The organism is Chryseobacterium aurantiacum, assembly GCF_003020585.1.
Taxonomy (GTDB): Bacteria; Bacteroidota; Bacteroidia; order Flavobacteriales; family Weeksellaceae; genus Chryseobacterium; species Chryseobacterium aurantiacum.
Genome location: NZ_PXUE01000002.1, coordinates 57,672 through 288,357, shown reverse-complemented (window position 1 = coordinate 288,357; position 230,686 = coordinate 57,672). Strand labels below are relative to the sequence as shown.

Below are 230,686 nucleotides of genomic sequence, written 5' to 3'. Positions count from 1 at the left end.
TCTTTCAGTTCCTCATCGAAGAATTCTTTCTTATCTTCGAACTCAAACTTGTTCTGAGTAAGGAGATATTCACCGTCCGGAACTTTTTTTGTCGTACTACAAGCATAAAGGAGACCAACAAATGTTGCAAATGAGATAATTTTATAATATTTTTGAGGAGAATTCTTATAATGCTTACAGCTCATACAATAAAAGTTTTACAATCTTTAGATAAAAAGAAGTTCAGACAAAAATACAATTTGTTTTTGGTTGAAGGTAATAAAATCATTTGTGAACTTTTTAATTCTAACTTTAAAGTTAAAGAAATATTATCAACCGATCCACAAAAATTGGACCGTACCGATATCCCTGTGACTCATATCTCTGAAAATGAGTTAAAAAAAATCAGTTTTCTTAAAACCCCAAAAGATTCTGTTGCCGTGTGTTATTTGGCAGAAGAAGAAGAAGAAGAAACATGGGAGGATAAGAACGTACAACTTGTTTTGGATGGTATTCAGGATCCGGGAAATTTAGGAACCATCATCCGATTGGCTGACTGGTTCGGAATAGAACAGATCATTTGCAGTGAAGATACTGTGGATTTTTATAATCCAAAGGTTATTCAGGCTACCATGGGATCATTCACAAGGGTAAATATGGTGTATACAGACCTTGTTGAGTATCTTTCTAAAACGGAAAATGTGAATATCGGAACGGATATGGATGGAGAAAACCTCTATACCTTTGATAAACCTGAAAAGATCAACCTGATTTTAGGAAATGAAGGAAACGGAATGAGACCCGAAACGGAAAAACTTCTGCAAAAATGCATCACCATTCCGAGGTTTGGAAAAGCCCAGTCTACAGAAAGCCTGAACGTATCAATGGCGGCCGGGATTATTCTAGGACAGTTATTTTCAAAATAGAAATCAGAAAAATTAGAAGCTAGAAGTCAGATGGCATCAATAGATTCTCCCTAACCTCTAGCTTCTAAATTTCTATATAAGCTGTTCCATACTGGAAACACTTTTGTTTTTCTGGTATTCTTCCAGTTTTTTTCTCACGAATTTCAGGGCAATGGGAGCAAGATATATCAAAGCTGCACCTACCAGTTTATTTTTCCAGTTTGAGCTTTTCATATTCTTTTTGGCATAGTTACCCACAATGGCTGTAACACCCAGTTTAACGATGCTGTCCGCTATATTTCCCTTGAATGCAGAATTTGCAAGTCCTACAGCAGTATTCTTACTAATCAACAGATCTTTTACTTCTGAGGTAAGCTGTTTAGCAATGACGTCCTTTCTTAAAACTACCTTTTCATCACCATCTTCATCTACTTTTTCCTGAAGATACTGATCACTCAGCCCATTGGTAAATGCACTGAGACTTTCTTTGGTATTCTTAAAGGTAAGAAGGTTCTCCAAATCATTGATCTCTCCCTGAAGCAGCTTTTTCTTTCTTCTTAGTTCTTCTATGCTTTCGTATTTTCTGCTCATGGTTTAATGATTTAAAAATTTAATAACCTGGTCTGCAACAGTATTGACAATCTTATTTTTGAATGAAATAACAAAGGCCATTACAACAGCATAGAATGCTGCAACAATTAAGAACCCGTAAGAATAATTATCCAGTGCTTTTCCGATAAGGAATGCAATTCCAAAGTTGAAAAGGATAATAAAAAAAGCAAAAGCAACAAGCAGTACTACAAAGTAGGTAATGAGCCCGGCAGAAAGAGAAGACTTTTCAGTAGCTTCAATTTTCAGAAGATCTATTCTCTTCGAGGCGTATTCTTTAATAGTTTCTATCATTGTTTTTTTTTAAAGTTACAAAAAAAGGAACTTTCGCACAAAAGTTCCTTTCTGTAATTTACTTAAAAAAGATAAATTACTTATTTTTTAAGATCGTTTAATTCTGCCTCTACATCTTTTACTACATCTGCAGTTTTAGAAACAATCTGATCTTTGTATTTGTCATACCCGTCTTTCATAGTATGTGCTACGTTATTTGCTGTTTCCTTGAAAGTAGAAGAGATATTACCATATTGGTCTTTCACTTTTTCAGAAACTTCTCCGTATTTATCTTTAGCCTGATCTTTTAAATCATTAGCTTTATTTTTGATTTTTTTTCTAGTTTCTTTTCCTTCTTCAGGAGCATATAGCATTCCTAAGATTACACCTGCTGCAGCACCTGCAAGAAGTCCCGCTAATATACCTGCTGTATTTTTTCCGTTTTTAGACATTATAAGTTTTTTAATAGTTAATAATAGATTAGTTTTTACACTGATAAAACTTGCAATTTGTATACCAAAGGAGGTTTTATTCCTATTAAAAATTGTTAAATCTTTTCAATGTAAGAAAGGATTAGTTCAATGGTTTCTTCTTTAGTCAACTCAGAATTGTCAATAATAATAGCGTCGTCAGCCTGCTTCAATGGGGCTATTTCACGCTCACTATCTATTTTATCCCTTTCGATAAGATTTTGTTTTACCTGCTCTTTATCAGCTTCAATTCCAAGTCCTTTTAACTCTAGAAATCTTCTGTTGGTTCTTTCATCAATACTGGCAGTAAGGAAGAACTTATAGTCCGCATTTGGCAGAACTACTGTCCCTATGTCACGTCCATCCATAATTACTCCGCCTTTTTCTGCCAACGAACGCTGGGATTGCAGCAGAAAGTCTCTTACTTCTTTTTGTTTGGCTACAAGACTTACGTTATCAGAAACTTCATTGGAGCGAATTTCCTTGGAGATGTCGGTATTATTAAGATAAAGGATTAATGTTCCGTCGTTATTCTTAAATTCAAGTTGAATCTGGTCTAAAGAAGAGAATAGGATATTGAGATCAATTTGGCCATCATCATTCAAACAGTGCTGTAGAGCAAACCAGGTAACCCCTCTGTAAAGCGCTCCTGTATCCATATGAATAAGTCCCAGCTTATCAGCAATGATCTTCGAGATAGAACTTTTTCCGGTAGACGAGTACCCATCGATAGCTATTACAGGTTTTTTCATACTGCAAATTTCAAGATTTTTTTTAGAAAATCAAGAAATAATAAGAAATTTTAAGATGGATTTAAGATTTCCCTTATTCACCCCTGTGGCTGGAAAGATCCATGGAGACTCCTATCTGGTTGACATTCGAAGAGTTGTGGTATCTTACGTGTGCATAATCTATGCGGAATCTTGAAACTTTAATTCCAAATCCTGCAGAAAGTCCTGAAAAGTTTCTTTGATCTGCTACAGCAAGTTCATTACCTCTTTTTACATTATACCCCAGTCTGATATTGAAGTTTTTTTCCGGGAATAGCTCAGCTCCTAAAGAGAAGTGATCGGCAATTTTTCTACCGGAATTAACCTTTTGACCTTCTACATTATATTCTGATGAAATATCAAACTTCTGAAGATCGTGTGCGGTAATGGTGATAGCAAGAGGGAAATTTTTGAGGATCTTGGTATATCCCAGATCAATCCTGAATGGAAGATTCTCACGTACTCCGTTGAATGATTTCAATTGGAAACCAAAATTCCTCAGTACAAGAGAAAGAACCTCCTTGTTTTTTTTGTTATGATAGGTAACTCCCGCAGTTCCTGAAATGGCGGAAGAGGTGTAATTATCAATCTTTGAAGTCACGAAGTTTAATCCTCCACCAATGGTCCAGTCTTCTTCAAACTGATAGGCATAGCCCGCTCCAATGGCAACATCCGAAGCTTTGTATTCTCCATCCTGAAAACCACTTTCATCTGTCCTCGGAATACTTCCGTAGCTCATGTAACGAGCATTGATGGTGGCCATGTGACCATTCTCAAAGTCTTTGGCATAAGCAATTGTTCCGTATTTTGAATCGGCCAGATAGGCTGTAGCATTTACAGAAAGCTGCTTATCAGAATCTTTATTTAACAGGGCTGGGTTTGCAATAGCAAAGGAAACATCATAATCTCTTATCGAAATTGCATCTCCACCCAGAGCAGCCTGTCTTGCAGATACAGGCACATTTAAGAACGGATAAACATTTGTTCCTGTTTGTGCATAAGAAACAATTCCTGATAGAAATAATGAAAAAATGATAATTTTCTTCAACTCAATTTATAATTAATGCAAAAATAATCCTTTTTCGTACTTTTCAAAATATTTCTGACATTATTTCTAATTAAATATTTTTCTTTTATCAATATCTTTAATGATTATATTTGCAAAATCAAATTTTTGGGAAACCAAGCCTAATAAAAGCTTATTAAAAATAAAAGATGAAATATAAAAGAATCCTTCTAAAACTGAGTGGTGAGGCCTTAATGGGGAACAGACAATACGGTATCGATAACGAAAGACTGCAGGAATATGCTGCTGAGATCAAAAAAGTTGTTGAAAAAGGCTGTGAAGTAGCGATCGTCATTGGAGGAGGAAATATTTTCCGTGGTGTTGCAGGAGCAGCAAAAGGGATGGATAGAGTACAGGGTGACTACATGGGAATGTTAGCTACTGTAATTAATGGTATGGCACTTCAGGGTGCTTTGGAGGATGCAGGAATCAAAACAAGACTTCAGTCTGCTATTGAAATGGATAAGGTAGCTGAACCTTTCATCAAAAGAAGAGCAGTAAGACACCTTGAAAAAGGAAGAGTAGTAATCTTCGGTGCAGGAACAGGAAATCCTTATTTTACAACTGATACAGCTGCAACGTTAAGAGCTATCGAAATTGGAGCAGATGTAATCCTTAAAGGAACAAGAGTAGACGGAATCTACGACAGTGATCCTGAAAAGAATGCTGATGCAGTAAAATACAATTCATTATCATTTGATGAAGTATTTGAGAAAAACCTTAAAGTAATGGATATGACCGCATTTACTTTAAGTCATGAAAATAAATTGCCGATCATCGTATTTGATATGAACAAGGATGGGAATTTAGAAAAAATTGTAGATGGAGAAAATGTTGGTACTTTAGTTGACTTATAGTCGATTTTATCCCAATAGACTATCATCATATTAAAAATAAACACCTGTCACTGCAATTTAGCGGTGACAGGTGTTTTTACTTTGGATAATAACCTTTAGTTATTCATTCACTTCGGCATTTTGTTGGATGCTTTCCTGCTGAGCCTGTATAAAACGAGCAGAAATCCATCCAATAATTTGATTTATTATTTTCATAATCATTTCGTTTTTTGTAACAGCAGTAACTCCCGGTACCAAATTAACTGGGCTTTGCTTTGGTAATGGCTGTGGTAAAATAAGACCATTTATCTGAGGGTTGTTCGGTCCGGAGGAAGGAATTCCGGAATACAGATCTACATGCTGTAAGGATAATTGAAACAGATAATCATACAAAGTCTGAGGAGGGGTATTGATGGTAACCAAAGGCCCATCCGAATTCTGAAGCTTACCCGGTAAGGATTGGTTTTGTATCCTTGTATAAGTAACCCCTGATTTTGAAGCATCATCAAGAGCAATACTTTGTAAAGTTTCTAGTGTAAAGGCAGTGAGTTTTTTAGGTGACTCGCCATATATATTGGCAATTTGTTCAAGACCAGATTCCAGCCAGGCATGAGGAACTACATCCAGATCATTCCAGTGCATGGTATTCCAACTTTGGTAATTTTCTGTTTGCGGCTTCCATCCCGCAGGCAATGGAGGAAAGGCATTGTTAAAAAGGCTGGCAAATGCTGTTTCACCAGGAGTAGGTCCTGCAGTAGGATATACAAGGGTAATACCGAAAGCATCCAGATCTTTATTTTCTTTCAGATACAGGGCAAGAGTAGGAGACAATGCCCCTGCAAGGCTGTGTCCGCAAAATATAATGGCTGTATCGGGTGTCGGGTTTAAACTGGTAAGAAACTGTTGTAATGTAGTATTGGGGGCTGCCGCTGTAGCGGGGCTTATAAGTCCCAGAAGTATACCTATACCTGTGGCAGTTCCTTTTGAAATATAAGGATCGGTCCCATTGTAACCTGATGTTGTGAAATTGGAAGGATCATAAGTTGTCCAGTTAACGACTTCTGATACAGAGAAATCTTCCGTTTCCCAGTCATAAAGTGATGCCGGATTGGTAGCAGCAATAGCTACAACATAGGTAGGCAATGTTGGTCCTCCGGGAAATGCTACGGTATCACATTGTGCTACATACAATGCATTGTCGGCCACTCCCGTAAGTTTGCCTTTTTCGTCAGTTTCTTCAATCAAAGCGGGTCCCCAGACAAGATTCCAGTCACCTAGCAATGGTGGAATTGACTGATCAGCTGTTGACGGGCCTTTTTGTCCCATAATTTCCACCGGGGGAACATTATTGAAATAAAAAGATAAGTCATACTGAAGTTGTTGCTGTAATTCAGTACCGGTACCGTTGTAATTTCCGGCGCGGTTTGCAAGATTGGCCATACCAAAAACCTGTTGATAGGCATCTAAAGATGGATTTGTCATAATGTGAATGGTTTAAAATTAGTTTTAAAATGAATGTGTGTTACTTTAATGGTCTTTTACAAGATTTTCCGTTTTCATCATGACAAGTCATTTTATTGTAATAATACGAAGGTGGGTCAATTGTCTTTTTATAATCTTAGTTTCCCTATTATTTATTATACAATTTCAGAATCTGCCATGTTGTAAGTGAAGAGCTTCGTTCAATAGAACATGGTAAAATAAGTTATTAAAAATGATATGAGAGTAAGTAGAAATAACCAAAATATTGTATAGGTGTTTGTACCTGAATCTCTTCACTTTAAGATAAATAGGAGCGCTAAAGATGGCTTCCTTTTTCCCAAAGCAAAGACAAGTGCATAAAATCCATCTGTGGAAATACCTATTATTCGAAAACAATCATTATTTTTGCAGCACTGAATAGCAAAAAATAGTTTAAAAACGGTAAATAAACATTGATATTTATAAGGTTTTTGAATTTTAAATGATTGATATTCAGTATTATTAATAGATGTGTAATTTATCAAACTTTAATATAATAATGGAAGAATTAGATCTTATATTAGAATCTGTAAAACATGACATGGACGCAGCTGTAAAGCACTTGGACCACGCATTTCAAAGAATTAGAGCAGGACGTGCTTCTACATCAATGGTTCAGGACGTAATGGTGGAATATTATGGAGCACCAACTCCTATCAACCAGGTTGCCAATGTTTCTGTTCCGGATGCAATGACCATTTCTATTCAACCTTGGGACAGAACAGCTATCAATGCTATTGAAAAAGCTATTATCAATTCAAACTTAGGTTTTGCACCTTCTAATAATGGAGAGAATATTATTCTTAATGTTCCGCCTTTAACGGAGGAAAGAAGACGAGAACTTGCAAAACAGGCTAAAGTAGAAGCTGAAAATACTAAAGTTACAGTAAGAAACGCAAGACAGGATGGTTTGAAAGAACTTAAAAAACTAGAAGGAGTTTCTGAAGATGTTGTCAAAGGAGTGGAAGAAGAAATCCAAAATTATACAGACAAATACGTAAAACTTTGCGACGAGCATCTTAAAACAAAAGAGGCTGAAATTATGAAAGTATAATTTTCAGTTTTTTTTAAAATATAAAGCAGGCTTCCAATTTGGAGGCCTATTTTTTTGTGTTTGATAGGTTTAGACATTTTTTTTGAGGTTTTTTTTGTTGAGTTATTTTAGATTTTTATCGAAATAAGGGCCTTGCATAATAATATATTAATAAGTATCTGCGTTAATTCATTATATTTATAAAATTATTCCTGAAACATTAATAAAACGGGAAATTAAACATTAAAATAATGACTAAAATTATTGGGGTAGGAAACTACATTCCATCGAAGACTATAACCAATCTCTTTTTTGATCAGCATGTTTTTCTGAATGAGAATGGTGTTTTATTAAAAGAAGATAATGCGTCCATTACAGAGAAATTAAAAAAAATCACAGGGATTGAAGAAAGAAGATATGCCGACAATACACAGGTAACTTCAGACTTAGGAGTTATTGCTGCTCAGGTTGCGATAAAAAATGCAGGAATAGATCCTGAAACATTAGACTATATTATATTTGCCCATAATTTTGGTGATGTCCGTTTTGGAACTATTCAGTCTGATATGGTTCCCAGTCTTGCTGCAAGAGTAAAGCACACATTAGGAATCAAAAATAACTTTTGTGTGGCTTATGACGTTTTGTTCGGATGTCCGGGATGGATTGAAGGGGTTATACAGGCCAACGCATTCATCAAGGCTGGTATTGCAAAACGTTGTCTGGTAATTGGAGGTGAAACCCTTTCCCGTGTTGTAGATATTCATGATAGAGACAGTATGATTTATGCTGACGGTGCCGGAGCGGTTGTTTTGGAAGTGGGGAATGATGATGGAGCGGGGATAAAGTCTCATTTATCGGCGTCATATACTTTTAAGGAAAAGGATTATCTGTACTTTGGGAAAACCTATAATACTGATGGCTGTCCGGATACGAAGTTCATTAAAATGGATGGAAGAAAGATCTACGAGTTTGCTCTTCTGAATGTTCCTGATGCCATGAAAAAATGCTTGGATAATAGTGGGTATTCTATTAATCAGCTAAGTAAAATTATCATTCATCAGGCCAACGAGAAAATGGATGAAGCTATTGTTAACCGTTTTTATCAATTGTATGATACACCGGTTCCTGAGAATATTATGCCTATGGTGATTAGTAAGCTGGGGAACAGTAGTGTGGCAACCATTCCGTCTTTATTAACAATGATTTTAAATGGTGAATTGGAACAGCATAGCATCCAAAAGGGTGATGTGGTTTTATTTGCTTCTGTAGGGGCGGGGATGAATATCAATTCTTTTGTCTATCAATTTTAAATTTTAAAGAGAAACAGGACTCTAGGATCCACATAAAAATAAAAAGAGAGACTTCAAACTTGAAGCCTCTCTTTTATATGTTGAAATTTACTTACAGTTATCATTATAGTCTGTGATAACTTCATCTACAATTTGAGGAACATTAGACATTACATCGTCAATCTGGCTTTTAATCAATTTTCCAAGGCCTGATCTTTTCTTTTCATCATTCTTCATGGAAGCGTATGAACCTCCGGTTAGTTTTCCTTTTACATAGCTACAGTCTGCCGTGATGATTTTAGCTTTAGCAAAAGTAAGCTCTTCAACCTTACCTCCTTTTTTACTATAGATATAAGATGGATTTTGCCTCATTCTTTTAGTTTCTTCATCGGCTGCAGCCATTTGACTGGTTCCTGCCGAGAATGTGGTAGGATACCCGTATAACTTATATACCTTGATTTTACCCTCTTTTACAATTTCGGCAAATTGTGTACTTTTTGTGAGGTTATTAAATGCCTTTATATTACCACTCAGGCCACCCGTTGCTGTATTGAAGCCCTCCTTGGTGTTTGTATACTTGATGGTTTCGAAATGCCTTTCGTTATTGTTGTTATCAATGGCCACATATTCCTTAATATCATCTGTGTCAAGATTCTTGAACTTCTGTTTCTTTTTGGATTTGTCAATGTCTGCTACGGCAACAAATTTAACTTTCTTTTGATTGTTCCAGGGATATAAATCGTCTCCGTTCATTCTCACAATCCCTTCAATCTTTTTACCGCTTTTATCAATGATGTAGCCGTATTTTTCATCTCCTCTTAATTCATAGTCGGTATTGCTGTCTTCCTGTGCATAAGCATTAAAGCCAACCAATGTAAACAGGCTTAGAGCCAGTACTTTTTTCATGAGTTATAGTTTTAATTTTTTGTAAATATAATATTTTATGTGTTGTGAGAAAATAAGGGATTTAAGTTTGTTTAAAAATGAAAAGAGAAACAGTATGTACAATTGAATGAGCTATTTTATCAACAAAAAAGACCCGGAAAAATCCAGGTCTATATTTCTTAGTTGTTGAAATTTATTGATATCTCGTATGTTCTTTACTTTTTGAGAATCTCTTTGTAATGGGCTTGAATAATGCCTTGTATTTTTCTGCATCAAATAATTGAGAATCTGTAAGTGCTTTATAGGTCATCCAGATCCCAAACGGAAGAAGAATGAAATTAGGGAGCCATGCTGCCAGATATGGATTCATTTTTCCACTCCATGACATGTTTTCCACCCCAACATTCATTACATAAAAGATGATGAAAATAACAATGGCAATAATTACCGGTAGCCCCATACCTCCTTTTCTAATGATGGAACCTAAACTTGCTCCAATCAGGAAAAATATAATACAAGTTACAGAATAAGCTAACATTTTTTGTTGGTAGATAACAACCTTGCTAAAGTATTTTACATTAGAACTGAATTCATTCTTTTTAGATTCCAGTGTAGATTTAAGGTTGTCCAGCCTGTTATAGGAATTGTAAAGGATATCCAGTTTTTTGTCTCCTTTTATAGTATCTAACTTTATTTGAGCCTTTGGGGCTACTTTATGTTTGTTACCCTTATCCATATAAGCAATTGTGGAATTGGTTTGGCTTAGAACATCGTTTCCAATGTTTTTAAAGAATAACTCATTTTCCTTTTTGCTTTTCCCGATAGTCTGATTCAGCTGATTGTAGGTTTCGAAACGATAGTCATCAGTAATCTGTTCCTTTTCAATAGCCTTGTTGATGATCTCACTAATATCGAAATGAGAAACCAGTGTGTCAAATTTAATGGCCTGATCAGGTTGTTTTCTTCTTACATTATCTCCTTTTCCTTCGAAGCTGTCTTCAAATACATATCCATTATGAAGAACAAGTTTTAAAAAGCTTTTATTGGCAGCCGGAACAAATTTTCCTTTTTCTGCAACAACAGACTGTTGGTTTTCGTAAGTGTTAGCCTTTTTATGAACAAATACCCCTTCAATATTTTCCCCGTTTTCTCCATATATTTTATCAAACTTTACCATATATCCGGGGATCTGGTCAATAAACTGTCCCGGAGTAAAATTTATTGCAGGCTTGGTCTGAGCAATGTTGAACAACATGTTCTTTGCCTTTTTCTGAAAATCAGGAATAATGCTGTTTGAAAAGAAAAACAACATAATGGCTAGTAAAGTGGTAATTCCAAATAAAGGAGTCATTACTCGGGTCAACGGAATACCGGCAGCCTTCATGGCAGCAAGCTCATACCGTTCTCCGAATTCCCCAAATGACATGATACTTGCCAAAAGAATGGTCAGCGGGAGAACCATACTGATAACGTTTACCCCAAGGTAAAAAAGAAGTTTCAGGATCTGCCAGTAGCTCAATCCTTTTCCCATAAACTGTCCCAACTGAACCCAGATAATGTTTACAATAAAAATGAAAAACAATACGCTGAATATAAAGAAAAACGGTCCAAAGAAGGTTTTTATGATATATCTGTCTAGTATTTTTAACATGCGCCAAAATTAATCAAAAAGCCGCAAACTTGCGGCTTTTATATTTTGTTATTTTTTCCTTAAAAAGCAGATTGTTTAATTAATCTGCCTCTAAGATTTTTAAAGTTCTGTAATAACGTAGTTTTTAAACTTATTTTTGTCAAAAACAAACATATTAGGATCCAGTGTCTGGTTTTCCTTGTATTCTTTAATGGCAATTACGGCAACATCCTTGTTATTTCCGTGTTGTTCTAATTTTACCATTTGTTTTTTTGCAGAATCTACAAAAATATAAACATATTGTATTCCGTTTGCCTTTACAGGAGTCAGCTTAATAAAGTCTGCATTTACACCGTTTACTGTTTTCTTACCATTATAAGTTACGTTGTAATCGTTTCTATAAGTTGTAAGGTAGTTGATAGGGGAGAACATGGTGCTGCTTCCGTTAGGTTTTGCAATTGTTACCTCCATATCATCAGCATTGATGTTGTAGATTTTATTTCCATCGAAGATCTGCTCTGTATCCATGATCTTCAGTTTGTATTTATCTCCTGCAGCATAATAGATGCCAGGTTCAGTCTTTGTTACCTGTCCGTTTAGGCCGCTTCCAAAAGAAAATTTGAAGTAAGAATTCTTTTTAGAATTATAGTTGGCTGTAATATCATCCAATATCTTTTTAGCTTTTGCGTCTATTTTTTGAGCATTCGCCATACCTACTGCACCTACAACAAAACTTCCCAATATAACTTTTGAAATAATATTTTTCATTTTCTTAATTTAATAATCTTTAGATTTTTTTTAATTCTTAAGGTTAAAACTATTCATTTTTCCCTTTAACTACGCAGATCTTCCAAAAACTGTTCCAAAGAATGAAGATCACTGATGATAACTTCTCTTGCTTTGGCTCCATTAAACCCACCCACAATACCGCTTGCTTCCAGTTGATCCATGATTCTTCCTGCTCTGTTGTATCCTAATTTCAATTGTCTTTGAAGCATTGAAGTGGAACCTTGCTGGGTAGAAACAATGATTCTTGCGGCATCTTCAAATAAAGCATCTTTTTCATTCGGATCAAATGCTCCTACCGTACTTGTAGAATCTTCAGAAACGTACTCAGGAAGAAGGAATGCAGACGCATATCCTTTTTGTTCACCAATGAATTCTGCAAGTCTTTCAACTTCCGGAGTATCTACAAAGGCACACTGAAGTCTAAGGATTTCGTTACCGTTGAAATAAAGCATGTCTCCTTTACCAATCAGCTGATCAGCCCCCGGAGAGTCAAGGATCGTTCTTGAATCTACACTGGAGATTACTCTGAACGCAGCTCTTGCAGGGAAGTTAGCTTTAATCATACCTGTGATTACATTTACAGAAGGTCTCTGCGTAGCAACAATCAGGTGAATTCCCACGGCTCTTGCAAGCTGCGCCAGTCTGGCAATAGGTAATTCAACCTCTTTACCTGCTGTCATGATCAAATCTGCGAACTCATCTACTACCAAAACTATATAAGGTAAGAAACGGTGTCCGTTTTCAGGATTTAGTTTTCTTTCAGTAAATTTTTTATTGTATTCCTTTAAATTTTTACAGAATGCATTTTTAAGAAGGTCATATCTGGTATCCATTTCAATACACAAAGAATTCAGGGTATTGATCACTTTATTGGTATCTGTAATGATTGCTTCTTCTGCATCTGGCAGCTTCGCTAAATAATGTCTTTCTATTTTTGAATATAAAGAAAGTTCTACTTTTTTAGGATCCACCATTACAAATTTTAATTCGCTTGGGTGTTTCTTGTAGAGTAGGGAAGTAAGGATGGCATTAATCCCTACAGATTTACCTTGTCCCGTTGCCCCTGCCATCAATAAGTGAGGCATTTTTGAAAGGTCGGCCATGAAGATTTCGTTGGAAATAGTTTTTCCGAAAACCACAGGAAGATCCATATCTGTATTCTGGAATTTTTGAGAAGCAATCACAGAACGCATGGAAACCATAGTAGGATTTTTTCTTGGCACCTCAATCCCGATAGTTCCTTTTCCTGGCATAGGAGCAATAATTCTGATCCCCAATGCGGAAAGGTTCAATGCAATGTCATCCTGAAGCTTTTTAATAGCTGCCACTCTGATTCCTGCTTCCGGTACAATCTCATATAGCGTAACCGTTGGTCCAATCGTTGCCTTGATCTCTGAAATTCCAACGTTGAAGTTCTTTAGAAGTCCAACAATTTTATTCTTATTCTCTTCCAGCTCTTCCTGATTAATGGAGATTTCCTCACTTCCATAGTCTTTCAATAAATCAACCGGCGGCATATGAAAATTAGCCAAATCCAATTTGTGATCATACAAACCATGTTTTTCTACCAATTCCTGAGATTTTCTGTCAGAATCATCCAAAACATCAACTACCTGCGCAACTTCCACATTGAATTTAATGTTTTCCTGTGCAGGAGCTGTGGTAGCCATTGGAGTTGGCGTAGAAGGCCTGATGTCAAATGCTTCTTCTGGGGAGGAAACAGGAACAACCGGTTTCGTGGAAAGATTCAAGCTTACAGGTTGGGTTACTTCTTTTGGCTCGTCATCAAAAGACGTGTGATTAGGAGTAGTAATGGTATCTATATTCGTAGAAACGGGAACTTCAGGAAACCCCTTTGGAGCATTTACCGGTTCCTGTTCTTTTGCCTTATTGATAGAATTATTGGAAACAGGATTCGGAATGTCACTTACCGTAACATTAGATGCTGTTATTTCTTCAGATTCAGACTCGTCTGTTTCTTCTTTTAATTCTTCATCTGCTTCAAAGTCCTCATCAGAATCCGGCATCATAGATTTTACTCTTCCAATCGTATTTTCGTTGATTTTATTCAATTTTGCCTTAACGGAGCTTGGACGAAGGTTAAACTCAAGGATGAAATATAAAAGGATACTTGCTACCAATACCGTCCATAAACCAACACTCCCGATAATGGAATTAAGGTAATCCATAATCTGGAACCCATATACACCACCCAAAACTCCTTGTCCTTTGGTAAGCGCTCCCATAAAAATAGGAAGCCAGCAAATAAAAAATAGAGAATGGCCAATCGTTTTCCAAGGTTTAAAAGTTTTCTTTTTCAGGATCAGGGTCCCAACAACCAGAAATAGGAATGCAATAATAAATGAAGCAATCCCAATACTTTCAAATATAAAGATGTTCCCAAACCAATCTCCGGCCTTACCGAAAATGTTTGAAGATTTTATACTCTTGTCAAGCATGGTTCCTGCCTGGCTTTGGTCTGCTTTCCAGTTCATTAAATAGGAGATGAATGACAAGGCGAGAACAGCGGAAAATAGAATAAAGGTAAGCCCGAAGAAAATACGCGGCTTAGATAAAATTCTGCCTTTCTCAGGCGATTCAGTCGGTTTTTTTTGTGTCTTTTTGTCCATAATATCAATGTGGCAAATTTAATGTTTTTTCAATACTAATAAGAATCTTTTTTCTTCAAAAAACATTTTGTAATGCCCGCTTTTTACTACGATTATTTAAAATTGATTAAAAAATATTTTCCGTTATAATATTGGCTGAAATAAAAATAAGGTTATTTTTTTTGTTTATCCAAATACATGCCTGTTAAATTGTATTAATTGATACTTATTTCTTTTGAATGGTCCTTCAAAAAACGGACAAAATGTTAATTGTAATGCCTGCAAATGAAAAAAAAACAATAATTAAAAAATAAAAGTTAATATTATAAAATAGAGATTTGTTTTGTATTGATGATTTGGTGGGAATTTACTTTTAGACATGTATAATATTAATGTTTTCAATCACATACTTACTCCCAGATTGAATAAATATGTCATATATTTGTATATCTATATTCAGTGAATATAGTTTTTATTGTACTGTTTTATTATTTAGATAATAAAAGTAGTATGTTAATTTTACTTTTTAATCAATTTCCATATTCCTCTTTCCTAATAAGTTGACAATTCTTAATGGGATTCGTCCACTTTAAAAACAGACAAGAACATTTAAAAATACATCAATGAGAAAGCAGTTATTCTTTGTATTCTTGTTGGGTAATTGTACTCTGTGGGCACAATCTCCGGGTGGTGTTTCCAATAATTTGCAGATATGGGTGAAAGCAGATGCAGGTACAGGCGCAGCAACAGACAATACACAAGTTTCCCTCTGGGAAAATCAAAAAACAGGTGGGGCAGATGGTATTGCCAATCAGGGCATGCCGGGTTATTATGCTGACCCCGGAATAGCTTCAATACCCGTTTATCGTTCAGCAACGGCTATTCCTAGCTTTAACTTTAATCCTGCCATAGAAATCGTAAGTACAAACGGTTATAGATCAGGATACAAATTTCCGTCAGGATTTCCTGATAATAGTACAAAAGCACTTACTTCATACACTCATCTTTCCAGAACTGCATCCGCCACCTACAGAACTGTTTTTGTAATGAACGGTACAGCTCAAAGCTCCAACACAACAAGTATTGCAGGAGTATGGCAGTCTCCGTTTTTTGGAACAAGAACCAATCGTCCTGAATTTTATAATGAAAAAGAATCCGGAGATGTATTCTTTGGGACAGATGTTATCAATACAGTAGAAAGCAATGTTCCCAGCATTCAGTCTTATTATAATGCTTTAACAGGAAGTGATGTAAAGTATTTTTTTGATAATAACGGCCAAATCTATGGAGGCCCTTCCAATAATGTCTCATCTACGGCAAACTATCCAGGGATGGTTCTTTTAATGGATAACGATGGTGGTTCCGGGTCTACTTCATTGGCGGGAGACAGAATAGGGGAATTTATTTTATATTCAGAAACACAAACTCCCGAAGAAAGACAAAGGGTAAATTCTTATCTGGCTGTCAAATATGGGGTTACCTTGCAACAACCACAAAATTATCTCAATTCTGATCAGGCAGTCACATGGAATTCTACCCTGAATAATGCTTTCAATAATAATATATTTGGGATTGCTAAAGATGATATGTCGGTTTTGAACCAGATGGTGAGTAACAGTATTAATGAGGAAAATAATACTATGCTTACGCTGGCTACAACCAATAACTTTGTGTTGCCTAATACAGGTTCCGGCAGGGTGTCTTTTTCTCAGGATAAAACTTTTCTGATAACAGGAGATAATAATGTTCAGGCACTTCCTTTGGTTAATTTTGGGACAACTTCCGGAAAGATTATCCAAAGAACATGGCTGGCTCAAAGAACCAATGATACTGGTTCTGTATGGCTACAGGCTGATCTTTCAAGGTATACGGAGATTTTGCCTACAGATAAGATTCTGATGATGGTGGCTGACGATGCCGGATTTACACAGAATGTCCAAATGATTTCTGCTACAAGCTTTGTTAATGGCAAGGCTGTTTTTAATTATACATTTCCTGCTAATAAATACTTTACATTTGGTACTAATCTTCAAAGCTATTGTACCAAAGATCCTGCAACGGGAACTCCTGATGGTATTACAACAGTAGGAATCACGGGGCATACTCAGGTGCAGAACGGCTGGCCCGGAAATATTCCCAACGGATTTTTGGCCCTTGAATCCAATAATAAAGGAATGGTAATTACGAGAACCACTTCTGCAAGTATAGCCTTGCCTGTTGAGGGAATGTTGATCTATGACACAACGGATAAATGCTTTAAGCTGTATAACGGAACCACCTGGAATTGTATCGTAAGATCCTGTAATGATTAAAATTTTAAAAATGAAAAAAGTACTCACAATAATAATAATAACATTCTATGCAGTCACCATTTCTGCACAGGTTGCCATAGAAAAAAGTCAGGTTGACGGAGACGGTCTTTTAGATTTTCCGACCAATACTACAAAAGGTATTCTGCTGCCTATTGTAGAGACGCTTCCATCCGATGCTTCAGCAGGAACTCTTCTCATGGATAAAAATGATAAAACATTAAAAATGAATGTAGAATCTGAATGGGTTCCTTTAAGTGATGAAGGCTCTGTGACAGGAGCTATTTTCAATACAAATAGTGAAATTCCTGGACAAAATAGAGTGATCATGGGATCAGATACCACAAGCGCTCCCGGGGTACTGGTGCTGGAGTCTTCGGACAAAGCGCTTATTCTTCCAAAAATTGCATCACCTCATACAAGTGTTAAAAATCCATATCCCGGTATGATCTGCTATGATACGATAAGCAAAAGCATGGCCGTGTTTGATGGATTAAAATGGAGCTATTGGAAATAATATATGAATAAAGACTAATGATACAACCGGAATATTTCTTCCGGTTTTTATTTTGTCCGTTGCTGTGTTTTTTGAACTAGTTCAAATGTAAAGAGGGGTAGCCTTAATAATTTTGTCCCATAAAATTGAGTCAATGAAAAATTTATTAAAAAGCATTTTGACTGTATGTCTTACTTTATTATCACTGGTACACATTAACGCACAACAAAAAAGAAAAATGGAAAACACCGCATTATTAATTATCGATGTACAAAACGATTATTTTCCGGGAGGGAAAATGACATTGAATGGGGCAGAACAGGCTGGTAAAAACACCAAAGAAATTTTGGAATACTTTAGAAAAAATAATCTTCCCGTTATTCACATTAAGCATATTTCAACCAATGAAGGAGCTACTTTCTTTTTACCGGAAACTACGGGCACAGAGATTCACTCTTTGGTTTCTCCAAGGAATACTGAAAAAGTGATTGTAAAACATTTTCCCAATAGTTTTCGTGAAACCGATCTGTTGGAATATCTTCAGTCTGCAAATATTAAAAATCTTGTCATTACAGGAATGATGACGGATGTATGTGTAGAGGCAACCACCAGAGCTTCCTTTGATTTTGGTTTCCAGAATACAATTATCGGAGATGCTACTGCAACAAGAGACCGAGCGTTGAATGGAACAGTTGTAAAAGCAACCGATGTACAAAAGTCATTTTTAGCAGGAATATCTGCCCTTGGAAATCTTTATGCCAGTATTGTCAGTACACATGATTTTATAAACGGAAAATAGTTTACGGTAAGAAAATATTAATAAGCAATAAAGGTATCAATCATAAATATTGGTATCTTTATTCTGTTAAATAACCCCATGTTTGATCAGCTTTATAAAAACATCAACAGATACATTGATCTTTCTGAGAAAGAGTTTGGCGAATTTACATCGCGTTTTCAATATAAAAGCTTTCAAAAGAAAGACGTTGTTCTGAAGGAGGGGGACTATTGCCTCTTCGAGGGCTTTGTTTTGAGAGGCTGCTTTAAAGTTTATTACCTTAATGAAGCCGGATTTGAACAAACTTTGTATTTTGCAGTGGAAGGATGGTGGATTACGGATATAGACAGCCTGATTAATAATGTTCCGAGCATATTAAATATTGAGGCTCTTCAAAACAGCGATGTATTGATGATTTCAAAAAAAGATAAAGAATGTTTGTATGAAACATTGCCAAAGGTGGAAAAGCTTTTCAGGATTATGAATCAGCAGTCATCAGTCGCATTACAGAGACGAATTTTATCATTAACAGGTAAAACGGCAGATAAACGATACCTTGAATTCTTGGAAAAATATCCAGGTCTTGAACAAAAACTCACCCAGCAGCAAGTAGCTTCATACCTTGGAATTACCCATGAATTTTTAAGCAAAATCCGAAAAAAGACTTCTTTGGGAAAATGATGCTTTCATTTTAATTAGAATGACTTCATTGGTTTGGTATTTAACTTACTGTTTGTGAGTGTTTTAAAAGATTTTTGGATTTTAAGATATAGAAGGCTTCGATCACGAGAATAGGTATTTTGAATTTATATTTTTTCGGTATTAAAGATTGAATTTTTCCTAATAACTCCAATATTATTAAGAACGATTCAAAATAAGCCAAACGGGCTTCAAAATGACAAAAAACAGCTTTTTTTCAGCACTTTGTAGTTTATCATCCTTATTTTTGCATGTCAAGTACATATAAATCATGAAGAAGCTCCAAGATATTCTTATCTCAACCAGGACAATGGCTGTATTGTTACTGGTGTACGCATTTGCGATGGCCTATGCAACGTTCTTAGAAAACGACTACGGAACTCCTACAGCAAAAGCATTAATTTATGAGGCAAAATGGTTTGAACTGATTATGGTTCTGCTTATTCTGAACTTCATTGGAAATATCGGAAGATATAGACTTTGGAAAAGGGAGAAGTGGCCGGTTTTGGTTTTTCACCTTGCCTTTATATTCATTTTTATAGGGGGTGCTATCACAAGATACATTAGTTTCGAGGGTACCATGCACATTAGAGAAGGGGAAACATCCAACGAAATCGTAACGGATAAAAACTTTCTTAAAATTCAGATCGAAGAAAAGGGAGATGTCCTTAATTATAAGGATATTCCTTACCTGATGTCTCCATTACACAAAGACCTGAATGCAACTTATGACTTCCACGGAAAGGAAGTGAAAATCTTTGCCAAAGAATATATTCAGAGAAAAAAAGACAGCTTAGTAGCTGAGCCAAACGGTGCTGAATATCTTCACCTTGTTTCTACAGGAAGCACAGGAAGACAAAACATCTACATCAAACCGGGAGAGACAAAATCAATCAACGGAACTTTGGTAACGTTCAACAGAGCCATTGAAGGAGCTGTAGAATTCAAAAATGAAGGAGGTAAATTATTCATTAAAACTCCTGTAGATGCAAGCTTTATGACGATGGCCACTCAGGCTACCGGAAGTACAGTGAAGAATGAATTCCAACCTTTAGCATTGAGAAGTTTATATACAATCAATGAATTAAAACTTGTAGTTCCTGAAGGTCTTAAAAAAGGAAGATTGTTGGCTGTTGAAGGAGACAGAAAGAAGGATGCCAACGTTCCGGATATGCTTCAAATAGAGCTGCAAGGACCAAAAACAAAACAGATTGTTGACCTTTCTGTTGAAAAAGGAAACCCAAATGCTTACAAGCAAATAACAATGGATGGATTAAACATCATGGTTGGGTTTGGACCTAAAGTGTACAATACTCCTTTCGCATTAAAATTAGATGACTTCGTTATGGAAACTTATCCGGGAAGTTCATCTCCAAGTGCTTATGAGAGCCACGTTAAAATTATTGATGGAGGAAAAGAAACTCCTTATAAAATTTATATGAACCACGTTCTAAATCATAGTGGATACCGTTTCTTCCAGTCAAGTTTTGATCCAGACAGAATGGGAACAGTACTTTCTGTAAACCATGATTTCTGGGGAACTTTGATCTCTTATATTGGATACGGTCTTTTATTCCTTGGAATGTTTGTTATTTTCTTCTGGAAAGGAACACACTTCTGGAAATTAAATAAAATGCTGGTAGATGCTAGCAAGAAGAAAGCAGCCGCAGTATTATTGGTGCTTTTAAGCTTAGGGTTAAATGCTCAGAAAATTGAAACACATGGTACTACTGACGGAAGCAGAGAGCATGTGCATGTAGAGGGTGATGGGCATAGCCACGCTCCGGCTCCGAACGTTCAACCGCTTGATGGTGCTGCTCCAAAGCAGAATTCACTGGCTACCCCAATGGGGAAAATGAGAACAATTACTCCCGATGAGATTATTGCAAGAAACAAAATCAGCAAAGAACACGCTGATAAGTTCGGATATCTTTTAGTTCAAAACTTCGAAGGACGAATTGTTCCTATGAACACACAGGCTCTAGAGGTTTTAAGAAAACTTTACAAGCATGATAGCTTTAAAGGAACAGACGGAAAATCTCTGACTGCCAACCAATGGTTCCTTTCCATTAATACAGATACACCAAGCTGGACAATGGTTCCAATGATTAAAATTGGACCAAAAGGAGGGGATGAGTTAAAGAATAAAACAAAAGCTGATGAAGATGGCTACACGTCATTAATGAATCTTTTTCCGGCAGATGCTAACGGTAATTTAACTTACCTGCTAGAACATGACTACAATACAGCTTTCCGTAAAAAACCGGCTGAGCAGACTAATTATGATAAAGAAATTATTGCTGTAAACGAAAGAGTACAGATCTTTAATGAATTCTTCAGTGGACAGTTTATGAGAATCGTACCGGTAAAAAATGATGCCAACCACACATGGCATTCGTGGCTTGACCAGAAATTCGAACCGGATATGGAATCTCAGCAGGTAATGGGACCTTATTTTGCTGAAGCACTTAGTGCTCAGAAAACTAGTAACTGGGATAAGGCGGATGCAGAATTAGCTAAGCTTTCAGAATACCAGCAGAAATGGGGGAAAGCAGTTGTTCCTGCAAAATCTAAAGTTGATCTTGAGGTTTTCATGAATAAAGCAGACATTAACTTCAAATTATTGATTTTCTATACAATCATTGGAGGTCTTCTTTTAGTTCTTGGATTTGTTGAATTATTCAAGCCGCATAAACAATTAAATAAAGCCATTAAGGTTACTATTGCAGTAGGTTTAATAGGATACCTGTGCCACTTCCTTGGGCTTGTAGCAAGATGGTATATTTCAGGACATGCACCTTGGAGTAACGGATATGAAGCTATTATATTCATCTCTTGGGTGGGTATTACAGCAGGCCTTGCACTTTATAGAAATTCAAATGCATTGATTCCGGCGTCCGGATTCATGGTAGCAGTTATCATGATGGGATTTGCGCACGGAGGTTCTGCACTTGATCCACAGATTACACCACTTGTTCCGGTATTGAAATCTTACTGGCTAATTGTTCACGTAGCCATTATTACCTCCAGTTATGGTTTCTTTGCCCTGTCCATGATTATTGCAGTGCTATCCTTGATATTCTATATTATTTCAAAGAAAGAAACCTATAAAATTCACCATGATACGACATTAAAAGAATTGGTGGTTGTTTCTGAAATGTCATTAACAATTGGTCTTTTTGCATTAACAGTAGGAAACTTCCTTGGAGGTATCTGGGCCAACGAGTCTTGGGGAAGATACTGGAGCTGGGATCCAAAAGAAACTTGGGCTTTCATCTCTATCATGGTCTATGCTTTTGTATTGCACATGAGATTGGTACCTGGGTTAAGAAGCAGATGGGCATTCCACGTAGCAACGATGTTTGCATTCTGCTCAATGGTAATGACTTACTTTGGAGTAAACTATTATCTGAGCGGACTTCACTCTTATGCTGCGGGTGATCCGGTTCCGGTTCCGGCTTGGGTATACATCGGAATTGCAACAATGATTATTTTATCAGCTGTTTCTTATTTCAAGTTTAAAAAATTAACGCAGAAATAAAACGTTAAACATATCATTTAAAATCCTGGAATTTATTTTCCGGGATTTTTTTTGCCTTGAACTGAAATCTTCAACGCATCAAAAAATTATCATTTTTAATTCAAAATTCAAAAAATACTCATATCTTTATGATATCAAAATAATATCAAATTAAAAATTACATGCATATGGAAAAAATCTTAAAACCCATGTCTGGCTATTTAACATTAGTGATTTGTCTCGTTTTGTTTGTAGCGGCTATTTACTTTTTTGTAAGTGGGGTAGACCAGAGTATTACTTTCGTTATTTTAGCAATGCTTTGCTTTCTTATTTCCTGCTTTTTTCTAAAAGGGTTGATGATTATTCAGCCTAACCACTCGAGAGTACTAAACTTCTTCGGAAAATATGTGGGAACGGTAAAAGATAACGGACTGTTCTTTATCAATCCTTTGTATTCATCTCAAAAAATGTCATTACGTTCCGAAAACTTACAGGGACAAACTTTGAAAGTCAATGATAAAATGGGTAACCCTATTGAAATTGCCGTAGTAATGGTGTGGAAGGTAGGTGATACCTATAAAGCGGCTTTTGATGTAGAACGTTATTCCGACTTTGTGAAAATGCAGAGTGAAGCGGCAGTACGTCATTTGGCGATGAGCTTTCCTTATGATAACCTGGAAGACGATCATGCGCCGATCACTTTAAGAGAAGGCGGGGATAAAATCAATTCTATTTTAGAACAGGAACTTACAGACCGTCTTTCAAAGGCAGGAATTGTTATTCAGGAAGCAAGAATTTCTCACTTGGCCTATGCATCAGAAATAGCAGGAGCAATGCTTCAAAGACAGCAGGCAACAGCAATTGTAGCAGCAAGAACTAAGATTGTAGAAGGTGCTGTGGGAATGGTAGACCTTGCCTTGAAAAAGCTTTCCGAAGAAAATATCGTTGAATTGGATGACGAAAGAAAAGCAGCAATGGTAAGCAACCTAATGGTGGTTTTATGTGGCGAAAAAGCGGCAACCCCAATCCTGAATGCAGGAACCCTGTATAACTAAAATAATAAATAAAACTTCACGCTTACGAATGGGTAAGCCTGAAGATAAATCTTGCATTAAAAAACAAGAACAATGAAATCAGAAAAAGCTCAAAACACTTCGGAAAATAAAGGTAAAAAATCCTTTGTGATAAGGATCGATGAGTCTACTTATAAGCTTCTTGAAAAGTGGGCAAATGACGAATTCAGAAGTGTAAATGGACAGATAGAATACCTGTTGCATCAGAGCCTGGTCAATGCAGGGAGGAAGAAGAATGAATAGTTTAAAAAGTGAGTTTAAGATTATAAATGGTCTTTTAAGGGAATTATCTTATTAAAAAACCGGTATTTATTTCCTTTTTTTAATTGTAGAAAATACAAAAAAGGACTGTTTTTTTAGTGTTTCAATAAAAAAATGACAATTCAGTTAATCTTTTACAAAAAAAATAAAGCAGAGAAATTTTCTCTGCTTTTTTATTTCATACAACTCTGAAGCGTATCTGCTCCAAAGTAGAATATTACGAGCCAAATCAAGCCTTTAATGGTAAAGAAAGCAAAGCCTGCCCATCCTACACGCTTGAACCACTTTTTAAACTTTGAGTTATTTTCTTGTGAATTTTCCATCGGTGATTGTCAAAAGTATTACCGTACAAAGATAAGCATGTTTATAATTAGTCCAAATAAAAAGCGTAATAAAAATTTAAGTTTTGAGGTTCGCATAATATTTTTATCTTTAGAGAGAACGAAAAGTAAGATTTTATGTCAAAAAAAGTAAAGGATTTCGGAATCGAAAAAACACTCAAAAACCTTGGGATTAAAGAAGAGAACAAAGGGACTTCAGTGGGCGGGAAATATTTCGCTTCAGGAAAGGTGATAGAAAGCATTTCTCCTGTAGACGGAAAGTTGATCGCTAAAGTAAAAACTTCCGGAGAAAGTGATTATGACAAAGTAATTGAAACGGCTCAAAAGGCATTTCAGGAATTCAGGCTGATCCCGGCTCCTAAAAGAGGAGAGATTGTAAGACAGCTTGGGTTGAAATTAAGAGAATACAAAGATGATCTTGGTAAGCTTGTTTCTTATGAAATGGGTAAATCATTGCAGGAGGGGCTTGGAGAAGTTCAGGAAATGATTGACATCTGCGATTTCGCAGTAGGACTTTCCAGGCAGCTTCAGGGGTACACAATGCACTCTGAAAGACCAGGTCACAGAATGTACGAACAATATCATCCGCTTGGAGTAGTAGGTATCATTACAGCTTTCAACTTCCCGGTAGCAGTATGGTCTTGGAACACAGCTTTAGCTTGGATCTGTGGTAACGTTACCATTTGGAAGCCATCAGAAAAAACGCCACTTTGTGCTATTGCATGCCAGAATATCATGAATGAAGTTTTAAAGGAAAACAATCTTTCTGAAGGAATTTCAAGTGTATTGGTAGCAGATCATGAAATAGGACAAAAGTTGGTAGATGATAAAAGAGTAGCCTTAGTATCTTTCACAGGTTCTACAAGAGTAGGAAGAATGGTTTCTTCTAAAGTAGCAGAAAGATTCGGGAAATCTATCCTTGAGTTAGGTGGAAATAACGCAATTATCATTACTAAGGAAGCAGACCTTAATATGTCTATCATTGGAGCTGTTTTCGGAGCTGTAGGAACTGCAGGGCAAAGATGTACATCTACAAGAAGATTAATCATTCACGAAGATGTTTATGATGAAGTAAAATCAAGATTGGTAAAAGCCTACGGACAATTAAAAATAGGAAATCCATTGGATGAAGCAAACCACGTAGGACCATTGATCGACGTTGACGCTGTAAACCAATATGAGGAATCAATCAAGAAATGTAAAAAAGAAGGTGGAAAATTCGCTGTTGAAGGCGGGGTTTTATCCGGAAAAGAATACGAATCAGGTTGCTATGTGAAGCCTTGTGTTGCAGAAGTAAAGAACTCTTATCAAATTGTTCAGCATGAAACTTTTGCACCCATCTTATATTTAATCAAATACAAAACTTTAGAGGAAGCTATTGCTATTCAGAATGATGTTCCACAAGGATTATCTTCTGCAATCATGACTCAAAACCTTAGAGAGGCAGAATTATTCCTTTCTCATGCAGGGTCAGACTGTGGTATTGCTAACGTAAATATTGGTACTTCTGGTGCTGAAATCGGTGGTGCTTTCGGTGGAGAAAAAGAAACCGGAGGAGGTAGAGAGTCTGGATCAGACGCTTGGAAATACTATATGAGAAGACAAACCAATACTATAAATTACACCGCACATCTTCCTTTAGCACAAGGGATTAAATTTGATTTATAAAAGCTTTACTTGAAGCAACCAAAAAACTATAAAACTTAATAACCTGAATGATTACTTGCTCAGTTTTTCTGATTATTTAGTCATTCACTTATTAAATCACACAACAATTTATTATGGAACACACATTAGATATACAAGCAAATAAAGTAAAAGAAACCGTAGGAAAACATGTTCTTGCAGACGGTTTTGATTTCGTGATGGATATTGAAAAATCACACGGATCATGGCTTTATGATAAACTTACAGATAGAGAATACCTGGATATGTTCTCTATGTTTGCATCAGCTTCCATCGGCTACAACCACCCTTACCTTCTGGAAAGATCAGAATGGTTGGGAAGAATGGCTGTCAACAAGCCAACATTGGCAGACGTTTATTCAGAGGAGTATGCTCACTTTTTAGAAGTATTCGAAAGAGTAGTTATTCCTGAAGAATTACAATATGCTTTCTTTATCGAGGGAGGATCCTTAGGTGTTGAAAATGCTATGAAAGCATGTTTCGACTGGAAAACCCGTAAGAATTTTGAAAAAGGATTACAGACAGAAGCCGGTATCTGTATTCATTTCAGACAAGCATTCCACGGAAGAAGCGGTTATACTTTAAGCTTAACAAATACTTCAGACCCAAGAAAATACCAATATTTTCCACTGTTCAACTGGCCGAGAATCTTAAATCCAAAATTAACATTCCCAATTACAGAAGAAAACCTTGAAGAAACCATCAAGAACGAAAAACTGGCATTGGTTCAGATTGAAGAAGCTATCCTGATGAATCCTGATAAAGTAGCTTGTATCATCATTGAGCCTATTCAGGCAGAAGGAGGAGACAATCACTTCAGAGATGAATTCTTGGTAGGATTGAGACAAATTTGTGATAACCACGAAATTCTATTAATCTTTGATGAAGTTCAGACAGGTATTGCTATTACGGGAAAAATGTGGGCATTCCAACACTTTACAGCAAAACCGGACATTATTTCTTTCGGGAAAAAAGCTCAGGTTTGCGGAGTGTTAGCTAACAAAGAAAAATTTGACCAGGTTCCGAACAACGTTTTCAGAGAAAGCTCAAGAATCAATTCTACATTTGGAGGTAACTTTATCGATATGCTTCGTTTCCAATTGGTAATGGAAGTGATTGAAAAAGAAAATCTTGTTGAAAATGCAAGAGTAGTGGGAGATTTCCTATTAGAAAGCCTAAAAACCCTAGCAGAGAAATATCCTGAGAAAATTTCAAATGCAAGAGGAAGAGGACTAATGTGTGCTGTGGATCTTCCATCCGGAGAAGAGAGAAATAAGATGATGAACGAATTATTCAATGACGGATTGATCATTCTTCCATGTGGGGACCAGTCTCTACGTTTCAGACCACATCTGAATGTTACCAAGGAAGAAATCCAATTGGCATTAGACAAAATTGAAAACAATATTAATAAAATTTAAAACCAAAGATTTGTAATTTTCAAAAAAACATTGTACATTTAGATACTCAAACAATTAGAATATGGAAAGAAGTACGAGAGTATCAGTTTATGAAAGTGATAACCCTTCAGAAATTCAGTTGGTTAAGTCTAAATTGGATGACGCACAAATTACAAACACCGTTGAAAACAACTATCTTACATTTACCACAACTCCCACAGCTACATCGCTAAAGGTAATGGTGGATTTGGAAGATGAGAAGAAAGCATTTGAAATTATAGATGCCTATCTTCAACAAAGTGAAAATTAATAAAAAACAATTTCATAATTTTAAATTTTACTACTTCAAACCGAAAATTAATTTCTTAATTAGTTTTCGGTTTTTTAGTTAATAATCAACCATTAAAAGATTAAAGAATTAATGACTCCCATTCTTTAATCTTTCAGTTTTTAGTCAAAAAATATATTACATGAATCCAGAAACTAAACTAAGAAAAGCGGAAATTGAAGACAGAGATATTATTTGGGAAATCATCCAGCAGTCCATTGAAAGAAGAAGACATGATGGAAGTACACAATGGCAGAACGGATATCCTAACCTTGGAACAGTGGAAAGCGATATTGCCAAAGGATTCGGGTATGTGCTTACAGTAGAGGGAGAAATTGCAGTATATGCAGCCCTGATTCTGAATGATGAGCCTGCCTATAGCAAAATTGAAGGAGCATGGCTAAGCAATGGCGAATTCGTTGTTGTTCACAGAGTAGCCATTGATGAAAAATTTGCAGGTCAGGGAATGACTAAAAAACTTTTTGATCATATTGAGGATTTTACCAGATCCCATGGAATTCAGAGTGTTAAGGTAGATACGAACCACGACAATATAGCCATGTTGAAAATCCTTGAAAGCAAAGGATATTCTTACTGTGGAGAGGTCCTTTTGGCAGATGGAATGAGAAAGGCCTTTGAGAAGATTATAATTTAAGCAAAAAGTTAAATCAACTTTCATTGAATTTTTAAAACGCCCTGTATTTATAATCTCTATCAGGTTTGTTCGTTTGGTTCTGAACTAATTTTTACTTTTGTTCAAATTTTTATATTATGCACCAAAGTATAGAGATTGATGAAAAAATTTTTCAAGATGCCGTAAAATTCTACGGCACCGTGTTCAGCTTACCCCCTTTAGCTTCAAAAATTTATTCCTACCTTCTTTTTGATTATGAGAAAGTAGGAATTACTTTTGATGAGTTTGTTGAAGTTCTTTCAGCAAGCAAAAGTTCAGTATCTACCAGTATTTCATTGCTATTGAATGCTCAGCTCATTGTAGATCATAACAAAATGGATGAGCGAAAACGGTATTTTTTCATCAACGATGAATATAAGAAAATTCGATTTGAGAAAATTGTCCAGAAAATGCAGGACGAACTTAAACTATTAGATGATTTAAACAATTTTAAAAAAAGTAAAGACGATGGATACAACGAAAGAATAGAAGTTTACAAAGCACTCTTAAATAAAAACATAGAAAATATTCAGGAATCTCTTAATAAACTATAAAATGAATAATAAGCTAGTTATACTTTCGATTGCAGCATTCTCATTGACTGCCTGCAAAAAAGAAGCTCCAAAACAGGATGGCGCCAAGCCCTTTCCTGTTGTTTCTGTGGAGTCAAAAAATATAGTGGGTTATCAGACGTTTCCGGCTACCATCCAAGGTAGGGTAAACAATGATGTACGTGCAAAAATACAGGGCTATATCACCCAGTTATTGGTAGATGAGGGGCAATATGTAACAAAAGGACAGCCTTTGTTTCGTCTGGAAACCAATATTCTGACTGAAAATGCTGCTGCTTCCAAAGCTGGAATTGGTGCTGCCGAATCCAGTATTGCCGCTGCACAAGCCTCTGTAAATGCCGCTCAGGTAGAAGTGAATAAACTGAAACCACTGGTACAAAAGAACATTATCAGCAATGTACAGCTACAGACTGCTCAGGCTCAGTTAGCTCAGGCGCAGGCTCAGCTACAACAGGCATATGCTGCAAAAAAACAAGCTGAAGCCAATTACAAAGGAGTAGAAGCCAACATAGAATACTCCATCATTCGTGCTCCTATTTCAGGGGTGATTGGAAGACTTCCGTTAAAAGTCGGAAGTTTGGTAGGACCGTCAGATCAGACGCCATTGACAACTATTTCCGATACTTCTGAGATCTTTGCCTACTTCGCCATGAATGAAAAAGAGTATTTTAATTTTCTTGAGAAATCTCCCGGGGCTTCTATGCCTGAGAAAATCAAAAACTTACCTATGGTAGAACTTCAGTTGGCCAACGGAAGCCTTTATCCTGAAAAAGGAAGAATTGAAGCTATTACCGGTCAGATTGATCCAACAACAGGAACTATTCAGTTCAGAGTTGCATTCTCCAATGCTCAAAAATTATTAAGCAACGGTAATAGTGGAACCATCAGATTCCCTCAACGTTATGATAATGTATTGGTGGTTCCGGAAAGTGCTACTTACGAACAGCAAGGTATTGTTTATGTATACAAAGTAGAAAAAGGAGACACTGCCAGAAATGTTGTTGTAAATGTTATTGACAGAATTGACAATTTAGCCCTTATCAAATCAGGAGTTAATAAAGGTGAAACAGTTATTGCAGCTGGTATTGGAGGCTTAAAGCCGGGAACAGCAGTAAAACCGAAGCCAATCAAAATGGATAGTCTTGTTCAATCAATAAAACCGAAATTCTAATGATTAAAAACTTTATTAACAGACCGGTTTTATCTACCGTAATCTCAATTTTGATTGTGATTCTCGGTGTGCTAGGGCTGATCTCGTTACCGGTTACACAGTATCCGGATATTGCACCGCCTACGGTAAGTGTTTCTGCCAACTATACAGGAGCCAATGCTGAGACGGTGATGAAAAGTGTAGTGGTACCTTTGGAAGAACAGATCAATGGGGTGGAAGGAATGGATTATATCACTTCCAGTGCCGGGAACGACGGTTCTGCTCAGATTCAGGTTTTCTTTAAACAAGGAATAGATCCGGATATTGCTGCGGTAAACGTACAGAACCGTGTGGCCAGAGCTACACCGCTTCTGCCGTCCGAAGTAACAAGGTCGGGAGTTGTTACCCAGAAACAGCAGACCAGTGCCCTGATGTATATGTCTTTCTATTCTGAAAATAAAGATCTTGATGACGTATACCTTCAGAACTTTTTGAATATTAATATTATTCCAAACCTAAAAAGGGTAAATGGTGTAGGGGATGCCAACGTTTTCGGAGGTAAAAACTACTCGATGAGAATTTGGCTGGATCCTGCAAAAATGGCTGCCTACAGTGTAACTCCTACAGATGTTACAAATGCTATTAACGAGCAGAGTAGAGAAGCTGCGGCGGGTTCTATTGGTCAGAACAGCGGAAGCTCTTTTGAATATATTATCAAATATGTTGGTAAGTTTAATGATAAAGAGCAATATGATAATATCATCATCAAATCTCTTGCAAACGGACAAAACCTGATGCTGAAGGATGTTGCCAAAGTAGAGTTGGCAGGTCAGTCTTACACAGGTATCGGGGAAAACGGAAACAATCCTTCCATCAGTATGGGGATCTTCCAGACACCGGGATCCAACGCACAGGAGATTATTAAAAATATCAAAACATATCTGAAATCAGCGGAGGGAACTTTTCCACAGGGAATTAAGTATACCTTTAACTTTGATACCAACGAATTCCTTGAAGCTTCTATTGAAAAGGTAGTACATACCCTGATTGAAGCCTTTATTCTGGTATTTATTGTAGTATATATTTTCCTTCAGGATTTCAGATCTACATTGATTCCGGCTATTGCGGTTCCGGTATCTATTGTAGGAGCGTTCTTCTTCCTGAATCTCTTCGGATATTCTTTGAACCTCTTAACCTTATTTGCATTAGTACTTGCCATTGGTATTGTGGTGGATGACGCCATTGTCGTCGTCGAGGCCGTTCATGCTAAAATGGAGCATGGTATTTCTGATGCCAAAAAAGCTACGGTGGAAGCAATGGATGAGATTACAGGGGCCATTATTTCTATTACTTTGGTAATGGCAGCCGTATTTATCCCGGTGACCTTTATTACAGGGCCTACAGGGGTGTTTTACCAACAGTTTGGTATTACACTGATCATTGCCATCATCATTTCTGCTATTAATGCATTAACGCTGAGTCCGGTTTTATGTTCATTATTCTTAAAACCTCACGCAGAGCATCATGCAGAGTACAAGAACTTAAACATTCTGCAGAAGTTTTTCTATAAGTTTAATATTGCTTTTAAAACAACTACTGAACGTTACGGAAGAGGATTTGTATTCCTTTTAAGACATAAATGGGTTACCCTTATTATTTTCGCAGTTACAGGAGGTATTTTATTCTGGGCAAGCAGCAGTATGAAGAAAGGGTTTGTGCCTACAGAAGACAGAGGGATTATCTTTACAGATGTCCAGCTTCCTCCGGGTGCATCTATGGAGAGAACGTACAACGCCCTGAAAACTCTTCAGGCTAAAGCCATGAAAGTTCCGGGAGTACAAAACGTTACCATTTCTACAGGTAGAGGTTTCTTATCCGGAAACGGTAGTAACAACGGTCTTGCCTTTGTAAAACTGAAACCATTTGAAGAAAGAAAAGCAGGTGGGCAAACCTCTGAAGATATTACGAAAAAACTATTTGGAATTGTAGGATCTGTTCCTGATGCTAAGGTAGTATTCTTCCAACCTCCAAGTGTACCAGGTTTTGGTAGTAGTGCAGGTTTTGAGATGGTATTGCTGGATAAGTCAGGTGGAGATTATGCTGATCTGGATAATAAAACAAATGAATTCATCGGTAAGCTGATGCAGAGACCGGAAATTCAATTTGCACAGACCTCATTCAACACCAGATATCCTCAGTATCAGATGGAGATTAATGTTCCTTTGAGCAAACAGCTTGGGGTTTCTGTAAATGACATTCTGGCTACCATGCAGGGGTATATTGGGGGTATTTATACTGCCGACTTTACCAAGTATGGTAAACAGTTCAGAGTAATGGTTCAGGCACTTCCTGAGAACAGAAAGAATATTGAAAATCTAAACGAACTTTATATTAGAACAGGTTCAGGGATAATGTCTCCTATTTCACAATTTGTAACCTTAACAAAAGCATACGGACCTCAATCTGTAAGCCGTTATAACCTGTTTACATCCGTGAAGGTAACGGGAGCAAACTCTGAGGGATATAGTTCCGGGGATGCGATTACCGCTGTACAGCAAGTGGCAAGCGAAACCCTGAATCAAAACTATGCGGTAGAATTTACAGGGTTAACAAGGGAAGAATTAAATTCAGGATCTCAGACGCTTTTGATCTTTGCATTGAGTTTAATTTTTGTATACTTTATTCTTTCTGCACAGTATGAAAGTTATATTCTTCCGCTGGTTGTTGTAATCTCTCTTCCTTTAGGGGTAATGGGTGCTTATCTAGGGCAGAAGGTGATGGGCTTGGAAAATAATATCTATTTCCAGATTGCACTGATCATGCTTGTGGGGCTACTGGCGAAAAATGCCATCCTTATCGTAGAATTTGCTGTTCAGAGAAGACATCATGGTGAAACTATTGTGATGTCTGCTATCAACGCAGCTAAAGCCAGGGTAAGACCTATTCTAATGACCTCATTCGCCTTTATCTTCGGTCTACTTCCGTTGGTACTAGCAAACGGAATTGGTGCTGTAGGTAACAGGTCTATTGCAACTGGTGCTGCTATAGGATTATTGATAGGTACTATTTTAGGACTTTTTGTAATTCCGGTACTGTATGTAATTTTTGAAACCTTACAGGAAAAGATTAAACCTATAAAGAAAGAAGAAATCAATTTAGCTGAGTAAAAATGAATTAGAGAAGTTGGAAGTTAGAGCTTAGAAAATAATCTAATGCTCTGCTTCTAACCTCTATTTTCTAATTTTTAACTTTTAATTTTAAACAATGAAGAGTTTATTAAACATCATAAAAGGAATAACTTTCTCAGCAATCATACTGGGAGCCATCACATCTTGTATGGCCAGAAAAGAGTATGAGAGACCGAAGAACGTTGTTGACGAAAAGCTTTTCCGTACCGATATGCTTCCTTCAGACAGTGCTACCATCGCCAATGTTTCATGGAAAGAAATCTTTACAGATCCGATCCTTCAGGGGCATATTTCCAAGGCTTTAGAGAACAATCTGGATATTAGAATTGCGCTGCAAAGTATTAATTCCGCAGAAGCTTATCTGAAACAGAGTAAAGCCGCTTATCAACCAACACTATCCATTGGACCCAACTATACCTTCCAAACCCAGTCTATCAACACCCAATTTGGGCAGATTATTGGAGAAAGGCGTTATGTCAATCAGTTTGATATTACAGGAACTATTGGATGGGAAGCTGATATCTGGGGAAAACTAAAGGCACAGGAAAAAGCACAGCTGGCAACTTATTTAGGAACTGTTGCGGCTCATAAAGCTGTAAAAAGCAGTCTGGTTGCTTCTATTGCTTCTGCTTATTATCAGTTGCTTACTTTTGATTCCCAGAAAAAGATCATTACAGAAACCATTGCGGTTCGTGAAAAAAACTTAGAGACAACAAAAGCTTTGAAAGCTTCAGGATCTCTTACAGAAGTCGCTGTACAGCAGAGTGAAGCGCTTGTTTTCAATGCGAAATCTCTATTGATTGATATTGATACACAAATTCAGTTGCTGGAAAATACAATGAGTCTTTTGATGGGAGAATCCTCTCATACTATTGAAAGATCTACGCTAGAAGGACAGAATCTTCCAAGCGATGTAAAACTTGGGTATCCCACTCAATTATTGGCTAATCGTCCGGATGTAATGAGAGCAGAGTACACTTTAATGAATGCATTTGAATTAACCAATGCTGCGAAAGCTCAGTTTTATCCAACATTAAAGCTTACTGGCTCTGGAGGACTTCAATCTGTAGATATTGATCACTTGTTCAGCGTCAATTCATTATTTGCGAATGTAGTAGCAGGGCTAGCACAACCGATCTTGAATAAGAGACAAATCAAGACCAATTATGACGTTAGTCTTGCCAATCAGGAAACGGCTTATCTGAATTTTAGAAAAACTGTTCTTACCGCAGGAAAAGAAGTTTCTGATGCTATCAGAGTTTTCTCTGTACAGGATTCATTTATTGAATTAAAGCAAAAAGAACTGAATGCCTACAAAAAATCTGTAGATTATTCTCAGGAGTTGGTTAACTATGGTATGGCGAACTATCTTGAAGTTTTGAATGCCAGTGTTAATTCATTGAATGCGGAACTTAATATTTCCAATGCACAATACAATAAAATGAAAGCAGCAGTAGAGCTTTATCAGGCTTTAGGTGGAGGCTGGAAATAATTGTATCTTGTATACAGTATCATAAAAACGTATGTCAGAAATGGCATACGTTTTTTTATTTTAAATTTTTAAGGATTGTTAAAATTGTGATAAAATAAAATTTTCATTTGTATATATGTATTTAACTACGTAGTTTTATACTTTAATAATGACACTTATGAAACTACAGATTCAATCGATAGACAATTCGTACTCAGAACAGGCCATTGAACTGATTCTGACAATTCAGCAACAGGAATTCAATATTCCAATCACTGTAGATGATCAGCCCGATTTGAAAGAGATCGAAAGCTTTTATCACGAAGCAGGAGGAAATTTCTGGGGAGCATTTATAGATGGTGAACTGGTGGGTTCAATTGCCTTGGTGAAGTTTGATGAGAGGACAGGAGCGATCAGAAAGATGTTTGTAAAAAAGGAATTTAGAGGAAAAGAACTCAATATTGCTCAGATTTTACTTGAAATATTAATGTCTTTTTGTCGAGAAAAAGGAATTAACGATATATATTTGGGAACCATAACGGTATTGAAAGCGGCCCAACGTTTCTATGAAAGGAATGATTTTGTGAAAATTAAGAAAGAAGAACTTCCGGTTCGTTTCCCATTAATGAGTGCCGACGATGTTTTTTATCATCTACATACAGATTGAATATGAATGTAATTAACGAAGCAGGAATTCTTGCCATATCCACTAGGTTACACCGTCTCAGTGAGCAGCTGAGAAAAGATGGAGCCATGATCTACAAAGCCTTTGGAATTGATTTTGAGCTGAAATGGTTTCCAGTTATCTATACCATTTATCAAAAGGAACTGGTAAGTGTTGTAGAAATAGCCAATGAAATTGGGTATACCCATCCATCCACCATCACCTTGCTTAAAGAACTGGAAAAACAGGAACTTATAGAATGGAAAAAAGATAAGCAGGACGAGCGCAAAAGATTATTCCTTTTAACCCAGAAAGGAAAGGAGCTTATTGAAAAGATGAAGCCGGTATGGGAACTCATGTCCCAAATATTAGGAGATCTTGCAGATAATCAGAATAATCTATTAAAAGCCATTGATGAAACAGAGGAAAAGATCGCGAATCAGTCTTTTTATCAGAGAGCGTTACAACTTAAAAATTCAAATAAATTATAACATAAAAAAGCCAAACTTTATAGTATGGCTTTTATTTATTGTAGAAAGTATGGATTTGGATCCATAACCTTTTGACTGCCAGTCAGAAGTTTTGTCAATTTATGCATATTAACAGCGTCTAAACGTTGTTCTTTATATAGTTTTGCAGATTGTTACTGACGGAGTAAGCATTCTTTTGGAGATCTATAAATCCTCATTTTTTGGTTTAAAGTTTCTTCCCGCACCTTGTCGCAGAAAAGTAATTTTACCTTGTGTTTTCTTTGCTTTTTCAAGAACTTCCAATGCTTTTGCTCTTTCACTAATTTTGCCAGCGTGTGTTATATTATCCTGACGTTCACTTTTTTTCATACATCAAGATAATGAATTTATTTTTAAAAAACAAATATTTCATCTTTTACCATATTTCAATATCATCCGGGATTTGTGATTTCTTCTCTAATCTGGAATATATTACGAGAGGGAAATATTTTTTTATGTTAAATCTTAGTATAGAGAATTATTGTTATATTTGGTTCCTAAACTAAAATCAAAACCATGAAAAATTTGAAAAGAATTTCAAGAGATCAATTGAAGGAAGTAAAAGGGAGTCAAAAAATATGTCCTCAGGGATCGAAGCCAATGCATTGCCCTAACAGTCCGATTCCTCAATGCTATGCGGAACAATTGACATTAGAATGTCCTGATTTTTAAAAATACAATCCCTCAATTTAGAGGGATTTTTTATTTTGATTCTTTTTCTAATTCATATATAGGACTAGAATCTATACTCTTTCTAAGATCTGATAAGCTGCTGAATTTCTTTCTGATAGTTTTTATTACGTTTTCTTGTTTTTAAAATCATAAAAACGATTATGGTGAGAATAGCAAGACCTATAATGACTGAAGCAATGATGAGCTTATCATAGTAGGCTGTTACTTCATTACTTTTTCTCTCTGTTTCGATGTTATGGGCGTCAATAGCATTGTTGATAGAGCTTAATTCGTTTTGTTCTCTTTTAAATCGGGTTTCAATATACTTTTTGCTGTATATCTGGTACTTATTCTGTACTCCCATGGCCAGATAATTATCAGCCATTTCCTTATAAATTCCCTCATTGAGGCTAAGATCTCCCGATTCTTCCCCAAGTTCCTGAGCCTTAATGAGTAACTCCATTGCAGTTTGATTCTGATGTTTCTGTTTATGAACTTCGGACATACCTTTTAAGGCAAAACCTTCCAGGCTTTTAGCTTTAATAAGAATGGCGAAATCCATTGACTTTATGAATGCTGGTTCTGCATTTTCTAGCTGGTTCAGATTAAGATAACAGTATCCAATATTATAATACATGATACTCAGGTTAAAATAAGTGGTCTTTTTCTCTTTTACTTTTTCAAAATTTTTAACAGCTATTAAAAATTCCTGGAGAGCAATTTCAGGGTTAGACTGGCTCTTATAGATCATTCCCCGCAAGGCATAGCTTCTGGCTGTCTCAAAATATTTATAAGATAACCCCTCCGGAAGCTTGGCCAAATACTCGTCTGCTTCATCCAGGGTCTCAAGACTTTTACTGTAAAGCTCCATCTGCTGGAACAAAACAGCGGTCGAAATAAAAAAACTGGTTTGTACTTTCGGATCATTGGTTTTCCGAACAAGTTCTCTGGCTTTTAGAATATACCGGAGCGATTCGTCAAAATTTCTTTTGGCAATTTCGGCAGTAGACAAAAGCAGATAGATTTTGATGGATTTATTAATATCTTTCTCTTTTTGAAGCAACCTTTTCCCTATACGGATTGCATTGTCAGGCTTGTTGTAGATTTCCTGATTGGCTTTTTTTAGCAGGGAATCATCTGAAATTTTTTGCCCATAAGATGGAATCTGACATAGCAATACCATACACAGAGTAATTCGGGTAAGTAATTTCATGATCTTTTATTTTTAATGATTTCCTGAATGTAAGTATTTGGGGACATCCCTGTTACGGATTTAAAAACGTTGGTAAAGGCTCCATGTGAAGAAAACCCTGAATATTCTGCAAGATAACTTACCTTATAATTGAGGTAGGCAGGATCTGTCTTTAGAAGATGGGCAATATGATTAATTCTCAACTCATTAATATACCCATTGAAGTTTTTCTCTTTATTATTGTTGATAACCTCTGAAAGGTATTTTGTATTGATTCCTATTTGGGCCGAAAGAACAGCAATAGACATACTTTTGTTCAGATAATTATCTGTCTGTTCCCATTCTTTTAGAGACTGAAGAATCTCATCTTCTTTTTCTTTTGATATTTTAGGAGGATCTTTTTCCTGGCTTTTAGGGGGTATCTGCATTTCATTTTTTACCCTTTCTCCCTGAACTGACATTGCCTTTTCTCTTTCTATCAGCTTTTTAAAAAAAACAAGTTGCTTTCTTAGATCTTTACTTCTTCCTGATACATATAAAAGATAGGCTGTTGTACCTAAAATAAGAAGCAGAATAATAACCATAATGATTTGAAACTGATTGAATTTAGTTTGTTTCTGAAATTCAATGTTTTTATGATGGTAGGTTTCAACCAGTTTTACAATATATTGTATTCCCTCCTTCTTACTGGAGTTGATCTTTGTTTTTAGTTCAGTATAAAGATTATTGTAGTAATGATATTTCTCATCGTTATTGAGAGCCAGATAGTTTTTTGCAAACAATTCATAGAAAATGGCTTTCATGTCATAGTAAGGCTGGTTTTCAATTTTTGAAAATCCTTCATTAAGAAATTTCAAGGAGGTTGGGTAATCTCCTTTCAGAAAAAAATAAAGAGAAAGGCTTTCGTAGGCAAATGCAGAAAGAAAAATGGGGTCCCTATGGCTTTCTATATCCTGTATTACTTGATCCAGTAGTTTTTTGGACTCTTCCAGCTTGTTGAGCTTCATCAGAAATGTAGACCGAAAGATGATATTTTCCTGCTTTATAATTCTGTTTTCCTCATTGTTTTGGTCAAGATACAGGTTGCTTTTATCAAGATATTGAATGGCGATGTCATAATCACGGGTAACCCCGGAATTAATAGCCTGCAATTGAAAGAGCTTTGCAATGGTCATTCTTTCCATTACATGAACGCTTTTTAAAAGTTTAGGATCATCCAGTATTCCTGTAATGATTTTTTTTGACTGAGTGTAAAGTCCTAAATTCTGATACTGGTCAGCCAGATTATAATCCCGAAATAACTGGATGAAGTGGGAGAGGTGTTCATTTTGGTTCTCATCTTCTTTCTGATTGGATATATTGACCGCCTGAACATAATTTCCCTGCAAAGCATAGGCCTGCGAAATAATTTTTCTGAGAATAATCTTATGATCAGGATTCTTGTCGCTAATCAGAAGGCTTTGTGAATAGCTGATACAGTCATCCGGATTTTGATAGAGTTTTTGAAAAGCTTTATCTGTTAAAATACTAAAATCAGGAGCTTCCTGTCCGTTGATAAAAATCGGAAATAGTGATATGAAAAATAATATCCAGCTATTACTTTTCAGTGATTTTTCCGGAAAATAGGCTCTGTTCAGCCTTTTTTTCTTAGATATTACTGGCATTTGCCTTTTTTTAAGCTTGATTTTTAATTACTTGAATGTTAGATTTTTACATTTTTTATTCTTGTAAAATGCACGAATTATGCAAGCTAATCTCTTCATAAGGGGCAAATATAACGCTAATATTGTTTAAACCTTTGAGTTGATTGAAAATATTAGACTTATCTGGATATTTTGATGAATTTATCATACTTATCTGATACTATGGTTGTAAAAAAAACAATCATATTCAATCGGTATTTAATAAATAAAGATACGTCGGAGAGGAGATTATTTTGTCTCTTTTATAATACCAAAATTCAGATGGAATGATAGATATGAAATCATATTTAAGGGTATAAATTCTTTAACAGTACGATACTATTTCTTAACTCTAAAAAATAAAAAATGAGAAAGCATTATCTATTATGGATGATTTTACTTATTCCGTTTTTATCGCTGAATGCACAAACCTATTGTGTACCGGCTGCGGGAACATCCACTACCTATTATTTAAAAAATGCATTTTTTTCGGATCAGGGAGCTTTGTATTATGATGCGGCTGCGTACCAGGGGTATGTAGATAATTCTGCAAGTCATATAGTAACTTCTTATCCGGGAGGAACGGTGAAAGTACATTTGGAGTTTGCCGGAGGCGGTACCAAATCATTGGTTTGGGTAGACTGGAATGCAAATGGAGATTTTAATGATTTTTATGAAAATCCAATAGGAACATCTCCCTATTCAACAGTTGATGATGAATTCTTTATTCCCCCAAGTCAGGCCGCAGGAATATACAGAATAAGAGTACAGACCGGAACGAACCTTAATAGTTCGCCCAATCCATGTGGTCCTAATACACTTAGTAATGGTAATTTTGTAGACTTCAGTTTAAAAGTTGAACCTGCAGCTCCCACTTGCTTTGTTCCATCTGCCCTTATTTCAAATAATATAACAACAAATACGGCTGCTATTTCATGGACAGCTCCTGCTACCATCCCAGGAAGTGGTTATGAGTATTATTATACATCTTCTGCTATTGTTCCGGATGCTTCTACACCCATATCAGGGACAAGTGCAACAACATCTGCCACCATCAGTGGATTAATTCCGTTTACTACCTATTACTACTATGTAAGATCGGCCTGCGGTAGTTCTAAAAGTGCGTGGTCTTTAAGAGGCTTATTTAAAACCAAGTGTAATCCTGTAACTTCAATGTTTGAAGATTTTGAAAATGCGACTACAGGTACTCTTTACAATTTAGACTGTTGGGATAAAATTATTTTAGGAAACGGCTATCAATCTGTTACTGCGGGAAGTGGAGTTAATAGTTCTAAAGGCTTATACCAAAGTGCTAGCGGTGCTGCTAATATGGCTATTGCCGTTCTTCCTGCTTTCAGTAATGTAAATGCCGGAACTCATTGGCTGAGATTTAAGGCCAGATATGGGAGTTCTACGCAAGGACCTTTAGATATTGGATATGTAACCAATGATACGGATGCGTCTTCGTTTGTAAACATTCAAACGGTAAATATTGTAAGTAACGTTTTTGATGGCTATGAGTACTCAGTAGTTGTTCCTAATACTGTTCCTGCTAATGCAAGGCTTGCCATAAGAAGCGGAGGCGCAACATCTACCAGTTTGTATCTGGATAATGTGTATTGGGAGCCTAAACCAACATGTATGGTACCGTCCAATATAGTGTTATCTGATATTACCAGTGCATCTGCCACTATTGGGTGGACAGCATCTATATCTGCACCTGCCTCAGGATATGATATTTACTACAGCACAAGCAATACGCCTCCAACTTCTTCTACAGTACCTAATGTGATAGGAGCCACAGGAAATCCTTATACACTGCAAGGACTTAATTCTGCCACTACCTATTATTTCTGGGTAAGAGCAAGATGCAGCACAACAGATCAAAGTGCATGGACAAATGTGGTTTCTGTGTTGACACTTTGTGCCCCAAAAGCATCACTTTTTGAAAATTTTGATTCTTATAACACCGGACTTATAACCAATGCTCCATGCTGGGGAAGGCTGGCTACGGGATCAGGAAATGTAAGTATTAGCAGTACCGGAGCTTATTCTGGAACGAAGCATATATTACAAAGACCTATCACAGGATCTTCTATGGCTATTTTGCCTGAGCTGAGCAATATCAATGCAGGAACACATTCATTGAAGTTCAGAGCCTATTGCAGTGCCAATACAGGGGTATTACATATTGGATATGTAACGGATCCTACAAACATTGCCTCATTTGTATTGATTCAGGATGTTAATATTACCAACACCGCCTATGCGGGAGCAAGTGAATATAGTATCGTTGTTCCTAATACGGTTCCTGCAACGGCAAGGCTTGCCATATTTGTAAATGGTGCCAATATTAACTACTACTACGATGATATATCATGGGTTCCTACCATTGATTTGGGAGTGAATGATGTGACAGCAAAGCATGATATCGTTGTTTATCCTAACCCTTTTACAGACACGATTACCATTTCAGGAGAACAAGAATTGAAATCCCTTTCTGTATATGATGCTTCAGGTAAAATTGTGAAAGAAATAAGATCTTCGGAAAGAACAATTTCATTGCATGAGCTGAACTCCGGGATGTATATGATAAAGCTGATCATGAAAAATGGATCTTCTAAAATAATAAAAGCAATAAAAAAATAAATATGTTGTCTCTGCCATTATAAGCGGCGAAATCTTTTTGTCGCTTGTATGGCAGATTTTAATCCTGATCACTCAGGGTACAATCTTTATCCTAGAAAAGTATATAAAGATGATTAAAACCTATACCTATTTTCTATTATAAAACAAAAATATTTAATGATCCCTAATAATATTCCTCATCAAACAAAACAATGGCCCGAATTTTCAAAGAAGCTTTTGTTTAGTTTTTTATTGATCCTCTTTGCCAGTAATCCTCTTTTTTCACAAAGAGATACCGAGCACTGGTTTGCTCCTATGAAAGAGGCCCATATTAATACCACTAATAAACAGGCTTTATTTTTATCAACAGATTCTGCTACACCTTTTCCTGTTACCATTTACAATAACAACATTGCTATTGGAACTGTAACAATCAGTAAAGGGGATCCTAAATCATTCGAGATTCCTAAAGGGGTTATGATTACAGATTCTCAATCTGAAATATTCACTATCAAAACAAGAGGGCTGTATGTAAAAGGAGAAAAACCTTTTTTCTGTACATTCAGATTTTCGGTGGATAAGCATGGAGAAATTCTGACCTCTAAAGGGAAAGCCGGAATAGGAACAAAGTTTTATGCAGCCTATGCACCATTGTCTGATAAAAGTCCCAGCTTTAATTTTACCTGCGGAGTTTTGGCAACGGAAGATCATACTACAGTAACGGTTTCAGGTTATAATCCATCTGTTCAGTTTTCTAACGGAACTACAGGGGCTAGTAATCCTGCTATAACTTTTAGTTTAAACAAAGGAGAGTCCTATATTATTGAAGGAAACGGCAATTTTATAACCAATCTAACTGGTTTTATTGGAGCGAAAATAGTTGCCAATAAACCGATCTCGGTAACCAATGGTAATTTTACGGGTCAACATACTGCAATTGGAAACGGGGCAGGAGGAAACGATATTTATATGGACCAGTCTATTCCGGTAGAACGATTGGGTGACGAATATATATTAATGAAAGGAATGGCTCCCATTGCCTATGAACTGGAAGGAGCGGTAGTTGTTGCCACAGAAAATAATACTCAGGTGTTTTTAAATGATGAAACCACCCCCATTGCAACTTTGAATGAAGGACAATTCTACAGAATTCTCTCTACAGGATACATCAGTCAAAATTTCAGCGGCCATTATAATATGCGGATTAAAAGTACCAATAAAGTCTATGTCTATCAGCTTTTGTCAGGTGGTACTTCGGGAACATATTACAATACAGGTGGGGCTAATTATATTCCTGCTATCAACTGTTTTCTTCCCAAAAAAATTGATGAAATAGGTATGATTAATGCGTTACCTTATTTCACAACGATCGATCCTAAAGTTAGGTTGAATATTATTACAGAAACCGGAGCTACCGTATCTGTAAATGGAACAACTTTATCAGGTGTTCAAGGTCCATATCCCGTAACAGGAAATCCGAATTGGCAAACTTATTCTTTGGAAAATGTAACCGGTAATGTTACGGTTACTTCTACCAAAGCCGTTACTGCAGGAATAGCGGCAAGCCATGAAGCGGTAGGCTACGGTGGTTATTTTGCAGGATTCTCTTCCATGCCTGTTATTGCCAAAAAGAATGGAAACTGTATTCCGGGAATGGTGTTGGAAGTAGATGATAGCTACGCTTCTTACCAATGGTACTTTAATGGAAGTCCCATTACGGGGGCAACTACCAATACTTATTCTCCAACTAAAGCAGGAAATTATACGGTAACTGTATCTGTAGGAGGAAGCTGTCCTTCCGCAACAACCCCGGTATTTGAAGTGGTAATGCCTCCTCAACTTCCTAATTTACTTGCTGACAAGATAATTTGTGCTGATGAAACAACAACTCTGGATGCGGGCCCAGGCTTCCAATCCTATGAATGGAGTACAGGAGCTACCACACAGTCTATATCCAATGTAGGAATCGGAGATTATTGGGTTATTCTGGAATATAACGGGTGTTTCAACAAATACGATGTATCCGTAAGACCGGCTCCGAAACCGGTAATCAAAAATATTGATATTGAGAATAGAAAAGCAACGATCACTGCAATCGGTGGAAAGCCTCCCTATATGTATTCTACAAACAATGTAAGCTGGCAAAGCTCTAATACATTCATCAATCTGCCAAACGGACAGAACAAGTTTTATGTAAAGGATGCTTATAACTGTGAACCTATAGGAGTAGAAATGACCCTTATCAATATTATTAATGCCATTACTCCGAACGGAGATCATATTAATGATACAATTTCTTATTCCGAACTGGGCTACAAGAAAGATTTATCTTTTTCAGTCTATGACCGTTACGGAAACAATGTTTTTAAAGGTACAGCATTCAACAATTATACATGGGACGGAAAGTTTGGCAATAAGAATATGCTCTCCGGAACATACTGGTACGAAATCTCATGGAAAGAACCGGCTCTGCAAAATACAGCCATAAAATATACCGGCTGGATTTTATTGAAAAACAGAGAATAACTCAACACTTATTAATCGCAATATCATCAACAAGAAAGCTTGTTAAACAGCGTTATGGTTTGCTTAATTTAAAAACTTCCTTATAATTTATGAAAAGGATCTTATTTATTTTTATACTCTTTCTATCTCTCTCTGTTCAGGCTCAAAGAGATACGGATCATTGGTTTGCACCTATGGCAGGAAGCCTTGCCAACGGAAGCCCAAAGCAGGCTTTATATTTATCTACAGACAATACAACTCCTTTTCCTGTTACCATTTATAATAACAATGCTGTAATAGGAACGGTTACCATCAGCAAAGGAAATCCTCAGACATTTGATGTTCCCATAAATCTCATGCTAGGTCAAAATCCTGCTGATGCCATGAGCGTAAAAACAAGAGGCCTCCATCTTCATGGTGATTTTCCTTTTTTTGCAACGTACAGGTTTTCGGAAGTTAACCATGGTGAAATTTTAACCTCTAAAGGAAAGGCGGGAATTGGAACTACATTTTATGCAGTTTACGCTCCATTGATGAATAATTCAAACACCTTAAATTTCACCTGTGGTATTCTGGCTACTGAAGATAATACGCAGATTAAAGTTTCAGGATATAACATGACCACCTGGTTTTACAATAACTTTAATGGGCTTACTCATCCTTCTATTACGATTACTTTAAATAAAGGGCAGTCCTATATATTTGCAGGACTTGCGACTAAGCCAGGAAATAAAGACGGATTTATTGGGGCTAAAATAGAAGCTACCAAACCGGTTTCAGTAACCAATGGAAATTTCCGTGGCCAGTTTGGGCTTACTCCGCCCTATAATGGTGAGGATATTATTATGGATCAGTCAGTTCCTGTTGAACGTTTAGGAGATGAATTTGTCCTTATTAAGGGGATGGGGAATCTTCTTCCTGAAATTGAAGGAGCGATCATTGTAGCTACCGAAAATGACACTAAAATCTGGCTAAATAATAATCCTACTCCTGTTGCAACACTTAATGAGGGTGATTATTATCGGGTAAAAGCTAACAATTATATAGTCAATGGGCCTAACCACCTTAATATGTATATCAAGACCAGTAAGAATGTTTATACCTACCAGCTTTTATCGGGGACAGCAGATAATGATGCCACAGAAGGGTTTAATTATATTCCACCTCTAAACTGTTTTTTACCCAAAACTATCGATGAAATTGGAAAAATAGGAGAGCTTCCTTATTCTACTACATTTAACCCGCCACTTTTTGTAAAACTTAATATCCTTACCCAAACAGGAGGAACTGTAACAGTAAACGGAGTCTCTCCAACAGCAGCACAAGGTCCTTTTCCCGTAACGGGAACTACAGATTGGGTTTCATATTCTATTCCTAATATTACAGGAAATGTTACCGTAAACTCTACCAATGCAGTAACTGCAGGTATTGCAGGTGGTAGTGGAAACTTAGGGTATGGAGGGTACTTTGCGGGGTTCAATTCTATTCCTGTCATCAGTAAATCTTTAGGAGAATGTGCTCCGGGGATTGTTTTACAGGTTGAAAGTGGTTTTACTCATTATCAATGGAATCTTAACGGAGCTCCTATTCCGGGAGCCACTTCCAATACTTTTTCTCCTACACAGGGAGGAAGCTATACGGTATCGATCACTAAAGAAAATTGTGTGTACACAACGTATCCTTACAAAGTTTATTCATGCCTGGTGAATACCATAAAATCACTCAATGCCTGTATTGCGGGAAGGCCTACGTTAATTACGCCTACATTCAGTAATTCTACGCAGACTCCCGTCCCGGGTTCCGTACAGATTATAGTACCACCGGCAAACGGAACTCTAACAATAGATCCTGCCACCGGTATTTTGACCTATACTGCCAATGCAGGAACAACTGTTGATACTTTTACCTATAAATTTTGTGGAAATGATCCTCTGTTTACTGATTGTGAGCAGGTAAAGGTAAATGTTACAGTACAACCTTTGGTTCTTACAGACGCTACAGCAAGTGCATGTAATGTAAATGGCTCGGGGATTTTTGATTTAACGACAGCAAATGTGGGAGGCCCTGCCACGGCGGTTAAAAAATATTATCCAACAATGGCAGATTTAAATGCAGGAATCAATGAGATTCTTCCTGCAAATGCATATCCATCAACAGTACCGGCTACAGTGTATGTAAAAGTGACTACGGCAGAGGGATGTACAGCTAATGCAAAAATTACCCTTCAATATTATCGTGCACCTGATGTGATGGATGCCACGCTTCCCGGGTGTTTTGTTGTTAATAACCCAAGTCAGGGAACTTTTAACCTTACAGCGGCAATTGTAACTTCTACCAACCCTGTTACAAAAAACTATTACCCAACCTTTAATGATGCTGTTAATGGGACCAATGAAATAATGACCCCAGCTGTATATGTTTCCTCAAATACAACAGTGCATGTAAAGATAACTACAGTTAACGGATGTTTCGGCTTTGCTAAGATAACATTGAATGTGATTCCCCCAAAACCATCATCACTTCTGGTAGATCAATATATATGTCCTCTGGCAGTCACCAAATTGGATGCAGGACCTGGCTATACATCTTATTTATGGAGTACCGGAGCTACAACACGGGTTATTCAGAATGTGCCGGTAGGAAATTACTGGGTAATTCTTACGGCGAATGGGTGTGAGACCAAACAGTTTGTAAAAGTAATAGCTGTTCCCGGACCAAAAGTTAAGCGTATTGATATAAAAAACAATACAGTAACCATTATTGTGGAAGGGGGAGAGCCTCCTTATCAGTATTCCAGAGATGGTATTGTATGGCAAGATTCCAATGTATTTACGGATCTTCCGCGCGGCCGTAATATTTTTTATATAAAAGATGCCTATAACTGTGAGCCTGTAAAGGTTCAGATTACAGTACCTAATCTTGTGAATGCCATTACGCCCAACAGTGATGGAATCAATGACGATTTAGACTACAGTGAGCTGGCATATTTGAGAGACTTGAAGTTCAATATATTCAGCAGATACGGACAGCTTTTATTCTCTTCAGATAAAAATAATAGTCTAAAATGGAATGGTACTATTGGAGGAACTCCGGTAAGCAGTGGTACCTACTGGTATGAAATAACATGGACTGAATCGGACACTAAAACTCCGGTTGCCTATTCAGGATGGATTCTCGTGAAAAACAGGAATTAGAAAGATTTTATAATATATAAGGGGATTTATTATATAATAATGCAGATGGTTTAAGCAGAGTGGTGTAGGCGGTGCAAATCTTGATTTGTGCTGCCTTTTTATGTATAAAGACAAACATTAATTTAATAAAGCAAAAAGCCACACTTAATAGTATGGCTTTTATTTATTGTGGAGAATACGGGATTCGAACCCGTGACCTTTTGACTGCCAGTCAAACGCGCTAGCCAACTGCGCCAATCCCCCGTTTTAAAGTGGTACAAAAGTAAGTATTTAATCGGTATATGCAAATGTTTTGGAGAAATTTTCTTGAGAATAGTAAGTTTTTTATATTTCCAACTTTAATTAAATACAAATTATACCTGTAAAAAGAACCTCAACCCATCAGATTGTCTTTCTTAAGGGAAAAGAAATGGTACAATAGGAGTCCTTTATTTTACTATATTTGGATGTAATGGTGAGCGTAACATACTTGAAAATATTCATTTGAGTTTCACCAATGATTTAAAAGGATATGAAAAAAAGTATGATATACCCCAGATATAAATTGACCTCTCTTGTAACCCTCATTTTGCTTTGCTGTATCATGATTACTGGCAAAGGACAGATAGCAACTTTTTATACTGTTACACCATTTGAGGAGGATGATTATTTTACAAAAACGGTTTTCCCATTCAATCCGACTTTTATAAAGAATAATAGAGTAAAAAGTATTCTGCTTAAGAGTGATGAAGAAATTGGAACAAAATACATCTACAATTTTAATTCCGGAGGCTTTATAGAAAGTATGACCACCATACGCTATGATAAAGAAAAGACAGATACTGCTTTTTATACAAGATATTATTACAAAGTACTAGGGTTAATTGATAAAAAAGCGAGAATAGATTATCGGGACGGCATTGTAAAGGTTAGCAGTTACCAATATGACAAGAACAATAAAATTGATATCATCCGAATTTTTTCATTGAATTCTCAAATGCCTAATAGGCTGCAAAATAGTGATTGGCAGGGAGAACCTGTTCCTCGTGTAGATAAAATAATTATTAAAGGATCTTTGCCCAACGAAAGCCTTTGGAAAAAAATGACTGCTGAAAATGAATTTTCTTCCTGGCAATATCGTTATTATACTGAAAATAAATTTGAAGCAGAAGAACGAACAGAGCATTTTAATTTTCATAAAAAAAGTGATAATCCTGAGACCTGTTATCAGAAAAAGACTTATTACTATTTGAATGGATTCCCCGCCGGTCTTTTTCTACATGATGGTTGTGCTGCAAAAAAGTTACCATCTGAAATATATCAATTCAAGGAAGGGCTTCTGTTGCAACTTACCAATGCACTTTCTAGCCCAGAGTCCAAAATCGAAAAGTATACGTATGATAAAAACAAGAACCTTATCCTCATGCAAGACACATGGAGTGGGCAAAAAGTAAGTGAACTGGAAATGACCTACGATGAAAAAGGCTTTCTGGTCTCAATACAGCGAAAATCTAATGCATCAAATATGATTCAATATTTTCAAGATCGTACTCTAAAGTTAACCTACACTTTTTATTAAGCCAAAATTCTGAATTAAATTTCAATGAATGATCATTTTTCCTCCTATACATCTGTTAAAAAAATGACAATGGAATCTTTCATAATTGCAAAATAATTATCAATTTTACTATATTTGGATTTAATATTAAACCCAAATTACATGGAATTAAGAATAGGTGATACCGTTTATTTAAAATCAGATGCAAGAACTATAATGACAATCAATGATATAGGATTAAGAGGCCCTGAGTATTATGAATGTGTTTGGTTTTCCCAGGAAATTTTACAAATAGGTGAATTTCATAGAGATACTTTAGTAAAATATGATAGAGAATAATATATAAGAAGCTCCTTAATTGGGGCTTTTTTTTATTTTATTGACCGAGAACCAAAAGGCCACGGGTTCGAATCCCGTATTCTCCATAAGTCAGACTTTCAATTACTTTCTAAGCTCAATAAGTACAAAAATGGACTATGGGGGACTGAATTAATGAAGAATGGATTCTGTCCAATTATACAATTAATTGTATTTCCCAAAAGGACTTGTAAAGAATATTCTGCCTATAAAAAAGAAAGATGAGCATTGAGCCCATCTTTCATTTCCAATTAAATATTCACAAGATTCTACATTACTCCCAAAAAACTACTTGCTGTTAACCGATTCTATACTTTGATAAGCAGGAAGTCGAAATTTAATACATAAATAATGTCAAAAGTACTAAAAGTCGGAAATAAAATAAGTGATTATAGTTTATCATCGGAGGTTTACATATGCATCATTAACATTTAAGTGGAAGTAAGGAACTTAATGATTACAAACTTATTGAAATAACTTAAACAATGCGAAATACATAGTGTAGATATTCAACTACGGACATGAAGTTATAGATTGTCTTATACTATCACTTTTAACTAATAACAAAAAAAAATGAGCTCTAATGAGCCCATTTTGAATCCGCATCATCTACGATGTCTGCAGGTACTTAAAATGAATGTTTGACGTATTTATATTTTAAAATAAAATCTTAAACTAAAAAGTATATCTAGTAGAATGATTTAAGCTTATCTGTAAAACTTTGATATTCGATTCCACCCAGGTTTTTATCAACAACTTTACCATCTTTTATGATAAAAGTTTGTGGAATGACATTGTATCCCAAGATCCCATCTCCGCCTAAAAATTCTTTGATGGCCTCTATATAGCCTTTATTCTGAAACGTAATATCATTTATTGTATGTTTTGAAAGATAGGTTTTTAATTTCTCCGGATCTTCATCCAATGATAAAAAGACAAATTTGACATTCCTGTTTTCTGTAATTATTTTTTGGAAGACAGGCATTTCCTGAAGACATGGTTTACACCACGTTGCCCATACGTTCACAACAGTTATTCCTCCCTTATTGAGATATTCTTTTTGAAAAGGGCTGTCTTGAATACCGGATGTGCCTGCTGCTGATTTTTGATTAGGAACTGAAGCCTCAGTGTTATTAGGTCTGAAGACCCACAAACTGATTAATATTACTCCAATGGGAATAATTAAAAGTAAAAGCCATCGTTTCAGATTATTTCTTTTCATAGGGCAAAGCTATACAAACATGGAGATAGGAAAGGAATTAGACGTGTAGTAATTTAATGACATCCGTGACAATTTTTGTCTATTGCAAGAGCAATATTGTACAAAAACTCTACTAAAAAAATAAAACAGGGCTTTGCAGTTATAGAATTAAATATAGAAATGAAATGTTTTCGTTAATAGGGTAATAATATCTTCCCATTATGTTAGAGGATGGTTATTTATTTTTATGCATCTGATTTCGGTCTCCCAGTCTTACAAGGTCTACCGTATTTTTTATATTGAGTTTCTTGTAAATCCTTGCCTTATAGGTACTCACGGTGGATAGGTGCAGACTTAGTTCATTTGAGATTTCAATATTACCATAGCCTCTTACCAGCAAGTCAAATATTTCCTTTTCTCTTTCTGATAAAGCTTCAAGTGGATTGATTGGAGTGTCCTTTTTAGCAGAAGAAAGCAGCTTTTTTACAATATCCTGAGAGTAGTAGGTTCCTTGCTCAAAGATCTGATGAACGGCTTCCAGAATGTTGTTTTCATCGGATAGCTTATTAATGTACCCGTCTGCACCTTCAATGATATACTGTACAGCGATATCATTATCGTACACAGAGAAGACCAGAATTTTAAGAGTAGGTTGTATTTTTTTTAGCTCCCCAATCATGCTTAGATATTTACTTTCCGGCATATTGATGTCCAGAATTAGTAGATCAAACTCTTCAATATACAATTTATCTATAAGGTCTGTGTAGGATTCTGCACAGGAAATTTTTACATCTTTGTAGTGAGATTCCAAAATCAGGGTAGTGCCCAATCGTACCACAAAATGATCATCCGCAATAATAATTTTTCTATCCATGTTTTTTTATTTTAATTGATACTATAGTTCCTTTCGGAGCATTGTTTTTAAGCTCAATTCTACCATTGATCATCATGAGCAATTGCAAAATAAGGTGCAATCCCAAACTGTATTTTTGTAAAACAAGTTTTTCTTTTTCAATGTTATCCTGAAGCTTTTCATAATAGGTCATTTGTTCCTTGCTCATTCCTTGGCCGGTGTCTCTTACTTCCAAAAAAAATATTTTATCATCTTCAATGGTAGATAGCTCTATGATTCCATTGGTTGTATTTTTGATGGCATTGTCTATTAGGTTATGGATGATAACTGCGACTACATTCTGATTGATTTTTGAGTAGGTAGGATCTTTAATATTATTGACAATAAGGGTGTCCTGTTCTTTGGCAGCGATTTCAAAAAGCGTTTTTTTAGCTTCCACTACTTCATAAACATTATAGGTCTCATTCTTTTCAGAGATATTATAAATTTCTGCGTACTCTTTTAATGTTTTTACGAAATTGTAGAACTCTACAGAAGACTTATAAAAACTTTCAAAATACTTTTTTTGGATATAACGATCATGATCATCCGTCTCATACAGCTTTTTAGCGGTTATGGATAAAAATTTTATCGGGGTTATAATATCATGGCTAATGGTCTCCAATAGTTTTTTCTGCTGTACACTCTCTTTTCGAAGCTGTTCCTTGGTATATTCCAATTTTGAAACTGTTTTTGATAGTTTTCGGGTTCTTATTTCAATAATCTTTTCGAGTTCCTTTTTTTTCTGCCCCTGCCTTTTTATTCTTATTTTAAGGAGTGTAAATACAATGATGGATAAAAGCAATACAATAAAGGACTTAAAGAGAATTGTCTGATAGAATAAGTGCTTCACATTGATATTGAGGGCTTTGTAAATGTATTTTCCCTTAGGAGAAGTTAATACTCTTATAATAAGTTCATATTTTCCAGGGTCCAGGTTTGAAATGTAATATTTACCATCACTGTTTACCCTTTCCCATTTGTCATTGTTGGAATCTTTCAATTTAGCTTCGATAAGCAAGTTGGCCCTGTTGGCATAATACGGAATATCTACTAACACTACCGCCTTATAAAAATTATGCTCTAAATTGATATTTTGTCCTTTTATATTGCTTTTGGAATCATAGAATAAGATCCGCTCCAAAAAGAAGTTCTTAGGATAATGGCTTCTTATTTTTTGAGGGTTAAAAAATACAAGACCTTTAATGGAAGGGAATACAAAATTTCCATTCTGAAGAACTGCAGCACTGGGCGAACCGCCTCCATTAAACTCATTGGTATTAAAACCATCTTCCTTGCTGTATCGGTAATAATTAGGTCGTGTTTTTTTATCCTGAGAGTAGCGGAGCAAGTTGTCTTTAAGTACCTGAAACAGCCCATTATTCGTGCTGATCCATAAAAATCCTCTTTTATCTTCAAGAATGGTATGGGAGAATGAAAGGTATCCATTTCTATCATCCGGCATTTTAATCAGCTCATTATTTTTATAAAGGAAAAAGCCGTTTCCCTGGGTCATAATCCAAAAATTCCCATCCTTTGTTTTTGTAATTTCTCTTATTTGCAAAGGGCTGGCAGATATTTTTTTAGGAGTAAAAAAGGGAGCCTCTATAGAATACAAAGCATCCCTGGTTCCTACCAGCCATTGATCATATCTCAACTCCTGTATGGAAGTGATGATGTTGGGAATGGTCAATTGTAAAAAAGGGCTTTTAAAACTTGGATCTTTATAAATGGAGAGGAAAGTCTTTAAAGAAGGTCTGTGAAATGTCGCGATAAAATAATTTCTACTTTGCCATACATAGCAGGCTTCATTTTGAAAATTAAGGTACTCTTTTTTAGAATAATTAGCCTTGTGAAAAAAGCGAAGCAAACCCGTTTCACTCTTGACAAGGATATTCTTTTGATTATCATACACTAAAAAAAAACTGCTTGTTGTGTTAAAGTGATACTGTTTTACCAGTCCGTTTTCATTGTATACATCACCCGAAGACGTAATTACTTTATCATTTTCAAAAGGGAGTAGGGAGTAGAAAATATTTTCATAGGATTTATCAGATTTGTTAACAACATGAAAATTATTGAATTTTATTACATTCAATCCGTCCGATAATGTTCCAAGGTATAGTTTATTGTTCACTTCATCATGATAGATGGAGGATAAAGAGTTTTTATCAATGTTATAATTTGCTAGTTTTGTTAAGCTAAAAGTATTTCTGTCATAAGATATTTTATATAATGTATGATCCTTGATAATAAAAGATTGATTATTTATCTGGCTCCAATACACCTTTATATCATCTTTAAAGAAAATATCAGGTGCATTCAGGTATGTTATATTGGCAGCTGTAATTTTAATCACTTTCTTTAAAGATCTGGAAATGATAAAAATAGTCTGGTCAAAACAAAATGTATCCGATATATAGTTTTTACGAAGATTCTTCAGCGTTGCTATTTTATGATCTTTATATTGAATTGTTGCATCTTTCAATAAGTGATAATAGTTGTTCTTATCAAAATAAATAAAGAAATCCATACTCCCAAGCTTCTCCGGTACTCCGTTTTTGCTAAAGATAAAGTGTGATTTGCTTTCACGTAGTACTTTTCGCATGCAGTCTGACTGATGCTTCATAATACTTACATTTCTTTTAGATATTAATGCTGTATTTTCTTCATAAGCCGTTAAGTTGTAGATCGTATCTTTCTTTGTTTTTCCAAAAAATGAACCAAATCTGTTATTTTTGAAGTTGAGGTGATTATAGGTGACAAAATTATTTCCATCATAGCGTACCAAACCGTTTTCTGTACTGATCCAGATAAACCCGTACAGATCCTTGGTAATATCCTTTACACTGTTCTGGGGAAGTCCGTTATCTGTATCATACCATATAGAAGCAGCTTGCTGACTTTTATACAGTTGTATATTTATGAGAAATAGAAATATAACTTGTTTATAAAACATTTTTAATACTTGTAATTATGAAGTATTCATGGTATAATATTATAAAATTAACAAATTCCAATGGCCAATAGACGTATTAGGTATCGTTTTAAAACTACAAGCTTTTAAATTTAAAATGACAGTTATGTCAATTGTAGAAGCCGTCAGAATTTGCAATGTATGCAAATCAAATACTTACCATGATTATATATTATTTAATGAATCTAAAGAATATGTATGTTGAGCTCCTCTTGGGTGATTGTTGATAATAATGATATGATAAGTGCTATTTGTTTTCTTTCTGTTAAAAGAAAATTCACTATTGGATGGATGTTAAAAAATGGGTTTTGTATCTTCGGAGAACATATAGTTCTTGGTCAGGCCATCAGGAATAATATAGTAAAGAAATAATTCAATAATTTTTAATTTTAAACTAGTAAAAGGGAAAGGTTGAGGTGCATAATTCGTCAATATGTAAAAAAAATAGATCCTAAAATCTATTCTTTACATATTGTAAATTCCTTCACTTCCAAAATTTATGGCTTATAAAGGGTTGTAAGTGATTGACTTATATTGCTTTTGTTTGCTATTTTTCTTTACTGTATGTTTGTGCAACGTTATTTTTAGGCTCCCCAAGTAAAGATAAAATCGTTAACGATTTGTTATCAAGTTTTTTGATCAGTAATGTATCAATATCACTGGAGACTGAAGGTTGAGATACTCCTACAGTACGAGACCATAAATAAAGAGTGTCATGGGAAACTTTCCATTTTTCGTACAATAGGGTGTGCATATTTATGGATGCTGCAACGCCGTCTTCACGAAGCTCTATCCCTTGATTTTCGTTTTCCTGCCCTGGAATAGGCTGTACCCATTTTCCTATAAGCTCAGCTCTTTTGGCCTCAGAATCTGCGGTTACATTTTCTTTTTTTGGAGAATTACAGGCGGTCAAAATACCAAGAATAATGAGTGAAATTGTCTTTTTCATAAATTTATGTTTTTACTGTTTTTATATTTAAATACTTTATTTTTTTAATTTGATACATGGAACGATTGGTTTATAGCCATGTAATCAGGCAATAGCGTAGACAGTGATTTTTGTAAAGAGTATACTGTATTTCTGTTAATAAAAGGAAAGACTACTTTTCACAAAAATTGATGTTGCTTGTTAATACTTTACGCTTTATAATATCAATGATATGTTGTCTGCAAAACTAAGAAAATGTTCCCTATAAGAGCTTTATGAAATTGTAGTTATAAAACTACATAAGGGACTATTTTAATTGTCATACTAAATAATCATTTATAAGATTTATTTTTTTAAGCATAGTAGTTATTATCTATTAATTTTATTATTTCGATAGATTTAATAAATTTTATTGATTGAAATTATTAAGATGAATCCGGCGAGTCATCTTTCTATATTTGCCCCCAATAAAATAAACAATAATGAAAAAAAATGTTTTATTAGCGGGAATCTTAATGACATCAACGCTTTATTCTCAACAGCTGACCACCAATACAGGAAGCCCTGTAGGGGATAATCAAAATTCTAAAACAGTAGGTAATAATGGGCCTGTATTACTGGAGGATATCCACCTAATTGAAAAGTTAGCAGCTTTTGACAGAGAGAGAATCCCAGAAAGAGTAGTGCATGCAAGAGGCGCGGGAGCTATTGGAGAGTTTGTCGCAGATGCCGATTTTTCAGATGTTACAATGGCTGAGTTTTTATCAAAAGCCGGTAAAAAAACTCCAGTATTGGTGAGGTTCTCCACAGTAGTACATCAGCAGGGATCTCCCGAAACTTTTAGAGATCCAAGAGGGTTTGCCGTTAAGTTTTATACTGATCAGGGAAATTATGACCTGGTGGGTAACAATTTACCGGTGTTTTTCATAAGAGATGCCATTAAATTCCCTGATATGGTGCATGCTTTTAAGCCATCTCCGGTTACCAATAATGCTTCTGATAATAACAGAGTTTTTGATTTTATGGCCAATATTCCTGAGGCTACCCATATGCTGACATGGTTGTTCTCTGATAATGGAATTCCTGCCAACTATAGAGAGATGCAAGGAAATGGAGTACATGCTTTTAAATGGGTTAACGCAAAAGGAGAAATCACCTATGTAAAATATAAGTGGATTCCAAAACAGGGTGAAAGGAACCTTACACAGGAAGAAGCAGATAAAATTCAGGCTACCCAGATAGAACATGCAACACGAGATTTATATAATTCTATTCAGAATAAAAATTTCCCGCAGTGGGAACTATATGTACAGATGCTGAAAAAAGATGATTTTGAAAAGCTTGATTTTAATCCGGTAGATGTAACCAAAACATGGCCGGAATCTATTGCAAAATCAGTGAAAGTAGGAACAATGACCCTTAATCAAAATCCGACAAATTACTTTCAGCAGGTAGAGCAGGCTGCTTTTTCTCCTGGTACTTTGGTTCCTGGAATTGAGCCGTCAGAAGATAAATTATTGCAAGGAAGATTGTTTTCCTATTTTGATACCCAGAGACACAGAATTGGCGGAAACTTCCAGCAGCTACCAATTAATGCATCGAAAACTGATGTTACAACATACAACCAAAACGGCTATATGTCTATGAGAACTCAGAGTGGAGAAGTAAACTATCAACCTTCAGCAGCTAAGCCGGAAGTTATCGATAATAAAAAATTCAAATATTCCCAAACTATTTTTCCTGCCGGTACTTCAACAGCACAGGCGAAAATAGATAAGGAAAATAACTTTAAGCAAGCCGGAGAACTTTACAGATCTTTCTCTAAAAAAGACCAGGATAACCTGATTAAAAATCTGGGCAGTGCTCTGGGCAGTGTAGAGAATAAAAAAGTGGTGGCTAAAATGATCTCCTATTTCTATCAGGCTGATGCAGAATATGGAAAACGATTAGCCCAATATGTTAAAATGGATCGTCAACAGCTGGAATCGTTATTGTCTTCAAAATAAAATAATGAAATATCTTATTTCGACCATCATTATGTTCTTTGCTATCTGCAAAGTGAATGCGCAAGACATTTTTTCTTATGCAAAGACGGGTAATATAGAAGCAATTTCTCAGTTTAAAAATGAGATCAATTCTAAGAATGAAGAAGGATATACTCCCTTAATACTTGCTGTATATCATAATCATTATAAGGCAGCAAAGTGGCTGCTTGAAAATGGTGCTCAGCCTGATGTGCAGGATAAAAGTGGCAATACTGCATTGATGGGGGCTACATTTAAAGGATATAAGGAAATGATTGCATTGCTGGTTTCCAATAAAGCCAATGTAAACATCAAAAATTATAACGATGCAACCGCTCTTATTTATGCAGCAGTTTTTGCAAAAACAGAAATCATAAAATTACTCTTAGAAAATGGAGCTGATAAGAATGCTAAGGATAACAGAGGCAATACGGCTTTGCAGCATGCTATAATGCAAAATAATGAAGAAGCTGTAAAACTGCTTCAATGATCATAACTGATTAATAATAGATTAATTATCTGTTGGTTTTTAATAAATAATCCCCCTTGTCGGCTTGACAGGGGGATTTTTTTTCAGTATTCATTTTTATTAAGAATCTGTAAAAGACGGGTATTATTTATGTTTATGTGCTTGATTTCGGTCTCCCAGTCTTACAAGGTCTACCGTATTTTTTATATTGAGCTTCTTGTAGACTCTTGCTTTATAAGTACTCACGGTGGATAGGTGCAAATTTAGCTCATTTGAGATTTCAATATTACCATAACCCCTTACCAATAAATCAAATATTTCCTTTTCTCTTTCTGATAAAGCTTCAAGTGGATTGATAGGGGTATCCTTTTTAGCTGAAGAAAGCAGTTTTTTTACAATATCCTGAGAGTAGTAGGTTCCTTGTTCAAAGATCTGATGGACGGCTTCCAGAATATTGCTCTCGTCCGATAACTTATTAATGTATCCGTCTGCACCTTCAATGATATATTGTACTGCGATATCATTGTCATACACAGAAAATACAAGAATTTTAAGAGTGGGTTGTATTTTTTTTAACTCACTAATCATGCTTAGGTATTTACTTTCCGGCATATTGATGTCCAGGATTAGCAGATCAAATTCTTCAATATATAGTTTCTCTATAAGGTCTGTGTAGGATTCCGCAGAGGAAATTTTTACATCTTTGTAGTGAGATTCCAAAATCAGGGTAGTGCCTAATCGTACCACAAAATGATCATCTGCAATAATGATTTTTCTATCCATATTTTTGTTTTTTTATTTTAATTGATACTACAGTTCCTTTGGGAATATTGTTTGTAAATTCAATTCTACCATTGATCATCATCAGTAGCTGCAGGATAAGGTGCAATCCCAAACTGTATTTTTGTAAAACCAGTTTCTCATTTTCAATGTTATCCTGAAGCTTTTCATAATACGTCATTTGTTCCTTGCTCATTCCTTGGCCGGTATCTCGTATTTCCAGGAAAAATATTTTGTCATCTTCAATGGTAGAAAGCTCTATTTTTCCATTGACGGTGTTTTTGATGGCATTGTCTATTAGGTTATGGATGATAACTGCGACTACATTCTGATTGATTTTTGAATAGGTAGGATTGGTAACATTATTAATAATAACTGTATTTTGTTCTCTGGCAGCGACTTCAAAAAGTGTTTTTTTATTTTCAATGACTTCATATATATTATAGATTTCATTCTTTTCAGAGATGTTATAAATTTCTGCGTATTCTTTTAATGTTTTTACAAAATTGTAGAACTCTACAGAAGACTTATAAAAACTTTCAAAGTACTTTTTTTGGATATAACGATCATGCTCATCCGTCTCATACAGCTTTTGGGCGGTTATGGATAAGTATTTTACAGGTGTTATAATATCATGGCTAATGGTCTCCAATAATTTTTTCTGCTGTATACTCTCTTTTCGAAGCTGTTCCTTGGTATATTCCAATTTTGATACCGTTTTTGATAATTTCTCAGTTCGTATTTCAATAATTTTTTCAAGTTCCTTTTTTTTCTGTTCCTGTCTTTTTATTCTTATTTTGAAGAGGGAAAATATAATAACGAATAATAATAATGCAATAAAGGACTTAAAGAGAAGAGTCTGGTAGAACAAGTGCTTTACGTTGATATTGAGGGCTTTGTAAATGTATTTTCCCTTAGGAGAAGTTAACACTCTTACAATAAGCTGATACTGTCCCGGATCCAGGTTTGAAATGTAGTATTTGCCATCACTGTTTACTCTTTCCCATTTCTCATTGTTGGAACCTTGTAACTTGGCTTCGATAACCAAGTTGGCCCTGTTAGCATAATAAGGAATATCTACTAAAATTACAGCCTTATAAAAATTGTTTTCCAAAGTAATATTTTGTCCTTTTATACTGCTTTTAGGATCATGAAATATAGCCCGTTCCAAAAAAAAGTTTTTAGGGTAATAGCTCTTTATGATGTTAGGGTTAAAAAATAAGAGTCCTTTCATAGTGGGAAACACAAAATTTCCATTCTGAAGAACGGAGGAACTAGGTGAACATCCTCCGTTAAACTCATTGGTATTAAAACCGTCTTCCTTACTGTATCGGTAATAGTTAGGTAAGGTTTTTCTGTCTTGAGAATACTTCAGCAGATTGTCTTTCAGTACCCTGAATAGTCCATTATTCGTACTGATCCATAAAAACCCGTTTTGATCTTCAAGAATGGTATGCGAGAATGAAAGGTATCCATTTCTATCATCCGGCATTTTAATCAGTTTATTGTCTTTATAAAGAAAAAAGCCATTTCCCTGGGTCATAATCCAAAAATTGCCATCTTTCGTCTTTGTTATTTCTCTTACATTCAAAGGTTGGGTAGATACTTTTTTAGGATTAAATAAGGGAGCCTCTATAGAATACAAAGCTTCTCTGGTTCCTACCAGCCATTTATCAGATCCTTGTTCCTGTATCGAAGTGATGATGTTAGGAATGGTAAATTGTAGAAAAGGACTTTTGAAACTAGAGTCTTTATAGAAAGTAAGTTTAGACTGTAGTGAAGGCTTGTGAAAGGCTATAACATAGTAATTATTGATATTGAGTACATAAGACGGTGTTTTCCCAAAATAAAGTGATTCATTTTTAGAATAATTGGAATTTTTGAAAAAACGAACCAAAGAAGGGCCATTCTGAACAATAATATTTCTGTTATTGTCATACAGTAAAAAATATTTGCTTGTTGTATTAAAATGATACTGTTTTACCAACCCGTTTTCATCATATACATCACCTAAGGAAGTAATTACTTTATCATTTTCAAAAGGAAGTAAGGAATAAAAAATATTTTCAAAAGATTTATCAGATCTATTGGCTACATGGAAATTATTGAATTTGATTATATTTAATCCATCCGATAACGTTCCGAGATATAGTTTATTGTTAACCTCATCATGATAAATAGAAGCTAAAGAATTTTCATTTAAGTCATAATTTATCATTTTTTTTAAACCAATCGAATGCTGTTGGTAGAAAACTTTATATAAGGTATTGCCATGAAGGATAAAACATTGATCATTAACTTGGCTCCAGTATATTTTGACATTATTTTGGAATAAAATATCGGGGACGTCTAAATAGCTGACCTTTTCAGAAGAAATTTGGATCATCTTTTTTAAGGTCTTTGAAATGATAAAAATATTCCGTCCTAAGCAAAATGTATTGTTTATATAATTCTCATCCAGTCCCTTTACCGGAATTATTTTTTTATCATTATATCGTATGTTTCCATTATTAAATAAATGATAGAAGTTCTGCTCGTCAAAATAGAGAAAGTAGTTTTTATGATCTATTCTTTCCGGTATTGTATTTTTTACAAATAATCCATATAACTTACTTTCATTCAATATTTTTTGAGGATAATGGGTAGACTGCTGTAATATACCTAATTTTCTTTTGGAAAGTAAAGCTATATTTTCAGCATAAGCAGTGAAATTATAAATGGAATCGTTTTCTACACTTCCAAAAAATACCGAAAATCTATTGTTTTTGAGATTAAGATGGTTATAGGTTACAAAATTATATCCATCATAACGCACCAGTCCGTTTTCTGTACTGAGCCATATAAATCCATACTTATCTTTAATAATATCTTTTACACTATTTTGTGGAAGGCCATTATCTGTATCATACCATACAGAAGCTGTTGGCTGACTATAACAAAATTGGATCCATCCTAATAATAGGAATATAAGCGATTTAAAAGACATTTTCGGATATTGAGTGTAATTGTTGAATTTTTGATCGATATATTGAATTATTATTATAAATGTAGTAAAAATTAATGATTGTTAAGTGTATTAAATGTCATTTATAAACTACAAAGGATTGAATTTAAAATTACAATATCAGCAATCTATCTTTACAATAATTATTTTACGGTCTGTGGTGGTTATCAGATCTTTGTCACATCAATTTATTACCTGATTTAACGATGAAAGTTAAATATGTTCCCACGTTTTTAAAAAGAATTCAGGCTCAATTTATACGGAGGAGATTTATTTCTCCTCTGTAAAAATGTCAGGTAAAAAACATACAAATGAAGTAAAACATAAACCCAAAGTTATGAAAAATAGAAGAATTACATCCTTAGCAGCAGTAATGCTTGGATTATCCATTACCGTATCCGCTCAAACAGGAAATGTAGGAATTAATACTACAACTCCAACAAAAACCTTAGATATTAATGGGCAGCTTCGTGTTAGAGACTTGCCAATTCTTCCGGCAGGAACTCCTATGGTATCTGACGCCAATGGAAATGTCGGGATATACAAGCCGGTGGATCCGGATGATTTTATCGTATATAACCTGGATAGTAATGTCAGACAAAATGATTTTAGATCTGTAGCCTTGAATTCAATAAGAAATACAGTACAAAATGGAGGCTCTCCAACAATTGATCCTGATAATTGCTGGATAGTTCCCAATTCTACAATTACACTAAAATTTCCTGCAAGTGCGATTCGAAGAGGTACTGTGACTTGGGGGTTGTGGTTTGAAATGACTTATGGTGACCTTGGTCCCTTTTCTCAAACTTCAATAGAAGGCGGAACAGGAAAAATTAAACTTCCTGTGTTCTTTAACAGCAGGGCATATGCAAGATTATATAAAAAGACAGGCCCAGGACCTACTGATTATACAGTGCAAAACACCGTGTCTGTAGTGATGCAGACTTCACAAATTTCTCCATATTTTAATGATGCTGCGCAAAACGATTCTTCAGGTACTCCCTATGGTACTTTTGGAGTTACCAATGCAAATTTCAGATATTTCATGTATGCTAACTATAGTGTAGGTGACGGAACTCCAATTACAATTGATCCGGATGCTGAATATAAAGTAGAACTATTATACGGAATTGAAAGCCTTTCCTCACGAGCTAACATTACAAATACAAACTTTTTATTGAACTGGGGAGTACAATCAACAGGATATAGTTTTTATAAAAACTAAATTTTAATTACATTTTTTTTTAAATGAGCGGGATAGAAATATTCCGCCATTTGAATTACAATTATTAATCTAGAAAAGAAAATAAGACCTTCCTGATATTGAAGCTCAATGAAAATAAATAACAAGAAAGAAGTAAACACTTATATGGCATTTCAGCTGGTTGTAATGGTGTTACTTTTTTTGATAACTATTGCTCTTAATCATCTTGGCTATCATTTATTTTCCAGAGTATTTGCCTTGGCAGCCTTACTGGTATTGTTATATGGGATATTAAAAAACCAGTTTGTATTCGAATATGAAAATTCAGGTCAGGTTATTTCTATTAAAAGCTATCAATGGCTTTCACGCGGAAGAAAAATGCCTGTTTTTGAAATGCCTCACAAGAAAATTGTAAGGACAAAAATAAAGGAGCACACCTTTCGAAAATACCTGATAATTGTTTTTTTTACTTCTTCGGGTAAAATGCTAAAAAGGAATATCGATATTACTTTTTGCAGCAAGAGTCAGGCAAATCAACTTTTAAGGGATATTACCAACAATTTGGCAAAGAAAAATAAGGAACTTACTTCTGAAAAATAATAATTTTTTTGAATAAGAATAAATTAGTTTAATATGGAAAATTTAAAAGATATTCATATCGGTCCTTTGGTATATGAGCGTGTAAATGAACAAAATATAGAGATGGGCAGGATCTGCAGATTCTTGAACTCAACTGAAAAAGAGGTTCTGGAAATGTATTCTATGAAATCATTAGATGCGGAGATCCTTTTAAAATGGTCAAAATTACTGGAGTATGATTTTTTCCGGCTTTACTCCACCCATTTAATTCTATACGCACCCGTTGCCGGTCAGAATAAAAAAACAGTAAGGTCAAAATTGCCACAATACCGAAAAAGCTTATATACAAAAGAAATTATAGATTACATGCTGGAGCTTTTAAAAAATAAGCAGAAGACATCTGGTGAGATAATTAATCATTATGGAATTCCAAAATCAACATTGTATAAATGGATAAGCAAATACAGGCAGTAAATACAAGTCCCAATTATAAAAGGATTTATCATGATTTTATACAATCTAAATGTCCGGATAAATGGGAGAATGTAAAGGATTTTTTTTCAAAAGAGAATATGTCCTTATCCGATGTTCTAAAAATTAATAACATTATATTTTTTGGTAAACTATCTGAAAGCCAAAAATTTAAATCTTATGATAAAGAAGCAATTATTGAAATGCTTGAATATCAGAAAAAACACAAATTAAATAATAAACAATTGGCCCTACATTTTAGATTAAGCAGAAATACTGTTACAAAATGGAAAAGAAAGTTTTTAGTATAATCTATATCATTTCATTCTAAAGTAATAATGGTATGTATTATTTTTTTCATAAGTTTATTATAGAGTACATCAAATCAGGTGTACTCTTTTTTAATTAACTCTCATTGCATAGGGTAATATTAGTTAGTATATCTTGTCATATTTTATCTACACACGTTAGTTTTTCTTTTACGGCATGGGTCATTTATATCTACATAATATTCTTGCTTCTGTAGGGTAATTATTGGAAATTTGAATCAGATATTGTGTAACGATTAATACGGTTCTAAAAACTCAGGATGAAAAACTTAGAGAGAATTTATCTCTCTAAGTTTTTTTTAATCGTTATGGAAAATAGAGAAAGTGACATAAAGTAAGACATTATTTTTTGATCTCATCTCTATTAATCAATACTTGCCGCTTTCATTTTTTCAATTCTAAATACCAAAAAATATGCGAAGAATTTATTTTTTACTCTTTTCTAGCCTTTTTTATAGCTTATCCTATAGTCAGGTTGGTATAAATACTAGTACACCCTCAGGAACACTTGATGTTGTTGGAACTCCGAATGACCCAACAATTCGGGATGGTTTTTTGCCACCCAGGCTTACCGGTGATCAGCTAAAAGCTAAGGACGTTGTTTACGGCATGGCCCAGAATGGGACTATTGTGTTTGCCACAACTCCTGTAACGGTAGTTTCACCTAAAACAAGCAATGTTACTTCCGCGGGGCACTACTATTATGATGCCGTAAATGCTGTATGGGTAGGAATGAAAGATAACTCCATTAATTCCGGAACATCCGGCACTGCATTATATGCATCCAAAGATAATGCCTGGTCCTTGATAAACCTTGGGATTTCAGGAAGCAACTGGAACAAGATAAATCTTTCTTCACAGGACGTTAAGACGGGTACAGCCTCTCTTTTCAATACCGGAGTGTATACCGCCGCCAAAAGTGGAATATATGAAGTGACATTTGAAACACAATTAGCCGGAGGTATAGATCTGGGTATCCTTGGAGGAAAAAAGATGGGAATTTTGAAAAATGGTACGATGGTCTTTGAAGAAAAGATATTTGATGCAGTAAGAGTTTCTATACTAGGGATAACACTGGCAGCAGTTCCTGTTACTTCTACAACCTTAACAAGTCTTATAAAGCTTAATGCAGGCGAAACAATTGCTTTTGCAATTGATACCGGAGGGGTTAATCTGACCTTGCTAACTGACGGAAAGGTTTCTGTTTCTGTTTTTAAAGTATCCGATTAAGACAGGAGAGAGGAAGCATGATCCATAGGTGCTGACTTTGATGTTGCTTATAATGACGATTAGTTTTGCCAAACTAAGGATAAATTCAACTATTTTTATATTAAATATCTTATAAGCTATGAAAAACAATTATTTTATTATTATTTTATTCCTGGTTTTTCAGATAACAGTCTCTGGCCAGCAGTATAAAATGCCTGTTGCATATACAGAATCGCTGCAACCCTCACAATCTGGATATGAGGCCGGGATGTGTAATGACGGCAATGATAATACAATTTATCATTCCCTTTATAACTTGAATACAGCAATTCCGGACCAATTGAATTTCAATTTTTCAAACCGGGTAAAAAGCATAAATAAACTAGTATATAAGCCTAGAACAACAGGTTCTAACGGAATCTGGACAAGCGTTAAAATTTCATATTCTACCCAATCCAATCCTTCTTCTTTTATTGCTGCGACGGGGGTAATTTCCTGGGCAGCTGATAATACTGCTAAAACAATAGATTTACCAATGGTAATTGTTCATCCGGCTATTATCAGGATTGACATTCTAGGTGCAAAAAATAATTTTTCCAGCTGTGCAGAGATGGAATTTTACTCTACTGAACAAATGGATCCCATATTGGCAGAATGCTCTCTTCCTACAAATGAATTTTCAATACTTCAGGATATTGCTGTAACTCCTCAAATAACAGGTTCATCGGCTTCCTCTTTTCAATCTGGAGAGAATATTGAAAAATCTTTTGATGGAGATGTGAATACTATTTACCACTCAAACTGGAATGATACAGCGGCCAATTTTCCTATATCATTAATTTATAAATTTAATGGGCAGACTGCGATAAACTATATAAAATATACCCCTAGGCAGGATGGGGGAGGAAATGGTTTTTTCGGAAATATAAAAATCAGCTATAATACCCTTTCTAATCCCGCTTATGTTGATCTTACTAATTTAAATCTTAATCAGTCTGGTGCTGTAAAAACAATATATTTCCCTAATGTGATTACTCCACTCAATATAAAAGTCGAGGTCCTTGATGGCAAAAATAATTTTGCAAGCTGCGCCGAAATGGAGTTTTTTCAGACCAACCCGAATGGTTTTAACCCGGCTCTTTATTCTGACTTATTTAATGATACTCTCTTTACTACATTAAAGCCAACCGTTACACAGCAGAATATTGATGGTATCACCTCTCCATTTATCAAAGGTTTAGCCCAATGTCTTTTTAATAATACCTACAATAAAAAATATAGGGTGCAAACTTCTACAGCCTATAAAACGATAGGGTCAATTAATGCACAATATAAAATTGGAAATTACAGCAAGTATGAAAATCCTACCGGAATATTTTTCCAGCCCAATACAACAGTTATTATTTTTGCTAAAGAAATTACCAATTCAAATCCGGTTTATCTGAGGATAAGGGATTTTGCAACAGAAGGTTCTTCTCCCGAAAATACGTACGAATTGAAAAACGGATTAAATATTCTGCCTATTACCAATAAGGGACTTGGATATATATCATATTACACCAATGATGTAAATGCCGCTCCTGTTACCTTAAATATTACAGCAGGAATTGTCAATGGAATATATAAAAAAGGAACGAGCTCAGCAGAATGTAAAGAAATGTTAACCAATGACATTTATCCTAAAATTGATATTGAAGGGTATTATACTAAGCTTGTGATAGATAAGGCACCAGTAAGTAATTTTCATTATTTTGATATTCAACCTCTGATTGATAAATATGATATGATCACAAAATCAGAAAGAGAAATGATGGGCTTTTTCAAGTTTAATACCAACTTTAAAAACAGACAGCTTGTTTATACCGAGTCTACAGGGGGATGGTACGCCGGAGGTTCGGGAGTTCATTTGGATCTTACATGGGGCGCTGCAGGCTCTGCCTCAGCAACTGGCCTTAGCCTGTGGGGAGTGGCTCACGAATTGGGACATGTCAATCAGATAGAACCGGGTTTAACCTGGGTAGGAACCACTGAAATTACCAATAATATTTACTCATTATGGGCCAGTTATAATTTGTATACACCATCGGGCACAAATAGATTTACTAATTTAGAAGGGGAAGTGGCTGATAAAACAGCTTTTCCTGGAGTTGAAGGAAATAGATTTGGTGAATATATTATTCAAACACAGGTTAACGGAAAAAGTTATGCTGATCAGTTTAGAACAGACTTTGTAAATCCTTTAGATAAGCATTTCAGAACACTGGTTCCATTCTGGCAATTGGAGCTTTATTATCAATTGGCTGGTGCTTCAAAAAATGCTCCGACCCTTGCTTTTGATAAAGATATGTCTGATGAAGACCAACCATCTGTGCCCAATCCTGTTACCGGAGTAGATTATGCGCATTGGTATGCCAACGTGATCAAGAAAGTGTTAAATACAGACGAGTCCCAATTAACGAATGGACAATTGGTGATGAATTTTGTGAAAAATACTTGTGATGCCGTACAGGAAGATCTTACAGATTTTTTTACCACTACAGGTTTCTTGAAACCTATTGATGCCATGATCTCAGATTATTCGAATGCACAGCTTACAATTACCCAAAGCATGATTGATGAAGTGAAAAGTTATGTACTGATGAAAGGCTATGCCAAACCGGTCTCTCCGGTGTTGAATTACATTTCAGCCAATAGTGTTAATGCATATAAAAATCTGCAACCTGTTACAGGAATTACTGGTGTCGGGGCTCAGATTATTACAAACACCAAAGGGACATTTTTACAGGTTATCAATTCTAAATGGAACAATGCGGTAGCCTTTGAAACGTATGGTCCAAATAATCAATTGATCAGTGTTTCTATTGTGGGTACGGGAGATACAACATTAGCAAACACTTTTGTAGACTTTCCAGCTTCTGCAGAAAAAGTATATGCCGTAGGATACAATGGACAAAAGATTCTTGTTTATCCTGGTGGTACCTTATCTTCTTTAGAAAATTCAGTAAATAAAAATGAATTTAGCATCTATCCAAATCCTTTGAAAAAAGGACAGATACTAAATATTCATAGTAAAAACTCAAAGCAAAATCTGAATGTTGAAGTATATGATATGATGGGAAAACTAAATGTCTCAGCAAAAGGATCATTGAGTGAAATACACAACAAACTCAATGATAAGTTTCAAAGTTTAGGAACAGGTATTTATATTATTTCAATCTATGATGGACAAAGTAAATACGAATTCAAGCTTATTAAAGAATAGTTTTACTGTTTTAATCTCAATTCCTATGGGATAAAAAAACACGTAATGCTTTTTGTTGTAAAAAGAATGATATTTTCAAAAAAAACAGCCACAATACTCATTGCGGCTGTTTTTCTTTAGATATATTGTATTATAAAGTTCTTGAGCGTGATACCGAAAGAAGATAGACCAAATGGGCATACATATTTCTTTTTACAGATTCTAACTTAATTTCTCCGGTTGTTGGGTTGATCGTGGCTACCAGATCAGCTGTGCATTGCAGTCCGCCCAGAGAGGCACTTGCCAGATAATTAGAGGTGTTGGTATTTGGATATGAAATTCTTGGGTAATCAGGGACAGGCTGGTTGGGGATGGGCGAGTTTCCTGTGAACCCCTTATTGTCAACGTATCGGGCACTCCATACGCCTGAAAATTGTCCATTTGAGATATTGATATTTTGTCCCACTACAATTTTGGTATCTACCGGAGTATTAAAACCGGCACATGAACTGTAATGATTCAGGGAAACTATACATGACGAAGCATTATCTGTAGGCTGGAAACATTTCCCTTCATAAATTGTAGATCTTTGTTCTGTACCGTTTGTAGAAGTATTAAGTATCGCTTTTGGAGAGAAAACTTCCTCCGGAGACATTAAACTGAATGTACCATCAGTACCCGCTGTAACAATCTTTTGTTCTGTATTTGACAGGTTTCTTACCCTTACCGATCCATTAATATCCAACGTGCTTGTAGGTGTTGTAGTATTTATTCCTACTTGAGCGCTCGTATAGCTGCAAAAAGCAAGCGCTGTCAAAAAAAAAGTCTTTGTTTTCATGGTGTAATTTGAATGTCGTTTATATTTTTCACTAAGGTAAGAAATATGTATTGATAAAGAATAAAAAACTTATTAAATCTATATTATATCGTTGTATTTAAAGTTAATTCAAATTATTAATGAAAAATTTAAACTATTCAAATGAAGTATTAACTCAATGTTCAGGCTTCTTGATTTTAAAGGAAAAATATTTGTATTTTAGCCAAAATATATTAGTTTTTAATAAACATATTGGGCACTAATTAAAATTCAGATAATTTGAATTAAAAAATTAGTAGATTTGCACGGAACAAAAAAATAATAAATAATAAGCTCATTCTTTATTGCATTACTTTTTAAAATAGATGTAATGAAGAATAACATGATTTTTAGGTTATAAACTACTGAAACTATGAAGAAACTTTTTTTACTTTTATTAACGGCATTTTTATTTATCGGTTGCAGCTCTGATGATGAAACGATCTATGATTATATAGGAACATGGTCGGGAACATATGAAGGAGGAGATAAAGGAGTTTGGAATTTTGTGGTAGACAATACCGGTAAAGTGTCCGGAACAATGCATTCCGATGTTAGTAGTGAAAACTACAACATTTCCGGTAATGTAAGTAATACAGGAGATCTGACTGGAACAGTAGGACTTCCGTCAAAAGGAGATTTTAAAGGAAAACTCAATCCGGATAAAAAAGGAAACGGAAGCTGGGGTAACTTACTTCCGACACCTGCACAATACGGGACCTGGAAAGGAGAAAAGAAATAAAAATAGAAAGTCTGCAATTTTGCAGACTTTTTTATTTATACAAACCCCATCTGGAGAATTTCATTGTTCTCATTCTTTACTGCCACAAAATAGAGTAGTAAATCATCCTTTCCAAAATACTCTTTAAAAGAAAGCTCTTTGTTTGTATTCAATAAGATTTCTTCTTCAGCAGATTCTGTCATCAGATTTTTAAAATCCGGTTTTATGGTAAGAATAACGGCTTTATTGGGTTCATGGTTTTTACTAATTAAAAGAACCTGATTCTTGATTTGAACATTAGCCGCTACATTTTTTATCGTTCCAAATTGAAATTGCCTAAGAAGCTTCTTCCCATTCTCAGTTTGTAAACCATTTTCTACGGTTCGTTTTCCCCGCTCAGAGACTGTATCTAGGTCCTTGATTTCTGTCATCAGTTTTGCAAACTTCTGGTAGAGGAGGGGATCCCCGGCTTTTTTAATGTAAATATTCAGACTGGACCTAATGATCTTTCCCACTTTGGAGCAATGCCCAAATTCAGAGCTGTTTTGCCTTACCTTTTCATAGGAGGGATTCTTCTTAAAAGCCGTTTTATTGAAACCGCTTTTCTTCCGAACCACATTTTTCCCATTCAGATTATAAAAAACAAGGTCGCCTACAGCCCCCGTGATCTTGATTACACTTTCATATGTTGCCATATTGTAAATATTGAACTCAAAGATAGCAATAAATAATGTAAATCAAAATTTTAACATATATTTATCATATAGTTGTAGTATAGTTTTAATATAATTAAAATATAAAATGTATATTTGTCTATCAATTCTTAATTAGGTAAAAATCAGAGGAATATGAGAACGGGATTATTTGAAAATAGAATAAGCATAAAGCAGCTGTCTGTATTACTGATTGCGTCTGCTTTTGTAGTGTCCTGCGGGAGTTCGAAAAAAGTTTCTTCCCATAAAAAAACAGGAAATAAAACGGTTGTAAAGTCAGAAAACCTTAGAAAGCTGGATTCCAGATTTGACGGTAAGGTTCCAAGATCCATCAATGATATTTTAAAAGATGCCGAAAAATATATTGGAACACCTTATAAATTCGGAGGAAATACATCATCTGGTTTCGATTGCTCCGGGTTTACCGTAAAAGTGTTTGAAGAAAACTCATTCAACCTTCCAAGAAGATCTTCCGATCAGGCTGAAGCCGGAAAAAACATTGATATTACAGATGTAAAGCCTGGTGATTTATTATTTTTTGCAACCGCAGGAGGAAGCCGGGTTTCTCACGTAGGAATTGTTCATGACATTGGTGCCGATGGTGAAGTTAAGTTTATTCACGCTTCTACATCCAAAGGAGTAATCATTTCATCATTGAACGAAAAGTACTGGAACAAGGCATATCTTCATGCTCAACGTGTTTTGTAAAAAAACATATAATGATAAGCTGAAATGGAGAACCGAACCTTTGCCTTTGTTAAAACAGATAAGAAGCTGATAAAGCTTTTCTATAAAGATATTACGATTATCAAAGGTTTGGGCAATTATGTAGAAGTTCTAACCCTGTGCGGAAAAAAATATGTCTATTATAAAGCCCTCAAAGACCTTATTGAAAGCCTGCCTGATGAATTTATGCGGGTACATAATTCTTGCATCGTTAATTTAATCAATATCGAATTCTTTGAAGACAATCAGCTGGTATGTGGAGATATGAAAATTACCGTGGCCAAAAGCTATAAGGAATGTCTTACCGAAGCTCTTGGAAAAATGATGCTGTAAAAACAATTCACATCAATAAAACATCTATCCGCATCCTGTTTCTGTCTCTGTACATAAAAAAGTTTTTATTCAGATTCTCTTATCATAGTTTTACAAAAAACTTATTAAAATGAATAAAAACGAAGTACTGAATCATATCAAAACAAATAACCTTATCGGAATCAAAGCCGGATCAGAAAGACCTGATTTCCTGGAAATATGGATGGTAGTTGTTCAGAACAGAATATTTGCCAGATCCTGGGGACTTGCTGAAAGAAGCTGGTACAATACTTTTTTAAAAGATCAAAATGGACAGATCCAATGTGGAAATACAATCATTAGTATAAAAGCAGTAATTCCTATTGATAACAATGAGCTTACAAAGGAAATTAATCAGTCCTATTTGACAAAATACAATATAGGAAGGAACAGTAAGTATGCAAAAGGTATTGTTCAGGAAAAACATGTTGAAAGAACAATGGAATTTATTATTTGTGATTAGATTCATGCATTTATGATTGACTGAATAATTCTTTTAGTCCGTTTGATATTTTTTAAAGCATCCTTTCTGCGTTGAAGAAAATCATTGCAATAGCATTGCATACCAAAAAAGATGAATTTTGTCAAAAACTTTTATGCCATGACAGACTTTATCAGATTTTTTATTCCACTTTATTTTATCCTGTTTTTTCTTGTTTCATTTGTAGGAATTAGTTTTTCCGTTGCGAAAAGAATCGGCAAGAATCACAATGTTCTTCCTAAAGATGATTCTGCTTATGGACTTATAGGCAGGTATTTTAAGCTGACTTTATTTTTCATGTTTCTATATACAATGCTGCTGCTTTTATTCCCTGATGGGGTATTACAGATATTTAGAATAAGCTTTATGAAGCATGATTTCTTTCTGTATTCAGGTGTAATCCTGATGATTATAGCCTTGGTTTGGGTTTTTACAGCTAAATGGCAGATGAAGGATTCCTGGCGGATAGGAATTGATAATGATTCCAAAACCAAACTTGTCACTCAAGGTCTTTTCAGATTTTCAAGAAACCCTGTATTTCTGGGAATGACTGTGAGTCTTATAGGTTTCTTTTTGGCTTTCCCTACAATAATTGTCTTGATATTTTTGCTGATTGGCAGTATTTTAATGCAAATTCAGATAAGGCTGGAGGAAGAGTTTTTACTGAAACAACATGGGCAAATATATCTTACCTATAAAAAGAGCGTAGGACGTATGCTGAGCCTTTACTAAAAGCATCATGTTTGAAACCGTTTTGATGAACTTTTTTGTATCTTTGGCCGGTATAATTTTTCAAACTAATTTAAATAAGAAACATGTCGTTACAACAAACTATTGAAAACATTTGGGATAATAGAGATCTATTACAAAATGAAGACAGCCAAAAAGCGATTAGAGAGGTTATTTCTTTATTAGATTCCGGAGAACTTCGTGTAGCTGAGCCTACAGAAAACGGATGGCAGGTAAATGAATGGGTGAAGAAAGCAGTAGTAATGTATTTCCCGATCCAGAAAATGGTAACTATTGAGGTAGGTCCATTTGAATTTCATGACAAAATTCCTTTAAAGAAAAATTATGCAGAAAAAGGGGTAAGAGTAGTTCCTCACGCTATTGCAAGAGAAGGTTCTTTCGTGGCTTCAGGAGTAATTATGATGCCATCTTATGTAAACATTGGTGCTTATGTAGATTCAGGAACTATGGTAGATACTTGGGCAACTGTTGGAAGCTGTGCACAAATCGGTAAAAACGTTCACCTGAGTGGTGGTGTTGGTATCGGTGGAGTATTGGAGCCATTACAGGCTGCTCCGGTAATTATTGAAGATGATTGTTTCATTGGTTCAAGATGTATCGTTGTAGAAGGAGTTCATGTAGAAAAAGAAGCTGTATTGGGAGCCAATGTTGTATTAACAGCATCTACAAAAATTATTGACGTAACAGGAGATACGCCAATCGAAATTAAAGGAAGAGTTCCTGCACGTTCTGTGGTAATCCCTGGAAGCTATACAAAACAGTATCCTGCTGGAGAGTACCAGGTTCCATGTGCATTAATCATCGGTCAGAGAAAGGAATCTACAGATAAGAAAACATCTCTGAATGATGCATTGAGAGATAATAATGTAGCTGTTTAAGATTCAATTTTTAAGCTAATACCACACAATCTTGAAAGAAAAATTTCTTAAAATACTTTTAAACCCTAAATATATATTTGGGGTTTATCTTATTATATCGGTTGTTACCGCAATTTCCAAATACCTTAGAGGAGATTATGCGATCAATAATTATCTGATCTTCAAAAATGTATTCTTTAATACCATCCATCAGAAGAATTTATTTATCCATTATCCTGAACTTTATTTTGATTTAAATCATTACGGGGTTTTCTTTAGTGCATTGATTGCTCCGTTTGCAATGATGCCAGACTGGTTGGGCATTTCCCTTTGGAATATTGGTAATACCTTTATTTTTATCTATGCAATTCATAAACTGCCGTTTTCAGATTCCAAAAAGGCTATTTTTGGATTATTATGTCTTCAGGAGTATATTACAGCGGCTTTAAGCTTGCAGTTTAATGTAGCTCTTACAGGTCTTTTATTATTGTCTGCAGTGTATATCTACGAAAAGAAAGAAGTAAAATCCGTAACGGCCATCTTAATAGGAATATTTGTGAAAATCTACGGAATTGTAGGGCTTACACAGTTTTTCTTTATTAAAAACAAAACTAAATTCATTCTTTCAGGAATTGTTATTGCCGCAGTATTTTTTGCGCTCCCGATGGCGTATTCGAGCCCGAAATTTGTAATTCAGTGCTACTCAGATTGGTTTCAGTCGATTGTAGAGAAGAATAGCGAAAATCAGGTGCTTGGAAATATGCAGGATATCTCATTGATGGGGTTTGTCAGAAGAATTTTAGGGGATGCTTCCATTTCCAATCTTGTATTTTTGGCATTTGGATTACCCCTTTTTGCTCTGCCTTACATCAGAATTAAGCAATACAAACATTATGCATTCCAATTAATGATTCTGGCCTCAACATTACTGTTTTTAGTATTGTTCAGCTCCAGTTCAGAATCTCCAACATACATCATTGCTGTGGTGGGAGTTTTGATCTGGTTTTTTCTGCAAAAAGAAAGAACGCCTCTCATTATCGGATTGCTTGTTTTTGTTATTATTTTTACCTGTTTTTCAACTTCGGATCTATTTCCGAAATTTGTAAAAGAAAATTATATCATCAAATATTCCTTAAAGGCAGTACCTTGCATTGTAATTTGGCTAAGGGTAACCTACGAACTTTTAACCAAGGATTTTGATAAAAATTACAGCCTGAATTAATAAATATGAAGAAAATTTCAATTGTAATACCCGCCTATAACGAAGAAGGAAACGTAGCCATGATTCATCAAAAAATCAAGGAGGTTTTTGACGGGCTAAGCAACTATGACTTTGAAATCATATTTGTAAACGATGGAAGTAGAGACAATACCCAGCAAAAGCTGGAAGAACTTTCCAATACATATGATGAAGTAAAATTTATCGAATTTTCCCGAAACTTTGGTCACCAACCTGCTGTAAAAGCAGGAATGGATAGTGCTCAGGGAAATGCCGTGATCTCTATGGATGGAGATCTTCAGCATCCACCGGAACTTATCCCGGAAATGATAAAAAAATGGGAAGAAGGATATGATGTAGTCTTCACAGTAAGAACTTATCCCAAGGAAATTTCTTATTTTAAAAGAAAAACATCAGATCTTTTTTATCAACTATTATCAAGCCTTTCGGATGTTAATTTAACAAAAGGAGGCGGTTCAGATTTTAGACTGATGGATGCCAATGCCGTTGAAGTAATGCGTAAATTTAATGAAGATGATTTATTCCTGAGAGGATTAACAAGCTGGATGGGATTCAAGCAAATCGGAATAGATTTTACGGCGGCTGAAAGACTCTATGGAAGCAGCAGTTATAATCTTAAAAAGATGTTTACCTTTGCATTTACAGGAATCACTGCGTTCAGTGTAAAACCTCTTTATCTTGCTGCTTATCTGGGTTTCTTGTTTTCAGCAATCTCAATTATCGGTTATGGAATTTATGTAATTCATTCCTTTATAGCCCACACAGAAATTTCAGGTTGGGCATCCTTAATTATGACCATCGTGTTCTTTGGAGGACTTCAGCTGATTATCCTGGGAATCATGGGGATTTATTTGGGTAAAATCTTTAAACAGGTGAAAGACAGACCTAATTATATTATTAAAAACAAAAATTTTTAAAATGGTTTTATTGAGTTTTGACATTGAAGAATTTGATATGCCATTAGAGTATAAGGGTGAAATTCCCTTTGAAAAGCAAATTTCAATTTCGCAGACAGGACTGGAAAGGATCTTGAATATCCTTAAAAAATATAATGCAAAGGCTACCTTTTTTTCTACAGTAGTCTTTGCAGAAAATAGCAAACACCTTATTGAAAGGTTGTTGAATGAAGGGCATGAGCTAGCCTCTCACACTTGGTTTCATTCAGAATTTGAAGAAAAACACCTTAAAGAATCAAGAGAAAAACTGGAAGAACTATTTTCAACAAAAGTTACAGGATTAAGAATGCCAAGAATGATGCCCGTCAACGAAAAAGAAGTTGAAAAAGCAGGATATTCCTACAATTCTTCCATAAATCCTACATTTTTACCGGGAAGATATAATAACTTAAAAGTATCGAGAACCTATTTTAAAGAAGGAAACGTAACACAGGTGCCGGCATCCGTGTCTCCCAACTTCAGGATTCCTTTATTCTGGTTAAGTTTTCATAATTTTCCCCTGTCATTCTACAAAAAACTGGCTGCCGATACCTTGAAAAAAGATAAATATCTGAATATTTATTTTCACCCTTGGGAATTTGCAGAAATTAAGGAAGAAGCCTTTAAACTGCCAGGATTTACAGTAAAAAACTCCGGAAAAGATATGGTAGAAAGATTTGACTCATTTGTTGGCTGGTTGAAAGACAAAGGACATACATTCGGTACATTTCAGGAATTTCAAAAACAAATACAACGATGAAGATTGCCTTTGACGCAAAACGTTTTTTTCACAATACGTCCGGCCTGGGCAATTATTCAAGGGATCTTGTAAGAATTCTATCCGAGTATTATCCGGATAATGAATATCTGCTGCTTAATAAGAACAAATCTGAGCGCGGAAAGGATATTCTGGAACGTCCCAATGTTACATTTATTGAAACCTCCAAAGGAAATCTTTCCAGACAGTTAAAGATGGGTAAAGACGCCCAAAAGCAAAGTGCTGATATTTTCCACGGTTTATCGGGAGAACTTCCTTTGAAATGGGACCAAAAACCTATTAAAAAGATCGTTACCATTCATGATCTGATATTTGTAAGATATCCACAGTATTACTCTTTTTTTGATAGGAAAATACACCTATGGAAGTTTAAGAAGGCAGCGAATATGGCTGATAAAATCATTGCTATTTCAGAACAGACGAAAAGAGATATTGTTCAGTATCTAAATGTTCCTGAAAGCAAGGTTGAAGTCATTTATCAGGGTTGTCATAAGGCTTTTAAAGAACATCAGTCTGTAGAATTTATTCAGTCTGTAAAAGATAAGTTTAAGCTTCCGGAAAGATTCATTCTGAATGTGGGAACTATTGAAGATCGTAAAAATCTGCTAAGTGTGGTAAAAGCAATTAGCGGAACCGAAATTCCAATGGTAGTTGTAGGCAGAAAGACAAAATATTATCAGAAAATTGAGAAATTTCTGAAAAAAAATAAAATGGAAAAACAGATCATATTCCTGGAAGGAGTTTCTATGGATGAACTGGCTGTAATCTATAAAGTAGCAGATATTTTTGTTTACCCAAGCTTCTTTGAGGGCTTCGGAATACCCATTATTGAAGCTCTTTTTTCTAAAACTGTAGTGGTTACGAGCAACACAAGCTGTCTTCCAGAAGCAGGAGGAAAGGACTCTGTTTATATTGATCCTAAAAATGATCTGGATATCAGAGCTAAGATCAAATTTCTCTGGGACAATGAATCTGAAAGAAAACGCCGTGAGGAAAAGGGTTTTGAGTTTGTTCAGAAATTTAATGACGAGCCAATTGCTAATGAATTGATGAATCTTTATCAAAAAATTATCTAAAAAAACTTTGCATTTTAAAAATAAATCCTACATTTGCATCACAATTCAATACAATGAAACCAATATTTTTAGCATTACATCATTATTATCATCATCTCTGTTAGGCGGAATTGATTGATATATGTGTATGCTAAAATCAAAAATAATTAAAAACCGTCTGAGTAAATAGACGGTTTTTTTGTTTCCTGAATTCACCTCAGAAATCTTCAATAGATCAGTTTTTATTTACTCGGACTCAACAAAAGACGAAATGAGTAAATTAAAAATTGCGATCCAAAAAAGCGGCCGGCTTTATGAAGAATCCCTACAACTCCTTAAAGACTGTGGAATCTTCGTCAACAACGGAAAAGATCAGCTCAAGGTTTCCATAGATAACTTTCCGATGGAAATCATGTATCTCCGAAATTCAGATATTCCACAATACCTTGAAGATGGAGTGGTAGATATTGCCATTGTAGGTGAAAATCTATTGATCGAAAAACAGAAAAATATTGAGATTATTCAGAAGCTTGGATTTTCAAAATGCAGAGTATCCATCGCTGTTCCAAAAGATATTGAAACTGATGATCCTGCCTATTTTCAAGGCAGAAAAATTGCCACTTCTTATCCCAATACCCTTAGAAACTTTTTACAAAAAAAAGGAATTACTTCAGATATTCACGTTATTTCAGGCTCTGTAGAAATAGCCCCAAATATTGGTCTGGCAGACGGTATCTGTGATATTGTAAGCTCCGGAAGTACTTTATTCAAAAATGGATTGCGAGAAACAGTTACGTTACTGAAATCAGAAGCTGTTTTGGCTCAGACACAGAAGTTATCACCAGAAAAAATTGTAATCCTAGACAAGTTTTTATTTAGAATTAAGTCTGTTCTAAAAGCAAAAAATTCAAAATATATCCTGATGAATGTTCCTAATGATATGATTCAAAAGGTAGCGGGAGTACTTCCTGTACTGAAAAGTCCCACTGTTATTCCATTGGCAGAAGAAGGGTGGAGCAGTATTCATTCTGTGATTGATGAAGAAAGGTTCTGGGATGTTATTGACGAGCTGAAAGATAACGGAGCGCAGGATATCTTAATTATTCCAATTGATAAAATGGTTATTTAAAAAAAATACAAATGAAAATATATAGATATCCACAACAGGAAACCTGGGCTGACTTGGTAAAGCGTCCAACTTTTGAGCAAAATGAAATTTCGGAGTTGATTGCTGAAATTTTTAAGGAAGTTGAAATTAAGGGAGATCAGGCTTTAATAGAGTTCAATAAGAAGTTTGATAAAGCTGAGACAGAGAATATTTCTGTTACAGACGCAGAAATTGAAAAAGCAGAAAGCCAGATTAGTGATGAATTAAAAATGGCAATTCAGGAGGCAAAGGAGAATATTTCTAAATTTCACACCTCTCAGGTTCCTGAAATTGAAAAAGTTGAAACTACAAAAGGTGTTGTTTGCTGGAGAGAGAATAGAGCCGTTGAGAAAGTGGGAATCTACATTCCTGGGGGAACAGCCCCTTTATTTTCAACAGTATTAATGCTTGCGGTGCCCGCCAATTTAGCGGGATGTGAAGAAATTATCCTTTGTACACCACCAGATAAAAACGGTAATGTTAATCCGGCAATTCTGTATGCGGCAAAGCTTTGCGGAGTTTCAAAAATCTTTAAAACAGGTGGTGCGCAGGCTGTTGCTGCTATGGCTTTAGGAACAGAAAGCATTCCCCAGGTATATAAAATCTTCGGTCCCGGAAACCAGTTTGTTGTGGCGGCAAAAGAATACGCCCAACGATACGGAATAGCCATTGATATGCCGGCAGGCCCAAGCGAGGTTCTGGTGATAGCAGATGAACAGGCGGTTCCTGAATTTTGTGCAGCAGACCTCCTTTCACAGGCTGAACACGGAAGTGATAGTCAGGTTATTTTTCTTACCACCAATCTTAAAGTTTTGAATGAAACGATTGAGTCTGTTCAACAACAGGTCAAAGACTTACCGAGAAATGAATTTGCAAATCAATCGCTGGAAAACAGCAGTTTTATAGTAATGAACAGCCTTGAGGAAGCTGTTGAATTCAGTAATCTTTATGCTCCAGAACACCTCATTTTAGCGATCAATGATTTTGAAAAATACATTCCAATGATTCAAAATGCAGGTTCTGTTTTTCTGGGAAACTACTCCTGCGAAAGTGCGGGAGATTATGCCAGCGGTACCAATCACACTCTTCCTACCAATGCCTATGCAAGGAACTACAGCGGAGTATCTCTAGATAGTTTTGTAAAGAAAATAACATTTCAGCACTTATCCAGAGAAGGACTTCAGAATCTAGGAAAAACTATAGAAATAATGGCAGAAGCAGAAGGTCTGTTTGCCCACAAAAATGCAGTATCAATCAGATTAAAAAAATAAAAATGAACACAATAAGTATCAATAATTTAGTAAGAGAAAATATATTAAAATTACAGCCTTATATCAGCTTCAGAGATCATAATCAATTTAATGATCCTGCCTTTTTAGATGCCAATGAAAGTCCTTTTGGGGAATGTAACCGCTATCCAGATTCCACCCAGAGAAAGCTTAAAAACAGATTGTCAGAACTTAAAAATGTTTCTCCATCACAGATTGCAATAGGAAACGGAAGTGATGAACTGATTGATTTAATCATTAAGATTTTTTGCGAACCTAAAAAAGATTCTATTCTAATGATGAACCCCTCGTTTGCCATGTATGGTTTTTATGCTACCATTAATGAAAACAGGGTTTTACAGATTAACCTGGATGAAAATTTTGACATTGTAAAAGAAGATTTTTTAACAATTATAAAAGAGCAGCCCATTAAGGTTTTCTTTTTGTGTTCACCCAATAATCCCACCGGAAATAGTATAGATGATATTGAATTCTATCTTCAGAATTTTGATGGAATTGTAGTAGTAGATGAAGCTTACATCGAGTTTTCAAGGAAGAAGTCAAGTCTGGAACTTTTGAATAAATATCCTAATCTTATTGTTCTTCAAACCTTTTCAAAAGCATGGGGAATTGCAGGTGCTAGAGTGGGAATGGCTTATGCTTCGGAAGAGATTATTAAACTGATTAATACTGTAAAAGCTCCTTATAATGTTAATGTATTAAGTCAGGATTTGATTTTAAAAACGCTGGAGGAAGAAACTAAGCTTCAGGAGAATGTAAGTAAAATCTTGGCAGAGAAAAATTGGTTACAGGAACAATTTAAGGATGTTGAATGTATTGCAAGGGTATTTCCAACGGACGCTAATTTCTTTTTAATTCAAATGAAAAATGTAGGAAAAGTATATGAAATGATGCTAGAGCAGGAAATTTTAACAAGCAGAAGAGATCCCGCTATTCCGGGATGCATCAGGATTAATGTTGGAAACCGTCAGGACAATGAAAAACTGATCAAACTTTTAAAAACTATATCAGAATGAAAAAAGTACTGTTTATAGATCGGGATGGTACACTGATTATTGAACCTCCCACAGATTTTCAGGTAGATTCACTGGAGAAATTAGAATTTTATCCCGGCGTTTTCCAGAATCTATTCAAAATCGCCAATGAGTTGGATTATGAGCTGGTAATGGTAACCAATCAGGATGGTTTAGGAACTGAAAGCTTTCCTCTGGAAGACTTTTTAAAACCTCACGAAAAGATGCTCAAAACATTTGAAAACGAAGGGATAATCTTTAGTGATATTTTAATAGATAAAAGCTTTGAACACGAAGGTTTACCTACCAGAAAACCGGGTACTGGAATGCTTTCAAAATATATCTATGGAAATTATGATCTTGAAAATTCCTATGTAATTGGTGATCGAGTTACAGATATTCAATTAGCTAAAAACTTGGGATCTAAGGCTATTTTTCTAAACCAAAACTTTAATGAAGAAGTAAGTCTTGTTACTACAGGATGGAATGAAATTTATCTCTTCTTAAAAGCTGGGATGAGAAGAGCCAGAGTATCCAGAAAAACGAATGAAACAGAAATAGATATCGAAGTTAATATTGACGGAAATGGTAATTCTGAAATTTCAACAGGGCTTCACTTTTTTGACCATATGCTCGAGCAGATCGCAAGACACGGAAATATGGACCTTACAATCAAAGTGAATGGAGATCTTGCAGTGGATGAACATCATACTATTGAAGATACAGGAATTGTTCTGGGAGAAGCTATTGTAAAAGCCCTGGGGAAGAAAAAAGGTATTGAAAGATATGGTTTCCTGCTTCCTATGGACGATTGCCTGTCACAGGTGGCGATTGATTTCGGAGGAAGGGCATGGTTAGTTTGGGATGCTGAATTTAAAAGAGAAAAAATAGGCGACGTTCCTACAGAAATGTTCTTTCACTTCTTCAAGTCTTTTACAGATTCCTCAAGATCTAATCTGAACATCAAAGCAGAAGGAGACAACGAACACCACAAGATAGAATCTATTTTCAAGGCATTTGCAAAGGCTGTTAAAATGGCAGTCAATCAATCAGATGCTAATTATGGTTTGCCCTCAACTAAAGGAAGTTTATAACATATGATTGCAATAATAAAATATAATGGTGGCAATGTAAGCTCTGTAGAGAATGCTTTAAACAGGCTTCAAGCGGACTCAGTTATTACAGATGACCCTGAGGTTATCCTAAAAGCCGATAAAGTTATTTTCCCGGGTGTAGGAGAGGCGTCTTCAACCATGAAACTGTTAAAGGAAAAAGGCCTTGATTTGCTTATTCCGAGTCTGAAACAACCTGTTTTAGGGATCTGTTTGGGAATGCAGCTTATGTGCAAAGCGAATGAAGAGGGAAATACTGAGGGAATGGGGATTTTTGACATCAATGTGAAAAGATTTCCACCCAAGGGTTTAGTGCCGCATATGGGATGGAATACTGTTTCAGAGCAGAATTCATCACTATTTTCAGGCATTGAAAAAGAGGATGATATCTATTTTGTACATAGTTACTATTGTGAGCTTTCAAACTTTACAACGTCAGTTTGTGACTATATTCTGCCATTCAGTGCGTCTTTACAGAAAGATAATTTCTATGCGATGCAGTTTCACCCGGAAAAATCGGGAGCCATTGGTCGTCAACTACTTAAAAACTTTATAAACTTATCAAAATGAAGATTATTCCGGCTATTGATATTATTGATGGAAAGTGTGTGCGTTTATCAAAAGGGGATTACAACACAAAGAAAATATACAATGAAAACCCTGTGGAAATTGCGAGAGAGTTTGAAGATTTTGGGATTAAATACCTGCATTTGGTAGATCTTGATGGGGCAAAATCCAAGCACATTGTTAATCAGAAAGTATTGGAGAACATTGCTGGTTCAACTTCGCTTCACATTGATTTTGGAGGAGGATTGAAGACAGAACAGGATATAGAAATCGCATTCAATTCAGGTGCAAAGCAGATTACCTTAGGAAGTATTGCTGTTCAGGATCCTGAGTTTTGCTACCGCGCTATCGAAAAGTATGGTCCGGAAAAAATTATCCTTGGAGCAGACTGTGAGAACAGGAAGATTAAAACCTCGGGATGGCAGGAGGAAAGTAATGAGGATATTCTTGATTTCATTCTTCAATATCAGGAAAAAGGAATTCAAAGCACCATTTGCACTGATATTTCAAAGGACGGAATGCTTGAAGGTCCCTCAACCGGGCTGTATATTGAGATTTTATATAAAACCTCAGTTCAGTTGGTGGCAAGCGGTGGAATTTCAGGCATTAAGGATGTTCATAAAATGAAAGATATCGGCTGCTCCGGGACTATTATCGGGAAAGCGATTTATGAGGGAAAAATAAGCCTCCAACAACTTCAAAACTTTATTGAAAATGCTTAAAAAAAGAATTATTCCGTGTCTGGATATTAAGGACGGCTGTACGGTAAAGGGAATCAATTTTGAGGATCTGAAAAATGCAGGAAATCCTGTAGAATTGGCAAAAAAATATGAAAAGGAAGGTGCTGATGAACTGGTTTTTCTTGATATTACGGCAACCCTGGAGGATAGAAAAACATTTGTAGAATTGGTAAGAGATATTGCGAAAGAGTTAAGCATTCCTTTTACCGTGGGTGGTGGTATATCGTCTATTGAAGATGTCAGAAAACTTTTGGAAGCAGGAGCAGATAAAATTAGTATCAATTCTTCTGCAGTGAAAAATCCCAACCTTATTTCAGAGCTGGCCAATGAGTTTGGCAGTCAGTGTATTGTAGTTGCTATCGATACCAGGTTGGTAGAAGAGGCTGATGTTGTTCATATTAATGGAGGAAGAAAAGCTACAGAACTTACTACTGTAGAATGGGCAAAGCAGGCCGAAAAATTGGGAGCAGGTGAAATTCTTTTAACCTCCATGGATGGTGATGGAACAAAAAATGGGTTTGATCTTAGAATTACGAAGCTGGTTTCAGAAAGTATAGGTATTCCTGTCATTGCTTCCGGAGGTGCAGGAGGAACAAATGATTTTGTTGAAGTATTCCGTGAAACCAAGGCTACAGGTGCATTGGCTGCCAGTATATTCCATTTTAATGAAATTGGGATTCAGGATTTAAAAAAACAATTAAAAACTCAAAAAATAGAAGTACGATGAACATTAATTTTAATAAAGACAATGGCCTTGTTCCGGTAGTAATTCAGGACAACAGAACATTACAGGTTTTGATGCTGGGCTATATGAATGAAGAAGCATTTGAAAAAACAAAAAACGAAAAAAGAGTTACTTTTTTCAGCCGTTCCAAAAACAGATTATGGACAAAAGGAGAGGAGTCCGGTAATTTTTTAGAAGTAAAAAGCATAGATATAGACTGTGATCAGGATACCATACTGATTAAGGTCATTCCAACAAATGTGGTTTGCCATACAGGAAGTTTCAGTTGCTTCGGTGAAAAAGATCCCAAGGGGTTTTTATATGAATTGGAAGAAAAAATATCTCAAAGAATTGATGATAAAGTAGAAAGTTCTTATACATATTCTTTATATCAGAAAGGAATGAATAAAGTAGCTCAAAAAGTAGGTGAGGAAGCCGTAGAAGTTGTGATTGAGGCTAAGGATAATAATGATATACTCTTTAAAAATGAAGCTGCAGATCTTTTATATCATTTTCTTATTCTATTGAAAGCAAAAGATTTTTCACTGGAAGAGATAGAAAGAATTCTTCAGGATAGAAATAAAAAAAGCCTTTGAAATTTTTCAAAGGCTTTTTTGGGTGAAAATAATACGTTATATCTTGTCATTGTGATTTAATAAATGATTGTAAAGTGATTTTAATAATTAAAATATGTTTTATAAATTAAAATGACATGTAAATGAGCTGTATTTTTGATTTTGTGTTTTTAAAATGGGTAGTTTTATAACGAATTAATAAAACCAAACATTAATTAAAACACTAAAATGAAAAATATTTATCTCGGTGCATTTACCTTGTGCACTGTACTGGGCTTATCTGCCCAGGAAGTGGTCTGGCAGAAAGATATTAAGTCCGGCACCCAGGACTTTTTAAGCCAGGTTACCACCTCCATTGATCAGCAATATCTTATTACGGGAAGCTCCATTCAGAGCGACAAGCTTCAGCAGAACAACAAACAAAACAATGGCTACGATTTCCATTTGGTAAAGCTTAATCAGCAGGGAGAACAGGTCTGGGAAAAATACTTTTCAGGCCAGGATCATGATTATTTATCGGCAACAGTAACCACCCAGGATGGAGGATTCCTATTGGCTGGAACCTCGTATTCAGGCAAGGGCCTGGATAAAAAGGATGATTCCAAGGGTGGTTCAGACATCTGGCTGATCCGAATCAATGAGTTTGGAGATGAGATTTGGCAAGAAACCTTGGGAACAACAGCTGATGAAGAAGCAAGAGCCGTGGTTCAAACCACCGATTTGGGATTCCTTGTTGCGGGTAATGTACAAAACTCCCCAAAAGGACATGGTTCAAAGGATGTCCTTGTCACCAGGTTGGACAAGAATGGAAAGGAAACTTCCCAGCTTATTTTAGGCGGAAGAGGCCTTGACGAGGTTGAGAAACTGATCCCCACAAGGGATGGTGGAGCCTTGCTTGGAATTTATTCCCGAAGCAATGCCGGAGGTACAAAGAAAACTGAAAACTACGGAGAGGGAGATTACTGGATTATCAAGCTCGACAAGAACGGTAGAGTTGAATGGGAAAAGAACCTTGGAGGAAGGGAGGACGACCACATCAGAACCCTTGCACTAAGCTCCAACGGCTACATCATCGGCGGGGAATCCAGATCGGATAGGTCAGGGAACAAGAACGTTGGAATTGAAGAGGGAACGGACCTTTGGCTGATATCCCTGAATGAACGGGGGGATGAGCAGTGGCAAAGGTCCTACACCCTTGGAAACAGGGATGTATTGATGGGAACGAGTGTCATTTTGGGCCAGGATTCAAGATCCGATAACCAGGACCTGACCAAGGGAATTCTATTAGGTGGCTATACCCAGGCTGAGGGAAGAATTGAAAAGGAAGACGAAACATTTTGGTTGCTTTATATTGATCAGTTAGGGAATGAGAAATGGAGAAAACATGTTACCGGAGAATCAAGAGAAAATGAGGAACGGCTTTCAGACCTCAAACTTAATAGGGATGGTTCCATCATTCTGGCAGGAACCAGTGCCGAGGAACTGGGCAAGGAGAACTGGAAGATTGTAAAGCTGGGTGACAGGCAGGTTAATGACTTGATTGAAAAGCATGACATCAAGATCTATCCTAATCCGGTGTCTGACTATGCCTACGTAGAAATAGGATTCAACGACTTCAAGGAGGCAGATATTCTGGTCTATGATATGAGCGGAAGACAATTGCAAATCCTGAAAACAAAAAACAGGGTAACGAAGATTAATACACAGGCCCTGGTTCAGGGAGCTTATCTGGTGAGCATAAAGACGGATACGGGTAAAACCGCTAACGCTAAACTTATTAAAAAATAAACACAATGAAAAAATATAAAATATTTCCAATTCTATTGTTGTCATTCAGTATTAGAGTGCTTGCACAGTTCGGTAATATGACAAACGTTGTGCCTACCACTCCTGAAATGTCAGGGCTGGTAAAAAGGGTAGACATTCCCGTCAATTATTCATCAGGAGCGATAAACTATCCTTTGAACATTTATACCCTGAAGGTTGGTGATCTTGAAGTTCCAATCACATTGAATTATACTTCCACAGGATTTAAACCCGGCGAAAATTCATCCAATATTGGATTGGGATGGGATCTGGAAGTGGGAGGGAAAATATCCCATAAAGTGAATGGATTGGATGACCTTCACTCATTGAAGGAATATTATGTTTTTCCAAATGGATTTCCTGTTGATCACCCCATAAAGGTAGGCTTCGTATATCCCGGGGCTGTTAACTACCCTGAATATCCACTTTTAAGGGATAATTCCAATTCGAGATTAGAAGCACAAGGTACCTTTATGAAGAGCCCTGTAAGTGGTGTAGATACAGAGCCTGATATTTTTCATTTTTCCTATCCGGGTAAAAGCAGTAAGTTCTTTCTGGATAAGGATTTTAATGGAAAACAAATGCCGGCGGGGAAGGAAAAGGTAAAATTTGATGGAGTTAAATTTACCATAACGGATATTCAAGGCAACATTTATGAATATGCGGTTCAGGATGACATTACCTTGCAGTCGGATATGCAACTATTGAGTGGACTTTATCCCTATAGTGGAGGCAACCTGATCTATAACAATTACTACTTATCCAAAATTCAGACTAAAACGGATGTCATTGATTTCCTATATAACTACGTTGACTATGCCTATGATAATCCAACCTCTTATATGAAGGGGAGTACCAAGGATTATTTTCAAATACCAACGGATTACTATTCAAGTTCCTTTGAGGTGAAATATTTGTCCAAGGTAACAAAGCATACTCTTCCGGTATTAAGGGAGATCAAGGTAAATGCAAAGACAAGGGTTTCCTTTGAATATAAAAGCACCCCCAGGGCAGATGTGAAAAATGACTTTACAAGAAAGATTGCAGCCCTTGATAAAGTAAGGGTTCAGGATGGAGGAAACAGCTATACAGCAGTATTTGACCAGTCCTATTTTCAGCCTGCCAGTGGATACATCAGTGATCGTACTACCTGGCTTAAGCTAAACTCCGTTAAGATCAATGACAGGCAATATTCATTCAAATATTATGAGGACTCATTCATGCCAGACAAGGATACTGATAATAAGGATTTTTGGGGATATTATAGCCAATATGCAGGAGGTAGGTACAGTTTAAAGGATTTTAGGACATATTATTATTTGGGAGGAAAGAAACCCAATCTAGCCGACACCCAATCTACATTACTAAAGGAGGTTATTTATCCTACAAGGGGCAGCGATGAGTTTGTCTATGAAAATAATACCTATGATGAACCAGGATATACAGAATATGGTACAAATGTTACAAGCATTGGTGTCTTTTACAGCTACGAAGAGTCCAATAATGGTGATTTTTACAAGGAGGTGAATTTTGAGGTTACCAAGCGAACCAAGTTCCAGTTATTCTATAATATTCCCTTTCAACCGGGTGGGGCTACAGCAGAGGCCCAGGTTTCCTATGATGTAATAAATAAAGCTACACATATGCCTGTGCCACTTCCTCCAATGTCAGGAAAGGGTGAGGCTGAACTTGTCCTGGATCCGGGTTCCTATTACCTGAGTATGTTTGCCAAGGGACTTCCTGATCCCTATGTTCATCTTTATGCAGAGGAAGAGGTGGTGACGAGTGCTGGAAGGAAAAATCTGGAAGTTGGAGGAGTTAGGATTGCAAGGATAATTTCGAAAGACAGCGATGGAAATTCCCTTTTTACCAAAAGCATTAACTATAATGAGAACGGTATCTCAACAGGAAAGATCTATGATTATCCAATTGCCTATGAATTGGAGCACGGATACAGCTTCAAATATGATCCGGGGGTTTGTAAGGTACTTGATAAACATTTTTCCCTGGCCAAGTATTATAGTACTGCAATAAGTGATATACTGGGCTATAATGGGGCTACGGTATTTTATTCCAAGGCTACGGAAAGTACTACCAGCAATGGGAATGATAATGGAAAAACGGTTTATTCATTTTATGATGAAGATGATGGGAAACTGTATTATGACACTCCCTATCTTTTATTCAATGACAATTCATGGAAGAGAGGGTTTATAAAAAAACAGGAGATTTTTGAAAGAGGAAACACGGTTCCCATTAAAACGTTAACAAATGATTATTCATTTCTTCAGACCCCATCAAGCCAGCAAATAGAATCAGGGTTGGATTTTACGGCCCCAACCCAACCCAATGAATTCCATAAAATGAGCTATCAGTTTTTTGCCACCAGTCCGGAATATTATCTTGGCTGTGGAGCAACCATGAAAAATGCCGCTGCCAATTTCGATTTTTATGGAAAAAAGCTGGTATCTGCCCAAGTGAATAAAGACAGGGAGATTATAGAGGAGAACCTAAATGGAAAACTGCTGAGGACAGAAACCGAATACTTCTATAATAACCCACTCCATATTCAGCCTACCTCACAAAAAATTATCTTTCCCGACAAGTCTGTTCAGGAAACAACCTTTCAGTATGCCCATGAGAAAGGGAATCAGTATCTGATTAATAAGAATATGATAGGTATTCCCCTGGAAACAACGGTTGTTAAAAAATTGAATTCAACAGATGCAGGAAAAACCATTTCCAAGCTTTCGACCGTTTATCCAAACTCTGATACTGAGGCCACTAATAAAACATCAGGACTGGCGTTGCCTATAAGTGTATCCAGCCTGGATACGCAGAGTAATACCCTGGCTACAGAGGTATTGTATAAGCTGTACAGCACTGTAAGCGGAAATCTATTGCAGTATAATCCTAAGCCTGATACCAATGGTAACAGCAGTACCCCGGTATCCATTGTCTGGGGTTACAACAATACCCTGCCCATTGCCAAGATTGAGGGGGCTACCTATGAACAGATTTTATCTTATACTTTAGCCATGGTTACTGCTTCTGATACAGACGCCGGTATGGCTGCCAATAATGATGAAGCCGCATTGCTCAAGGAATTAAATGACTTCCGGAATAACCCAAACCTTGCCGGATTTAAGATCACGACCTACACCCACGATCCACTCATTGGAGTAAGAAGCATCACCCCACCATCCGGCATCAGGGAGGTTTACCTCTATGACTCCTCCGGCAGGCTTAAGGAAATCAGGGAAGAGAGCCAGACAGGTAAATTAGTAAAGGAATTCAACTACAACTATAAACACTAATAAAATATGAAAAAAATACTCATTCCCCTGGGCATGCTGCTGCTCACCCCGTCGGTGCACGCACAGCTTTCCAATACGGAAAATTATATCTATACCAAAACATATTTGGATTATAACGGAACTATAGCTACAAAATCATCCGAAACTGTCCAGTATTTTGATGGACTGGGAAGACCCAAGCAGGTGGTCAACGTAAAGGCCTCCCCACTGGGTAGGGATGTTGTCACCCACATTGAATACGATGGCTTCGGAAGACAGACAATGGACTACCTCCCTGTACCCCAGTCCGGCACCCTGAATGGTGGTATTGCCGCGTCCCCATTGGCTAATGCCACCCAGCCCGGAATTTATGGCTCGGAAAAAATCTATTCCGAAAGAACCCTGGAAAGCTCTCCCCTTGATCGACTGCTGGAACAAAGACAGGTGGGTAGCGACTGGGCCAACAAGCCCGTAAGGTTCCAGTATGAAGCCAATACTACTACAGATTATGTAAGGAAATATGAAACTTCAACGACTTGGGTTGAAGGCAGAACGCAGACTACAGTCCAATTGCTTCAATATTTCTTACCCAATCAGTTGTATAAAAATACAGTAACCGATGAGGACGGAAACAAGACCATTGAGTTTAAAAATGGAAAAGGACAGGTTTTATTGGTAAGAAAAGCATTAAATGCAACGGAAAATGCCGATACTTATTATGTTTATAATGAATATGACCAATTAGCATATGTGATTCCGCCATTGGCTTCTGCTCCGACTGTTGAGTCTTCGACAATGGAAAATCTGTATTATCAGTATCGTTATGATGGCAAAAATCATTTGGTAGAAAAGAAACTTCCCGGCAAAGGTTGGGAGTATATGGTGTATGATAAACAGGATCGTTTGGTAGCCACCCGTGATGCCAATCTAAGGGCCAAGGGACAATGGCTTTACACCAAGTATGATCAGTTTTCAAGGCCCTGCATTACAGGAATTTGTACGGGAGGTGAAAGAATTGCGGAGCAGACCCTGGCAGATGCAGTAAGCTCCAATAACCTAAAGAGTATCGACTATGTTTTCTTTCCCTGGCAGGGAATGGACGTATACTATAACTATCCCGGTACTACCTATCCAAGTTCCGATAAGTGGGTGGATATGCTGAGCGTTAATTACTATGACTTTGTTCCCGGATACAGCTTTAATCCGTCCTTTCCGACCAATATCTTAGGAGAGCCGACCATCAGCGGTACACCCAATGCTGATGGAATCAGTACCAAGGGGCTTGCCGTACTAAGCATCGTAAAAAACATTGAGGACAATAGTTGGACAAAAAACTATTCCTACTATGATAAAAAGGGAAGAGTAATTGGAACCCATTCCATCAATCATTTGGGAGGATATACAAAAACGGAGTCCAGGCTTGACTTTGCTGGAGCTGCCCAGAATACCGTAACCACACATCTAAGAAGAGCAGGCGAACCTGAGGTAACGGTAAAGGAGAGTTTTGCATATGATAATCAAAACAGGCTTTTGAGGCGCTATCACCAGGTGGATTACTGGCCGGAGCAGCTATTGGTAGAAAACTCCTACAATGAACTTTCCCAGCTTAAGAACAAGACGGTTGGAAGCAACCTGCAAAGCATTGACTATGCCTATAATATCAGGGGATGGCTCACAGACATCAACAAAAATGATATGCCTATATCCAATCTAAATGGAAAATTATTTTCCTACAAGATCAAGTATAACCAAAAGAATGGAACCACCAACCCTGACATGGGCTTTTTTGTGGGCAAGAATGTAAAGCCTATGTACAATGGAAATATTGTAGAGGTGGACTGGCGTGCCGTGGAATCTCTGGGAGCCAATCCTCCCCTGGAACCCAAGAGATATGGCTATGCCTATGATGGTTTGAACAGGCTCACGGCAGGATACTACCAAAATCCCAACAACCCATGGAGCAAGGAACACACGGAGACAATGGACTATGACCTGAATGGAAACATCACCAAGCTATACCGAACCTCTGCAATGAATGGAACCACGGCCATGGTTATTGATGACCTGGTGTACAACTATGGTCCCCCGACAAGCCTGGGGAATCGGCTTTTGGATGTCAGGGACAACCAACATAACAAGGCTGGATATGAGGGTGGAGGAAATACAATTTCCTATGACGCCAACGGAAACCTGATTAATATGCTGGATAAGCAGATCACAGGCATCAGCTACAACTTTCTGAACCTGCCTCGTACCTTGGATATAGGCTATGGTACCATCACCAGCCAGATAAGGACCAACTACCGTGCCGATGGGATAAAGCTGAGAAAGGAGAATATGCAGACTTCAGTAGGGTTTGCAGGTACCAGCTGGACAAAGGAGATTACGGATTACCTTGATGGCTTTCAGTACCTGAACAAAATCTCCTCAGCTACGACAACCGGGGTTTTTTCCCGAAAAACGGCATTTGCATTGGAGGAAGAAGCATTCAGTATGGCAAGCTGTGTTGTAATGCCTCCGGTAAGTGATGATATAGGCGAAATCATAAATAGCCCTAATCACCCTGAATTGCAGTTTTTTCCAACGGCGGAGGGCTTTTATGATTACCAGAAAAAGATGTATATTTATCAGTACAAGGATCACCTTGGAAATGTAAGGGTAAACTTTGGTAGAAACAGCACAGGAGTTCTTGAAATAACGGATGCCAATGACTATTACCCATTTGGGATGAACCATTTAAAGACGGGTAACGCATTCTTTGGAGTGGGTAGTTATAAGAACTATAAGTACAACAGTAAGGAGCTTCAGGAGACAGGAATGTACGACTACGGCTGGCGTCAGTATATGCCAGACATCGGAAGATGGATGCAGTTAGATCCACTGATAAAGGATTTAGATTTTACTTTTGACCCTAATAATATTGATGATGACGATGATGACGAAGTAGTAAGTGCAATTGAAACTACTTTGGGTAATGGCGGTGGAATTTTCAATCCTGATAATCTAAGCCCATATTCTTATGGATATAACAATCCCATAAAATTTGATGATCCAGATGGAAGATGTCCAACGTGTATTGTTGGTGCACTTGTTGGAGGATTAACAGATTATGGTATGCAAGTCGCAGCTAACTATCTAGACCCAGATGTTAAAAATAAATGGACTGATAATATTTCTTACTCATCGATAGCTTTGTCTGCTGCAGAAGGAGCTCTAACCCAAGGAGGTAGTGCTATTAGAAAAGCAGCTATAAAAACCACCGTTATGGTTGCTAAAAATACTGTTGAATGGAATTCGAAAGGTTTTAAAGCTGAAACAAATGTTCGGAATATAGCCAAAAATACGCTTGTAGATGCAGCTGCAGGAGGAGCTGCTAAAAAGGCAGGTAGTTTAGTTAAAACAGCAAAACTGGATAAAATAGCAAATAAAGTTAATTTAAATAGTAATACTAAAGCCAAAAATTTTGTTCAAAAAGCGACTGGACTAAGTTCTAGGACATCAAGTAGTATCTCAAAAAAAGTTGATGTAAAAGGTATTTCAAAGCAATTAAGCAATGGTATTAAAAATGTCACTAATAAATCAGCTGAAAATGCGATTAATGCGAGAACTAAAACAACTGTTGATAATATAAAAAAGAAAACAGATGAATAATAAATGGCTTAAATTATCTTTATTTTTATTGATAATTGTTTATTTGTTTAGAGAAAATGTGGTATATATACCCATACTTAATACATTTTCAAAGGAATATACCAAAGGTTATATAATAAATGAAAAATATTATAAGCGAAAGGGACAATTTACAAATCTCTTTACATATTATTATAAGTTTTCTACTGGTGGTAAGGATTATTCCAATCCAAGCTATGATGAAAAATATAAAGTAGGCGATAGTGTTTTGGTAGAATACAATAAAACTTTTCCTTTTATGAATAGAATAAAGAATCAGAAATAAAAAATCAGATTGAATTCTCCCCGCTGCCGCACGAATCCTTTCGTGTGGCAGATAAACAAAAAGTAACCGCAAAATTTTGGTGGTTTTATCTATTTTTCTTTAAACCGTTATATTTATCATTATAAAGACCACTTAGGAAATGCAAGAATCAGTTTCGCAAGAAACAGCGCAGGAGTTCTTGAAATAACGGATGCCAATGACTATTATCCATTTGGGATGAACCATTTGAAGACAGGTAATGCGTTCTTTGGAGTGGGTAGTTATAAGAACTACAAGTACAACGGCAAGGAATTGCAAGAGACGGGGATGTATGATTATGGTGCAAGGATGTATATGCCGGATATTGGACGTTGGAGAGTTCATGATCCTTTGAGTGATGCAACGTTCCAACCTTATAATTACGCAAACAATAATCCTGTTTTTTATAATGATCCTACAGGGATGATAGGCGAAATAGCAAGTGCTGGAGTTATAAAGAATAACAGAGGAGAATATGAAATAATAAGCGCTAAGAATGATGGGGATTTAGGAATATATTTGGCGGATAAAGATGGAAATTATGATATTAAGAAAAGCCAAAGAGTAGGAACTTTAAACAATCCTTTTGACTTCTTATTTACAAATGATGCTAATGGTAAATTTGATGGAGTGGCAAAAACCAATGATATGAAAAACAATATCACTCTTAATTCTTCTTTAGACCTCTTTGTATTATTAAAGAAATATGCTTATAATGTAGATAATGGTAATGAGAGTTATCTTGATGACCTAGCGGGTTTGGCCTATAATTCCGCTAATTATGATGAAAAAAAAGGAAAGCTAGACCTTAAATCATCATTGGGATTAGATATCTACACTCCTGTAATGGTAGGTAAAAACTATACTTCTTTAAGAGCTGCCTCAAATATTCTGTTTGGATTTAATATGAGGGAAATTTATGATAAACATAAAAACACACCAAAATTTAAGCAGCAGTTCGGTAATGCTATAGACTTTTATAATTATGCTATGAGATTTGTTGGTGCATACAATCAATATCAAAACAATAGACAAAATTTTCTAAATGGTAAAATATATAATGCTGGCTTTCCTTTCTATGGTGAACATACCTATTCAGGAACTAATATATATCGAGGCTATTTTCATCAATTTTCTCATTAATAAATAAAAATTATGACACGAAATTTAATTTTATTGTTTACAGTCCTATTTTTATTAAGCTGTGAAAAAGAATCACTAGGAACTGTATCCAAACTAACATATAAGAGAATAGAAACTAAAGATTATTTTCTTGAAGGTTATATATACATTAACAACACAAATAAAATATTTCCTAATGAGCTTGTTTTGATTGATAAAAATAAGAATGACACTATTTATCATTGTAAAAGTTGTTATCGCGATTTTCATATGATATTGGAAGATACATTGTTAATCTATGGTGGGAATAAATTGGATAGTATTATTGATAACAAAATAATATTAAAAAAAATACCTGTCCCCCAAGAATACAGATATAATCTTCCTTTTAAATAACCTCCGCTCCTCACTCCCGCACGATTTTATCGTGTAGCAGAAAAAGTAAACCCTCGCAATTGCGAGGGTTTTGTGTTTTTGTGATCTTTTCTGTTAAGTGATTGTTTTTATCTTTCAATCAGAATATTCCTTACAATGCTTTGTCCATCAGCTTTTAAAATTCCAAAATACACTCCGTTTTCCAATGTGGAAACATTGATTTTGGTTTCATTATCTACCTTAAGCAATGATCTTCCCGCTAAGTTGGTAATTTCAAAGCTGAAATTTTTAGTTTTAAGATCGGACAGCTCAATATTTAGAATATTATTTGCCGGATTAGGATAGAATTTCACTGATTCCAGTGCATTTGTAGATGCCGTTTTATTAGCAGCCAAGGTAACAGATGCAGATGCAAAATGTTGTAAGGCTCCAACAGTTGCTTTTCCAATTTTATACACATAAACTGGGTCTACATTGGCAAAAGTATCTTTGGAGGTATGAGGGTAGCTGCTTCTTATTCTTTCAAAAAATCCGGTTATAACCTCACCTTTTTGTTCAAAAGGGATATAATCTGTATCTTCAGCAGGATCTACTTCAGTGAGTAGAGTAGAATAAAGTGCAGTACAGTTTCTAAGCTGCTGGGTTACAGAAGCAGATGCTGCATTGTTGCTGGAAAGTCCTCCCATATCTTCATCACAATATACAGTATTATTATTGTTTCCTTTTACGCCGCCTACCTGGTCCAGATTAAAGACCAACTTAATATCCAATTTACGTACACCTCCTTGGTATACAACATTATTAACGTAATGAGTACTTCCTATCAATCCCTGTTCTTCTCCGGAGAAATGAATAAATTTGATAGAATACTCCGTAGGTACATTTTTCAAAATTCTGGCAGCCTCTAAAATAATGGAAGTTCCACTACCGTTGTCATTCACTCCCGGTCCGTTAATCGTATCAAAATGTCCACAAATAATCACATATTTGTTAGGGTAGAGTGTTCCTGTTTTTGTAATGATAAGGTTTTTGGAAGTGGATGATCCGTAAGTAAAAGCACTTTCTTGAATTTGACTGGCAGTATATCCGTAAGAGGTGTATTTATTTTTAATCCAGTTTAAAGCATTCGTATTGGCAACCGTTCCTGTTTTTTTTATTCCCAGATTGCCAAAATCCTGAAGATTTGCTGTAATGTTAGCCTGAGTTACCATGTCAGCCCTGTCTTTATAAGTCTGGATAAAAGATTGTGCTACCATGCCCTGAATCATTAATGAGGTACATAGTAATGTGGTAAATTTTTTCATATTATTTATTTTAGTTGGTATTGCGAATGTAGTAATTAAATCACAATAAAGTGTTTAATATTTTATGGATAACATAAATTTTTAACAATAAAATGAAAAATATAAGGACGATAGATTGGTAAAGCACTGATATTTAATTATTCTCAAACGTAACAAAAAAGCCTCCGAATTACTTCAAAGGCTTAAAATTTTCTAATGATTAAAAATAAATTTATTTAGCTACAAGAACCTTTCTTACTACGGTCTGATCTCCAGCCTTTAAAACAGCTACATAAGCACCGTTTTCAAGGCTTGAAACATCAATTTTAGTTTGATTATTGGTTTTAAACAAAGATCGACCCTGAAAATCTGTAATTTCAAGGCTAAAGTTTTTTATTTTAGAATCAGGTATTTCAATATTAATGACATTTTTCACTGGGTTGGGGTAGATGCTTACTGCTTCCAATGAATTTTTGGAAAGCACTTCATGGGTACCTAGTGTACCAGTAGCAACTGCAAAATGCTGTAATGCTCCTACAGAAGCTTTTCCAATGTTGTAAATGTATACGGGGTCTGTATTGGCAAAAGTATCATTAATGGAATGAGGCAGGTTGCTTCTTATTCTTTCAAAAAAGCCCGTGATAACCTCTCCTTTCTGCTCAAAAGGAATGTAATCTGTATCTGCTGCGGGATCAACTTCTGTCTGAAGTGGAGAATAAAGAGCGGTACAGTTCCTTAATTGCTGGGTAACTGCTGCAGAAGCTGCATTGTTACTTGGGAGACCTCCCTGATCCTCATCACAATAAACAATTGTATTATTGGCACTATTACTCATTTTTCCGCCTACCTGATCCAGATTAAATACTAATTTAATATCCATAACACGGGAACTTCCCTGATAGGCAACTGTATTTGCATAGTGATAACTTCCTTTCAAACTTTGTTCTTCTCCGGAGAAATGGATAAACTTGATGGAATATTCAGTAGGAACGGTGCGAAGGATTCTTGCGGCTTCCAACATGATTGTAGTTCCACTACCATTGTCATTAACTCCCGGTCCGTTTATAGTATCGAAATGCCCACAGATAATAATATATTTATTGGGATAAACAGTCCCTGTTTTAGTAATAACCAAGTTTTTTGAGTTGATCCCTGAAAAACTAAATGGATCCTCCGCAATTTGATCTGCAGTATACCCATAGGAAAGATATTTATTTTTTATCCAATTCAGTGCATTGGCATTTTCCTGAGAACCTGTGGTTTTTATTCCAAGGGCGGCAAATTGCTGTAGATTGGTGATGATATCTGTTTGAGATACAGCTTCAGCTCTGTCTTTATAAGCTTGAATAAAAGTTTGTGCACCAATACTTTGTGCTACTAGGGAAGTTAATAAAAAAGCAGCGATTTTCTTCATTATTGATTATATTTCAGAATTGCTAATATAACAATTAATTGTCAAATAAAATTAATAATTTAAATCAATAGAGAGGTTTTGGTTGTTTAATTAATAATTATATATGATATTATGTTGTTTATCATTATGTTAATTTAAAATTTTATTATTTAAGAATATTTATTAATTTTTTAAACCTTATTTGTTTTTTGAATGATGTTTTTACTTTTAGAATATCGTCTTAGGATCCTGATGAGTTATGGAAATAAAAAAATCCCGGGAAAACCCGGGACTTATATTGATAACAAATACTATTCTACATTATTTTACTTGATCTACAACAGCTTTGAAAGCTTCAGGGTGATTCATTGCTAAATCTGCTAAAACTTTTCTGTTAAGTTCGATGTTGTTCTTTTTAAGAGCTCCCATAAATTGAGAGTAAGACATTCCGTGCTCTCTAGTTCCCGCGTTGATACGAGTGATCCAAAGTGCTCTGAAGTTTCTTTTCTTCTCTTTTCTACCACGGTAAGCATATTGCATTGCTTTTTCTACCGCGTTTTTAGCTACAGTCCAAACGTTCTTTCTTCTACCGAAAAAACCTTTAGCTTGCTTAAAAATTTTCTTTCTGCGAGCTCTTGAAGCTACGGCATTTACTGATCTTGGCATAATTTAAATTGTTTTTTTTGAAAAGGGCGGCAACTGATGTTGCTCTTTATTAGCACCGTTTCAGGGTTAAATTGTTGAATTTGTTTTGAATTCTTATAAACCGAATATAGATTTATAAAAACTACTTAATTGCTAATTGACGTTGAACGCTTTTTTCGTCCACTTTAGCTACGTAAGAAGTAGTAGTAAGATTTCTCTTCTGCTTAGTTTCTTTCTTAGTTAAGATGTGGCTTTTGTAAGCATTTTTTCTTTTGATCTTACCAGAACCAGTAAGAGCAAAACGCTTTTTAGCACCTGATTTCGTTTTTAATTTTGGCATTGTTTTGCTTTTTTATTGTTTTGTTATCAATATCTGTTTTGGTTATCCCTAAGGATATTAGGAATAATAGTGTGCAAAGATACAAAAAATTGTGGAAAAACCACCTGTTTTTTTAGATCGTTTTGTTTTTGTTATTCAAAAGGATCTTCGTTAACATCCACTCTTGTAATTAATGCTCTTTCTTCATTATTACCTCCTAAAATTACCTTTATTCTAAATCCGGAAGGAATAAATGGACCACGCTTCCTAAAAAGCTGTACCTTAATGTGTGGGTTGGAAACAGTTCCATTAATAGCTGTATTGGAAGACCATAGTGGATTGCCATTATTATAAACGACAAGGTTTCCATCTCCCTGAGCGATAAGGTGAGGAGTACCGGATTTTCTATCTGTGTTAGTTGCCCATAAAGGACGCTCAAAACCATTTCTATCTTTATAATATAGAACAAGGTTGCTATCCTCCTGCATAATCAATCTGTACTCACGTTGCTCATGAGATAAGATGATAGACCCTCCGGCATATAGTTTTTGTGGATGATTGGTTGTTTCTTTAATGAAGACTTCTGAATTAATAGGAGGGATCTCTCTACTAGCAACGTTTTTAGATTGTACGTCAGATTGATTTACCGCTGGATTTTGGTCAAGGATCTCATCCTGAGCACAAGAACCCAAAAGCATGGAAAGACTTAAAAAAGTCATTAATTTTATTTTCATAGTTTATTTTTTGACAGGCCAAATATAGGGATTAAATCTCTTTTTAAAGAATTAAATTATTGTAAATAATGTCCTGTTCAAGGTAGTTCCGGAGGTTTTGGTTAAGGTAGTGTTAATAATTTATGTAGCTTAAATGTAAAAACCACAATCTATAAGACTGTGGTTTTAAAATCTTCTATAATATGTTAATTATGATTGAAAAAATGCTAAAAGATCTTTATTGATCGTTTCTGCTTCAGTAGTGGGCATTCCGTGGGGAAAGCCAGGATAAGAAATAAGTTTTCCATTCTTCAGCAGGGTAGCGGCTACTTTACCTGTTGTTTCAAAAGGAACAATTTGATCATCCTCACCATGCATTACCAAAACAGGCACGTTTACACTTTTAAGGTCTTCTGTAAAATCCGTTTCAGAAAAAGCCTTTACGCAATCATAATGTGCCTTAATAGAGCCACTCATGCCTTGTCGCCACCAGTTTCTTTGAATCCCCTCGGAAACATTGGCTCCCTCTCTGTTGTATCCATAAAAAGGGAATGTAATATCAATAAAGAACTGTGATCTGTGTTTTGCTGTATTGTTTCGAATGTCATCAAAAACAGAAATCGGGACACCGTTTGGATTATTCTCATTCTTAACCATGATGGGAGTTACAGCGCTTATTAGTACAGCTTTTGAAACTCTTCCGTTACCATGCTTTGCTACATATCGGATCACTTCACCACCACCAGTAGAGTGTCCTACATGAATGACATCTTTTAAATCCAAAGCTTCTACAATTTCGGCAACATCAGCAGCATAAGTGTCCATATTATGTCCGTAAGGCGTTTGTTCTGATCTTCCGTGTCCCCTTCTGTCATGAGCAATAACCCTGTAACCTTTCTCCAGAAAGAAAAATAGTTGGGCATCCCAATCATCACTGGAAAGCGGCCATCCGTGGTGGAAAAATAGGGCTTGTCCTTTTCCCCAATCTTTGTAATAGATTTCTGTTCCGTCCTTTAATGTAAGTGTACTCATAGGTCTTTTTTTTTGTTATTAATGATTTGACTATAGAGGCAAATTTAGAACAAAATTTTTCCCCAATACTTGATATAGGATAATTTAATGAAAGAATAAATAGATATTCTGATACAAAAAAACCGTTCCTTTTAAGAAACGGTTTTTGCATTAAATTTATTTTTTAATCTATAAAGTCTACTTCAATAACATCGTTGATATTTTGTCCATTACCGGATAAAACAAGTTTAATTCGGTATCCAGGAGGAATAAATGCTCCTGTTCTTTTAAAAAGTTGAAGCTTCATATGGGGGTCATTGATATGATAACCAACAGTTTTATTTGTATTCCAAATAGGAATGTTATTATTGTAAATTACCATGTTTCCATCATTTTGGGCAACAAGTGCTGATGGAGTAGTCAAATCTGTTCTGCGGGTATTGGAGCTCCACAATGCAATAGGGTGACCAGATCTTACTTTATAAAGTACAAGGTTGTGATCGTATTGCATAACAAGTTGATAAGTGTCTAGCGAGTTTTCTAGGGTGATTGCTTCTCCTGCATTTAATATACCTCCATGATAACTAATTTCTTTTAGAAGTGTGACCTTTGTAAAGCCAATGTTTAAAGCCTCACTGTTATTCTGGTTTGTTTGTACTGCTTCGTTTTTTACTGTTACATCATCAAGAGTATCATCTTGAGCACAAGATGCCAATAGCATAGAAAGACTTAAAAAAGTCAATAATTTTATTTTCATAGGTTATTTTTTGAAGCTGTAAATATAAAATAAAATTATTAATTCACCATGTATGAAATTAAATATCAAAATAACTTATTGTATATCAGTTGAATAATTTTATTATTTAGACACTTAAAGGTGTCTAAATTTAATTAAATATTTAAAAACAAGTATTCTTTTAATGGTTATTTTCGATGCTTATTGGTTTTACTGACATGACTATGTTATAAGATAAAAGGGTATAAAATAAAAAAAACCTCAAAGTAATTTGAGGTTTAATATTTAAAATAATGACTTAATTATTTTGCTGGTTTTTTAGGACTCATCATCATAATCATCCTTTTTCCTTCAAGCTTAGGAAGCTGATCTACTTTACCTACATGCTCTAGTTCTTGAGCAAGTTTTAAAAGCAAGATTTCTCCCTGATCCTTAAAGATAATCGAACGTCCTTTAAAAAATACGTAGGTCTTCAATTTAGAACCTTCTTCAAGGAATTTTTCAGCATGCTTTTTCTTAAATTCATAATCATGGTCGTCAGTCTGAGGTCCGAAACGAATCTCTTTTACTACCACTTTTACTTGCTTAGCTTTAAGTTCCTTCTGTTTTTTCTTTTGCTCATATAAGAATTTTTTATATTCTAATATTCTAGCAATAAAAGGTTCTGCTTTATCAGAAATTACTACTAAATCCAATTCTTGTTCCGCAGCAATCTGTCTTGCTTTGTCAATTGGGTAAATTCCTGGCTCTACGTTATCGCCCACCAAACGAAGCTCTCTCACACGAATTTTATCGTTGATCAAGTGTAAGTCCTCCTGTACAGGACGTCTTTGTGGGCCCCTGTTGTTAAATCTTTGTGCTATTGTATTATAATTTTATTGGTTAATTTTCTATTTATTAAAACATTTAAAAATCAAAATGATTAGAAACTATTTTACCTTAGGTAATTTTTGTTTTTTAATCTTTAATAATTAAATCGCTGCTTCCTTTTTGAAGTAAGTTACGAAATCTTCCAGTTTCATCACTCCAAGATCTCCTTCACCACGTCTTCTTACAGAAATCGTGCCTTCATTTTCTTCATTTTCTCCTACTACAAGCATGAAAGGAATTTTATTCAATTCAGCATCACGGATCTTCTTACCTGTCTTCTCGTTTCTATCATCAATCTGACCGCTAATATCGTGATTTTCCAAAAATTGTGAAACTTTTTTCGAATAATCTACATATTTTTCACTGATAGGTAGAATAATAAACTGATCAGGGCTTAACCACAATGGGAAATCTCCTGCCGTATTTTCAAGCAAGATAGCAATGAAACGCTCCATAGAACCAAATGGCGCTCTGTGGATCATTACTGGTCTGTGCTTTTCATTATCATTTCCGATATAATGAAGATCGAATCTTTCCGGTAGGTTGTAATCCACCTGAATAGTTCCTAGCTGCCATTTTCTTCCTAACGCATCCTTTACCATGAAGTCAAGCTTAGGACCATAGAATGCTGCTTCTCCATATTCTACAACTGTTTTTAAACCTTTCTTCTGAGCTGCATTGATAATCGCACTCTCAGCTTTCTCCCAGTTTTCATCAGATCCTATATATTTTTCTCTGTTTTCAGGATCTCTTAAGGATACCTGAGTAACGAAATCTTCAAAACCTAAAGATTTGAAAACATAAAGAGTTAAGTCGATAACTTTTTCAAATTCTTCAGAAAGCTGATCTGGAGTACAAAAAAGGTGAGCATCATCCTGAGTAAATCCACGAACTCTTGTTAATCCGTGAAGCTCTCCACTTTGCTCATATCTGTAAACAGTTCCAAATTCAGCATATCTTTTTGGTAAATCTCTGTAGCTCCATTGTGAAGTCTTGTAGATCTCACAGTGGTGTGGACAGTTCATAGGCTTCAGCAAAAATTCTTCTCCTTCATTTGGAGTTTTGATAGGCTGGAAGCTGTCTGCGCCATATTTATCCCAGTGTCCGGAAGTTACATATAATTCTTTTGCCCCGATATGTGGTGACATTACGAATTCATATCCTCCTTTTTTCTGAGCATCTGAAAGGAAATTCTCTAATTTTCTTCTTAAAGCAGTACCTTTTGGTAACCAAAGAGGTAAACCTGCACCTACTTTTTCAGAGAATGCGAATATCCCAAGCTCTTTACCTAATTTTCTGTGATCTCTTCTTTTTGCTTCTTCCAATCTTTCAAGATATTCAGTAAGATCTTTCTGTTTAGGGAAAGAAATACCATATACTCTTGTCAGCTGAGGGTTCTTTTCATTACCTCTCCAATAAGCTCCTGCTGCATTTAAGATTTTAACCGCTTTTACAATTCCTGTATTAGGAATGTGTCCTCCACGGCATAGGTCTGTAAAGTTATCATGCGTTACAAAAGTAATCTCTCCATCATTAAGATTAGTGATCAATTCTACTTTGTAAGGATTGTCTGCATATGTTTTTAAAGCATCTTCTTTAGAAACAGGATACAAAGAGAAAGTAGAACCTTTCTTTGCATTTTCAAGGATTTTCTTTTCAATCTTCTCGAAATCTTTTTCAGATAAGCTTTCATCCCCGAAGTCTACATCATAGTAGAACCCGCTCTCAATGGCCGGACCAATGGTCAACTTAGCATTAGGATAAAACTCAAGGATAGCCTGCGCCAAAAGGTGGGCAGAAGAATGCCAGAAAGCTTTCTTTCCAAGATCATCATTCCAGGTCAAAAGTTGTACCGTAGAATCCGTGGTTATAGGTGTGGTCGTCTCTACTTGTGTACCGTTAACAATTGCGGAAATGGTATTTCTAGCCAATCCCTCGCTTATCGATTTTGCCACATCTAGAGGAGTAACTGCTCCTTCGAATTCTTTGACACTACTGTCTGGAAGTGTAATTTTTATCATTGTTTACTAAGAAATTTTAAGAGGCAAAAATACGCATTTTTTAGATAAAATACTATATTAGCATATATTTAGAATGATAATTAATATAAAAATGGAAAAGATACTGGTTGTTTTTGTCTCGCTGAGTTCCGTATTTAGTTTTTCACAACAAAATACATCCAAATTTTCTGTTAATTACAACAAAAACATTGAAACCTATTTTCTGGCAGAAATCCTTTCCGCAGAACACCGAAAAAATAATAAAGACTTTGAACTCTATAAAATAAAAGAGTGTTCTGGATATCAGCCCATTGTAAAAGGTGCATTAACGAAATATGAGGGGTTGAAAAACTCAGAGATTGCTATATCAACGGCAAAAATTAATGATGTTTTGCTGGAAAAATATGGTTCAGGAAATGATATTCTGATGAAACCATTGCTATATCATAAGGAATTTCCCTCCACAGAATGGTTCAATAATTATGAATATAGCAGCAACAATCTGACAAAGGAACAGAACGAAGAAATCACTCATTTAATTAAAAATTATCTCTCAGAGCTTTCAAAATTTTATATTCAGGAGAATATTGAACAGTTTTTTAACGAAAATAAAAGTTTTTACAACGGCGGAATAAAAGAATACAGCAAACAAATTCCTACAGGATTTATCAATGCCATGGAGCAGTTTTATGGAGAAAGTTTTAATACCTATACCATTCTTATTTCACCCATGATGATGTGGCCTATTGAGGATAACGAGGGAAGAGGAATTGGTACAGATGTAATTTTACAATCGGGAGATAAGGATATCTATGAGATTGCAAGCCCTTTTATGAAAGTTCAGAAAGAGGGTCAGTTTGGGTATGACAATCAGTTTCAGGCCAGATTTTTAAGTATTCATGAGTTTGGACATTCATTTGTCAATAAAGAAGTATATAAACATAAGGATAAGCTCGAAAAATTTAAGAATCTGTTTGAAAATTCAAGACTAAAGGAAACAATGATCAAAACAGGAGGTTATGGTGATTATCAAACTTGTGTTGCAGAACATCTGGTGAGATTGGGTGAAATTCAGACTGCAAGAATTCAAAAAGATTTTGAAAGGGCCAAGAGATTAGAAGAGTATCATTTAAAAAATAACTTTATTTTTCTACCACAATTAGAGGGAAAATTGAAAGAATATAATTCCAATAGGAGAAAATATAAAACATTTGGAGATTTTGTTCCTCAATTACTAAAGGTTTTTGAAAATAGCAGTATTGAATTTATCAATAATAAGTTGACAGGCGACAAGAATAATAAATCATAAATTGCATCTAACTATGAATACAATAAACATTGATCTACATTGCGATCTGCTATACCATTTACTAAGAGCAAATTCAACCATTGACGATAAAGAAATAGGCTGTTCATTACCTTATTTACAAGAAGGGAATGTAAAGCTTCAGGTGATGGCAATTTATTCTGGAACAGGCTCAGATAGTACTGTTTATGGATTAGAGCAAAGCAAATTATTTTCAACCTTAATCAAAAACGAAAACTTTTTTCTCTTTGATCATGAAAATTATAAAAAGCCTGAAAATGAAAATCGGGTAGGCGTCATTGCTTCCATCGAAAATGCTTCTTCTTTCTGTGATGAAACTGAAAGTCTGGAATCCGGTTTTAAAAAGTTGGAAACCATTATCGAAAACACACAAAAAGTTCTCTATATAGGAATTACCCATCATTTGGAAAACCGTTTTGGAGGCGGAAACAATGCTACAGCAGGATTGAAAGAGGATGGCAAAGTACTGCTTGATTATATTGCTGATAAAAGGATTGCCATTGATCTGGCTCATACCAGTGATCAGCTAGCCTATGATATATTCACTTATATTGACCAAAGAAATTATTCCATACCAATTCTGGCAAGTCATTCAAATTACAGAACCATCTATAAAAACAATAGAAATCTACCGGATGAACTAGCCAAAGAAGTGATTAAAAGAAAAGGATTAATTGGTCTCAACTTTATCAAAGACTATATTGATCTGGAAAACCCTGAAAGACTTTACGAGCATATTCAATATGGGCTCGATCTTGGAGGAGAAAATAGCATTGCCTACGGAGCAGACTATTTTTATTGGAAAGATCATCCGGACAAATCAAGACACCCATTTTTTTTTCCTGAGCATTCCAATGCTTCGGGATATCCGGCAATCAATAAAGAAATTGAAGAACGATTTTCATCCGAATTGGTAGAAAAGATCAGCCATAAAAATGTACTGAATTTTATAGAAAATATGTATAAATAAAACAGAATTTAAGATCATTTTATTCTCTCGCAGATTCAGCTGATTTCGCAGATGCACATAAAAAAAACTGCTTAATCTGCCTAATCAGCGAGCGGCAATTATTGAAAGAAACAACTATTTTAAATGTTTTATTTTACATTAGATAATGCTATTTAATTTATTGTTATAGTGTATTTTATATTGTTTTATTTAATGCTTTCTTTTATACTTCACTTTCTGCTTAATAATTTCAATAACGTCTACATTCTGAACTTTAGATTTGATCCATCCATGAATGTCAATATAAAATAATGACCGTCTGTAATATTCATTGTTAGAAAACTCTTCCAGCTTTTTATCAAAACTTTCAAATGCCTTTTGCCTTTGATTCAATACCTGGTTATTAAGGGTCTTAAAAAACTGGATACTTTCAAAATGAAACTCCTCCGGTTTTTTCATCTTTTTAGCAAACCTAAGTGTTGATGTGATAAATTCATCGTAATCTTCATCATTTCCAGACTCGTATTTTGACATTAAAATCAGAATTCGGGTGTGGAATAGCAGGTCTTCCTGTACGTTGCCTTTCGACTCAATTACCCGCATGGAGTACTCAATGGCTTTCTTGTACATTTTACTTCCAAAAAACATCGCCGCCATTTTAAGGTAAAGGATCATAAAATGGTGCTCATCAATTCTTTCCCTGAGTTTGTCCATTTTCAGTTCAATCTCCGGAATAAGCTTTGTTCCTGTAAAAAACTCACCCTTTACAAAATGAATGTTCATCAAAGTATTGTAGTGTGTCAAAAAAATGAGAGATTGAAGGTTTTCATTTTGAGAAAAATTCTCGGCATTAACCATCGTGTTGAAATTTTCAAAATTTTCCTCAAGAATGTCAATATTTCCGTACAGAAAGAGAATTTTCAGCAGGTAAGTATTTCCTTTGATATACCAAACGGGATGGCTGTGGATCATTTCGGGATTTTTATGAAATAAATCCACCCATTGATAGGCGTATTTTAAGGTGTATTTATAATCTTGCAGAAGTTGATTTTTCCAGACATGGGCCTTAAAATACCAAAGTTTTTCTGTGAAATTCAACTTGTCAAATCTTATATTTTTAATCTGGGCATTGAACACCTCCAGAACTTCCTCCCGGTCTATATCGTTTTTTACATAGCCATGAGTCAACATTTCACTGTATAATTTCAGGGAAAGATTAGAAAGTTTCGTGGTATAGCGGTTCTGTTTGCTAAGTTCCTGAGATTGTCTGATGAGTTCTTCCGCCCGCCCTTCAATACTTCTTGTAATAAATTGAGACTCAATTACTTTCTCAAGATCAATGATTTCGGAGGCAATGCTTTTTTCATCCAGCTCAAGAGCCGCCTGTTTCGTTTTATCAAGAATTTTTAAAGCTTGCTTATAAAGTCCTTTTTGGTACAGAATATTGGCAAAATCAAGCTGTTCCCGAAGTTGAATTCTGTAATTCTGATGACTGGGATTCATGCGAAGACTTACCAGAATTTGTTTATAAAGGTGTGCTTTCAAATTTGAAAGCTGCTGTTTTGTAGATATTTTTTTCTCAATTATGATAGCCTCATCATATTCTTTCATCTTGTCCATTTCAGAAAAAAGGAGTAAAAATTTGGCATCTACGTTAATCCCTAAACGGTTAACATATAATTTAAACTGTCGTTTTTCAGAGGTGGTCAATGACTTTACCAATACAAACAAAAAATCTTTCTGCAATTCTGCCATTGTAAATTTTATGGATTTAAATAATTAGTTATCAAATAGATAAAACTATTTTTTCAACTCTTGAATATTGTAATTTTCAGCAAAATTAAAAATTAAAAATTAATGCAAGCTGTAGTTTTGAATCAAAATTAAGTAAAAAACTTCATTTATGAATTCCGAAAAAATTGAAATTTTTGATACCACACTGCGAGATGGGGAACAGGTTCCAGGATGTAAACTGAATACGGAACAAAAATTGATTATTGCTGAAAGGCTGGATGAACTGGGGGTTGATATCATTGAAGCAGGATTTCCAATCTCCAGTCCGGGAGATTTTGAATCTGTTTCTGAAATTTCAAAACTGGTAAGAAATGCAAAGGTATGCGGACTTACAAGAGCTAATAAAAAAGATATTGATACAGCTGCTGAAGCTTTAAAGTTTGCGAAAAAGCCAAGAATACATACAGGAATCGGAACTTCTGATTCTCATATCAAATATAAATTCAATTCAACAAGAGAAAATATTATTGAACGTGCTGCTGAAGCAGTACGATATGCGAAGGGATATGTAGAAGATGTAGAGTTTTATGCTGAAGATGCCGGAAGAACAGATAATGATTATCTGGCGCAGGTATGTGAAGCTGTAATAAAAGCAGGAGCTACTGTTCTGAATATTCCTGACACTACAGGATATTGTCTTCCTGAAGAGTATGGTCAGAAAATAAAATACCTGAGAGAAAATGTAAAAGGAATTGAAAAAGCGGTCTTATCATGCCATTGTCATAATGATTTGGGCTTGGCAACAGCAAACTCTATTGCCGGAGCTATCAATGGTGCCCGCCAAATTGAATGTACCATTAACGGATTGGGAGAAAGAGCGGGGAATACGGCTTTAGAGGAAGTGGTGATGATTCTGAAACAACATAAAGATTTAAATCTGTACACGAATATCAATCCCAAAATGCTGAATGAGATGAGTAGAATGGTTTCTGACCTGATGGGAATGTCTGTGCAACCCAATAAAGCAATTGTGGGGGCTAATGCATTTGCCCACAGCTCAGGGATTCATCAGGATGGAGTAATCAAAAACAGAGAAACTTATGAAATCATTGATCCTGCAGAAGTGGGTGTAAATGCTTCTACCATTATTCTTACAGCAAGAAGTGGACGTTCGGCATTGGCATATCGCTTTAAACATATTGGCTATGATGTAACTAAGAATGAACTTGATTATCTGTATCAGGAATTCTTAAAGATAGCAGACCTTAAGAAAGAAATTGACAATGATGACCTAGCCCTGATCATGGAAGTCTGCAGCAGAAAAATAGTATAGGTTTGATTTAATTCAAGATAAAGTAAAAATGAACAACGATAAAAAGACGCTTTTTGATAAGGTTTGGGATGCTCATGTGGTGGACACGGTGCCTGACGGGCCGCAAGTAATTTACATAGACAAACACCTTATTCATGAAGTAACAAGCCCACAAGCCTTTGCAGAACTTGAATCCAGAGATTTGGAAATATTCAGACCGGAGCAGATTGTTGCAACTGCTGATCATAATGTACCCACTCTTCATCAGGAGCAGCCTATTCGAGATGAATTATCAAGAAACCAGGTTCAGCAACTGACAGAAAACTGTCAGAAGAATAATATTGAATTATTTGGACTAGGTCATCAATATCAAGGAATTGTTCACATCATTGCTCCGGAGCTTGGTATTACACAACCGGGTATGAGCATTGTTTGTGGAGATAGTCACACCTCGACTCATGGGGCATTTGGAGCTATTGCATTTGGAATTGGAACCAGTCAGGTTGCACAGGTTTTTGCCAGCCAGTGCCTATTGCTGAATAAACCGAAGTCAATGAGAATCACCGTGAACGGTAAGCTTAATGCAAATGTTCAGCCTAAGGACGTTATTCTTTATATTATTTCCAAAATCGGAACAGATGGAGGAACAGGGTACTTCTGTGAATATGCAGGAAATGTATTCGAAGAAATGTCTATGGAAGGAAGAATGACGGTATGTAATATGAGTATTGAAATGGGGGCCAGAGGTGGAATGATTGCTCCTGATGAAACAACTTTTGCCTATGTGCAGGGACGTGAGTTTGCCCCAAAAGGAAAGGAATGGGATGAAAAAGTAGCCTATTGGAATACATTGAAGACTGATGAAGGAGCTGCTTTTGATAAAGAACTAGCTTTTGATGCTTCAGAAATTTATCCAATGATTACTTATGGAACAAATCCCGGGATGGGAATTTCAATCCATGAGACTATTCCTGTACCACAAAGTGAATCTGAAACAAAAGCTTTACAATATATGGGACTGAAAGCGGGACAGGCTCTTTCCAGTATCAAAGTGAATTATGTATTCATAGGAAGCTGTACCAATGCAAGAATAGAAGATTTCCGTTCTGCAGCCCAGTATATTAAAGGAAAAAGCAAATCAGAAGCCGTGAAGGCATTGATTGTTCCGGGTTCTCAGCAGGTTGTAAAGCAAATTTATGAAGAAGGATTGGATAAAATCTTTAATGAAGCCGGCTTCCAGATCCGTCAACCGGGTTGTTCTGCTTGTCTGGCTATGAATGATGATAAAATTCCCGAAGGAGAATATTGCGTATCTACTTCCAACAGAAATTTTGAAGGAAGACAAGGGCAGGGAGCGAGAACCATTTTAGCAAGTCCACTTACGGCAGCAAAGGCAGCAATAGAGGGGAGAATTTCAGCTTTTGAAAGCTTAAACTAGAAAGAAAGAAGTACATGCAAAAATTAGTTATTATAAAATCTAATGCGGTTCCATTACCTGCAGAAAATATAGATACGGACCAGATTATTCCGGCAAGATTTTTAAAAAGTATAGACCGAAAAGGTTTTGGTGAAAATCTGTTTAGAGATTGGAGATTTAATATTCATACAGGAGAACCGAATCCTGAGTTTGTTTTAAATAATCCTAAATTCAGCGGTGAGATTCTGGTAGCAGGAAATAACTTCGGCTGCGGAAGCAGTCGTGAACATGCAGCATGGTCTTTGACAGATTATGGCTTCAAAGTAATTATTTCCAGTTATTTTGCAGATATCTTTAAAGGAAACGCCCTGAATAACGGACTTCTTCCTGTAAAGGTTTCCGAAGAGTTTTTAAAAGAAATTTTAGAAGGGATCAATGAAAATCCTGACAATGAAATTGCGATTGATGTGGAATTGCAGTCGATCAGTTTTAAAGATACTACTGAAACCTTTGAACTAGATTCTTACAAAAAAATATGCCTGCTAAACGGGTATGACGATATTGATTTTTTAATCAGCAAAAAACAGGCGATTAAAGCTTTTGAACTAAAAACACAGAAAACAAATGAGCAACAATTATTTTAAAATCGCGGTTCTTCCGGGTGACGGGATTGGACCGGAAATCATTAGTGAGAGTATCAAAATTTTGGATGTCATTGCAGAAGCTTTTCAATATAAGTTTCATTTCGACTATGGATTGATTGGTGCGGAGGCTATTTTTAAAACAGGGAATCCTTTGCCTGAAGAAACTTTAGCAATTTGTAAAGAATCTGATGCTGTCCTTTTTGGAGCGATTGGTGATCCGGTATTTGATAATAATCCTGACGCTAAAGTAAGACCCGAGCAAGGATTACTAAAACTCCGTAAGGAATTGGGGTTATTTGCAAATATTCGCCCCTTAAAAACGTATGCTTCCCTGATTGAAAAAAGCCCGCTTAAGCGAGAAATTATTGAGGGAGCAGACATTCAGATTTTCAGAGAATTGGTAAGCGGAATTTATTTCGGGGAGAAATTTACGGATCCTGAAGGCGGATATGCTTATGATGTTTGCAAATATACTTGTGAAGATATTCTTCCTATTGCTCATATGGCATTTCAGGAAGCTCAGAAAAGGAATAAAAGGCTTACTCTTATTGATAAGGCCAATGTTCTTGATACCTCAAGATTGTGGAGGAAAATCTGCAAGGAAATTGCTTCAGAATATCCAGATGTAGAACTTGATTATATGTTTGTGGATAATGCGGCCATGCAGCTTATCCTTAATCCAAAGCAGTTCGATGTTATTTTAACGGAGAATATGTTTGGTGATATTATTTCTGATGAAGCCAGTGTGATTGGAGGTTCTATCGGATTGCTTCCATCGGCATCTGTTGGTGAGAGCAATGCATTGTTTGAACCTATTCACGGATCTTATCCCCAGGCGAAAGGAAAGGGTATTGCCAATCCTATTGCCTCTATTTTGAGTGTAGCGATGATGCTGGATCATCTTGGCTTAGAGCCTGCTGCCCATAAGTTGCGACAGTCTGTAGAACACGCCATTGAAAATAAATATGTAACGATTGACCTTAATACGAAGCAATATTATTCTACCAGTGAAGTGGGTAGTTTTATTGCAGACTATATCCGTTATTCTGAGAAGTCATATTATAATTTCGAAAATGTAAAAATTGGTAAGTCTACCATTGTGTAAATTTTAAAGTTCACTTAAATTAGGATAGTTAGAAGAAAGGTTCTGCCTCATTATGAGACAGAACCTTTCGATTTTATTCCGTAATTGTTTTATAAATGTCTTAAAATTATTAAAATCTTAATGATTTATTTTACTCTTTCGTATTATCCGTTTTTCCTGATTTGTTTTTAGAAGATTTTTGAATGTCTTCTTTATCAATATCGGGTGGATTAACCTTTTTCGATGAAGCAGGAATATTCTGGAAATCCTGATTCTGATTCTTAGTTTCTGCTGTATTGGCAGATTCTTTCTTTTTGCTATTTTCTTTTGAGACCATAACTTCAAATTTTAAATTTCAAAAATATGGAGAGTATAGTCCAAAGTGTTTGCCAAAAATGAAATATTAATTATAAGTCTGTTTAAACTTAACCGCAAAAGTCACAAAAGGTTTTATTTTTTTAACACTTTAGTACACTTTAGAAAGTGTAAGGAAATACTGCGCAATTAAGTTCACATAAGATGAAAATCTTTGATTTTCAACAAAACTTGATTGTCCTTCCCTGTACACAAAGTAGATCACTTAAATAGCTTAAGTGTTTAAACAGCTTTTATACTTAATCAAACACAGCTGTTTTTTCTATAAAAACTCTTGAAATAATACCTGAAATAAATACAAGTGAGATTGTTAATATAAAAAATTGTGAAATCAGTTCATATATAATTGCTTTGTCTGCGTATTCGTCTTTTCTTTTTTGTTTAATAAATTTAATGATAGTTTTAATTTTACTATAATTAAATGCTGAGTACAAGATAAATAATGAGCCTACTATAAAATTAATGAGCCAGCCATTTGACCCAAGAAGAATTCCATAATACACCAAAATTCCTGAAGAGAAAAATAGGAGTGAGCAGATTAAATTAATGATTTCTAATAATCTTATCATATATCACTTAATATTATAACCTAAAGTCCTAATAGACCAACTTTTCCGGTTTCATCTTCAATTGTATAATTCAAGGCCTTGGCCAAGACAAAAATATTATTGAGATTTTCTATCAATTGTTTACGACCTTCATTTCTTAATTGATTTTGATCAATAGATTTAATCGCGGTTTCCTTGGCTTTGGCTGTCACGTTTTTAATATCCTTTTCTGAGATTCTATTAAAAAAGGAGTCATCCAAAGACTGAATTTCAACGCTTGGTGTAATTCTTATCTCTGCATCAGGAAGTTCAGTAATAACCAGCTTTTTATTGATGGAGTCTACTTCAATCTTCATTTTATTCAGATCATAAGAAACCTGGGCATTGGTCTTTGTATAGGTAATGATGCTATTGCTTGATACTTCTTTACCCAATACTTCGTATCCCATTTTGGTCTTCTGCATGGTAGAACTGTTTTGTTCCATTACCACCATTTTATTCATCTTGGAAATCTGGTTGGTCAGGATATAGTAATCTGACTTCTCCGTTTTTTCACCAAGATTAAGGCAGGATTTAAGACCAAAGAACAGAAGTACCATGACCCCTGCACCTGCAACAAACGATAAGATTGTTTTATTATTTCTCAAAATCTATTTAAAAATTTCTTTAATTACAGAAGAGTCATTCTTTTTCAGAATTTCAACTAAATCTCTTTCAATATAACCACTGGTAGGCATTTCTACAATTCTACCTACTTCTTTTCCGTATCTTTTAAGGATAATGGTTGGAACTTTTTGTATATTATAAAGAGACTCATCTCCGGCAGGAGATTCTTTTTTACGGTTAACAGCAATAATTGTCAGCTTATTCTCGGGATAGCCTATTTCATCCAATATTTTCATCAATCTTGGAAAGTCTCTGTGGCTGTCCTCACACCAGGTTCCGATAAAAGTAACAATATCATAGGTACCTAGCTTTTCTTTTTTTAATTCACTGACTGCCTTTTGGTCAATGGCATACTCATCATGTTCCTTTACATACCAGTCTGCATAAGGCGCTTTTAAGAACTGCTCTTTTAGTTGGTTCCCCAAAAGCATTTTTCCGTCTTTTTGAGTTTCAACCTCACGATTAACCACTACTTTTTGAGCGCTAAGCTGTTGAGTAGCCAAAAATAAACTTGAAGCGGCAACAATATTTGTAATAAATTTTTTCATATTTTATTTCTCAATAATTGATTTTAAATCAGCAGGAGAATAGTATTTGTTTTTCAATACTTTATGATCAGCCTTTCTGTATACATTAAATTTTTCTCCAGACTTTTCATAAAAAGATTCTACTTCTTTTTCCTTATAGAATTCAACGGTTTCATTGGCCTGTTCCTCATTATCGCATGCTTTTGACATATTAGAACGTTGAACCTCGTTGAATAGCTCTACAAATTTATTGCCAAGTCCGAATTCAAGTACTGCACCACTCAAAACATACTGTAAATCACACAATGCATCTGCAATTTCTACGATATTGTTATCTGCAATGGCTTGTTTCAGTTCATTTAATTCTTCCTGTAGAAGTTCTACTCTAAGATTGCATCTTTCTGGGGAAGGGATTTGTGGGGTGTCTAGAATAGGGGCTTTGAAAGTAGTATGGAATTCGGCTACTTGGTTCAAACTATCAATTTTATCCATGAAATTTTTTATTTATGACAAAGATAGAAAACGATTTGTTAATGGTAAAATGTACAGCGTAAAATATACCTGAGAGAGGGAAAGAATAAAAATGATTGTCTTTGCGACCATTTGCTTCTTATTGGGTATTAAGTCTGTTTAAAAGTAACCACAAAAGTCACAAAAGTTTTTATTTTTTTATACTTTAGTATACATTAGAAAGTGTAAGGAAAACTGTATAATTAAGTTCATATAAGATGAAAATTTTTGGTTTTCAACAAAAATTTTATGTAATTATATAACTTACACAGTTTTATTATTAAAAAACCACAACTTGAAAATTGTGGTTTTTTGTTTTGAAATATATGGATGGTATTCAATTATTCTGCTTCTTTATATTCCCAGATTCCGGAAATGTTTAAGATTTCTAATCCTGGTTGCCATTCACCATAGCTAAATACACAAATATATGTTGCTGGGCAAGAGGAACAATTGGTCCCAAAATATAAGGTGGGTAAATCCTTTACGGTAAGTTCTCCAAAATGCTGCATTCTTTGTGAGGTTTGCGTAGTCATGCTGTGTTTCAATAGTTCAGCTTTTGACAGTACTTTATCATCGGCGTAGATTTGAAAGATGGGAAATCCTGATTGATAGGGTGAGATTTCTATGGTATTTTCCTGATTACAGCTACAGCATTTGAAAGTAGTTTTTGCTGCAGGAATAGCTTCATCATTGATGAACTTGTTCTTTGCAATAGAAGCATTTTTACCGATGCTTATTTTTTTTGATATTGAATACATCTGCATTTAATTTATTGCTGAATAACGGTTCCTACCAAGTTATTGTATTTTCCGCTTGGGCTTTTTTTAATGGTGATCTTTACATATCCTTCCTCTGCCAGTTTATTCCATGTTTTCTGAAATCCTGTTGTAATGTCAATCGGAATTTTCCACATGGTTTGCTTGCCATTTCCGGTCTGGTTAAACCAAGGTATAATATCGGCAGTTTGAGACTTGAAAGGTAGTGCATTATTTAGAACATCAATTTCATAATAGAAATCATATTTATTTTCCTCCTGATTTAATGCTCTTTCTGTGAAGGTATACACATATCCATTGATGATTGGGCTGGTGAAGCTTCCTCCTAAGGTAGGGGTTCCGCTTCCGCTGTAGTTAATGGCTCCACTATATCTGTCATATTTTTGCCCTGCCAGGATAGGAACTTCATCAACGATATTAAATCCTCCGTTTGCCGGTGGCCAACCACCATTCAGATTATTTGCTTTAAAAAGAGCTTCCAATTCTTTCCATTTGCCTTGCTTGTATAGATCGTAGGCCTGATTTCTGATGGTTTGATTGACTGTATTGTTGGTGTCATAGGTTGCTGCAAGCTCATCTGCATTTTTATAGAAGACAATTTTAACAGGATTGGGTGTATTCTCAATTTCATCTTCTCTATCCGAGCTACAGGCAATGGAAAAAGACGCAATGGTAAAGAAAAAAATGTACTTAAATAAATGTTTCATATATAAAAATTAAAATTATTTAGAAAATTTAGTAAGTATTATACGGGAAGATCAATAGAGATCTATTTTGATTTTTTTCTCCATCAATGGCAATTTTTTTTATAGGACAAAATATTTTATCATGTTTTGAGGTAACATGTTTCAACAGATTTTATTCACGAAAAGAAATAGCGAAAAAGTACCATGTTGGTCAAGAAAACAACCAAAGAGTCTTCCCTTAAATACAAACTGGGTAAGCGGTACAATGATAAAAATAGTATTGAGTGTAAATTTAACTAAAAAACTCAAATAGTAGTGATATTATTTTAAAATAAAGAAAATATTAAAAATTAACTACATATATAAATGTTTATAAGTGATTTTTATTCATTTTGAATTAATTATACATTGATCATAAAAAAGACTGCCCATTATGAGCAGTCATTTCTTATTTAATTTTGAATGGTATTTATTTTTTAATAAATCTCTTTGCAAATTTTCCTACTTGAATCACATAAGTTCCTTTTACCAATCTGCTTACATTTAGAGTTCCGCTTTGAAGAGTTCCCTCCATTGCTAACTTTCCTGACATGTCATAGATTTTATACTCTTCATTCTTTGTATTTGAAAGGGTAAGTATATCTTTCACAGGATTAGGGTAAAGTTTGATCTCTGTAGATCCGGCTAATTGTGTTTCTGAGGTAGAAAGTTCACTTGTAGTTACAGAAATGTTGGCATTATTCACGTCAAAAAAGATATGGTTGCTTCCTTTTACCATAATTCTTCCCGAAGTAGTTGCAGCATTAGGAATTGTTACCGCTTGCGAGCCATCATTGGGTGTTCCTGCCAATAGAGTAGTCCATAACTCACCGTTGTCAGTTGACCAAAGAATATCCACATTGGCAGCATTGATATTGTTAGCCGTAGTTCCTGCTACATTCCATGTTATGGTCTGTGAACTTCCTCCTGTGTAAGAAGAAGCTGTGTTCTGTGAAGTTATTGTAAAAGGTCCAGCGGCGGCATTTACCGTGATTTTAGTATCATCTGAGCTGTTTCCTGCACCTCCTAACTTATTGTCTCTTACTGTAAATCTGAAATTAAGATCTCTTCCTACAGAAGATAAAGCCTCTACATTAATTTCCATTCCTGCCGTTGTGGTTGCCCCTGTCAGAACTGAGGCCATTCTTGGAAAATATCTTACAGGAGAAGCTGTAGGTACCCATGATCTGAATGTAGGACCGGCTGTTTTTGTAGCTGTAGCCGCAGAGTTACTTCCTGTTTGGGAAGAAGTTCCTTTATCCATCTGTTCCCAGATATAAGTAAGAGAATCTCCGTCTGCATCTGTTCCGGTACCTGTTAGCACAAAAGGTGTACTTTTAGGAATGGTATAATCTAATCCAGCATTGGCTGTAGGAACTGTATTCCCTGTAGGTGTATTTACAGAGCAGGTTTTTGCCTTAATGGTATTTGTAATTTGTTCTATACTTCTGGCATGAAAAAAAGGATCTGAATTTTTCTGAACATCATATGGCGTGATACCAGCATATCCCATAATGGTAGATCCGGAACCAGGTTCAACAGGTTGTAAGCTTGATTGAGAAGTGTAAGACCATGTGTGGTTTCCTCCAAATTGATGCCCCATTTCGTGAGCTACAAAATCAATATCAAAAGTATCTCCTGACGGAATTCCATTAAGAGGGGATGTGTATCCGCTTCCTTTATAATCATTAGGATAAGTTATTCCTTGATATACATAAGTAGACATGTCATCACTGCATATACAGCCAATACATCCTGCATTACCACCACCACCATCTCTGCCAAATAAATGACCAATGTCAAAGTTTTCATTGCCAATGGTAGAACTTAGCGTGTTCATCAGCTCGAAATTCCATTTATCCATTTGTGAAGAGACGGAATATGGATCTCCAGAAGCATTGGTATAAATGATGGCATCATTATTCGGAATTAAAACCATTCTTGCAGCAAAGTCATTTTCAAATATGGCATTTACTCTTGTCATGGTATTGTTCATTGCTGCCAAAGCCTGAGCCTTTGTTCCTCCGAAATAGCCTGTATATTCCCCGGTACATGATAGGGCCAGTCTGAATGTTCTCAGTACAGCATCATTGGCATTTTTAGCGGTATTGGTATTAGAGGTTCCTTTTTCAGCAGTTTCTAATACTTTACATTCAAGTTTATTTAAATTATCTCTTCTGTCAGACTTTTTATAAACAACATAGGTAGAAAGGTCCTTGGTGTAAGGCTCAATAAAAACAGCGGATTTGTCTCCATATATCTCCATGGAAGATAAGCCTAGAGGCGAAATGCTAAAATAAACTGTTGAAGATTGATCTTCTATTCCTTGGCCTATATAAGATTTAATATCCGGATACTTTGCCGCTAATTCAGGATCAAAATTAGAGTTTTCAGTTACTCTGAAGTTTTCCATTTTTCCTAATGAATTGGGAAAGGAAATAACAATCTCAGATTTTTCTGTTAACCTTTTTGGGGTTCTAGCCAGTAAACTTTTCAAACTGCTGATATCCAGATGAAAAAGTCTAGGACCATCAATATTTGACATGTTTTCAAAGACAGATGAAGATTTACTTTGAGTTCCCTTGGTCCATAAACGATCGGTTTGTGCAAAGGAAATGCCAGATAGCATCAGCATCCCCATCATTAATAATTGTTTTTTCATGTAGCTGTAAATTTTCTTTGTATTTATCAAAACTAGGGAAAATATTAATGAAAAAACAATTTTTCTTTAGAATAATTTAAAATAAGAAATAAGAAGAATGTTTAACTTATTGATTATAAATAATTAAAAAGGCTACTCTTATACAGAGCAGCCTTCACATCGTTTAAAAATTTAACAGACTATTAATTCTTTATGAATCTTTGAGCCTTTTCTCCAATCTGGATCATATAAGCTCCTTTAATCAGGCCGCTTACATTTACAGAACCTCTTTGAAGTTTTCCTGAGTCAATTAGTTTTCCACCCATATCTAAGATTTTATAATCTTCAGATGTCGTATTTGAGATATTCAATATGTCTTTTGCTGGGTTAGGGTATAGCTTAATACCTGTGATCAGATCTTTGGTATTGCTAAGTTCACCTCTTCCGGAAGAAACAATATTAAGAGTATAATCTTCAACTTGTCCATACGTATAAGCCTCACATGAAGAAGTAGGGATAGAACTATACTTCATCATTACTCTCATTCTTGTAGAGCCTACGGTAGCAGTAGCAGGAATTGTAATAGATCCTGTAACAGGAGTTGTTGTAGAGCCTGCTTTTGACCATGCTAATTCTCCGCTGTCCGTAAAGTCTCCGTCTCCATTGTAATCAATGTAAACAGCGTATGCTTCACTATATTTCGTAGAAGTCCAAACCGGAGTGATGGAAATTGTGTAAGCGCTTCCTCTTGTAACGTTGGTAGAAATAGAAGTAAAGTTTTCGTATCCAGCCGTTCCTGTTGAAGTGTTATTAATGGTTCCGAACTTCACATTTCCGATTCTTTCATCTGCAGTATTGGATGCAGAAGATGAACAATAAGTAACAGATCCTCCTGCAAGAGTAGTAACACTTACTGTATTACTTGATGAAGAAGCATTACCTGCTGCATCTTTTGCTTTCACAGAGAAGCTATACGTTGTAGAAGGTGTCAATCCTGTTGCTGTATACGTTGTAGAAGCTGTAGAACCAATTAATGACGCTCCCTGATATACGTCATATCCTGTAACTCCTACATTATCTGTAGCTCCGGACCAGGAAAGGTTTGTGCTTGTTGACGTCGTACCTGAAGCAGCAAGAGTAGGAGCGGTTGGTGCGATGGTATCAGGAGTTCCTGAACCTGCATTTACAGAAATATTAGCATTATTTACATCAAAGAAAATATGGTTAGATCCTTTTACCATAATTCTTCCTGTGGTAGTTGTAGCGTTAGGAATAGTTACCGCTTGCGAACCATCATTTGGAGTTGCTGGCAATAGGGTAGTCCATGTATTTCCGCTATCTGTTGACCAAAGAATGTCTACGTTAGCTGTATTTACCCCGTTTGCAGTAGTTCCTGCCACATCCCAAGTTATGTTTTGAGAGCTTCCTCCGGCATATGTTGTTGTTGAGTTTTGAGAGGTTACTGTAAACGGACCTGCTGTTCCATTAACTGAGATTACTGCATCATCTGAATTATTTCCTGAACCTCCGGATTTGTTATCCCGAACAGTAAATCTGAAATTCAATGTTCTTGCTACTGAAGAAAGAGCTTCAACTGTAATTTCAGAACCTGCTGTTGTGGTTGCACCTGCTAAAACAGAAGCCATTCTTGGAAAATATCTTGTAGGTACAGTAAGCGGAGTCCATGATCTGAAATTAGGACCTGAAGCTTTTGTTGCACTGGCTGCAGAACTGGCTCCTGTTTGAGATGAAGAAGCATTATCCATCTGTTCCCAGATATAGGTTAAAGAATCTCCGTCAGCATCAGTTCCGGTTCCTGTTAATACAAATGGTGTTCCTTTTGGAATTGTATAATCTAATCCTGCATTAGCTGTAGGGATTGCATTTCCTGTGTTTGTATTTACAGAACAGGTTTTTGCTTTAATATTATTTGTGATCTGCTGAATACTCACCGCATGGAAAAAGGCGTCAGAGTGAGGCTGAACATCCTGGCCGGTAATTCCTGCATACCCCATAATGGTAGATCCAGAACCCGGTTCCATATTGACCCCTGTTCCTTCATTTCCGTGGGAGAACGTGTGGTTTCCACCAAATTGATGCCCCATTTCGTGAGCAACATAGTCAATATCAAAGTTGTCTCCTGATGGAATTGCATCTGCAGGTGAAGTGTATCCGCTTCCTTTTGATCCGTTTGTACAGATACAACCGATACAGCCTGCATTTCCTCCACCTCCGGAGGCTCCAAATAAGTGACCGATGTCATAGTTAGCTTCACCAATCACCGAAGTCAGAGTGCTTTGTAATTGGGAATTCCAGCTGCTCATTCCGGATGAAGCAGAATAAGGGTCTGTAGAAGCATTGGTGTAAATAACTGCATCATTATTAGCAATCAGTACCATTCTTGCTGCAAAATCTTTCTCAAAAACACCGTTTACACGAGTCATGGTATTGTTCATTGCTGCCAAAGCCTGAGCCTTAGTTCCTCCAAAATAGGTGGTGTATTCTCCGGTACATGACAATGCCAGTCTGAATGTTCTTAATTTAGCATCATCAGCATTTGGCCTTGCTGCAATATTTGCATTGGTTACTCCTTTTTTAGCAACATCTATTACTGTACATTCAAATTTGCTTAGATCATCTTTTTTATCAGATTTTTTGTAAACAACATAGGTGGAAAGATCCTTGGAATAAGGCTCGATAAATACTGCGGATTTATCCCCATATATTTCCATGGAAGATAATCCGAGAGAAGAAATACTGAAATACACGGTTGAGTTTGGATTTTCAAGCCCTTCACCTACATAGGATTTGATATCCGGATACTTGGCCGCCAGTTCCGGAGTAAAGTTGGAATTCTCTTTCACTTTGAAGTTTTCCATTCTGCCTTCAGAATTTGGAAAAGAGATGATGAGTTCTGATTTTTCACCAACTGCCAGTCTTTTTGGAGCTTTCGCTAATACATTTTTTAATCCGTTAATATCCAGGTTGTATACCTTTGGATTTTGGATGCTGGATTTGTTTTCAAAGATCTCAGAAGGTCTTTTTTTAGTGTCCTGAGACCATAGACGGTCAGTCTGCGCGTAGGAAATACCTGTGATTAGGAGCATTCCAATCAGGGTTAATTGTCTTTTCATATTAAATATTTGTTTTTGTTATGGTAAATCGAAATTAATAAAAAATATGTTACGAAAAACAAAAATTTTTATGAAAAATTTAGAATATTCATTTAATATATTATGCGATACATTGAATATAATTGAAATAAAGTGGAGTTAAAATTGAAATGGCATACGTAAACACGCATGCCATTTCAATTATTAGTATAATGATCTTTTAATTACATTTTATCATCTGCGGTAGGCCCATAAAGTCCGGGAACTTTATTTCCTGTTGATCTTAAATATACAACCAGTTCTCCTCTGTGATGATATAAATGATTAAAAAGGAAGCCTCTCACTACCTGGATTCTTGGAGATGGAGGAAAGAGAACATTTCCATGCATTTCCATTTTCCATTCGTTGAAATAGCTGTTTTCATCTGAGTCTTCCAGCGCTTTCTGTGCTTTGGCTACATTTTCTTCAAATTTAGCAACAATATTTTCAGCCTTGGAAATATCGCCTTTGTCATACTGATAAGTGCCCATATCGAAAACATCCTGATTAAAGGTGGAATCATACCAATTGTAAACTTCCGCAATATGAGAAGCCAATTGACCAGTAGTCCAGTTTTTTTCAGATGGTTTCCAATCTAAAGCACTGTCGGGAATTGCTTTTAAAATTTTTCTCGTGTTTTCTGCTTCATGCAGAAACTCACCTAATAAGGCTTGTTTGATCATTTGTATATGTTTTTAAAAAGGATTATTTTGTAATATCTCTTCCAATCACCAATCTCTGGATTTCAGAAGTTCCTTCACCAATTGTACAAAGCTTGGAGTCTCTGTAGAATTTCTCAGCAGGGAAGTCTTTTGTATATCCGTAACCACCAAAGATCTGAACGGCATTATTGGAAATTCTTACACATGCCTCAGAAGCATATAGTTTTGCCATAGCTCCTTCCTTGGTCATTTTTTGTTTTGCATTTTTCAGGGTTGATGCTCTTTGGATAAGAAGTTCAGCAGCATCAATTTCTGTTGCCATATCAGCAAGCATAAAGTTGATCGCCTGGAATTCAGAGATTGACTTTCCAAACTGATGTCTTTCTTTTGCATATTTCAAAGCAGCTTTATAAGCTCCTCTTGCTGTTCCTAAACTTAATGCAGCAATAGAAATTCTACCACCATCCAATATTTTCATGGCTTGTTTGAAACCTTCACCTACTTCACCTAAACGATGGGAGTCTGGTACGCGTACATTATCAAAAATAAGCTCTGCTGTTTCAGAAGCACGCATTCCTAATTTATTTTCCTTCTTTCCGGATGCAAATCCAGGCATTCCTTTTTCTAAAACAAATGCAGTAGAGTTATTTTTAGCTCCTATTTCACCTGTTCTTGTCATTACCACAGCAATGTCTCCTGAAATTGCATGGGTGATGAAGTTCTTTGCTCCGTTGATGATCCATTCATCTCCATCTTTTACAGCCGTAGTAGACATACCTCCGGAATCTGAACCTGTATTATGTTCTGTTAATCCCCAAGCTCCGATTACTTTACCGGATGCCAACTGAGGAAGCCATTTATTTCTCTGCTCTTCATTTCCAAACTCATAAATATGATTTGTACAAAGAGAATTGTGCGCTGCAACAGAAAGACCAATAGATGGATCTACCTGAGAAATTTCATCCAGAATGGTAACATACTCGTGATAGCCTAAACCGGAACCTCCGTATTGCTCAGGAACTACAATCCCCATAAAGCCCATTTCTCCTAATTGATGGAATAGATCTTTTGGAAATGTTTGGCTTTCATCCCACTCCATAATATTCGGTCGGATATTCTTTTCTGCAAATTCTCTAGCTGTCTCCGCTATCATTTTGATGTTGTCAATTGTCTCTGTGTTCATATAGATAATAGTTAGTTCCCAAAGATAATTAAATTGACGGAATGCTAAAGAAAATTATTGCATTCATAATATTATAGCGTTCAATATTTTAATTTCCAATTTTTTATGTTTTGAGAATTAATATTTTCTTAATAAAATATTCAAACTTTTACGTATTTTATTTTACTATTTTAGCCTCCCAATTTTAAGGCATGAAAAAAATTCTACTTCCTATCATTTTAATTTCCTCTTATATTTCTGCGCAGGCACCTGCCGGATATTATGATGGAACGGCTGGGTTAACGGGGTACGCCCTGAAATCAAAGCTTCACGATATTATTTCGGATAAAATGATCAACTGGCATTATGATGATCTGAAAGTACTTTATAACCAGACTGATCTTGACAAATATTATGACCATGATGCTTCCAACACTCAATATCTGCTGGATATCTATTCGGAAATTCCTTTGGGAGCGGATGCTTATGAATACAAGTCTGATCAGTTAATAGCCGGGGCAGGAGCAGAAGGACTGGGCTATAATAGGGAACATATGATGCCGCAGAGTACATTCAGTACAAGTTCTTCTATTAGTGACTATCCTATGTATTCGGATCTGAACTTCATTATTCCTGTGGATGCCTATATCAACCAGCGAAGGAATAACTATCCTTATGGAATAGGAAACAATGTCAATCATTATATTTTCACCAATGGTTCAAGGATGTCTAATGCGGCTATTCCAAATTATCCTTATGCAGGAAGAGTTTATGAGCCTATTAATGAATTTAAAGGAGATATTGCAAGGACTTTGTTATACTTTGCAGTAAGATACGAAGGGAAACTTGGGTCGTTTAATACGGCCTATACTACATCAGCAAACATAACACCGGCAACGGATCAGTGTCCACTTGACGGAACCGAAGAAAGGGCTATTGATCTTCCGTACGTTGCCATGCTGAAGCAATGGAGTGCTGCAGATCCTGTTTCGCAAAGAGAAATTGACAGGAATAACAGCATCTATACAATACAAAAAAACAGAAATCCATTTATAGATCATCCTGAATGGATTGATGTGATCTGGTCTGAAACTCCTGACACTATTGCTCCGGCGGCTCCCGGATCTTTGGCTTCAACGCAGCAAAATGCTTATTTTGTGAATTTGAACTGGGCAGCTTCTCCTGATACGGATGTTTTAGGATATCGGATATATATGAATGGCTCAACAACGCCTGTAGCGGTTACAAAAGGAACTTCTGCAAGTATCGATCACCTGAGCCCGTCAACAACCTATACTTTTACAGTAAAGGCTTTTGATAAAGCCTATCTGGAATCTCCATTCAGCAATACGGTTACCGCTTCTACAATTGCTTCGGATTCATATGCTCAAGATCTTATGATTACAAAGTATATATCAGGGACCAATACAGATTTTATTAAGAATAATGCTTTGGAAATCGTTAATAAAACAGGACACGAAGTTAATTTGAATAATTACAGAATCAATATCCAGTTTAAAAACAACAGTTCAGGAGCTATCTATAGTGGAGACACCTATGAACTGGAGGGTAAAGTAGGAAACAATGAAACATTTGTTATTTTGAATCCAAAATCTACTTTATCATGCTATACCAACGATCAGGCAAAATTTGTAACAGCTTCTGATCCCATGAAGTTTTCAGGAGGAAATTACGTAGAGCTTGCTTATAACAAGACGGTTACTGTAGATGCCATCGGAGTAAAGTATACAACCAATAATAACGGAAATGTATCTTTATATAGAAAAAATACAGTCAGTCAACCTACTGGCACCTTTAATATCAGTGAGTGGGATTCTTATTCCTCCAATTATTGCCAGAATCTGGGGGGTACATTATCTACTACAGACTTAATTGCTTCACATAACGAATTTAAAATCTACCCTAATCCGGCTGAAGACAATCTCTTTGTAAATGGTGACGTAGAAAAAGTTAAAACAGTTCAAATTATTGATCTTTCAGGAAAAGTGATTTATACCGAAAAAGACCCTTTTAGAAGCAAGAAAAATATTTCGGTACAGGGCCTTCCGGCGGGAATCTATATCCTTAGAGTTGACGATAGGGTGTTGCAATTTATTAAAAAGTAGTAGGAGATTAATTTTTTTCTTATTATCAATTTCATCTAAGGCCTTAAAAACCTTGTGTTTATCATAAAATCGATATAAGCAGATTCACTAATAATTAATATCTATAAGTGTTTCTGCTTATATTTTTTATTTATAAGTAATTATGCTTATATTTGCAGTATGATAGCGGTCATTACTGGTGATATTATAAATTCACAGCATGCGGACACTGAAGTTTGGATTACCAAGCTTAAAAATCTTCTCGAAATCTGGGGAAGCGCTCCCGGCACATGGGAAATCTACAGAGGAGATGAGTTTCAGTTCAAATGCAATATAGATGACGTTTTCTGGCATTTTCTAGCCATAAAATCACTTATTAAGAGTCAGGAAAATTTAGATGTAAGAATTGCCATCGGCATTGGTGAAGAAAGTTTTTCTTCCGATAAAGTTACCGAATCCAATGGAACAGCCTATGTAAATTCCGGCAGATTATTGAATGACCTCAAAAGTGACGGCCACACAGTGGCTATCAAAACATCCAGTGACTCTGTAGACAGAGATCTAAACATCTTATTGAAATGGTCATCCAAGGATTTTGATAACTGGACAATGGCTACGTCAGAGATTATTCATGAAATGATCATGAACAAAGATATTACACAGGAAGATCTTGCTAAAAGATTTGCTATTTCACAGTCTTCAATAAGCCAGAGACTGAAACGAGCTAACTATGAGCTCATCGTGGAAACCAACCAGTATTTCAGAAAGAAAATCTCAGAACTATAAGCATGATCTTTATCAAACTCATATTGGCACATCTACTCGGAGATTTTATACTTCAGCCAAATTCATGGGTTGCTGATAAGGAGAACTATAAACTAAAAAGTAAGTTTTTATACTTTCATGTTCTGATTCACACCGTTTTAAGCTTTATTTTCCTTTGGGATTTACAATTGTGGTGGGTTGCGGTTTTAGTAGGAGTTACCCATTTCATTATTGATGCAGCAAAGCTTAGTTTCCAAAATGTAAAAACAAAGAAAAGATGGTTTTTCATTGACCAATTACTTCATGTTTTGGTAATTGCAGGAGTTTCTTTCTATTTTCAGGAATTCAGCTTTGGTTTTTTACAAAATCAGGAATTTTTAAAGATCATTATGGCAGCATTGTTTCTGACAACGCCTGCTTCCATTTTTATCAAATTACTATTGTCATCATGGACACCCGCTCCGGATGGCCCAAACAATATTCAAACCGAATCTTTATCAAGTGCCGGAAAATATATCGGAATTTTAGAACGCCTTTTGGTATTTACCTTTATCATGGTAAATCACTGGGAAGGCGTAGGTTTCATGGTGGCTGCCAAATCTGTTTTCAGGTTCAGCGACCTAGCACAGGCAAAACAGAGAAAACTTACAGAATATGTATTAATTGGTACACTGCTAAGTTTTGGACTGGCTGTCTTAACAGGAATAATAATAAAGTAAATCAATAAATCTAACTACAATTTAGAAAGTAAAATTATGAGTCAAAAGAAAGAAATGTTGTACGAGGGGAAAGCAAAACAAGTATTTGCAACCGATAATCCTAATGAAGTAGTAGTACGTTTCAAAGACGATGCTACAGCATTTAACGCTCAAAAGAAAGGTCAGGTTGACCTGAAAGGGGAAATGAACAACGCGATTACTACCCTTATTTTTGAATACTTAAATGAAAAAGGAATCAAAACTCATTTCATCAAACAATTGGACGAAAGAGAGCAGTTGGTAAGAAAAGTATCTATCATTCCTTTGGAAATGGTAGTAAGAAATTACTCTGCAGGAAGTATGGCACAAAGATTAGGAGTAGAAGAAGGAATCAAATCTCCTGTAACAATCTTCGATATCTGCTACAAAAAAGACGAATTGGGAGATCCGCTTATCAATGATCACCATGCTGTTTTCTTAGGAGCTGCTACTTATGAAGAGCTTGACGAAATGTATGAGTTAACTTCTGATATCAATGAAATCCTTATCGACCTGTTTGACAAGATCAATATCATCCTTGTAGACTTCAAAATCGAATTAGGAAAAACTTCAGACGGCGAAATTATTCTTGCTGATGAAATTTCTCCTGATACTTGCAGACTTTGGGATAAAGATACCATGAAGAAATTAGATAAAGACAGATTCAGAAGAGACCTAGGTGAAGTTACTGAGGCGTATGTTGAGATCTACAACCGTCTTAAAAATCTTCTACAGAAATAAGATTTCGGATCCTAGACATTAGGAATCTGATATTTATTCTGAAAAACAATTTGTTAGTTAAAACAAAATTAAAACTTGAAGTTAACTTAGACTAATTTCTAACATCTAATATCTAACTTCTAATCATTAGAAAAAATAGAAATGAAAAGTTTAGACATTCATAAAAGTGAATATTTAAAACAGTTTGAAAACCAGACTTACGGAAGAAATCTTTTCAGAACTCAGGAAGAGGAAAGACTGGATGCTCCCAATGAAGAGTGTGGGATCTTCGGATTGTATTCAGATAATGATCTGGATACTTTCTCTCTTTCGCAATTCGGACTTTTTGCATTACAGCACAGAGGTCAGGAGGCTTGTGGTATTTCCGTTTTAAAAGATGGAAGAATTACAAACATGAAAGATGAAGGACTGGTTTTAGATGTTTATAAAGACATTCAGGAACCTGAAACTTTTATGGGAAATTCTGCAATTGGACATACTCGTTATACCACTGCAGGAGATAAAAAGAAATATAACTTCCAGCCATTTTTCGCCAAAAACGAATATGACCAGATTATACTTTCAATAGCACACAACGGTAACCTTACCAATGCCAAGGAACTAAAGCAGGAATTAGAAGCTGAAGGCGTAGTTTTCAGAGCAACTTCCGATTCTGAGGTTATCCTGAGACTAATCCAGAAAAACCTTGACCTTGGACTTCGCGGGGCTATTAAAGCTACCATGGAGAAAATTGAAGGGGCCTATTCTGTAGTGGGAATGACCAGAAATAAATTCTTTGCATTCCGAGACTTTAATGGTATTCGTCCATTGGTTTTAGGAGCAATTGATGAGAATTCCTATGTAGTTGCATCAGAATCTGTGGCATTAGATGCCGTAGGTGCGCAGTATGTACGCGACATTCTTCCGGGGGAAATCATTTATACAAATGAAAATGAACCTGGAAAACTTCAGTCTTATATGATGGATGAAGCAAAGGGCAAACAAAGAATCTGCTCATTTGAGTACATCTATTTTGCAAGACCTGACTCTACTTTAGAAAACATCAATGTTTATGAGATCAGAGAAAAGTCTGGTGAAAAAATATGGGAACAAGCTCCTGTAGATGCTGATTTAGTAATTGGAGTTCCGGATTCCGGAGTGCCTGCTGCTATTGGTTTCTCTAAGGCGTCAGGGATCCCTTTCCGTCCTGTATTAATTAAAAACAGATACATCGGAAGAAGCTTTATTGTTCCTACTCAGGAAATGAGAGAAAGGGTAGTTAATCTAAAATTAAACCCGATTATCTCAGAAATGAAAGACAAAAGAGTAGTTATTATTGATGACTCTATTGTTCGTGGAACAACCTCTAAAAGATTGGTTAAAATTCTAAAAGATGCAGGAGTAAAAGAGATTCACTTCAGAAGTGTTTCTCCACCAATTATAGCTCCTTGTTATTTAGGAATTGATACCCCTTCAAAGGATGATCTTATTTCGGCAAACATGTCTACAGAAGAACTTAAAAACTATTTAGGAGTAGATTCTTTAGAATTTTTAAGTATAGATAACCTAAAGACTATTTTAGGATCTGCCAACCATTGCTTCGGATGCTTTACAGAAGAATATCCGGTAGGAAAAGGAGAGGAGGTAGAATTATTCAATTAATTCTTTACTAAAATAAAAACAAAAAAGAGTCAGGTTATGCCTGGCTCTTTTTCATTAAAACCAAATATAGCAGAACCTTAATATTCATGTATTATATAGTATACATGCAAGTTTTAATTTTGTAAGATTAAAGCTTCAGAATATGAAAAATATATTTCTTACAGGTCTTTTTCTTGTATGTACCCAATTTTACTTCTCCCAGTCTTTCGATAAGCAAGCCCATCGTGGAGGAAAATCTCTCTATCCTGAAAATACAATTCCGGCAATGGAGAATGCCTTAAAAATGAATATTACGACATTGGAAATGGATCTGGCTATAACAAGGGATAAACAGGTAATCCTTTCCCATGATTCTTTCCTTTCTCCGGAATTAATAACAAAGCAGGACGGCACCTATATTCCAAAAGACTCCGGTTTTTACTATAAAATTTATGATATGCCCTATGCAAAGATTCAAACATTTGATGTTGGGATGAAGAAGCTTAATAATTATCCTGATCAGAAGAAGATGAAAGCTAAAAAACCTCTTTTTTCTGAAGTAATAGAGGCGTGTGAGGCTTATTCTCGTGAACTGAAAAGACCTCTGCCTTTTTATAATATTGAAACCAAAACACGCCCTTTCTCTGATAATATTCTCCATCCGGAACCAAAAGAATTTGTAGACCTGATGATGAAAATTATTTTGGCGAAAAAGATTCAGGATCGGGTAATTATTCAATCTTTTGATCCCAGAACCCTGGAGATTATTCATAAAGAATACCCTGAAATTATGACTGCCTTATTGGTGGAAAAAGTTGATGATAAAAAATTGGCTCAGCAGCAGGCTTACTTCAAAAATATACCTACGGAGAAATTCAAGCTATATCCGGATCATTTGAGTGGTGTAGCAGGAGATATGAAATTTCTAAGTTTTACTCCAACTATATACAGTCCGGATCATACACTTGTTACTCCCAAACTTGTAAAGGAATGTCATGCACTAGGCATGAAAGTGATCCCATGGACTGTTAATACAAAAGAAAGATTACAAGAATTAAAAGATATGAGAATAGACGGAGTAATCAGTGATGATCCTAGAATATTCCAATAGTTCTTTACATTTTCCTTAAAAAATAAATAGCCGAAAGAAAAAATCTTTCGGCTATTTTATCAATGCAGAAATCTGCATCTGGAGTTAAAAAATTGGTTTATTTCTTATTAGAACTTATAGTTCACACCTAACTGGAAAACTCTGTTATTGTTTTCAGCAGCCGGTCTGCTCTTGTCAATCTTTGTCAAGCTATTTACATATCTTGCGTTGATACCGATGTTAGAAGTAATATCATACCCTAAACCAAGACCTAAACCAAAGTTGAATTTATTAATCTGGTCTTTTTCGATATCCTCAGAGTGAGAGCTTGTAGTGGTAGTTGTAATACCTCCTGTAGTGCTTGCTACAGTAGCTTCTCCCTTATTTTTACCATTAATGAAATAACTGAATTCAGGTCCAGCTTCAACATAGAACTTCTCTGTAGGTCTCATCTGAACCATCAAAGGGACAGAGATATAGTTCATTGTTACTTTATCCTGTAATTTAGTTTTTACATTGGTAGTACCGTTATCAGTTTCTAAAGAAGAGATTACATCTCTTGAACCCATTTGGTTATATAATACCTCAGGTTGGAAGCTGAAGTGCTTAGAGATTGGAATGTTCACAAAAGCACCTGCATGAAAACCTAATTTCTGGCTGTTCATACCAAATTGTTGCTGGCTGAAATAAGCAGAGTTACCTCCGGCTTTAATACCAAATCTTACAGGTTGAGCGTCTTTTTTAAGAGGAGATGTATTAACTGTTGTTGTTTCTTGTGCAAAGGCTAATGTCCCAGCTGTTAAAGCCAGTCCTAAAAATAACTTCTTCATAATTTTATTTTTTTTAATTTTACTGTTTACTACTTTAAATGATTTTTCAATCACTTGCGGTTTATTTTGCAAAATGCTTGCCAAACTTAAAAAACCTTGATTAACAAAGGTTTTGTAGCGGTTTTTACAAGTAAAAAAATAACTATTCTCTCCTGTACTTTCTAAAATATATCAACATATATGGAATATTTATGATAAAATTTATGTTAAATTTAGTTCATTTGGTGATAATTTCTTAACCGGAATATTGGTTAAATTTATTAGATCAATCTCTTAAATATTCTTTATTTTTTAAACGAATTAAGAAAAAACAATAAAAATTTCTAAGAATCTCTTCCCAATAAAAATGTCGAACTAAAAAATAGTCCGACATTCATCTAAAGAAGAATAAATATTTCTATTTGAACTTATAGGCTACTCCAACCTGAATAGCATTATTTCTTGATTTGTTATCATTTTCTGAGATGTCATTCTTTAATAGACCTGTAAGACCTGCAGTAAATCTTGCAGTCACTCCAAAGCTTTGAGTAAAGTAATATCCTGCACCAATGCCTATCCCAAAATTGAATTTGTTATAAAGCTCCTTTGGTATTTTATTGGAAAAGCTATCAGAATATGTATTTGTTTGGCTTCCTATTGATTCTGTAACAGTGAAATCTCCTTTTGATTTCCCGCCAAGCAATAATCCGAACTCAGGACCGGCCTCTACATAAAGCTGAGGAAGAATATTGTACTGAACCATTACAGGAAGAACCAAATAATTGAAGTTTGTTGTATAAGTAGATGTTCTTCTGTATCTATGGTCATTTGAACCAAAATTAAGGTAATCCTCAGTTTTTGATCCTAACTGACTGAAAAGAAGTTCAGGCTGAATACTGAATTTCTCAGCTACCGGAATATTTACAAATACCCCTGCATTAAAACCAGGCTTCAGTTTCTCATTGTTATCATAATTGTAACTGTCATTGCTGGTAACTGTAGAAGCATTGAATCCTGCTTTAACACCAAATGTAATAGGAGATGATGATTTAACTTTTTCCTGTGCATTTACAAAAAGGCATCCAGCGAATGCCAACCCCATAAAGAGTTTTCTCATGATTTTTAAGTTTTAATTTAATTCCCATAATTGAAGCAAAATTTTCGCCAAATAAAGGAAACTGACAAAAGTCCTACAAAAGCGAAAAAGTCAGATTTAACAAGTAAACCTGACTTTTTCTATTGAAATCAAAATGTATTCTATTTATTGAGATGTATCCTTACTTTTAATCCCACTTTCAGTAGAATGTATTAAAATGATTTAAATTAATATTTGATTTTTAATGAATCAAATACAATTCACTATAACACAGAAACTGTTGAGTGGAAATATTTCGAATTGGGATACAATCAGTACATAGTAGGCAAATTTCTTGCCAAAAAATGTTCAATGAATATTTTAAATAAAAAAACCGGATTAAATATTTAATCCGGTTTCTATAATTTGTTAAGTGTAAGCTTAGAATTTGTAAGCTAAACCAACTTGGAACGCTCCATTTTTGTTAGAGTCTGAACCACTAGGTCTGTCTTTTGCGATGTCTGTTAAACCTGCAACATATCTTACGTTAACTCCGATATTCTGAGTGAAGTAGTAACCTGCTCCAAGACCAAGTCCGAAATCAAAAGTTTTAGTTCCGTCTTTAATATCTACAGAATTAGACTGATATTTTGCTTTAGCACTTACCAGGAATCCGAATTGAGGACCTGCTTCTAAGTATAGGTTAGGAAGTGCATTGTACTGTAACATTACCGGTACTGCAATATAATCAAGATTAGCTTTTACATCACTATTAGATTTTGCTTTTGCTCCCATTCCGCTGTATAATACCTCCGGTTGAACAGAGAAATCCTGAGCTACTGGAATGTTAGCAAATACACCACCATAAAATCCAGCTTTTGAATTCCAACCACTTTCAGTAAGGCTAGAAACATTAAGACCAGCTTTTAAACCAAATCTAATTGGAGATGAAGAAGCTGTATTACTAGAAGTTTTCTGTGCAAAAGTGAAAGTACCTGCTACTAATGCTAGGCCTAAAAAAATCTTTTTCATAAGTTTATATTTAATAGTTTTTAAGTTTTATTTAACATTTTGATTATAATCAAACGGCGTGCCAAAGAGTGTGGTATCTAATTTTGTTAGCCTATTTACTTATGTATATGTATGTATATAAGTTATTTGTGCGTATTTTCTTATATTCTTTTTTATTATTCTTTAAAAGCAGGAAGAATATTTTTTAACATTCTTTAAGTTATTAAAATAAAAAAGACCAGATTAAAAATAATCTGATCTTTTTTATTGAATATAAAATTTGTTAGTGAATGTATGGAAGCTTATTTAAATTTATAAGCTAATCCTACTTGGAATACATTGTTTCTGACAGCATCAGATCCACTAGGTCTGTTTTTAGCAATATCTGTTAAACCTGCAACATATCTAGCTGTAATTCCTAGGTTTGGAGTGAAATAGTATCCTGCACCAAGACCAATTCCAAAGTTGAATGTATTGAAGTTGTCTTTGTAATTGTCTGAGGTAGAAGAATCTCCGTTAGATTCATTTTTCAATTTATTTTTAGCACTTACCATGAAACCGAATTCCGGACCAGCCTCTAAATAAAGGTTTGGAAGGGCGTTATACTGGAACATTACCGGTACTGCGATATAATCTAACTTGGTAGAAGCTGAATATTTTGTTCCCAAAGCTGTAAAGTTTGATTTGTTACCATACTGTGAGTACAATACCTCCGGTTGGATGCTGAATGAAGCGGCTACCGGAATGTTAGCAAATACACCTGCATTAAATCCTATTTTAGATTTTTGGTCATCTAAACCACTATCTTTTGAAAGTGAAGATACGTTCATTCCTCCTTTCACCCCAAATGTTACCGGATTAGAAGAAGGCGTTTGTTGAGCGAACGCTAATGTTCCTGCAGTTACTGCTAATCCTAAAATTAACTTTTTCATAACTTTAATTTTTTTAATTTTACTCTTTCTTAATTTTAAATTTTACTACTTGTTCACATTTCTGTAGAACGCAGAGTATCTTTCAAATTGCTTGCCAAAAATATTTTTCACCCTCAAAATAAATGAAAAAAATACTTGACAGATAAGTGGTTTTAATATTATATTCCTGATTTTCAATTTATTAAAAATTCAAATAAACATTTGTTTAGAAGATATCTAAATTGACAATTTTGTCAAAAAAAGGATTGAAAAAATGAGTGATTAATCAAATTTATTCTAGGAATCATTCATTTTTTATAAAATTATTGGCTTTAAAAATGCAAAATTTCAGATCTGCAGTGTTCATAATTTTTGCTTAGGATTAAAATTAATAAAACAATATTCTATTAAATCAACCTTATCCATCTCGTTTTCTTTATTAATTTTGTATTCCTTATAAAATTATAATCTGATACCCTACAAAAGGCTCATGAATTTTGTAAGAATTCCTTAACTATTACAACATGAAAAAATGTACCCTGCTGCTGTTATTCCTTATTTTTGAAAACAGTTTCCAAGCTCAGGTGGGAATCAATACAACAACACCAAGTCCATCATCAGTACTTGAGATTATGGGGTCCAACAAAGGCCTTTTAATTCCTAGAATTGCACTAACGGGTAGTTCAGATACTGTTACAATACCATTACCCGCCAATTCTTTAATGATTTACAATACAGCTGCGGTAAACGATGTTTTTCCGGGTTATTATTATTGGAGCACAACGGCAGGACGATGGACAAAAGTATTGGATGACCTTAAACCTATTGTAATGACTGGATGGAGCCTTACCGGAAACTCGGGTATGGTGAATGGAGTTAATTTTATAGGAACTTCTGATAATGTAGATGTTATTTTTAAAAGAAATAATATTGTATCTGGTGTATTAAATACAACCAACACGATCTTTGGAGTCAACAGTTTAACAGCTAATACAATAGGATTAAACAATACTGCGGTAGGAGTGAATAATTTAATTTCGAATACCACAGGAAGCATGAATACAGCTATTGGGGCAGAAGTGTTGAGCAACAATAAATCTGGGATACAAAATACAGGTTATGGCTACAGGGCTTTATATTCGAATCTGGATGGAAATAATAATGTTGCCAACGGCTATTTTTCACTTTTTTCTGCTAAAAGCACAATAGGGAATGTTGGCATTGGGGCTAGTTCTCTTCGTGAGCTTGTCTCCGGGGACGACAATATAGGAATAGGAGGAGATGCTTTACGGATGCTTCCTGGTGGTAGGGGAAATACGGCTATTGGGGGATCTGCAGGATATAATTTGAATACGATGAATAATTATAACACTTTCATAGGTTTCCGTGCGGGTGCAGGTCTTGTTTCCGGGAAATCAAATACGATTATCGGCGCCAATGTAAGCGGACTGTCTTCTTCACTTTCAAATAACATTATCATTGCCGATGGAGATGGAAACAGGAGAATTAATATTGACCAGAATGGTAATATCGGTATCGGAACCAATACTCCAAAGTTCCCACTGGACATTAGATTAAAGACTGCAGCATGGCCCCTGGCAGTAACAAGCCTTACGTATTACGGAATAAGTCCTGATTCAGGTTCTTTTGACGGAACACCCACTACTTATTCTAATTATACTAATGATATAGGTACCTTCAATACCAATACCTCTATTTATGCGGATGGGAATATTATATCGGTAGGTAAATTGAGTGTGGCACAGACGTCTCTTTTTTCTGATAAAAGAATAAAAAATATCATGAGTAGGTCGGATAATGGAAAAGATTTAATCACCTTAAGAAAGCTAATCATCACCAATTACGGTATGAAGGATAAGGCATTATATGGTAATCAGGAATTTAAAAAGGTAATTGCCCAGGAGGTAGAGGCTGTATATCCGCAGGCAGTCAGTAAGAGTGGTGTGAAGACCTTTATTCCCAATATCTATCAGCTGGCAAAACAGGAGGGAGACGTTTTTACCTTTGAAAAAAGGATTGCTATTTCTAAAGAAGATCAATTTCTTAAAATATATGATGAAACAGGAGAATCCATATTGGAAATAGAGAACAGTACACCTCACAGTATCACAGTAAATCTGGCTGGAAAAACGCTTAAGGGTAAGCTTTTTGTTTACGGAACTGAAGTCTCCGACTTAAGAACTGTAGATTATGATGCTTTATCTATGCTGAACATCTCTGCAACTCAGGAATTGGCCAATAAAATAGAAGTCTTAGAAAATGAAAATGAGGCTTTAAAGAAATCGAATATGGAAATGAAGCGTACACAGGCTATTTTTGAAGAACGTTTAAAACGCTTAGAACCTTCCTCTGGAAAATAGAAATATTTCTTTCAGGATTAAAATTAAACAAACCCCACTTACTAAATAGGTGGGGTTTGTTGTTTGTTTTATCTTGTTGATAATAAGATTTTGTTAAAGATATTTATTAAGCGTCATTCAATTTTCTGTAAAAATGAAGAGAATCAATGATGTTTTTTTGACTGCATTCGTGGTCATAAGAACATGAACCAATACTTGAAAGCAAAGAGAAATTAATTTTGCTGTCTATATTTTTTTTGTCATTTAAAAGCAGAGCAGTAATGTCCTCATCTGTAAAATCACTAATATCCAAATAAGGATAGTAACGTTGAATATTTTCAATAATAGCCTTTGAATCTTCCTCTGAAATAAGGTTTTCAAGATAAGCAAGATGAGCCTCTGAAATCATTCCCATGGCAACAGCTTCTCCATGCAGGATAGGATTTCCTTGTTGTAAACATAAGCTTTCTACAGCGTGCCCGATAGTATGCCCAAAATTCAACGTTTTTCTGATATTGCTTTCATGGAAGTCTTTTTCAACCACTTCCTGCTTGATATCCATGGAGGTCTGAATATGTGGGGTTACCGCTTCCACATCAAGTTTATGGATTTGAATCAATTGATTCCAGTGTGCCTTATCAGCAATTAGTCCATGTTTAAGCATTTCTGCAAATCCGCTTCTTAGTTCTTTAAAAGGCAGGGTTTCCAAAAATTTAGGATAAATGAAGATTTGCTCCGGGAAGGCAAATGTTCCCACCATGTTTTTATAATGCATCAAGTCAATACCTGTTTTTCCTCCAATGGAAGCATCACACATGGATAAAAGGGTAGTAGGGATATTGATAAACTGTATTCCTCTTTTATATGTAGAAGCTACAAAACCTCCCATATCTGTAATTACACCGCCTCCTAAATTGATAATCAATGCTTTTCTGTCTGCCTGCATTTCTGTAAGAATTTCCCAAAGCTGGTTAGCGGTTTGAATATTTTTCATTTCTTCTCCGGCTTCAATCTCAAGAATTTCAAAACCAAGATCTGTTTCCATATTTCCCAAAAGTATAGGAAGGCAGTATTCATGGGTGTTTTCATCTACCAAAATGAAAATTTTACTGAATGTTTTTTCGTGAAGAAGTTCGTTTAGCTGAGAAAAATTATCGTTTAATATTGTTATCATCTTAGATTGTATATAAAGTTAAAAACGTAAACTATATTGCAAAGTTATGATTCTTAATTTTTAACTCGTAACTAAATTACTATCTTTGCAGAAATTTTTAGAATGAGCAGAGATAATAATAATTCAGACAGACCAAAGAGACCAAGAATTTCAACCAAGAAAAGTTCTGATGATTCTCGTGCTTCCAGATCTGGAAATTCTTCAGGATCAAAACCTTTTAAGAAACCTTTCTCTAAAGATGGAGGTAAAAAAGGTCCAGAACATTCAGGATCCAACTCAAGATTTGAAAAGAAACCATTCAAGAAAAATAACGAAAGCTTTGATAGCTCTAGTGACAATTCTGAATCAAAATCTGAAAATAGAGCTTATATCACGAATAAAAGTGAGAGCTATCCGAAGAAATCTTTTGGAAAACCTAAAAGAGGAGGAAAAAGCTTCGATACGAGAGACAAGTACGAAAGAGGTAGCCTAAAATATGGAAGAAGACCATCTAATGGTGATGATAGAAATGATGACAGAGCAAAATCTTTTGTACAGAAAAGAAGACTGAACAAGATTGAAAAAGATGTTCATAAAGACAGCATCCGTCTTAATAAGTATATTGCTAATTCCGGTATCTGCAGCAGGAGAGAGGCTGATGAGCTTATCACTCAAGGTTTGGTAGAGGTAAACGGAAAAGTGGTAGATGAAATGGGATATCAGGTACAAAAAACGGACAGAGTAGTTTTTGACGGACAAAGTATTACTCCGGAAAAACCTGTTTATGTACTTTTGAACAAACCAAAAGGTTATATTTCTACAACTAAAGACGATAAAGCTAGAAAAACCGTAATGGATCTTGTAGCAAATGCTTCTCCTTACAGACTTTTCCCTGTTGGAAGACTAGATCGTTCTACAACGGGTGTAATTCTATTGACAAATGATGGACACATGACAAAAAAACTGACGCATCCATCTTTTGATGCTAAGAAAATTTATCATGTAACTTTGGATAAGAAGCTAACTGGTGAGGATTTACGTCTTATTGCAGAAGGTATTCGTCTTGATGAAGGAGTCGCTACAGTGGATCAGATTTCATACATTGAAGGGAAACCTAAAAATGAAATTGGAATTGAAATTCATATCGGATGGAACCGTGTGATCAGAAGAATTTTCCAAAGATTAGGATATGAAGTAGAAAGCTTGGATAGAGTAATGTTTGCAGGAATGACGAAGAAGAATATCAAGAGAGGACACTGGAGAATCCTTACAGATCTGGAAGTAAATAACCTTAAGATGCTTTAAAACAATGATGAGTCATGAATTTTAAATTCTGACTTCTTATTAACATCATTATTCTTAAGCAAGAATTTTAAGTTTAAAAAATAAAAAGCGTAGAAATTATTTTCTACGCTTTTTGCATTATTAATAGGTTTTTAAAATAAATGTCTCAAATTTGAGACATTTGTCGTATTTTTGTGGTCATTGAAAAAATATGAATACTCAGCAAAAAATTATTGATACTGCGATATCTGTTTTAAATGAGAATTTTTCTGCAACATTTGAGGATATTGCATTGCGTTGTGGCATTAACAGAAGAACAATTCACCGCTATTTTAAAAACCGTCATGAATTATTAGAAGCATGTAATAAGGACATGATGGAGGCATGGGAGCTTGCGGCTATTAAAGCCTGTAAAAGTTCCGAAGATCCTTTGGTGCAACTTGAACATTTATTATACGAAGGAATTGACAGTGGAACAAAGTATGCATTTCTAATGAAACTGAATGATGATGTTCAACCACTTTCAACATCTTACAAAAGTGAGCAAAGTGAATCCTATTTTAAGATAAGAAATCAATTATTTGAGGCTATTCAGGAATTACAAAAAGAGAAAGTAATAGATAATCAGTTTCCGTTACCGTGGATAAAAATTCTTTTTACCAGTGTAATTTCTGCAACGATTACAGCATTCAGATCCGGAGATATTGCTCATAATAAGGTAAAAGAACTGGCTTGGAACTCATTCAGTAGAAGTATTGGAATCCAATTTAAATAATAGAAAAAAATGATACATTCCTTTTTAATGATAGGTCAGTCAAATATGGCTGGTCGCGGCTTTGCTAAAGAAGTTCTGCCTATCTTTGATGAGCATATTAAGATGCTAAGAAACGGATTATGGCAAATTATGTCCGAGCCTATTAATTTTGATCGTCCCAGTGCCGGAGTTGGACTTTCTGCTTCATTTGCCGCTTCATGGAGGATTGATAATGCGCAAGATGAAATAGGATTAATACCCTGTGCTGATGGAGGAACCAGCCTTGATGATTGGGCTGTAGGTGGTGCTTTATTTGAAAATGCAATATCACAGGCCAGGCTTGCACAACGAACAAGTCAGCTTTCAGGTATTTTGTGGCATCAGGGCGAAAGCGACAGTACCCCGGAAAGAGCTGGGAAATATTGTGAAAAATTACATGAAATTATTGAGGCATTTCGCAAGGAATTAAATGTTCCGGAAGTTCCTGTTGTTATAGGTGGTTTAGGAGATTTCTTATCTGATGGAATCTTTGGACAATATTTTGCATCTTACCCCTTAATTAATAATGCATTGGAAAGTTTTGCCAGAACACATGCAAACTGTTACTTTGCTACAGCAAAAGGACTTACAGCCAATGCTGATGGTATTCATTTTAATGCTCGGTCCCAAAGAATATTAGGAGTTAGATATTATGCAGCTTTTCGTGATCTAATGCATATTTCTGACCCCCTTAATGATGAAGAGCATGTATTGACAACAATCTATAATCGCGATTATACCAAAACAGAAAAAATAAAACTGCTTGAGCATGAATTTGCAGTTGGAAACATTGAAATTAAAGATTATCTGACAGAATTAGCCATAGTGAGTCAGGAGTAAAATATGATAAAACAAAACAACAGCATCAAATGATGCTGTTGTTTTGTTTTTGAGACCTATTGATCTATCCTATTTTATCCCAGTACTGTTACTCCTTTTTCGATCATCTCATAAATGGCATCTCTGCCGTTATCAGGTCTTACATTTACAGCACGTGTTCCGTTAAAGTGAAGACATGTCACATATCCGTTGGCTACGGCATCCTGACAAGTAAATTTCACACAGTAGTCCATGGCTAATCCAACAATTTCTACCAGCTGAATATCATGGTATTTCAAGAAATCATCCAAACCTGTTTTCATAAAGTGATTATTATCCTGAAAGCCGCTATAGCTGTCAATTTCAAGATTTTTTCCTTTTTGGATGATATGAGTTACCTTATCCTGATTCAAATCTTTGTGGAATTCTGCACCAAAAGTTCCCTGAATACAGTGATCCGGCCACATAAACTGTGGAACACCATTTAGAATAATATTTTCACCAACTTTCTTTCCATTGCTGCTGGCAAAGCTTTTATGCCCTACCGGATGCCAATCTTGTGTCAAAATAACCTGGTCATATTCATTTTCCTCCATCAAAAGATTGATGTACGGGATAATTTCATTAGCTCCAGGAACTGCAAGAGCTCCGCCTTCACAAAAATCATTCTGTACATCGACTATTATTAATGCTTTTTTCATATTTAGATTTCTCGAATTTTTGATAAATTTACAAAACTAACAGACAAAAAATTGTCCAAAACTGAATTATCGGACAAATCGGCAATATATTTTTTCGAACTTATAAGAATAAGCCGTGGAATTTAAAAAAAAGTAAACTTTATGGATAGAGTATTTTATTTGGAAGGGTAAACCAAATATCAATAGCTTATCTTTGCAGTAAATAAATATTTTTTATGTCATTCGAGTCTTTAGGATTATCACACAATATTATTCGTTCTGTGAACAAGTTGGGTTATTTAAAGCCATTTCCAATCCAGGAGCAGGCTGTTCCTGTTATTTTACAAGGAAAAGACCTGATGGGTATTGCACAAACAGGTTCTGGAAAAACAGCTTGTTTTGTGATGCCAATTTTAGAAAAATTACAGAATTCAGAGGCTAAAAAAGGCCGTAACGTTCAGGTTTTAATATTGGTTCCTACCCGTGAATTAGCAATTCAGATTGATGAAGTTTTTAGGGCTTTCACAGAAAACTTAAAAAGAGAGATCCGTACTATGGCAGTTTATGGTGGGGTTTCTATCAATCCACAGATGAAAGGAATGTTTGGTGTAGAAGTTCTTATAGCAACTCCGGGACGTTTATTAGACTTAATTGATCATAATGCACTAAGTATTTCAGAAATTCAGCATTTGGTAATTGATGAAGCAGATAAAATGTTTCAGCTGGGTTTTGGTGAAGAAATGAATAAGCTTTTTGCTCTGATGCCTGTGGTAAAGCAGACAACGTTGTTTTCTGCGACTTTAAATGATAAAGTTTCTGAAATGAAGGAACGCTTATCCATTAACCCAACAATTATTGAAATTAAAAAAGAGGAAGTTGAAATTGATAATATCGAGCAACTGGCATATCATGTTTCACCGGAAAATAAAGGTCCTTTTCTACGATATTTAATTAAAGAAAAGAAAGTTGAAAAAGCTTTGATTTTTGTCTCTTCTACAAGATCAGCTGATAATTTGGTTGAGAAACTTAAAAAGAATAAAATTAAGGCAGTAGCCATTCACAGTCAGAAATCACAAGGTGCCCGTAGAAATAATTTAGAAGAATTTAAAGTAAATGGAGCTCAGATTTTAGTCGCTACGGACTTAATTGGCCGTGGTATTCACATTGAGTCTCTCCCTTGTGTTATCAACTACGAATTACCGCGTTCACCATTAGATTATATTCACCGTATTGGTAGAACAGGCCGTGCCAATGAAAAAGGGACTGCTATCAATATTTTAACAGATGATGAACTGCAGCATTTCAGAGTAATTCAGAAAAAAATGGGTAAAAAAGTACCTTTACAAAGAACAGAGGGAATTGATTTGCATGGATATTAATCTATCAATTAAAATAATAAGAGCTTCAATTTTAGATAATTGGAGCTTTTTTTATGCATTGAAAACATTTTCCGTTGTACAATTAACGCTTTCTTCATTTTAAATTCTTGATTTTTTGATAAATTTACGCAGATTACGTTAAAAATATGTCCATACCCCAATTTATCAGAGAAATCGATAATATAAAAATTAAAACATTAATAAATGAATGATCTAGAAAAAAAGAAATTCCCAATAGGAGAGTTTATGGTTCCGGAAAACATCTGTGACACTACTCTGGATACCTACATCAAAGTGATAAAGGACTTTCCAGGAAGATTGAAGAATCTTATTGAACATTTTACAGATGAACAGCTGGATACCCCTTACAGAGAGGGAGGATGGACGGTAAGGCAGCTTGTGAATCATCTTTCAGACAGTCATATGAACAGTTTTATTCGTTTTAAGCTTGCATTAACGGAAGATAATCCAACAATAAAGCCATACGATGAAGCTAAATGGGCAGAGCTTCAGGACAGTTTTCATATGCCTGTAAAACCTGCCATGAGAATGTTAAAAGGGACTCACCAGCGATGGACAGTACTTCTTAAGAGTCTTACCAATAAACAATTTGAGAGAACATTTCGCCATCCCGAGCATAATAAAAGTTATGATCTGAGAGAAAGCCTTGCGATGTATGTTTGGCATTGTGATCATCATTTTGCGCATATTGAAAATCTGAAGAAAGAAAAAGGTTGGTAAAAAAGACTCTTAATCATCCCATATACTTTGAGGAAATTATTGAAAGAATTTCCAAATTATCTGAAAATACTCCTGCAAAATGGGGAGAAATGAATGTGAGTCAGATGCTAAAACATTGTGACCTAGTTCTTCAGGTTGCTTTGAGAAAAATTGAGTTGCCTCCCATTGGTATTTTCTACAAGGCGATAGGAATCGTTACTAAAATGGAAATGTATGTTTTCAATAACGGAATTCCCAGAAACATGCCTACTTTTCAAAAACTAATCGTTAATTTTGAGTGTGATTTTGATGAATCAAAAACCAATCTACTGAAAACACTGGAGGAATTTCGGGCAGCCTGTGAAAACAAAAAGCTGCCGGATAGCCACAGATTATTCGGAAATATGACTGAAAAAGACTGGGAATTTTTAGAATATAAGCATCTTAATCATCATTTAAAACAATTTAATGTATGAGTTTTTTTGATAAAATATTCGGTGGAAAAAGTGAAACACCTGATCAAAAATCTTTCTGGAAAAAGATAGAAACTGAAGAAGATCTGGCACAGGCCATTGAACACTCTCACCAACATAAAATAGCTATTTTCAAGCATTCAACGAGCTGCTTTATCAGTAGAACCGTTTTGAAAAACTTTGAAAAAGAGGTTGAAAATTCTGATCAGGAAATAGAACTGTATTATTTGGACTTATTGGCTCACAGAGCTATTTCAAATAAAATTGCTGCAGATCTTGGGATAAGGCATGAAAGCCCTCAGATAATCGTTATAGAGAACGGAAAGCCCGTCACCAGCGCTTCGCACGAAGACATTTCTTTAAGCCAGATTGTATAATGAAGAATATTAATAATTATTTAGCCAAAGTCTTAAATGTTCCCCTTCAAAACGTGAACACATGCAGTCTGCACTATGAAGTAAAGAAAATTCCTAAAAATCAGTTTCTTCTTCAGTATGGCGAAATATGCAGGCATATATTCTTTGTAGAAAAAGGTCTTTTAAAGATGTATTCCATTGATAAAAATGGTAAAGAGCACATTATACAATTTGCTCCTGAAAGCTGGCTTATTTCTGACCGAAGCAGTCTTTATTTTAATGAAAAATCCAACTATTATATTGAAGCTGTAGAAGATTCGGAAATATTGTTTCTGCATCCTGATTTCTTCAATAAGCTGGTAGAGCAATTTCCAAACAGTATTGAGAGAAGTGATTTCCTTCTTCAGAAACATATCAGAAGCCTTCAGAACAGAATCAATTCTCTCTTGGGCGAAACTGCTGAAGAAAGGTATATGAAATTCATTAAAATGTATCCTGATTTGCTTCTTAGGGTTCCTCAATGGATGATTGCTTCCTATCTAGGCATTACTCCTGAGAGTTTAAGCCGTGTAAGAAAGGAATTGGCAAGGAAAAATTTCATTCCGGATAACAAATAGGGATCAAATCCTTTTGGCAAGATTTCCTACCTGTCTGAGCTTTGCCTGTGTTTCTTCTGACCACGGAAGTCCGATACAAAGCCTCATACAGTTTTCAAACTGCTCCTGAAAGGTAAACATTCTTCCGGGAGCAATACTTATATTCTGTTTGATTGCTAAATCATAGAGTTCGGTAGTTCGTATTTTTTTATCAAATTCTACCCATAGAGATAATCCTCCCTGCGGACGGCTTGTTTTTGTTCCTTCAGGAAAATATTCAGCAATGGTTTGCACATAGTTTTGATAGTTACTTTGCAGAGTTTTTCGAAGCTGTTGAAGGTGCTTTTCATACCTTCCGGATTTTAAAAAATTGGCTACTGCTTCATTTACAATAGAAATAGAGGATGTAGAGTGCAAAAGTTTAAGCTTCAGTATTTTATCCTTATATTTTCCGGGGGCAATCCAGCCTACACGATATCCTGGAGCCAATGTTTTTGAAATAGAACTGCAGTACAAGACATTTCCATCTTTATCAAAGGATTTACAGCACTTAGGACGGGTGGTTCCAAAGTAAAGATCACCATACACATCATCTTCAATCAGAGGAATATTATTTTCCGACAGAATTTTCACAATTTCTTTCTTATTCTCGTCAGGCATACAGCTTCCCAAGGGGGAATTAAAATTCGGAATCAAGAGGCACAGATCAATCTTTGGCAGTAATTTCTTTAATGCATCTATTTCTATTCCGGTAGTAGGATGGGTAGGAATTTCCAGCACTTTTAATCCTAATCCATTCGCCAACTGCAAGATTCCCGGATAACATGGACTTTCAATGGCAATGGTGTCTCCCGGCTTTCCAAGTGCCATGAGACAGAAAGACAGCGCATTCATGCCGCCGTTGGTTGTAATCAGATCATTTTCATTAAGGTTTCCTCCCCATTGCAAGGAGCGTACGGCAATCATTCTTCTTAGTTTCAGGTTTCCCTGAAGTTCCTCATATTCTGTTCCTCCATCTTTTAATTCTCTTATGGCATGTACGATTTCTTTCTTCAGTTTGGCTTGTGGCAAAAGATCTCCGGACGGAATCCCGATGGAAAAAAAAGTAATATCCTTCTTTCCCATATTTTCATACACTTTACTGATAAGTTCATCCGGTTCGTCATTGTTTGCCATTAGAGATGGTCGGCTTACTGCGGATAATGGAAGTTTTAAAGATAATAATTGGCTCACAAAGTAACCGGATTGTGGCTTTGATTCTACAAGAGACTGCGATTCAAGCTCAAGAAAAACACGCTTTGCTGTATTCATGCTTACCTGATGCTCACTACAAAGCATTCTTACTGACGGAAGCTTGTCTCCAGCCTTTAAGACACCATTTTTGATCTGTGCAGCAATGCCGTCTGCTATTTCTGTATATAAAAATTCTTTGCTCATTTTTTTAAACTGTGCTCATGCAAATATACAAAACTGATACTGTGTTTATCAAATTATCCTCTCTAATTTTGACCCCAATAATTAAAGACTTATTAAAATGATGACAGATACAATTTCAAAAGACCAGGCTGTAAGTGGCTGGATCAATGGTTTCATAGGGGTGTTGCTTTTTAGTGGCTCAATGCCCGCCACCAAGCTTGCCGTGATGGAGATGGACCCTATCTTTGTGACTATAGCCCGTGCGGTAATAGCGGGAGTATTGGCGCTTTCTGTTTTATTAATTTACAAAGAAAAGCGTCCTGCCAAAAACCAGATATTTTCTTTAGTATTGGTGGCGATAGGGTGTGTTATTGGTTTTCCTTTGCTTTCTTCATTGGCGTTGCAGTACCTTACTTCTGCGCATTCTATTGTATTTTTGGGGATGCTGCCTTTGGCTACGGCTATTTTTGGAGTTTTTCGTGGGGGAGAAAGACCGCATCCGGTATTCTGGCTATTTTCAATAATTGGCAGTCTTTTGGTGATTGGTTATGCATTTTCCCAAGGAATTTCTGCGTCTCCCATTGGAGATATCCTTATGCTTCTGGCTGTAATTTTATGTGGACTGGGTTATGCAGAAGGGGCAAAGCTTTCTAAAACATTAGGCGGGTGGCAGGTTATCTCATGGGCCTTGGTTTTATCTTTACCCATCATGCTTCCGTTATTCTTTATTTATTTTCCGTCTCATCTTGAAACTGTAAGCTTTAAAGGATGGTTTGGGCTTGGTTACATTTCCTTATTCAGTATGTTTATTGGATTTATCTTTTGGTATAAAGGGTTAGCTCAGGGAGGAATTACCACGGTGGGTCAACTTCAGTTGTTACAGCCTTTTTTCGGACTTGCACTGGCTGCATATCTTCTTCATGAGCAGGTAAGCATAGGAATGCTTGGGGTAACAATTGGTGTTATTCTGTGCGTTGCGGGCACTAAGAAGTTTGCTAAATAACCAAAAATAAAAAATGGTGACCTCGATCATAAAAAAACAATGAATAATAGTATACTTTTGAAATATAAAGACACCAAATAGGGATCATTCATGCAATATTTCTCTTAAATAAGTTAGTATTAAAACTGAGAAAGTAAGCTACAATAAATATTGATCCAATATAGATTTAAAAACCCGTTTTGTCTTTTATGAAAAGCGGGTTTTGTCAGCTATATAAAAAACTGAAATATCAATAATTCGTTTTGTTTATTTTTTAATATATTATATTTAAAATTATTAATAATTGATGTGAAAAATTATTATATTAGTTAAAAAATTAAAATAAGATGCATTGGTTTAACTTTATTTAACTTTTAAAAAACTCCGTAAGGTTCAATATTTGTATCCATATTAAGTAGAAAGAGATAAAATGCTGAAAAATTGAAGACTGTAAAATTTTATATTAAAAACAGCTTATTGATCTTTATGAGTTCCACATTGAAATTCTAAATAATTATGAAGACGATAAGCTGTATGAGCATTGATGAAAACCTTCTGAGATCCTTTGGGGCAGAAGAAAAAACCTTTAAAAAGCGAGAAAGTATTTTTAAGGAAGGAGATCATGCGGTTTATTATTATCAAATTACCAAAGGGAAGATAAAACTTAATAATTATAATGAAGATGGTAAAGAGTTTATTCATAATATTTTAGGGAAGAATCAGAGTTTTGGTGATGCTTTACTTTTTCTGAATCAATATTATCCTATGAATGCCGTAAGTCTTGAGGCTTCTGAAATTGTCAGGCTTTCCAGGAATAATTTTATGGAGATGCTTCGGCAACATCCAGATCTCTCACTAGAAATGAATGCCTGTTTTTCTCAGGAAATATTTTATAAGCTTAAAATGGTACAAAGCCTTGCCTCACAAAATCCTATCCAGAGATTAACAGGCTTGCTCAATTATCTTAAAAGCTATCACGACAATGATTGTGCCCATTCTTTTCCTGTACAATTTACAAGACAGCAGATTGCTAATTTGGTGGGACTTCGGGTAGAAACAGTGATCAGAACTTTGAAAAAAATGGAAAAGGAGGGGATTATCACATTTAAGGACAGAAAAATTTTATATTAACAGCATGAACATGACTCAGATCATAAAAAAATGAGTTATTCAGTTGTAGATTTGATAGGTAATTTTTCTGTACAATTCTGAAGACCTTAGTAAAAGGCACATAAAAAGCATTTGCTTTTATTAATCATTCTTTTAATTGCGATACCTAATTGTTGCCGCCTCATAATAGAGTTTTTTCTATAGGGCTTATCTAACCATGAAATCAAAATATATGGACTGTCATAAAATAATAAAAACCCTCAGACACAAAGATTTTATTAAAGTAGCTCATACAGGAACGTGTTTTGAAGACGGAGCTGCAATTTATGCTAAAGAGATCAGAGAAAACATTTTTCTTTTATTCATAATCCTGAAAGATATTGATATTGAAAATATACAGGCATTAATTGCTCATTTCGATAGCTTTAACAGCATAGGAATAAAAGAGCCGGAGCAGGTTATGTTTTATCTTTCTATTAAGGATAAAGAAGATCTGCATTATTTTGAACAGTATTTAAAAACATCTAATAACTAATACCTTTTTAAATATATGGTTTTTGAAAACGATACTTTACAAAATTCCGGATTGAACGATAAGAGTAATGCAATGGAGAATGAGTCTTTATTTCCGGTCATTATCAATTCCTATGGGGTTACTGCTTTTCTGATCAAGTCCTTGGAAAAGATTAAAAATAATGCAAAATGTGAGATTCTTAAAAACGTTATAGATAATTATATAAAAGAATATATACTTCATATACGGGAATTTCATACTCAAAATATTGTAGACACCTCTGATATGGATACGGAGATAAGAGTGGATTCTCCCTATTTTTCGTTATATGCCAAAACGGCTTATTATAAAGTAATGAAAGAGGAAGAGGACATTCAAAAGCTTCTTCATATGTTGGAAAAGGACAATATAAAATAACGGGAACACTCCTTTCTTTTGTTTGAAGGTTTTTAAAATCAAGTAACCATGAAGGCCCAAGAATTATTATTGGGGATGAAAGTCATCCTAGAGATCAATGTATTGATATCATTGTTTGGAATCTCGAAATGGAGAGAAATGCTCACCCATTAATCCAACACCTTCACACCCTTGAAATACAGTGTTTTTGATCCATTTCTGATTCCTAAACTCAATTTCTTAACCTATCATTTAAAATAGAATACTATGGAATTTCAAAAAAATCTTCTTGATTATATAAGTCAATCCCTTATGACTACAGGTGAAAGTATTTCGATTGCAGAAAGTGTTACATCTGGATGCCTACAACTTGCTTTTTCTCAGATGCAAAATGCTTCCTTATTTTATCATGGTGGAATTACCGCTTATACTTTATCTCAAAAGGTAAAATTATTGAAAGTAAACAGTGAAGAAGCTGAAGAATGTGACTGCGTTTCTGATACAATAACGGAGACCATGGCATTACATGTTGCCCAACTTTTTGACACCGACTGGTCTATTGCAACCACAGGATACTGCACACCTATAAGGAGTTCATCCTATAAAACCTTTGCCTATTTCTCATTTTCCTATAAAGGAGAGATTATCCTTACCAAAAAACTGGAACTGCATCCTAAAACCCAGGCTCTTAGTGCCCAGCTTTATTATACCGAATTTATTTTGGGATGTTTTAAAAGTGAGCTGAACAGGGTATTAATTTTAAAATAAAAAAATTCTGGAGCACAAAGAGAAGTAATTAAGTCCTACATAACTGTTTTTTATCCATTTGATTTTTGGAAAAAGGATCTCCTGAGTCAAAAACGGTTGATGTGTCTTATGATGAAACTTCTTAGCTCTTATTAATCCTAGGTTTAGCTTTCATAACAGCAAAATAGGACGTTGTAAAAGCAGAAAGGCTTTGATAGCCCACTTTATAAGCAATTTCACTCAAGGTGTACTGCTGGGTGTCAATTAATTCAATGCTTTTTAAAATTCTTGTCAGTTGAAGGTATTTTTGGAGGGTAATTCCTGTTTCACTTTTAAAAATACGCTGCAGGGTTCTTACCGACATTGTTGCTTTTTCGGCCAGAGAATCTATATCCAGATTATATTTAAAGTTGGCGTTAATGTCATTACAAACGGGAATAAGCCGAGCATCTCCCGGAACAGGAATTTCGAGCCCGCTGCTTTCCTTATAAAAATTGGGAAGACTTTTTAAAATGGCCTTAAAAAAAATATCCTGTTCTTCATTATTTTCCAATGATTGATTCCATTTTGAAGCATACAATAACATTTCTTTCAAAACAGGAGGAGCTGCAAAGACCTGAACATTCTGATAAAATTCCTCCTCAAAGACAGATTTGAATAAAAAAACCATTAGGTTGACAGTTTTTGCCTCCGAGGTAATTTTATGGGCCTTTCCTGATGGAACCCAAATAACATGGTGCTGGGGAACAAGGTAAATTTTCTGATTAATATGAAAATACTGGTAACCATCCTCTACAAAAGTAAGTTGGGCACGGTGGTGAATATGCTCATAGTCATCATGTTTCCAGCCTTTTTCGCACCAAACATAAGCTTCTTTTGCTATGGTATCTACAAACTGGCTTTCGGTTTTTTCAATCAGTCCACATTTCATGTTGTCGTTTTGTATATATTTTTTGGCAAATTTAATAAAAACGCCAATATTAATTTTGTATTATTAATTTATATCCTATTCAGAATGAAAAAACTATGTTCTTTTTTTATTTTAACTTTACTATTAAGCACCACCTACATTATGGCACAGAATAAAGCTAAAGTACTTGTACTTATCCATTCGGATAATGGCGGAACCTATGAATTGGCCAAAGAAATTGCCAAAGGAATTGAAAGTGAAAACAATGCTGTTTCATCCATCAAATTAGTGAAGGCATCACAAAATCCGAGTCTGAAAGGACTTCCTGTGGCTACAGTAGACGAACTTACTAATTATGACGGAATTGCATTTGGTTCTCCGGTTTATTTCGGAAATATAAGCACCGGTATGAGTGAATTTTTATCAAAAACTGTACAAATCTGGACCAATCATGGGCTGGAAGGTGTTCCTGCAACCGTATTTATGTCAGCAGGAAGCGGAGCCGGAAAAGAACTTGCTCTACAGTCTTTCTGGAACAGTCTTGCAGTACACGGAATGGTTTTGGTATCCAATGGAATTCGGGGTACTGAAGAACTTAATAAAGCCATTCCACAGGGAAATAGTGTATTGGGTATTACGAGCATGGCCTCTCTAAAGGATGTTGAGCGACCTACAAAAGGAGAACGTCATTTGGCAGAACTTCAAGGGAAAAACTTTGCCAAGATAGCTTTGGCTCTGAAGGATTCTCGTCCTAAAAAAAATACACCCATCGTAGAGAACCATCATAACTTTAATGAGATTTTAAAGCAAAAAAACATTGTTCTTCCTCAGGTTCCTAAGCCTGCCGGAAACTATCAGCCGTTTGTACGTTCCGGAAATCTTGTATTCATCAATCAAGTTGCATTAAAGGATGGAAAAATCTTTAATGCCGGTAAATTGGGAATAGATGTAAATGAACAGCAGGTAAAGGACGCTACAAAAGTTACTATGCTGAATGTACTATCAGTTCTTAATGAGGCTGTTGGCGGAGATCTGGGAAGAGTAAAACAATGTGTACAACTTACAGGAATTTTCAACACTAAGGACGATTATACCAAGCATGCAGATCTTATGAATATTGCTTCAGATCTGGCTGTTGAAGTTTTTGGGGAGAAAGGAAAACATGCAAGAGCTACATTTGGAGCATCATCTATTCCTGTTAATTCTTCGGTTGAAATTCAGGCGGTTTTTGAGGTAGAGTAAATATTTTTAGGTTTACAAGCAAATATTTTTTTTAAGCATCTCGCAGATTTTACAGATAACGCAGATAATTTCATTGCATTAATCTGCACAATCCGCAAAATCTGCGAGAGATAACAAGTTTTATCCTTTAAAAAATCCACAGCCTTTAATTTTATCAAAGATAAAATCCTTGCGCCTTACAACCTAAAGAATCAAAACTTTTGCGTCTTTGCGTAACTAACTCTTTATGTTTTAATATTCTAGTTTTAAGCAAATGTTTTTTAAAGCTTCTCGCAGATTTTGCAGATAACACAGATAATTTCATTGCCATCAATCTGCATAATCCGCTCAATCTGCGAGAGATAACAAGTTTTATACTTCAAAAAATACACCGCCTTTAATTTTATCAAAGATAAAATCCTTGCGCCTTACAACCTAAAGAATCAAAACTTTTGCGTCTTTGCGTAACTAACTCTTTATGTTTTAATATTCTAGTTTTAAGCAAATGTTTTTTAAAGCTTCTCGCAGATTTTGCAGATAACGCAGATAATTTCATTGCACTAATCTGCAGAATTCGCTCAATCTGCGAGAGATAACAAGTTTTATCCTTTAAAAAATCCACAGCCTTTAATTTTATCAAAGATAAAATCCTTGCGCCTTACAACCTAAAGAATCAAAACTCCTGCGTCTTTGCGTAACTAACTCTTTATGTTTTAATATTCTAGTTTTAAGCAAATGTTTTTTAAAGCTTCTCGCAGATTTTGCAGATAACACAGATAATTTCATTGCCATCAATCTGCATAATCCGCTCAATCTGCGAGAGTTTTTAAGAATTTCTATAACATTTAATTGTATAATAGATTAAAACCTTTGCACACACAATTTTAAACAGATAGCTTAGTAAAAACTTCGGAAATAGTTATAATGCTTTGCTCCAATTGATCTTCTGATAGTGATCCATAGCTCAATCTGAATCCATTCACATCATCCTGACTATATTGTTTCGGATGGATAATTTTAATATTCTTTTCCAGTAATAAAGCCGTAGCACTATCCCAATCCAGCAATGTTTTAGGAGAAATCCAGAATGCCAACCCTCCTTCAGGCAAGGTGAAATCGGCAACATCTTTCATATATTTCTTTAAAAGACTGTACACAAAGTCTCTTTTATTTTTGTAATGAACGGTCGCCTTTTTAATATGCTTTTTTACGGCTCCGTCCTTGATCAGCTGTAAAACAGCCTGTTCCATAATAACATCTCCATGCACATCAATAATCTTCCTTAAATTTCCTATTTTCTTTAATAAATCCTGATTTTTAGTTGCTAAATAGCCAATTCTTAAAGCAGGAGCCACCACTTTACTCAACGTTCCTATATATACATAATTGTTTAGCTCAGGAAAGCTTGAAAGGGGTAAAATGGGGCGATACCCAAAATGAAACTCATTATCATAATCGTCTTCAATAATTGTAATATTGTACTTATTGGAGAGTTCTATCAATTTCAATCTTCTTGATAAGCTTAATGTAACTGTTGTAGGATATTGTCGGTGAGGAGTGACGTAGATTGCCTTTATATTTTTGTTTTGAACAAGAAATTTTTCGACAGTTTCAACATCAATTCCTTCCTTATCCACAGACACTGGCAATAGAGTGGCACCCGTGTATTCAAAAGCTTGCCAAGCAGGTTGATAGCCTGGATTTTCGACAATCACACAATCCCCAGATTTTAATAGACTTTGAGCAGTAAGAAACATTCCCATTTGGCTTCCTCTGGTGATGGATATTTCATTTTCCTGAATCTGCATTCCACGTTGATGATTCAGCATTTTTGATATCATTTTTCGGAATTCTATGTCTCCATGTTCGTCTCCGTAACCCATCATCTGCCATTTTGCTTTGATGCTGAATATCTGCCGGTACGCCCTCGCCAGCTCTGTAACAGGAGCAATTTTGCTGTCCGGATGACCATCATCAAAACTAATTAACATGCCATTGCCAGCCATAGATTGATATTCTGTTTCTGAAGCTCTGTTTATATTTTTTGAAGGAAGTACGGGGATTTTATCAGATACAAAAATCCCTTTCCTCTCCTTGGAAATTACCCATTCTTCATTCATTAACACCTGATAGGCTTCTACAACTGTATTTCTATTGATTTTCAGCATTGCTGCCATATTTCGGCTGCCCGGAAGTGCATCTCCGGCTTTTAGCCTTCCTGATCGAATATCTGTAATAATGGTATCTGCAATTTGTAAGTAAACTGCTTTATCAAGTTTTTTATCGATTTCAAATTCTAATTTCCAAGGTCGTAGCATCTGGACTATTTATTTATGTAAAAACTGAGTCATTTAACTAGTCCAAATATAAGATAATTTTGTCATGCAATAAAGCACAGAACATTAAATTTTTAAAATCATGGACAAAAAAGAATTCAGTTCAAAAGACTTTCACGAAACATTTGCAAGACCTAAGTATGTAAAACCACCTTATTTAATCCATAAAAATGTAGAGAATGCAGGGGAGCACAATCAGTTTTCAACGGAGAGAAAACATCCTGTATTTTTTGTAGATCTTCCTAGTAAAAACGTAAGTATGACGATTGGAGGATTGCTTCCTGGCCAGCAAACAAACAGGCACCGCCATACCTATGAAACGGTATTGTTTGTACTTGAGGGAAAAGGCTGGACAGAAGTAGAGGATGAGCGTGTTCACTGGGAAGCAGGAGATGCTGTTTATATCCCATCATGGGCTTGGCATAAGCATCAAAACCTTAGTAACACAGAACCAGCCAAATATATTGCCTGTGAGAATGCGCCTCAGCTTCAGAACCTGGGAGTTGCATTAAGGGAAGAAGAGGGAAGAGATCTTTAATTTTCAGCTGTTAAGGGATATTAGGAGTTTGGACTTAATCAGTTTTTCATTCATATTAAACTAAGTTCTCCTTAATATCCTCTTAATGGTTCATTTAAAGCATTTTAAGACAAACAAATTTTATTTTAAATAAAAGAATTTATGAAAAACGTACCATTTAAAGGGATTATAGCATATCCTATTACACCTTTTGATGAAAATGAGAAAGTAGATATTCCTCTTTTCAAGCATTTGGTAGAAAGGTTGATCACCTCAGGAAATCATGGAATTGCCCCATTGGGAAGTACAGGGGTGATGCCCTATTTATCTGATGAAGAAAAAGAGGAAGTTACAGAAGCCACCTTACAGCAGGTGAAGGGAAGAATCCCAACGCTTGTTGGAGTTTCCAATCTTACAACGGAGAAAACAATTCATCATGCTCAGTTTGCTGAGAAAGCGGGAGCAGATGCGGTGATGATCATTCCGATGAGTTACTGGAAGCTTACCGATGACGAAATTGTAGCACACTATGATGCGGTAGCCGACAAAATTTCCATTCCGATTATGGCTTACAATAATCCGGCAACAAGCGGGGTAGACATGTCTCCGGCTTTGCTAAAAAGACTGCTTGAAATTCCTAATGTAACCATGATCAAAGAAAGTACGGGAGATATTCAAAGGATGCATTATCTGAGAAGAGAGTTGGGAGAAGAGGTAGCATTCTATAATGGCTCTAACCCTTTAGCCCTAGCGGCATTTTCTGCGGGGGCAAGAGGATGGTGTACAGCTGCACCTAATCTTATCCCTGAACTTAATATTGGCCTTTATAATGCAGTAGTGGAAGGTGACCTTGAAAAAGCAAAAACGATTTTCTATCAACAGTTTGACCTTTTAAAATTCATTGTCAATAAAGGGTTGCCAAGAGCAGTTAAATCAGGCCTTAACATTCTGGGGGAAGACGGCGGGAATTTGAGAAGTCCTTTAAAGCCTTTACATGAAAAAGAAACCGAAGAGTTAAAAAATATTATTAAAACCCTTACTAATTAATACAATCTTATGAAAAAATCCATTTTTTATCATGCAGGATGTCCTGTATGTATCAGCGCAGAACATGACATCGTTAACCTTATAGGTTTGGAAAATGTTGAAATTATCCATTTAGGAAATGACAGAAACAAAATTGAGGAAGCTGAAAGGGCTGGTGTAAAATCTGTACCTGCTTTGGTAACTCCTAATGGGAATGTTCTTCACATTAATTTTGGAGCATCTATGGACGATGTGAAAAATTAATCCTTATTAATCTTGTATAAACGGCTCAAGAAATTGAGCCGTTTTTTTATTTCTCGCAGATTATGCATATCTTTCACAATCTGCGAAAGTATTTATTGTTTATTTTGAACTTCTAAATTATTGCATTTCCCTCTACACCGTCGGAATTATTGGTTTTATGCCCTGTTATTGCTGAGGCAACAAAACTAAACAGGCTGACTAGTTTTCCGGCTTTCGTATCCCAATAATAGGTTTCTTTAGGTTCTACACGGATAATGGTAACATTGGGATCATCTTTTCCATCAAACCAGGCTTTAGCCAAAGGAGACCATTTTTTTTCTATGGTAGCTTTGTCCTTATAAACTGAAGCTTCACCATATACAGAAAGGTATTGGGCATCACCGTTATTCATAAAAAATAACTGGACTCTGCGGTCTTCTTTTATTTCAAAATTCTTATTGCTGGTTCCGCTGCTGATAAACCAGAGATTTCCACTGTCATCTGTTTCCTGCAGCGTCATTGGTCTGGAATTGACAGGGGTTGTGTCCAATTCTGTACAGAACATGCATATTCGGGCTTTTTCTGACAGTTCTTTGATCTTTTTAATCGCTTCGAGGTGGGTAAGATTTTGTGTTGACATACTATAATATTTTAAGTGATTGGTAGTAATATATTCAACAGAATGATGAATAATGGGTATAAACTATTCAAATACCTGACCAAAAGAGAATAAAATGTGGTACCAGGATTTTATTCTTTTTAAATTCCTGATGGATATTGGTTAGAAAAAAGGAAATAGATAAGGGTATTTGTATGTGATGCGCAGATAAATTACGGCAGTTTTTTCCTCAACAATCAACGCTTTCAGTTTGATATGTAAAAGATTTTAAAGTATAATTGATATTTATAATGATAAGTTTTCTGTACATTTGATGGATGCAGATTTCACCACCAAAACATCTGGCTCCTTTCATCAGGCATTATATTTTTTTAGAAAATTCTAAAAATGATATAAAAAATGTAAGGTTGTTCACAGACGGAAGCACCGGGCTTATTCTTTCCGGTAATATGAATCTGTATTCTCATCTTTCAGAAGAATGTATGCCACTTTCTTTTTTTTATGGAGGGTTAAATAGCTACAAGGATTTTTACTCAAAAGGAACATTTTCTTTGATTGCAGTAGTTTTTCAACCTTATTTCTTGAATATTCTTCTGAAAATTTCTGCAAAAGAGATTCGGAATCAGATAATCTCGGTGGAAGATGTGCTGAAAAATAAATTACAACCTTATCAGGAAGCTCTTTTTAACAAGGTAAATCCATTGTCGGTTATTCGTAGTCTGAATATGTTTTTTACCAATTTTTTATCAGGTGAAATAGGTTCGGATTTTCATTTTATAACAGCTGTACAGCAATATATTCTTCAAAATAAAGGCTCTTCCTCATCAAAAGATTTGGAAATATTTTCAGGATATTCTGAGCGCCATCTTGAGAGGAAATTTGAAAGCTATATGGGAATGACTCCAAAGAAATACAGCACGATCATCAGGCTCCATTATTCTTTAAGCCTTATGAATAAAGGAATAGAAGTGAAAAATATGACTGCTCTTTCTTATCATGCGGGATATTCTGACCAGTCTCATATGATCAGGGAGTTCAAAAATAACATTGGACTTACTCCTAAACAGTATCTAAAAACAGAAAACAAAATGGCTGTTAATTTCATTGAGCTATAACCATCATGTCGGTTTTATACAATTTTTCAACAATGCTATGATCTAGTTTTGCTGAAAAAAAATAATGAATATTAAAATTTCAACAGCACAATTTGAGAACAAAAGCGGAGATAAAGAATATAATCTTTCCGTTATAGAAAAGCTTTCTGCAAAGGCAGCTTTACAAGGTTCAGACGTAATTGCTTTCCATGAATGTTCAATTACTGGATATACTTTTGCAAGAAAACTTTCAAAGGAACAGCTTCTTGATATTGCAGAAATCATTCCTGATGGAGAAAGTATAAAAAAGTTACAACAAATTGCTACCCAACATAATATTACAATCCTGGCTGGCCTTTTTGAAAAGGATGAGCAAGACAACCTGTTTAAAGCCTACGTATGTGTAGATAAAACCGGACTGAAAGCGAAGTACAGAAAATTACACCCCTTCATCAATCCAAATCTAACTCCCGGAAATGAATATTGTGTCTTTGATATTTTGGGATGGAAGTGCGGAATCCTTATCTGCTATGACAACAATATTATTGAAAATGTAAGGGCTACCAAGCTTTTGGGTGCTGATATTATCTTCATGCCTCATGTTACCATGTGTACTCCTTCTACAAGGCCGGGAGCAGGCTTTGTAGATCCTGAACTTTGGGAAAACAGAGAAGTTGATCCTACTTCTTTACGATTAGAATTTAATGGGATGAAAGGAAGAGACTGGCTAATGAAATGGCTCCCATCAAGAGCGTATGATAATGGAGCCTATATCGTTTTTTCAAATCCTATCGGGATGGATGATGATCAGCTTAAGAATGGCTGCTCCATGATTATTGATCCTTTTGGAGATGTTATTGCGGAATGTCATTCATTTCAAGACAGTTTTGAAACGGCTGTTGTCACTCCTGAAAAACTAGTAGAAGCGGGAGGGTATAGGTATATTAAGGCACGCAGACCTGATTTATACAGCAAAATTATTGGGGAGGAACATTTTCCGGAACAGAAAGTGGTCTGGTTGGATGATAAAAATAACTAGTGGGAAGTTGGTTTCGCAAAGGCGCAGGAGTTTTTGATACTTTATGTTGTAAGGCGCAAGGATTTTATCTCCGATAAAATTAAAGGTTGGGTATTCTTTGAGAATAAAATTATTTACTTCTCGCAGATTGAGCGGATTGAGCAGATTAATGTGATTAAATTATCTGCGTCATCTGCAAAATCTGCGAGATTTTTTGTATTTCTGCTCGTTCAAAATATCAGATTGGCTAGGGTCTTAAAATAGTAGTAATGAAATAAGTTGGTTTCGCAAAGGCGCAGGAGTTTTTGATACTTTATGTTGTATGTAAGGCGCAAGGATTTTATCTCCGATAAAATTAAAGGTTGGGTATTCTTTGAGGATAAAATTATTTACTTCTCGCAGATTGAGCGGATTGAGCAGATTAATGTGATTAAATTATCTGCGTCATCTGCAAAATCTGCGAGAATTTTAAAAATCTTGTTTATTATATTTTTACGAGTTTTCTGTTCATTTTAAATTTCATAGATCTCTGCATCTGTAAAAACAAAAAATTTACTTTTCTTGGGAAGATTTTTCGTATCAAGTCCTGTAAATTCGCTGAATGCAGGTAGTAACAACTGGTTTTCACTAAGGGCAAAACAGGGTAGTCTGATCCTTTTTACTGAAGAATTTAAAACAATTCCCGGATGAATATGTCCGGTCACCTGGAAGCCTGCTTTTGTTTTATCAAAATCATGAATAAAGGTAAAGCCATCAATTTCCAGTAAAGATTCCTTAAAGTTCAGGCAAAGTTTTCTCTCTAGCTGTTCTGAAATTCGGTCATGATTTCCTTCAATAAGATAAAAATGAAGATCGGGGTATTGGCTTCTCCATATACAAAATTCGTCTACATCAGAGTTTTCACCTGCATGAAGCAGATCTCCGACAACAATAAATTTTTCGGGCTGAAAGTATTCAATTAATGCGGAAAGCCTTCCCAAATCACTTTTCATAATGTGATTGGCTAGTGCTATCCCGTTTTTACGGAAATGAGCAGTCTTCCCGATGTGAAGATCAGAAAGTATCAATGCTTTTTCCTTTTCCCAAAATACAGCCCGCTGGTTGGTTAAAGTAAAAAACTCGTTTTGAATAGAAATATCTTTTGTAACAATAAACACGATGAAAAATTATAAATTCAGGATCTTGTACTTTTTGTAAAAAATCAGTTTTCTCTTCTGCTTACATGAAAGTTTTCATCAAAAATATAGGTTATAGGAATACCTGTTGCAATTTCTCGTTCTAAAATTTCGTCGGGAGATAAGTGCTCAAGATACATAATCAAGGCACGGAGACTGTTTCCATGGGCTACAATCAATACATTTTCTCCCTTCTTTAGCAAAGGTGAAATCTCATTTTCAAAATAGGGAATAACCCTGTTATAGGTATCCTTAAGGCTTTCTCCTCCTGGTGGAACAACATCATAGGACCTGCGCCAGCTATGAACCTGCTCATCACCGTATTTCTGTGCTGTTTCTGCTTTGTTAAGTCCTTCAAGATCTCCATAAGAACGCTCATTTAGTGCTTTATCCATAATGATAGGAATATTGGGGTTTCCTATTTCGTCAAGGATAATGGAAAGAGTATGCTTTGCTCTGATGAGTACGGAGGTAAAAGCAATATCTATTTTTTCTTTCCTTAAGGCTATTCCTGCATTTTTTGCTTCTTCAATTCCGGTTTCTGTTATATCAATATCCTGCCACCCTGTAAATCTGTTCTCAAGATTCCAGAGTGACTGTCCGTGGCGGACTAAGAACAATTTTGCCATGATTTTAATTTTATTTTACTCTTCGGAGAATATACTCTAAGTTACGAATTTATCAAAAGTTATGATGTACAAAAGACATGAAACTTTTCAGGTATTTAAGCATAAAATATTGATTCATTAAAGTTTCAGCATTCTTTTAATTCTTGCATCAAGCCCTTCACTGGAAAGGGTCTGTCTGAGGCTGTCTACCTTTATAGGAAAACTTAATGGAGTAAAAGAATGGGAATGTTTTAAAATGATTTTAGACTTTTCAACTCTTTTAAACGCTTCTACCAGGCGTTGTTCCTGAAGCTGAATATTAAAGACCTCCGTATAGGCCTGCCTGATCAGAAAATGATTGGAATCATAGTCTTCCAGCACTTTAAAAATCAGTCCGGCCGAGCTTTGCAAGGATTTATTGGAACGTTGCTTTCCTGCATAATTTTGAATCACCATTCCCGAAATCACTGCTATATCCCGAAATTTTCTTCTTGCCATTTCTGCTGAATTAATACTGGCTATCATATCTGTCATGAGCTGGTCTCTGCTTAAAATCCGATGCATGTTTTCTTCATTTAAAGGAATTTCCTTATCGCTGAATAATTCAAATCCATAGTCATTCATTGCCATAGAAAAGGAAATAGGGGCCAATTTTGAAATTCTGTAGGCTATTAATGCAGCCATTACCTCATGCACCAGACGCCCTTCAAAGGGGTACATAAACAAATGATATCCTTCACGGTTTTTAATCATTTCAATCAGGAATTCATCTTCTTTGGGAATGTGGGAGTTTTTTTCCTGATTGATCAATAGCGGGTGTAGGAATTTTAATTCTTTCTCTGAAGCTTTCGGATTTAGGGCATGTGAAAGCTTTTCTCTTAAAAAATGGCCCAGGTCAGAGCTCAAAGGCAGCCGCCCGCCCAAATAACTTGGCACGAGTGCTTTTCCTTTTGCAGCTCTTACATAGACGGTCATATCCTTGATCATTGCAACTTCCAGCGTACGTCCTGCTAAAATAAATTTTTCTTCTTTTTTGAGTTTTGAAATAAAATATTCTTCAATCATTCCAACATATCCGCCGGAAATAAATTTAACCTTTAGCATGGCATCACTTACAATTACTCCCATATTCATTCGGTGGAGCATTGCTATTTTCCGTGATGTTACCTTGTATAAACCATCGTCCAAAATCACAATTTTATGAAATTCTTCATAATTTTTCAGAACACTTCCTCCGATGGTCAGAAACTCAAGAATGCTTTTCCATTCTTCATCTGTCATTTCCTGAAAAGCATATACCTTTTTGATTCTTTTGTATACTTCATCAGGATAAAAACCGTTTCCTACCGCTAAGGTCATTAAGAACTGAACCAAAACATCAAAGCATAAGACCTGAGGTTCCCTTGGCTCAACTACTTTCTGTTTTACGGCTTCCTTTAGAGCAGAAACTTCAATTAACTCCAGAGAATGGGTGGGTACGCAATAAATTTTGGAAGTTTCAAAGGGGGAGTGCCCGCTACGGCCGGCCCGCTGAAGAAATCTGGCTACTCCTTTTGCAGAGCCAATCTGAATGACGGTATCAACAGGTTTAAAATCTATTCCTAAATCTAACGACGAGGTGGAAACAACAGCTTTTAATTTTCCTGAGCTCAGGTTTTCTTCAATCCATATTCTTAGGTGAGCATCAATGGAGCTATGATGAATGGCAATCTGCCCTGCAAAATCAGGGTGGGCATCCAAAAGCAGCTGATACCACATTTCACTTTGGCTTCGGGTATTGGTAAAAACAATGGTAGATTTTGAATTGAGAATAATGGGGACTACTTTATCGGCCAGTTTGTTGCCCAGATGTCCTGCCCATGGCAATATTTCAATTTCGTCCGGAAAGACGGGAATAATATCTATTTTCTTACGCTCCGTGGCGGTAATTTGAGTCTTTTTAATATCATAAGGAATCAGTACCTCCATGGCTTCATCCAGATTGCCGATTGTTGCTGTAACACCCCATATTTTCATATCAGGGGCATAGGCTTTAAGCTGTGAAATTCCCAGTTCTACCATTACACCGCGCTTTGAACCTAACAATTCATGCCATTCATCTACAACCATACATTTCATATCACGAAAGAAGGTTTCATTATTTTTCTGAGCAAGGAGTAAATGTAAACTTTCCGGTGTTACTACCAGAATTTCGGGCATTTTCTTTACCTGCTGTTGTCTTACCTTGGGATCTGTATCTCCATTTCTCACTCCTACGGCCCAGTCCAGACCAATTTCATCAATGGCTTCCTGCATGGCTTTTGCAATATCCTTGGATAAAGAACGAAGAGGACTTATCCAAATCATTTTCAACCCTTTTTTATAATTTTCAGGATGATTCAGAAAGTCTGAAACCAATGCTAAAAAAACTGAAAAAGTTTTCCCAAACCCTGTGGGAGCTACCACCATACCACTATATCCGTTTCCGAATCTGCGCCAGGTATCTATTTGAAATTTAAAAGGAGATATGCCTTTATCAACCATCCATTGTTGAATGATTTTAAATCCATTGGTATGTTCAAAAGCAACCACGTTATTGTATTAATTTTTTGATCTCCTCAAGAGTGTCAATTTCGTCTACTGTCTTATCTTTCCGCCACCTTACAATTCTTGGAAACCGAAGGGCAACACCGCTTTTGTGACGATTGCTAAACCCAATTCCTTCAAATGCAATTTCAAAGACAAGTTCAGCTTTTACAGTTCGTACCGGTCCAAATTTTTCAATGGCATTTTTACTTACAAATTTGCTTACTTCCATAATCTCCTTATCCGTCAATCCGGAGTAAGCTTTCGCAATAGTAACCAATTTATCTTCATTTTTTACAGCAAAAGTATAGTCGGTATAATAGGCACTGCGTCTGCCACTTCCTTTTTGGGCATAAATAAGAACGGCATCTATTGTAAAAGGATTGATTTTCCACTTCCACCAGTCACCTTTCTTTCGTCCTGAATGATAGGGTGATTTTTTCTGTTTCAGCATCAATCCTTCACTGTTTATAGTTCTTGAGTTTTCTCTGATCTGGTTCAGTTCTTCCCATTTTTCAAAATTGATACTTTGAGACAGCTTAATATTATGAGGCTTTTCATTGAGTAAAAGTTCTTCCAGCATTGCTCTTCTGGCAGAGATGGGCTTTTCTCTCAAATCATTGCCTTCGAGTTCCAGCAAATCGTAGGAAAAGACCTGTATTGGAATTTCTGAGAGCATTTTCTTAGTTAAAGTTTTCCTGTTTAATCTTTTCTGTAATTCATTAAAATTTAAAACTTTATCCTCTTTCACCGCAAGTATTTCTCCATCTAAAACGAAGTTCCCATTCATTGCTTTTATCACTTCAGTAATCTCAGGAAATTGTTCTGTAACAAGTTCTTCCCCTCTTGACCAAATAAAAACTTCATCGTTTCTACGGATAATCTGGCCCCGAATTCCATCCCATTTATATTCTATGAGCCATTCATCAGGCTTACCAAGGGCTTCAAGCTCTTTTTCTAAAGGATAGGCAAGACAAAAAGGATATGGTTTTGAATTGTCGGGGTTTATATTTTCAGCATCAATCAGTTCTCTGAAAGAAACATCATTAGGGTTCCATTTACCCATGAGGCTGTGCATCAGCGCACTGGGTTCCTGACCGGAAAATTTTGTCAGGGCATTTATCAAAGTTTTATCAGAAACTCCAATCCGAAAGCTTCCGCCAATTAATTTATTGAAAATCAATCGTTCCGTGTAATCTAAGCCGTTCCATGAACTCAATACAAATTCTTTCTTTTCTGTCTCTGTTTTATCTTTTAGATTAACAATATCATTCATCCATTCTGACAGGCTTTTTTCTATTTTTTGTTGAGGAGGGGGCAAAATTAAAGAAAGTGTTTCACCAAGATCTCCAACGGAAGAATAGCTTTCCTGAAAAAGCCATAGTGGAAGTCCTGTGATATCCAATGCCCATTCTTTCATATAATTGGTATTGACATTTCTTTTGGGTCTTTTTCCTGTAAACAAGGCAATAAACCAGACTTTGTCATCATCAGGAGTTCGTTCCAGATAGTCAATAATGGCATCAATTTTAGCATTGGTCTTATTGGTTGTTTCCAAGGCGTTGATAAGGTCTGCAAAATGTTTCATGGTTCCGGGTTTTCAATGGTTTCCTTTTCAGATTCTTCTTCGTCTTCACCATAAAGGGTTTCCACCACATCTGCACGAATACCAATTTCATTCAGATATTTTGAAAAAACTTCTGTCTGCCCATGGGTAACATGAATAATCTCTGCTTCGGTAGCTTTTACCGTTTGTAGCAATCCTTTCCAGTCTGCATGATCACTCATTGCAAATCCTGCATCTGCGCTTCTCCATCTTCTGGCTCCACGTACCTGCATCCAGCCCGAACATATGGCGGTGGCCGGATCCGGAATTTTTTTAATAATATTACTATCCAGTAAAGCCGGTGGAACAATTACAATTTCATGTTCCATTTCTTTGGGACGTTCTCTGAAATCAGCGATGGTATAATCGGGAAGATCAATTCCTACAGATTCAAAAGCTTCATTCAGCTTTCCTATGGAGTAATGCACATATATTTTCCCCAGTCCTTCTACAGCTGTCATAACTCGTTGGGCTTTTCCCAGAGAATAACCGATAAACACTGAGGTTTTATTATTTTCTTTATTTTTTAGTACCCAATTTTGAAGTTTTTGGTTTAAATCCGGAACTTCCAGCCAGTTGTAAATAGGCAATCCAAAGGTACTTTCGGTAACAAATTCATTGCATTTTACTAATTCAAAAGGTGTACTCAATCCATCATCCTGAATCTTATAATCACCGGAAACCACTGTAACATACCCTTTATATTCCAGCCGAATCTGTGCAGAACCAATAATATGGCCAGCAGGATGAAGGGAAACTTTTACTCCGTTAATGGTAATTACCTCTCCATATGCCAGACTCTGGCATTCAATATCACTTCCAATCCTTTGATGAAGAATGGGCTTTGTAAAATGATGACAGAGGTATTTTTTCATTCCCCATCGGGCATGGTCGGCATGTCCATGAGTAATGACGGCCATATCAACAGGTCGCCAGGGATCTATGTAGAACTTTCCCTGCGGACAGTAAATTCCTTTTTTGGTAAATGTGATTAGCTTCAATGGTGTGGCTGTTTTTATAAGATAAGCTTCAAAAACTTAACCAATTTACAATAAACTGCCGATTTTATTATTCTTTTGGGTTAGGTTTTATTGGAATTATAGGGAATAAAGGGATCTATTTCTAAACTTTAGCATTTGTCTTAGCTTCTCAAAAATCACTTAACCAGAATGCATACTATGAACTTTCCAACACTATAAGTTTGGACTTTGCACCAATATAAACCGATTGAAAATCTTTGAAATTTGTATCAACAAAAAAATAAAATACAATGAGTAAAACAATTCTAATTACAGGAGCAGCAAGCGGTTTTGGGAAAATAGCAGCCTTTGAACTTGCTAGAAAGGGACATCAGGTAATTGCAACTACACAAGTATATCCTCAAATGAGCGATTTAATCAGGGAAGCTTCAGAACAGGGCGTAACTTTAACGGTTGATAAGCTGGATGTAACCAATTCAAGAGATATTGCCTATATTTTAAACAAATATGATATTGATATTCTGATAAGCAATGCAGGTATCATGGAAGGGGGACCTATTGCGGAACAACCTGTTGATATAATCCGATCTATGTTTGAGGTGAATGTATTCGGTGCGTTGGAACTGGCACAGGGGTTCATTAAAAAGTTTATTGAAAAGAAAGGAGGGAAAATTGTCTTCACTTCATCAATGGGAGGTTTATGGACGGTACCCTACGTGGCTGCTTACTGCGCGTCTAAACATGCCTTAGAGTCAATTGCAGAAGGGCTAAAAACAGAACTGGCTCCGTTCAATATCAAAATTGCAACCTGCAATCCGGGAGTATTTGGAACAGGATTTAATGACAGGGGAGTAGATTCCATATTTCGTTGGTATGATCCAAAGGTGAATTTCACTCCAGAATCAGCTTTCGACGGAGCATGTGAATCTTTGGCTCATCAGTTAGATCCTCATTCTATGGCAGAAGTTATTGTAAATGTTGCTCTTGATGACAACAGTGATTTCAGGAATGTACATCCCAAGGAAACTGAAGATTTTGTAAAACAGCTTCAAACTGAAGCGTGGACTGCCAAAAGTTAAGAATATGGAAATCACTTATAAACTAGCAGAAAAAGTACTGAGTGCCGCAATAGAAAAAGCAAAATCATTAGGTATTCCTGTAAGTATTGCCGTAGTAGATAAAGGAGGACATCTTGTTGCTTTTGCCCGGCTGGACAGCGTATATGGAGTGATTGATTTTGCTATAAAGAAAGCCAAAACAGCCATTATGTTTGGAATTGACAGTGATGTAATGGGAGGCATTATTTCTGGAGCCGATATTCATGGATATGGGATGCTGAATTCTAATGACGGACTTTTAACCCTGGCAGGAGGCGTTATCATTAAGGATAAAAACGAAGGAATAATTGGTGCTATAGGTTCGTCAGGCGGTACTCCTGAGCAAGACAAAGAGATTGCCCAGGCAGGGGCGTCTGTTATTGTTTAAATTTCAGATATTTGTGTTATGGAAAAGACTTCTGAAATCATATTTGACAAACTGGTTTATTCATGCGCTTTTGATGCCTACAGGGGGCATGAGGAGTTTATTCCGGATCATTTTCTAGGATTTCAGATTTCTGGAGAAACTCATGCCTTTCATGATCAGGGTAAAACTATTATTGAAGAAAATACAGTAGTTTTAGTCAGAAAGAATCAATTAATCCGAACGCTTAAGCAGCCTTTAAATGGTGAAAAGTATCAGTTTATCTCTATCACACTTGATGATGAAACTCTTAGACAATATGCCAGTGAGCAAAAGATGATAGTGGATAGTCCTTTTCCGGGTCATCAACGGTTATTCTTTGAGTCTGATGAGTTTTTTAAGAGCTATTTTCAATCATTAATCCCTTATATTGATAAAACCGAGCAAATATCTCCAAGGTTGGCTGTATTAAAGGTTAAAGAAGCAATTGAGCTCCTTCTGCAAGCTCATCCGGATCTAAAGAATCTTCTTTTTGACTTTTCGGAACCACATAAAATTGATCTCAAGGAATTTATGAATAAAAACTTTATGTTCAATGTGTCTGTGGAAGCTTTTGCAAGGCTTACAGGCCGAAGTCTTTCTGGTTTTAAACGGGATTTCAACAAGGTATTCAATATGACTCCGAAGCAATGGCTAAAAGAAAAAAGATTAAGGGAGGCTTATTTTCTGATTAAAAACAAAAATAAAAAGCCCTCGGATATCTATCTGGATCTTGGGTTTGAGAATCTGTCTCATTTTTATTTTTCATTTAAAAAGAAATACGGAATAACCACCACAGAATTATAACCAGATAATAAATATATCAGGAAGAGATATTTTTAATTGCAGAATCATAGGATTCTGCAATTATTTTTGTAAGTTAGTAAGGTTCAAATGGTTTTATTAATATTGTAACTATTGTTTTTCGGTATTTTTATCCGTTTTTCATGGAGTTACATAACCACCTGGACGTAAAAACACCAAATAAATGAGAGAAACAACAAAAATGTATGTTGGTGGCTCTAAAACAAAAATTGTTCGTGGAGAATATACCATCAAAACAGATGGAAATCACTCTATGTGGGTAACCAAAGGAAATATAATTGTTACTGCTGAAAAACAGATAACCCAGCAAGGTGAAAAGACTGGAGTTTCCCACGGAAACTATGTTCCGCCTGAAGAAATTTATACCACCCATCCAAAAGTAGAACAGGTTGAATTTTTGGATGAAAACAATAAAGTCCTCGACCAGAATACTAAAGATTTTTTTTACGGACAGAAACTTAAAATCAAGATAGTAACATCCAATGCCAAGGGGCAAAGCATCTATGTGAATCTGCAGGGAAAAACAAAAAGCACTCATCAGAAATTTGATATTTTAAATACTAAACGCTTTTCCTGGAACGGATTAGTTACTCACGAAGAGACTTTTGAAACTCCACTTTTTGTTCTTAATCCTAATTGGTATAGCGATGATTTCGAAGAATATGATTATACTTTACATCAAACCCAAATAAAGGAAGAAGATTTAAATGAATTTTTCGCTAAAGTTGTTTTAGATGCTAAAAATGTTTTTCTACCACTAGCAGGAAACCGTTTAAAGCCTGTTACCTATAAAAGAAACTATGAAGAATTAATTGGCCTTTTTAAAACAGACAATTCCGGAGGTAAAGATTTATTGACCAATTATGAAAATTTTTATATTGATAAATACGCTGATGAGAATGAAGATATTAAAGATATTGTTGATGATTTTTCAGAATGGCTTTGTGAAGACCACACAGATGCATCTGTTGAGGACATCAATGCGAAGGTATCTGAAAGTGCGGGAAAATTATGGAGCTATGCAGTACTACAGCACCAGGATCATAATATGAAGCTGACCACAACAAACAACAAAACCGGAGTAAAAAAGGATGAAATAAAAAAAAGAAAGGCTATTCTTGACGACAGGCCTCTGTATTGGGCAAGGATTGCCATGCAGGTTATCTTAAAAAGGCAATATGTTTTTATCAAAGATATTAAAACACTTTCACAAAAAGATCAGGATGATTTTTTCAAAAAATCCATTATCCCTAAAAATAGCAAGCTTTGGAAAATCATAGTACTTTTTGAAGAAAAAAGTAGAAATTATACAGGAATAGATTTTTCAAAGGCTGGAAATAAAAAGAAAATTCTCATTACTGGATTTGATCCTTTTGTATTAAATCCAAAAAAAGGTGGTAATATTAAACAATCTAATCCATCCGGAGTTATTGCAGAAACATTAGCTAGCGATAAAAAACTAGGTGCATATATCCAAACAATGGTAGTTCCTGTAAGATATTCTGATTTCGATGGAAGTCAAGATCACAGCAAGGGACAAGGGAATGGTATTATTGAAAAATATATCACACCTCATATTTTAAATGTTGATATGATAATTACAGTAAGTCAATATTTACCTAATGAAAATGTTATTGACATGTTTGGTACTTCAAGAAGAGGAGGTTTTAATGACAACATGGACTTCATACGCGAGCCAGATACTCAAGCATTAAAAACACCATATGAATGGTTACAAACAACACTTCCAAAGCAATTTGAAAAGGTTAAGGGAATAACATTCAACTGGAAGTATAATGATATTGATAATGGACCAAATACATTTCCAAATGAAAATGAGGTATTGAGTGAAGGCTCAGGAGGAAATTATCTTTCCAATGAAATTTTTTATCGTGTAGCTAAAATAAGAAGAGAGCATAAACAATTATTAAAAACCGGACATTTCCATGTTGAAATGTTACAAAATCCAGGAGAAGATTTAGTTGAAACAAAAATAGTGAATCTAGTAAACCTTGTAAAAAAAGGATTAGCAGAAGCAATAAAAAACCTATAGCGATGAAGAATATATTAATTATTGTAATTATTAATCTGATTTTCACATCGTGCAATGCACAAAAAGTAATTGAGGCCACATCAAAAGATGTCTTAGTATTTGAATTTATCGATGGAAATATCCAACTCGCAAAATATTATTCAAAAGTATATAATCAGGACAATTCTTATAAAAAAACGGTAGAAGCATCAGAAAATAAAGAAATTTTCAATAACAAAAATATAAGTATCATAACTCAAAATTGGAAACCAATGGGTTCTAGATATTATCAAAAAAAATATACTTTTATTCAGCAGAAAGATACAATGAATATATATTGTAAATGCGGTCAGGAGAAGAATTATTATATTAAGAATTTAGAATTTAAACGAGGAAATTATAATTTAAGTTTTGATAACAAAGAATCTCAAAATGGTATAAAATATATTACTGGTAGTGATATAATTACTATGAAAGAAATGCAAAAAACCTTATTTAAAAACACTTATGTTCCCTCTAATGAAACAACAAAAAGAAACCTATATTTTTCAGACTTAAAATTTATTGAAATAAATGTAAAAGATACTGCGAATGTATATCTACAAGAAATTAAATAAGAAAGTATTTATTAGTATAATTTTTATGTTTTTGTTGAACAATAGATATATTGCTCAACCATTGCGAACTTCAGCCATTACAGTTGATTCTATTTTCTATAAAAAGCAGCAACTATATTTTGCTAAACAACCTAATAGTAATAACTATAAATATTCTCAAGCGAAGAAACAATATAGTTATGTTGGAATTTCTGTTAATTCAAAAACAAATTTCATTTATAAAAATGATACTATGCAAATCAAATTATTGTTTGATTCTTATAGCCCTCTTTCATTCCATATTAAAAACTTGTATTTCAGAAAAGGTCATTATATCATAAATCTAAAAGAATGTATTGAAAAATTAAATAAAAATACTTACCCGATAATTATAAAAAACTTTCCGTGTGATTGCCTATACAGAAATGAAGAAGATCAATAATTTATGAGAAAAATATTTTTTATCATAATGGTTTTGCCACTTATTTATAGTTGTGATGCTCAAAAAAAAATAGCGAATGATGATATGTATAGTTCAAATCTACTTCTATTAAAACCAGAAAAAGGAGTAAGGATTTTACAGAAAACATTTATGCAAAATGATACTTATACTTTAATTAAAGACAGAAAATGGACTGATATTCCTCGCCCTACAACAATTAGTTTTATAAAGGATAAGGATACTATGAATTACGTAATTAACTATGGAAATACTGGTAATTATTATTTACATAACCTAAAGTTTAAAAAGGGGAATTATAATGTTGAAATTTTAAAAAATAATTTAGAGTCTTCTGGTAAGGTTAATGTTTTTAATGAAAATATTTTACTTTATAAGCTATTTAACAATAATACAAGAAAAAGGGAAGATACTAAATTAAATGATGTCACATTTTATAGTGTTGATTTTGAAAAGCTTGATAATATTAAGTTAGAGAGACAATAAAATTCAGAATTAACAGCATTAAAGCAAAAGCCATCTACATTTTATAATAGATGGCTTATCCTTTAAAGGTTTTGAAAATATATACTCCTTAAGGAATTATATTTTCACTTCTTAACCGCTCAAACAATTCTATGAAAGAGTCTTCTGTACTTTTATAGGCCGTAAATCCAAGCTTTCTGCTATTGGACATATCACACATTACTTCCAACAGTCTTCCGAGATCAAGATCTGTATGCCATGCAGACGATAATTTGCTAAGATTTTCTTCATTTAAATGGTGTTTTTTTGCGATCTCACTCCAGATTTGCGCATCGTTTTCCAATTCTTTTTCCAGAGGTCTGATCATACCATTAAACCCTTCTGCCTCTATTCCAAACCAGTCGGCTAACCTTTTCCAAAGCCATTTCCATCGAAAAACATCTCCGTTGGTAATGTTATAGGCCATATTTTTGGCAGATTCAGTAGAGGAAGCCCATACCAGTTGTTTGGCCAGTACTTTTGCATCCGTCACATCTGAAACGCCATGCCATTGTGCCTCAGATCCCGGCCACACGAACTTTCTTCCCGTTTCCTTACAGATACTTGCATAAATGGCCAGGGTAGTTCCCATATTCATCAGGTTTCCCACAGCATGCCCAATTACAGTATGAGGCCTGTGAATGCTCCAAGTAAAACCATCTTTTTCCGAAGCCTTATATACTTCATCTTCCTGAGCGTAATAAAAATTGGGAAGAGGAAGCCTCGGATGTTCCTCCCGAACAGGTGTTTCAGGCAAAATCCCTTGCTTAACATAAGCCTCGAAAGGTCCCAGATAATGTTTCAATCCGGTAACTAAAGCCACATGTTTAATCGATTTTTTAGGAGATAATACATTCAGAAGATTTCGGACAAGTAAACTGTTTACCCTAATATTTTCTTCTTCCGTATCATTTCGCATCCATGTTGTAAAATAAATATGAGTAGGAGAGATCTCCGTCAATGCTTCCGTCAGATTTTGCTCATCCAACAGATCTGCTTTGATGCTCCGAAGGCCGGCAATAGCAGAGTTGGGGTTTCTGGATAATCCATAGGTAACCCAGCCTTGTGCAATAAGTTCTTCTGCAAGGTTGCTTCCTGTAATTCCTGTAGCACCTACTACCAATGCTATATTTTCTTTATTTTCCATAGGTATTGTAAATTTTCATTACAAAAGTATGGCTGGGAACTGTCCAATATTCTTGATATGGATCATGCATTTGGATTGATCTGTATCAAGTATTATTGAGAAGATTTTTTTTACGAATCCTGCTTACTGTTTCGGGAGCGAGTCCCAGATAAGAGGCGATAAGATTATGGGGAACCCTTTTGATCATATCAGGGTTTTTCTGTGCCAGTTGAAGATATTTTTCCTCGGCAGTATAGCTATTGGAAACTATAAGCCTATGGTCCTTTGTCACCAGACTGTTTTGATAGAGAATTCTAAAATAACGATCCATTACAGGAATTTCCAGCATCATTTTTTCATAATCATCAAGGGTGATCATCAGAACTTCAGTTTCTTCAATGGCATCAATATTGAGAACTGATTTTTCCTGATGAATAAAACTGTTGAAATCTGAGATCCACCAGCCTTCAAAAGCAAACATATTGATATGTTCATTCCCTTTTTCATCCAAAAAATAAGACTTCAGCAATCCCTTACTTACAAAAGACAGACATTTACAGATTTCTCCTTCCTGTAACAGATATTGTTTTTTTCGAAGTTTTTTTAAAGTAAAGAAAGCCTGAACCTGTGTTTTTTGTTCATCGGTTATAGCTACTTTATTCTGAATATGGGAAAGGAGTACCTCAAACATTAAAAAAATATTTTATCAAAAATAAGACTTTCGGTATATTATTCTTCAAAATTATAGAGATTAATCCCTATTTCCTCATCTTTTGATTTTACAGCTCTGGTATTGAGCGGGTAAAAAATAAATTCTCCTGCACCCCGAATTCTGGCGTCTAAAAGATGTCCTGCCAACGCAGTATAATCTTCTCTTCCTAAAGTAATGTGCAAATGGAGGAGTGGCTCTTCACCTATTACAGAAACGTTTCCAGAAATATTGGTTACTTCCATCTGTTCTTTAAATGTTTTATCTACATATTTTTTGGTTGAGGGAACAAAGAAACGCAAGGTAACTTCATCTATTGCTCCAATTCCTGTAACTTCCCCAGCTTGAATACCTTGGCTTCTAACAAAATCTGTAAGGGCTTCAATGATACTTGATTGATTTTTTATACTGACAATATAAACATGATCTACCTTCTTTGCTGACCAATTTCTTCCTTTTAAATTTTGTGTACTCATACTTGTAAAGCTTTATTTTGTGTTAAATGGTTCCCCTAAGCATTCCTCTTTACACATAAATGCAATAATCATGCTTGTCAATTTCTATGTATGATTTTGAAACAGAAAAATATAGTGTTATCGGGATAATTTATATTCCTTTTACTTGTAAACTGATAAAAAATACAGAAATTTGCAGCAAATAAAAATCAATGAAGATCGTAGATATCGAAAGCTGGAACAGAAAGGAGCATTTTAATTTTTTTTCTAACATGGCAAGCCCATATTTTGGTTTTACAACAGAAGTGGATTGTACAAAAGCCTATGACAAGGCTAAGGAAAATGGATACTCATTCTTTGCTTATTACTTTCATAAATCTATGGTGGCTGTAAATACTGTTGATGAGTTAAAGCTTAGAATTATTGACGGTCAGGTTGTACAGTTTGATACAGTACATGCTGGAAGTACCATTGGCAGACCCGACGGAACTTTTGGCTTTTCATTTACTCTTTTCTCTGAGGATTTTGAGATTTTCAATGCTAATCTGCAGGAAGAAATAAAAGGTGTACATGAGACTTCAGGACTTAGAATAAGCAATGAAAGACTGGGTAAAGACCATGTTAGACATACTACAATTCCATGGAACTCTTTCAGTTCAATTCTTCATCCAACAGATTTTAATACAGGAGAATCCATTCCTAAAATTGCTTTCGGTAAATTCAATATCCGTGAGGGTAAAAAATATCTTCCTGTTTCTATTGAAGCCCATCACGGACTGGCAGATGGAATTCATATTGCAAAATACCTTGAGGAATTTCAAAGACAACTTGATCTTTAGAAGCCTGCAAGAATTGAAAAGTGACAGCCTGCTTTTAAAAGAAATCCATTAATAATAAATTTTCCCTTTCTTAATCTTCAGAATCTGATCTTTTTCCATTTGCTTTATTGTTCGTATCATCGTTTCTACACAGAGTCCGGTTAATGAAGCAAGCTGTTGTCTTGTAAGGGGTACCTGAAAAGAGTAGGAGGTTTTATCTTCATGATAACTTTTGAGGTGATCCAATAGTAACTTCAGCTTAGAAACCGGATTTTGGAAAGAAAGATTATAGAACATAATATACTTATAGTACATTCTTTCGGCTAAACATTGATAAATGCTTAGTGAAATCTGCGGATTGCTTTGTACCAAATGCAAAAAATCACTTTTTGACATCCTATAAATACATGAATCTTCTATAGTTACCGCATTGATGGGATATGGATGTTCTAGAAATAAAAGGGACTCTCCGAAACTCTGTTGGTCTGAAAAAATATTCTGAATAAATTCTTTCCCATTTTCAGTGTAATTATTGAGTTTAATCTTTCCTCTTTTTATCTGATAATAGTACTGTGGCTGTTCTTCTTCACGAAAAATAACTTCTCCCGCCCGGTAATTCTTTATTTCTGCGCCAAATGAAATTAATAGATCTTCAATAATCATAGGGGTGATATATTTCTATATTGAGTCTTAAAGAATAAAGAAAAAGCTATTTAAAATGATAACCACAAAAAGTGGTACCACTGATATACCACAAAAATCCAATTTCCTGAAAATAAAGATGAAAAAGTATTGATTTGGATCATAAAAAGTAAAACTAACAATCTACTACATTTATGCCCGATAAAAAAGTAGATCAAATGAATTCTAAACGGTCTGATAAAAGCCGTTATGATATTTTATCTAAAAGTGTAACGTGGTATGTATGTGGTACGCTAATTTGGTAGAATTTTAATCATTTTCTCTTTCTTTGCCCTTATTAAAATGAAGAAAAGTTCATATACGTGAACTTTTAAATTGTATAGATTGACAAATAAAAATATTTTTTACTCATGTAAAAAATGCATATGTAGAGATAGGAACCTATTATGAATCATAAAAAACCTGAACTTAACCTAGAAGATTTGAATCAGAAGATTCTTTTACAAGATGAAATTATGGCACTAGCCAAGGCCAATTCACCACGTTTACTGAACAAGTTCAGATGGGTCTACCCTGATTTTTTTGAAAAATTATCTGTTATACACCCCGGACTTAAAAATTCTGAACAAATCTTTTGTATCTATCTTAAGCTTAATATGACCACGAAAGAAATAGCAACCTGTATTTTTGTTACACCCAAAGCAATACAAAACAGAAAAAACAGACTCAGAAAAAAACTTAACATTCCCTCTGAGCTTGATATCTATCAATGGTTTAATAAAATTTAGACCATTATTTGTCTTTTCAAATTTCTATTATTGCTTTTTCCAGATCATGATAGAGTAGAATCTTCCAATGATTTTCCCGTGCTTCTTTTTCCCACTCAAGTCGTAGTTCCATTGCTTTTCGGCCATCAAAATCACTCTTATAGGCTAAATGGTACTTCAAATAAGAAGCCTGTGGAAGATCGTCTGCCCCATAGAAAACAGTTTCTCCTTCTTCTTTAATCCAAAAAACCTGCATAAAAGGAGTATGACCTCCTACTACTTCATAAAAAATATCATCCGTAATTTGTCCTTTATCATCATTCATCCAGATAATATTGGGTAATTGAATCAGGTTTTCCAGCACTTCAAAATCGAAGGAGGGATTTCCTTTATTTTCCATCGCAAAATCCAGCTCACGTTTTTGGATATATATTTCTGCATTAGGAAAATTGGGTTCATAGCCATGATCTGTAAGCTTTACAGCGCCTTCAATATGATCCTTGTGAAGATGGGAAAGGAGTAGCTTTGTAACCTGCTCTGGACGGATATTTTCTTTTTCGAGAAGTGTTGATACAACAGAATTTCCATCCTCATTTTTCCAGCCAATGCCTGCATCCAAAAGAATATAATCGTGCTCTGTGATGATGAGGAAAGGCTGTACAGACATTTTAATTCCGGTAACAGTATTAAAATTTTCATCTGTTAAAAGAGTAAAGTCCTTGGTCTTGCTGGCTGAAAAATTACCTTCTTTAAGTGGAATGATCTTCATGCTGCAAATTTCCTCAATATTTCTAACATTCAAAAGCTTTTTCATCAATGCAAACCATTGGAAAAAACAATGGAAAGGTATCTACCAGTTATTCAATCCGTTTTCCAATGCTTTTACGTAATTTTCTTCATCAAAGGAGTAAAGATCCGGCGATTTATGCGCGCCACCACGTCTCTGTTCATCAAGTTTCTTTAAAACTCCCAAATTTTTGATTTTCCTATAAAAATTCCCACGGTTGAGCTCTTTCCCCAATATGGCTTCATATAATTTCTGAAGTTCAGAAAGTGTAAATTTTTCCGGTAATAGATTATATCCGATAGGTTTGTATGAGATTTTTTCTCTTAATGTAAGAAGTGCCTTTTCAATAATCTCGCGATGATCCATAGCCAGTTCAATGGTGGGGAGATCTCTTAAATAAACCCACTCACAGGCTTCACTCACATCATCCATAACGGGTTCAATATCCGCAGAATTATACAAGGCATAATAACCAATGGAAATAAAACGCTGCTTCTGAAACAGGGTTTCATCAAAATCCTCAAAATAAAATTCACTCCTGTTTTTTCTTCCAAAAACGGCAAATTCTTCAAGAAAGACATTGGTAACACCGGCCCTGGATTTTAAAACCCTCATTACGCCTTCGTCCAAGTCTTCATCTTTTCTTATAAAACCACCGGGAAGAAGCCATTGTTTTCGGTAATTCATCCTTACCAGCAAAACTTTCAGCTCATTTTGATCAAAACCGAAAATAACGGGATCGGCCGAAATATGAGGAAGAAAAATTTCTTTTGCTTCAGCAGACTTTTGTAAAATCTGTTCCTTGGAATTCATATAATCCATAAAAATACATGTGTTGTTACAAATGTAAAGATAAAATTGGATAATGCTTATAAAAACTCTTTATTAAAGCCATTTTTAAGAAAAATCATCTATTATATTCAAAGGTTAAATCAATCATGATATTATATGTTTTTTATTAAAATGCCTACCTTTGAATCCATTAAAAATATATATCCAAAATACTCAATTATAGGATATATTTCTATTCAATAAAAATTTTAACATGCAGGTAAGCTCTACCAACACCATTTCCCGGACTGTAGTCTGGTTAATGGCCATTATTTCAGGACTTGTTGTTGCCAACAATTATTATAACCAGCCTTTATTGGCACTTATCTCGGAAGATTTTCATGTTTCTGAAGCTGCCGTAAGTAAAATTTCAGTTCTTACCCAAATAGGATATGCTTTGGGGTTGCTTTTAATTGTACCGCTTGGAGATAAATTTTTCCGAAAAAAACTAATCCTGATTGATCTGTTCCTGGTTTTTGGCTCCTTGCTATGGATGACTTTTGCCACTCAGCTTTGGATGTTGTATGCTGCCAGTTTATTGATTGGAGCTACTTCTGTAATTCCTCAACTCTTTGTACCTATTGCTGCCGAACTATCGGCTGATAAAGAAAAATCGGCCAATATAGGACTGGTTATGTCCGGACTTTTATTGGGTATTCTGCTTTCACGTTTTATAGGCGGAATTGTGGGGGAAGTCTGGGGTTGGAGAGCAATGTTTGGTATTGCGGCAGGATTAATGATTTTGGTATGGTTGGCCGTTTACACGATGCTTCCTGAACTTTCTCCGAATTTTAAAGGTACTTATAAAGAATTAATGCGTTCTGTAGCTCATCTTGCAAAAACACAGCCTATTCTTCAGCTTGCTTCATTCCGTGGGGCAATGGCTTTTGGATCTATGTGTGCCTTGTTTACAACTTTGGTTTTTCATATGGAAAAGCCGCCTTTTAATGCTGGCTCATCTGTAGTAGGCAGCTTCGGTCTTGCAGGAGCAGTAGGAGCTTTGGCTGCTGCGAAGGTTGGAAATCTGCAAAAGTATTTGGACATCAATCGTATTATATTGTATTCTTTACTGATTTTGATAGGAAGCTGGGGGTTCACTTATTTTGCAGGAGAAACGTATTGGGGATTAATAATAGGCGTAATCCTTGTTGATCTTGGGGTACAATCAAGCCATATCATGAATCAGACCAATTATTTTATGATCAAATCCAATGCTGTCAACAGGCTAAACACGGTTTATATGGTGTCTTATTTTATTGGGGGTTCACTGGGAACCTGGCTGGCTTCTTTGGCCTGGCAGAAAGCACAATGGACAGGAGTATGCATTGTAGGAACCGCATTCGGAGTGTTAGCACTCATCGCCCATATTCTGTTTTGCAATAAAGTAAATAAGGCCTGATTGAAAAGAAATTATGCTCTAATTTTGACAGAGGAATATACCCATTTTATCTTCTTAATACACTTTATAAATGAATAATCATCGCTGAAAATTTTTAATTTTCCTTTGTCTTAAACCTGTATACCCTAAAAAGCAAAATTACTCTTCAGAAATTTCCTGTTCCTGAATAAGTTTTCTGTGTTTTCCTCCCCAATTACTCAATACATTCCAAATCGGGATTAATTCTCTTGCAATATCTGTAAGTTCATAATCTACACGCGGTGGAACTTCTGCATGTACAGTCCTTTTAACCAAGCCTTCTTTCTCCAGTTCCCTCAATTGAAGAGTCAACATTCTTTCCGTTATTCCTAAAATAGCTTTTCTAAGCTCACTGAAACGCAGTTTTCCGTCTTTAAGCTTATCTAAAATCAAGAGCTTCCATCTCCCTCCAATTTTACATACGGCATAGGTAAGATCACATTCATGGATGTATTGCCTGTTGATGTTATTCGTTGAGTTTTCTTTTATTTTCCCCATTACTTACAAATTTGTTAGTACCATACAATTCGATGTATACAATGCAAATGTAAGGTTTGAAATTTAATTTTGTACCCAGAAGCAGAAAATATGCAGCAGTAAAAGAACAATAGCGCTAATGTTCACTGCTAAAAACAATATTAACTTAAATAAAAAATGAAAATGCAGTTAACACCTAAAATCAATCAAATTTTAAATCATTTAGAAAAAATACAGTCATTTAATGCTCAGAATTCAATGGATGACACTCGTAAATATCTTGAAACCATGTCTTTTCAGTTAAGCGGAAAGAGAGAGCCGGTGGCCATGATCGAGGAGCTGGATATTCCACAGGAAAACCATCAGATTCCAATTCGTATTTACCGTCCAAAAGGAAAAACCAATCAGGAAGAAGCTGCTATCATCTATATTCATGGAGGATGGTTTATAGCGGGAGGGTTTGAAACACATGATGCTGTGGTTCGTAAATTAGCCAACAAAACAAAGTCAACCGTTATTTTTGTTGATTATCGTCTGGCTCCTGAACATCCCTTTCCCGCAGGTCTAAATGACTGCACGAATGCCGTAAAATGGATTATCGACCATTCTGAATCATTAGGAATTGACAAAAATAGAATAGGAATTATTGGTGATAGCGCAGGCGGAGCACTTTCTACTGCTGTTTCTACACAAATAGGAGAGCTGCTGAAATTTCAGGTATTAATTTATCCTGCTGCAGATAATCAGTTCAATACATCATCTTGGGAAACCTACGAAAATGGACCTGTACTCAATAAGCAAGGTGGTATTGAAGCCTGGAAACATTATCTCCCCGAACAGGAATTAAATAATCCTTTGGCTATTCCGATTTTAATTAATGATTTTAAAAATACTCCCCGAACACTCGTTCTACTTGCAGAACATGATCCATTAATAGATGATGGGAAAAGACTTTCCGAAAATATGAAAAATGCTAAAGTTTCTGTTACAACAAGCTTTTACAAGGATATGGTACACGGATTTATGCATATGGGAGAAATATTGGATGAAGTGCAGATAGCAATAGATGAAATGGCTGATTTTGCCAATCAGAATTTTGAAACGGTCAAAGAAAAGTAGTCATGAAAAAATATGCATATATCGGATGTCTCGGCTTCGTTGCTGTTATTACAACGGAATTCGGGATTATCGGGATCCTTTCGCAGGTTGCAGAACATTATAAAATAAGCATCGACAAGGCAGGTTATCTTCTCAGTGGATTTGCCTTGGTCATTGCCCTTACAGGCCCTTTTATGACATTACTTACCTCAGGAATTAACCGTAAAAATATAATGCTTGCCGCTATTTTTATGTTCCTGATCACCGGAATTGTATCCTCCTTTTCACCTCCGTTCTGGCTATTGATGTTGGTAAGAATACTTCCGGCATTTCTACAACCTGTATACATTGCCACTGCATTATCTGTTGCAATATCTAAGGCAGATGAAAGCAAGAAGAATGAACTGATGAGTATTGTCTTTAACGGGGTAGCCATCGCAATGGTAACAACGGTTCCTTTTGCAACCTGGATTTCTGGGCTCTGGTCCTGGGAATATTCATTTATAATCCAGACCATAGTAAGCTTGATTGCTTTAATTGCTATTTATTTTTTCCTGCCATCAATGCCGGTTAAAGAAAAGAAATCCTATGGCAGCCAGGTTAGGATCTTAACACAATCACCTTTTATCCTCAGTACTTTAGCCAATTTTTTCATGGTGACTGCCTGGTTCTGTACTTATAGTTACTTTGCAGAATATCTTGGAAAAGGGAAAGGAATGAATACTTCCATGGTAAGCTACATGCTTCTTTTGTTTGGAATAATAGGGATCATGGCCAATTGGATGGCCGGTAAAATGCTTAATAAAAATATAGCCGGAACAATGGCGTTTTTTCTATCCGGAACTATTCTTATTCCTGTATTCCTGTATATTTCAGATGGAAGCTCATGGGCTACCATTCTGGTCATAGCGATCTGGGGATTTCTATATTCACCCAGCTTTTTAAATGCATCTTCCTATATGATTTCATCAGCTCCCAATGCACTGGAATTTGCCAACAGTCTGGCCACTTCATTTGGAAATCTTGGTGTAACCTTAGGAACAACCGTGGGAGGCTGGATTATCGTCACTAAAGGGGTTGAATATACCCCTTGGATAGGCTCTGTTTTCGGGGTTTTAGCTTTTTTGATGATGATCATAAGAAATCTCGTTGAAAAAAAACGAATCAGGGAACTTTCAGGTTGTTAAATCTAAATGTAATATATTTTGTTACATTAAATAAAAATTGTAACTTTGATTTATAATTTCAAAAAAATTGAATCAATGAAAATAGAAATCTGGTCGGATGTAATGTGTCCGTTTTGCTATATTGGAAAAAATAATTTTGAACAGGCATTAGAAAAACTCCCTTTTAAAGATGAAGTGGAAGTAGAGTGGAAGAGTTTTCAGCTGGATCCTACTTTGGATTCCAACAAAACCCAAAATACTATTGAGTATTTCAGAGAGAAAAAAGGAGTTCCAGCATCTCAGGCTACCCAGATGCTAACCCAGGTAACCCAAATGGGAAAAGGTGCCGGAATAGATTTTGACTTTGAAAAGGCTTTAATTACCAATACATTCAGCGCCCACAAACTTCTTCATTTAGCTAAGAAAAATAATAAATCAAATGAAATGGAGGAAGCTTTGTTTATTGCTCATTTTATTGATGGTCAAAATGTAGGTGATACAGAGGTTTTGGTTTCCCTTGCTGAAAAACTGGGAATTGATAAAGATGAGGCAAGACAGGCAGTAACTTCGGATCAACTGGATTATGAAGTAAATCAGGATATTCTGGAAGCAAGAAATAAAGGCGTTTCAGGTGTTCCTTTCTTTGTATTGAATGGAAAATATGCAGTTTCAGGCGCACAACCTGTAGAGGTTTTTGAAAACGCCCTTCAACAGACTTATAAGGAAACAGTAAGTCCTTTTAAAGATCTTTCCGGTAGCAATGGAGCATCCTGTGATGCAGACGGATGCAGTATTTAAGACCTTAAAATTTTACCCTAAAACAAATTCAATTTGTTTTAGGGGTATTTATTCTTTTTCAAAACATTATTGTTACTACTATTCAAAATTTCTGTACATTTAAAATGCAGGACTTATTTATGAATATGAGAATTATAAATTTTCTAAAAGTAACTTCAATTATATCTTATTTATTAATAATTTTATCTGGGCAAATAATGGGAATACCATTTATTTGTTAGTTAAGCTTTATATTTATTTTATAAAAAGCAGATAAAACTCTCGTATCTTTGTCATACAGTATAAAATCTATATTCTTCAATGATAAAAATTAATAATGAACTTCATTATCCGGTTGCAGATACGCTTTTTGTTTTTGCACTGGATTCGGAGGCAGGAACGGTATTTAACGGAAAAAATAAATTAGTAACAGGGATAGGGAAAGTAAATGCAGCCATTGAACTGACCAAGGAAATTCAGCTTAGAAAACCGAAGTTAATTGTTAATCTGGGTTCGGCAGGAAGCAAGGGTTTTCATAAAGGAGAAGTGGTATGCTGTACAAAATTCATCCAAAGAGATATGGATGTTCGAGGTCTTGGCTTTAAAATGTATGAAACCCCGTTATCAGGAGTTCCGCCCATATTGGAATATGGCCTTAAAATGGAAACTCTGAAAGAAGGAATCTGCGGAAGTGGAGACAGTTTTGAAATGAATCATTCGGAAACGGATTATAATATTGTAGATATGGAAGCTTATCCTTTGGCTCTTATTGCCCAGCAGGAAAACATTCCCTTTCTGTGTTTAAAATATATTTCGGACGATGCAGGAAGTGATGCAGCCGATGACTGGAGTGTACAGGTACATCTTGCTTCTCAAGCTTTCCATAATATACTATTTTCCTAAAAAAAGACTAAAATATGGCATCAATTATCCTAAACAAAGCTTCTGTTGAAGATACAGATATTGTACAAAAATTGGGAATTCAGACTTTTTCTGAAACTTTCTCAGAAAATAATTCTGAAGAGGCCATGAAAAAGTATCTGGAAAAAAGCTTTAATACAGAGAAGGTTAAAGCGGAACTTAGTAACCCCGATTCCCTTTTTTATATTGCCTGGGAAGAAGACAATCCTGTAGGGTATTTGAAAGTAAATACAGGTAAAGCACAAACAGAATTACAGGATGAAACCAGCCTTGAAATTGAAAGAATCTACGTAAAGAAAAGTCATCATGGTAAAAAAGTAGGCCAGCTTCTTTACAACCAAGCTTTAGAAACGGCTAAAAATTTACATAAAGTTTATTTATGGCTGGGTGTTTGGGAAAAAAATGAAAAAGCCTTAAGTTTTTATACGAAAAACGGATTTGTTGAATTTGACAAGCACACCTTCGTCCTAGGAGATGATAAACAGACAGATCTTATGATGAAAAAAATGATAGATTAAAGGTTTATTTTTTCCGATTTTGAAAGAGTAATCATCTAATAAATCTACTCAATCAGCCCAATCAGCAGGAGATAAATAATACTACTTTTATTTTATCTCCTATAAAATTTTTCTAAGCCGTAGCGTTTCTGAAAAATTAAACCTATATATCAACAACGCCAGGATGCCTTTCAAAAATGAACAATACAGAATTTTTACAACAAGTCAATCAATATTATCCGCTATCGGAGGAGTCGACAAGAGCCTTGTTAAGCATCTGTACTGAAGAGAAATACCGTAAAAATGATCTCCTTCTGGAATCAGGAAGCATGGCAAGATATTACTATTTCATAAAATCCGGATTACTAGGGTATTATACTATTGATAAAGAAGGGAATAGTATTTATAAAATGTTCTTTGAAGAGAAAAGTTTTGTTGCCTCTACGGCTGCTATTATCAAAAATGAACCTAGCGATTTCAATATTATTGCCCTTGAAGATTGTTCAGTCATACAATATCCTGTGAAAGCGTACCGTGAATTACTCGAAAAGCATCATGATCTTGCACTTTTCCAAATTCATTATTTAGAGAAAAACTGGGTCGTCAAAAAAGAGCCATTAGAAGTTTCCTTAAAATTTGAAAATGCAAAGCAGCGCTATCTATTATTGCTTGAAAAGCAATCCTTATATAGACGTTTAAAGCAACATCATATTGCATCTTATCTTGGAATAACACCTACTCAGCTAAGCCGCATCAAGAAAGAAATCAACAGATAGAACAATGGAATATGGAGTAGTCTGTACTCCTTTTCAACAGCTTCTATAAAAGAAAATAAATTAACAAAAGCTTCAACATATGTTGAGGCTTTCTTTCTTTTTCCATTGCATCTTTGTCCTGTCATAAGATTGAATGTACTTATTAAAATAGGACGTAAATAATGATGATTTTTTAAGACAAAAATCTTAACTTAAAATAAAACATCTTACATTTATACTTACTGTACTTTCAGATTATGCTCATTATTAATTAAATATTTTAAAGCATGAAAAAGTTAATCAACATTGTTTTTGTACTGACCACTTTTGCACAGTTATCAGCACAAAAAATCATTCATCAGGAAGTTTTCAGTCCTAAAATGAATAAAAAGATCAAAACCATTATTATTACCCCAAATCTTCAGCCTAATACAACATATCCGTCAGTGTATATTCTTCATGGTTTCAGCGGAAATCCGGACAGAACCATCAAGCAGGATATTCCAGATCTGGTTCAGAAAGCAGAGGAATACAAAACCATTTATGTATTGCCGGATGGAAACTACAGTTCGTGGTATGTAGATAGTCCGATTCTCAAAGATTCACAATACCAAACCTTTATTGGAAAGGAACTGGTTGATTTTATAGATAAAAATTATCCGGTGAAGGCCGATAAAAAGTTCCGTGGCATCCTTGGATGGAGTATGGGAGGCTATGGGGCAACTAATATTGGTGTTACTTATAACAAGACATTTGGTATTGTGGGGAGTTCTTGCGGGGCTCTGGATTTTAGCTCTTTTGGGGAAGGTTATAATAAATATATGGTCAATATAGTTCTAGGTCCTGTAGAGTTCATTAATCCCAACTTTCTTACAGATAATAAATTGAAACTAATGGCAGGAGCCGGACAACATTATATTTTTGACTGTGGTACAGAAGATACACAGATGATTGGGATGAACAGAAATTTTCACAAGAAGCTTACCGAGCTTAAGATTCAGCATCTTTACACAGAATCCTTAGGTATTCATGATGATAAATACTGGAGCAGGTCACTGTCTGAGCAACTTACCCTTTTTGATAAGTTTTTTAAATGATGAAATACAATTCAAAATATTAAGTCTGTTTAAACTTAACCGCAAAAGTCACAAAAGGTTTTATTTTTTTAACACTTTAGTAAACTTTAGAAAGTGTAAGGAAATACTGCACAATTAAGTTCACATAAGATGAAAATCTTTGATTTTCAACAAAACTTGAGTGTCCTTCCTTGTACACAAAGTAGATCACTTAAATAGCTTAAGTGTTTAAAAAGCTTTTGTATATCCTTTGTGGTTTAATAAAAAAGTTTAAACAGCTTTATTTTATTGCCAGTTGAATAATAAAAAATCCTTTTTAAGATTATACTTAAAAAGGATTTATCATTTTGTGATTGACTTAAAGACTATCTTCTAAAGATGCTGAAAGTTTTTCCCCAAATGCTCTTCAATTACAAAAAACGGATCTTCTGTAAGCGTGTGGGCTCTCATATCAATAAGACTTACCTTACTCATCATTCGCAGCATAATTCTTCTCTCACAAGGATGTTCTATGCCATCAATATTTCTTACTCCTGCACGGAAAGCTGATCTTCCATGAGCACATAGATGATTATTGACAAGAATAACATCTCCGGCCTGAGGTGTAAAACCTGAATAAATCAAATGCCTTGCTTCTTCCCAGAATTCTGTTAAATACTGATGAGCTTCTTCTGTTTGTTTTATGCTTGAATTGAAAAGCTGTTCTGCAGCATCAAATCTCATAAACGGAAGTTTGTAATTTCCATAAAGTACAGAATCCAGTGTATCTACTTCATTTTGTTCCGTTTCAAGATTGGCATCCTTAGGGATCTTGTAAATACGATCAAAAAGAGGTCTGTAATTTTCTCCAATGGATTCATGAGAACGGATAGAATAAAGAGTGGACGGAACCTGCTCTTCATTTCGAACATACATAAAGCTCAGAAAATCTGCCTGATGTTTCAGAAAGGCATCTTCTGTGTGTACATACAGATCGGTTGAAGATCCTGATCCGGTTTGTGTTTCCCTCATTTTTTCATCAGGAATAATGGCATGAATTAATCCACCTCCCTGACGTTGAGAATAATACTGCACCGGCTTGGAAGGCAAAGCCCCATGAATAAGTGCACAAGCAAATCCGTAAAGGTCAAATTTCGAATAATCTGCAGACTGCCAATTGGGTGGAGTAGTTCCTATATTTTCCTGATCTATTTCCATCAATCCCTTAAAGATCAACGCTCCATATTGATTTTTGGAAAAATCACTCGCAAAATCAGCTGCTATATTTAATATTCTTTCGGGTAGAAAATAAGACGCCAACTGGTGGACGTGTCTAATAAAATCCCGGTTTTCATAGTTACCATATTTTTTCTGAAGATGTATTGCTGCATCTTTTATCATTCTTTGTTCCTGAGATGTGATCTCAATGACGGTAGGAAGCAGTTTTACCTGCGTTAACGTCTCGTTATCTAAAATTTTTATAGAATTCATTAAAAAAAATTTGGTGTTAAGTAATAATTTTTATCTTTGTTTTTAATTATTCTAAATAACAATAGCGAGTTCAAATTTAGTAATAATTACTCAACCACCAAATAAAATATATAAAAAATGTAAAATTTAAAAACTTGACAATCAATTACATATATACATATGTGAAAAAACCAAAACAATTCACGATTTAAAAAAATCACCATACAAATAATTTATGAACAACAATTTAATATCCCTAGGAGAGCTTTCAAGTGTAGCCTCACCCCACAATTCGGGGAATTTTGGGAATATTTTTCACCCTGACAATTATGACCATTATCGTCATGCTGTCAACAGTACTTTAGACCTTGTACAGGAGTTTCTTGATAGAAACAAAAAGCCGTTCAGCGGCATAGAGGCTAAGGAAATGAAAAGAATGGTAGAGCAGATTGACCTTAATCAAAAACTTTCCAACTATAATGAACTTCTTTCTGAAGTAGATGATATTTATGTAAAACATGCAACTGCTTTTCACCTTCCCGAGTACGTTGCCCATCTCAATTGTCCCATTGTGATTCCCGCTTTAGCTGGAGAAGTTCTGGTAAGTGCTATCAATTCTTCTCAGGACACTTATGATCAAAGTGCAGGAGGGACCTTTATGGAAAGAAAACTAATTGACTGGACTGCCGGTGAAATTGGGTATAATACGAATGAAAGTGACGGTGTTTTCACAGCAGGAGGCTCACAAAGCAACTTAATGGGACTGGTTATGATGCGTGACTGCTTCTCCCAGAAAAGATATAATCATAATATTAAAATAGATGGCCTGCCACGGGAAGCAGATCGTTTCAGGATCTTTGTTTCGGACAAATCTCACTTCAGCAATCTGAAAAATGCTTCAATAATGGGGCTTGGAGAGAAATCGATCATTAAGGTTCCCACTGATGATGAATTCCGTATGGATATCTCTCTACTGAAGAAGTATATTAAAAGAGAAGAACAGATGGGAAATATCCCTATCGGTATTGTAGCCACAGCCGGAACTACCGACTTTGGAAATGTAGATCCACTGGAGGACATCGCAAATATAGCAGAACATTATAATATCTGGATGCATGTGGATGCAGCATATGGATGTGCTTTGCTGTTAAGCGAGAAGTATCGCCATCTATTGAATGGAATTGAAAGAGCAGATTCAGTAACTATTGATTATCACAAATCATTCTTTCAGCCTATAAGCAGCAGTGCTTTTATTGTTAAAAATAAAAAAGAACTGTTAATCCTTAAACACCATGCTGACTATCTGAATCCGAAAGAAATGGATGAGGAGGAAATTCCGGCCCAGATTAACAAATCCATTACTCAGAGTACCAGACGATTTGATGCTCTTAAGTTATGGTTTACTTTAAGAATGATGGGTAAGGAACAACTTGCAGAATATACAGATACCGTTATAGATCTTACAAAGGATGCAGCGTCTATGATTACTGAAGACCCTGATTTTGAACTTCTTTCAGAAACAGATTTAAGTGTTCTAGTGTTCCGATATATAAGACCAGAGATTAATGATCCGGATGCACTGAACCAATATATTAAAATGAAGCTTTTCTACAGCGGAGAAATATTGGTGGCAAGTACCAAGGTAAATGGAAATTTCTATCTGAAGTTCACATTCCTGAATCCTATAACTACTACAGAAGATATTCATAAAATCCTCACTAAAATCAAAATGCATGGAAAAGACTTTGGTACAGAAAAGTAGAACCGGAGAACAAGCCCGGGAAATTACCTACAGGATTCTTCTCAACGGAATGCTGAGGGAGCTTGGAAACGGAAAATTTTATCAGGGAGTTCCAAAGTATGATCTTCTTACTGCACAAGCCCTTAAAAAAAGTAACTATACCTTGCACCTTAGGTTTGAAATGAAGAAAAGCGGAATGTTTTTATTCGCTCCTGTTTCTTACCGTTCTGAAAGTGCATTTCACGAATATGGTTTTCCTGTCTGGGCTGTAGATCATAACAACAATAAGACTTTTGAGGTTAACATTCAAAAACTTATTGAACTGATTTATAAAGAGTTTTCGGATCGATATACAGAAACAGGATTAGAACATTTTGAAAAAAGAATTCAAAGCAGCTTAAGAAATCTTGAATTAACGACTGAAGCCTGTTTACAACAACAAAATCTTTTAAGTTATTCATTTTTAGAGTCCGAACAGATGCTTCCCGCAGGACACAATCTGCATCCTTTCACCAAGTCCAGAATGGGATTTTCTGAGGAAGAGCAAATCCTGTACGGACCGGAATTTAAAAATGGATTTCAGTTGGAGTATTTCCTTATTCATAAGGATTGTATTACCGAAAAATCACTGCCGGGGATCTCTGCAAAAGAAATATTCGGGAAACTGGCTTCAATACCGGAAAATTACGATTCTAACACCGCAAATGATTATTATGTAGTTCCCTGCCACCCATGGGAAGCCCAATATCTACAAAAAACAAAGGAATATGCAGATCTGCTAGGGTCAGGAAAAGTAATCCATCTTGGACCCTCCGGAGAAGAGTTTTTTGCAACATCATCCATCAGAACCCTTTATAGTCCGAACTTCAATTGGATGTTAAAATTTTCACTGCATGTTCTGATGACCGGATCTGTAAGGACCAACAGCCTGAAGGATCTCAAAAGAGGATACGCTTCCTCCATATGGTGGGAACAGGAAAAAACATCTTTTGAAAATACGTTTCCAAATTTAAAACTACTGTTAGAGCCTTCTTCTTTAAGTGTTGACTATAATGGAGAAAATATCGACAGTTTCAATATCCTGATCCGTGAAAATCCTTTTTCTTCCAAAGATAAAGTTCTTCTACTGGCAAGACTTTGTCAGGATGAAACTACGGACAGCTCTAATTTTACCAATCATTTTTTTAACGATGTTTCTGCTCATTTAGGAATAAAAACTGAACAAGCCGTCATCAATTGGTTTAGAAAGTATACGCAATTACTCATTTCTCCTCTCAACAGGTTATTTAATCAATTGGGAATGGCCCCTGAAGTTCACCAGCAAAATCTTCTTATACAGTTAGATGATCAGCTTCTTCCGGAAACAATCTATGTAAGAGATGGGCAGGGATATCTTTTACGAGAAAGCTTCAAAGAAAAGTATAAACAATCTATAGAAAATTGCCCTGAAATTGAAACTTTGTTTATAAGAGACGAACGTCTTCTGGATATTGTTTCTCATCATCTTTTGGTAAGTAATTTTAGTGCATTAATTTCGTCCATCGGTAAAACGGGACTTATTGAAGAGCAAAAGCTAATTCATATTCTTTATCAGGAATTTGAGCGTGTGCATCAATCTGAACCTTCAGATTTCACAAATTATGCCTTACATCAAAGGTATTGGGCTGTAAAATCAAATCTTCAGTCGGCAGTTCTGGATGTAGATGGTGGTGTAAACGCCTCTGCCATTGCTTATGCCAAGGTTCCCAATATTCTTCACAAATATTTCTTTTCAGAGCAACTGATCCATCCGAAAGGAAAAGAGGTTTTCTTTAAGCGTTATTTTCCGAAAGAAGATGTAACAACAGGCATGCGCCCAATAGATCTTGAAAATGATCTTGAAATGCTTCATGAGTGGTTCAACAGAGAACATGCTGTGAAAATATGGCAGATGAACTGGCCTATTGATGAACTTGAAACCTATTACAGACTGATGCTTCCAAGTGACGAGGCTCACAGTTATATTGTTGAAAGTAACGACGAACCTACCTGTAATATTGAAGTTTACTGGGCATGCAGAGACATTGTAGGAGATTATTATGAAGTATTGCCTACAGATTATGGAACCCATCAGTTTATAGCACCTATTGACCCTAAAAAGAAATTTGTATCCCCATCTACACAGTCTATGGTTGACTATGTTTTTGCACAGTCACAGGTTGGAAAAATGGTAGGTGAAGGTTCTGTGGATTCTCTTGCTTCTATGATGAATAAAGCTCATGTTGGATTCAAGGTAGAAAAGGTAATTGAAATGCCTCATAAAAAAGCCAATCTTAATTTCTGCTACAGAGAATGGTATTGGGAAAAATTTCCACTGAACAAAGACGTACAAATCACCACAAACATCACAAAAAATGAATAATGAAACCATTTATAATGTAATAGGTATTGGCATAGGTCCCTTTAATCTGGGGCTTGCGGCCTTATCTAATCCTATTCCGGAACTAAAGACTCTTTTTCTTGACCAAAGAGATGGTTTTGACTGGCACCCGGGATTAATGATTGACCATGTAACGCTACAGACTCCATTTTTATGTGACTGTGTTTCCATGGCTGATCCTACCAATCCTTTAAGCCTACTTAATTATTTGAAAGTAACAGGAAGGCTTTATAAGTTTTTCATCAGAGAAAATTTCTTCATTCCCAGAAAAGAATACAACCGCTATTGCCAATGGGTAATTGAACAGCTTCCACAATGTCGTTTTTCAACACAGGTAATAGATATTGAATATGTGGATGGCCTTTATCTGGTTAGCACTATTCATACCAAAACTAAGGAAAAAACAGTTTTAAAGACGGAAAGATTAGTTTTAGGAACAGGAACACAACCTCATATTCCTTCTTTTATTCCTAAAGAAGATTCCCGCATCATTCACACAAGTTCTTATTTGTATAGAAAAGAAGAGCTTCTGTCCAAAGGTCGTAAGATAGCCATTATTGGCTCGGGGCAGAGTGCTGCGGAAGTTTTTTATGATCTTCTCCAAAACAGGGATGAAAATACAGAACTAGGGTGGTATTCCCGTCCGGACAGATTTTTTCCTATGGAATATTCTAAACTGACGCTGGAACTTACTTCTCCTGATTATGTAGAATATTTCTATAACAGAAACAAGGAAGCCAGAAAAACCATTCTAAGCAAGCAGCAGAGCCAGTTTAAAGGAATTAATTATGATCTGATTAATGACATTTATGATTTCATCTACGATCTTAATATTGATAATGTAGATCCGATGCTTAAAATCATTCCGAACAGCCAGCTGAATAGAGTAGACAATAATAATCAGGATACCATTAATCTTGAATTTACTCAATTGGAACAGGAAGTCCCTTATGAACAGGAGGCTGATTATCTGATCCTTGGTACCGGATATCGTTATCATGAGCCTGCATTCCTGAAAAATATTCAATCCAGAATCAAAAGAGATGCTGACGGGTTGTTTGATGTTAATAGAAATTACTCGATAGATCACAACAACGGAGAAATCTATATACTTCATGCAGAAGTCCATACACACAGTTATATTTCTACAGATCTGGGAATGGCTGCCTACCGAAACTCCTATATCATTAATGACATCCTTGGAAGAGAGCATTATAAAATTGAGAGAAAAATAGCCTTCCAGGACTTTGATGTAGAAAAATACGCTGATTTACCCACTGCCAACATTTAATATTAAAAAATGAACACCAACTTAAAAAATAATATCATCAGCCAGGAACACTGGCAGCAGGCCAACAGAAATCTAATGGCCAAAACCATCGCAGAATTAATGCATGAGGAACTCTTGAAACCCGTACCGTCCTTAGAAGATGAAATGGGATATACCATATTCACACTTGAAACAGGTGTTGAAAATGTTATTTACAATTTCCGTGGACAGGAAAGAATGATGGATTATTGGCATATTGATAAAGCCAGCATTTCTAAAACAGAAAACGGTGAAAAAACAGCTTTTGTAGATGTAGCGGCCTTTTTCCTGGAAATGCAGTCTGTATTTGATCTTGATCCTTATACCATTGCAAGATACACAGAAGAATTACTGCATACTTTATATTGTGACGCCCTGATTCTTGCAAAAGGAGTAATGCCCTCAAAGGATCTTGCAGCAGCAGATTATCAAACCGTGGAACATAATATGACCGGACATCCGTGGGTGATTGTAAACAAAAGCAGACTTGGTTTTTCACCTCGTGATCTGAAAACATTTGCTCCTGAAGCTGAGGAAAACCTTAAGGTAATCTGGTTGGCTTCCCATAAGAGCAGATCAGCATTTCAGTCATTGGAACATATCAACAGGGAGGAATTTTACCGTTCCGAAATTGGAGATAGGCTTTATAACGATTTTCAACAAAAATTGACAGAAGAGGGAAAACTTGTTGAAGACTATCATTTTATCCCTGTTCATCCTTGGCAATGGGAGCACAAACTTCAGATTCATTTTGCTGGAGATATTGCCAACGGGCTTTTAATCCAGCTGGGAGAGGGAGAAGATGTTTACAGTCCACAGCAAAGTATTCGTACTTTATTTAATGTAGATCATCCTAAAAAAAGATATCTGAAAACAGCGGTTTCTATTCTAAGTACAGGAAATATCAGAGGACTGTCTCCTAAGCAGATGAAAATTGCCCCATCCATTACAGATTGGGTGAAAGGTTTAATAAAAAATGATACCTATCTGGAAAACAAAGGAACCATTTTTCTGGGTGAAGAAGCTTCAATTGCCTATCTGCATCCGCAGTACGGAGCTATTGCCAGTGTACCTTATCAATACAATGAATTTCTTGGAGCCTTATGGCGTGAAAGTGCAGAAAACTACCTTACAGAAGAAGAACAAATGGTTACTATGGCTTCATTGCTTTATGTAGACAATAACGGAATCCCTTTGGTACAGGCTTTTGCAGAAAAGGCAGGAATGAGCATTAAAGAATGGATAACCGCTTATCTTGATGCCTATCTTACCCCTTTACTTCATATCTATTATACCCATTCATTATGTGTAACTCCGCATGGAGAAAACATTATGGTCGTGTTAAAAAATGGTGTACCACAGAGAATTGTCATCAAGGATTTTGTGGATGATATTGTTCTTACCACAGAAGCAAGAGAAAAACTTCCTGCACACCTTGCAGATGGGTTAATACAGTCTTCTAACAAGGAAAATATCCCATTATTTATTTTACTTGGTGTATTTGATGCATTCTTCAGATATCTGTCCAATGTACTGCATACCTATTCCAACTTTCAGGAAGAAACATTCTGGACCCTTGTTCATGAATGTATAGAAAGCTACAAAGCAGAAAACCAACAGTTGCAGGAACGTTATGAAAAATATGATCTGTATGTTCCAACATTCAAGAGATTTTACATCAACAGCCTGCGCCTGAAAAACAATGGATATAGTGAAAATAAGGCATTTGCCATCCCAAGAAAAGATGGTGCATTGCCTAATCCGCTTTATCAGATAGCCAATAAAAATTCTGTAGCTGTAATATGAGGAAACTCCTGCATATACTAAAAAATGGAACGGCTTTCGCCTACGGAGCCTTAGCCGGAAAAAAAGTAGAGCTTACTTCCGGAAGCATTAACCGTTCCATTTTTAGCTTAGCAATTCCAATGGTGATGGAGCTTGTGATGGAATCTGTCTTTGTAAGTGTCAACCTTTTAATTATTGCCAGATTAGGTGATAAGGTTCTTGGCCTTGTAGGAATTACGGATAACTACATCAATTTTGCTTATGCCATTGCAGTAGGACTTGGTATTGCCGCAGCCACCCTTACGGCGAGAAGAGCCGGTGAAAAGGATAAAGAAGGAATGGGCAGAACCGCTCATTACATTATTCTTTTAGCTCTGTTTTTCGCCCTACTTATTGGCGGGATCTCCTGTTATTTTGCCTCTGAAATTGTAGGATTTCTGGGAATTAATGTTAATACAGTAAACGAAGGACTAGCATTTTCAAGGCTTGTATTTCTGAGTATTGGGCTTGTTATCCTGCGTCTTTCAGTGAATGGGCTTTTCAGGGGGGCCGGAGATGCAGATCTTGCCATGAAATCATTGTGGATCTGTCATATTTCAAATATCATCTTTGCTGTAATCCTTGTTTTTGGACTAGGGTTTATTCCTGCTTTCGGATTGATGGGATTGGCTTATGCAACGGTCTTATCCAGACTTCTGGCAGTCTTGTATCAAGGTTTTATCTTTCTGTCCGGAAAGACAAGCATCAACATCCTGATGCCTTTTCACCTGGATCTGCCATTGCTCAGAAAGATTTTGAAAATCGCTTTTGGAGGACTGGTTCAGTATATCATTCCCACATCAAGCTGGCTGATTATGGTAAAAATTATATCCACATTCGGTACAACAGCCCTTGCCGGATATATTATTGCCCAGCGCATTGCTTCAGTAGCTACTATGCCTGCATGGGGAATAGGAAATGCCGCAGGAGTGCTTACAGGGCAGAATTTAGGAGCCGGCGACGCAGACCGTGCAGAGAAAACAGTATGGAGAGCCGGAACTATTAACATGAGCTACCTGCTTGCCGTAGCATTATTCTGGCAGCTTGCCGCAGAATATGTAGTGAAATTCTTTACTACAGAACCCGAAGTAGCAAGATATGCTGTGCAATATATTCATGTCGTTTCTATGGCCTATCTGTTATTAGGATTTACAATGGTCATCAGCCGTGCGCTGAATGCTGCAGGAAACATCATGCAGGTCACCTTATTGTATATCGTCATGTTCTATGTCATTCAGCTTCCCCTGGCTTATCTCCTGGGAGTAAGATTTCAATGGGAACTGAAAGGAATATTTACAGCTATCGTTTCTTCGGAAATTGTATTAGCTATACTATTCTTAATGATCTTTAAAAATGGTAAATGGAAAACTATAAAAATTTAAAATGAACACTACAGAAGAATTTTATGAAATTATCGCATCTGCAATTGCGGTAAAAAAAGAATTGGTAAACGAAAACCTTACTTATCAGGAAATCCCGGAATGGGATTCTATGTCTCATCTTCTTATTGTAGAAGCTCTTGAGCAGTTTTACCAGATCAAATTTGACTTCAATGATATTCTGGAAATGGGTACCGTTGGAAAAATTCGTGAAAAAATGAAAAAATACGAGGTACTCGTAGAAAACTAAGAATATGAAAATTTTAGAAAATGTAATTGCCAACAAGAATCTGGTATTTACAGATGCTTCAAGCGGTAAAACCATACCGATTGGAGCACTGTATCGGTCCTTAGGCTTAAATCCTGTAGAAAAAGGGCTTCTCTTTTTGTACAATGACAATCAGTTGCCCGGTATTGAGGTTTTACTCAATTTTTACGGGACAGCGCACGCTATTGCCTTACTGGGACAAAAGCTCAATTCGGAGTTCAAAGATCGGATTGAAGCTGAATATCGTCCTAAATACATCTTTGATCCGCAAAGGGAAGCCATTCCCGGATACAGCCTGAAAGAGTTCTCGGAAACAATTAAGATCTTTACCCGGGACAACTACAAAAGTGAGGTTAATATTCATCCGGATATTAAAATTTTACTGAGTACTTCAGGAACCACAGGTATTCCAAAGTTGGTGAAGCTATCGGACGAAAACCTTTATCAGAATGCCATCAGCATCCTTCAATACATGCCCATTCTGGAATCTGACGTAGTTCCTTTAAATGTGCCGATTAATTTTGTGTATGGGTTCTCTATTTTTACCACCAACTGCATGCGTGCCGGAAGAATAGTATGTTCAGACAAAGACATCATGCAAAAGGCTTTCTGGGATGAAATGGAAGAATATGGATACAGTACCCTGGGAGGTGTTCCTTACTTGTATGAAAACCTGAACAGAATAGGTTTTTTCAGGAAAGACAGTCCAAGTCTGAGGTATTTCACCCATACCGGCGGAGTCATTAATGGAGAATTGAGAAAAACACTCTTTTCATACTGCAGCGAGTACGACAAGCGCTTCTTCGCACAATATGGACAAACCGAAGCGGGTGGAAGAATGGCTTATCTTACCACAGATGGGCTATTAGAAGAAGAAACATCCATCGGAACCCCTGTAGAAGGCGGAAGCTTCAGTATTCATCCTGAAACAGATGAATTACTCTTTTCACATGTTAGTATTTTCGGAGGCTATGCCAATACTCTTGAGGATCTTGCATCCTACGAGCAGCCATCGGTATTGCACACCGGAGATACGGCCACAAAAGGTGAGAACGGAATATATTATATCACAGGCAGAATAAAGCGTATTATGAAGCTTTTCGGAATACGTCTTAACCTGGATGAGGTAGAGTTTATTCTTAAAAACGAACTGAAGGGAAATACTTTTGTTTGTCTTAATTCCAATGACAAGAAGATCATTGTTCTTTATGACAATAAGGATATTGACCCTGAAATCATCACAGAAACCATTAAAAACAAACTGCGCATTAACCCACAATATGTGCGCACTGAGCTTATAGAATCATTTCCATTATCACAAAACGGTAAAATAAATTATCCCCTGTTACAAAACTTACAACATGAAAACATTTAAAACCCTTATATTACTTTTTACACTTGCCTTATTTTCAGGTTCTCTTTCTGCCCAGCAGAGTGAACGTATTCGTGGCAAGATCATGTTGTCTGAACAGGCACCCGTAAAAAACGCACTTTTAAGGCTTGTAAACACGTCTTATCAGGCAAAAACCAATAATTTAGGAGAATTTTACTTTGATAATGTTACCCCTGGAGAATATACTCTCCAGGTGGTTTTAAATGACATTGAGCTGATGCGGGAACAAATCCACATTAAGCAAGATGTCTATGAAATACCTACTGTTTATGCCCCTGCGCAAAACAATGTGATTGAAGGGATTACAGTATATGCTTTCAGTAGAAATAAATTTCTGGCTAAAGACAGTACTTCAATCTCTAAAATGCCACTTAAAAGCTTAGAAAACCCACAGGCTTACACTATTATCAACCAACAGATTTTAAAAGAACAGCTTACGTATGATGTTTCAGAAGTACTGAAAAATGTTCCGGGTATGGTAAAAATGCAGGGAAGCCCGGGAAGAGGTTCAGGAGACGGAAGTTTTTATTACAGCCTTAGAGGTTTTCCCACAAAAATATCAATGGTAGACGGTGTTCCTGCTAATACCAATGGTGAAGTTGACCCTTCTGATATTGAACATATCGAAGTGATTAAAGGACCATCAGGAACTTTGTACGGAGGAGCAGTAACTTCTTTTGGAGGATTAATTAATGTAGTGACCAAAAAACCAAAGGATTATTTCGGAGGTGAAATTTCCTATCTGATGGGAAGTTATAACCTGAATCGTGTGACAGCAGATGTTTATGGGCCCGTTACGGATTCCAGAAAAACATTGTTCCGTCTTAATGCTGCTTATCAGTATCAAAACGGTTTCAGAGATTCTGAATTCAGAAAGTCATTCTTTGTTGCTCCTACATTAAGCTATCAGGTAAATGATAAGTTGAAATTTAGCTTAGGAGCTCAGATTTATAATTATGAGGGAACCAATACGCCTATTATTTTCCTTGCCAGATCAAGACCTTTTGTAGCCCATACGCCTGATGAACTTGGATTCGACTGGAAAAGATCATATTCCAATAATGATATGACTTTAAAAGCTCCATCCATCAACGTAAAAGCGGAGGTTAATTATAAAATTTCGAAAAACTGGAATTCACAAACCTTAATTTCGAGAAACTATAGAAAAACTGAAGGTTTGTACCAATATCAATTCATCAGAGGAGATAAAAGTGATGCAATGCTGGAACGTAATGTACAATGGCAAAACTCAGAAGCTGCTTCTACAAGTGTTCAACAGAACTTTAATGGGCAGTTTAACATTGGAAAGATCAAAAATAAGGTGTTGATTGGTTTGGATTATTTAAATCAATCTCTGAACAACAACCATTCGCCTATCATTAAGTTTGATACCATCAATGGACAGGACCTTACTGCCAAGTATGGTTTTATCTCAAGAGATTTGGCAATGCAGAAAATTCAGGTTTCAAAGGCTGCTTTAACAAGAACTACAACATCAAGTAATATTTATGGAGCTTACCTTTCTGATGCTGTTTACATTACTGACAGGTTGATCACTTTATTAAGTTTACGTATCGATCATTATGAAAGTAAAGGCCAGCTTAATCTAAACAAAAATGAGCGTTTAGGTGAATTTAAGCAAACTGCATGGTCTCCTAAAGTGGGAGTTGTTTACCAGATCTTTAAGGACCGTTTCTCAGTATATGCTAATTATATGAATGGGTTCAGCAATACAGCTCCGGTTACCCAGGGACTTGCTGATTATGACGGAAACATGAAGCCGCAAAAATCCAATCAATGGGAAGCAGGATTCAAAGGAAATCTTTGGAGAAACCGTATTAATTTTACAGTAGGATACTATGATATTCTGGTTGATAATATGCAGAGAGAAATTGAAGTAATACGTGATGGAAAAGGATACAGAATTACAATTCAGGATGGAGAACAAAGAAGCAAGGGAGTTGAATTGGAAGTAATTGCAAATCCTCTTCAAGGTTTGAACGTTATGGCAGGATATGCATATAACGACAGTAAGTTTGTGAAAGCAGACCCTACTGTAGACGGACGTCGTCCAGGATCTGCAGGACCAGCAAGTGTCTTTAATTCATGGGTGAGCTACGTACTTCAATCCGGCAGTCTGGAAGGACTAGGTTTTGGATTTGGAGTCAATCGTGTAGGGCATCAGATTACCGAGCATAAAACAACTACAGGAAAATTCACTTTCCCTGCTTATACTCTCATCAATGCATCCATCAGCCTTGAAAAAGAAAGATACAGACTAGGATTTAAAATGAATAATTTAGGCAATGCACAATATTTCGCAGGACAAGGGGTTGTAGTAGCTCAAATGCCTCGTAATTTTGTTGCTGAGGTAAGCCTTAAATTTTAACAATGAAGCTTAAATTTAGAAAAATAGCATATCAGTTACATCTATGGCTCGGACTAACGTCCGGGCTTATAGTTGTTATAATGGCAGCTACTGGATGTATTTTAGTATTTGAAGAAGAATTAAAACATGTTGTTCACCCGAAAAGATATTTTGTAGAGAACATTGGAAACAAAAAGCTTTCTCTTTCTGATCTTACAGCAAAAGCCGAAAAAGCCCTGCCTGATGGATTAAAGATCAAAAGAGCTGTTATTTCATCCGATCCCTCCCGTACTTATGTTTTCCGAACTCTTAAAATGGATAATGAAGCGCTGACCTACTGGGGAACTTATCTTTATTATTATAGAGTTTATATAGATCCATACACCGGAAAAGTTCAGGAAGTAGAAGATGCCAAAAAGGATTTTTTTGAAATTGTACTGGATCTCCACAGAAGATTATTGCTGGGAGAAAAAATAGGGAAAACCATTACAGGATATTCTACATTGATTTTTGCCATTATTCTCCTTTCGGGATTAGTGATATGGTATCCGCGAAAGATGAGCAAGGCTATGTTGAAAGGTATGTTCTTCATTAAAACTTCTGCCAACTGGAAAAGAATCAACTATGATGTTCATAATGTATTAGGGTTTTATGCAGTAATTCCTTTATTATTTATTTCTTATTCCGCTTTGATCTGGAATTTTGAAAATATAGATAAATGGATCAAAAATACCCTGAATGGCAATACTCCTACAGAAAAGAAAGCAAAAAGTAAAATCCTTACAGAAGAATCTGATGTACCCATCAATATTTTGGACATCATTGACAATAAGGTTGAAAAAGGCTTAACCAATAAAGAATCTGCACTTGTTAATTTTCCAAGAACAGAGGAAGGAACCTATTATGTAGAACTTACTTTCGGAAAAAAACAATACCAGAATGAAAACTTTAATTTTGATCAGTATTCAGGTGAAACTCTAAAACATCAATTTTATAAAGACAAAAATATAGGATATGGTACCGCACTAAGAGAAAGAAATTACGATTTACACACAGGAAGCCTCTTCGGGATCCCCGGCAGAATTATTTATCTTTTTGCAGGAATCATTGCTGCATCGCTTCCCATTACAGGTTTTATTATTTATCTCAACAAGAAAAAGAAGAAACCCAAAAAGAAAAAAGCATAAGTGAAATTGACCAAGCCTCTATTATTGTAGAGGCTTTTTTATGACCGTATTCTTATACTTATCAGACTAACAGTTTTACATTATGGGAAAGAATATCAATACTTTTTTTCATTTCATCTACATTCAGATCTCCGAAGCCAAGCCTCATGGCTGTAAGTCCTTTGTTTTGATAAAGCAACGTTTTCGGAATAAAAAGGTTATTCTGAGCACATTTTCGGCTTAACTGCATGAGATTAATCGCAATATTCCATTCCAGCCAGATCGCCAATCCGCCCGAAGGTTTTTGAAAGGTGATATAATCGCCTAGATTTTCTCTGAGCAAAGCAGAACAATAATCCCGTCTTTCCTGGTATACCTTTAAAGATTTTTTAAGATATCGGTTAATTTCTCCTTCCTCAATCATTTCTCCCAAAGTTCTTTCCATAAGAATATCGCCCTGCCTGTCGATAATTCCAAGATGCTTTCTCATTTCTATCATCAGATTTTCGGGTGCCACAATAAATCCGGTTCTGAATCCCGGAGCCAGAGATTTCCCAAATGATCCGATATAGATAACCATTCCGTTTGTATCCGCACTGGCCAAAGGAAGAATTGGGCTTTTATCATAATGAAATTCATAGTCATAATCATCCTCAAGAATAACGAAGCCATACTCGTTGGCCAGTTCCAGCAATTCCAGTCTTCGCTGGGCACTAAGGGCAACTGTAGTAGGATAGTGGTGGTGCGGGGTAAGATAAAGCATTCTTATTTTCTGTCTTTTACAGGCTTCCCTTACACTTTCCACAATAATTCCGTCTTCATCTATAGGAAGTGTTACAATATTTACCCCTGCTTTTTGGAAGATCATGTTCACCGAAAAATAACTTAAAGCTCCTACCAAGACCGTATCTCCGGCAGAAAGAAGAATTTCAGAAACAATATAAATACTCATTTCCGTACTTCGGGTAATCAGTAGATTATTCTTGGAAATGGGCAATCCACGGGATAAATTAAGATATTGAGACAAATGTTCCTTAAAAAACTCACTCCCGTCATGGTTGTAATGTCCCAATCCTTTTTGATTGGATTTGCGTTTAAGAATAGAACTGTAAAACCGTGAATGCTGGCCAATCTGGGTAAGCCTGATATCAGGCACACCATCATTCAATACAAATTCACAATCCGAATGTTCAAAAGGGTTATCCAGTATATTGGATGTTTTGAATGAAAAACCTGTTGTTTTAGGATAGTTTAAAAGATTATTTTCTGCAAAATCCTTTACTTTTATGGGCTTTTCCTGATCCTTGCCAATAACAAAGGTTCCCTTATTGGGAAAACTTTCTACCCAACCCTGAGCGCACAGTTCATCATATACCGCTACTGCTGTATTTCGATGAACATCCAGTATTTCACTGAATGCTCTTGTACCGGGGAGTTTTGTTCCAAAAGGCAAATATCCCCGTTGAATAGAATTTACCAATTGATTGGCAATCTGTAAATAGATAGAAGTCTCTGATTTTCTATCTATTTTTATAAAACTTTCATAAGGAATCTTAACCGGACTATCCATAATATAAAAACTGGCACCATACAACCATCCGGCAATATACTACTTTTGACATCAAAATAAAAATCTATGGAATTTCATCATCTGTTAAAAAAGATTGTACAGGATGGCAAAGCCCATGCAAAATGGCTCAATACATTATCCTTTATGGAAAATGCCGGTGCAAGGAAAATTTCAAAATGTGAACATCCGACTCTTGTAAGCCAAATTCAACTGAAACATGCCGCTGAAGAACACCGCCATGCCTATTATCTAAAAAAGCAAATTGGAAAAATAGATCCTGAACTCTGCAAAACCTATGAGAGCACCGAGCTTCTGGCTCCGATAGCAACACGACAATATCTCCATTCCTTAGATATTAAATCCTGTAGATATCTTCAGGAAGCATTTCAGTTAACTAAGGAAGACCTTAAATATGCAGCTTACCTTTTTGTAACCTATGCCATTGAAGTAAGAGCCGACGAACTTTACCCGGTCTACCAGCAAACACTTACTGAGGAGTCTTCAAGGATTATGGTGAAATCCATTATTTTGGAAGAAGAGGGACATCTTGAAGAAATGATTAATCAGTTAAATGAATTTTCCGCAGACTGGAAGCTTCATGCTGAACATATTCTTACTATTGAAAAGGAACTTCATGAAGCCTGGATCAATGCTGTTACAGAAGAAGTAGAGCAATTAAGTTATGCTTAAAAACATTGACTATTTTCAGGAATCTCTCCATAAAAGAAAAAAGGAAGGTACCTTAAGACAACTTCAATCCCGTTCTGAGGGAATTGATTTTTACTCCAATGATTATCTGGGGTTTGCAAGAAATAAGGAATTACAGAGTATTTTATTAAAAAAGATCAATGATCATCCGGCCTTATTATCGGGAAGTACCGGATCCAGGCTGATTAGCGGAAACAGCGATATTGTAACAGCAACAGAAGGCTTTATTGCAAAAAAGCATCAATTTTCCTCTGCTTTGCTTTTCCCATCTGGATATAATGCCAATCTAGCATTGTTTTCCACACTTCCTAATCGGCATGACACCATTATTGTAGATGAACAGATTCATCGTTCTGTACATGATGCCTGCAAAATGTCGAATGCCAGAAAGATTAAGTTTAAACATAATGATCTGAATGACCTTGAAAATGTATTAAAAAGACAGGAGGGGCATTGTTATATCGCTATAGAAAGTCTTTACTCAATGGAAGGAGATTTTGCATCCATTCAGAAGATTTCTGAAATGGCAAGGCATTACAAGGCAGATTTATTGGTGGATGAAGCGCACGCTTTTGGGGTTTTTGGGCATGGATTGATCGAAAAGTACAATCTACAGGATCATATTACAGCAAGTGTCATCACCTACGGCAAAGCATTGGGAGCGCATGGAGCAGCTATTCTTTGTAATGATACTGTAAAATCCTATCTCATCAATTTTGCTTCACCTTTTATTTATACTACTTCAGCACAGGATTATCAATGGGTGAGTATAAAAACGGGATATGAATTTCTAGAAAGCCATCATAAAACAGCGGAGAAACTTCAGAATAACATCAAAATATTCCGAGAACAGGGACTGATTTCTCCCTCTTCTGAAAAAAGCCCTATTCAGGCTATTGTAATTCCTGACAATCAAAAATTAGGTATGCTGCAGAAAGCTTTACTCAATGAAGGTTTTTTAACCTACGCCATATACAGTCCCACAGTAAAAGAGGGAACGGAACGACTCCGAATATGTCTTCACAGCTTCAATACTGAGGAAGAAATTATCAGGCTTACAGGAATTATCAAAGAATTTAATTAAAAACAAAAGAGCTGAAACAGCAATATGAAACTATTTATAACAGGAATAGGAACTGAAATAGGAAAAACCGTTTGTTCTGCTATTTTAGTACAGTATTTCAAAACTGATTATTGGAAACCTGTACAATCAGGGGATCTCCACTATACGGACAGTAAAAAAATTGAAGACTGGACAGACAATACAGTATGTCATCCGGAAACCTATCGCCTGCAATTGGCGGCATCTCCTCATCAATCTGCAAGAGCAGAAAACAAAGCTATTACCCTTGATGAGCTTCAATTACCGGAAACTCAAAATTCATTGATTGTAGAAGGAGCCGGAGGTCTTATGGTACCTCTTTCGGATCATAGTTTCATGATTGATCTGATAGAAAAGTTACAGATTCCAACTGCACTTGTTGTGAGGAATTACCTAGGCTGCATCAACCACACCTTGCTTTCGGTCATGGCATTACAACAAAGGAAAATTAAACTTGAATACCTTATCCTGAATGGAGAATTTCCTGAAGATACAGAAAGGGTAATCTGCTCCTTCATTGACCGCTATACAAAAATTATCAGAATCCCTGAAATTACCCCTGACAAAGAAAATATTACTGCTACGGCAAAACAATTAACAATAACAAAATTATGATAATGGATAGAAAAACAGAGATTAGAAATGACTGGACCAAGGAAGAAATTGAGAACATTTACAATCTTCCCTTAATGGAGCTAATCTATAAGGCCGCAACGGTACACCGTGAAAGACATGATCCATCCGAAGTGCAGATATCTACTTTGCTGTCAATTAAAACCGGTGGTTGTCCTGAAGACTGTTCATATTGCGGACAGGCGGCACGTTACCACACCAATATCAAAGTGCAAGCCTTATTACCTACAGAAACTGTTATCGCTCACGCTCAAAAAGCAAAAGATAGCGGTTCTTCAAGATTCTGCATGGCTGCCGCATGGCGTGAAGTCCGCAACAATCGTGACTTTGACAGAGTGATAGATATGGTAAAGGGAGTAAATGAATTAGGAATGGAGGTATGTTGTACACTGGGGATGCTTACTGAAGAGCAGGCAATCAGGCTTCAGGAAGCAGGACTATATGCCTACAACCACAACCTTGATACTTCTGAACAATACTATGAAGAGATTATCTCTACCAGAACATTTGATAACAGAATCAATACCATCAATAACGTCAGAAAGGCAGGAATTACCGTATGTTCCGGAGGAATTATAGGATTAGGAGAGACCCATAGAGACAGAATATCAATGTTGCTCACCTTAGCTACAATGCCAAAGCATCCGGAATCGGTTCCCATTAATGCATTAGCAAGAGTAGAAGGAACTCCATTGGAAAATAATGAAAAGGTAGACACCTGGGAAATGGTAAGAATGATTGCTACAGCCAGAATTGTAATGCCGGCATCTATGGTAAGACTAAGTGCAGGCCGTATAGAAATGACAGAAACAGAACAAGCATGGTGCTTCATGGCAGGTGCAAATTCTATTTTCACGGGAGAAAGAGAAACCCTATTGGTAACGCCCAACCCCGGAGTATCTGAAGATATGCAGATGCTGGAAAAGCTTGGACTTCGACCTATGCTTAAAAAAGAAACCTGCTGTTAAAAAATTATAAATGATGAGTTATGAGTTTTTGGATTTTAATCATGAGCATTCTTGTATTCATCCTGGCTCTTGTGTCTGATTTTTTGAGTCATTAATACATTTTACATTAATACATGAATACAATAGTACAACAGTCCAGCCTTACAGAAAGAGACAAAGCTGTCAACTGGCATCCCTACACACAGATGAAGACTGCAGATACCATCATTCCCATTGTAAAAGGTGAGGGTATTTATCTGTTTGACAATAAAGGCAAAAAATATATGGACGTAGTTTCCTCATGGTGGGTGACACTGCATGGGCATTCTCACCCCTATATTGCACAGCGAATCTTTGAACAGTTAAACACTCTGGAACAAGTTATTTTTGCAGGTTTTACCCATGAACCCGCCATACAGCTTTCGGAAAATCTATTAAAGCTTTTACCGGCCAATCAGAAAAAGGTCTTTTATTCTGATAACGGATCCACCGCTGTTGAAGTTGCATTAAAGATGTGCATTCAATATGCCCATAACCAAGGGAAGAAAAAAACCAAGATTCTGGCTTTTAAAAATGCCTATCATGGTGACACCTTTGGAGCCATGTCTGTAAGCGGAAAAAGTTTTTGGACAAAACCGTTTGAAAGCATGTTGTTTGAAGTTGTTTTCATTGATACTCCCCATTCCGAAAACCTAATAGAACTACAAGAACAGATCAGAAGCTTGAAAGATGAGGTTGCATGCTTTATTTATGAGCCATTGGTTCAGGGTGCTGCGGGAATGCTGATGTACAATGCCGAAGACCTGAGCAGTTTGATGAGATTCTGTAGAGAACTAGGCGTTCTTATGGTTCAGGATGAGGTTTTCACAGGCTTTGGAAGGACCGGAAAGCTGTTTGCTGCCAATTATCTTACCGAACAGCCGGATATCATGTGTTTTTCAAAAGGATTAACAGGAGGTACGATGCCAATGGGAATAACCACATGTTCTGATGAAGTCTATCATGCCTTTTGGTCTGATGATAAGCATAAAACCTTGTTTCATGGCCATTCTTTTACAGCGAACCCTTTAGCATGTACTGCAGCTTTGGCAAGCATGGAAATATTACTAAAAGAAGACACTCAAATGAATATCAAACGTATCACTCATCAACATTCTGAATTTGTGAAATTACTGGCCATACATCCGCAGGTAGAAAATGCCCGCCAGGTTGGAACCATTTTAGCCTTTGATTTTAAAACAGATCACGGAACATCTTATTTTAATGAGATTGGGAAAAGACTTTACAATGAATTCTTACATAGAGGAATTATTATGAGGCCTTTAGGAAATGTGATTTATCTGGTTCCGCCTTACTGTATCACTTCCGAAGAATTAGATTTTGTCTATCAAAATATTATTGATGTTTTGGATCAATTCATAGACTAAAATACTCCGTAAACAGGAGTGTTTTATATTCTTTATAATCAATCATCATTATACAGAAAAGAAGCCTAAAAAACACATTATAAGCTCAGCCCGTTTCCCCATGAATGAAGTTCAGAAAGGATTGGGCCGAGCTTTTTTCCTTTTTCAGTCAGTTTATAATAAACCTCCGGTGGGAAATTATAAACCTCAATACGTTCAATAATATGGTCATCCTCCAATTGTTTAAGCTGTTCTGCAAGGACCTTTTTGGATACACGGGGCATATTCCGCCAAAGTCCCACAAAACGTACCTTATCTTCTTCAAAAAGGTTGTGTAGAATCAATGGTTTCCATTTACCGGAAAGAATATTCAGACTCCGTCTGAGACCACAATTTTTAAACTCCTCGAAATTCATAGCTTACTTTAAAGTATATTGTTAACCTTTTGGTAACCTTCGATTGTTTTTATTCAGTTCACCAATAGCTTTGTACTACAAACTTAAACAAATGAAATTACAATTGTGGCGCAATGCAACATTGCTATTAAATATCGAAGGAACCACTATCTTAATTGATCCAATGCTTGGTGAAAAAGGGTCGTTAGGGAAATTTCCAATGACAGATAATGAGTTATTGAATCCTTTGGTAGATTTACCTTTCAGCAGGGAAGAACTGATGGAGAAACTGAAAAAAACAGATGCTGTAGCCATTACCCATTTGCATCCGGATCACTGGGATGCAGAAGCCATACAACTTATTGATAAAAAAACACCTATTCTTTGTCCCGAAAGCATTTCAGATCAAATTGCCCAACAGGGTTTTCAGAATATTATTTCAATAAATGATCATATAGGTTGGGAAAACATTGATGTTTCAATCACAAAAGCACAGCACGGAACCGGAGAAATTGGAGAAAAAATGGGAACAGTCAACGGATTTGTTTTTAAAAAAGAGAATCAATCTGTTTATATTGTAGGAGATAGTATTTGGTATGATGGCATCGCTACAGAAATCAACAAACATGATCCACAGCATATTGTAGTAGCAGGTGGAGCAGCCACTTTTTCAGTAGGGGATCCTATTATCATGACCTCTGAAGATATTCTGAAAGTTTGTGAGCATACTCCTAAAGCAAGAGTCTGGGTTACCCATTTGGAAGCAGTAAGCCACTGTAAAGAAAACAGAGAGTATATTGAACATAAGATTAACAAAAAAGGATATGAATCCCAATGTTTCATTCTAAAAGATGGAGAAGAGGCTGACTTATCCTTTCATTAAAATAAATAAACCTTATAGACTTTGATATCTATAAGGTTTATTACTTCATTAATCCTCTACATATTTATTTCTGGCAGCCCTCATTCCAAAATAAAGCATAATTAATACTGCAATACTTAAAAAATAGAATGAAATATTCCAGGAAACATCCCAATCATGAAGCTTTCCAAAGATTGGAGGACCAAATGCCGCAATCAGATAACCTACAGACTGAGCCATTCCCGAAATTTTAACGGCGTTGATACTGCTTTTTGTTCTCGTAGAAAAGAATAAAATAGACAAGCTGAAAGACAAACCATTCGAAATCCCTATAATGACAGCATTTACATAGATCCATTGTGATTTTAGAAAAACAAACATCAGGGTACTGGTGAACATCAGGGCACATATAAACAAGATCAAAATTCTTTGGTCTTTCATTTTACTTGCAATGATGGGGCAACAGAATGTTATCGGGATCATAGTAATCTGAATAACAAACAAAACCCATCCTGCGCTTTCACCCGGCATATTATAATCTGCAAGAAATGACGGCAACCAAGCTACCATACAGTAATAAAACAATGACTGTAATCCCATAAAGATACTGATATTCCATGCCTGTGCAGACTTAAACATATTAAAATCAGAAGTTCCCATTGCAGGTTTTGGCTGCCCGGAATTCTTTTTATTAAATATCATTTCCAGTATTAAAACGAAAAACCCCAAGGCTGCAATGACCAACCAGATTCCCAGGGAACCCCGCCATCCAAATCCTGTCCATTCTCCAATTCTGACACTAAACCCTGAAGCCAGTGCAGCTGTAAGATTCATGGCAACAGCAAAAATGCCGGTCATCAAGCCAATCTGCTTTGGAAAATTATTCTTTACGTATCCCGGAGTTACAACATTTCCAATACAAATTCCCAATCCAATAAACACCGATCCGATAAATAATAGCAAAAGAGATCCTGAAATCCTCAGAAACAATCCAAAACTTAAAATAATCAGTGAATACATCAAGAGTTTACTGATTCCAAGTTTATTTGAAAATCTGCTAACCAGAACAGAACAAACGGCAAACATAAAAAGTGGAATAGAGGTAAGCAGGCTAACCTGAAAATTATCCAGCTTCAAAGCCTCTCTCACGTCTCCAAGAACTGGAGAAACAGCAACAATAGGTGACCGAAGATTACTGGAGATCAGGATAACCACCAATACATTCAGGATCATTAAAACATAAGAAGCGTTTTTTCTTACTTCGTTCTTCATCATGATAATAACTTTTGTACAAAATTAATACAGTAATTTTGTTTAATTTTGCCAAAGTTTTAACCTAAAACGACATGAACGCCAACGATAGCATAAAAATAGATGAACTGAACAAGCCCTATTTCGTTTGGTTTGAGGAAAACTGGATTCACGATGATGTTCTTCATCAGCATAAGAAAGGCCAATTAGTTTATGTGGAAAGTGGTTTTCAGTACATTACCATTGAAGAAAAGATCTATCTTCTTCCACAAAATCACGCGGTTTGGATTCCTTCAAATGTCATTCATAAAACCAACTCCCATTCTGAAAAGATCAAGCTAATGATCATGTTTGCAGAGACGGATAATAAGAATCCCTTTTATGATGAGGTGAACGTATTTTCTGTTCCTCCAGTTTTAAGAGAAATGATAAAATATGCAGAAAGATGGTCTCAGCTTCTTAAAAAAGATTCTGATGAAACAATATTTTTAAAGGCGCTCTTCAATGAACTTCCTCATTTTGTAGAACATTCCCTTAAGCTTCATATTTGTCTTCCAAAGGATAAACGTCTCACTAAGATTATTGAACATCTTCATAATCATTATAATAGAGAAGTTATTATAGAAAACCTAGGGGATATGGCCTTGCTATCTTCTCGTACTCTGGAACGTATTTTCAAGAAAGAAACCGGACTAACATTAAGTAAGTACCAACAAATGCTTCGCATTATTAAAAGTCTGGAATTTCTCAGTTCTGGCAACCTTACCATTTCAGAGATCGCTTATGAAGTAGGGTATAAGAGTGTACAGGCATACACCAGAAGCTTTCTGTCGGTTATGCAATTCAGGCCTACAGATTTTATGAAAAATATTAATACAAACTCAACAAAATGGATTTATTAATTAATAAAAATCCATATATCCCTTTATAGAGAAGCATTTTCGTGGTTAATTTGAGATGTATTTCCAATTCAAAATATTTGAATTATTAATATCAAATCAATAATTTTTGTATTCATGAAAATAAAAAGGTCTCCACGAATGAAGACCTTAAAAAAACACAAATGATGAAAAAAAATTATTTCGATCCACAAATATAAGCAAAATTTATATTATGCAGAGCATCATATGTGCAATTTTTTTAAAAATTATTTATTTTAATTAAAAATAATTATTCTGTAACATATTTTAGATTTTATTGACATTTCAAAATTTAGCAATTTTCATCGTTCATTTTGCAATGGAATAATTTTCCCATAGCCCAAACCCATAAAGTAAAATATTCTTTCAACAGATTAAAAAATAATCTTAGTTTTTGATCTAGGTCAAAGTTCCGGAGAGATCAGGGTTCTAATTTCGTGGCTTAATATAAAGCTATGGTAGAACTTGAAAAAATCATCTGGACATCCATCATTTTAATCATTATTATTTCTGTAAAAGACAAGATCAAACTGGCTCTTCCTATCTTACTTGTAATCGCAGGGCTTGTTTTAAGTGTAACTCAGCTTGTCCCGTCTATCGACATGAGTCCTGAAATGATTTTCTACGTGGTACTGCCACCCATTCTATTTGATGCAGCATGGAATACATCTATTCCGGATTTCAAAAAGGAACTTCCCAAGATTTCTGTACTGGCAATAGGGCTGGTCTTTCTTACCACCACCATTATTGCATTGATTGTTCATTGTATTATACCCGGATTCACTTGGCCACTTGCCTTTGTTGTGGGGGCCATTGTTTCACCACCCGATGCTGTGGCTGCCACCAGCATTACAAAAACACTTCCGCTTCCGCAAAAGCTAACAACAATACTTGAAGGAGAAAGCCTGCTGAATGATGCATCTGCCCTGATTGCTTATAAATGTGCGGTTATTGCCATTACCAGCGGATCATTTTCACTTTGGAGCGGGGGAGTACAGTTTATAAGTAACAGCCTTGGCGGACTCGTGATCGGGCTTATTATGGGTTTTACCTTCTTGCAATTACACAGATACTTTAATGGCAACAGCAGTGTAGAAACCTTTGCGGTGATTTTGCTTCCTTTTGCAGCTTACAGTCTGGCAGAACATTTAGGATGCTCCGGTGTACTGGCAGTCGTTGCTTTAGGAATGTTTCTTTCATGGAATTCAATTTCGCTGTTCAAAACCGAAAGCAGAATGCAGATGAGTCATTTTTGGGATGTAGTCATTTTTGTTTTAAATGGCTTGGTATTTCTAATCCTTGGAATGCAGCTTCCATCAATAATTTCAAGGATTCCAGGAACGGAGATTCCTGTTCTTATTCTTTATGGACTTCTAATTTTCATTGTCCTCGTCGTAATAAGACTGGCAGTACTTTCCTTATTTCCTGTTTTTTCAAATAATGGAGGAGGAAAAACAAGTGGTTTTCTTACCCAATCCAAAAAAGAATACATCATCCTTTCCTGGTCCGGAATGCGCGGTGTTGTTTCTTTGGCTGCAGCATTGGCATTACCCATCAAAGATACCTATGGAACGATTATCGAACAAAGAGATACCATACTGTTTATATCTTTTGTGGTTATTATTTTCACGTTGGTAATTCAGGGATTAACATTACCTAGATTAATCAGCCTGATAAAACCCTCTGAATCGGACAGACAGGAAGAAAAAGACTTGAACAAAATTCTTCTAAGAGAATCTGTTTCATTTTTACATGATTTTACGCCCAATAGTACAATTACCATTGATGCCGTAGAAATTATGATCAAAAAACTTAAAAAAGAACAATCTCAGTTGTCCAATAATAGTAATGAGAAATCATTGTCCCATCATACAGAATGGAAGAAAGCCTATTTTGATCTGGAGCTGAAATTGGCCGAACACCAAAGACAATCATTGATAAAAGCCTATCATAAGGGAGACTTTACCCTGGAAACTATTCGTAAAAAAGAGATGGAGCTTGATTTCTGGACAACAACCATTCATCACGAAATAGAAATCATTGATCAGTATTCGGAATAATTACCGTAATGCGTTTCCTTTTTTGATCTAAATCAAAGTTTGGTATTAGGCAGAAAAGGACATTTGCACCAGAATATTTTTAAACAAAATTTATGAGTATAGCATTAGAAAAAGGGCAAACCATTAATTTCTATAAGGCAACTACTCCTATTATTATTTCAGTATTTGGAGTATATCTCACCATTGGAATTGCATTAGGAGTCCTTCCGAAGTTTGTTCAAAGTAATTTAGCATTTGACAGTATTATTGTAGGCCTGGTTATTGGTCTTCAATCATTATCAACCCTTATTACCCGGGCATATTCCGGAAAAATAACCGATACAAAGGGTGCCAAAAAAAGCAAGATGTCCGGTGTGATATTGGCTGTTATTGCGGGGGTCATTTATGTCTTAGCAGTAACCTTTCAGGCTGACAGGTATTGGGCACTTGCTTTGCTATTGTTAGCTAGAATCATTCATGGTGTAGGAGAGAGCTTTCTGGTTACGGGAGCATTAACTTGGGGAATAGGCCTTGTTGGGCATTCCAACTCAGGAAAAGTAATGACATGGAACGGGATTGCGATGTATGCAGGAATTGCAATTGGCGCCCCAATGAGCATCTGGCTGAGCAAAGAATACAGCATACTACCTGCATTTATTCTTATTGCATTACTTCCCATTGTAAGCTGGTTCTCTACAGCAAAGCTTCCTTCAATTCCTGTGGATAAAGATCACATAAGAACTCCTTTCTACAAGGTTATCGGAGCTATATCCGGGCAGGGGCTGAGTCTTGCATTCTCCTCGATGGCTTTTGGATGTATAGCTTCTTTTATTGCCTTATTCTTTATCGAAAAAAGTTGGGGTGATGCGTCACTTGCATTTATAACATTCGGGATATGCTATGTTCTGACCAGAATCTTTTTCGCTTCTTTTCCTGACAAGTACGGAGGTTTCAAAATTGCGTTCATCTCTTTGATCATCGAGGTAATAGGCCAATTGCTGATTTGGACATCTGTATCCAAAACTTTAGCCATCATCGGATGTGGAGTAACAGGTGTAGGGTTCTCGCTCGTTTTTCCTGCCTTAGGGGTATTGGCCATTCAAAAAGTAAAACCTCAAATGAGAGGAACAGCCCTTGGAGCCTACGTCGCATTTGTAGATCTTTCATTAGGGCTGGCAGGACCTTTAGCCGGATTGATAGCAGATTGGCTAGACTATCAGGCGGTTTACTTATTCGGAGGAATCAGCTGCATTCTTTCCATCGTTATTTTATTATTTAACAAAAATAAACACTGAAAATTATGATAACAAATCCAATGACAACGAAGAAAATACGTTCTGTATTTACTGTTAAAGATAAAACATTTATTACTCCTCATCTCATCCGTATTGTATTGAATATTGATGATAACCAGGCAGAATTATTAGCAAACGTACAATCCGGATCCAATAATAAAATCTTCATCCCAACTGTTACAGAAAAGAGTAGTGAACCTTTTGTAAGAACCTATACCAATCGTAAAGTGGACCTTGAAAATCGTGAATTAATAATAGACTTTGTTTCTCACGGAGAGAATGGTCCGGCATCAGCGTGGGCGCTACGGGCTAATAGTGGAGATACTCTGGAAGTAGGAATGAAAGAAGGCAAAAGACCTTTGGTTCCGGATGCAGATTTTTATCATTTTGTGGGAGATGCGACAGCATTACCCGTGATCTGTTCAATCGTTGAGCAGCTTCCATCCAATGTAACAGCTAAGATATTATTGGAAGTACATGGAAAAGAAGATGAAGTGATGATCTGTTCAGCGGCCGATATCTCTGTGGAATGGCTTCATAATCCTCAGCCGGAAAAAGGAAGTAGATTAGCAGAACTTGCCCAGCAGGCAGAAATTCCATCAGATCTCCTGAAAAGGTATGTTTATATTGCTGCTGAATATACTACGGTTCAGGAACTCCGCAACTATTTTAAAGCAATTCTAAACTTGGATACCAACGGAATGTATGCATGCTCATACTGGAAGGCTGGGCATACAGAAAACAGATAGCAATACAGAATAAAAGTAGTAAGCAAAGCCATTTATCATTATTTTTGCTTACATGCAGGAACTCTTAGCTTCATATATTAAAAATAGAATATCCGTAACAGGTAAAGATCTGGAAACCATTCTTTCTTATTTCAAACTTATTCAGCTTAAAAAGAATGAAATACTTCTTTCTAACGGACAAAACAGCCAGCGCACATTTTTCGTTGTGAATGGCTGTCTCCGTATATTTTTCATTAATGAAGAAGGGCAGGATTCTACCCGATATTTTGCATTTGAAAATCAGTTTGCAACAGCACTCACCAGTTTTATTACTTCTGAACCCTCCGAAGAGTTTATTGAGGCCGTGGAGGATTCAGAAGTATATTATATTACCCATAAAAATTTTTATCATCTCCTGGATATTATTCCTCAGTGGGAAAAATTTTATAGGATATATCTGGAAACAGCTTATGTAAATAATACAAAAAGGCTGATGTCTTTCCTTGTACAGGATGCCCTTGAAAAATACCGCCAGCTATTGGAGGAAAACCCTGTTGTTGTAAGAAGACTTTCTAATAAAATGGTAGCTTCCTATCTCAATATTTCGCAGGAAACTCTGAGCAGGCTGAAATCAAGACTTTAATCCATTATTTATAAGAACAAACTTACCGCACAATAGAGCAACAGGATTCCCATGATGATATTAACCACTTTGTAGTGCCGGTTCAAAAATTTGTGAAGTTTCTCTCCGGCCACTGCCCAAATCCAAGTAGCAGAATTTCCGACGAAGGAGAGTACAAAGGCAAAAATAAGAATGATCCATAATTGTTTGAATTGAGGAAAGATAAAACTGCTAAATGCTGTTATCCCATAAATAATAATTTTAATATTTACGAGCTGCAATAGAAACCCTTTCCAGAAATTTCCGGCAGAACTGGATAAGGGCTCCTCCTGCTTGAAGCCAATCTCTGAGGGTTTTGAGGATATTACAGACCATGCAAGATAGATAAGATAACCCGCTCCAATATATTTCAGGTAATTGAGAAAGAAACCATAGGAATTCAAAAGAAATTCTGTAAAAAAAGCCGTCAATACCATGACCAATGTAAACCCCGAATAAATTCCCAAAAGCAATGTTTTACTCTTTTGATATCCTAATTTCATGCTGCTGTTAAGAGCAAGAATATTATTGGGACCTGGAAGAAGTGCCGTCAGCACACTGTAAATAAAGAATGAAAACCACATATTTTTTTTGACAAAATTAAAGAGAGTAAACACTTCAAACAATCGGAAATATTTATACTTTTACTTCGAAAATATTAAAGTATGGATATTCATCAGCTCAGAAGCTTCAAAACGATTGTGGAAAAAGGTAATTTTCAGGATGCCGCCCAAGAGCTCAATTATTCTTTATCGGCTATCAGCTATCAGATTCAACAACTTGAAAATGAAATAAAATTTCCTTTATTTGAGAAAATAGGAAGAAGAATGCTTCCAACAGAACAGTCTTTAAAGCTAATTCCCCACATTAAAAAAATTGAGGAAGAAATAGAGCAGATAAAACAGTTAAATTCAAAAGACAGAAAAATAGAGGGAAGTCTCAATATTTCAGTTTCTGACAGTTTGCTAACGTATATTCTGCAGCCTGTGCTCAAGGAATTTATTGAAACAGCTCCTGATGTAAAGCTCAAATTAAAGGTGAGAAACTGCTACGAAGTTCAGAAAGAGATTATTCGTAATGACATTGATCTTGGGATTCACTATCAGGTACATGGATATGATGATCAGATTAAAGTAACAGAGCTTTCATCTTTCACAGTGGGAGTGATGGTCTCCCCGGAATTCTTGGATAGGGAAAAGAATTTTGATAAAAAAGACCAGATAAAAACGTGTTCGGTGATTAATAATGACCCGAATGGGGTTTATCAACAGTATTTTGAAGAATATCTTAAGAAAAAAAATATAAAAACCGGACAAAATATTGAACTATGGAGTATTGAGGCTATTAAAAAAAGCGTCATGAATAACCTGGGAATCGCATGCTTACCTCATTTTGTTGTTGAAGAAGAAATGAGAAAAGGGGAAATTGCAGAGATTAATATCAAAGGATTTCAGCGTACAATCACCATGATTACTGCCCATCATTCCAACAAATGGATCAGTCCTGCCATGGAGCTCTTTTTAAAAATTCTTAACGAGCAAATGACTGATAAATCCCAAACAAGCGGGAGAAATTAAAATAAAATTAACATCAGAGTCTTTTTAAAAAAAATTTAAGCCCTATATTTGCAATAATGTTAAAATGGTTCTCCATATTATGCTCGATGATGTATGTGCTAGCTACCACCAATGCGGGGGAAGTAATGAAGGTACCTATGTTTGTGGAACACTTTATGGAATACCACGGAAATTTGTCAGAATTTGTCATGGAACATTATGACAACCACAAAAAAGATTCTGACTGGGATTTAGACCAAAAGCTGCCGTTTATTAATCCACCTATTGTATTAACGGTGCATGCCCAGCTTCCGGAACTTACCTTTGAAATCAAAAAACCTAAGGAAATCAAAATTCCTCAGAAAAACAGCATCTATCAGGAAAAGGACTTCTCAAACCTTTACCTTTCCAGAATTTTCCAGCCTCCACGGCTTTCATAATTGATTTTAGATTGAAAATTAATGCTTTAAGTTCTTTACTCGAAGCAGTCAATTCTTATTACTTATCAATAAATCTGTAGCCTTTTATTATTTCGATTGTATTTTTAATCGCAAGCCTTTATTTTAAGCACCTTATAACGTTATAATAAGTTTAAAATAAGGCAATATAATGTTCTATCAATAAGAACCGAAGGGAACTTTATATACACAAAGCTTATCACTTAAATACCCTAAGTGTTCCAAATCTTCTGTGTTTTCTATGATTAAAAATGTAAGCAGCATCCAAAGTAATATAGGCTAGCAAATAATATATTTTTTCATGTTAAACAAAATCATTGAGTTTTCTGTAAAGAATAAGCTCATCATTGCTCTGTTCACCATAGGACTTGTCCTTCTCGGAGTCTATGAAACTACCAAACTTCCCATTGACGCACAGCCTGACATTACCAATAATCAGGTCCAGATTATTACTACAGCACCATCCTACGGCGCCGCAGATATAGAACGTCTTGTCACATTTCCCATTGAACAGTCTACCAGTAATATCAGTGGTATTACAGAACTTCGAAGCCTTTCAAGATTCGGGCTTTCTTTGGTCACTGTTGTTTTCGATGATAATACCGACGTGTATTGGGCTCGCCAGCAGGTTCAGGAGCGATTACAGCTTGTGCAGGACAATATTCCGGCAGGAATTGGGAAACCGGAATTAGGACCTATTTCCACAGGATTGGGAGAGATCTTCCAATATGTAGTAAGAGCAAAAAAGGGCTATGAAAATGTGTATGACGAAACAGAGCTCAGAACCATTCAGGATTGGGTAGTCAGACGTCAGTTATTAGGAACCAAGGGGGTTGCTGATGTCAGCAGTTTTGGAGGAAAGCTGAAACAGTATGAAATAGCAATCAATCCAAATAAACTTCAGGCATTCAATATTAATATCAATGATGTATTTGCTGCTCTGGAAAAAAATAACCAGAATACAGGAGGTGCTTATATTGAGAAGAAAGAAACGGTTCTTTTTATCAGAAGCGAGGGTCTTTTGGGAAGTACAGAAGATATCAGAAGCATCCAGGTAGCAGAAACGAAAGACGGAATTCCTGTGCATATTAAAGATGTAGCATCCGTAAAGATAGGATATGCAACAAGATATGGTGCTATGACCTATAATGATACCGGAGAAGTATCGGGAGCTATTGTTTTAATGCTTAAAGGAGAAAATGCCAACAAAGTCATCACCAATATCAAGCAAAGACTGGAAAAAATTCAGGAATCCCTGCCTGAAGGAGTTGTTATTGAACCATTCCTTGACCGTGCTAAAATGGTAAACAATACCATCAGTACTGTAAAGACCAACCTCATGGAAGGAGCATTGATTGTTGTTTTTATTTTGGTTTTATTTTTAGGAAACTTCAGAGCTGGGCTATTGGTTGCCTCTGTGATTCCTTTAGCCATGCTGTTTGCCATTATCATGATGAACATCTTTGGGGTGGGAGGTAACCTGATGAGTCTCGGGGCACTGGATTTTGGTCTTATTGTGGATGGCGCAGTCATTATTGTTGAAGCCGTCCTGCATCAGCTCGCTCACAAAAAACACTTTGGAAAAGATAATATGCTGAGCAAAAATGAGATGAACGAACAGGTTTCAAGCTCTGCTACTAAAATGGTAAACAGTGCTGTTTTCGGTCAGATCATTATCCTGATTGTATATCTTCCAATCTTTACCCTTCAGGGAATTGAGGGAAAAATGTTCAAACCAATGGCTCAAACTGTAGCTTTTGCCTTAATTGGAGCATTTATTCTTTCTCTTACCTACATTCCAATGATGAGCTCCCTCGTATTAAGCCGAAAGAAAAAGCAAAAAGACAATATTTCAGACAAAGTAATGACCAAGGTAGAAATAGGACACCAAAAGTTCCTGATGAAAGCTCTTAAGTACCAAAAAACAATCATCCTTGGCGTATTAATCCTTTTTGCAGGAGCTGTTTTTACCCTTTCCAGAATGGGCGGAGAGTTTATCCCGTCACTGGAAGAAGGTGATTTTGCCGTGGAAATGAGAATTCTTCAGGGAAGCAACATTAATGAGACCAAAAAAGTAACCACTCAGGCTTCCGGTATTCTTTTAAAACAGTTTCCCGAAGTACAAAAAATTGTTGTAAAGATTGGAAGTGCCGAAATCCCTACAGAACCCATGCCCATGGATGCTGGAGATATGATTATTGTTTTAAAGCCTAAAAAAGAATGGACTTCTGCAGCATCATTTCCGGAACTTTCCGAAAAGATGAGTAAAGCCTTAAGTGTTATTCCGGGATTAACAACGAGCTTCCAGTTTCCTGTACAAATGCGTTTCAATGAATTGATGACCGGAGCCAGACAGGATATAGTCTGTAAAATCTATGGTGAGGATCTTGACAGCCTTACTACCTATGCCAAAAAATTGGGAAGCGTTATTAATTCAGTAAAAGGCGCTCAGGACCTTTATATAGAACCCGTTGTTGGAGCTCCACAAGTGGTCATTGACTATAATCGTTCAGAATTATCAAGATACAATATTTCTGTAGCAGAAATCAATAGAGTGATCAATATGGCTTTTGCAGGGCAAACCGCAGGAGCTTTATATGAAGGAGAGAAAAAATTTGACATTGTTGTCCGCATGGATAATGAGCATAAAAAAGACATTACAAGCATTCAGAATCTACTGGTTCCTACAGCTTCCGGTGAGCAGATTCCATTATCTCAACTGGCCAAAGTAGAGCTTAAAAACAGTCCGAACCAGATTCAGAGGGAAGATACCAAACGAAGAATCATTGTGGGCTTCAACGCAAAAGGAAGAGATGTACAGAGCATTGTGGAAGAGCTTCAGCAAAAAGTGAGTAAAAACATTAAGTTTTCACCGGGATATACCGTTTCCTACGGCGGAACTTTTGAAAATTTAAATGAAGCCAAGTCAAGACTTGGAATTGCCGTTCCTATTTCTCTGGTGATGATTTTCCTGTTGTTGTTCTTTGCGTTTGGTTCTGTAAAGCACAGCTTATTGATCTACACTGCCATTCCGTTGTCCGCAATTGGAGGAGTGTATTTTCTTGCTCTAAGAGGAATGCCTTTCAGCATCAGTGCAGGAGTTGGGTTCATTGCCTTATTTGGAGTTGCCGTATTGAATGGAATTGTTTTGATATCAGAATTTAACCGATTGAAAAACAACGGAATAACGAACACTAGCAGAATTGTACTTATGGGAACAAGAATCAGGCTTCGTCCGGTCTTAATGACAGCTTTTGTGGCGTCTTTAGGTTTTCTTCCTATGGCCATAAGTAATGGAGCAGGAGCCGAGGTTCAGAGACCTTTGGCCACAGTAGTTATTGGCGGGCTGATGTTGGCAACGCTTTTAACCTTGTTTGTACTTCCTATTCTCTACGTCATATTTGAACATATTAATAAAGATAAAATGAAATTTTCTAAAAAAATAAACTATAAAAAACTATCTGTTTTCTTGCTATTGGCTTCTTTCGGAAGTATTCAGGCTCAGGAAAATATTACTTTTGAACAAGCTCTGGAAAAAGCAATTCAGCAAAACGGAACCCTTAAAAGTTCGAAATTAATCTCAGATTATCAGGAAAAATTGAAGACCAGCTACCTTGATCTTCCTCAACTGGAAGTTACCGGAGCATTTGGACAGATTCAGGGAGAAGAAACCGACAATTCATTCGGAATCTCCCAGAAGTTTAGTTTTCCGACAGTTTATTCGAAAAGAAAGCAGATGTTGGATGCGGAATGGACAGCAAGTGTTATTAATCAAAACCTTACAAAAACACAGCTTACCAAAGAGGTTACCGATGTCTTTTATAGAATTTTGGTATTACAGGAAAAGAAAAAAGTTTTGGAATATATCAGCCAATTGTACAGCAATTTTGCCAATAAAGCCAGCTTAAGATTAAAAAAAGGTGAAGCTAATATTTTGGAGGAATCAACCGCCGAAATCCAAAAGGAACAAATGCAGGTACAGCTAAACTCTCTTGAAAATGACCTGAATATAGCCATCTTACAGCTTCAGTTACTTCTTCAGTCCGAAAACCCTTATCAACCCGTTGCAGATAAGGCTGTAATAGATGTTGGGCTTCAACTTTCTGAAGAAATGATCAGGCAGCATCCTCAACTTCAATATTTGCAGCAGCAGATCAAAATAGGAGAGGCGGAAGTACAGCTCGAGAAAAGCAGGCTTCTTCCTGAACTTATGGTAGGGTATACCAACCAGAGCATGAAAAACATTAATAACAACCGTTTTAATTCTGTTCAGGTTGGAGTAGGTATTCCCTTATTCACAAAGGGGCAAAGAGCTATGGCAAAAGCAGCACAGGCAAAAATTGCCATCTCTGAAAACGAATATCACAGAAAGGAAATTGAGCTTAAAAACAGGTTGAGACAACAGATTGGCAACTATCTGAATCAACAAAAAATCATTGAAAATTACGAACAGAAACAGCTTCCAAAATCAGAAACTATTCTGAAAACGGCACAGAAACAAATGGATGTAGGAGAAATTGATTATCTGAACTGGGTAATATTGGTGAATCAGGCCGTAAAAACCAAGGCGGATTACATCGACAGCCTTGAAAAGCTTAATCAGATCGGAGCGGAACTTAATTTCTTAATTTCAAAATAAACAGCATCATGCAATTCAAAAAAATATCAATATACAGCCTTTCCTTAGCACTTATCTTATCTTCATGCTCAGGAAAAAAAGAAGAGGAAAAAACTGTTTACGAGAACACAAAATTTGCCAAAGGAGCTGAAAATACAGTTCATCTTACAGAAAAGCAAATTCAGTCTGTAGGCTTAACCACCACTAATATCCAAAACAGAAACATGGAAAAGCTGGTACGCCTGAACGGGAAAGCTGAGATTGCCCCATCCCACATTAGCTCGGTTTCAAGCATTATGGGCGGGCATATCAAATCCATCAATGTAATCAATGGAAGCCACTTCAGCAAAGGACAGGTATTGGCCGTTGTAGAAGATCCACAGTTTATACAGCTTCAGCAGGATTATCTGGTAACCAAGGCACAACTTGAAGCCGCAAGACTGAATTTCAACCGTCAAAAAGACCTTAACACAAGCAAAGCAAGCAGTGATAAAACGATGCAAACTGCCCAGGCAGACTATTCTACACTAAATGCCACATTAAAAGGTCTGGAAGAAAAGCTTAGAATTATAGGAATTAATGCCAAAGGGTTAAACACTGGAAATATCAGAAGTAAAATCAATATCTATGCTCCATTCAGTGGCTTCGTTAGTCAGATTTTAGTGAATAACGGACAATACATCAACCCTGCGGATACCTTATTTGAGTTGATTAATCCTGCCGGATTGCTTTTAGAATTAAAGATTTTTGAGAATGATGTGAATGATATAAAAGTTGGGCAGGAGATTTTAGTCTACAATAATCAAAAACCTGACCTGAAATCCAACGCAAAAATTGTAAGCGTAGTGCCCAGCATTGAAAACGGAGGTTCGGCAATGGCTGTTGCTAAACTATCTTCTCTCAATCCTGAATTCGTAAAAGGAATGTACATCAATGCCGAAGTGAACATCAGCAGCCGATACACCCAAGGACTTCCCAATGAAGCTGTCGTTTCTTTTGAAAATAAAAACTATGTTTTTGAAGATCTGGGAAAATCAAAGTATAAAATGATTCCTGTGGTTACCGGAATTTCAGATGATCAGTTTACAGAAATTGTAAAGGCAGATTTTTTAAAGGATAAAAAAATTGTACAGAAAGGAGCTTACAGTTTGCTTATGATGTTAAAGAACAAAGCAGAGTAACCCTTCTGGCATCTATTTTAAAAACAAAGGTTTTGTTTACTGTAGCAGGTAAATAAAACCTTTTTTATGAGGTCTGATAGCTATTTACTCAACTCTATCATTAAAAAAAACTTGCCCTCATAAGTTTTCAATAGAATCTATTAAAACCGTTTTTACCCATTTTCATTTTCAAGAAGAAAGTGATTTTTAGCATATTTTCAAAATTACAAGTATTATTTAATGCATAATTTATTAAAAAATGATATTTTTAGCGGTGAATAGTTTTTAGGAATTTTTAGTTGCATTAAATAATAAAATTTTATTGAAACATAATGACAACTAAACCGTTACACAATTTCCATATTCCGGTAATGGGATTGGCTTATACCATAGACAGCCCAATCCGTGTTGCACAATATGGAATTTCTTCTGTGATTTCTATTATTGATGATGAAATCCTGGAAAAAATGAAAAACTTCTATAACAAGAAGTTTAATCTGGATTATCTGGGAATATCAACAAAAACAGAGGATTACAGAGCCAAAAGGGTTACTGCGTATCTGGACATGGTAGATGATATCGTGAATGAAAAGTTCGAATCTTTCAAACAGGAAATCAGTAAAAATAAAGAAGCATTAAAAGACTTTATGACCATGCTTCCCAATACTTCAGATCTGAAAAACAGCCTACAAAATCTTATCAGTCAAAAAGATAATTGGAGCGAAAGCATTAAAAATTTCGTAGAGGCCAATTTAATACCCGGAAGTATTGATGTCAATATCATGACAAAAGTTGATAAGGACAATTATAAAAAAAATGAACAGCTTCCTGTAATGTATAATGATGCCCATGCATCATTGCGTGGTTTTGCGAATAGTAAATTATCTTCCTCCATGGTTCTTTCTGCCGGAATGAATCCTCGTTTGTATAGCTATATGGAAGAATTCGATGATTTTTTCCCTAACGAAAATGGCATACTGAAAAAGAAAATTATTCTTAAAGTAAGTGATTTCCGTTCTGCAATGATTCAGGGGAATTTTCTGGCAAAAAAGGGACTTTGGGTTTCTGAATACAGAATAGAATCCGGATTAAATTGTGGCGGTCATGCATTCGCTACAGAAGGTATGCTTTTGGGGCCTATCATGGAAGAATTCAAGCAGAAAAAAAATGAACTGATACAATCTGCCCACGCATTAATGACCAACGCCTTGGAACAAAAAGGCAAGCACCTTGTCTCTAAACCTTTAGAGATGAAAATTACCGTACAGGGTGGCGTTGGAACCTCTGAGGAGCATGATTTTTTACTGGCTACCTATGATGTAGACAGTGTAGGATGGGGATCCCCTTTTTTATTGGTTCCTGAAGCAACTTCTGTAGACACAGAAACCAGAAGTTTACTTTTAAAATCTAAAGAACAGGACCTTTATCTAAGCCAGATTTCACCGTTGGGCGTACCCTTCAATACCGTAAAAGGAACTTCTAACGAGATATTAAAACATCAGAAAGAAGCCAAAGGAAAATACGGAAGTTCATGTCCAAAGAAGCTCTTGGCATTATCAAAAGAATTTTCGGAGGAAGGAACATGTACTGCTTCCAAAAAATATCAGGATATCAAATTGGAAGAACTTTATAAGCAAAAGGAATTGTTATCTGATAAAGAATTTGATAAAAGAAAATCTGAAATCACAGATAAGGCTTGTCTGTGTGTAGGACTTGTCAATGCAGCATACATGGAACAAGGACTCGAAATTAAAGGTGAAAAACAGGGCGTTGTCATCTGCCCGGGACCGAATATCGCATTTTTTGATAAAGAGGTTTCACTTTCAGAAATGGTAAAACATATTTATGGTAACACCAATATTCTTTCGGATATTCAGCGTCCCAATATGTTCATTAATGAGTTGAAGATGTATGTTGATTATCTGAAAAAAGAAATTACAGACACCTCCATACAGATTACCCATTCTCAATCCAAAAAATGGAATGCTTTCAAAAAAAACCTGCTTGAGGGGATAGAGTATTATCACAATCTTTTTAAGGCATCACCATTCTTTAGACAAAAGTCACAAATCATTGATGATCAGCTTCAAGAATATAAACTCATGCTTACAGCCATTGAAATACCTCAGGTTGAAAAATAAGAGTTACATTTATTTGATAATTTTATATTCAGAAAATAAAAAAACAGTCTTTATCTAAAGGCTGTTTTTTGTTTATAATACAGTCTTAAAAAATATTCCTGTTAAAAAATAAATGAGTAAGCATGGGCTTTTTCATTTATAATAACTATAGCCCATATGGTTATTTTAAATCTATATCCGCCTTAATATTCCTTACCTTAGAGGTCAGTTAGTAAAATTATTTTTATGGAAAAAAGAAAAATCAAAAATACCGATTTGGAAATTACCCCAATTAATTTTGGAGGGAATGTTTTTGGATGGACCCTAGACGAAAAACAATCGTTTGATATACTGGATCAGTTTACAGAAGCCGGATTCAATTTTATAGATACTGCAGACACTTACTCATGGTGGGTCAACGGAAGAGGCGGACAATCTGAGGAAATTATCGGAAAATGGATGAAAAGCCGTAACAACCGTAAGGATATTGTTTTGGCAACCAAGGTAGGTTCTGAAACAAAGGAGCATGGCTTCGATATCAGTAAAAAACATATCCTAAAATCAGTAGATGAGTCCCTGCAAAGGCTTCAGACTGATCATATTGATCTTTATTATACTCATTTTGATGATAACGTTACTCCGGTACAAGAAACTCTTTCAGCATACGATGAAATTATCAAAGCTGGGAAAGTACGTTATATTGCAGCATCCAACCTTTCTCCGGAACGTTTGAAGGCATCATTTGAAGCTTCTGAAAAGAATAATCTGCCTAAATATGTTGCTTTACAGCCTCATTATAACTTATTGGAAAGAGAAGGTTTTGAAAAAAACTATGCTCCGTTAGTAGAGCAGTTTGACCTGAGTGTCTTCCCATATTGGTCTCTGGCAGCAGGATTTTTAACCGGAAAATACCGTAATGAAGCTGATCTTGCAAAAAGTGCTAGAGGAGAGGGAGTAAGAAAATATTTAAACCCAAAAGGTCTGGAAGTTTTAAAAGCATTGGATCAGATAAGTGAAAAATATCATAGCAATCAGGGAACTGTTGCTTTGGCCTGGTTGTTATCAAATCCATTGATTACAGCTCCAATTGTAAGTGCTACAAGTTCATCACAGCTTGAAACGTTATTCAACGCTCCAAAGCTTACTTTAGATGAGGGAGATATTGATTTGCTTAATAAAGTAAGTCAGTAATTTACAATTGTTATTGTTAGATAAAAAAATCCGTTCACTTTATTTGAACGGATTTTTTTTAAATATATTTTTTAAATTTTTATTCTGAATATTCTTTCAAAAGCTGTCTATAACTCATCAAAATAGAAGATTTGGAGATAAAGCCAATAAAATCATTGTTTTCACTTACTACCGGAAGATTCCAGACTCCTGTATCATCAAATGTCTGCAGAATATCCAACGGTTTATTTTCAGGATGAAGTATAGCTGGAGGAACTTTCATCACCTGAACAATCGTTTGTGAAGAGTCAATTTCCTTATTGAAAAGATAAGGTCTTATATCATCCAGAGTTAAAACACCCTTTAATTTTTTATGATCGTCTACTATGGCAAAAATATTTTTGTCCCCATTCTTTACCAATTCAAACAGTTCTGTAATGGATGCATTTTCATTAATTGTCTGCGAATATCTATCAATAAAATCTTCAGTTCTCAAAGCAAATAACAGGTTTTTGTCATGCTTATTTGTGAATATTTTTCCCTCGTCTGCCAGAGACTTTAATTCCGGGGAAATCGGGGAGAACCATTTCGCAATCAAATAAGACATCACGGAAACAATCATCAATGGAATAAACAAATCATATCCAAAGCTTGATTCTGCAATCAGGAATATAGCCGTAAGCGGAGCGTACAAAACACCACTCATTGCGCCAGCCATCCCTACAAGAACAAGATTTGTTACAGGAACATCTGTAAATCCTATATGCTGACAAACCAATGCAAACAAATACCCCAGCGTTCCGCCTGCAAAAAGAGACGGTGCAAAGTTTCCTCCATTTCCACCACTAAAAATGGTAAAAGAAGTAGCAAAAGCCTTTAACAGCAATACCAATACCAGAAATACAATAATCGTCCAGTCTCCAATTTCAAAGTATCTGAAAAAGCTGTTTTCAATAATGGAGTGGGTATTTCCGTTTGTGAAAGCCTTCACTGTTTCATATCCCTCTCCAAATAAGGGTGGAAAAAGAACACAAAGCAGAGAGAGTACAGCACCCCCAAACATTGCCTTGCGCATTCTGGACAACTGAAGCTTTTTTATGAAATGCTCCACCTTTTGAGAAACAATTACAAAATAGCGTGCATATAATCCTGTCACAAGCCCTAAAATAAGGTAGTAAGGAACATTTTTATAGTTGAACGCCTCTCTTGTATAAAACCTGAAAAGAACATCTTCCTGAAGTAAAATTCTGGATAAAAGACTTCCACACACTGCGGCAACTACCAAAGGAATAAAATCTGTAAAAACCACTCCAGTCAGTAGAATTTCAAAGGCAAACATAATTCCGGCAATAGGAGCATTGAATGCGGAAGCTATTCCGGCAGTGGCCCCTGCGGCAAGTAACAGTGTACGTTCTTTATAATTTAGTCTGTAGGTTTGTGCATAATTGGATCCTATGGCTGCTCCGGTAACTGCAATGGGACTTTCAAGACCTGCTGAACCTCCCAATCCAACGGTAACCGCACTTTGAATCACCTGGGAATACATTTTTACAGAAGCTACAATACTTGAGTTCTGTGCAATTTCATAAAGAATGGCCCCAATTCCTTTTCTGTCCTGCCCTTTAAATATGGTCAAAACAATCATTGTTGTCAGGACAATTCCTAAAAATGGAAAAACAATGTAAAATAGTATCTGATATTCAAAGTGAACTTTATTGGTTATAAAATAATG

At 35.8% G+C, this 230,686-nt stretch carries 205 protein-coding genes and 1 tRNA gene (2 of these 206 only partly in view); 133 read left to right on the top strand and 73 right to left on the bottom strand.

Annotated elements, in window-relative coordinates; all coding sequences use genetic code 11:
• A protein-coding gene (tamL, locus tag C7D53_RS07750) for a translocation and assembly module lipoprotein TamL (RefSeq protein ID WP_106915824.1) crosses the window boundary here: on the bottom strand, positions 1 to 185 show its 5' portion. 2,416 nt of this gene lie to the left of the window's left edge; only the first 185 of its 2,601 coding nucleotides appear in the window; it begins with the start codon at positions 183 to 185; its stop codon lies beyond the left edge, outside the window.
• Here tamL and C7D53_RS07745 point away from each other — a divergent pair.
• Positions 171 to 905 carry a TrmH family RNA methyltransferase gene (locus C7D53_RS07745; RefSeq protein WP_106915823.1) on the top strand — a complete coding sequence of 245 codons (735 nt, stop codon included), beginning with the start codon at positions 171 to 173 and terminating at the stop codon, positions 903 to 905. The two genes, tamL and C7D53_RS07745, sit on opposite strands and share 15 nt — an antisense overlap.
• Positions 906 to 977: 72 nt before the next feature.
• On the opposite strand, the gene C7D53_RS07740 is transcribed toward C7D53_RS07745, so the two are convergent.
• From C7D53_RS07740 to porQ, 5 genes are all read right to left on the bottom strand, one after another.
• Entirely contained in the window at positions 978 to 1,475 is a 498-nt protein-coding gene (locus C7D53_RS07740) for a phosphoribosyl-ATP pyrophosphatase (RefSeq protein WP_106915822.1), read from the bottom strand.
• Between the two features lie 3 nt (positions 1,476 to 1,478).
• Positions 1,479 to 1,787: a phage holin family protein gene (locus tag C7D53_RS07735; protein WP_076355480.1), complete on the bottom strand. Its 309-nt coding sequence runs from the start codon at positions 1,785 to 1,787 to the stop codon at positions 1,479 to 1,481.
• 80 nt (positions 1,788 to 1,867) lie between these two features.
• Positions 1,868 to 2,218: a YtxH domain-containing protein gene (locus C7D53_RS07730; RefSeq protein ID WP_106915821.1), complete on the bottom strand. Its 351-nt coding sequence runs from the start codon at positions 2,216 to 2,218 to the stop codon at positions 1,868 to 1,870.
• A gap of 95 nt (positions 2,219 to 2,313) precedes the next feature.
• The gene (cmk, locus tag C7D53_RS07725) at positions 2,314 to 2,988 is read right to left on the bottom strand and encodes a (d)CMP kinase (protein WP_106915820.1); all 675 of its coding nucleotides are present in this window, start codon (positions 2,986 to 2,988) and stop codon (positions 2,314 to 2,316) included.
• 73 nt (positions 2,989 to 3,061) lie between these two features.
• Entirely contained in the window at positions 3,062 to 4,054 is a 993-nt protein-coding gene (porQ, locus tag C7D53_RS07720; protein ID WP_106915819.1) for a type IX secretion system protein PorQ, read from the bottom strand.
• Between the two features lie 167 nt (positions 4,055 to 4,221).
• Between porQ and pyrH the strand changes: the two genes are divergently transcribed.
• Complete coding sequence (gene pyrH / locus C7D53_RS07715) at positions 4,222 to 4,929, top strand: UMP kinase (RefSeq protein ID WP_076355472.1); 708 nt, start codon at positions 4,222 to 4,224, stop codon at positions 4,927 to 4,929.
• A 99-nt stretch (positions 4,930 to 5,028) separates the two neighbouring features.
• Here pyrH and C7D53_RS07710 read toward each other — a convergent pair whose 3' ends face one another.
• Positions 5,029 to 6,390: a lipase family protein gene (locus tag C7D53_RS07710; protein ID WP_106915818.1), complete on the bottom strand. Its 1,362-nt coding sequence runs from the start codon at positions 6,388 to 6,390 to the stop codon at positions 5,029 to 5,031.
• Between the two features lie 538 nt (positions 6,391 to 6,928).
• On the opposite strand from C7D53_RS07710, the gene frr reads away from it, so the two are divergent.
• Positions 6,929 to 7,483 carry a ribosome recycling factor gene (frr, locus tag C7D53_RS07705; RefSeq protein WP_106915817.1) on the top strand — a complete coding sequence of 185 codons (555 nt, stop codon included), beginning with the start codon at positions 6,929 to 6,931 and terminating at the stop codon, positions 7,481 to 7,483.
• Positions 7,484 to 7,710: 227 nt separating this feature from the next.
• Positions 7,711 to 8,772, top strand: coding sequence for a 3-oxoacyl-ACP synthase III family protein (locus C7D53_RS07700; protein WP_106915816.1), 1,062 nt, complete (start codon positions 7,711 to 7,713; stop codon positions 8,770 to 8,772).
• A gap of 87 nt (positions 8,773 to 8,859) precedes the next feature.
• Here the strand turns inward: C7D53_RS07700 and C7D53_RS07695 are convergent, their stop codons facing one another.
• The 4 genes from C7D53_RS07695 to C7D53_RS07680 form a co-directional block, all read right to left on the bottom strand.
• Positions 8,860 to 9,657 carry a hypothetical protein gene (locus tag C7D53_RS07695; protein ID WP_106915815.1) on the bottom strand — a complete coding sequence of 266 codons (798 nt, stop codon included), beginning with the start codon at positions 9,655 to 9,657 and terminating at the stop codon, positions 8,860 to 8,862.
• A 172-nt stretch (positions 9,658 to 9,829) separates the two neighbouring features.
• Entirely contained in the window at positions 9,830 to 11,287 is a 1,458-nt protein-coding gene (locus C7D53_RS07690) for an LptF/LptG family permease (protein ID WP_106915814.1), read from the bottom strand.
• Positions 11,288 to 11,386: 99 nt separating this feature from the next.
• Positions 11,387 to 12,034, bottom strand: coding sequence for a LolA family protein (locus C7D53_RS07685; protein ID WP_106915813.1), 648 nt, complete (start codon positions 12,032 to 12,034; stop codon positions 11,387 to 11,389).
• A gap of 65 nt (positions 12,035 to 12,099) precedes the next feature.
• The gene (locus C7D53_RS07680; protein WP_106915812.1) at positions 12,100 to 14,685 is read right to left on the bottom strand and encodes an FtsK/SpoIIIE family DNA translocase; all 2,586 of its coding nucleotides are present in this window, start codon (positions 14,683 to 14,685) and stop codon (positions 12,100 to 12,102) included.
• Between the two features lie 602 nt (positions 14,686 to 15,287).
• Here C7D53_RS07680 and C7D53_RS07675 point away from each other — a divergent pair.
• From C7D53_RS07675 to C7D53_RS07645, 7 genes are all read left to right on the top strand, one after another.
• A complete protein-coding gene (locus tag C7D53_RS07675; RefSeq protein ID WP_106915811.1) occupies positions 15,288 to 16,976 on the top strand; it encodes a hypothetical protein in 1,689 nt (562 codons plus the stop codon).
• A gap of 10 nt (positions 16,977 to 16,986) precedes the next feature.
• Entirely contained in the window at positions 16,987 to 17,490 is a 504-nt protein-coding gene (locus C7D53_RS07670; protein ID WP_106916700.1) for a hypothetical protein, read from the top strand.
• 133 nt (positions 17,491 to 17,623) lie between these two features.
• Positions 17,624 to 18,268: a cysteine hydrolase family protein gene (locus tag C7D53_RS07665; protein WP_106915810.1), complete on the top strand. Its 645-nt coding sequence runs from the start codon at positions 17,624 to 17,626 to the stop codon at positions 18,266 to 18,268.
• A 78-nt stretch (positions 18,269 to 18,346) separates the two neighbouring features.
• Complete coding sequence (locus C7D53_RS07660; RefSeq protein ID WP_106915809.1) at positions 18,347 to 18,928, top strand: Crp/Fnr family transcriptional regulator; 582 nt, start codon at positions 18,347 to 18,349, stop codon at positions 18,926 to 18,928.
• Positions 18,929 to 19,217: 289 nt separating this feature from the next.
• On the top strand, positions 19,218 to 22,487 hold the full coding sequence (gene ccsA, locus C7D53_RS07655; protein WP_106915808.1) for a cytochrome c biogenesis protein CcsA: 3,270 nt from the start codon (positions 19,218 to 19,220) through the stop codon (positions 22,485 to 22,487).
• 167 nt (positions 22,488 to 22,654) lie between these two features.
• The gene (locus C7D53_RS07650) at positions 22,655 to 23,521 is read left to right on the top strand and encodes an SPFH domain-containing protein (protein ID WP_106916699.1); all 867 of its coding nucleotides are present in this window, start codon (positions 22,655 to 22,657) and stop codon (positions 23,519 to 23,521) included.
• Positions 23,522 to 23,593: 72 nt separating this feature from the next.
• Positions 23,594 to 23,782, top strand: a complete 189-nt coding sequence (locus C7D53_RS07645) for an Arc family DNA binding domain-containing protein (protein WP_106915807.1) — start codon at positions 23,594 to 23,596, stop codon at positions 23,780 to 23,782.
• Between the two features lie 191 nt (positions 23,783 to 23,973).
• Here the strand turns inward: C7D53_RS07645 and C7D53_RS07640 are convergent, their stop codons facing one another.
• Positions 23,974 to 24,123 (bottom strand): histidine kinase, encoded by a 150-nt coding sequence (locus C7D53_RS07640; protein WP_065394576.1) that lies wholly within the window; start codon positions 24,121 to 24,123, stop codon positions 23,974 to 23,976.
• A 135-nt stretch (positions 24,124 to 24,258) separates the two neighbouring features.
• Between C7D53_RS07640 and amaB the strand changes: the two genes are divergently transcribed.
• The 10 genes from amaB (at position 24,259) to C7D53_RS07590 (ending at position 35,764) form a co-directional block, all read left to right on the top strand.
• Positions 24,259 to 25,809, top strand: a complete 1,551-nt coding sequence (gene amaB, locus C7D53_RS07635; protein ID WP_076355452.1) for an L-piperidine-6-carboxylate dehydrogenase — start codon at positions 24,259 to 24,261, stop codon at positions 25,807 to 25,809.
• A gap of 113 nt (positions 25,810 to 25,922) precedes the next feature.
• Positions 25,923 to 27,248, top strand: a complete 1,326-nt coding sequence (lat, locus tag C7D53_RS07630; protein WP_106915806.1) for an L-lysine 6-transaminase — start codon at positions 25,923 to 25,925, stop codon at positions 27,246 to 27,248.
• Positions 27,249 to 27,309: 61 nt separating this feature from the next.
• Entirely contained in the window at positions 27,310 to 27,537 is a 228-nt protein-coding gene (locus C7D53_RS07625; protein ID WP_106915805.1) for a DUF2007 domain-containing protein, read from the top strand.
• Between the two features lie 160 nt (positions 27,538 to 27,697).
• The gene (locus tag C7D53_RS07620) at positions 27,698 to 28,210 is read left to right on the top strand and encodes a GNAT family N-acetyltransferase (RefSeq protein WP_106915804.1); all 513 of its coding nucleotides are present in this window, start codon (positions 27,698 to 27,700) and stop codon (positions 28,208 to 28,210) included.
• A gap of 116 nt (positions 28,211 to 28,326) precedes the next feature.
• On the top strand, positions 28,327 to 28,782 hold the full coding sequence (locus C7D53_RS07615; protein ID WP_065394571.1) for a transcriptional regulator: 456 nt from the start codon (positions 28,327 to 28,329) through the stop codon (positions 28,780 to 28,782).
• A gap of 1 nt (position 28,783) precedes the next feature.
• On the top strand, positions 28,784 to 29,971 hold the full coding sequence (locus tag C7D53_RS07610) for an efflux RND transporter periplasmic adaptor subunit (RefSeq protein WP_106915803.1): 1,188 nt from the start codon (positions 28,784 to 28,786) through the stop codon (positions 29,969 to 29,971).
• On the top strand, positions 29,971 to 33,117 hold the full coding sequence (locus C7D53_RS07605) for an efflux RND transporter permease subunit (RefSeq protein ID WP_106915802.1): 3,147 nt from the start codon (positions 29,971 to 29,973) through the stop codon (positions 33,115 to 33,117). The genes C7D53_RS07610 and C7D53_RS07605 overlap by 1 nt, the downstream gene beginning before the upstream one ends.
• Before the next feature lie 97 nt (positions 33,118 to 33,214).
• The gene (locus tag C7D53_RS07600; protein ID WP_106915801.1) at positions 33,215 to 34,630 is read left to right on the top strand and encodes an efflux transporter outer membrane subunit; all 1,416 of its coding nucleotides are present in this window, start codon (positions 33,215 to 33,217) and stop codon (positions 34,628 to 34,630) included.
• Positions 34,631 to 34,787: 157 nt separating this feature from the next.
• Positions 34,788 to 35,276 (top strand): GNAT family N-acetyltransferase, encoded by a 489-nt coding sequence (locus tag C7D53_RS07595; RefSeq protein WP_106915800.1) that lies wholly within the window; start codon positions 34,788 to 34,790, stop codon positions 35,274 to 35,276.
• A gap of 2 nt (positions 35,277 to 35,278) precedes the next feature.
• On the top strand, positions 35,279 to 35,764 hold the full coding sequence (locus tag C7D53_RS07590) for a MarR family winged helix-turn-helix transcriptional regulator (RefSeq protein WP_106915799.1): 486 nt from the start codon (positions 35,279 to 35,281) through the stop codon (positions 35,762 to 35,764).
• A gap of 183 nt (positions 35,765 to 35,947) precedes the next feature.
• On the opposite strand, the gene C7D53_RS20870 is transcribed toward C7D53_RS07590, so the two are convergent.
• Positions 35,948 to 36,112, bottom strand: a complete 165-nt coding sequence (locus C7D53_RS20870; RefSeq protein ID WP_162926124.1) for a hypothetical protein — start codon at positions 36,110 to 36,112, stop codon at positions 35,948 to 35,950.
• A gap of 186 nt (positions 36,113 to 36,298) precedes the next feature.
• Between C7D53_RS20870 and C7D53_RS20865 the strand changes: the two genes are divergently transcribed.
• Positions 36,299 to 36,454, top strand: coding sequence for a bacteriocin-like protein (locus tag C7D53_RS20865; RefSeq protein WP_162926123.1), 156 nt, complete (start codon positions 36,299 to 36,301; stop codon positions 36,452 to 36,454).
• An 82-nt stretch (positions 36,455 to 36,536) separates the two neighbouring features.
• On the opposite strand, the gene C7D53_RS07585 is transcribed toward C7D53_RS20865, so the two are convergent.
• Both C7D53_RS07585 and C7D53_RS07580 read right to left on the bottom strand, forming a co-directional pair.
• Positions 36,537 to 37,667: a hypothetical protein gene (locus tag C7D53_RS07585; protein WP_106915798.1), complete on the bottom strand. Its 1,131-nt coding sequence runs from the start codon at positions 37,665 to 37,667 to the stop codon at positions 36,537 to 36,539.
• A complete protein-coding gene (locus tag C7D53_RS07580; RefSeq protein WP_106915797.1) occupies positions 37,664 to 39,310 on the bottom strand; it encodes a helix-turn-helix domain-containing protein in 1,647 nt (548 codons plus the stop codon). The genes C7D53_RS07585 and C7D53_RS07580 overlap by 4 nt, the downstream gene beginning before the upstream one ends.
• Positions 39,311 to 39,694: 384 nt before the next feature.
• Between C7D53_RS07580 and C7D53_RS07575 the strand changes: the two genes are divergently transcribed.
• The 3 genes from C7D53_RS07575 to C7D53_RS07565 all read left to right on the top strand — a co-directional run bounded on the left by C7D53_RS07575 (position 39,695) and on the right by C7D53_RS07565 (position 47,655).
• On the top strand, positions 39,695 to 41,977 hold the full coding sequence (locus C7D53_RS07575) for a fibronectin type III domain-containing protein (RefSeq protein WP_106915796.1): 2,283 nt from the start codon (positions 39,695 to 39,697) through the stop codon (positions 41,975 to 41,977).
• A 156-nt stretch (positions 41,978 to 42,133) separates the two neighbouring features.
• Complete coding sequence (locus C7D53_RS07570; protein WP_228422242.1) at positions 42,134 to 44,482, top strand: T9SS type B sorting domain-containing protein; 2,349 nt, start codon at positions 42,134 to 42,136, stop codon at positions 44,480 to 44,482.
• A gap of 89 nt (positions 44,483 to 44,571) precedes the next feature.
• Complete coding sequence (locus tag C7D53_RS07565; RefSeq protein WP_106915795.1) at positions 44,572 to 47,655, top strand: T9SS type B sorting domain-containing protein; 3,084 nt, start codon at positions 44,572 to 44,574, stop codon at positions 47,653 to 47,655.
• A gap of 169 nt (positions 47,656 to 47,824) precedes the next feature.
• Here C7D53_RS07565 and C7D53_RS07560 read toward each other — a convergent pair.
• Positions 47,825 to 47,898 (bottom strand) — tRNA-Ala (locus C7D53_RS07560).
• Between the two features lie 280 nt (positions 47,899 to 48,178).
• On the opposite strand from C7D53_RS07560, the gene C7D53_RS07555 reads away from it, so the two are divergent.
• Complete coding sequence (locus C7D53_RS07555; RefSeq protein ID WP_162926122.1) at positions 48,179 to 49,213, top strand: hypothetical protein; 1,035 nt, start codon at positions 48,179 to 48,181, stop codon at positions 49,211 to 49,213.
• A gap of 141 nt (positions 49,214 to 49,354) precedes the next feature.
• Positions 49,355 to 49,531, top strand: coding sequence for a DUF2158 domain-containing protein (locus tag C7D53_RS07550; RefSeq protein ID WP_106915793.1), 177 nt, complete (start codon positions 49,355 to 49,357; stop codon positions 49,529 to 49,531).
• A 706-nt stretch (positions 49,532 to 50,237) separates the two neighbouring features.
• On the opposite strand, the gene C7D53_RS07545 is transcribed toward C7D53_RS07550, so the two are convergent.
• The 4 genes from C7D53_RS07545 to C7D53_RS07530 all read right to left on the bottom strand — a co-directional run bounded on the left by C7D53_RS07545 (position 50,238) and on the right by C7D53_RS07530 (position 55,568).
• Positions 50,238 to 50,771: a TlpA family protein disulfide reductase gene (locus tag C7D53_RS07545; protein WP_106915792.1), complete on the bottom strand. Its 534-nt coding sequence runs from the start codon at positions 50,769 to 50,771 to the stop codon at positions 50,238 to 50,240.
• Between the two features lie 214 nt (positions 50,772 to 50,985).
• Positions 50,986 to 51,624 (bottom strand): response regulator transcription factor, encoded by a 639-nt coding sequence (locus tag C7D53_RS07540; protein ID WP_106915791.1) that lies wholly within the window; start codon positions 51,622 to 51,624, stop codon positions 50,986 to 50,988.
• Positions 51,617 to 54,601, bottom strand: a complete 2,985-nt coding sequence (locus C7D53_RS07535; RefSeq protein ID WP_106915790.1) for a ligand-binding sensor domain-containing protein — start codon at positions 54,599 to 54,601, stop codon at positions 51,617 to 51,619. Before C7D53_RS07535 ends, C7D53_RS07540 begins: the two co-directional genes overlap by 8 nt.
• A 565-nt stretch (positions 54,602 to 55,166) precedes the next feature.
• Positions 55,167 to 55,568, bottom strand: coding sequence for a lipocalin-like domain-containing protein (locus C7D53_RS07530; protein ID WP_106915789.1), 402 nt, complete (start codon positions 55,566 to 55,568; stop codon positions 55,167 to 55,169).
• Between the two features lie 461 nt (positions 55,569 to 56,029).
• Between C7D53_RS07530 and C7D53_RS07525 the strand changes: the two genes are divergently transcribed.
• On the top strand, positions 56,030 to 57,553 hold the full coding sequence (locus C7D53_RS07525) for a catalase (protein WP_185126685.1): 1,524 nt from the start codon (positions 56,030 to 56,032) through the stop codon (positions 57,551 to 57,553).
• 4 nt (positions 57,554 to 57,557) lie between these two features.
• Complete coding sequence (locus C7D53_RS07520; protein WP_106915787.1) at positions 57,558 to 58,061, top strand: ankyrin repeat domain-containing protein; 504 nt, start codon at positions 57,558 to 57,560, stop codon at positions 58,059 to 58,061.
• 123 nt (positions 58,062 to 58,184) lie between these two features.
• Here C7D53_RS07520 and C7D53_RS07515 read toward each other — a convergent pair whose 3' ends face one another.
• The gene (locus C7D53_RS07515; RefSeq protein WP_106915786.1) at positions 58,185 to 58,823 is read right to left on the bottom strand and encodes a response regulator transcription factor; all 639 of its coding nucleotides are present in this window, start codon (positions 58,821 to 58,823) and stop codon (positions 58,185 to 58,187) included.
• A complete protein-coding gene (locus C7D53_RS07510; RefSeq protein ID WP_106915785.1) occupies positions 58,816 to 61,806 on the bottom strand; it encodes a ligand-binding sensor domain-containing protein in 2,991 nt (996 codons plus the stop codon). The genes C7D53_RS07515 and C7D53_RS07510 overlap by 8 nt, the downstream gene beginning before the upstream one ends.
• A gap of 355 nt (positions 61,807 to 62,161) precedes the next feature.
• On the opposite strand from C7D53_RS07510, the gene C7D53_RS07505 reads away from it, so the two are divergent.
• The 6 genes from C7D53_RS07505 to C7D53_RS07480 all read left to right on the top strand — a co-directional run bounded on the left by C7D53_RS07505 (position 62,162) and on the right by C7D53_RS07480 (position 68,878).
• A complete protein-coding gene (locus C7D53_RS07505) occupies positions 62,162 to 63,049 on the top strand; it encodes a hypothetical protein (protein ID WP_162926121.1) in 888 nt (295 codons plus the stop codon).
• Positions 63,050 to 63,157: 108 nt separating this feature from the next.
• Entirely contained in the window at positions 63,158 to 63,628 is a 471-nt protein-coding gene (locus C7D53_RS07500; protein ID WP_106915783.1) for a hypothetical protein, read from the top strand.
• Positions 63,629 to 63,661: 33 nt separating this feature from the next.
• Positions 63,662 to 64,081 (top strand): helix-turn-helix domain-containing protein, encoded by a 420-nt coding sequence (locus C7D53_RS07495; RefSeq protein WP_106915782.1) that lies wholly within the window; start codon positions 63,662 to 63,664, stop codon positions 64,079 to 64,081.
• Positions 64,057 to 64,389, top strand: coding sequence for a transposase (locus tag C7D53_RS07490; protein ID WP_106915781.1), 333 nt, complete (start codon positions 64,057 to 64,059; stop codon positions 64,387 to 64,389). Before C7D53_RS07495 ends, C7D53_RS07490 begins: the two co-directional genes overlap by 25 nt.
• A 432-nt stretch (positions 64,390 to 64,821) precedes the next feature.
• Positions 64,822 to 65,637 carry a hypothetical protein gene (locus tag C7D53_RS07485; RefSeq protein ID WP_106915780.1) on the top strand — a complete coding sequence of 272 codons (816 nt, stop codon included), beginning with the start codon at positions 64,822 to 64,824 and terminating at the stop codon, positions 65,635 to 65,637.
• Between the two features lie 118 nt (positions 65,638 to 65,755).
• The gene (locus tag C7D53_RS07480) at positions 65,756 to 68,878 is read left to right on the top strand and encodes a M60 family metallopeptidase (RefSeq protein WP_106915779.1); all 3,123 of its coding nucleotides are present in this window, start codon (positions 65,756 to 65,758) and stop codon (positions 68,876 to 68,878) included.
• Positions 68,879 to 69,008: 130 nt separating this feature from the next.
• Here C7D53_RS07480 and C7D53_RS07475 read toward each other — a convergent pair whose 3' ends face one another.
• Positions 69,009 to 69,695, bottom strand: a complete 687-nt coding sequence (locus C7D53_RS07475; protein ID WP_106915778.1) for a hypothetical protein — start codon at positions 69,693 to 69,695, stop codon at positions 69,009 to 69,011.
• Positions 69,696 to 70,086: 391 nt separating this feature from the next.
• Between C7D53_RS07475 and C7D53_RS07470 the strand changes: the two genes are divergently transcribed.
• Complete coding sequence (locus tag C7D53_RS07470; protein ID WP_106915777.1) at positions 70,087 to 70,455, top strand: hypothetical protein; 369 nt, start codon at positions 70,087 to 70,089, stop codon at positions 70,453 to 70,455.
• Between the two features lie 35 nt (positions 70,456 to 70,490).
• Here the strand turns inward: C7D53_RS07470 and C7D53_RS07465 are convergent, their stop codons facing one another.
• Entirely contained in the window at positions 70,491 to 71,129 is a 639-nt protein-coding gene (locus C7D53_RS07465) for a hypothetical protein (protein ID WP_106915776.1), read from the bottom strand.
• Between the two features lie 153 nt (positions 71,130 to 71,282).
• Between C7D53_RS07465 and C7D53_RS07460 the strand changes: the two genes are divergently transcribed.
• From C7D53_RS07460 to C7D53_RS07350, 23 genes are all read left to right on the top strand, one after another.
• Positions 71,283 to 71,855, top strand: a complete 573-nt coding sequence (locus C7D53_RS07460) for a C40 family peptidase (RefSeq protein ID WP_106915775.1) — start codon at positions 71,283 to 71,285, stop codon at positions 71,853 to 71,855.
• 24 nt (positions 71,856 to 71,879) lie between these two features.
• Positions 71,880 to 72,206: a LytR/AlgR family response regulator transcription factor gene (locus C7D53_RS07455; protein ID WP_106915774.1), complete on the top strand. Its 327-nt coding sequence runs from the start codon at positions 71,880 to 71,882 to the stop codon at positions 72,204 to 72,206.
• A gap of 109 nt (positions 72,207 to 72,315) precedes the next feature.
• Complete coding sequence (locus C7D53_RS07450; protein WP_106915773.1) at positions 72,316 to 72,687, top strand: DUF2255 family protein; 372 nt, start codon at positions 72,316 to 72,318, stop codon at positions 72,685 to 72,687.
• A 111-nt stretch (positions 72,688 to 72,798) separates the two neighbouring features.
• Positions 72,799 to 73,437, top strand: coding sequence for a methyltransferase family protein (locus C7D53_RS07445; protein WP_106915772.1), 639 nt, complete (start codon positions 72,799 to 72,801; stop codon positions 73,435 to 73,437).
• Positions 73,438 to 73,520: 83 nt separating this feature from the next.
• Positions 73,521 to 74,333: a 2,3,4,5-tetrahydropyridine-2,6-dicarboxylate N-succinyltransferase gene (locus tag C7D53_RS07440; protein WP_106915771.1), complete on the top strand. Its 813-nt coding sequence runs from the start codon at positions 73,521 to 73,523 to the stop codon at positions 74,331 to 74,333.
• Positions 74,334 to 74,364: 31 nt separating this feature from the next.
• Complete coding sequence (locus C7D53_RS07435) at positions 74,365 to 75,534, top strand: glycosyltransferase family 87 protein (RefSeq protein WP_106915770.1); 1,170 nt, start codon at positions 74,365 to 74,367, stop codon at positions 75,532 to 75,534.
• 5 nt (positions 75,535 to 75,539) lie between these two features.
• Positions 75,540 to 76,469, top strand: coding sequence for a glycosyltransferase family 2 protein (locus C7D53_RS07430; protein ID WP_106915769.1), 930 nt, complete (start codon positions 75,540 to 75,542; stop codon positions 76,467 to 76,469).
• A gap of 1 nt (position 76,470) precedes the next feature.
• The gene (locus tag C7D53_RS07425) at positions 76,471 to 77,247 is read left to right on the top strand and encodes a polysaccharide deacetylase family protein (RefSeq protein ID WP_106915768.1); all 777 of its coding nucleotides are present in this window, start codon (positions 76,471 to 76,473) and stop codon (positions 77,245 to 77,247) included.
• Entirely contained in the window at positions 77,244 to 78,341 is a 1,098-nt protein-coding gene (locus C7D53_RS07420; protein ID WP_106915767.1) for a glycosyltransferase family 4 protein, read from the top strand. Before C7D53_RS07425 ends, C7D53_RS07420 begins: the two co-directional genes overlap by 4 nt.
• A gap of 250 nt (positions 78,342 to 78,591) precedes the next feature.
• Entirely contained in the window at positions 78,592 to 79,449 is an 858-nt protein-coding gene (gene hisG, locus C7D53_RS07415) for an ATP phosphoribosyltransferase (protein ID WP_106915766.1), read from the top strand.
• Positions 79,450 to 79,460: 11 nt separating this feature from the next.
• Positions 79,461 to 80,738 (top strand): histidinol dehydrogenase, encoded by a 1,278-nt coding sequence (hisD, locus tag C7D53_RS07410; protein ID WP_106915765.1) that lies wholly within the window; start codon positions 79,461 to 79,463, stop codon positions 80,736 to 80,738.
• A 2-nt stretch (positions 80,739 to 80,740) separates the two neighbouring features.
• Entirely contained in the window at positions 80,741 to 81,772 is a 1,032-nt protein-coding gene (gene hisC / locus C7D53_RS07405; protein WP_106915764.1) for a histidinol-phosphate transaminase, read from the top strand.
• Entirely contained in the window at positions 81,769 to 82,863 is a 1,095-nt protein-coding gene (gene hisB, locus C7D53_RS07400) for a bifunctional histidinol-phosphatase/imidazoleglycerol-phosphate dehydratase HisB (protein WP_106915763.1), read from the top strand. Before hisC ends, hisB begins: the two co-directional genes overlap by 4 nt.
• A 3-nt stretch (positions 82,864 to 82,866) precedes the next feature.
• Complete coding sequence (hisH, locus tag C7D53_RS07395) at positions 82,867 to 83,451, top strand: imidazole glycerol phosphate synthase subunit HisH (protein ID WP_106915762.1); 585 nt, start codon at positions 82,867 to 82,869, stop codon at positions 83,449 to 83,451.
• Positions 83,448 to 84,170, top strand: a complete 723-nt coding sequence (gene hisA / locus C7D53_RS07390) for a 1-(5-phosphoribosyl)-5-[(5-phosphoribosylamino)methylideneamino]imidazole-4-carboxamide isomerase (RefSeq protein ID WP_106915761.1) — start codon at positions 83,448 to 83,450, stop codon at positions 84,168 to 84,170. The genes hisH and hisA overlap by 4 nt, the downstream gene beginning before the upstream one ends.
• Positions 84,163 to 84,915, top strand: a complete 753-nt coding sequence (gene hisF / locus C7D53_RS07385) for an imidazole glycerol phosphate synthase subunit HisF (protein ID WP_106915760.1) — start codon at positions 84,163 to 84,165, stop codon at positions 84,913 to 84,915. Before hisA ends, hisF begins: the two co-directional genes overlap by 8 nt.
• A complete protein-coding gene (gene hisIE / locus C7D53_RS07380; RefSeq protein ID WP_106915759.1) occupies positions 84,912 to 85,508 on the top strand; it encodes a bifunctional phosphoribosyl-AMP cyclohydrolase/phosphoribosyl-ATP diphosphatase HisIE in 597 nt (198 codons plus the stop codon). The genes hisF and hisIE overlap by 4 nt, the downstream gene beginning before the upstream one ends.
• A gap of 207 nt (positions 85,509 to 85,715) precedes the next feature.
• Positions 85,716 to 87,275 carry a T9SS type A sorting domain-containing protein gene (locus tag C7D53_RS07375; RefSeq protein ID WP_106915758.1) on the top strand — a complete coding sequence of 520 codons (1,560 nt, stop codon included), beginning with the start codon at positions 85,716 to 85,718 and terminating at the stop codon, positions 87,273 to 87,275.
• A gap of 5 nt (positions 87,276 to 87,280) precedes the next feature.
• Positions 87,281 to 90,610, top strand: coding sequence for a hypothetical protein (locus C7D53_RS07370; RefSeq protein ID WP_162926120.1), 3,330 nt, complete (start codon positions 87,281 to 87,283; stop codon positions 90,608 to 90,610).
• A gap of 6 nt (positions 90,611 to 90,616) precedes the next feature.
• On the top strand, positions 90,617 to 94,240 hold the full coding sequence (locus C7D53_RS07365) for a DUF6443 domain-containing protein (RefSeq protein WP_106915756.1): 3,624 nt from the start codon (positions 90,617 to 90,619) through the stop codon (positions 94,238 to 94,240).
• Positions 94,233 to 94,544 carry a hypothetical protein gene (locus C7D53_RS07360; protein ID WP_106915755.1) on the top strand — a complete coding sequence of 104 codons (312 nt, stop codon included), beginning with the start codon at positions 94,233 to 94,235 and terminating at the stop codon, positions 94,542 to 94,544. Before C7D53_RS07365 ends, C7D53_RS07360 begins: the two co-directional genes overlap by 8 nt.
• 87 nt (positions 94,545 to 94,631) lie before the next feature.
• A complete protein-coding gene (locus C7D53_RS07355; RefSeq protein ID WP_106915754.1) occupies positions 94,632 to 95,705 on the top strand; it encodes an RHS repeat domain-containing protein in 1,074 nt (357 codons plus the stop codon).
• A gap of 12 nt (positions 95,706 to 95,717) precedes the next feature.
• A complete protein-coding gene (locus tag C7D53_RS07350) occupies positions 95,718 to 96,080 on the top strand; it encodes a hypothetical protein (protein WP_106915753.1) in 363 nt (120 codons plus the stop codon).
• A gap of 107 nt (positions 96,081 to 96,187) precedes the next feature.
• Here C7D53_RS07350 and C7D53_RS07345 read toward each other — a convergent pair whose 3' ends face one another.
• The 9 genes from C7D53_RS07345 to thrS all read right to left on the bottom strand — a co-directional run bounded on the left by C7D53_RS07345 (position 96,188) and on the right by thrS (position 105,050).
• Positions 96,188 to 97,363, bottom strand: coding sequence for a M28 family peptidase (locus C7D53_RS07345; RefSeq protein WP_106915752.1), 1,176 nt, complete (start codon positions 97,361 to 97,363; stop codon positions 96,188 to 96,190).
• Between the two features lie 211 nt (positions 97,364 to 97,574).
• Positions 97,575 to 98,756 (bottom strand): M28 family peptidase, encoded by a 1,182-nt coding sequence (locus tag C7D53_RS07340; protein WP_106915751.1) that lies wholly within the window; start codon positions 98,754 to 98,756, stop codon positions 97,575 to 97,577.
• 300 nt (positions 98,757 to 99,056) lie between these two features.
• Positions 99,057 to 99,401: a 50S ribosomal protein L20 gene (gene rplT / locus C7D53_RS07335; RefSeq protein ID WP_034694451.1), complete on the bottom strand. Its 345-nt coding sequence runs from the start codon at positions 99,399 to 99,401 to the stop codon at positions 99,057 to 99,059.
• Between the two features lie 121 nt (positions 99,402 to 99,522).
• Positions 99,523 to 99,720 carry a 50S ribosomal protein L35 gene (gene rpmI, locus C7D53_RS07330; protein WP_002979658.1) on the bottom strand — a complete coding sequence of 66 codons (198 nt, stop codon included), beginning with the start codon at positions 99,718 to 99,720 and terminating at the stop codon, positions 99,523 to 99,525.
• Positions 99,721 to 99,851: 131 nt separating this feature from the next.
• Positions 99,852 to 100,433 carry a hypothetical protein gene (locus tag C7D53_RS07325; protein ID WP_106915750.1) on the bottom strand — a complete coding sequence of 194 codons (582 nt, stop codon included), beginning with the start codon at positions 100,431 to 100,433 and terminating at the stop codon, positions 99,852 to 99,854.
• Positions 100,434 to 100,622: 189 nt separating this feature from the next.
• Positions 100,623 to 101,444, bottom strand: coding sequence for an alpha/beta fold hydrolase (locus C7D53_RS07320; RefSeq protein ID WP_106915749.1), 822 nt, complete (start codon positions 101,442 to 101,444; stop codon positions 100,623 to 100,625).
• 163 nt (positions 101,445 to 101,607) lie between these two features.
• Complete coding sequence (locus C7D53_RS07315; protein WP_162926119.1) at positions 101,608 to 102,165, bottom strand: hypothetical protein; 558 nt, start codon at positions 102,163 to 102,165, stop codon at positions 101,608 to 101,610.
• A 296-nt stretch (positions 102,166 to 102,461) separates the two neighbouring features.
• On the bottom strand, positions 102,462 to 102,962 hold the full coding sequence (gene infC, locus C7D53_RS07310; protein WP_172625635.1) for a translation initiation factor IF-3: 501 nt from the start codon (positions 102,960 to 102,962) through the stop codon (positions 102,462 to 102,464).
• A gap of 168 nt (positions 102,963 to 103,130) precedes the next feature.
• The gene (gene thrS / locus C7D53_RS07305) at positions 103,131 to 105,050 is read right to left on the bottom strand and encodes a threonine--tRNA ligase (protein ID WP_106915747.1); all 1,920 of its coding nucleotides are present in this window, start codon (positions 105,048 to 105,050) and stop codon (positions 103,131 to 103,133) included.
• Between the two features lie 91 nt (positions 105,051 to 105,141).
• Between thrS and C7D53_RS07300 the strand changes: the two genes are divergently transcribed.
• Positions 105,142 to 106,338, top strand: a complete 1,197-nt coding sequence (locus tag C7D53_RS07300; protein WP_162926118.1) for a DUF4932 domain-containing protein — start codon at positions 105,142 to 105,144, stop codon at positions 106,336 to 106,338.
• Positions 106,339 to 106,351: 13 nt separating this feature from the next.
• Entirely contained in the window at positions 106,352 to 107,326 is a 975-nt protein-coding gene (locus tag C7D53_RS07295) for a dipeptidase (protein ID WP_106915745.1), read from the top strand.
• A 189-nt stretch (positions 107,327 to 107,515) separates the two neighbouring features.
• Here the strand turns inward: C7D53_RS07295 and C7D53_RS07290 are convergent, their stop codons facing one another.
• Positions 107,516 to 109,060 (bottom strand): hypothetical protein, encoded by a 1,545-nt coding sequence (locus tag C7D53_RS07290; protein ID WP_106915744.1) that lies wholly within the window; start codon positions 109,058 to 109,060, stop codon positions 107,516 to 107,518.
• A gap of 148 nt (positions 109,061 to 109,208) precedes the next feature.
• Between C7D53_RS07290 and C7D53_RS07285 the strand changes: the two genes are divergently transcribed.
• The 4 genes from C7D53_RS07285 to leuB are packed head-to-tail and all read left to right on the top strand — an operon-like array spanning position 109,209 to position 113,517.
• Complete coding sequence (locus C7D53_RS07285; protein WP_106915743.1) at positions 109,209 to 110,372, top strand: 2-isopropylmalate synthase; 1,164 nt, start codon at positions 109,209 to 109,211, stop codon at positions 110,370 to 110,372.
• A gap of 28 nt (positions 110,373 to 110,400) precedes the next feature.
• Entirely contained in the window at positions 110,401 to 111,789 is a 1,389-nt protein-coding gene (leuC, locus tag C7D53_RS07280) for a 3-isopropylmalate dehydratase large subunit (protein WP_106915742.1), read from the top strand.
• 14 nt (positions 111,790 to 111,803) lie between these two features.
• The gene (gene leuD, locus C7D53_RS07275; protein WP_106915741.1) at positions 111,804 to 112,412 is read left to right on the top strand and encodes a 3-isopropylmalate dehydratase small subunit; all 609 of its coding nucleotides are present in this window, start codon (positions 111,804 to 111,806) and stop codon (positions 112,410 to 112,412) included.
• Positions 112,393 to 113,517: a 3-isopropylmalate dehydrogenase gene (gene leuB / locus C7D53_RS07270; RefSeq protein ID WP_106915740.1), complete on the top strand. Its 1,125-nt coding sequence runs from the start codon at positions 112,393 to 112,395 to the stop codon at positions 113,515 to 113,517. Before leuD ends, leuB begins: the two co-directional genes overlap by 20 nt.
• A gap of 130 nt (positions 113,518 to 113,647) precedes the next feature.
• On the opposite strand, the gene C7D53_RS07265 is transcribed toward leuB, so the two are convergent.
• From C7D53_RS07265 to C7D53_RS07215, 11 genes are all read right to left on the bottom strand, one after another.
• On the bottom strand, positions 113,648 to 113,833 hold the full coding sequence (locus tag C7D53_RS07265; protein WP_106915739.1) for a hypothetical protein: 186 nt from the start codon (positions 113,831 to 113,833) through the stop codon (positions 113,648 to 113,650).
• A 277-nt stretch (positions 113,834 to 114,110) separates the two neighbouring features.
• Positions 114,111 to 114,440: a hypothetical protein gene (locus C7D53_RS07260; RefSeq protein ID WP_106915738.1), complete on the bottom strand. Its 330-nt coding sequence runs from the start codon at positions 114,438 to 114,440 to the stop codon at positions 114,111 to 114,113.
• Between the two features lie 20 nt (positions 114,441 to 114,460).
• Positions 114,461 to 115,066: a DUF4230 domain-containing protein gene (locus C7D53_RS07255; RefSeq protein WP_106915737.1), complete on the bottom strand. Its 606-nt coding sequence runs from the start codon at positions 115,064 to 115,066 to the stop codon at positions 114,461 to 114,463.
• Positions 115,067 to 115,069: 3 nt separating this feature from the next.
• Positions 115,070 to 115,633 carry a TlpA family protein disulfide reductase gene (locus C7D53_RS07250; RefSeq protein WP_106915736.1) on the bottom strand — a complete coding sequence of 188 codons (564 nt, stop codon included), beginning with the start codon at positions 115,631 to 115,633 and terminating at the stop codon, positions 115,070 to 115,072.
• Positions 115,634 to 115,636: 3 nt separating this feature from the next.
• Complete coding sequence (locus C7D53_RS07245; protein WP_065394492.1) at positions 115,637 to 116,104, bottom strand: pyrophosphohydrolase domain-containing protein; 468 nt, start codon at positions 116,102 to 116,104, stop codon at positions 115,637 to 115,639.
• Positions 116,105 to 116,463: 359 nt separating this feature from the next.
• Positions 116,464 to 116,883 (bottom strand): hypothetical protein, encoded by a 420-nt coding sequence (locus C7D53_RS07240; protein ID WP_106916697.1) that lies wholly within the window; start codon positions 116,881 to 116,883, stop codon positions 116,464 to 116,466.
• 11 nt (positions 116,884 to 116,894) lie between these two features.
• Positions 116,895 to 117,608 (bottom strand): glycohydrolase toxin TNT-related protein, encoded by a 714-nt coding sequence (locus tag C7D53_RS07235; protein ID WP_106915735.1) that lies wholly within the window; start codon positions 117,606 to 117,608, stop codon positions 116,895 to 116,897.
• Positions 117,609 to 118,056: 448 nt separating this feature from the next.
• Positions 118,057 to 120,288 (bottom strand): zinc-dependent metalloprotease, encoded by a 2,232-nt coding sequence (locus C7D53_RS07230; protein WP_106915734.1) that lies wholly within the window; start codon positions 120,286 to 120,288, stop codon positions 118,057 to 118,059.
• Positions 120,289 to 120,470: 182 nt separating this feature from the next.
• Positions 120,471 to 123,401, bottom strand: coding sequence for a reprolysin-like metallopeptidase (locus tag C7D53_RS07225; RefSeq protein ID WP_106915733.1), 2,931 nt, complete (start codon positions 123,399 to 123,401; stop codon positions 120,471 to 120,473).
• A 203-nt stretch (positions 123,402 to 123,604) separates the two neighbouring features.
• Complete coding sequence (locus C7D53_RS07220) at positions 123,605 to 124,102, bottom strand: DinB family protein (RefSeq protein WP_106915732.1); 498 nt, start codon at positions 124,100 to 124,102, stop codon at positions 123,605 to 123,607.
• A gap of 22 nt (positions 124,103 to 124,124) precedes the next feature.
• Positions 124,125 to 125,264 (bottom strand): acyl-CoA dehydrogenase family protein, encoded by a 1,140-nt coding sequence (locus tag C7D53_RS07215; RefSeq protein ID WP_106915731.1) that lies wholly within the window; start codon positions 125,262 to 125,264, stop codon positions 124,125 to 124,127.
• 191 nt (positions 125,265 to 125,455) lie between these two features.
• Here C7D53_RS07215 and C7D53_RS07210 point away from each other — a divergent pair, with 191 nt between their 5' ends.
• The 6 genes from C7D53_RS07210 (at position 125,456) to C7D53_RS07185 (ending at position 132,322) form a co-directional block, all read left to right on the top strand.
• A complete protein-coding gene (locus C7D53_RS07210) occupies positions 125,456 to 127,369 on the top strand; it encodes an endonuclease (RefSeq protein WP_106915730.1) in 1,914 nt (637 codons plus the stop codon).
• Between the two features lie 159 nt (positions 127,370 to 127,528).
• Entirely contained in the window at positions 127,529 to 128,134 is a 606-nt protein-coding gene (locus C7D53_RS07205) for a SatD family protein (protein ID WP_106915729.1), read from the top strand.
• A gap of 2 nt (positions 128,135 to 128,136) precedes the next feature.
• Positions 128,137 to 128,832, top strand: coding sequence for a DUF3307 domain-containing protein (locus C7D53_RS07200; RefSeq protein ID WP_106915728.1), 696 nt, complete (start codon positions 128,137 to 128,139; stop codon positions 128,830 to 128,832).
• Positions 128,833 to 128,868: 36 nt separating this feature from the next.
• Positions 128,869 to 129,591: a phosphoribosylaminoimidazolesuccinocarboxamide synthase gene (purC, locus tag C7D53_RS07195; protein WP_106915727.1), complete on the top strand. Its 723-nt coding sequence runs from the start codon at positions 128,869 to 128,871 to the stop codon at positions 129,589 to 129,591.
• Positions 129,592 to 129,732: 141 nt separating this feature from the next.
• On the top strand, positions 129,733 to 131,232 hold the full coding sequence (gene purF, locus C7D53_RS07190) for an amidophosphoribosyltransferase (protein ID WP_106915726.1): 1,500 nt from the start codon (positions 129,733 to 129,735) through the stop codon (positions 131,230 to 131,232).
• Between the two features lie 142 nt (positions 131,233 to 131,374).
• Positions 131,375 to 132,322 carry a glycerophosphodiester phosphodiesterase family protein gene (locus tag C7D53_RS07185; RefSeq protein ID WP_106915725.1) on the top strand — a complete coding sequence of 316 codons (948 nt, stop codon included), beginning with the start codon at positions 131,375 to 131,377 and terminating at the stop codon, positions 132,320 to 132,322.
• A 107-nt stretch (positions 132,323 to 132,429) separates the two neighbouring features.
• Here C7D53_RS07185 and C7D53_RS07180 read toward each other — a convergent pair whose 3' ends face one another.
• The 4 genes from C7D53_RS07180 to C7D53_RS07165 form a co-directional block, all read right to left on the bottom strand.
• Positions 132,430 to 133,131 carry a porin family protein gene (locus C7D53_RS07180; RefSeq protein WP_162926117.1) on the bottom strand — a complete coding sequence of 234 codons (702 nt, stop codon included), beginning with the start codon at positions 133,129 to 133,131 and terminating at the stop codon, positions 132,430 to 132,432.
• A 397-nt stretch (positions 133,132 to 133,528) separates the two neighbouring features.
• Positions 133,529 to 134,227, bottom strand: coding sequence for a porin family protein (locus C7D53_RS07175; RefSeq protein ID WP_106915723.1), 699 nt, complete (start codon positions 134,225 to 134,227; stop codon positions 133,529 to 133,531).
• A 399-nt stretch (positions 134,228 to 134,626) separates the two neighbouring features.
• A complete protein-coding gene (locus tag C7D53_RS07170) occupies positions 134,627 to 135,217 on the bottom strand; it encodes a porin family protein (protein ID WP_106915722.1) in 591 nt (196 codons plus the stop codon).
• A gap of 281 nt (positions 135,218 to 135,498) precedes the next feature.
• The gene (locus tag C7D53_RS07165) at positions 135,499 to 136,128 is read right to left on the bottom strand and encodes a porin family protein (protein WP_106915721.1); all 630 of its coding nucleotides are present in this window, start codon (positions 136,126 to 136,128) and stop codon (positions 135,499 to 135,501) included.
• Between the two features lie 503 nt (positions 136,129 to 136,631).
• Here C7D53_RS07165 and C7D53_RS07160 point away from each other — a divergent pair.
• A complete protein-coding gene (locus C7D53_RS07160; protein ID WP_106915720.1) occupies positions 136,632 to 138,488 on the top strand; it encodes a tail fiber domain-containing protein in 1,857 nt (618 codons plus the stop codon).
• 106 nt (positions 138,489 to 138,594) lie between these two features.
• Here C7D53_RS07160 and aroB read toward each other — a convergent pair whose 3' ends face one another.
• Positions 138,595 to 139,641 carry a 3-dehydroquinate synthase gene (gene aroB, locus C7D53_RS07155; RefSeq protein WP_106915719.1) on the bottom strand — a complete coding sequence of 349 codons (1,047 nt, stop codon included), beginning with the start codon at positions 139,639 to 139,641 and terminating at the stop codon, positions 138,595 to 138,597.
• Positions 139,642 to 139,743: 102 nt separating this feature from the next.
• Here aroB and C7D53_RS07150 point away from each other — a divergent pair, with 102 nt between their 5' ends.
• The 3 genes from C7D53_RS07150 to C7D53_RS07140 all read left to right on the top strand — a co-directional run bounded on the left by C7D53_RS07150 (position 139,744) and on the right by C7D53_RS07140 (position 142,537).
• Positions 139,744 to 140,925, top strand: coding sequence for a pseudouridine synthase (locus tag C7D53_RS07150; protein ID WP_106915718.1), 1,182 nt, complete (start codon positions 139,744 to 139,746; stop codon positions 140,923 to 140,925).
• Positions 140,926 to 141,115: 190 nt separating this feature from the next.
• Positions 141,116 to 141,679: a TetR/AcrR family transcriptional regulator gene (locus C7D53_RS07145; protein WP_106915717.1), complete on the top strand. Its 564-nt coding sequence runs from the start codon at positions 141,116 to 141,118 to the stop codon at positions 141,677 to 141,679.
• 9 nt (positions 141,680 to 141,688) lie between these two features.
• Positions 141,689 to 142,537: a sialate O-acetylesterase gene (locus C7D53_RS07140; RefSeq protein WP_106915716.1), complete on the top strand. Its 849-nt coding sequence runs from the start codon at positions 141,689 to 141,691 to the stop codon at positions 142,535 to 142,537.
• Positions 142,538 to 142,611: 74 nt separating this feature from the next.
• Here C7D53_RS07140 and pncA read toward each other — a convergent pair whose 3' ends face one another.
• Positions 142,612 to 143,217, bottom strand: a complete 606-nt coding sequence (pncA, locus tag C7D53_RS07135) for a bifunctional nicotinamidase/pyrazinamidase (protein WP_106915715.1) — start codon at positions 143,215 to 143,217, stop codon at positions 142,612 to 142,614.
• A 215-nt stretch (positions 143,218 to 143,432) separates the two neighbouring features.
• On the opposite strand from pncA, the gene C7D53_RS07130 reads away from it, so the two are divergent.
• The 5 genes from C7D53_RS07130 (at position 143,433) to C7D53_RS07110 (ending at position 146,741) form a co-directional block, all read left to right on the top strand.
• Positions 143,433 to 144,575 (top strand): DEAD/DEAH box helicase, encoded by a 1,143-nt coding sequence (locus C7D53_RS07130; RefSeq protein WP_106915714.1) that lies wholly within the window; start codon positions 143,433 to 143,435, stop codon positions 144,573 to 144,575.
• 204 nt (positions 144,576 to 144,779) lie between these two features.
• Positions 144,780 to 145,316 carry a YfiT family bacillithiol transferase gene (locus C7D53_RS07125; RefSeq protein WP_106915713.1) on the top strand — a complete coding sequence of 179 codons (537 nt, stop codon included), beginning with the start codon at positions 144,780 to 144,782 and terminating at the stop codon, positions 145,314 to 145,316.
• The gene (locus C7D53_RS07120; protein WP_228422236.1) at positions 145,310 to 145,771 is read left to right on the top strand and encodes a DUF1569 domain-containing protein; all 462 of its coding nucleotides are present in this window, start codon (positions 145,310 to 145,312) and stop codon (positions 145,769 to 145,771) included. The genes C7D53_RS07125 and C7D53_RS07120 overlap by 7 nt, the downstream gene beginning before the upstream one ends.
• Entirely contained in the window at positions 145,768 to 146,145 is a 378-nt protein-coding gene (ytxJ, locus tag C7D53_RS07115) for a bacillithiol system redox-active protein YtxJ (RefSeq protein WP_106915712.1), read from the top strand. The genes C7D53_RS07120 and ytxJ overlap by 4 nt, the downstream gene beginning before the upstream one ends.
• Positions 146,145 to 146,741, top strand: coding sequence for a Crp/Fnr family transcriptional regulator (locus C7D53_RS07110; protein ID WP_106915711.1), 597 nt, complete (start codon positions 146,145 to 146,147; stop codon positions 146,739 to 146,741). Before ytxJ ends, C7D53_RS07110 begins: the two co-directional genes overlap by 1 nt.
• 3 nt (positions 146,742 to 146,744) lie before the next feature.
• Here C7D53_RS07110 and C7D53_RS07105 read toward each other — a convergent pair whose 3' ends face one another.
• On the bottom strand, positions 146,745 to 148,157 hold the full coding sequence (locus C7D53_RS07105; RefSeq protein ID WP_106915710.1) for an aminotransferase-like domain-containing protein: 1,413 nt from the start codon (positions 148,155 to 148,157) through the stop codon (positions 146,745 to 146,747).
• A gap of 97 nt (positions 148,158 to 148,254) precedes the next feature.
• On the opposite strand from C7D53_RS07105, the gene C7D53_RS07100 reads away from it, so the two are divergent.
• The 5 genes from C7D53_RS07100 (at position 148,255) to C7D53_RS07080 (ending at position 151,906) form a co-directional block, all read left to right on the top strand.
• Positions 148,255 to 149,139 carry a DMT family transporter gene (locus C7D53_RS07100; RefSeq protein ID WP_106915709.1) on the top strand — a complete coding sequence of 295 codons (885 nt, stop codon included), beginning with the start codon at positions 148,255 to 148,257 and terminating at the stop codon, positions 149,137 to 149,139.
• A 495-nt stretch (positions 149,140 to 149,634) separates the two neighbouring features.
• Positions 149,635 to 150,249, top strand: a complete 615-nt coding sequence (locus C7D53_RS07095) for a Crp/Fnr family transcriptional regulator (protein ID WP_228422234.1) — start codon at positions 149,635 to 149,637, stop codon at positions 150,247 to 150,249.
• A 211-nt stretch (positions 150,250 to 150,460) separates the two neighbouring features.
• Positions 150,461 to 150,763, top strand: coding sequence for a hypothetical protein (locus C7D53_RS07090; RefSeq protein WP_162926116.1), 303 nt, complete (start codon positions 150,461 to 150,463; stop codon positions 150,761 to 150,763).
• 15 nt (positions 150,764 to 150,778) lie between these two features.
• Positions 150,779 to 151,159 carry a hypothetical protein gene (locus C7D53_RS07085; protein WP_106915706.1) on the top strand — a complete coding sequence of 127 codons (381 nt, stop codon included), beginning with the start codon at positions 150,779 to 150,781 and terminating at the stop codon, positions 151,157 to 151,159.
• Between the two features lie 246 nt (positions 151,160 to 151,405).
• Positions 151,406 to 151,906, top strand: a complete 501-nt coding sequence (locus C7D53_RS07080; RefSeq protein WP_106915705.1) for a CinA family protein — start codon at positions 151,406 to 151,408, stop codon at positions 151,904 to 151,906.
• A gap of 121 nt (positions 151,907 to 152,027) precedes the next feature.
• On the opposite strand, the gene C7D53_RS07075 is transcribed toward C7D53_RS07080, so the two are convergent.
• Positions 152,028 to 152,816, bottom strand: coding sequence for an AraC family transcriptional regulator (locus C7D53_RS07075; protein WP_185126684.1), 789 nt, complete (start codon positions 152,814 to 152,816; stop codon positions 152,028 to 152,030).
• Positions 152,817 to 152,900: 84 nt separating this feature from the next.
• Between C7D53_RS07075 and C7D53_RS07070 the strand changes: the two genes are divergently transcribed.
• Entirely contained in the window at positions 152,901 to 154,037 is a 1,137-nt protein-coding gene (locus tag C7D53_RS07070; protein ID WP_106915703.1) for an Atu1372/SO_1960 family protein, read from the top strand.
• Between the two features lie 863 nt (positions 154,038 to 154,900).
• On the opposite strand, the gene pdxR is transcribed toward C7D53_RS07070, so the two are convergent.
• A complete protein-coding gene (gene pdxR / locus C7D53_RS07060; protein WP_106915701.1) occupies positions 154,901 to 156,334 on the bottom strand; it encodes a MocR-like pyridoxine biosynthesis transcription factor PdxR in 1,434 nt (477 codons plus the stop codon).
• 100 nt (positions 156,335 to 156,434) lie between these two features.
• On the opposite strand from pdxR, the gene C7D53_RS07055 reads away from it, so the two are divergent.
• The 3 genes from C7D53_RS07055 to C7D53_RS07045 all read left to right on the top strand — a co-directional run bounded on the left by C7D53_RS07055 (position 156,435) and on the right by C7D53_RS07045 (position 158,159).
• A complete protein-coding gene (locus C7D53_RS07055) occupies positions 156,435 to 156,890 on the top strand; it encodes a cupin domain-containing protein (protein WP_106915700.1) in 456 nt (151 codons plus the stop codon).
• Positions 156,891 to 157,031: 141 nt separating this feature from the next.
• Positions 157,032 to 157,916, top strand: coding sequence for a dihydrodipicolinate synthase family protein (locus tag C7D53_RS07050; RefSeq protein WP_106915699.1), 885 nt, complete (start codon positions 157,032 to 157,034; stop codon positions 157,914 to 157,916).
• Between the two features lie 9 nt (positions 157,917 to 157,925).
• Entirely contained in the window at positions 157,926 to 158,159 is a 234-nt protein-coding gene (locus tag C7D53_RS07045) for a thioredoxin domain-containing protein (RefSeq protein ID WP_106915698.1), read from the top strand.
• 112 nt (positions 158,160 to 158,271) lie between these two features.
• Here C7D53_RS07045 and C7D53_RS07040 read toward each other — a convergent pair whose 3' ends face one another.
• Positions 158,272 to 158,778: a pyridoxamine 5'-phosphate oxidase family protein gene (locus C7D53_RS07040; RefSeq protein WP_106915697.1), complete on the bottom strand. Its 507-nt coding sequence runs from the start codon at positions 158,776 to 158,778 to the stop codon at positions 158,272 to 158,274.
• 296 nt (positions 158,779 to 159,074) lie between these two features.
• On the opposite strand from C7D53_RS07040, the gene C7D53_RS07035 reads away from it, so the two are divergent.
• Positions 159,075 to 159,872, top strand: coding sequence for a helix-turn-helix transcriptional regulator (locus tag C7D53_RS07035; RefSeq protein WP_106915696.1), 798 nt, complete (start codon positions 159,075 to 159,077; stop codon positions 159,870 to 159,872).
• 64 nt (positions 159,873 to 159,936) lie between these two features.
• The gene (locus tag C7D53_RS07030; RefSeq protein WP_185126683.1) at positions 159,937 to 160,890 is read left to right on the top strand and encodes a nitrilase family protein; all 954 of its coding nucleotides are present in this window, start codon (positions 159,937 to 159,939) and stop codon (positions 160,888 to 160,890) included.
• A 491-nt stretch (positions 160,891 to 161,381) separates the two neighbouring features.
• Here C7D53_RS07030 and pdeM read toward each other — a convergent pair whose 3' ends face one another.
• The 5 genes from pdeM to C7D53_RS07000 all read right to left on the bottom strand — a co-directional run bounded on the left by pdeM (position 161,382) and on the right by C7D53_RS07000 (position 167,824).
• Positions 161,382 to 162,026 carry a ligase-associated DNA damage response endonuclease PdeM gene (gene pdeM / locus C7D53_RS07020; RefSeq protein WP_162926115.1) on the bottom strand — a complete coding sequence of 215 codons (645 nt, stop codon included), beginning with the start codon at positions 162,024 to 162,026 and terminating at the stop codon, positions 161,382 to 161,384.
• Between the two features lie 44 nt (positions 162,027 to 162,070).
• The gene (locus tag C7D53_RS07015) at positions 162,071 to 162,673 is read right to left on the bottom strand and encodes a 2,3-bisphosphoglycerate-dependent phosphoglycerate mutase (protein ID WP_106915692.1); all 603 of its coding nucleotides are present in this window, start codon (positions 162,671 to 162,673) and stop codon (positions 162,071 to 162,073) included.
• Between the two features lie 117 nt (positions 162,674 to 162,790).
• Positions 162,791 to 165,223 carry a ligase-associated DNA damage response DEXH box helicase gene (locus tag C7D53_RS07010; protein WP_106915691.1) on the bottom strand — a complete coding sequence of 811 codons (2,433 nt, stop codon included), beginning with the start codon at positions 165,221 to 165,223 and terminating at the stop codon, positions 162,791 to 162,793.
• Between the two features lies 1 nt (position 165,224).
• Positions 165,225 to 166,805: an ATP-dependent DNA ligase gene (locus C7D53_RS07005; RefSeq protein ID WP_106915690.1), complete on the bottom strand. Its 1,581-nt coding sequence runs from the start codon at positions 166,803 to 166,805 to the stop codon at positions 165,225 to 165,227.
• Entirely contained in the window at positions 166,802 to 167,824 is a 1,023-nt protein-coding gene (locus C7D53_RS07000) for a ligase-associated DNA damage response exonuclease (RefSeq protein ID WP_106915689.1), read from the bottom strand. Before C7D53_RS07000 ends, C7D53_RS07005 begins: the two co-directional genes overlap by 4 nt.
• Positions 167,825 to 168,093: 269 nt before the next feature.
• Here C7D53_RS07000 and C7D53_RS06995 point away from each other — a divergent pair, with 269 nt between their 5' ends.
• The 6 genes from C7D53_RS06995 to C7D53_RS06965 all read left to right on the top strand — a co-directional run bounded on the left by C7D53_RS06995 (position 168,094) and on the right by C7D53_RS06965 (position 173,702).
• A complete protein-coding gene (locus C7D53_RS06995) occupies positions 168,094 to 168,882 on the top strand; it encodes an SDR family oxidoreductase (RefSeq protein ID WP_106915688.1) in 789 nt (262 codons plus the stop codon).
• A 4-nt stretch (positions 168,883 to 168,886) separates the two neighbouring features.
• Positions 168,887 to 169,288: a GlcG/HbpS family heme-binding protein gene (locus C7D53_RS06990; protein WP_106915687.1), complete on the top strand. Its 402-nt coding sequence runs from the start codon at positions 168,887 to 168,889 to the stop codon at positions 169,286 to 169,288.
• 18 nt (positions 169,289 to 169,306) lie between these two features.
• A complete protein-coding gene (locus C7D53_RS06985) occupies positions 169,307 to 170,110 on the top strand; it encodes a helix-turn-helix domain-containing protein (protein ID WP_106915686.1) in 804 nt (267 codons plus the stop codon).
• A 181-nt stretch (positions 170,111 to 170,291) separates the two neighbouring features.
• A complete protein-coding gene (locus tag C7D53_RS06980; protein ID WP_106915685.1) occupies positions 170,292 to 172,181 on the top strand; it encodes a C15 family peptidase in 1,890 nt (629 codons plus the stop codon).
• Positions 172,182 to 172,183: 2 nt separating this feature from the next.
• The gene (locus C7D53_RS06975; protein ID WP_106915684.1) at positions 172,184 to 172,777 is read left to right on the top strand and encodes a hypothetical protein; all 594 of its coding nucleotides are present in this window, start codon (positions 172,184 to 172,186) and stop codon (positions 172,775 to 172,777) included.
• A 424-nt stretch (positions 172,778 to 173,201) separates the two neighbouring features.
• A complete protein-coding gene (locus C7D53_RS06965; protein WP_106915682.1) occupies positions 173,202 to 173,702 on the top strand; it encodes a hypothetical protein in 501 nt (166 codons plus the stop codon).
• 88 nt (positions 173,703 to 173,790) lie between these two features.
• Here C7D53_RS06965 and C7D53_RS06960 read toward each other — a convergent pair whose 3' ends face one another.
• From C7D53_RS06960 to C7D53_RS06950, 3 genes are all read right to left on the bottom strand, one after another.
• Complete coding sequence (locus tag C7D53_RS06960) at positions 173,791 to 174,867, bottom strand: SDR family oxidoreductase (RefSeq protein WP_106915681.1); 1,077 nt, start codon at positions 174,865 to 174,867, stop codon at positions 173,791 to 173,793.
• Between the two features lie 85 nt (positions 174,868 to 174,952).
• A complete protein-coding gene (locus tag C7D53_RS06955) occupies positions 174,953 to 175,537 on the bottom strand; it encodes a Crp/Fnr family transcriptional regulator (RefSeq protein WP_106915680.1) in 585 nt (194 codons plus the stop codon).
• A gap of 38 nt (positions 175,538 to 175,575) precedes the next feature.
• The gene (locus C7D53_RS06950) at positions 175,576 to 176,031 is read right to left on the bottom strand and encodes a PPC domain-containing DNA-binding protein (RefSeq protein ID WP_106915679.1); all 456 of its coding nucleotides are present in this window, start codon (positions 176,029 to 176,031) and stop codon (positions 175,576 to 175,578) included.
• Positions 176,032 to 176,222: 191 nt separating this feature from the next.
• On the opposite strand from C7D53_RS06950, the gene C7D53_RS06945 reads away from it, so the two are divergent.
• On the top strand, positions 176,223 to 176,849 hold the full coding sequence (locus C7D53_RS06945; RefSeq protein ID WP_106915678.1) for a chloramphenicol acetyltransferase: 627 nt from the start codon (positions 176,223 to 176,225) through the stop codon (positions 176,847 to 176,849).
• A 48-nt stretch (positions 176,850 to 176,897) separates the two neighbouring features.
• Here C7D53_RS06945 and C7D53_RS06940 read toward each other — a convergent pair whose 3' ends face one another.
• On the bottom strand, positions 176,898 to 177,491 hold the full coding sequence (locus C7D53_RS06940; RefSeq protein WP_106915677.1) for a Crp/Fnr family transcriptional regulator: 594 nt from the start codon (positions 177,489 to 177,491) through the stop codon (positions 176,898 to 176,900).
• Between the two features lie 425 nt (positions 177,492 to 177,916).
• Here C7D53_RS06940 and C7D53_RS06935 point away from each other — a divergent pair, with 425 nt between their 5' ends.
• Positions 177,917 to 178,258 (top strand): helix-turn-helix transcriptional regulator, encoded by a 342-nt coding sequence (locus C7D53_RS06935; RefSeq protein ID WP_106915676.1) that lies wholly within the window; start codon positions 177,917 to 177,919, stop codon positions 178,256 to 178,258.
• Positions 178,259 to 178,274: 16 nt separating this feature from the next.
• On the opposite strand, the gene C7D53_RS06930 is transcribed toward C7D53_RS06935, so the two are convergent.
• Together C7D53_RS06930 and C7D53_RS06925 are read right to left on the bottom strand one after the other, a co-directional pair.
• Positions 178,275 to 179,006: an MBL fold metallo-hydrolase gene (locus C7D53_RS06930; RefSeq protein WP_106916695.1), complete on the bottom strand. Its 732-nt coding sequence runs from the start codon at positions 179,004 to 179,006 to the stop codon at positions 178,275 to 178,277.
• An 81-nt stretch (positions 179,007 to 179,087) separates the two neighbouring features.
• Positions 179,088 to 179,846 carry an NUDIX hydrolase gene (locus C7D53_RS06925; protein WP_317047252.1) on the bottom strand — a complete coding sequence of 253 codons (759 nt, stop codon included), beginning with the start codon at positions 179,844 to 179,846 and terminating at the stop codon, positions 179,088 to 179,090.
• Positions 179,847 to 180,069: 223 nt separating this feature from the next.
• Between C7D53_RS06925 and C7D53_RS06920 the strand changes: the two genes are divergently transcribed.
• Positions 180,070 to 181,254, top strand: coding sequence for an MFS transporter (locus C7D53_RS06920; RefSeq protein WP_106915675.1), 1,185 nt, complete (start codon positions 180,070 to 180,072; stop codon positions 181,252 to 181,254).
• 138 nt (positions 181,255 to 181,392) lie between these two features.
• On the opposite strand, the gene C7D53_RS06915 is transcribed toward C7D53_RS06920, so the two are convergent.
• Entirely contained in the window at positions 181,393 to 181,770 is a 378-nt protein-coding gene (locus C7D53_RS06915; RefSeq protein ID WP_106915674.1) for a winged helix-turn-helix transcriptional regulator, read from the bottom strand.
• A gap of 156 nt (positions 181,771 to 181,926) precedes the next feature.
• On the opposite strand from C7D53_RS06915, the gene C7D53_RS06910 reads away from it, so the two are divergent.
• The 7 genes from C7D53_RS06910 (at position 181,927) to C7D53_RS06880 (ending at position 188,060) form a co-directional block, all read left to right on the top strand.
• On the top strand, positions 181,927 to 182,868 hold the full coding sequence (locus C7D53_RS06910) for an alpha/beta hydrolase (protein ID WP_228422232.1): 942 nt from the start codon (positions 181,927 to 181,929) through the stop codon (positions 182,866 to 182,868).
• A 2-nt stretch (positions 182,869 to 182,870) separates the two neighbouring features.
• Positions 182,871 to 184,034: an MFS transporter gene (locus C7D53_RS06905; protein WP_106915673.1), complete on the top strand. Its 1,164-nt coding sequence runs from the start codon at positions 182,871 to 182,873 to the stop codon at positions 184,032 to 184,034.
• A 75-nt stretch (positions 184,035 to 184,109) separates the two neighbouring features.
• Positions 184,110 to 184,811, top strand: a complete 702-nt coding sequence (locus C7D53_RS06900) for a DsbA family oxidoreductase (protein WP_106916692.1) — start codon at positions 184,110 to 184,112, stop codon at positions 184,809 to 184,811.
• Positions 184,812 to 185,111: 300 nt separating this feature from the next.
• A complete protein-coding gene (locus C7D53_RS06895; RefSeq protein ID WP_106915672.1) occupies positions 185,112 to 185,693 on the top strand; it encodes a 5'-methylthioadenosine/S-adenosylhomocysteine nucleosidase family protein in 582 nt (193 codons plus the stop codon).
• A gap of 14 nt (positions 185,694 to 185,707) precedes the next feature.
• Positions 185,708 to 186,229 (top strand): GNAT family N-acetyltransferase, encoded by a 522-nt coding sequence (locus C7D53_RS06890; protein ID WP_106915671.1) that lies wholly within the window; start codon positions 185,708 to 185,710, stop codon positions 186,227 to 186,229.
• Between the two features lie 176 nt (positions 186,230 to 186,405).
• Positions 186,406 to 186,984 (top strand): Crp/Fnr family transcriptional regulator, encoded by a 579-nt coding sequence (locus C7D53_RS06885; RefSeq protein ID WP_106915670.1) that lies wholly within the window; start codon positions 186,406 to 186,408, stop codon positions 186,982 to 186,984.
• A 266-nt stretch (positions 186,985 to 187,250) separates the two neighbouring features.
• Positions 187,251 to 188,060 carry an alpha/beta hydrolase gene (locus C7D53_RS06880; protein ID WP_106915669.1) on the top strand — a complete coding sequence of 270 codons (810 nt, stop codon included), beginning with the start codon at positions 187,251 to 187,253 and terminating at the stop codon, positions 188,058 to 188,060.
• Between the two features lie 351 nt (positions 188,061 to 188,411).
• On the opposite strand, the gene C7D53_RS06875 is transcribed toward C7D53_RS06880, so the two are convergent.
• Positions 188,412 to 189,509, bottom strand: a complete 1,098-nt coding sequence (locus tag C7D53_RS06875) for a Fe(II)-2OG oxygenase family protein (protein ID WP_106915668.1) — start codon at positions 189,507 to 189,509, stop codon at positions 188,412 to 188,414.
• Positions 189,510 to 189,723: 214 nt separating this feature from the next.
• Here C7D53_RS06875 and C7D53_RS06870 point away from each other — a divergent pair, with 214 nt between their 5' ends.
• The 9 genes from C7D53_RS06870 to C7D53_RS06830 are packed head-to-tail and all read left to right on the top strand — an operon-like array spanning position 189,724 to position 203,376.
• The gene (locus C7D53_RS06870) at positions 189,724 to 191,250 is read left to right on the top strand and encodes a pyridoxal phosphate-dependent decarboxylase family protein (protein ID WP_106915667.1); all 1,527 of its coding nucleotides are present in this window, start codon (positions 189,724 to 189,726) and stop codon (positions 191,248 to 191,250) included.
• Entirely contained in the window at positions 191,222 to 193,630 is a 2,409-nt protein-coding gene (locus tag C7D53_RS06865) for a GNAT family N-acetyltransferase (protein WP_106915666.1), read from the top strand. Before C7D53_RS06870 ends, C7D53_RS06865 begins: the two co-directional genes overlap by 29 nt.
• Positions 193,623 to 194,939 carry a lysine N(6)-hydroxylase/L-ornithine N(5)-oxygenase family protein gene (locus C7D53_RS06860; RefSeq protein WP_106915665.1) on the top strand — a complete coding sequence of 439 codons (1,317 nt, stop codon included), beginning with the start codon at positions 193,623 to 193,625 and terminating at the stop codon, positions 194,937 to 194,939. The genes C7D53_RS06865 and C7D53_RS06860 overlap by 8 nt, the downstream gene beginning before the upstream one ends.
• A 9-nt stretch (positions 194,940 to 194,948) precedes the next feature.
• Entirely contained in the window at positions 194,949 to 196,763 is a 1,815-nt protein-coding gene (locus C7D53_RS06855; protein WP_106915664.1) for an IucA/IucC family protein, read from the top strand.
• Positions 196,760 to 198,163, top strand: coding sequence for an MATE family efflux transporter (locus C7D53_RS06850; RefSeq protein WP_106915663.1), 1,404 nt, complete (start codon positions 196,760 to 196,762; stop codon positions 198,161 to 198,163). The genes C7D53_RS06855 and C7D53_RS06850 overlap by 4 nt, the downstream gene beginning before the upstream one ends.
• Before the next feature lies 1 nt (position 198,164).
• Positions 198,165 to 198,410: an acyl carrier protein gene (locus C7D53_RS06845; protein ID WP_106915662.1), complete on the top strand. Its 246-nt coding sequence runs from the start codon at positions 198,165 to 198,167 to the stop codon at positions 198,408 to 198,410.
• A 4-nt stretch (positions 198,411 to 198,414) separates the two neighbouring features.
• The gene (locus tag C7D53_RS06840) at positions 198,415 to 199,803 is read left to right on the top strand and encodes an AMP-binding protein (protein ID WP_106915661.1); all 1,389 of its coding nucleotides are present in this window, start codon (positions 198,415 to 198,417) and stop codon (positions 199,801 to 199,803) included.
• Entirely contained in the window at positions 199,790 to 202,210 is a 2,421-nt protein-coding gene (locus tag C7D53_RS06835; RefSeq protein ID WP_106915660.1) for a TonB-dependent receptor, read from the top strand. The genes C7D53_RS06840 and C7D53_RS06835 overlap by 14 nt, the downstream gene beginning before the upstream one ends.
• 2 nt (positions 202,211 to 202,212) lie before the next feature.
• On the top strand, positions 202,213 to 203,376 hold the full coding sequence (locus C7D53_RS06830; RefSeq protein WP_106915659.1) for a PepSY-associated TM helix domain-containing protein: 1,164 nt from the start codon (positions 202,213 to 202,215) through the stop codon (positions 203,374 to 203,376).
• 61 nt (positions 203,377 to 203,437) lie between these two features.
• Here the strand turns inward: C7D53_RS06830 and C7D53_RS06825 are convergent, their stop codons facing one another.
• Positions 203,438 to 204,925, bottom strand: a complete 1,488-nt coding sequence (locus tag C7D53_RS06825; RefSeq protein WP_106915658.1) for an aminotransferase-like domain-containing protein — start codon at positions 204,923 to 204,925, stop codon at positions 203,438 to 203,440.
• A 66-nt stretch (positions 204,926 to 204,991) separates the two neighbouring features.
• Between C7D53_RS06825 and C7D53_RS06820 the strand changes: the two genes are divergently transcribed.
• From C7D53_RS06820 to bioA, 5 genes are all read left to right on the top strand, one after another.
• Complete coding sequence (locus C7D53_RS06820; protein ID WP_106915657.1) at positions 204,992 to 205,615, top strand: hypothetical protein; 624 nt, start codon at positions 204,992 to 204,994, stop codon at positions 205,613 to 205,615.
• Positions 205,608 to 206,717: an aminotransferase class I/II-fold pyridoxal phosphate-dependent enzyme gene (locus tag C7D53_RS06815; protein WP_106915656.1), complete on the top strand. Its 1,110-nt coding sequence runs from the start codon at positions 205,608 to 205,610 to the stop codon at positions 206,715 to 206,717. Before C7D53_RS06820 ends, C7D53_RS06815 begins: the two co-directional genes overlap by 8 nt.
• A gap of 24 nt (positions 206,718 to 206,741) precedes the next feature.
• On the top strand, positions 206,742 to 207,350 hold the full coding sequence (gene bioD / locus C7D53_RS06810) for a dethiobiotin synthase (protein WP_106915655.1): 609 nt from the start codon (positions 206,742 to 206,744) through the stop codon (positions 207,348 to 207,350).
• 2 nt (positions 207,351 to 207,352) lie between these two features.
• The gene (gene bioB, locus C7D53_RS06805; RefSeq protein ID WP_106915654.1) at positions 207,353 to 208,336 is read left to right on the top strand and encodes a biotin synthase BioB; all 984 of its coding nucleotides are present in this window, start codon (positions 207,353 to 207,355) and stop codon (positions 208,334 to 208,336) included.
• Between the two features lie 113 nt (positions 208,337 to 208,449).
• The gene (gene bioA / locus C7D53_RS06800) at positions 208,450 to 209,742 is read left to right on the top strand and encodes an adenosylmethionine--8-amino-7-oxononanoate transaminase (RefSeq protein WP_106915653.1); all 1,293 of its coding nucleotides are present in this window, start codon (positions 208,450 to 208,452) and stop codon (positions 209,740 to 209,742) included.
• 77 nt (positions 209,743 to 209,819) lie between these two features.
• Here the strand turns inward: bioA and C7D53_RS06795 are convergent, their stop codons facing one another.
• On the bottom strand, positions 209,820 to 210,137 hold the full coding sequence (locus C7D53_RS06795) for a winged helix-turn-helix transcriptional regulator (RefSeq protein WP_106915652.1): 318 nt from the start codon (positions 210,135 to 210,137) through the stop codon (positions 209,820 to 209,822).
• 91 nt (positions 210,138 to 210,228) lie between these two features.
• Here C7D53_RS06795 and C7D53_RS06790 point away from each other — a divergent pair, with 91 nt between their 5' ends.
• Positions 210,229 to 210,999 (top strand): MBL fold metallo-hydrolase, encoded by a 771-nt coding sequence (locus tag C7D53_RS06790; RefSeq protein WP_106915651.1) that lies wholly within the window; start codon positions 210,229 to 210,231, stop codon positions 210,997 to 210,999.
• A gap of 48 nt (positions 211,000 to 211,047) precedes the next feature.
• On the opposite strand, the gene C7D53_RS06785 is transcribed toward C7D53_RS06790, so the two are convergent.
• On the bottom strand, positions 211,048 to 212,253 hold the full coding sequence (locus tag C7D53_RS06785; RefSeq protein WP_228422230.1) for a CynX/NimT family MFS transporter: 1,206 nt from the start codon (positions 212,251 to 212,253) through the stop codon (positions 211,048 to 211,050).
• A 71-nt stretch (positions 212,254 to 212,324) separates the two neighbouring features.
• On the opposite strand from C7D53_RS06785, the gene C7D53_RS06780 reads away from it, so the two are divergent.
• The 5 genes from C7D53_RS06780 to C7D53_RS06760 all read left to right on the top strand — a co-directional run bounded on the left by C7D53_RS06780 (position 212,325) and on the right by C7D53_RS06760 (position 217,854).
• The gene (locus C7D53_RS06780; RefSeq protein WP_106915649.1) at positions 212,325 to 213,131 is read left to right on the top strand and encodes a helix-turn-helix domain-containing protein; all 807 of its coding nucleotides are present in this window, start codon (positions 212,325 to 212,327) and stop codon (positions 213,129 to 213,131) included.
• A 473-nt stretch (positions 213,132 to 213,604) separates the two neighbouring features.
• Positions 213,605 to 215,209, top strand: coding sequence for a Na+/H+ antiporter (locus C7D53_RS06775; RefSeq protein ID WP_106915648.1), 1,605 nt, complete (start codon positions 213,605 to 213,607; stop codon positions 215,207 to 215,209).
• A gap of 92 nt (positions 215,210 to 215,301) precedes the next feature.
• Entirely contained in the window at positions 215,302 to 216,483 is a 1,182-nt protein-coding gene (locus C7D53_RS06770; protein WP_106915647.1) for an MFS transporter, read from the top strand.
• Between the two features lie 5 nt (positions 216,484 to 216,488).
• Positions 216,489 to 217,232, top strand: coding sequence for a siderophore-interacting protein (locus C7D53_RS06765; RefSeq protein ID WP_228422229.1), 744 nt, complete (start codon positions 216,489 to 216,491; stop codon positions 217,230 to 217,232).
• Positions 217,233 to 217,284: 52 nt separating this feature from the next.
• On the top strand, positions 217,285 to 217,854 hold the full coding sequence (locus tag C7D53_RS06760) for a Crp/Fnr family transcriptional regulator (RefSeq protein ID WP_106915646.1): 570 nt from the start codon (positions 217,285 to 217,287) through the stop codon (positions 217,852 to 217,854).
• A gap of 8 nt (positions 217,855 to 217,862) precedes the next feature.
• On the opposite strand, the gene C7D53_RS06755 is transcribed toward C7D53_RS06760, so the two are convergent.
• Positions 217,863 to 218,456 carry a LysE family transporter gene (locus tag C7D53_RS06755; RefSeq protein WP_106915645.1) on the bottom strand — a complete coding sequence of 198 codons (594 nt, stop codon included), beginning with the start codon at positions 218,454 to 218,456 and terminating at the stop codon, positions 217,863 to 217,865.
• A gap of 81 nt (positions 218,457 to 218,537) precedes the next feature.
• On the opposite strand from C7D53_RS06755, the gene C7D53_RS06750 reads away from it, so the two are divergent.
• From C7D53_RS06750 to C7D53_RS06725, 6 genes are all read left to right on the top strand, one after another.
• Positions 218,538 to 219,449: a LysR family transcriptional regulator gene (locus tag C7D53_RS06750; protein WP_106915644.1), complete on the top strand. Its 912-nt coding sequence runs from the start codon at positions 218,538 to 218,540 to the stop codon at positions 219,447 to 219,449.
• 86 nt (positions 219,450 to 219,535) lie between these two features.
• Positions 219,536 to 219,868, top strand: a complete 333-nt coding sequence (locus tag C7D53_RS06745; RefSeq protein WP_106915643.1) for a hypothetical protein — start codon at positions 219,536 to 219,538, stop codon at positions 219,866 to 219,868.
• A 319-nt stretch (positions 219,869 to 220,187) separates the two neighbouring features.
• The gene (locus tag C7D53_RS06740) at positions 220,188 to 224,525 is read left to right on the top strand and encodes a CusA/CzcA family heavy metal efflux RND transporter (protein WP_106915642.1); all 4,338 of its coding nucleotides are present in this window, start codon (positions 220,188 to 220,190) and stop codon (positions 224,523 to 224,525) included.
• Between the two features lie 8 nt (positions 224,526 to 224,533).
• Entirely contained in the window at positions 224,534 to 225,685 is a 1,152-nt protein-coding gene (locus C7D53_RS06735; protein ID WP_106915641.1) for an efflux RND transporter periplasmic adaptor subunit, read from the top strand.
• Between the two features lie 311 nt (positions 225,686 to 225,996).
• Complete coding sequence (locus tag C7D53_RS06730; RefSeq protein WP_106915640.1) at positions 225,997 to 227,805, top strand: hypothetical protein; 1,809 nt, start codon at positions 225,997 to 225,999, stop codon at positions 227,803 to 227,805.
• A gap of 225 nt (positions 227,806 to 228,030) precedes the next feature.
• Positions 228,031 to 228,975 carry an aldo/keto reductase gene (locus tag C7D53_RS06725; RefSeq protein WP_106915639.1) on the top strand — a complete coding sequence of 315 codons (945 nt, stop codon included), beginning with the start codon at positions 228,031 to 228,033 and terminating at the stop codon, positions 228,973 to 228,975.
• Positions 228,976 to 229,054: 79 nt separating this feature from the next.
• Here the strand turns inward: C7D53_RS06725 and C7D53_RS06720 are convergent, their stop codons facing one another.
• Positions 229,055 to 230,686, bottom strand: partial view of a chloride channel protein gene (locus tag C7D53_RS06720; protein ID WP_106915638.1) — the 3' portion only. It continues 216 nt past the right edge of the window; only the last 1,632 of its 1,848 coding nucleotides appear in the window; its start codon lies off the right edge, out of view; it ends in the stop codon at positions 229,055 to 229,057.

What these genes read in the sequence shown, in the direction of transcription:
- C7D53_RS07745 (WP_106915823.1), top strand. Translation starts at nt 171, where the DNA reads ATGCTTACAGCTCATACAATAAAAGTTTTACAATCTTTAGATAAAAAG.
- C7D53_RS07740 (WP_106915822.1), bottom strand. Translation starts at nt 1,475, where the DNA reads ATGAGCAGAAAATACGAAAGCATAGAAGAACTAAGAAGAAAGAAAAAG.
- C7D53_RS07735 (WP_076355480.1), bottom strand. Translation starts at nt 1,787, where the DNA reads ATGATAGAAACTATTAAAGAATACGCCTCGAAGAGAATAGATCTTCTG.
- C7D53_RS07730 (WP_106915821.1), bottom strand. Translation starts at nt 2,218, where the DNA reads ATGTCTAAAAACGGAAAAAATACAGCAGGTATATTAGCGGGACTTCTT.
- cmk (WP_106915820.1), bottom strand. Translation starts at nt 2,988, where the DNA reads ATGAAAAAACCTGTAATAGCTATCGATGGGTACTCGTCTACCGGAAAA.
- pyrH (WP_076355472.1), top strand. Translation starts at nt 4,222, where the DNA reads ATGAAATATAAAAGAATCCTTCTAAAACTGAGTGGTGAGGCCTTAATG.
- C7D53_RS07710 (WP_106915818.1), bottom strand. Translation starts at nt 6,390, where the DNA reads ATGACAAATCCATCTTTAGATGCCTATCAACAGGTTTTTGGTATGGCC.
- frr (WP_106915817.1), top strand. Translation starts at nt 6,929, where the DNA reads ATGGAAGAATTAGATCTTATATTAGAATCTGTAAAACATGACATGGAC.
- C7D53_RS07695 (WP_106915815.1), bottom strand. Translation starts at nt 9,657, where the DNA reads ATGAAAAAAGTACTGGCTCTAAGCCTGTTTACATTGGTTGGCTTTAAT.
- C7D53_RS07690 (WP_106915814.1), bottom strand. Translation starts at nt 11,287, where the DNA reads ATGTTAAAAATACTAGACAGATATATCATAAAAACCTTCTTTGGACCG.
- C7D53_RS07685 (WP_106915813.1), bottom strand. Translation starts at nt 12,034, where the DNA reads ATGAAAAATATTATTTCAAAAGTTATATTGGGAAGTTTTGTTGTAGGT.
- C7D53_RS07680 (WP_106915812.1), bottom strand. Translation starts at nt 14,685, where the DNA reads ATGGACAAAAAGACACAAAAAAAACCGACTGAATCGCCTGAGAAAGGC.
- C7D53_RS07675 (WP_106915811.1), top strand. Translation starts at nt 15,288, where the DNA reads ATGAGAAAGCAGTTATTCTTTGTATTCTTGTTGGGTAATTGTACTCTG.
- C7D53_RS07670 (WP_106916700.1), top strand. Translation starts at nt 16,987, where the DNA reads ATGAAAAAAGTACTCACAATAATAATAATAACATTCTATGCAGTCACC.
- C7D53_RS07665 (WP_106915810.1), top strand. Translation starts at nt 17,624, where the DNA reads ATGAAAAATTTATTAAAAAGCATTTTGACTGTATGTCTTACTTTATTA.
- C7D53_RS07660 (WP_106915809.1), top strand. Translation starts at nt 18,347, where the DNA reads ATGTTTGATCAGCTTTATAAAAACATCAACAGATACATTGATCTTTCT.
- ccsA (WP_106915808.1), top strand. Translation starts at nt 19,218, where the DNA reads ATGAAGAAGCTCCAAGATATTCTTATCTCAACCAGGACAATGGCTGTA.
- C7D53_RS07650 (WP_106916699.1), top strand. Translation starts at nt 22,655, where the DNA reads ATGGAAAAAATCTTAAAACCCATGTCTGGCTATTTAACATTAGTGATT.
- C7D53_RS07645 (WP_106915807.1), top strand. Translation starts at nt 23,594, where the DNA reads ATGAAATCAGAAAAAGCTCAAAACACTTCGGAAAATAAAGGTAAAAAA.
- C7D53_RS07640 (WP_065394576.1), bottom strand. Translation starts at nt 24,123, where the DNA reads ATGGAAAATTCACAAGAAAATAACTCAAAGTTTAAAAAGTGGTTCAAG.
- amaB (WP_076355452.1), top strand. Translation starts at nt 24,259, where the DNA reads ATGTCAAAAAAAGTAAAGGATTTCGGAATCGAAAAAACACTCAAAAAC.
- lat (WP_106915806.1), top strand. Translation starts at nt 25,923, where the DNA reads ATGGAACACACATTAGATATACAAGCAAATAAAGTAAAAGAAACCGTA.
- C7D53_RS07625 (WP_106915805.1), top strand. Translation starts at nt 27,310, where the DNA reads ATGGAAAGAAGTACGAGAGTATCAGTTTATGAAAGTGATAACCCTTCA.
- C7D53_RS07620 (WP_106915804.1), top strand. Translation starts at nt 27,698, where the DNA reads ATGAATCCAGAAACTAAACTAAGAAAAGCGGAAATTGAAGACAGAGAT.
- C7D53_RS07615 (WP_065394571.1), top strand. Translation starts at nt 28,327, where the DNA reads ATGCACCAAAGTATAGAGATTGATGAAAAAATTTTTCAAGATGCCGTA.
- C7D53_RS07610 (WP_106915803.1), top strand. Translation starts at nt 28,784, where the DNA reads ATGAATAATAAGCTAGTTATACTTTCGATTGCAGCATTCTCATTGACT.
- C7D53_RS07605 (WP_106915802.1), top strand. Translation starts at nt 29,971, where the DNA reads ATGATTAAAAACTTTATTAACAGACCGGTTTTATCTACCGTAATCTCA.
- C7D53_RS07600 (WP_106915801.1), top strand. Translation starts at nt 33,215, where the DNA reads ATGAAGAGTTTATTAAACATCATAAAAGGAATAACTTTCTCAGCAATC.
- C7D53_RS07595 (WP_106915800.1), top strand. Translation starts at nt 34,788, where the DNA reads ATGAAACTACAGATTCAATCGATAGACAATTCGTACTCAGAACAGGCC.
- C7D53_RS07590 (WP_106915799.1), top strand. Translation starts at nt 35,279, where the DNA reads ATGAATGTAATTAACGAAGCAGGAATTCTTGCCATATCCACTAGGTTA.
- C7D53_RS20870 (WP_162926124.1), bottom strand. Translation starts at nt 36,112, where the DNA reads ATGAAAAAAAGTGAACGTCAGGATAATATAACACACGCTGGCAAAATT.
- C7D53_RS20865 (WP_162926123.1), top strand. Translation starts at nt 36,299, where the DNA reads ATGAAAAATTTGAAAAGAATTTCAAGAGATCAATTGAAGGAAGTAAAA.
- C7D53_RS07585 (WP_106915798.1), bottom strand. Translation starts at nt 37,667, where the DNA reads ATGAAATTACTTACCCGAATTACTCTGTGTATGGTATTGCTATGTCAG.
- C7D53_RS07580 (WP_106915797.1), bottom strand. Translation starts at nt 39,310, where the DNA reads ATGCCAGTAATATCTAAGAAAAAAAGGCTGAACAGAGCCTATTTTCCG.
- C7D53_RS07575 (WP_106915796.1), top strand. Translation starts at nt 39,695, where the DNA reads ATGAGAAAGCATTATCTATTATGGATGATTTTACTTATTCCGTTTTTA.
- C7D53_RS07570 (WP_228422242.1), top strand. Translation starts at nt 42,134, where the DNA reads ATGATCCCTAATAATATTCCTCATCAAACAAAACAATGGCCCGAATTT.
- C7D53_RS07565 (WP_106915795.1), top strand. Translation starts at nt 44,572, where the DNA reads ATGAAAAGGATCTTATTTATTTTTATACTCTTTCTATCTCTCTCTGTT.
- C7D53_RS07555 (WP_162926122.1), top strand. Translation starts at nt 48,179, where the DNA reads ATGATATACCCCAGATATAAATTGACCTCTCTTGTAACCCTCATTTTG.
- C7D53_RS07550 (WP_106915793.1), top strand. Translation starts at nt 49,355, where the DNA reads ATGGAATTAAGAATAGGTGATACCGTTTATTTAAAATCAGATGCAAGA.
- C7D53_RS07545 (WP_106915792.1), bottom strand. Translation starts at nt 50,771, where the DNA reads ATGAAAAGAAATAATCTGAAACGATGGCTTTTACTTTTAATTATTCCC.
- C7D53_RS07540 (WP_106915791.1), bottom strand. Translation starts at nt 51,624, where the DNA reads ATGGATAGAAAAATTATTATTGCGGATGATCATTTTGTGGTACGATTG.
- C7D53_RS07535 (WP_106915790.1), bottom strand. Translation starts at nt 54,601, where the DNA reads ATGTTTTATAAACAAGTTATATTTCTATTTCTCATAAATATACAACTG.
- C7D53_RS07530 (WP_106915789.1), bottom strand. Translation starts at nt 55,568, where the DNA reads ATGAAAAAGACAATTTCACTCATTATTCTTGGTATTTTGACCGCCTGT.
- C7D53_RS07525 (WP_185126685.1), top strand. Translation starts at nt 56,030, where the DNA reads ATGAAAAAAAATGTTTTATTAGCGGGAATCTTAATGACATCAACGCTT.
- C7D53_RS07520 (WP_106915787.1), top strand. Translation starts at nt 57,558, where the DNA reads ATGAAATATCTTATTTCGACCATCATTATGTTCTTTGCTATCTGCAAA.
- C7D53_RS07515 (WP_106915786.1), bottom strand. Translation starts at nt 58,823, where the DNA reads ATGGATAGAAAAATCATTATTGCAGATGATCATTTTGTGGTACGATTA.
- C7D53_RS07510 (WP_106915785.1), bottom strand. Translation starts at nt 61,806, where the DNA reads ATGTCTTTTAAATCGCTTATATTCCTATTATTAGGATGGATCCAATTT.
- C7D53_RS07505 (WP_162926121.1), top strand. Translation starts at nt 62,162, where the DNA reads ATGAAAAATAGAAGAATTACATCCTTAGCAGCAGTAATGCTTGGATTA.
- C7D53_RS07500 (WP_106915783.1), top strand. Translation starts at nt 63,158, where the DNA reads ATGAAAATAAATAACAAGAAAGAAGTAAACACTTATATGGCATTTCAG.
- C7D53_RS07495 (WP_106915782.1), top strand. Translation starts at nt 63,662, where the DNA reads ATGGAAAATTTAAAAGATATTCATATCGGTCCTTTGGTATATGAGCGT.
- C7D53_RS07490 (WP_106915781.1), top strand. Translation starts at nt 64,057, where the DNA reads ATGGATAAGCAAATACAGGCAGTAAATACAAGTCCCAATTATAAAAGG.
- C7D53_RS07485 (WP_106915780.1), top strand. Translation starts at nt 64,822, where the DNA reads ATGCGAAGAATTTATTTTTTACTCTTTTCTAGCCTTTTTTATAGCTTA.
- C7D53_RS07480 (WP_106915779.1), top strand. Translation starts at nt 65,756, where the DNA reads ATGAAAAACAATTATTTTATTATTATTTTATTCCTGGTTTTTCAGATA.
- C7D53_RS07475 (WP_106915778.1), bottom strand. Translation starts at nt 69,695, where the DNA reads ATGAAAACAAAGACTTTTTTTTTGACAGCGCTTGCTTTTTGCAGCTAT.
- C7D53_RS07470 (WP_106915777.1), top strand. Translation starts at nt 70,087, where the DNA reads ATGAAGAAACTTTTTTTACTTTTATTAACGGCATTTTTATTTATCGGT.
- C7D53_RS07465 (WP_106915776.1), bottom strand. Translation starts at nt 71,129, where the DNA reads ATGGCAACATATGAAAGTGTAATCAAGATCACGGGGGCTGTAGGCGAC.
- C7D53_RS07460 (WP_106915775.1), top strand. Translation starts at nt 71,283, where the DNA reads ATGAGAACGGGATTATTTGAAAATAGAATAAGCATAAAGCAGCTGTCT.
- C7D53_RS07455 (WP_106915774.1), top strand. Translation starts at nt 71,880, where the DNA reads ATGGAGAACCGAACCTTTGCCTTTGTTAAAACAGATAAGAAGCTGATA.
- C7D53_RS07450 (WP_106915773.1), top strand. Translation starts at nt 72,316, where the DNA reads ATGAATAAAAACGAAGTACTGAATCATATCAAAACAAATAACCTTATC.
- C7D53_RS07445 (WP_106915772.1), top strand. Translation starts at nt 72,799, where the DNA reads ATGAATTTTGTCAAAAACTTTTATGCCATGACAGACTTTATCAGATTT.
- C7D53_RS07440 (WP_106915771.1), top strand. Translation starts at nt 73,521, where the DNA reads ATGTCGTTACAACAAACTATTGAAAACATTTGGGATAATAGAGATCTA.
- C7D53_RS07430 (WP_106915769.1), top strand. Translation starts at nt 75,540, where the DNA reads ATGAAGAAAATTTCAATTGTAATACCCGCCTATAACGAAGAAGGAAAC.
- C7D53_RS07425 (WP_106915768.1), top strand. Translation starts at nt 76,471, where the DNA reads ATGGTTTTATTGAGTTTTGACATTGAAGAATTTGATATGCCATTAGAG.
- C7D53_RS07420 (WP_106915767.1), top strand. Translation starts at nt 77,244, where the DNA reads ATGAAGATTGCCTTTGACGCAAAACGTTTTTTTCACAATACGTCCGGC.
- hisG (WP_106915766.1), top strand. Translation starts at nt 78,592, where the DNA reads ATGAGTAAATTAAAAATTGCGATCCAAAAAAGCGGCCGGCTTTATGAA.
- hisD (WP_106915765.1), top strand. Translation starts at nt 79,461, where the DNA reads ATGAAAATATATAGATATCCACAACAGGAAACCTGGGCTGACTTGGTA.
- hisC (WP_106915764.1), top strand. Translation starts at nt 80,741, where the DNA reads ATGAACACAATAAGTATCAATAATTTAGTAAGAGAAAATATATTAAAA.
- hisB (WP_106915763.1), top strand. Translation starts at nt 81,769, where the DNA reads ATGAAAAAAGTACTGTTTATAGATCGGGATGGTACACTGATTATTGAA.
- hisH (WP_106915762.1), top strand. Translation starts at nt 82,867, where the DNA reads ATGATTGCAATAATAAAATATAATGGTGGCAATGTAAGCTCTGTAGAG.
- hisA (WP_106915761.1), top strand. Translation starts at nt 83,448, where the DNA reads ATGAAGATTATTCCGGCTATTGATATTATTGATGGAAAGTGTGTGCGT.
- hisF (WP_106915760.1), top strand. Translation starts at nt 84,163, where the DNA reads ATGCTTAAAAAAAGAATTATTCCGTGTCTGGATATTAAGGACGGCTGT.
- hisIE (WP_106915759.1), top strand. Translation starts at nt 84,912, where the DNA reads ATGAACATTAATTTTAATAAAGACAATGGCCTTGTTCCGGTAGTAATT.
- C7D53_RS07375 (WP_106915758.1), top strand. Translation starts at nt 85,716, where the DNA reads ATGAAAAATATTTATCTCGGTGCATTTACCTTGTGCACTGTACTGGGC.
- C7D53_RS07370 (WP_162926120.1), top strand. Translation starts at nt 87,281, where the DNA reads ATGAAAAAATATAAAATATTTCCAATTCTATTGTTGTCATTCAGTATT.
- C7D53_RS07365 (WP_106915756.1), top strand. Translation starts at nt 90,617, where the DNA reads ATGAAAAAAATACTCATTCCCCTGGGCATGCTGCTGCTCACCCCGTCG.
- C7D53_RS07360 (WP_106915755.1), top strand. Translation starts at nt 94,233, where the DNA reads ATGAATAATAAATGGCTTAAATTATCTTTATTTTTATTGATAATTGTT.
- C7D53_RS07350 (WP_106915753.1), top strand. Translation starts at nt 95,718, where the DNA reads ATGACACGAAATTTAATTTTATTGTTTACAGTCCTATTTTTATTAAGC.
- C7D53_RS07345 (WP_106915752.1), bottom strand. Translation starts at nt 97,363, where the DNA reads ATGAAAAAATTTACCACATTACTATGTACCTCATTAATGATTCAGGGC.
- C7D53_RS07340 (WP_106915751.1), bottom strand. Translation starts at nt 98,756, where the DNA reads ATGAAGAAAATCGCTGCTTTTTTATTAACTTCCCTAGTAGCACAAAGT.
- rplT (WP_034694451.1), bottom strand. Translation starts at nt 99,401, where the DNA reads ATGCCAAGATCAGTAAATGCCGTAGCTTCAAGAGCTCGCAGAAAGAAA.
- rpmI (WP_002979658.1), bottom strand. Translation starts at nt 99,720, where the DNA reads ATGCCAAAATTAAAAACGAAATCAGGTGCTAAAAAGCGTTTTGCTCTT.
- C7D53_RS07325 (WP_106915750.1), bottom strand. Translation starts at nt 100,433, where the DNA reads ATGAAAATAAAATTAATGACTTTTTTAAGTCTTTCCATGCTTTTGGGT.
- C7D53_RS07320 (WP_106915749.1), bottom strand. Translation starts at nt 101,444, where the DNA reads ATGAGTACACTTACATTAAAGGACGGAACAGAAATCTATTACAAAGAT.
- thrS (WP_106915747.1), bottom strand. Translation starts at nt 105,050, where the DNA reads ATGATAAAAATTACACTTCCAGACAGTAGTGTCAAAGAATTCGAAGGA.
- C7D53_RS07300 (WP_162926118.1), top strand. Translation starts at nt 105,142, where the DNA reads ATGGAAAAGATACTGGTTGTTTTTGTCTCGCTGAGTTCCGTATTTAGT.
- C7D53_RS07295 (WP_106915745.1), top strand. Translation starts at nt 106,352, where the DNA reads ATGAATACAATAAACATTGATCTACATTGCGATCTGCTATACCATTTA.
- C7D53_RS07290 (WP_106915744.1), bottom strand. Translation starts at nt 109,060, where the DNA reads ATGGCAGAATTGCAGAAAGATTTTTTGTTTGTATTGGTAAAGTCATTG.
- C7D53_RS07285 (WP_106915743.1), top strand. Translation starts at nt 109,209, where the DNA reads ATGAATTCCGAAAAAATTGAAATTTTTGATACCACACTGCGAGATGGG.
- leuC (WP_106915742.1), top strand. Translation starts at nt 110,401, where the DNA reads ATGAACAACGATAAAAAGACGCTTTTTGATAAGGTTTGGGATGCTCAT.
- leuD (WP_106915741.1), top strand. Translation starts at nt 111,804, where the DNA reads ATGCAAAAATTAGTTATTATAAAATCTAATGCGGTTCCATTACCTGCA.
- leuB (WP_106915740.1), top strand. Translation starts at nt 112,393, where the DNA reads ATGAGCAACAATTATTTTAAAATCGCGGTTCTTCCGGGTGACGGGATT.
- C7D53_RS07265 (WP_106915739.1), bottom strand. Translation starts at nt 113,833, where the DNA reads ATGGTCTCAAAAGAAAATAGCAAAAAGAAAGAATCTGCCAATACAGCA.
- C7D53_RS07260 (WP_106915738.1), bottom strand. Translation starts at nt 114,440, where the DNA reads ATGATAAGATTATTAGAAATCATTAATTTAATCTGCTCACTCCTATTT.
- C7D53_RS07250 (WP_106915736.1), bottom strand. Translation starts at nt 115,633, where the DNA reads ATGAAAAAATTTATTACAAATATTGTTGCCGCTTCAAGTTTATTTTTG.
- C7D53_RS07245 (WP_065394492.1), bottom strand. Translation starts at nt 116,104, where the DNA reads ATGGATAAAATTGATAGTTTGAACCAAGTAGCCGAATTCCATACTACT.
- C7D53_RS07240 (WP_106916697.1), bottom strand. Translation starts at nt 116,883, where the DNA reads ATGTATTCAATATCAAAAAAAATAAGCATCGGTAAAAATGCTTCTATT.
- C7D53_RS07235 (WP_106915735.1), bottom strand. Translation starts at nt 117,608, where the DNA reads ATGAAACATTTATTTAAGTACATTTTTTTCTTTACCATTGCGTCTTTT.
- C7D53_RS07230 (WP_106915734.1), bottom strand. Translation starts at nt 120,288, where the DNA reads ATGAAAAAACAATTATTAATGATGGGGATGCTGATGCTATCTGGCATT.
- C7D53_RS07225 (WP_106915733.1), bottom strand. Translation starts at nt 123,401, where the DNA reads ATGAAAAGACAATTAACCCTGATTGGAATGCTCCTAATCACAGGTATT.
- C7D53_RS07220 (WP_106915732.1), bottom strand. Translation starts at nt 124,102, where the DNA reads ATGATCAAACAAGCCTTATTAGGTGAGTTTCTGCATGAAGCAGAAAAC.
- C7D53_RS07215 (WP_106915731.1), bottom strand. Translation starts at nt 125,264, where the DNA reads ATGAACACAGAGACAATTGACAACATCAAAATGATAGCGGAGACAGCT.
- C7D53_RS07210 (WP_106915730.1), top strand. Translation starts at nt 125,456, where the DNA reads ATGAAAAAAATTCTACTTCCTATCATTTTAATTTCCTCTTATATTTCT.
- C7D53_RS07205 (WP_106915729.1), top strand. Translation starts at nt 127,529, where the DNA reads ATGATAGCGGTCATTACTGGTGATATTATAAATTCACAGCATGCGGAC.
- C7D53_RS07200 (WP_106915728.1), top strand. Translation starts at nt 128,137, where the DNA reads ATGATCTTTATCAAACTCATATTGGCACATCTACTCGGAGATTTTATA.
- purC (WP_106915727.1), top strand. Translation starts at nt 128,869, where the DNA reads ATGAGTCAAAAGAAAGAAATGTTGTACGAGGGGAAAGCAAAACAAGTA.
- purF (WP_106915726.1), top strand. Translation starts at nt 129,733, where the DNA reads ATGAAAAGTTTAGACATTCATAAAAGTGAATATTTAAAACAGTTTGAA.
- C7D53_RS07185 (WP_106915725.1), top strand. Translation starts at nt 131,375, where the DNA reads ATGAAAAATATATTTCTTACAGGTCTTTTTCTTGTATGTACCCAATTT.
- C7D53_RS07180 (WP_162926117.1), bottom strand. Translation starts at nt 133,131, where the DNA reads ATGAAGAAGTTATTTTTAGGACTGGCTTTAACAGCTGGGACATTAGCC.
- C7D53_RS07175 (WP_106915723.1), bottom strand. Translation starts at nt 134,227, where the DNA reads ATGAGAAAACTCTTTATGGGGTTGGCATTCGCTGGATGCCTTTTTGTA.
- C7D53_RS07170 (WP_106915722.1), bottom strand. Translation starts at nt 135,217, where the DNA reads ATGAAAAAGATTTTTTTAGGCCTAGCATTAGTAGCAGGTACTTTCACT.
- C7D53_RS07165 (WP_106915721.1), bottom strand. Translation starts at nt 136,128, where the DNA reads ATGAAAAAGTTAATTTTAGGATTAGCAGTAACTGCAGGAACATTAGCG.
- C7D53_RS07160 (WP_106915720.1), top strand. Translation starts at nt 136,632, where the DNA reads ATGAAAAAATGTACCCTGCTGCTGTTATTCCTTATTTTTGAAAACAGT.
- aroB (WP_106915719.1), bottom strand. Translation starts at nt 139,641, where the DNA reads ATGATAACAATATTAAACGATAATTTTTCTCAGCTAAACGAACTTCTT.
- C7D53_RS07150 (WP_106915718.1), top strand. Translation starts at nt 139,744, where the DNA reads ATGAGCAGAGATAATAATAATTCAGACAGACCAAAGAGACCAAGAATT.
- C7D53_RS07145 (WP_106915717.1), top strand. Translation starts at nt 141,116, where the DNA reads ATGAATACTCAGCAAAAAATTATTGATACTGCGATATCTGTTTTAAAT.
- C7D53_RS07140 (WP_106915716.1), top strand. Translation starts at nt 141,689, where the DNA reads ATGATACATTCCTTTTTAATGATAGGTCAGTCAAATATGGCTGGTCGC.
- pncA (WP_106915715.1), bottom strand. Translation starts at nt 143,217, where the DNA reads ATGAAAAAAGCATTAATAATAGTCGATGTACAGAATGATTTTTGTGAA.
- C7D53_RS07130 (WP_106915714.1), top strand. Translation starts at nt 143,433, where the DNA reads ATGTCATTCGAGTCTTTAGGATTATCACACAATATTATTCGTTCTGTG.
- C7D53_RS07125 (WP_106915713.1), top strand. Translation starts at nt 144,780, where the DNA reads ATGAATGATCTAGAAAAAAAGAAATTCCCAATAGGAGAGTTTATGGTT.
- ytxJ (WP_106915712.1), top strand. Translation starts at nt 145,768, where the DNA reads ATGAGTTTTTTTGATAAAATATTCGGTGGAAAAAGTGAAACACCTGAT.
- C7D53_RS07110 (WP_106915711.1), top strand. Translation starts at nt 146,145, where the DNA reads ATGAAGAATATTAATAATTATTTAGCCAAAGTCTTAAATGTTCCCCTT.
- C7D53_RS07105 (WP_106915710.1), bottom strand. Translation starts at nt 148,157, where the DNA reads ATGAGCAAAGAATTTTTATATACAGAAATAGCAGACGGCATTGCTGCA.
- C7D53_RS07100 (WP_106915709.1), top strand. Translation starts at nt 148,255, where the DNA reads ATGATGACAGATACAATTTCAAAAGACCAGGCTGTAAGTGGCTGGATC.
- C7D53_RS07095 (WP_228422234.1), top strand. Translation starts at nt 149,635, where the DNA reads ATGAAGACGATAAGCTGTATGAGCATTGATGAAAACCTTCTGAGATCC.
- C7D53_RS07090 (WP_162926116.1), top strand. Translation starts at nt 150,461, where the DNA reads ATGGACTGTCATAAAATAATAAAAACCCTCAGACACAAAGATTTTATT.
- C7D53_RS07085 (WP_106915706.1), top strand. Translation starts at nt 150,779, where the DNA reads ATGGTTTTTGAAAACGATACTTTACAAAATTCCGGATTGAACGATAAG.
- C7D53_RS07080 (WP_106915705.1), top strand. Translation starts at nt 151,406, where the DNA reads ATGGAATTTCAAAAAAATCTTCTTGATTATATAAGTCAATCCCTTATG.
- C7D53_RS07075 (WP_185126684.1), bottom strand. Translation starts at nt 152,816, where the DNA reads ATGAAATGTGGACTGATTGAAAAAACCGAAAGCCAGTTTGTAGATACC.
- C7D53_RS07070 (WP_106915703.1), top strand. Translation starts at nt 152,901, where the DNA reads ATGAAAAAACTATGTTCTTTTTTTATTTTAACTTTACTATTAAGCACC.
- pdxR (WP_106915701.1), bottom strand. Translation starts at nt 156,334, where the DNA reads ATGCTACGACCTTGGAAATTAGAATTTGAAATCGATAAAAAACTTGAT.
- C7D53_RS07055 (WP_106915700.1), top strand. Translation starts at nt 156,435, where the DNA reads ATGGACAAAAAAGAATTCAGTTCAAAAGACTTTCACGAAACATTTGCA.
- C7D53_RS07050 (WP_106915699.1), top strand. Translation starts at nt 157,032, where the DNA reads ATGAAAAACGTACCATTTAAAGGGATTATAGCATATCCTATTACACCT.
- C7D53_RS07045 (WP_106915698.1), top strand. Translation starts at nt 157,926, where the DNA reads ATGAAAAAATCCATTTTTTATCATGCAGGATGTCCTGTATGTATCAGC.
- C7D53_RS07040 (WP_106915697.1), bottom strand. Translation starts at nt 158,778, where the DNA reads ATGTCAACACAAAATCTTACCCACCTCGAAGCGATTAAAAAGATCAAA.
- C7D53_RS07035 (WP_106915696.1), top strand. Translation starts at nt 159,075, where the DNA reads ATGCAGATTTCACCACCAAAACATCTGGCTCCTTTCATCAGGCATTAT.
- C7D53_RS07030 (WP_185126683.1), top strand. Translation starts at nt 159,937, where the DNA reads ATGAATATTAAAATTTCAACAGCACAATTTGAGAACAAAAGCGGAGAT.
- C7D53_RS07015 (WP_106915692.1), bottom strand. Translation starts at nt 162,673, where the DNA reads ATGGCAAAATTGTTCTTAGTCCGCCACGGACAGTCACTCTGGAATCTT.
- C7D53_RS07005 (WP_106915690.1), bottom strand. Translation starts at nt 166,805, where the DNA reads ATGAAACATTTTGCAGACCTTATCAACGCCTTGGAAACAACCAATAAG.
- C7D53_RS06995 (WP_106915688.1), top strand. Translation starts at nt 168,094, where the DNA reads ATGAGTAAAACAATTCTAATTACAGGAGCAGCAAGCGGTTTTGGGAAA.
- C7D53_RS06990 (WP_106915687.1), top strand. Translation starts at nt 168,887, where the DNA reads ATGGAAATCACTTATAAACTAGCAGAAAAAGTACTGAGTGCCGCAATA.
- C7D53_RS06985 (WP_106915686.1), top strand. Translation starts at nt 169,307, where the DNA reads ATGGAAAAGACTTCTGAAATCATATTTGACAAACTGGTTTATTCATGC.
- C7D53_RS06980 (WP_106915685.1), top strand. Translation starts at nt 170,292, where the DNA reads ATGAGAGAAACAACAAAAATGTATGTTGGTGGCTCTAAAACAAAAATT.
- C7D53_RS06975 (WP_106915684.1), top strand. Translation starts at nt 172,184, where the DNA reads ATGAAGAATATATTAATTATTGTAATTATTAATCTGATTTTCACATCG.
- C7D53_RS06965 (WP_106915682.1), top strand. Translation starts at nt 173,202, where the DNA reads ATGAGAAAAATATTTTTTATCATAATGGTTTTGCCACTTATTTATAGT.
- C7D53_RS06960 (WP_106915681.1), bottom strand. Translation starts at nt 174,867, where the DNA reads ATGGAAAATAAAGAAAATATAGCATTGGTAGTAGGTGCTACAGGAATT.
- C7D53_RS06955 (WP_106915680.1), bottom strand. Translation starts at nt 175,537, where the DNA reads ATGTTTGAGGTACTCCTTTCCCATATTCAGAATAAAGTAGCTATAACC.
- C7D53_RS06950 (WP_106915679.1), bottom strand. Translation starts at nt 176,031, where the DNA reads ATGAGTACACAAAATTTAAAAGGAAGAAATTGGTCAGCAAAGAAGGTA.
- C7D53_RS06945 (WP_106915678.1), top strand. Translation starts at nt 176,223, where the DNA reads ATGAAGATCGTAGATATCGAAAGCTGGAACAGAAAGGAGCATTTTAAT.
- C7D53_RS06940 (WP_106915677.1), bottom strand. Translation starts at nt 177,491, where the DNA reads ATGATTATTGAAGATCTATTAATTTCATTTGGCGCAGAAATAAAGAAT.
- C7D53_RS06935 (WP_106915676.1), top strand. Translation starts at nt 177,917, where the DNA reads ATGAATCATAAAAAACCTGAACTTAACCTAGAAGATTTGAATCAGAAG.
- C7D53_RS06930 (WP_106916695.1), bottom strand. Translation starts at nt 179,006, where the DNA reads ATGAAGATCATTCCACTTAAAGAAGGTAATTTTTCAGCCAGCAAGACC.
- C7D53_RS06925 (WP_317047252.1), bottom strand. Translation starts at nt 179,846, where the DNA reads ATGGATTATATGAATTCCAAGGAACAGATTTTACAAAAGTCTGCTGAA.
- C7D53_RS06920 (WP_106915675.1), top strand. Translation starts at nt 180,070, where the DNA reads ATGCAGGTAAGCTCTACCAACACCATTTCCCGGACTGTAGTCTGGTTA.
- C7D53_RS06915 (WP_106915674.1), bottom strand. Translation starts at nt 181,770, where the DNA reads ATGGGGAAAATAAAAGAAAACTCAACGAATAACATCAACAGGCAATAC.
- C7D53_RS06910 (WP_228422232.1), top strand. Translation starts at nt 181,927, where the DNA reads ATGAAAATGCAGTTAACACCTAAAATCAATCAAATTTTAAATCATTTA.
- C7D53_RS06905 (WP_106915673.1), top strand. Translation starts at nt 182,871, where the DNA reads ATGAAAAAATATGCATATATCGGATGTCTCGGCTTCGTTGCTGTTATT.
- C7D53_RS06900 (WP_106916692.1), top strand. Translation starts at nt 184,110, where the DNA reads ATGAAAATAGAAATCTGGTCGGATGTAATGTGTCCGTTTTGCTATATT.
- C7D53_RS06895 (WP_106915672.1), top strand. Translation starts at nt 185,112, where the DNA reads ATGATAAAAATTAATAATGAACTTCATTATCCGGTTGCAGATACGCTT.
- C7D53_RS06890 (WP_106915671.1), top strand. Translation starts at nt 185,708, where the DNA reads ATGGCATCAATTATCCTAAACAAAGCTTCTGTTGAAGATACAGATATT.
- C7D53_RS06885 (WP_106915670.1), top strand. Translation starts at nt 186,406, where the DNA reads ATGAACAATACAGAATTTTTACAACAAGTCAATCAATATTATCCGCTA.
- C7D53_RS06880 (WP_106915669.1), top strand. Translation starts at nt 187,251, where the DNA reads ATGAAAAAGTTAATCAACATTGTTTTTGTACTGACCACTTTTGCACAG.
- C7D53_RS06875 (WP_106915668.1), bottom strand. Translation starts at nt 189,509, where the DNA reads ATGAATTCTATAAAAATTTTAGATAACGAGACGTTAACGCAGGTAAAA.
- C7D53_RS06870 (WP_106915667.1), top strand. Translation starts at nt 189,724, where the DNA reads ATGAACAACAATTTAATATCCCTAGGAGAGCTTTCAAGTGTAGCCTCA.
- C7D53_RS06865 (WP_106915666.1), top strand. Translation starts at nt 191,222, where the DNA reads ATGGAAAAGACTTTGGTACAGAAAAGTAGAACCGGAGAACAAGCCCGG.
- C7D53_RS06860 (WP_106915665.1), top strand. Translation starts at nt 193,623, where the DNA reads ATGAATAATGAAACCATTTATAATGTAATAGGTATTGGCATAGGTCCC.
- C7D53_RS06855 (WP_106915664.1), top strand. Translation starts at nt 194,949, where the DNA reads ATGAACACCAACTTAAAAAATAATATCATCAGCCAGGAACACTGGCAG.
- C7D53_RS06850 (WP_106915663.1), top strand. Translation starts at nt 196,760, where the DNA reads ATGAGGAAACTCCTGCATATACTAAAAAATGGAACGGCTTTCGCCTAC.
- C7D53_RS06845 (WP_106915662.1), top strand. Translation starts at nt 198,165, where the DNA reads ATGAACACTACAGAAGAATTTTATGAAATTATCGCATCTGCAATTGCG.
- C7D53_RS06840 (WP_106915661.1), top strand. Translation starts at nt 198,415, where the DNA reads ATGAAAATTTTAGAAAATGTAATTGCCAACAAGAATCTGGTATTTACA.
- C7D53_RS06835 (WP_106915660.1), top strand. Translation starts at nt 199,790, where the DNA reads ATGAAAACATTTAAAACCCTTATATTACTTTTTACACTTGCCTTATTT.
- C7D53_RS06830 (WP_106915659.1), top strand. Translation starts at nt 202,213, where the DNA reads ATGAAGCTTAAATTTAGAAAAATAGCATATCAGTTACATCTATGGCTC.
- C7D53_RS06825 (WP_106915658.1), bottom strand. Translation starts at nt 204,925, where the DNA reads ATGGATAGTCCGGTTAAGATTCCTTATGAAAGTTTTATAAAAATAGAT.
- C7D53_RS06820 (WP_106915657.1), top strand. Translation starts at nt 204,992, where the DNA reads ATGGAATTTCATCATCTGTTAAAAAAGATTGTACAGGATGGCAAAGCC.
- C7D53_RS06815 (WP_106915656.1), top strand. Translation starts at nt 205,608, where the DNA reads ATGCTTAAAAACATTGACTATTTTCAGGAATCTCTCCATAAAAGAAAA.
- bioD (WP_106915655.1), top strand. Translation starts at nt 206,742, where the DNA reads ATGAAACTATTTATAACAGGAATAGGAACTGAAATAGGAAAAACCGTT.
- bioB (WP_106915654.1), top strand. Translation starts at nt 207,353, where the DNA reads ATGGATAGAAAAACAGAGATTAGAAATGACTGGACCAAGGAAGAAATT.
- bioA (WP_106915653.1), top strand. Translation starts at nt 208,450, where the DNA reads ATGAATACAATAGTACAACAGTCCAGCCTTACAGAAAGAGACAAAGCT.
- C7D53_RS06795 (WP_106915652.1), bottom strand. Translation starts at nt 210,137, where the DNA reads ATGAATTTCGAGGAGTTTAAAAATTGTGGTCTCAGACGGAGTCTGAAT.
- C7D53_RS06790 (WP_106915651.1), top strand. Translation starts at nt 210,229, where the DNA reads ATGAAATTACAATTGTGGCGCAATGCAACATTGCTATTAAATATCGAA.
- C7D53_RS06785 (WP_228422230.1), bottom strand. Translation starts at nt 212,253, where the DNA reads ATGATGAAGAACGAAGTAAGAAAAAACGCTTCTTATGTTTTAATGATC.
- C7D53_RS06780 (WP_106915649.1), top strand. Translation starts at nt 212,325, where the DNA reads ATGAACGCCAACGATAGCATAAAAATAGATGAACTGAACAAGCCCTAT.
- C7D53_RS06775 (WP_106915648.1), top strand. Translation starts at nt 213,605, where the DNA reads ATGGTAGAACTTGAAAAAATCATCTGGACATCCATCATTTTAATCATT.
- C7D53_RS06770 (WP_106915647.1), top strand. Translation starts at nt 215,302, where the DNA reads ATGAGTATAGCATTAGAAAAAGGGCAAACCATTAATTTCTATAAGGCA.
- C7D53_RS06765 (WP_228422229.1), top strand. Translation starts at nt 216,489, where the DNA reads ATGATAACAAATCCAATGACAACGAAGAAAATACGTTCTGTATTTACT.
- C7D53_RS06760 (WP_106915646.1), top strand. Translation starts at nt 217,285, where the DNA reads ATGCAGGAACTCTTAGCTTCATATATTAAAAATAGAATATCCGTAACA.
- C7D53_RS06755 (WP_106915645.1), bottom strand. Translation starts at nt 218,456, where the DNA reads ATGTGGTTTTCATTCTTTATTTACAGTGTGCTGACGGCACTTCTTCCA.
- C7D53_RS06750 (WP_106915644.1), top strand. Translation starts at nt 218,538, where the DNA reads ATGGATATTCATCAGCTCAGAAGCTTCAAAACGATTGTGGAAAAAGGT.
- C7D53_RS06745 (WP_106915643.1), top strand. Translation starts at nt 219,536, where the DNA reads ATGATGTATGTGCTAGCTACCACCAATGCGGGGGAAGTAATGAAGGTA.
- C7D53_RS06740 (WP_106915642.1), top strand. Translation starts at nt 220,188, where the DNA reads ATGTTAAACAAAATCATTGAGTTTTCTGTAAAGAATAAGCTCATCATT.
- C7D53_RS06735 (WP_106915641.1), top strand. Translation starts at nt 224,534, where the DNA reads ATGCAATTCAAAAAAATATCAATATACAGCCTTTCCTTAGCACTTATC.
- C7D53_RS06730 (WP_106915640.1), top strand. Translation starts at nt 225,997, where the DNA reads ATGACAACTAAACCGTTACACAATTTCCATATTCCGGTAATGGGATTG.
- C7D53_RS06725 (WP_106915639.1), top strand. Translation starts at nt 228,031, where the DNA reads ATGGAAAAAAGAAAAATCAAAAATACCGATTTGGAAATTACCCCAATT.